General features: G+C 46.2%; 151 protein-coding genes, 1 tRNA gene, 1 pseudogene and 1 riboswitch. Of the genes and pseudogenes, 88 read left to right on the forward strand and 65 right to left on the reverse strand.

What is annotated here, in order from left to right; translation table 11 throughout:
• Window positions 1–1,002: 1,002 nt before the first annotated feature.
• Both L876_RS0106635 and L876_RS0106640 read right to left on the reverse strand, forming a co-directional pair.
• Window positions 1,003–1,659: a thiol:disulfide interchange protein DsbA/DsbL gene (locus tag L876_RS0106635; RefSeq protein ID WP_028763083.1), complete on the reverse strand. Its 657-nt coding sequence runs from the start codon at window positions 1,657–1,659 to the stop codon at window positions 1,003–1,005.
• Window positions 1,660–1,814: 155 nt separating this feature from the next.
• The gene (locus tag L876_RS0106640) at window positions 1,815–2,474 is read right to left on the reverse strand and encodes a DNA-J related domain-containing protein (protein WP_028763084.1); all 660 of its coding nucleotides are present in this window, start codon (window positions 2,472–2,474) and stop codon (window positions 1,815–1,817) included.
• A gap of 318 nt (window positions 2,475–2,792) precedes the next feature.
• On the opposite strand from L876_RS0106640, the gene L876_RS0106645 reads away from it, so the two are divergent.
• The 9 genes from L876_RS0106645 to L876_RS0106680 all read left to right on the forward strand — a co-directional run bounded on the left by L876_RS0106645 (window position 2,793) and on the right by L876_RS0106680 (window position 11,055).
• Complete coding sequence (locus L876_RS0106645; RefSeq protein ID WP_081730642.1) at window positions 2,793–3,620, forward strand: hypothetical protein; 828 nt, start codon at window positions 2,793–2,795, stop codon at window positions 3,618–3,620.
• A gap of 70 nt (window positions 3,621–3,690) precedes the next feature.
• A complete protein-coding gene (locus L876_RS22285; RefSeq protein ID WP_051412981.1) occupies window positions 3,691–4,026 on the forward strand; it encodes a hypothetical protein in 336 nt (111 codons plus the stop codon).
• The gene (locus tag L876_RS21265; protein WP_156029386.1) at window positions 3,981–5,285 is read left to right on the forward strand and encodes a diguanylate cyclase domain-containing protein; all 1,305 of its coding nucleotides are present in this window, start codon (window positions 3,981–3,983) and stop codon (window positions 5,283–5,285) included. Before L876_RS22285 ends, L876_RS21265 begins: the two co-directional genes overlap by 46 nt.
• Window positions 5,286–5,345: 60 nt before the next feature.
• Window positions 5,346–6,386, forward strand: coding sequence for an endonuclease/exonuclease/phosphatase family protein (locus L876_RS0106655; RefSeq protein ID WP_028763086.1), 1,041 nt, complete (start codon window positions 5,346–5,348; stop codon window positions 6,384–6,386).
• Between the two features lie 94 nt (window positions 6,387–6,480).
• Complete coding sequence (locus tag L876_RS0106660; protein WP_248674505.1) at window positions 6,481–7,803, forward strand: BamA/TamA family outer membrane protein; 1,323 nt, start codon at window positions 6,481–6,483, stop codon at window positions 7,801–7,803.
• Between the two features lie 36 nt (window positions 7,804–7,839).
• The gene (locus L876_RS0106665; protein WP_028763088.1) at window positions 7,840–8,514 is read left to right on the forward strand and encodes a potassium channel family protein; all 675 of its coding nucleotides are present in this window, start codon (window positions 7,840–7,842) and stop codon (window positions 8,512–8,514) included.
• A 1-nt stretch (window position 8,515) separates the two neighbouring features.
• Window positions 8,516–9,643, forward strand: coding sequence for an AI-2E family transporter (locus L876_RS0106670; protein ID WP_028763089.1), 1,128 nt, complete (start codon window positions 8,516–8,518; stop codon window positions 9,641–9,643).
• Between the two features lie 61 nt (window positions 9,644–9,704).
• On the forward strand, window positions 9,705–10,595 hold the full coding sequence (locus L876_RS0106675; RefSeq protein WP_028763090.1) for a hypothetical protein: 891 nt from the start codon (window positions 9,705–9,707) through the stop codon (window positions 10,593–10,595).
• Window positions 10,596–10,827: 232 nt separating this feature from the next.
• Window positions 10,828–11,055 (forward strand): hypothetical protein, encoded by a 228-nt coding sequence (locus tag L876_RS0106680; protein ID WP_028763091.1) that lies wholly within the window; start codon window positions 10,828–10,830, stop codon window positions 11,053–11,055.
• A 2-nt stretch (window positions 11,056–11,057) separates the two neighbouring features.
• Here L876_RS0106680 and L876_RS0106685 read toward each other — a convergent pair whose 3' ends face one another.
• Both L876_RS0106685 and L876_RS0106690 read right to left on the reverse strand, forming a co-directional pair.
• Entirely contained in the window at window positions 11,058–11,948 is an 891-nt protein-coding gene (locus L876_RS0106685) for a DMT family transporter (RefSeq protein WP_428829715.1), read from the reverse strand.
• 152 nt (window positions 11,949–12,100) lie between these two features.
• Complete coding sequence (locus L876_RS0106690; protein ID WP_028763093.1) at window positions 12,101–12,325, reverse strand: ribosome alternative rescue factor ArfA; 225 nt, start codon at window positions 12,323–12,325, stop codon at window positions 12,101–12,103.
• Window positions 12,326–12,538: 213 nt separating this feature from the next.
• Here L876_RS0106690 and L876_RS0106695 point away from each other — a divergent pair, with 213 nt between their 5' ends.
• Together L876_RS0106695 and L876_RS0106700 are read left to right on the forward strand one after the other, a co-directional pair.
• Complete coding sequence (locus L876_RS0106695; RefSeq protein WP_028763094.1) at window positions 12,539–13,000, forward strand: hypothetical protein; 462 nt, start codon at window positions 12,539–12,541, stop codon at window positions 12,998–13,000.
• 126 nt (window positions 13,001–13,126) lie between these two features.
• Window positions 13,127–13,648 carry a hypothetical protein gene (locus L876_RS0106700; RefSeq protein ID WP_028763095.1) on the forward strand — a complete coding sequence of 174 codons (522 nt, stop codon included), beginning with the start codon at window positions 13,127–13,129 and terminating at the stop codon, window positions 13,646–13,648.
• A gap of 6 nt (window positions 13,649–13,654) precedes the next feature.
• Here L876_RS0106700 and rbsK read toward each other — a convergent pair whose 3' ends face one another.
• Together rbsK and rihA are read right to left on the reverse strand one after the other, a co-directional pair.
• Window positions 13,655–14,575 carry a ribokinase gene (gene rbsK / locus L876_RS0106705; protein ID WP_028763096.1) on the reverse strand — a complete coding sequence of 307 codons (921 nt, stop codon included), beginning with the start codon at window positions 14,573–14,575 and terminating at the stop codon, window positions 13,655–13,657.
• A 55-nt stretch (window positions 14,576–14,630) separates the two neighbouring features.
• Window positions 14,631–15,623: a pyrimidine-specific ribonucleoside hydrolase RihA gene (gene rihA, locus L876_RS0106710; RefSeq protein ID WP_051412985.1), complete on the reverse strand. Its 993-nt coding sequence runs from the start codon at window positions 15,621–15,623 to the stop codon at window positions 14,631–14,633.
• Between the two features lie 881 nt (window positions 15,624–16,504).
• Here rihA and L876_RS0106715 point away from each other — a divergent pair.
• Window positions 16,505–17,887, forward strand: a complete 1,383-nt coding sequence (locus tag L876_RS0106715; RefSeq protein ID WP_028763098.1) for a Na+/H+ antiporter NhaC family protein — start codon at window positions 16,505–16,507, stop codon at window positions 17,885–17,887.
• A gap of 109 nt (window positions 17,888–17,996) precedes the next feature.
• On the opposite strand, the gene nhaD is transcribed toward L876_RS0106715, so the two are convergent.
• Both nhaD and L876_RS0106725 read right to left on the reverse strand, forming a co-directional pair.
• Window positions 17,997–19,469 carry a sodium:proton antiporter NhaD gene (nhaD, locus tag L876_RS0106720; RefSeq protein ID WP_028763099.1) on the reverse strand — a complete coding sequence of 491 codons (1,473 nt, stop codon included), beginning with the start codon at window positions 19,467–19,469 and terminating at the stop codon, window positions 17,997–17,999.
• Window positions 19,470–19,681: 212 nt separating this feature from the next.
• The gene (locus L876_RS0106725) at window positions 19,682–20,533 is read right to left on the reverse strand and encodes a pirin family protein (RefSeq protein ID WP_028763100.1); all 852 of its coding nucleotides are present in this window, start codon (window positions 20,531–20,533) and stop codon (window positions 19,682–19,684) included.
• Window positions 20,534–20,835: 302 nt separating this feature from the next.
• Between L876_RS0106725 and L876_RS0106730 the strand changes: the two genes are divergently transcribed.
• The 6 genes from L876_RS0106730 to L876_RS0106755 all read left to right on the forward strand — a co-directional run bounded on the left by L876_RS0106730 (window position 20,836) and on the right by L876_RS0106755 (window position 25,855).
• A complete protein-coding gene (locus L876_RS0106730; protein ID WP_028763101.1) occupies window positions 20,836–21,423 on the forward strand; it encodes a hypothetical protein in 588 nt (195 codons plus the stop codon).
• 66 nt (window positions 21,424–21,489) lie between these two features.
• Window positions 21,490–22,572 carry a rhomboid family intramembrane serine protease gene (locus L876_RS0106735; RefSeq protein ID WP_028763102.1) on the forward strand — a complete coding sequence of 361 codons (1,083 nt, stop codon included), beginning with the start codon at window positions 21,490–21,492 and terminating at the stop codon, window positions 22,570–22,572.
• A 145-nt stretch (window positions 22,573–22,717) separates the two neighbouring features.
• The gene (locus L876_RS0106740; protein ID WP_028763103.1) at window positions 22,718–23,275 is read left to right on the forward strand and encodes a DJ-1/PfpI family protein; all 558 of its coding nucleotides are present in this window, start codon (window positions 22,718–22,720) and stop codon (window positions 23,273–23,275) included.
• Between the two features lie 86 nt (window positions 23,276–23,361).
• Window positions 23,362–23,673, forward strand: a complete 312-nt coding sequence (locus tag L876_RS0106745) for a ribbon-helix-helix domain-containing protein (RefSeq protein ID WP_028763104.1) — start codon at window positions 23,362–23,364, stop codon at window positions 23,671–23,673.
• A gap of 163 nt (window positions 23,674–23,836) precedes the next feature.
• Entirely contained in the window at window positions 23,837–25,318 is a 1,482-nt protein-coding gene (locus tag L876_RS0106750) for a protein adenylyltransferase SelO (protein ID WP_028763105.1), read from the forward strand.
• Between the two features lie 168 nt (window positions 25,319–25,486).
• The gene (locus L876_RS0106755; protein WP_028763106.1) at window positions 25,487–25,855 is read left to right on the forward strand and encodes a response regulator; all 369 of its coding nucleotides are present in this window, start codon (window positions 25,487–25,489) and stop codon (window positions 25,853–25,855) included.
• Window positions 25,856–25,932: 77 nt separating this feature from the next.
• Here the strand turns inward: L876_RS0106755 and L876_RS0106760 are convergent, their stop codons facing one another.
• Window positions 25,933–26,595, reverse strand: a complete 663-nt coding sequence (locus L876_RS0106760; RefSeq protein WP_028763107.1) for an SDR family NAD(P)-dependent oxidoreductase — start codon at window positions 26,593–26,595, stop codon at window positions 25,933–25,935.
• A gap of 416 nt (window positions 26,596–27,011) precedes the next feature.
• A complete protein-coding gene (gene metH, locus L876_RS0106770) occupies window positions 27,012–30,737 on the reverse strand; it encodes a methionine synthase (RefSeq protein ID WP_028763108.1) in 3,726 nt (1,241 codons plus the stop codon).
• Window positions 30,738–31,119: 382 nt separating this feature from the next.
• Here metH and L876_RS0106775 point away from each other — a divergent pair, with 382 nt between their 5' ends.
• The 8 genes from L876_RS0106775 to cobO all read left to right on the forward strand — a co-directional run bounded on the left by L876_RS0106775 (window position 31,120) and on the right by cobO (window position 38,780).
• A complete protein-coding gene (locus L876_RS0106775; protein ID WP_028763109.1) occupies window positions 31,120–31,731 on the forward strand; it encodes a histidine phosphatase family protein in 612 nt (203 codons plus the stop codon).
• Window positions 31,732–31,811: 80 nt separating this feature from the next.
• A riboswitch (cobalamin riboswitch) is annotated at window positions 31,812–32,004 on the forward strand.
• A 110-nt stretch (window positions 32,005–32,114) separates the two neighbouring features.
• Window positions 32,115–32,939, forward strand: coding sequence for an ABC transporter ATP-binding protein (locus L876_RS21270; RefSeq protein ID WP_051412987.1), 825 nt, complete (start codon window positions 32,115–32,117; stop codon window positions 32,937–32,939).
• 20 nt (window positions 32,940–32,959) lie between these two features.
• On the forward strand, window positions 32,960–33,988 hold the full coding sequence (locus L876_RS0106785) for a FecCD family ABC transporter permease (protein WP_081730649.1): 1,029 nt from the start codon (window positions 32,960–32,962) through the stop codon (window positions 33,986–33,988).
• Window positions 33,989–34,030: 42 nt separating this feature from the next.
• Window positions 34,031–35,059 carry a nicotinate-nucleotide--dimethylbenzimidazole phosphoribosyltransferase gene (cobT, locus tag L876_RS0106790; protein ID WP_028763111.1) on the forward strand — a complete coding sequence of 343 codons (1,029 nt, stop codon included), beginning with the start codon at window positions 34,031–34,033 and terminating at the stop codon, window positions 35,057–35,059.
• 55 nt (window positions 35,060–35,114) lie between these two features.
• Window positions 35,115–35,882, forward strand: coding sequence for an adenosylcobinamide-GDP ribazoletransferase (locus tag L876_RS0106795; protein ID WP_028763112.1), 768 nt, complete (start codon window positions 35,115–35,117; stop codon window positions 35,880–35,882).
• Window positions 35,879–36,406, forward strand: coding sequence for a bifunctional adenosylcobinamide kinase/adenosylcobinamide-phosphate guanylyltransferase (gene cobU / locus L876_RS0106800; RefSeq protein ID WP_028763113.1), 528 nt, complete (start codon window positions 35,879–35,881; stop codon window positions 36,404–36,406). The genes L876_RS0106795 and cobU overlap by 4 nt, the downstream gene beginning before the upstream one ends.
• 107 nt (window positions 36,407–36,513) lie before the next feature.
• On the forward strand, window positions 36,514–38,046 hold the full coding sequence (locus L876_RS0106805) for a cobyric acid synthase (RefSeq protein WP_037428148.1): 1,533 nt from the start codon (window positions 36,514–36,516) through the stop codon (window positions 38,044–38,046).
• A gap of 101 nt (window positions 38,047–38,147) precedes the next feature.
• Window positions 38,148–38,780 carry a cob(I)yrinic acid a,c-diamide adenosyltransferase gene (gene cobO, locus L876_RS0106810; RefSeq protein ID WP_028763115.1) on the forward strand — a complete coding sequence of 211 codons (633 nt, stop codon included), beginning with the start codon at window positions 38,148–38,150 and terminating at the stop codon, window positions 38,778–38,780.
• Between the two features lie 798 nt (window positions 38,781–39,578).
• Here the strand turns inward: cobO and L876_RS0106815 are convergent.
• The 3 genes from L876_RS0106815 to L876_RS0106825 all read right to left on the reverse strand — a co-directional run bounded on the left by L876_RS0106815 (window position 39,579) and on the right by L876_RS0106825 (window position 43,788).
• A complete protein-coding gene (locus L876_RS0106815) occupies window positions 39,579–41,198 on the reverse strand; it encodes a bifunctional aspartate transaminase/aspartate 4-decarboxylase (protein ID WP_028763116.1) in 1,620 nt (539 codons plus the stop codon).
• 91 nt (window positions 41,199–41,289) lie between these two features.
• Window positions 41,290–42,993 carry an aspartate-alanine antiporter gene (aspT, locus tag L876_RS0106820; RefSeq protein ID WP_028763117.1) on the reverse strand — a complete coding sequence of 568 codons (1,704 nt, stop codon included), beginning with the start codon at window positions 42,991–42,993 and terminating at the stop codon, window positions 41,290–41,292.
• 387 nt (window positions 42,994–43,380) lie between these two features.
• The gene (locus tag L876_RS0106825; RefSeq protein WP_028763118.1) at window positions 43,381–43,788 is read right to left on the reverse strand and encodes a glycine zipper family protein; all 408 of its coding nucleotides are present in this window, start codon (window positions 43,786–43,788) and stop codon (window positions 43,381–43,383) included.
• 328 nt (window positions 43,789–44,116) lie between these two features.
• Between L876_RS0106825 and L876_RS0106830 the strand changes: the two genes are divergently transcribed.
• Entirely contained in the window at window positions 44,117–45,295 is a 1,179-nt protein-coding gene (locus L876_RS0106830; RefSeq protein WP_028763119.1) for a patatin-like phospholipase family protein, read from the forward strand.
• 73 nt (window positions 45,296–45,368) lie between these two features.
• Window positions 45,369–45,803: a hypothetical protein gene (locus L876_RS0106835; RefSeq protein ID WP_051412989.1), complete on the forward strand. Its 435-nt coding sequence runs from the start codon at window positions 45,369–45,371 to the stop codon at window positions 45,801–45,803.
• Window positions 45,804–46,583: 780 nt separating this feature from the next.
• Here L876_RS0106835 and L876_RS0106845 read toward each other — a convergent pair.
• The 6 genes from L876_RS0106845 to L876_RS0106870 form a co-directional block, all read right to left on the reverse strand.
• Window positions 46,584–48,053 carry a phospholipase D-like domain-containing protein gene (locus L876_RS0106845; protein WP_051412991.1) on the reverse strand — a complete coding sequence of 490 codons (1,470 nt, stop codon included), beginning with the start codon at window positions 48,051–48,053 and terminating at the stop codon, window positions 46,584–46,586.
• A gap of 73 nt (window positions 48,054–48,126) precedes the next feature.
• Window positions 48,127–50,214 (reverse strand): carboxylesterase family protein, encoded by a 2,088-nt coding sequence (locus L876_RS0106850; RefSeq protein WP_028763122.1) that lies wholly within the window; start codon window positions 50,212–50,214, stop codon window positions 48,127–48,129.
• Window positions 50,215–50,489: 275 nt separating this feature from the next.
• Window positions 50,490–52,181 carry a hypothetical protein gene (locus L876_RS0106855; protein WP_051412993.1) on the reverse strand — a complete coding sequence of 564 codons (1,692 nt, stop codon included), beginning with the start codon at window positions 52,179–52,181 and terminating at the stop codon, window positions 50,490–50,492.
• Window positions 52,182–52,610: 429 nt separating this feature from the next.
• Window positions 52,611–54,020 (reverse strand): FUSC family protein, encoded by a 1,410-nt coding sequence (locus L876_RS0106860; protein WP_028763124.1) that lies wholly within the window; start codon window positions 54,018–54,020, stop codon window positions 52,611–52,613.
• Between the two features lie 11 nt (window positions 54,021–54,031).
• Window positions 54,032–54,895: an HlyD family secretion protein gene (locus L876_RS0106865; protein ID WP_028763125.1), complete on the reverse strand. Its 864-nt coding sequence runs from the start codon at window positions 54,893–54,895 to the stop codon at window positions 54,032–54,034.
• Between the two features lie 12 nt (window positions 54,896–54,907).
• The gene (locus L876_RS0106870) at window positions 54,908–55,120 is read right to left on the reverse strand and encodes a DUF1656 domain-containing protein (protein ID WP_028763126.1); all 213 of its coding nucleotides are present in this window, start codon (window positions 55,118–55,120) and stop codon (window positions 54,908–54,910) included.
• Window positions 55,121–55,348: 228 nt separating this feature from the next.
• Here L876_RS0106870 and L876_RS0106875 point away from each other — a divergent pair, with 228 nt between their 5' ends.
• Entirely contained in the window at window positions 55,349–56,254 is a 906-nt protein-coding gene (locus L876_RS0106875) for a LysR family transcriptional regulator (RefSeq protein WP_028763127.1), read from the forward strand.
• 167 nt (window positions 56,255–56,421) lie between these two features.
• Here L876_RS0106875 and L876_RS21275 read toward each other — a convergent pair.
• Window positions 56,422–56,995: pseudogene (locus tag L876_RS21275) on the reverse strand (IS5 family transposase); the annotation flags it as partial.
• A gap of 31 nt (window positions 56,996–57,026) precedes the next feature.
• The gene (locus tag L876_RS21280; protein ID WP_051412994.1) at window positions 57,027–58,742 is read right to left on the reverse strand and encodes a cation:proton antiporter domain-containing protein; all 1,716 of its coding nucleotides are present in this window, start codon (window positions 58,740–58,742) and stop codon (window positions 57,027–57,029) included.
• 430 nt (window positions 58,743–59,172) lie between these two features.
• Between L876_RS21280 and L876_RS0106890 the strand changes: the two genes are divergently transcribed.
• Both L876_RS0106890 and L876_RS0106895 read left to right on the forward strand, forming a co-directional pair.
• Entirely contained in the window at window positions 59,173–60,810 is a 1,638-nt protein-coding gene (locus L876_RS0106890) for an aspartate-alanine antiporter-like transporter (protein ID WP_028763128.1), read from the forward strand.
• Window positions 60,811–60,875: 65 nt separating this feature from the next.
• Window positions 60,876–62,045 (forward strand): BamA/TamA family outer membrane protein, encoded by a 1,170-nt coding sequence (locus L876_RS0106895; protein ID WP_028763129.1) that lies wholly within the window; start codon window positions 60,876–60,878, stop codon window positions 62,043–62,045.
• Window positions 62,046–62,445: 400 nt separating this feature from the next.
• Here L876_RS0106895 and L876_RS0106900 read toward each other — a convergent pair.
• From L876_RS0106900 to L876_RS21290, 3 genes are all read right to left on the reverse strand, one after another.
• A tRNA-Leu gene (locus L876_RS0106900) sits at window positions 62,446–62,532 on the reverse strand.
• 122 nt (window positions 62,533–62,654) lie between these two features.
• Window positions 62,655–63,998 carry a sensor histidine kinase gene (locus L876_RS22290; RefSeq protein WP_081730643.1) on the reverse strand — a complete coding sequence of 448 codons (1,344 nt, stop codon included), beginning with the start codon at window positions 63,996–63,998 and terminating at the stop codon, window positions 62,655–62,657.
• 45 nt (window positions 63,999–64,043) lie between these two features.
• Complete coding sequence (locus L876_RS21290; protein WP_037428153.1) at window positions 64,044–65,597, reverse strand: DUF3369 domain-containing protein; 1,554 nt, start codon at window positions 65,595–65,597, stop codon at window positions 64,044–64,046.
• A 237-nt stretch (window positions 65,598–65,834) separates the two neighbouring features.
• Here L876_RS21290 and L876_RS0106915 point away from each other — a divergent pair, with 237 nt between their 5' ends.
• The 9 genes from L876_RS0106915 to L876_RS0106955 all read left to right on the forward strand — a co-directional run bounded on the left by L876_RS0106915 (window position 65,835) and on the right by L876_RS0106955 (window position 75,068).
• Window positions 65,835–66,647, forward strand: a complete 813-nt coding sequence (locus L876_RS0106915; RefSeq protein WP_028763130.1) for a cobalamin-binding protein — start codon at window positions 65,835–65,837, stop codon at window positions 66,645–66,647.
• A gap of 45 nt (window positions 66,648–66,692) precedes the next feature.
• On the forward strand, window positions 66,693–67,076 hold the full coding sequence (locus L876_RS0106920; protein ID WP_028763131.1) for an MAPEG family protein: 384 nt from the start codon (window positions 66,693–66,695) through the stop codon (window positions 67,074–67,076).
• Window positions 67,077–67,335: 259 nt separating this feature from the next.
• Window positions 67,336–68,598 carry an efflux RND transporter periplasmic adaptor subunit gene (locus L876_RS0106925; RefSeq protein ID WP_028763132.1) on the forward strand — a complete coding sequence of 421 codons (1,263 nt, stop codon included), beginning with the start codon at window positions 67,336–67,338 and terminating at the stop codon, window positions 68,596–68,598.
• Between the two features lie 11 nt (window positions 68,599–68,609).
• Window positions 68,610–68,879 (forward strand): hypothetical protein, encoded by a 270-nt coding sequence (locus L876_RS0106930; RefSeq protein ID WP_028763133.1) that lies wholly within the window; start codon window positions 68,610–68,612, stop codon window positions 68,877–68,879.
• Window positions 68,880–68,919: 40 nt separating this feature from the next.
• Entirely contained in the window at window positions 68,920–69,642 is a 723-nt protein-coding gene (locus L876_RS0106935) for an ABC transporter ATP-binding protein (protein ID WP_028763134.1), read from the forward strand.
• A gap of 11 nt (window positions 69,643–69,653) precedes the next feature.
• Window positions 69,654–70,964, forward strand: a complete 1,311-nt coding sequence (locus tag L876_RS0106940) for an ABC transporter permease (protein ID WP_028763135.1) — start codon at window positions 69,654–69,656, stop codon at window positions 70,962–70,964.
• Window positions 70,965–70,974: 10 nt separating this feature from the next.
• Window positions 70,975–72,174 (forward strand): ABC transporter permease, encoded by a 1,200-nt coding sequence (locus L876_RS0106945; protein ID WP_028763136.1) that lies wholly within the window; start codon window positions 70,975–70,977, stop codon window positions 72,172–72,174.
• 111 nt (window positions 72,175–72,285) lie between these two features.
• Window positions 72,286–73,719: a sigma-54-dependent transcriptional regulator gene (locus L876_RS0106950; protein ID WP_028763137.1), complete on the forward strand. Its 1,434-nt coding sequence runs from the start codon at window positions 72,286–72,288 to the stop codon at window positions 73,717–73,719.
• A gap of 56 nt (window positions 73,720–73,775) precedes the next feature.
• Complete coding sequence (locus L876_RS0106955; protein WP_248674514.1) at window positions 73,776–75,068, forward strand: sensor histidine kinase; 1,293 nt, start codon at window positions 73,776–73,778, stop codon at window positions 75,066–75,068.
• 60 nt (window positions 75,069–75,128) lie between these two features.
• Here L876_RS0106955 and pyrC read toward each other — a convergent pair whose 3' ends face one another.
• Window positions 75,129–76,157, reverse strand: coding sequence for a dihydroorotase (pyrC, locus tag L876_RS0106960; RefSeq protein WP_028763139.1), 1,029 nt, complete (start codon window positions 76,155–76,157; stop codon window positions 75,129–75,131).
• 287 nt (window positions 76,158–76,444) lie between these two features.
• On the opposite strand from pyrC, the gene L876_RS0106965 reads away from it, so the two are divergent.
• The 4 genes from L876_RS0106965 (at window position 76,445) to L876_RS21295 (ending at window position 80,727) form a co-directional block, all read left to right on the forward strand.
• Complete coding sequence (locus L876_RS0106965; RefSeq protein WP_028763140.1) at window positions 76,445–78,148, forward strand: FAD-dependent oxidoreductase; 1,704 nt, start codon at window positions 76,445–76,447, stop codon at window positions 78,146–78,148.
• A 69-nt stretch (window positions 78,149–78,217) separates the two neighbouring features.
• The gene (locus tag L876_RS0106970; protein ID WP_028763141.1) at window positions 78,218–78,655 is read left to right on the forward strand and encodes a YeeE/YedE family protein; all 438 of its coding nucleotides are present in this window, start codon (window positions 78,218–78,220) and stop codon (window positions 78,653–78,655) included.
• A 17-nt stretch (window positions 78,656–78,672) separates the two neighbouring features.
• The gene (locus L876_RS0106975) at window positions 78,673–79,134 is read left to right on the forward strand and encodes a YeeE/YedE family protein (RefSeq protein ID WP_028763142.1); all 462 of its coding nucleotides are present in this window, start codon (window positions 78,673–78,675) and stop codon (window positions 79,132–79,134) included.
• Between the two features lie 213 nt (window positions 79,135–79,347).
• Window positions 79,348–80,727 carry a diguanylate cyclase domain-containing protein gene (locus tag L876_RS21295; protein ID WP_051412996.1) on the forward strand — a complete coding sequence of 460 codons (1,380 nt, stop codon included), beginning with the start codon at window positions 79,348–79,350 and terminating at the stop codon, window positions 80,725–80,727.
• A 14-nt stretch (window positions 80,728–80,741) separates the two neighbouring features.
• Here the strand turns inward: L876_RS21295 and L876_RS0106985 are convergent, their stop codons facing one another.
• From L876_RS0106985 to yjjX, 6 genes are all read right to left on the reverse strand, one after another.
• A complete protein-coding gene (locus L876_RS0106985) occupies window positions 80,742–81,593 on the reverse strand; it encodes a phosphatase PAP2 family protein (RefSeq protein WP_248674507.1) in 852 nt (283 codons plus the stop codon).
• Between the two features lie 41 nt (window positions 81,594–81,634).
• The gene (locus L876_RS0106990; protein ID WP_028763144.1) at window positions 81,635–82,084 is read right to left on the reverse strand and encodes a SufE family protein; all 450 of its coding nucleotides are present in this window, start codon (window positions 82,082–82,084) and stop codon (window positions 81,635–81,637) included.
• 23 nt (window positions 82,085–82,107) lie between these two features.
• A complete protein-coding gene (locus L876_RS0106995) occupies window positions 82,108–83,319 on the reverse strand; it encodes an aminotransferase class V-fold PLP-dependent enzyme (RefSeq protein ID WP_028763145.1) in 1,212 nt (403 codons plus the stop codon).
• A 92-nt stretch (window positions 83,320–83,411) separates the two neighbouring features.
• Complete coding sequence (locus L876_RS0107000) at window positions 83,412–84,452, reverse strand: NADP(H)-dependent aldo-keto reductase (RefSeq protein WP_028763146.1); 1,041 nt, start codon at window positions 84,450–84,452, stop codon at window positions 83,412–83,414.
• Between the two features lie 120 nt (window positions 84,453–84,572).
• Window positions 84,573–85,541 (reverse strand): bifunctional helix-turn-helix transcriptional regulator/GNAT family N-acetyltransferase, encoded by a 969-nt coding sequence (locus L876_RS22410; RefSeq protein WP_081730644.1) that lies wholly within the window; start codon window positions 85,539–85,541, stop codon window positions 84,573–84,575.
• A 201-nt stretch (window positions 85,542–85,742) separates the two neighbouring features.
• Window positions 85,743–86,324 (reverse strand): inosine/xanthosine triphosphatase, encoded by a 582-nt coding sequence (gene yjjX, locus L876_RS0107010; protein WP_028763148.1) that lies wholly within the window; start codon window positions 86,322–86,324, stop codon window positions 85,743–85,745.
• A gap of 494 nt (window positions 86,325–86,818) precedes the next feature.
• Here yjjX and L876_RS0107015 point away from each other — a divergent pair, with 494 nt between their 5' ends.
• Together L876_RS0107015 and L876_RS0107020 are read left to right on the forward strand one after the other, a co-directional pair.
• Window positions 86,819–88,090, forward strand: coding sequence for an aromatic amino acid transport family protein (locus L876_RS0107015; RefSeq protein ID WP_028763149.1), 1,272 nt, complete (start codon window positions 86,819–86,821; stop codon window positions 88,088–88,090).
• Between the two features lie 79 nt (window positions 88,091–88,169).
• Window positions 88,170–89,537 carry an L-serine ammonia-lyase gene (locus L876_RS0107020; RefSeq protein WP_028763150.1) on the forward strand — a complete coding sequence of 456 codons (1,368 nt, stop codon included), beginning with the start codon at window positions 88,170–88,172 and terminating at the stop codon, window positions 89,535–89,537.
• A gap of 124 nt (window positions 89,538–89,661) precedes the next feature.
• On the opposite strand, the gene L876_RS0107025 is transcribed toward L876_RS0107020, so the two are convergent.
• Entirely contained in the window at window positions 89,662–90,105 is a 444-nt protein-coding gene (locus L876_RS0107025; RefSeq protein WP_028763151.1) for a GNAT family N-acetyltransferase, read from the reverse strand.
• Window positions 90,106–90,225: 120 nt separating this feature from the next.
• On the opposite strand from L876_RS0107025, the gene L876_RS0107030 reads away from it, so the two are divergent.
• A complete protein-coding gene (locus L876_RS0107030) occupies window positions 90,226–90,585 on the forward strand; it encodes a hypothetical protein (protein WP_245687005.1) in 360 nt (119 codons plus the stop codon).
• 147 nt (window positions 90,586–90,732) lie between these two features.
• A complete protein-coding gene (locus L876_RS0107040; RefSeq protein ID WP_028763153.1) occupies window positions 90,733–92,046 on the forward strand; it encodes a dicarboxylate/amino acid:cation symporter in 1,314 nt (437 codons plus the stop codon).
• Between the two features lie 45 nt (window positions 92,047–92,091).
• Here L876_RS0107040 and L876_RS0107045 read toward each other — a convergent pair whose 3' ends face one another.
• Window positions 92,092–92,505 carry an META domain-containing protein gene (locus L876_RS0107045; protein WP_028763154.1) on the reverse strand — a complete coding sequence of 138 codons (414 nt, stop codon included), beginning with the start codon at window positions 92,503–92,505 and terminating at the stop codon, window positions 92,092–92,094.
• 170 nt (window positions 92,506–92,675) lie between these two features.
• Here L876_RS0107045 and L876_RS23000 point away from each other — a divergent pair, with 170 nt between their 5' ends.
• Entirely contained in the window at window positions 92,676–92,891 is a 216-nt protein-coding gene (locus tag L876_RS23000; protein ID WP_028763155.1) for a hypothetical protein, read from the forward strand.
• Here the strand turns inward: L876_RS23000 and L876_RS0107055 are convergent, their stop codons facing one another.
• Window positions 92,892–93,830 (reverse strand): GGDEF domain-containing protein, encoded by a 939-nt coding sequence (locus L876_RS0107055; RefSeq protein WP_028763156.1) that lies wholly within the window; start codon window positions 93,828–93,830, stop codon window positions 92,892–92,894.
• A gap of 240 nt (window positions 93,831–94,070) precedes the next feature.
• Window positions 94,071–95,060: a nucleotidyl cyclase domain-containing protein gene (locus L876_RS0107060; RefSeq protein WP_028763157.1), complete on the reverse strand. Its 990-nt coding sequence runs from the start codon at window positions 95,058–95,060 to the stop codon at window positions 94,071–94,073.
• 142 nt (window positions 95,061–95,202) lie between these two features.
• On the opposite strand from L876_RS0107060, the gene L876_RS0107065 reads away from it, so the two are divergent.
• The 7 genes from L876_RS0107065 to L876_RS0107095 all read left to right on the forward strand — a co-directional run bounded on the left by L876_RS0107065 (window position 95,203) and on the right by L876_RS0107095 (window position 98,822).
• A complete protein-coding gene (locus L876_RS0107065) occupies window positions 95,203–95,748 on the forward strand; it encodes a GNAT family N-acetyltransferase (protein ID WP_028763158.1) in 546 nt (181 codons plus the stop codon).
• Window positions 95,749–95,765: 17 nt separating this feature from the next.
• Window positions 95,766–96,113 (forward strand): hypothetical protein, encoded by a 348-nt coding sequence (locus L876_RS0107070; protein ID WP_028763159.1) that lies wholly within the window; start codon window positions 95,766–95,768, stop codon window positions 96,111–96,113.
• A 39-nt stretch (window positions 96,114–96,152) separates the two neighbouring features.
• Complete coding sequence (locus tag L876_RS0107075; protein ID WP_248674509.1) at window positions 96,153–96,545, forward strand: VanZ family protein; 393 nt, start codon at window positions 96,153–96,155, stop codon at window positions 96,543–96,545.
• A gap of 75 nt (window positions 96,546–96,620) precedes the next feature.
• Complete coding sequence (locus L876_RS0107080) at window positions 96,621–97,052, forward strand: DUF3429 domain-containing protein (RefSeq protein ID WP_028763161.1); 432 nt, start codon at window positions 96,621–96,623, stop codon at window positions 97,050–97,052.
• Window positions 97,052–97,441 (forward strand): thiol-disulfide oxidoreductase DCC family protein, encoded by a 390-nt coding sequence (locus L876_RS0107085; protein ID WP_037428158.1) that lies wholly within the window; start codon window positions 97,052–97,054, stop codon window positions 97,439–97,441. Before L876_RS0107080 ends, L876_RS0107085 begins: the two co-directional genes overlap by 1 nt.
• Entirely contained in the window at window positions 97,438–98,175 is a 738-nt protein-coding gene (locus L876_RS0107090; protein ID WP_028763163.1) for an SDR family NAD(P)-dependent oxidoreductase, read from the forward strand. Before L876_RS0107085 ends, L876_RS0107090 begins: the two co-directional genes overlap by 4 nt.
• A gap of 8 nt (window positions 98,176–98,183) precedes the next feature.
• Window positions 98,184–98,822, forward strand: coding sequence for a flavin reductase family protein (locus L876_RS0107095; protein ID WP_028763164.1), 639 nt, complete (start codon window positions 98,184–98,186; stop codon window positions 98,820–98,822).
• A 70-nt stretch (window positions 98,823–98,892) separates the two neighbouring features.
• On the opposite strand, the gene metK is transcribed toward L876_RS0107095, so the two are convergent.
• Complete coding sequence (gene metK / locus L876_RS0107100) at window positions 98,893–100,047, reverse strand: methionine adenosyltransferase (protein WP_028763165.1); 1,155 nt, start codon at window positions 100,045–100,047, stop codon at window positions 98,893–98,895.
• A 467-nt stretch (window positions 100,048–100,514) separates the two neighbouring features.
• Between metK and tkt the strand changes: the two genes are divergently transcribed.
• The 7 genes from tkt to L876_RS0107135 all read left to right on the forward strand — a co-directional run bounded on the left by tkt (window position 100,515) and on the right by L876_RS0107135 (window position 108,698).
• Window positions 100,515–102,509, forward strand: a complete 1,995-nt coding sequence (gene tkt, locus L876_RS0107105) for a transketolase (RefSeq protein WP_028763166.1) — start codon at window positions 100,515–100,517, stop codon at window positions 102,507–102,509.
• A gap of 134 nt (window positions 102,510–102,643) precedes the next feature.
• Entirely contained in the window at window positions 102,644–103,672 is a 1,029-nt protein-coding gene (gene epd, locus L876_RS0107110) for an erythrose-4-phosphate dehydrogenase (RefSeq protein ID WP_028763167.1), read from the forward strand.
• A gap of 111 nt (window positions 103,673–103,783) precedes the next feature.
• Window positions 103,784–104,959: a phosphoglycerate kinase gene (locus L876_RS0107115; protein WP_028763168.1), complete on the forward strand. Its 1,176-nt coding sequence runs from the start codon at window positions 103,784–103,786 to the stop codon at window positions 104,957–104,959.
• Between the two features lie 175 nt (window positions 104,960–105,134).
• Window positions 105,135–106,199, forward strand: a complete 1,065-nt coding sequence (gene fba, locus L876_RS0107120) for a class II fructose-bisphosphate aldolase (RefSeq protein WP_028763169.1) — start codon at window positions 105,135–105,137, stop codon at window positions 106,197–106,199.
• Window positions 106,200–106,455: 256 nt separating this feature from the next.
• Window positions 106,456–107,196: a DUF481 domain-containing protein gene (locus tag L876_RS0107125; RefSeq protein WP_028763170.1), complete on the forward strand. Its 741-nt coding sequence runs from the start codon at window positions 106,456–106,458 to the stop codon at window positions 107,194–107,196.
• A 247-nt stretch (window positions 107,197–107,443) separates the two neighbouring features.
• On the forward strand, window positions 107,444–108,181 hold the full coding sequence (locus L876_RS0107130) for a winged helix-turn-helix domain-containing protein (protein WP_028763171.1): 738 nt from the start codon (window positions 107,444–107,446) through the stop codon (window positions 108,179–108,181).
• A 43-nt stretch (window positions 108,182–108,224) separates the two neighbouring features.
• Window positions 108,225–108,698, forward strand: coding sequence for a hypothetical protein (locus L876_RS0107135; RefSeq protein WP_156029387.1), 474 nt, complete (start codon window positions 108,225–108,227; stop codon window positions 108,696–108,698).
• A 40-nt stretch (window positions 108,699–108,738) separates the two neighbouring features.
• On the opposite strand, the gene L876_RS0107140 is transcribed toward L876_RS0107135, so the two are convergent.
• A complete protein-coding gene (locus L876_RS0107140) occupies window positions 108,739–109,260 on the reverse strand; it encodes a hypothetical protein (RefSeq protein WP_028763173.1) in 522 nt (173 codons plus the stop codon).
• 10 nt (window positions 109,261–109,270) lie between these two features.
• Window positions 109,271–110,092, reverse strand: a complete 822-nt coding sequence (locus L876_RS0107145) for a cytochrome c3 family protein (RefSeq protein WP_028763174.1) — start codon at window positions 110,090–110,092, stop codon at window positions 109,271–109,273.
• 467 nt (window positions 110,093–110,559) lie between these two features.
• Here L876_RS0107145 and L876_RS0107150 point away from each other — a divergent pair, with 467 nt between their 5' ends.
• The 3 genes from L876_RS0107150 (at window position 110,560) to L876_RS0107160 (ending at window position 113,348) form a co-directional block, all read left to right on the forward strand.
• The gene (locus L876_RS0107150; protein ID WP_028763175.1) at window positions 110,560–111,366 is read left to right on the forward strand and encodes a winged helix-turn-helix domain-containing protein; all 807 of its coding nucleotides are present in this window, start codon (window positions 110,560–110,562) and stop codon (window positions 111,364–111,366) included.
• The gene (locus L876_RS0107155) at window positions 111,359–111,880 is read left to right on the forward strand and encodes a hypothetical protein (RefSeq protein WP_028763176.1); all 522 of its coding nucleotides are present in this window, start codon (window positions 111,359–111,361) and stop codon (window positions 111,878–111,880) included. Before L876_RS0107150 ends, L876_RS0107155 begins: the two co-directional genes overlap by 8 nt.
• A 61-nt stretch (window positions 111,881–111,941) precedes the next feature.
• Window positions 111,942–113,348 carry a hypothetical protein gene (locus tag L876_RS0107160; RefSeq protein ID WP_028763177.1) on the forward strand — a complete coding sequence of 469 codons (1,407 nt, stop codon included), beginning with the start codon at window positions 111,942–111,944 and terminating at the stop codon, window positions 113,346–113,348.
• Between the two features lie 283 nt (window positions 113,349–113,631).
• On the opposite strand, the gene L876_RS0107165 is transcribed toward L876_RS0107160, so the two are convergent.
• From L876_RS0107165 to L876_RS0107180, 3 genes are all read right to left on the reverse strand, one after another.
• Window positions 113,632–115,428 (reverse strand): hypothetical protein, encoded by a 1,797-nt coding sequence (locus L876_RS0107165; protein ID WP_028763178.1) that lies wholly within the window; start codon window positions 115,426–115,428, stop codon window positions 113,632–113,634.
• Between the two features lie 749 nt (window positions 115,429–116,177).
• Entirely contained in the window at window positions 116,178–116,762 is a 585-nt protein-coding gene (locus L876_RS22300; RefSeq protein ID WP_051413000.1) for a hypothetical protein, read from the reverse strand.
• Between the two features lie 392 nt (window positions 116,763–117,154).
• Window positions 117,155–119,332, reverse strand: a complete 2,178-nt coding sequence (locus L876_RS0107180; protein ID WP_028763179.1) for an OmcA/MtrC family decaheme c-type cytochrome — start codon at window positions 119,330–119,332, stop codon at window positions 117,155–117,157.
• 518 nt (window positions 119,333–119,850) lie between these two features.
• On the opposite strand from L876_RS0107180, the gene L876_RS0107185 reads away from it, so the two are divergent.
• Both L876_RS0107185 and L876_RS0107190 read left to right on the forward strand, forming a co-directional pair.
• Window positions 119,851–120,828 carry a LysR family transcriptional regulator gene (locus L876_RS0107185; protein WP_028763180.1) on the forward strand — a complete coding sequence of 326 codons (978 nt, stop codon included), beginning with the start codon at window positions 119,851–119,853 and terminating at the stop codon, window positions 120,826–120,828.
• Window positions 120,815–121,768, forward strand: a complete 954-nt coding sequence (locus L876_RS0107190) for a LysR family transcriptional regulator (RefSeq protein ID WP_028763181.1) — start codon at window positions 120,815–120,817, stop codon at window positions 121,766–121,768. Before L876_RS0107185 ends, L876_RS0107190 begins: the two co-directional genes overlap by 14 nt.
• Window positions 121,769–121,787: 19 nt before the next feature.
• Here L876_RS0107190 and L876_RS0107195 read toward each other — a convergent pair whose 3' ends face one another.
• From L876_RS0107195 to L876_RS0107220, 6 genes are all read right to left on the reverse strand, one after another.
• On the reverse strand, window positions 121,788–124,004 hold the full coding sequence (locus L876_RS0107195; RefSeq protein ID WP_028763182.1) for a PAS domain-containing protein: 2,217 nt from the start codon (window positions 124,002–124,004) through the stop codon (window positions 121,788–121,790).
• A gap of 105 nt (window positions 124,005–124,109) precedes the next feature.
• The gene (locus L876_RS0107200) at window positions 124,110–124,712 is read right to left on the reverse strand and encodes a TatD family nuclease-associated radical SAM protein (protein WP_028763183.1); all 603 of its coding nucleotides are present in this window, start codon (window positions 124,710–124,712) and stop codon (window positions 124,110–124,112) included.
• Between the two features lie 100 nt (window positions 124,713–124,812).
• The gene (locus L876_RS21310) at window positions 124,813–127,953 is read right to left on the reverse strand and encodes an efflux RND transporter permease subunit (protein ID WP_037428160.1); all 3,141 of its coding nucleotides are present in this window, start codon (window positions 127,951–127,953) and stop codon (window positions 124,813–124,815) included.
• Window positions 127,953–129,167 (reverse strand): efflux RND transporter periplasmic adaptor subunit, encoded by a 1,215-nt coding sequence (locus L876_RS0107210; RefSeq protein ID WP_028763184.1) that lies wholly within the window; start codon window positions 129,165–129,167, stop codon window positions 127,953–127,955. The genes L876_RS21310 and L876_RS0107210 overlap by 1 nt, the downstream gene beginning before the upstream one ends.
• A 219-nt stretch (window positions 129,168–129,386) precedes the next feature.
• Window positions 129,387–130,616: an ATP-dependent RNA helicase SrmB gene (srmB, locus tag L876_RS0107215; protein WP_028763185.1), complete on the reverse strand. Its 1,230-nt coding sequence runs from the start codon at window positions 130,614–130,616 to the stop codon at window positions 129,387–129,389.
• A 110-nt stretch (window positions 130,617–130,726) separates the two neighbouring features.
• Window positions 130,727–131,461: a tRNA1(Val) (adenine(37)-N6)-methyltransferase gene (locus L876_RS0107220; RefSeq protein ID WP_028763186.1), complete on the reverse strand. Its 735-nt coding sequence runs from the start codon at window positions 131,459–131,461 to the stop codon at window positions 130,727–130,729.
• 458 nt (window positions 131,462–131,919) lie between these two features.
• On the opposite strand from L876_RS0107220, the gene brnQ reads away from it, so the two are divergent.
• The 4 genes from brnQ (at window position 131,920) to recJ (ending at window position 137,289) form a co-directional block, all read left to right on the forward strand.
• Complete coding sequence (gene brnQ, locus L876_RS0107225; protein ID WP_028763187.1) at window positions 131,920–133,266, forward strand: branched-chain amino acid transport system II carrier protein; 1,347 nt, start codon at window positions 131,920–131,922, stop codon at window positions 133,264–133,266.
• 385 nt (window positions 133,267–133,651) lie between these two features.
• Window positions 133,652–134,563, forward strand: a complete 912-nt coding sequence (xerD, locus tag L876_RS0107230; RefSeq protein ID WP_028763188.1) for a site-specific tyrosine recombinase XerD — start codon at window positions 133,652–133,654, stop codon at window positions 134,561–134,563.
• A gap of 121 nt (window positions 134,564–134,684) precedes the next feature.
• Window positions 134,685–135,410 (forward strand): bifunctional protein-disulfide isomerase/oxidoreductase DsbC, encoded by a 726-nt coding sequence (gene dsbC / locus L876_RS0107235; RefSeq protein WP_028763189.1) that lies wholly within the window; start codon window positions 134,685–134,687, stop codon window positions 135,408–135,410.
• Window positions 135,411–135,564: 154 nt separating this feature from the next.
• On the forward strand, window positions 135,565–137,289 hold the full coding sequence (recJ, locus tag L876_RS0107240) for a single-stranded-DNA-specific exonuclease RecJ (protein ID WP_028763190.1): 1,725 nt from the start codon (window positions 135,565–135,567) through the stop codon (window positions 137,287–137,289).
• A 389-nt stretch (window positions 137,290–137,678) separates the two neighbouring features.
• Here recJ and L876_RS0107245 read toward each other — a convergent pair whose 3' ends face one another.
• The gene (locus L876_RS0107245; RefSeq protein WP_028763191.1) at window positions 137,679–138,836 is read right to left on the reverse strand and encodes a membrane dipeptidase; all 1,158 of its coding nucleotides are present in this window, start codon (window positions 138,834–138,836) and stop codon (window positions 137,679–137,681) included.
• 142 nt (window positions 138,837–138,978) lie between these two features.
• Window positions 138,979–139,650, reverse strand: coding sequence for a type 1 glutamine amidotransferase domain-containing protein (locus L876_RS0107250; RefSeq protein ID WP_028763192.1), 672 nt, complete (start codon window positions 139,648–139,650; stop codon window positions 138,979–138,981).
• Between the two features lie 111 nt (window positions 139,651–139,761).
• Between L876_RS0107250 and L876_RS0107255 the strand changes: the two genes are divergently transcribed.
• Window positions 139,762–140,661, forward strand: a complete 900-nt coding sequence (locus L876_RS0107255) for a LysR family transcriptional regulator (protein WP_028763193.1) — start codon at window positions 139,762–139,764, stop codon at window positions 140,659–140,661.
• A gap of 290 nt (window positions 140,662–140,951) precedes the next feature.
• Here the strand turns inward: L876_RS0107255 and L876_RS0107260 are convergent, their stop codons facing one another.
• Together L876_RS0107260 and L876_RS0107265 are read right to left on the reverse strand one after the other, a co-directional pair.
• Window positions 140,952–141,542 (reverse strand): TetR/AcrR family transcriptional regulator, encoded by a 591-nt coding sequence (locus tag L876_RS0107260; protein WP_028763194.1) that lies wholly within the window; start codon window positions 141,540–141,542, stop codon window positions 140,952–140,954.
• 75 nt (window positions 141,543–141,617) lie between these two features.
• Complete coding sequence (locus tag L876_RS0107265; RefSeq protein WP_028763195.1) at window positions 141,618–143,042, reverse strand: coniferyl aldehyde dehydrogenase; 1,425 nt, start codon at window positions 143,040–143,042, stop codon at window positions 141,618–141,620.
• Window positions 143,043–143,300: 258 nt separating this feature from the next.
• Between L876_RS0107265 and L876_RS0107270 the strand changes: the two genes are divergently transcribed.
• From L876_RS0107270 to L876_RS0107280, 3 genes are all read left to right on the forward strand, one after another.
• Complete coding sequence (locus L876_RS0107270) at window positions 143,301–143,678, forward strand: SpoIIAA family protein (protein WP_028763196.1); 378 nt, start codon at window positions 143,301–143,303, stop codon at window positions 143,676–143,678.
• A 94-nt stretch (window positions 143,679–143,772) separates the two neighbouring features.
• Window positions 143,773–144,204, forward strand: coding sequence for a universal stress protein (locus tag L876_RS0107275; protein ID WP_028763197.1), 432 nt, complete (start codon window positions 143,773–143,775; stop codon window positions 144,202–144,204).
• A 52-nt stretch (window positions 144,205–144,256) separates the two neighbouring features.
• The gene (locus tag L876_RS0107280; protein ID WP_028763198.1) at window positions 144,257–144,700 is read left to right on the forward strand and encodes a universal stress protein; all 444 of its coding nucleotides are present in this window, start codon (window positions 144,257–144,259) and stop codon (window positions 144,698–144,700) included.
• Window positions 144,701–144,759: 59 nt separating this feature from the next.
• Here the strand turns inward: L876_RS0107280 and L876_RS0107285 are convergent, their stop codons facing one another.
• A complete protein-coding gene (locus L876_RS0107285; RefSeq protein WP_028763199.1) occupies window positions 144,760–145,341 on the reverse strand; it encodes a TetR/AcrR family transcriptional regulator in 582 nt (193 codons plus the stop codon).
• A 128-nt stretch (window positions 145,342–145,469) separates the two neighbouring features.
• On the opposite strand from L876_RS0107285, the gene L876_RS0107290 reads away from it, so the two are divergent.
• From L876_RS0107290 to L876_RS0107300, 3 genes are all read left to right on the forward strand, one after another.
• The gene (locus tag L876_RS0107290; RefSeq protein ID WP_028763200.1) at window positions 145,470–146,510 is read left to right on the forward strand and encodes an alkene reductase; all 1,041 of its coding nucleotides are present in this window, start codon (window positions 145,470–145,472) and stop codon (window positions 146,508–146,510) included.
• Between the two features lie 423 nt (window positions 146,511–146,933).
• Window positions 146,934–147,626 carry a HupE/UreJ family protein gene (locus tag L876_RS0107295; protein ID WP_028763201.1) on the forward strand — a complete coding sequence of 231 codons (693 nt, stop codon included), beginning with the start codon at window positions 146,934–146,936 and terminating at the stop codon, window positions 147,624–147,626.
• A gap of 24 nt (window positions 147,627–147,650) precedes the next feature.
• Window positions 147,651–148,325, forward strand: coding sequence for a hypothetical protein (locus L876_RS0107300; protein ID WP_051413001.1), 675 nt, complete (start codon window positions 147,651–147,653; stop codon window positions 148,323–148,325).
• A 130-nt stretch (window positions 148,326–148,455) separates the two neighbouring features.
• On the opposite strand, the gene L876_RS0107305 is transcribed toward L876_RS0107300, so the two are convergent.
• Genes L876_RS0107305 through L876_RS21315 form a run of 3 tightly spaced genes read right to left on the reverse strand, consistent with a single transcriptional unit; the run spans window position 148,456 to window position 151,141 of the window.
• The gene (locus L876_RS0107305) at window positions 148,456–149,001 is read right to left on the reverse strand and encodes a DUF924 family protein (RefSeq protein WP_028763203.1); all 546 of its coding nucleotides are present in this window, start codon (window positions 148,999–149,001) and stop codon (window positions 148,456–148,458) included.
• Window positions 149,002–149,010: 9 nt separating this feature from the next.
• Entirely contained in the window at window positions 149,011–150,522 is a 1,512-nt protein-coding gene (locus tag L876_RS0107310) for a PH domain-containing protein (RefSeq protein WP_028763204.1), read from the reverse strand.
• Entirely contained in the window at window positions 150,515–151,141 is a 627-nt protein-coding gene (locus L876_RS21315; protein WP_051413003.1) for a PH domain-containing protein, read from the reverse strand. Before L876_RS21315 ends, L876_RS0107310 begins: the two co-directional genes overlap by 8 nt.
• A 229-nt stretch (window positions 151,142–151,370) precedes the next feature.
• Here L876_RS21315 and L876_RS0107320 point away from each other — a divergent pair, with 229 nt between their 5' ends.
• Window positions 151,371–151,661, forward strand: a complete 291-nt coding sequence (locus tag L876_RS0107320) for a winged helix-turn-helix domain-containing protein (RefSeq protein WP_028763205.1) — start codon at window positions 151,371–151,373, stop codon at window positions 151,659–151,661.
• A gap of 53 nt (window positions 151,662–151,714) precedes the next feature.
• Complete coding sequence (locus L876_RS0107325) at window positions 151,715–153,067, forward strand: NAD(P)/FAD-dependent oxidoreductase (RefSeq protein WP_211237645.1); 1,353 nt, start codon at window positions 151,715–151,717, stop codon at window positions 153,065–153,067.
• Between the two features lie 100 nt (window positions 153,068–153,167).
• Here the strand turns inward: L876_RS0107325 and L876_RS0107330 are convergent, their stop codons facing one another.
• Entirely contained in the window at window positions 153,168–153,491 is a 324-nt protein-coding gene (locus L876_RS0107330; RefSeq protein WP_028763207.1) for a DUF2956 domain-containing protein, read from the reverse strand.
• A gap of 250 nt (window positions 153,492–153,741) precedes the next feature.
• Between L876_RS0107330 and L876_RS0107335 the strand changes: the two genes are divergently transcribed.
• Complete coding sequence (locus L876_RS0107335; RefSeq protein ID WP_248674516.1) at window positions 153,742–155,538, forward strand: ABC transporter transmembrane domain-containing protein; 1,797 nt, start codon at window positions 153,742–153,744, stop codon at window positions 155,536–155,538.
• Between the two features lie 57 nt (window positions 155,539–155,595).
• Window positions 155,596–156,105, forward strand: coding sequence for a lipocalin family protein (locus L876_RS0107340; RefSeq protein ID WP_028763209.1), 510 nt, complete (start codon window positions 155,596–155,598; stop codon window positions 156,103–156,105).
• 46 nt (window positions 156,106–156,151) lie between these two features.
• Here the strand turns inward: L876_RS0107340 and L876_RS0107345 are convergent, their stop codons facing one another.
• The 3 genes from L876_RS0107345 to L876_RS0107355 form a co-directional block, all read right to left on the reverse strand.
• Window positions 156,152–157,750, reverse strand: coding sequence for an AMP-binding protein (locus L876_RS0107345; RefSeq protein ID WP_028763210.1), 1,599 nt, complete (start codon window positions 157,748–157,750; stop codon window positions 156,152–156,154).
• 275 nt (window positions 157,751–158,025) lie between these two features.
• Window positions 158,026–159,489, reverse strand: a complete 1,464-nt coding sequence (gene ccoG, locus L876_RS0107350) for a cytochrome c oxidase accessory protein CcoG (RefSeq protein WP_028763211.1) — start codon at window positions 159,487–159,489, stop codon at window positions 158,026–158,028.
• A 180-nt stretch (window positions 159,490–159,669) separates the two neighbouring features.
• The gene (locus tag L876_RS0107355) at window positions 159,670–161,109 is read right to left on the reverse strand and encodes a sigma-54 interaction domain-containing protein (RefSeq protein ID WP_028763212.1); all 1,440 of its coding nucleotides are present in this window, start codon (window positions 161,107–161,109) and stop codon (window positions 159,670–159,672) included.
• A 467-nt stretch (window positions 161,110–161,576) separates the two neighbouring features.
• On the opposite strand from L876_RS0107355, the gene L876_RS0107360 reads away from it, so the two are divergent.
• A complete protein-coding gene (locus tag L876_RS0107360; RefSeq protein WP_028763213.1) occupies window positions 161,577–164,168 on the forward strand; it encodes a TonB-dependent receptor plug domain-containing protein in 2,592 nt (863 codons plus the stop codon).
• Between the two features lie 67 nt (window positions 164,169–164,235).
• Here L876_RS0107360 and L876_RS0107365 read toward each other — a convergent pair whose 3' ends face one another.
• A complete protein-coding gene (locus L876_RS0107365; RefSeq protein ID WP_028763214.1) occupies window positions 164,236–164,769 on the reverse strand; it encodes a thioredoxin family protein in 534 nt (177 codons plus the stop codon).
• A gap of 310 nt (window positions 164,770–165,079) precedes the next feature.
• On the opposite strand from L876_RS0107365, the gene L876_RS0107375 reads away from it, so the two are divergent.
• Window positions 165,080–165,694: a LysE family translocator gene (locus L876_RS0107375; RefSeq protein WP_028763216.1), complete on the forward strand. Its 615-nt coding sequence runs from the start codon at window positions 165,080–165,082 to the stop codon at window positions 165,692–165,694.
• A gap of 226 nt (window positions 165,695–165,920) precedes the next feature.
• On the opposite strand, the gene L876_RS0107380 is transcribed toward L876_RS0107375, so the two are convergent.
• Both L876_RS0107380 and L876_RS0107385 read right to left on the reverse strand, forming a co-directional pair.
• Window positions 165,921–166,238 (reverse strand): DUF3144 domain-containing protein, encoded by a 318-nt coding sequence (locus L876_RS0107380; protein ID WP_028763217.1) that lies wholly within the window; start codon window positions 166,236–166,238, stop codon window positions 165,921–165,923.
• Between the two features lie 199 nt (window positions 166,239–166,437).
• Window positions 166,438–166,980, reverse strand: coding sequence for a pilus assembly FimT family protein (locus tag L876_RS0107385; protein WP_028763218.1), 543 nt, complete (start codon window positions 166,978–166,980; stop codon window positions 166,438–166,440).
• A gap of 134 nt (window positions 166,981–167,114) precedes the next feature.
• On the opposite strand from L876_RS0107385, the gene ung reads away from it, so the two are divergent.
• Both ung and L876_RS0107395 read left to right on the forward strand, forming a co-directional pair.
• Complete coding sequence (gene ung / locus L876_RS0107390; RefSeq protein ID WP_028763219.1) at window positions 167,115–167,783, forward strand: uracil-DNA glycosylase; 669 nt, start codon at window positions 167,115–167,117, stop codon at window positions 167,781–167,783.
• A gap of 176 nt (window positions 167,784–167,959) precedes the next feature.
• Window positions 167,960–168,547, forward strand: a complete 588-nt coding sequence (locus tag L876_RS0107395) for a hypothetical protein (RefSeq protein WP_028763220.1) — start codon at window positions 167,960–167,962, stop codon at window positions 168,545–168,547.
• 74 nt (window positions 168,548–168,621) lie between these two features.
• Here L876_RS0107395 and L876_RS0107400 read toward each other — a convergent pair whose 3' ends face one another.
• Entirely contained in the window at window positions 168,622–169,074 is a 453-nt protein-coding gene (locus tag L876_RS0107400; RefSeq protein ID WP_028763221.1) for a copper resistance protein NlpE, read from the reverse strand.
• Window positions 169,075–169,240: 166 nt separating this feature from the next.
• Here L876_RS0107400 and L876_RS21320 point away from each other — a divergent pair, with 166 nt between their 5' ends.
• Entirely contained in the window at window positions 169,241–170,080 is an 840-nt protein-coding gene (locus L876_RS21320; RefSeq protein WP_081730646.1) for a substrate-binding periplasmic protein, read from the forward strand.
• Here L876_RS21320 and L876_RS21325 read toward each other — a convergent pair.
• Both L876_RS21325 and L876_RS23155 read right to left on the reverse strand, forming a co-directional pair.
• Window positions 170,041–170,649 carry a 5-formyltetrahydrofolate cyclo-ligase gene (locus L876_RS21325; protein WP_051413011.1) on the reverse strand — a complete coding sequence of 203 codons (609 nt, stop codon included), beginning with the start codon at window positions 170,647–170,649 and terminating at the stop codon, window positions 170,041–170,043. The two genes, L876_RS21320 and L876_RS21325, sit on opposite strands and share 40 nt — an antisense overlap.
• Window positions 170,646–171,377, reverse strand: coding sequence for a CatB-related O-acetyltransferase (locus tag L876_RS23155; RefSeq protein WP_081730647.1), 732 nt, complete (start codon window positions 171,375–171,377; stop codon window positions 170,646–170,648). Before L876_RS23155 ends, L876_RS21325 begins: the two co-directional genes overlap by 4 nt.
• Between the last annotated feature and the right edge of the window lie 474 nt (window positions 171,378–171,851).

Genomic DNA, 171,851 nt, shown 5'->3' on the forward strand with positions numbered 1-171,851 from the left:
ACGCTACCGTCAGCGAAATAAAAACCAATACAGCCAAATGTTATAAGCCAAAAATGCCAACACCTTCATTCGAAGGTCAGCATATTTTTGTCCAAAAATGATTTAACTTTTGATTGTTAGATTGATACCCGAAAGGTTAAATCGGAGAGATAAAATAACCCTGTGTAGATGCGGCTGAGGGTATCGAAAACATGGCCGAAAATGTTCCCGACATTTTACGGCATTCACTACTTCCATGTAGGTCAGATGTTTTCGTTAAGCGGTCAGGGATGACGTATAGCGTCCCGAAGCAGTATCTGCACATAAGCGAGCCGCAGGCTTTTAACTACAATGAAGATTCGACTTTAAACACACATTCCAATTCCAATTCCAATACAGCCAAATGTTACAAGCCAAAAATGCCAACACCTTCATTCGAAGGCCAGCTTATTTTTGTCCAGAAACGATTTAACTTGTAATTACCGTAGCAGCAAGGTCAAATCGAAGAGATAGAAAACTCGGTGCGAACACAGTTGTGACCTTCTGAGGCATGGATGCCGAGGTAGAGCTCACATGGAAGTGCTCGAACAACGTCCATGTCTAAAAGCCAGTTCGGCGTCCATGCCTCTCGTTCGTAAGCACGAAGCTACGCTTCTCTCACCGTGTCACAAATGTGTTTGCACGTGGGGCCTGCTGCAAGCAATTCAAAACAATGAAAGTCAACGCTACCGTCAGCGAAATAAAAACCAATACAGCCAAATGTTACAAGCCAAAAATGCCAACACCTTCATTCCAAGGCCAGCTTATTTTTGTCCAAAAGCTTCTCACAAGGTCAAATCGAAGAGATAGAAAACTCGGTGTAGATGCCGGGGCGGACGTTGATGGCATCTCAATTAGACCAAGTCAAAGCGAGTGATAACTTGGTTTAGGCATGGCAGTGGCGTTGGTGGCATGGTGACAACAGAACAATAAAAAAGGCTTCCGAAGAAGCCTTTGATAGGTATTGCATAATAAGTACTGGGCTTATTTATGCTCTACAGCTAAGTAATTGATCAGGTCAATGAGCTCACCAAGGGTACGCACTTGGCTAAGGTTGACGGCGTACTTATCGTTAACGATGAAGGTGGGTACACTTTGAATGCGGAATTCACGTTGCTGCGCACGCCAAAGATCGATCTTCTCGTTGACCGCTTTGCTGTCTGCAATAGCGTCATACTTACTGATATCGATGCCCTTATCGGCAAACACTTTCTTAATGTCTGCACGGTTGTTGATAGCTGGCTCTTCATGAGCGCTGTGATCATGGTTGTGTCCGTGGGCACTTTCATCACCTTGGATCGCCGCGAACATGGCGTGGATCATAGTGTCTTGCACGTTTAGCTCTTGGATAACGGCAAGCGAACGCATCACTTCGGTACCAATTTCACTGTTCATGAAGTCAACATGCTTGCTGTCAAAGCTCACTTTCTTATTCAGGTTGGCTTTGATATCGCCTAAATATTGAGTTTCCATGTTGAAACAGTTGTGGCAATAGAATGAGTAAAACTCGGTAAGTTTAGGTTCAGCGCTAGGGGCTTTGTCAGAAACGGTAGTGAAATGCTTACCTTCAACAAACTGGGCAGCAAAACTGCTTAGGGGAGCAATGGCAAGGGTTAGAGCTAATGCGATATGTTTAATCATGATGTCCTCAGAATGACGAAGTCGTTGCGAAATAACTAAATCGTAACGGAAAAATTCAATTTTATTAGCATAATAGCGAAAGCTTAAGTATGACTGAAGTCAGCGCAATAATCTGCGCTGAGAATGTGATGCAGGTTGGAGTTTCAGCGGCTCGTTTAGCTTTTTTCTCGCAAACTTTGCCAAGCTTCACAAACTTCTCGAAACTTGGAGGCATCGCCGCCATCACGGTCGGGGTGCCACATTAACGCGAGGCGTCGCCATTGTCTGCGGATCTCTTTATTGGTGGCGGTATCGTCAAGCTCAAAAACAGCCAAGGCTCGGCTTTGATGCATCAAATTGGGGTTAGTACCAATATAGTTTTCATAACGATTCCAGAAAGACTCCAGCATCTCTTGAATGATATCGGGACAGGTATCGTAGTTACGCCAATCTTTGTAGTAATCCCTGAGGGCATCATCTTCCGCAAGCTGTTGGTCGAGATTACAGGGGACGATTCTAAAAATCTGTATCTCCATGGATTTCACTTGCAGCCAACTTTTAGGTAATAGGATCTGCTGCAGTTCAAACAGGGCGTTCATCAAGAGAAAGTTTTGTTTAAATAGCGCTTTTTGTGGGTTTTCGTCGAGGTTTTGCATTAAGCCTTTTTGCTGCAGTTCAGCGGCAAGGTGATGTACCTTCCAGCTGCTTAGGGAGCTTTGTAATAGTGACAACAGCGGCCAGATGAGGGGGTTGTCACCTTTGATCGCAAACAGATCCGCTGAAGCGGTTTGATCATCGAGTCGCGGTGTCATTGGTGGCTGTTTGGCTAGTAACATGCAATTTCACTCATCCGTGATTGGCGATATTTTCTACTATGGCAACAGCTGATTTGGAACGCAAGCCTTAAATTGTTGCTCATTATCGGTGCGTTTAAATTTAGGCGATGCTAAGCCAATAAATGTCGTCGCAGATGTGCGCTGGCAAATAGGTAAAATCGTGTCGCACCTTCACGGGGAGTATGAAGATTTTCATCGGCTACTTACGCTTTAATTTACTGACAATATTGGTTATTTATGCTTAACTTTGACTTAATCTCAACGGGAACAGAACTCAATGATATCGACGAGTTTGGGCAATAAACAGAAGGAAACGTTTTGAACAGATCAAAGATATTGCTAATAAGTGCGCTAGTGGCTGCGAACATGGGGGCGGCAGCTTCTGCAAATGAGATAGATTGGCGCTTAGCGATCGGTGCCCATGATTATTATGTTGATGAGGCAGACTCGCACACCTTTGGTGCTGGGGTGCAGATTGGCCTTGAATACATGACCCAGAGCGATATTTTACTGACCGGTGATATCAATATTTATATCGATCATGATGTCGATGAGTTAGATCCCGATCATATCCCTATCTGGTTTAGTTCGGCTTATGGTGCCAGTGGCGAGTTGTTCAGCTTCTCTGATACCAGCAGCATCAATTGGGAAGTGGTGTTAGAGGGTAAGCGTAACACTGTGAGTTCAGTTGAGAAGCAAGCAAAAGTGTTTCCTGCAGTGGCTTACCAGTATCAAACCGATACATTTAGTGCTGGAGTAAAAGTGGGTGGCGGCTATTACTTTTTAGAGATAGATGATGATGTGCCGCGCACCCGTGGTTACGATCGTGAAGATTTTCAAAATAAAACCGGTGCCTATACGATTGCCGCTGATACGCACTTTGCCTTGGGGCAATCTTTTGAGTTAGCGCTTTCAGCTCAGCAGTGGAACGATGGCAGTGATTGGTTAGAAAATGAGTTACAAGCCGAGCTTAGCTATGATGCCAATGCATGGGTTAAAGATAGCTTGTTAGTCATGAGCGTGAAATATACTGAGTATAACCTTGATCCTTATGCGAATACTTCAGTTGATGACCCAGACTATCTGCCTATCTTGCCGTGGAATAAAGACACCTTTGTGCGCGTCTACTTTGATATGCCTTGGTAAGATTTCTGCTATAAAACCACTACAGGTATGCTAGCTGTTGGTGGTTTTTTTGACTTGTTGGTTGGGGAGTATGAACATCTACTCGAAGTACATTATCTTATTAATCGTTGTGGCTGGGCTAGGTTTTTCTGGCTATTTGGGGCAGCGATTCCATGAGAAAGAGTCAGCGGCCATAGCCACCGAATTTCGAAAAGATGTCGACGACAAGGCATCAGCGCTTGAGCGTGAGATCCTACTTAATATCGAAGTACTTTATGCGTTTAGGGGGCTGTTTGATAGCTCTGAACATGTCACCGCCAAAGAGTTTGCTCGTATTGCCCAGAGTTTCATTGTCCGTCATCAAGATATCTATGCGATTGAGTGGGCCCCCGTATTACGCATCAACAGCGTGAGCCATTTGAATTGACGCAGCAGCGGTTATTCACCGATTTTGAGATCACCCAGAAGCTGGCATCAGGCATGTTAGTCGCGGAGCAACAACACAGTGAGTATTTCCCTATTGCTTATGTTGAGCCCGTTGCAGGTAATGAGTTTGCCTTAGGCTATAACTTGGCGTCTAACTCGACACGTATGGCCGCACTAGCGGTTTCTCGCGATCTAGATCTGGTGGTGGCCAGTGCCAGTACGCCGCTGCTGGGACAAGGCCGTCAGCAATACGGCACTTTAGTGTCAATCCCGGTATATCAAGGCTTGCCTAAAAATGTGATAAAGCGACGCGAACAAATAAAGGGGTTTGTCTTGTTGGTGTTGAAGGTCAGTGACATGTTTGATCGAGCCGTACAACGCACGGCCGCAAAAGGGATCTATTTTACTTTGGAAGATCGTACCTTAGGCAGCGAGATTGAGGTGCTTTATAGTAACCAAACGATCCCTATGCAGTTTTCTGTCGCCCAAAGTGATTTTAGCTATACCAAGCCTCTTGCTAGTGTAGGGCGGCGGAACTGGTCAATTAACGCTATTCCAAGTCTTGGTTATATCGCCGAGCGCCGATCAATGATGCCCTATTTGATCACCGCTATTGGCTGGGTATTTGTGCTGCTAGGCAGTGCTTACGTCTATGCTTTATTGCGCCGCACAACCTTAATTGAAGAGGAGGTGGCGCAACGTACTCAGGCATTAGAGGAGGCAAAGTTAAAGCTGGAGCAGTTGTCTCAAACTGATGCGCTGACAAAAATTGCCAATCGGCGCTTTTTTGATGAAGCCTTTAATCACGAATGGTTAAGAGCGGTGCGCCAAGGTTCGAGCTTAGGGTTAATGATGATCGATATCGACCATTTCAAGCTTTATAACGACACCTATGGTCATCAAGCCGGTGATGAATGCTTGGCTGCGGTGGCGCAGGCGATAGAGAAGACACTGAACCGTAAAGCCGATGTTGTGGCACGCTATGGGGGAGAGGAGTTTGTTGTGCTCTTGCCTGATACCAAAGATTGTGTGGTACCCGCTCAGCGTTGTTTAGCCAACATTGAGGCGCTCGCCATTCCTCATCGTGCATCGCCAACATCTAATTACATTACGGTCAGTATCGGTGTGTCTATCGCATTGCCTAAACAAGACAGCAGAAGTGAAGCATTTATTCATCAAACTGGTATTGCGTTGTACGAAGCGAAGCGCAGCGGCCGTAATCGGGTAGAGATAGCAGATGGTGCGCTATTAAGTTTGTAGCGCGTGGCTGGGTGCGCCTTGCGATCGCGCTCAACAATTCAATTAAACAATAGGTGCCGCGTGTCCAATTTATCCGAGAGTCGCTATCAGTTAAAAGTCGCCACCTTAAACTTGTTTAATTATATGGCGCCGCCAGATGCCTACTACGATTTTGTTAATATTTACACTGACCCCCAGTGGTTGCAAAAACAGGCGTGGATCACTCAATATCTCCAGAAGCACACACCCGATGTCATTGGATTTCAGGAAGTCTTCTCCATCGATGCGTTGCAGCGTTTAGTTAATGATGCTGGTTATCCGTTTTTTGCGGTTGTTGATGCTCCTCTGGTCACCGATGGCTTTATCTATCGTAGCCCTGTTGTTGCTCTGGCATCCAAGTTTCCGATCTTAGCTTTTAAGCCTGTGCAACCCGACCCGCAGTTGGCGACGATGATGGGGCTGCAGGCTGATTTTAGTTTCAGTCGCAAACCGTTAATGGCGACCATTGATATGCCAAATCTCGGAGCTTGTGATTGCTACGTGGTGCACTTTAAATCTAAACGTGGTCAGTTTGACGTTGAACAGGGCGTCGATACCTTGGGAGTGAGCACTCAGCAGGTGGGCCAGCACTTTGCCATTGAAGCCGCTGCCAAGTGGAGCGCGGCGATGGTACGAGGCAGTGAAGCGATGTTGCTTCGCTATGAGATAGCTAAGCAGCGAGTGAAGTTATCTCATCCCGTCATTTTAATGGGGGATTTTAATGACCACCTTAGCGATGGCGTGCTCGCCAGCTTGGTCTCCAGCGATACCCGTTTAGTGAGCGGATTATCACAGCAGGGGTTCAATCTTTATCGTCTGCAAGATGCTTATCATCTTTTCGAGCGATCGCAGTACTGTCCTATCGCCGTTGCCCGTCAACCTACGCACTACCATCTGGCATCGGGTTCAGTGCTCGACTATATCCTGCTGTCGAATGAGTTTGACCCGCATAACGACCAATGTTTGGCTGAGGTTGAGCGCTATCACACCTACGACCGACATCTGCTGAATCCAATTTATGAGCAAGATAGTCACAGCACGGACCATGCACCTGTAATGATCACCCTAAAAATCAGGCTATAAGCCAAGCGTGATGGTATGTTTAACACTAGCCTTACAAGTTATTGATGTTATATTGTTTTTGGATAAACACCATCGGTTAGCAACGAGGAAGGTTATGAGCAAGTGTTACCTAAACACGATAGGGATCGCCTTGCTATGGGCCATTATGCTCAATCAGGTTTTGGCTGTCCCTGCCGCAAATGTTAAGAGTGCGGTTAATCGCGCCGAAACCTCAACAAAAGTGAAAGAAAACCTTGTGCTGCCCTACCTTTTTAGTACTGATACCATGGGCTTCAATCTTGGTGTCGGTGGCATGTTAAGTGGTTATTATCAAGAACAGATGACCATAGGGGGGACGGTATTTGGTGGTGAGGTAAGCCGTGGTATCGGCGGTGGCGTATGGAACTATAAGCTGCCAAAAACCGAGCGATTCTTTTTAAGTGTGTATGGCATGCTAGGTTATTACCCGCAGCAAAAGGCCTATGCTGGCAGTACCGATGAGTATATTCCTTATGATAGGCCTTTACCGGGGAGTAACGGCTCTTCAAATGAGCAATTTCTACAAGCCGATGGGGCTTCCAACTGGTTTGATATTAAGCTTGAGTATGCACTTCCTTTTGGAGCAACCAAAGAGAGCGGCCGAGTTGAATATCAGATAGAAAATGGCTTATTGGTGTCTGCGCCGAGTGGTGGTGAAGTATGGAATCCATTGAGCAGTGGGGCAACCGTGTTGGTGCTGCGACAGTTTAATCGTTATCAAAGCTTTGAGTTTGAAGAGGATACTTTAGATGGCGCTATCCATGCGCTTGAACTCGGTATCTTGTATGACAATACCGACTTTCCTATTAATCCCTCCTATGGCAGTAGCCAATATTTATCGATATCACACGATTCGGCTTGGCTAGAGTCTGATCATGAGTGGACATTTATCAATCTAGATATGAGCAAATACTTTTCGTTAGGTAGTTCAGACTATGCAAGTCAACGGGTTATCGCGCTCAATTTTTGGACAGGATATAGCCCCTCCTGGGCGCTTGAATATGATGAGCTGGGGGGCAGGCGTGTGACCGGAAATGCCCCCTATAATGAGGGCGCAACCTTAGGCGGCTTTTATCGTATGCGAGGCTTCGATCAAAGCCGCTTTCACGATAAGGCTGCAATTTATGGTACTGCGGAATATCGTTATACATTTAAAGCCAACCCCGTTGAGGACATTAACTGGTTACGCTTCTTACGTTTAGATTGGTTTCAATTGGTTGGGTTTGTCGAGGCTGGTCGTGTAGCGCCATCGTTTAAAGCCAGCGAATTATTCAGTGATATTAAATATGACTTTGGTGTTTCTTTGAGGGCTTTGATGGCGGGTCTTGTGGTGCGCAGCGATATTGCCCATTCAGAGGAGGGAACAAACTTGTGGATAATGGTGGACCATCCATTTTAAGGGTGGGAATAGCTTATAGACTAAGGAGCGTCATGAATGGCAAGAAAAATTACCCAACAGAATAATTTCTTTTACACCACATTGGCCTTAATCGCGTTGCTGTTAAGTGCGTCGTTGGTAAAAGAGATGCCAGATGGGGTTCTCGAGTTCATTATAGAAGCGTTCACGGCAGTGACATTTATCGTCTGTATCTTTAGTCTACGCTTCGATAACGCTTGGTATCGCTTTATGGCAACCCTTTTAGGTGGTTGGATGGTGGCCATCATAGTACGTAATGTTACTGATATTGAGATGATGGATAACATCATATTGATATTGATGTTTCTATTTTATGGTGGGACATTTCGTTCCATAGCAAGGCAAATTCTGTTTACTGGGCAGGTTGATGCAAACAAAGTGATAGGGTCTATCGCTCTGTTTTTATTAATGGGATTAATGTGGGCGATTATCTATATCTTGATTGTTGCCCTTTCTCCCCACGCATTTAATGGCGTAGAAGCCGCACCGTGGCGAGAGATGATGTCGCAGTTTGCCTATTTTAGTTTTGTCACCTTAACCACATTAGGCTACGGCGATATTAGTCCGGCGACGCCCTTTGCTCAGGTGATTGTTTATATGGAGGCAATTGCTGGCGTGTTTTATATGGCGATTGTGGTAGCAAGCTTAGTCAGCGCTGGATTAGCGCAAACACAAGATAGTCAGGGAAACTAATATGGACCATTTAACCCAAAAAGAGCAGAGCAAACTGTTCGTCAACAACATGACAGAGTCAGCCATCAAAATTGGCCTGCTGCTGGTTTTACTGTTTTGGACCTATGACATTGTCAGGCCGTTTGTTATTCCTGTACTGTGGGGCGCCATCATTGCGGTCGCGCTAATGCCTGTCACGCAAAAGCTAGAGAGAATGTTAAAGGGTCGTCGGGGCCTAGCGGCGACAGTGTTGACCTTAGTGGGGATCATATTGTTAATTACGCCTGTGGTCGTGGTATCTGGATCCATTTTTGAGGGCGTGACGCGGACATTAGAAGTGTTGCAAAGTGGCGAGGTGAAAATCCCCGGTCCAACACAGAAGGTGGCAGATATCCCAATAATTGGTGATAAGCTTTTTGAAATATGGAGTTTGGTCTCTACTAACCTAGAAAAAGCAATTTTACATTTTTTACCTGAGATTAGACATGCAGCATCGGCAATGGCCGGAGTGATTGGCAGCAGCCTAGCCACCTTAGTGATGTTTATCGTTTCCTTAGCCATAGCGGGAGGCTTTATGGCTCATGCTGATGCCTGTACTAAAGCGGTACAAACCGTCGCGGTGAGAGCGGTTGGTCCCAATGCGCAAGCGTGGAGTACATTGACTGCCGCGACGATACGTAGCGTGTTACTGGGTGTGGTGGGTGTAGCCTTTATTCAATCTATGTTGGTCGGCTCGGCGATGTTTGTGTTTGGAGTTCCTGCGGCAGGTATTATCACCTTTGCGGTATTGATATTGGGTATTGCACAACTTCCAGCACTTATTGTTGTGTTACCTGTTATCGCTTATGTGTTTTCCACACAAGAGACCATCTCGGCAACCATATTTACGATTTGGGTGGTGCTTGCTGGGCTCTCTGATAACTTTTTGAAACCTATGTTGATGGGACGAGGTGTTGATGTGCCTATGCCGGTAATTTTAATTGGCGCCATTGGCGGCATGTTAACCGCAGGGATTATCGGCCTCTTTTTAGGGGCGGTTATTCTGGCTATTTGGTATGAGATTTTTATCAATTGGTTGCAAAGTGATCGTCGCGAACAAGCAGCCTTAGCGCCTGAAGATGTGCCGACTTCCAGTGAAACACTTGATTGATTGCTTGGCGGTAACTTGCCTTAAGTTACCGCCTACAACTTAAAATAAATCAGAGAGAAACATGCTTGACGCTATTTGCAAAATAGATCTTCAACCTGACATGACCTACTCGGTATTTAAGTTTCAGGTATTAAACGATGCTGAGATAGAGCGTTTACGCCAGCACCTATTTTGCCCTGTGTGTGATGGTAAAGCCTATTTCCGTAAAGCATCTAAAGATGGTAAAGCGGCCTGTTTTGGCTCTCGTTATCATCAGCTTGATTGCGCCGAATTTAAGCCCTCTGCTAGTCGTCAACGTGAAGAGCAAGATGCGACAGAGGTGAATCAGCTCATCACCGAAAGTGATGCATTAAAAATTGATTTCAGCCGTTCACCTTCAACCGCTAAGGCTAAACCGTCTTCACCGCAAACTGCCGTTTTAGATAAGAAAGCTCAGTCTAATGATGCACTTGAGCTGCCTAATCAGATTGCAGAGCCTCAAAGTCAGTATCTGGACGATAAGAGGGCTCATCAGCCTGATCAACGTATCGGTAGCCAAGGGTTAGAGAAACTACTCAATAGCTTATTACGAGGGAGCGATCTGGCCAGCTCCGACTTGTGGGTCTACACCGACGATAAATATCGATGGCGCGCCAAGAATTTATTCGTCAATTTTGTCGACGCAGAGCCTACTGATAATGGCTCTCCACGTATGTATTGGGGCACGCTATCCCATAGCGACAAAGCCATGTTGTGGCTAAACCCTGCCGATAGCAAAGATGTCGGTATTCCTATCGACAGCTTTAAGGGGGCATTACAACAGCGTTTTGGTGTCGAAGACCGACGAGATCTTGAAGGAGCAGGGATTATCATCTTTGGTAAGTGCTTTTGGAACAAAGACAAAACACGAAAGATCATCCAGCTGTGGAACCGAGACGTAACCCGTATGCACCTGTCTAAGGCCGATGACTAGGCTTGCCTTGCAGACTCTGTAAGTATTTTAAATATCAATCGAGCCAGAGTTTGCATTGCAATTATTTGACGCTTGCCTTTCACGACGAGTCTTATGGTTGAGCGTTAATCATAAATGAATGAGGGCGTTAGCGCTCATTTGCCCTTCTTGGTACGACTTATGCTGTGTTTATATTGCAGGATAAACCTATCCCTATCGCGATAACGGCCGATAAAAGGGTGAGGAGTACAGTATGAATAGCAGCATAAAAGCGCCCATTGATAGCTTATATTTTGTGGTCAACAAAGGCCTTTATCTCAGCTCTGAAGCTTATCGACAACGGGTGGATTACATTCGAACCTTGATGGCACTTAACCCAGACACTGAGTCGCAGTCTACGCCCAGTAAAACGCGGCGTGAGTTGACCGCCAAACAACATGAAAAACCCGCTGATACCAATCAGTATAAAATGGCGTTTTAAGACTATATCTGTTGGGAGCGACGTCGATTTTTAGCCAGCTTGTCCCCAAACTGATAAATGGCTAATCCCCCTAGTACTAAGCTTGCGCCAATGATCAGGGTCTCGCTGATCGTCTCACCATTGAGTTGTGCGCCAAGCGCCATGGCAAACACTGGGGTGATCAAGGTGACTAACGCCACGGTACTGGCATTGAGGTGTTGTAGAATATAGAAATAGGCGATAAAGCCGATTAGTGAACCAAAGATACCTAGGTATAAAATGGCCCCCATCGACTTGATTGACCATGTGTCTAGCGGCACAGTGCCGTCGAATATAATCCAAGCGATGGCAAACATCGGTGTAGAAAACAATAATGCCCCTACAGTACTCGCAATAGGATGGATCTGCAGTTTAACGGTTTTAATTAACACCCCACTTAAGCTAAATAGACACACTGCGCTCAACACTAATACCAAACCTATCCAGCTGTCGTTGCCCAGTGATAGTTTGGTGGAGCAGACTACACCAAGCCCAGTAAATGCCAGCAATAGCGCCAATACTCTCAGTGGACCAAATTTAGGTTCGTTAAGTAGCTTTTGGGCCAGTATCCCAGACAGTAGCGGCGATAAACCAAAGATTAACGACATGGTGCCCGAGGGAAGATAACGAGCGGCAAAGTAACTGAGCAACATGCCTCCGACAATGCCGATAGAGGAAAAAGCATAAAGTTTAAAGGCGCGTTTATGCCAAGGCAGGCGGATGCGGCTAAATAAGATAATCAATGAGCCTATGACTAAAGCGATCACCATGCGAAGCAGGACTGCCATGGTTGGGTGTACCGATTCGCTGCTCCATACAATGCCTAGTGGCGTTGTTGACCAGATAAGGACGACGGCCAAAAATGAGATGGGCACGAGTTTGGGCAGAACAGTCGCGGAAGGTATAGCAATACAACTCAGAGTTAGCGAGCAAAAACAGAGCAAGATTTTGACTTATATTAGTCAATATTACTATGGGAAAGTGGGCCGAGATTGAAACTATTTATGTCAAAGATTAACGAGTCTAATTAGGCGGCCATGAACTGTAGGGCTAGAAAGTCAAAAGGGGCAACGCCCTTTAGCGCTTGCCCCTTTTGTTGTTTGCGGTTGTATGAACCTTTACCTTTTCTCGGTTTTTCAGTACGCATCTTAAATAATTCACTGGTGACGATAGCCTTTAAGGCGTTGTCCTTTATTTTGCCTCGACCACTATCATGTTCAATAGTGACGTTGCGCTGGTTTTTGTTACCCATTGGGTGTCCTCTTTATAGTTACCTAGCATCTTGATTCACGGCAGGCTGGCACTTTTTAACGGCTTTGTGCCACTACCGAGATCGCCGAACATTACGCCTGTTTTGGCGATTAATCAACCACTATATTGCTACTTTTTATTGAATGATCGCTGGGCCCAAGCAGAGCTTTTCATTAGCTTCTACACTTATGTGCAACACTAACAAGGAGCGGTTATGAATATTTTTAAAACGTTATTGCTAATAAGCTGTTTAGGCTTATTCTTTGCTTTGCCGGCCGCTGGCCATGGTGATATTGGCCAGCCCTCAAGTGGGGCAAAACAGATGGCTGGTGCTAAAGGGACCTTTGCCTTTAAGCCAGCAGATTGGATAGCAGCAAAGCAAACATGGTGGAAAGATTCTGATGGCGTAGCGCCTGGTGTCGCAGGCTGTCATATTGGTACCGACGAGCACGGTGTTGCTAATGGGCGCATGTTTGGCGAAGCTTGTTTGCCAGACGGTATACTAGTGGAGTCAAACCCAGGCAAAGATGTGGTCCATGTTCACGGCAACGATACGGGTCATCCTGATACGTTTGATTGTAATGCTTGGTGTGTCGGGGAAGGTAATACAACCGGTAGGTGTGAGGTGGCTAAAGCACCGCCTTGTGAACAATCTGCACGTTGCGTGTGTCGATAGTCTGTTTACTGCAAGGGCCTTCTCTTGACCCTTTATGTTGGCTCAATAAAATTAATTATCATTTAACTAACGCTTGCTATAGTCTCTTTTACCTTAAGATATCGCGTTGTAAAGGAGTCATAATCGATGAAAAAAATACCTCAAATCGTGGTGGGAACGGCACTGTTGTCACTGTCTGCCTGTGGTTTTATTGGTGATGACAAGGCAAAAATAGAGCAGGCATGGCTTGAACAAGATCAACAGCTTAAAAGCGTGATTGAACAGATCCGCACTCAGGGGATCGATGTTGTTGCTCGCAGCGCACAGGCAGGATCGATTTCTGCATGCGTGGCTAATCGGCTCAGCGATGACCCGCTTGGCCAGCTCGTCAGCGTAGAGGGCGCGTTGGTGGAGTCGGCGCAAATTACCGATTTGATGAGCCAGCTCCAAGGCACCATGGAGCAAGACGTTAGTATCGAACAGGTGATTAATCTTGTGCAACAAGGTGCTGACTTGGCGGCTTATGGCAAAGCGTTAGTCGACCAGCAAGGCTTAGATCAAGCCTTGCAAACCCTTGATCAGTTGGCGCAGTCGGGTGGTCAGTGGGCATCAGAGGATCTCGGCGCCCACTTTCAACAACTGCTGCTGACTTGCCGCGAGCAAGGCTAGTGTTATTTACAGGCTTGCTGTACTCAATTCATGGCGATAGGGAATTGAGCGTCGTGCACCAAAACGCGTGACGGTAATGGCAGCCGCTTGATGGGCAAATTTGACGGCATCTGTCATTGCTAAACCTTCACTCAAGGCGACCATTAGGCCACCATTAAAGGTGTCACCTGCGGCCACAGTGTCGACGGGGTCAACTGCTATACCTGGGATGATGCCTTCGAAACCATCATGGCTGAGGTAGGCTCCCTGTTTACCTAACGTAATGATGACAGTTTTGGGGCCTAACTGATGTAACATCTGTGCGGCTAGCTTTGCACTGGAGGCGTCAGTGACCTCAATCCCCGTTATCGCCTCTGCTTCGGTTTCATTGGGGGTTATGATATCGACTAAACGCAGCAGGTCTTTGCCTATGACACTAGCAGGGGCTGGGTTGAGTATGGTGTTTGTGCCATTTTCTTTGGCTAAGGTTAGCGCGCTAAGCACAGTCGGCCCCGGTGTTTCTAGTTGCACTAAGAGCCAGTCAGCTTTGCGAAGAAGGTGTTGATGATAGCCTAATGCTTCAGGGGTTAATGAGGCGTTCGCTCCCGCCGAAACGCCAATCATGTTTTCGCCATTCTTACCGACAAAAATCATTGCTGTACCTGTTGCTTGTCCAGCCTTCTTTGTGACCCCATCTTCGCAAATACCATCACTGAGCCAAGCATTAGATAGCGCATCGCCAATGGTATCGTCGCCCACATGGCAGATGAAATCGACTCGAGTATGCTCTTGGCATAAACGTGCCACAGCCACGGCCTGGTTTGCACCTTTACCACCATGTTCCAAGCGATAGTTTTGGCTCATTAGCGTTTGCCCGGCTGCTGGCAGAAACTCAAAATTCATCACGTGATCGGCGTTGGCGCTGCCCACAATTAACAGTCTACTCATGATCTCTTCTTTCCCGATAAAAAGGAGGGGAAGCCCCTCCTCATAGCGATTGCCATTATTGGTTATAGGCGGTTAAACACTCAACGATTAGGTCAACAAAGCCTTGTCTATCAATATCAAATAGCACTGTGGCATTGGCTGGCTGTCCACTGAGTTGATAGCGGTCCACCACCGTCATGCCTTGAGTGTGTTCGCCTTTGGTTTCGACGCTGACGGCGCATTCGATACTGGTAAACAGTTCTGGTTTTAACAACCAAGCGATAGTGCAGGGGTCATGCAAAGGCGCGCCAGTAAAGCCCCACTTAGGATCTCTATGGTAGATCATAAAGAAATCTAATAACCCTGCGACACACTGCGCCACAGGATTTTGAATTTGACGAATGCGCTCAATATCTTCATCCATGATCTGTGCTTGATGGGTCACATCTAGGCCGCACATGGTGATTGCAATGCCGGATTTGAACACCATATCGGCGGCTTCAGGATCAACAAAGATATTAAATTCGGCAGCAGGTGTCCAGTTGCCTACGCCAGCGGCACCTCCCATCAAGACTATGCGATCAATTTTACTGTGAAGCTCAGGATAATTTGCCAAAAACAGCGCGATATTGGTCAGCGGGCCTGACGGAATTAGCGTGACAGGTTCGCTACTTTGACGCACTTTTTGTGCTATCAATTCGATGGCATTTTCACTTACTGGGGCAAAAGTGGGATCGGGTAGCTTAGGACCATCTAAGCCAGTCTCGCCATGAACGTTGTTGGCAATAATCAACTCTCTGGCTAACGGCTTAATGGCGCCGCCGGCGACCGGAATATCGCTGCGGTTGAGCAGCGTGAGTATACGCAGTGCATTATTTAGCGTTTTGTCAGGGGTTTGATTCCCTGCGCTGGTCGTTACCGCTAGCGGATTGAGTTGGTCGCTGCTTAGCGCGAGAATAAGAGAGATTGCATCATCATGACCGGGATCGCAGTCAAGAATTATCGGCCGTGCAGATGCTAAAGGTTTAATTGCCGTTGTTGGATTAGTGGTGGCACTAGAACTTGTCATGGTCATACTCCATTGATTGACACCTTTTGCAGAGTAGCACGCTATTTAGACTTGTCATCTTTGGTGAGAGAAATTGTGATTGAAGACGCTGTAACACCAATCAGTACAAGAATGTGATCGACTCAACGTGTTTTTGGCAACGAGTACAAGGCGAATAGCTGATAGAATGGTGGCTCCCTTGTGAGGCTATTCAACGCAGGAGTTGGCAGGTAAAAAGCACGCTCAAAAAGTCAGTTTTAGCGCACCCGATGCAGTGTTAACGAGCTTAAATCTAGAACGACACTGCTCCTCACTCGTTGCAATCAATAGGAACCTTGTGAATGCCCTTGATGCACGACTAAAGGGATATAGGGCGAAGCAAGACTAAAGGGATTTAGGAGGTAGGCTCACGCATGGAGCGGTTACCTAGGATGCTAGAGCCTAGGAGCAATTAAGAGCCTTGCCTCAGACGCGTTAAATGCTCGCTGAGCGATCAGAACTTTATACTGATTGGTATAAGGCAAGGAAAAGCCTTTTCCTGCTTTTACTCATGCCAAGTATCACCTATCTACGCATATTATCTGAATAATCAATAGGTGGTTGCTTTTTTAACATTGCATTAAAAAATTATTATATTAATACTTTTCATAAGGTTAAGTTTTTACTTAAGTCCGTTAATGACTTTTTTATGATAAGTTAATTATTAATTATTGACTCAAAGGTCATTGCAGATTATTTTGCCGCCGATGTTTTTACTAAGGTGCAATAGATGGCATCAGTCTGTTTAAATATGACTGGTGGTATGTCCATGAAAAGCAGCAATTAAGCGTGATGCCATATACAGTGTTACGCCGAGTAAATTAGTTAGCCCAAAAGGCTCAATTTAAGAAGGACCTTATCGCATGTCTGAACCGACAGCCTTAAGTCTTATCCCACCTTTGGTGGTTTTGGTGTTAGCCATCTGGCTACGCCGTCCAATCCTATCGTTAGTTATTGGTGCCCTAGTTGGCTTGGTGATGTACCAACCCACAGAAGTATTAGGTAACTTTTCTGATATTTCCCTATCTGTTATGGCCGATGAAACCATAGGTTGGTTGATCTTGGTTTGTGGTGGGTTTGGTGCCTTAATCGCATTGCTGGTTAAAACCGGTGGCTCAATGGCATTTGGTCGTCATGCGCTCAAGTTGGCTAAGGGGCCTAAGTCGTCGCTGTTTATGACCTTTATATTGGGCGTGGTGATTTTTATCGACGACTACCTCAATGCGTTAACCGTTGGTTCGACAATGCAAAGAGTCACGGATAAGTTCAAGGTCTCCCGTGAAATGCTAGCCTATGTGGTGGACTCTACTGCTGCACCTATCTGTGTCTTAGTCCCTCTCTCTACGTGGGCGGTTTTCTTTGGCGGCCTCTTGGTCGACAATGGTATTGCCGGCGAAGGCCAAGGGATTGCGGTTTATATGTCAGCGATCCCCTATATGCTTTACGCTTGGCTTGCAGTGGCTATGGTGTTGTTGGTCATCTTAGGTATTGTGCCTGCTTTTGGGCCAATGAAGCGTGCACAACAAGCTGCCGCTCAAGGTGAGCCTGCATTAGCGAGGACAGATCTTGATGAGGTACAAACTTCTGATGAATACGCGCTAAAAGCGATTGAAGATGAGTTTAAGCACGCGGACAACTTAGGTCAGCTGCACAATTTTTTTGTGCCAATTATCCTTTTGGTTGGCTTTACGGTTTATTTCGATATTGATGTATTGAAAGGTCTTATAGCCACCTTAGCGATAACTTTACCTTACTATGGTGTGCAGCGCCTGATGCCGTTATCAGAGGTGATGGAGCAGATGATTGATGGCTTTAAAGCCATGTTGCCAGCCATTGGTACCGTGATTGCCGCCTTTGTGTTTAAAGATGTGTGCGACAAACTAATGTTGCCGCAATATGTTATTGATAATCTCAGTCCGTTTATGACGCCGCAACTGTTGCCTGCCGTGGTGTTTTTAGCTATGTCGATATTGGCGTTTGCCACCGGATCTAGCTGGGGTATCTTTGCGGTTTCAATTCCTATTGTGATGCCTCTGGCGCAAGCGGTTGACGCTAACATTCCATTAGTGATTGGTGCGCTGTTGTCGGCATCCTCTTTTGGTAGTCAGGCGTGTTTCTACTCTGATTCTACTGTGCTAGCGGCTCAAGGCTCTGGTTGTAACTTGGTGAGTCATGCCGTGACACAGTTACCCTATGCCTTAATTGCGGCAGGAGCGACCTTTGTGGGTTTCTTATGGCTGGCTTGATTAACTGATAGTGGGCAGATGGCTAAGTGATGAAAAGGGCGTCGAAGGGTCAATTCGACGCCCTTTTTTATTAAGCGATAGGGCTTAATTTTCTAAAATTTATCAGACGTTAGAATAGCGCTGCGTTTAACCATAGGTGAACCAAGATACTGGCGATATAACCTAAGGCAATCACTGGGGTCCATTTTAGGTGGGCTGCAAAGGTATAGATACCGCGTGCTTGACCCATTAATGCGACGCCAGCTGCACTGCCGATAGAGAGCAAACTCCCCCCAACGCCTGCGGTAAGGGTCACTAATAACCATTGTCCCAGGCCCATATCTGGGTTCATGGTGAGTACTGCAAACATCACTGGAATATTATCGACAATAGCAGAGAGCACTCCCACGGCAATGTTGGCATAGGTGGTATCCCAATGGGTATACATGGCTTCAGAAACCAAGCTTAAATAACCCATAAACCCCAGACCGCCAACGCATAATACCACGCCATAGAAAAACAGGAGTGTGTCCCACTCAGCGCGAGCAATACGGCTAAAGACATCAAAGGGCACCACGTTACCCAGTTGTTCTAGGCGTTTAATGTTGTTTTCGCGCTCCGCTTTTTCACGGGCCTTAAGCACTGCTTTTGAGAAGCTTTTTCGCAGATAGAAACCGAAAAACTGCAAGAAACCCAAACCTGTCATCATGCCAAGTACCGGAGGTAAACCTAAAAAGGTGTGAGTGCAAACGGCTGTTGCTATGGTGAGTAAGAACAAAAGAACGACACGACGAGCACCGCGTTTCATTATCACCGCTTCCTCTTCAGTATGTTGCACTGTGTTCTTGATAAAGCAGTTCATGATCGCAGCAGGCACTAAGTAGTTAACCAGAGAGGGGATAAACAAGTCGATAAATTGCTCAAAGTGCACCACCCCTTTTTGCCATACCATCAAGGTGGTGATATCGCCAAAGGGGCTAAAGGCACCGCCAGCGTTGGCCGCAATGACAATATTGATACAGGCAAGGCCAATAAACTTCTTATTGTCGCCGCCCACTTTCATGACGACGGCACACATCAATAGGGCTGTGGTGAGGTTATCTGCGATGGGGGAGATGAAAAATGCCATAAAGCCAGTCAGCCAAAATACCGTTCGTAAACTAAAGCCGCGTCCTACCATCCAGGCACGTAATGCGTCGAACAGTTTACGTTCTTCCATGGCGTTGATATAGGTCATTGCGACTAAGAGAAACAACAGTAACTCAGCGTATTCAAGCAAGTTGTGTTTAAAAGCCGCCTCTGACAACGCTGACATGCCATGTTGCATATAGATAAAGCCAATAATGCCCCAGATAATCCCAGCTGCCACCAGTACGGGTTTGGACTTGCGTAGATGGAGTACTTCTTCACCCATAACCAGTACATAGGCGAGTACAAATACCACTAAGGCGACGTAGCCCGCTGCGGTCGCGGTTAAATCCAAGGTCTGGCTTGCAACAGCGGTGCTGGCAAAAACTGCCGGTGTGAATAGCGTTGTTAGGAGTAAAATCAGCGCGGTAAGTCGACTCGCTGAGTTACCTAGAGTGTGCCGAAGTGCGTTCATCAAGTGTTCTCTGTGTTAGAAACTGATCAGAAATTACCACAGCAGTCACCACTCAAATGTTGATGCGCCTCAAGTTTATGTGCATTAGCATCGTCTAAGTCACAAAAATGTTGTTAAAAACCACATTGTAAATAACGATTTACCTACAAAGTGGTAATAAATTTGTCTTGTTGCAGCTAGGAGTACCGCGGCTGTCGATAGTTCATGACAGGTTAAATTTCGCCAAAACGTCCCGCTTGATAGTCGCGTACGGCTTGCTCTATTTCAGTTTGAGTGTTCATGACAAATGGGCCCATGTGAACAATCTTCTCCCTGATAGGGTTACCTGCAAAAATAAGCAGTCCAGCGCCCTCATTACCTGCATTGAGGACAACAAGGCTTTGGCTATCTAACACCAAATATTGTCCTTGGTTAAACGACTGTGCGTGAGGTGCCGTGACTAAGTTGCCTTGGTAGATGTAGACAGCGACAAAGTCGCGATGGGCGAGGTTTAACTCCGCTTTTCCGTTTGCGGCTAACATGAGGTCTGCGATCATCGCATCACCAGCAAGCCCTTGGATAGGCGCACAAATGCTGTGCTCGCCGACAAAACGCCAATTACCCGCTAATGCCCGTAACGTGGCACCCGATTGATTGCGTGACTCAGGGTTTCCCTCTTCGGTGCTATCTTGATAGATGGCTGGGCGCATCTTCTCTTTGGCGGGCATATTGACCCAAATTTGAAAGCCATGCAGGCCATCGGTAGCATCGGCCAATGGCATTTCTGAATGCACCACGCCGCTGCCCGTGCTCATCCATTGCGTATCGGTTGCACGAATCGCTTTGACATTCCCCAGTTGATCTCTGTGTTCAAATCCCCCTTTACGGATATAAGTGAATGTCTCTATGCCACGGTGTGGGTGAGGGGGGAAGCCACCGATAAAATCTTGCTCATCATCGGATTTTATCTCATCGAGCATTAAGAAAGGATCGAACTTAGTATTTAAAAAGTCGGCCACACGATGAATGTTTACGCCATCACCATCCATAGCGGGTCTCGCGTTAAATTGACTAATAACGTGCATTAAGCACTCCTTTGAGCAGAAATAGTAAGTCAGATATTAATGGCTGATTCATGGCCAATCTCTAGCATAGCGACTTGATAGGTGAACAAAAATAGCTAAAAACTACTCATACCTTTCGATTAAATCGAATGATATTGTTACCCATATTTAGTCGAGGATATTGGTTTTAACTATTGTTTTTGCGACGGTTTATTGGCTTGTGTTAGTATCCGCGAGCGCTCAATGATAGACAGCTCATCCCTGATGGGGCTAGAAGGGGGCAAAACTCAATAGGCTGTGCAACAAAAGGAGTATTGCACGATATGGATATCAATTCGCAACAGAGCGCGGCCAGTGCGCCAGTGAAACGTTTTCCACAACTGGATAATCGTGAGTTGGTCAAAACCAGTTTTTGGATTAGCCAAGTATTTATGATTATCGCTACCATTGTCGGCGTTTATTTGGCGGCGCAAGAGGGCTTGTCACAGGCGATCACATTTGACAATTTGACTAACAAGCAAAACAACTACTATCTACGCCACGCGCTATATGATGAGCTTAATGACAACGTCAGCATTATCAATGACTATGCGGATTTTATTTCAGGTAAAGCGCCTTACGATATCAAGAGTCACCACCCGACCATGGCAAACTTTGTGTGGGATAATATGCGTTACTCACCCAATACGTTAGAGACGCCGTCACAAATTTTGTCTGATACTCGCCGCTTTTATATGCAAGCCTCTGAGATAGTGAGTAAGGTTGAGGCGCGCGTGTACGGCGCTAAATATGGAGGCGGTTTGCTTAAAGCATTGACGCAAGAGGTGAGCGAAAACACCTTACCGGCCTTGAAAGCTAACTACAGTGCGTTAGCGAATGAGTTGAAGCGCCATGAGATTTATGTGGAGTAATGGTTTGGCTACAAAAAAGCGTACAAGCATAATATTAACCATCACAGAGTAAAAGGACTTAAATCGATGACAATGAGTTGTCCAGGTTGCCATAAGGGAGTAATGAAGGTCTATGATTTTCATGGTGAAGAGGTCGATAACTGCCAAACCTGTGGTGGTATGTGGTTTGAAAACGGCGAGTTAAATGGCGCACTATCAACCGCTGATAATGGTAATGATAAGGTCAGAATTGAGGAGACCTTAGGCCAACATTTGGGGGCATCGGCACGCCGCTGTCATCATTGTGATTGCACCATGGAACACTATCACCTGATGGATGGTTACCAGATTGAGGTGGATGTCTGCCATCAATGTAGTGGTATCTGGATTGATGAGCATGAGAGACAAAAAGTGGTGCAATCGCCTTTAGTTAAGCAGCTTCTGGCCGACCTCGATGCCAAGATCAGCGTAAAGACTTGGGTGTTTCAATTTCTGTCGCAGATGCCAATAGAGTTCAATATCAAACCTAAAACGCGCCCCCTTGTTACCTATTTACTGCTGGCACTCAATATTTTGATCTTTATGGGGTATGGCTTTAACGGCGATAATACCGATTGGGTATTTGAACAGTTTGCTATGCAGTCGAGCGATCTGTTGGCGGGCCATCATCCTTGGTCATTGTTCAGTCACATGTTTCTTCATGGTGATTTGATGCATCTAGCAGGCAACATGTACTTTTTATATGTAGTGGGGGACAACCTTGAAGATGCACTGGGACGGATGCGTTTTCTGGGTTGGTATCTGCTATGTGGTATAGCGGCAGCAGCAACGCAAATAGCCGCAGACCCAACATCGAGTATCTATATGGTGGGTGCCAGCGGCGCAATTGCAGGGCTATTTGGTATGTACCTGGTGTGGTTTCGTCATGCGAGCCTCACCTTCATGTTTGTCATTTACCAAAAGAAACTTAGCCCAATGGCATTTTTTGCCATCTGGTTAGGCTTTAATATTCTAGGCTTGGTCACTGCGGGACAAGGTGTTGCTTACTGGGCGCATATCGGTGGCTTCGTTACTGGCTTAGTGCTTGGTGTCACGATGAAGTCGCAAGTAATGGCGAGCAATCCCTTGTTGGCCATGTTGAATGAACCTGAAGTTAAAATCGCTCGCTAATGGCTGACTAAATCGATAGTGGTTGAAAGCGCCTGTGGGCGCTTTTTTGTGCTTGTAGTTTGCCTTGTAGTAATGGGCTATTACCTCGTGTCATCGCTGGTGGGTAAAGTAGCTTGGATAGTATTTAACTGACAGGGAGTGAATGATGGCTAACGTACTCATTATTGCGGGTGATTTTGTCGAAGATTACGAGTTAATGGTGCCGTTTCAGGCGTTGCAGATGGTGGGGCATCAAGTGACTGTAGTGTGTCCAGATAAAATGGCTGGTGAAACAGTGAAGACCGCAATCCACGATTTTGAAGGTGACCAGACCTACACAGAAAAGCCTGGGCATCTTTTTAGTCTAAATGGTGCCTTTGCTGAGGTGTCAGCAACAGATTTTGATGGGTTACTCATACCGGGTGGCCGATCGCCAGAATACTTGCGGTTAAATGCCACGGTAATAGAGCTCGTACAGGCTTTTGCCGACAGCAATAAGCCGATAGCAGCAGTGTGTCATGGTGCTCAAATTCTCACTGCGGCAAATGTTGTCAAAGGTAAGCGAGTATCAGCTTATCCTGCTTGCGCCCCCGAAGTGAGCCAAGCGGGTGGCGAGTATTGTGATATTGCGGTGACAGAAGCCATCACTGACGGCAACTTGGTGACCGCGCCTGCGTGGCCAGCGCATCCGGCTTGGTTAGCGCAATTTAATGCATTGCTGTAATACCATCATACAGGCGATGAAGGTCTAATTGCCTCGGCGCGCAAATAAGTTCAGGCTAGGCCTCTGTAATAAGCGGGGAGAAAATCATGTGTGAGATCTATTCCGGTGCCGAACCTGAACTATTTGCCCTTAAAACGCGCTCTATTCGCATAGATGGCGTTGTGACTAGCATTCGTTTAGAGGCCGTGTTTTGGCAAATTCTGCAACAGATCGCTGATGAAGCGGAGTTGACGATTGCTGAGTTCCTAACCCGTATTTACCGTGAAGTGCTGCTCAAAAATCGGCAAATGAGTAATTTCTCGTCGCTGTTAAGAGTCGCCTGTACCACGTACTTAAACCAAGGCACGCGCCTTGTCCTCGCTCAGCCGATATCAGATCTTGAGTCACTCACAACCTAAGCGAACAGATAGCGTTTTTTGGGGGGGAATATGCTTAATCCCCTTTGTTTGTGCGGGTTTAGCTTAGTGTTTCATCAGCAAATTACCGTCTCTTTCTTATACTGAATGGTATACAGTAGAGGGCATTGATTCTCGATGTACTTTCTTGACGACGGATATCCTCATGACACAGACGCCTATCGATCTTGGCTTAAACTTTGATAATAGCTATGCCAATCAGCTTGAAGGTTTTTATGTTGCCTGCCTAGGTGACGCCGCACCAACCCCTGCGTTGGTTAAGCTAAATACCTCCTTGGCTAAGCAGATAGGGTTAACTCAAAGTGAGCCCTCTTTGTTGGCAACCGCATTATCCGGTGGTCACGCCCCGCAGGGGAGTGCGCCGTTGGCACAGGTTTATGCTGGGCATCAGTTTGGCGGCTACAACCCGCAGCTAGGGGATGGCCGAGCCCTGCTATTGGGCGAGGTACTCGACAGCTCGGGTCAACGTTTGGATCTGCAATTAAAAGGTTCTGGTCCGACACAGTTTTCTCGTGGCGGTGACGGCAAAGCTGTGATTGGTGCGGTGCTAAGAGAGTATATTGTCAGCGAAGCGATGTATGCGCTGAATATTCCGACCACTAGGGCATTGGCTGCGGTGACTACGGGAGAAACGATTTTACGGGATAATCAACAGTTACCTGGGGCGGTACTAACACGTATGGCGTCGAGTCATCTGCGGGTCGGAACTTTTCAATACGTTGCAGCGCAGGGGGATCAAGACAAGGTCAAGCAACTGGCTGACTATGCCATTGCACGCCACTATCCTGAAGTGCAACAAAGCCAGCAAGTGTATTTAGACTTTCTTTGTGCCGTTCGCGATAAGCAGGCTGAACTGATCGCCAAATGGTTGCTGGTAGGGTTTGTGCATGGCGTCATGAATACCGACAATATGACCATCAGCGGTGAAACCATTGATTACGGCCCCTGTGCATTTATGGACGATTATGCCTCTTATGCACTGTTTAGCTCTATCGATAGAGAAGGGCGCTACGCTTATAATAATCAACCGGTTATTGGCCAATGGAACCTGGCACGTTTAGCTGAGACTTTGTTACCGCTGATTGATGATGAGCAGAGTGTGGCGATAGAGAAAGCAACGCAGGCAGTGACCGATTTTTGGCCACAGTTTAAGCATCACTGGATCACGGGCATGCGTGCCAAGCTAGGCCTCACGACACAAGAGCAAGGCGATGAGGCGTTAGCAGAGCAACTGTTTGAGTCTATGGAGGGAGAGCAGGTCGATTTTACTATGCTGTTTCGCCAATTAGCTACCGACCTTGAAACGGGGGCTAATGAGAGTGAAAACCTGTTTAGCCATGGTGAGAAATTTAACCAATGGCGTCAATCTTGGTTGGCGCGACTGGCTACAGAGCAATTATCGATTTCAGAGCGAGTTGTGCAGATGAACGCAGTTAATCCACTCTATATTGCGCGCAACCATCAAGTTGAAGCTGCCATTGAGGCCGCTCAGCGCGGTGATTATCAGCCTTTTGAAAAACTAACTGCGATATTGGCGAGCCCCTATACCGAACAAAAAGGTGCAGAAGCGTATGCAGGGCCTGCTCCAGCGAGTTTCGGTCCATTTGTGAGCTATTGCGGTACCTAAGTGGTGTGTGTTCCAGCTGAGTTGGTGGCATTAATGGGAAAGCCTTGGAACTAATGCAGGCCATCTTAAGTCATACGTTTGTACGTGATCACGACTAACTGGCATTTGCCTTTAACTTGGTTACAATATACACAATTTAAATCATGACAATCGCTTACCGAGGTGTAGATGGACAAAGCAAAGATTTTGGTTATTGATGATGACCCTGTTTGCACTGGCGTGCTATTGGCCATCTTAGGGGATGATTATGAGGTGGCTTCAGCCAATTCTGGCAGTGGTGCGATTGAGGTGCTGACCGCTATGCGGCCAAACCTGATTTTACTCGATATCACTATGCCCAATATCAATGGCTATCAGGTTATTAAGCATCTGAAGAGTGATAATTCAACCGCAACTATCCCAGTAATTGTGATCAGCTCACTCGTTGAGGAGTCGGATAAAGAGTTTGCCCTCAAATTGGGTGCCGATGACTATTTAACTAAGCCTATTCAGCCCAATGCAATACAAGCAATGTTGGATCAGTATCTAGCTGCTTAAGTTTGTTAATAAGTACCGTCGGGGCATAAATCCGACGGTGTTTGATGCGACTCTATACAATGTCTAACGCTAAAGCGTTAGCCGCGCTGAATCGTGATATCTGCAATATAGCCATGTTCAGTGGCCACTAACGCTTGCTTCAACATCCCTGCAGCTTCATCGGCCGACATAAAGCTTGAGGTGTCGAGCACCTTACCGCTACTGGGCCAAAAGCCTGTGTCCATGCCGCCGGGGTATACGGCGATAAGTTTCATGGGAGCGTCTTTTAACTCAAGCCGTATGGACTCGATAAAGCCGCGCACCGCCCATTTAGCCGCGCAGTAGGTGGACTCGCCTGCTTTGGCTGCCAGTGCTGCGGTAGACATCACTATCACTAGGTTGACCTCTTGATCTCTATAGCGTTTTACCAGTTCTCGCACTAGTAAGATGGTAGAAGTAACATTGTTGTTGAGCAGTTTTGTTATCTCATCGGCAGTTTGGTTTTCGATGGGGCCAAAATAACCACTGCCCGCACAGTGAATCACACTACTGGGTTGCTGGGGGACTTTATTGAGTAAGGAGATCACGCTGGTTTCACTGCTTAAATCGGCTGCGATGGCTTGGATATTTGTGGCACCATTACTGATTTGTTGTAGACGTGTCTGGTCGCGTCCGGTGATCACAACCGTTTGGCCATCTTGTGCATACAAGGCTGCTAATGCCGCACCTAAGCCACTGCTGGCGCCAGTAATTAATATCATGTTTATACCCGATTTTAATGCTCTGTTTTTGGCTATTATGCCTCAATATGATGGTTCTGTTCAGTTTGATGCTCAGGCTTGTGATCGAGATAAATCGTGGCAGTTAGAAATAACAACATTCCCCATCGAAGTTGTCGAAATACGTAGATAAAAGTGCTGTATAACCATCATAGCTGATGGCTAAGGCTCGGAGGGGCAGGTAAGCCCTGTTTGAGCCGTTTGCGATTTTTATGGGAGTATGAGGAGCCTAACTCATACATGTAACTTCGTTATGGGTGGCATGGGGAGATGCAAGAGAGGGCTGTTGATCCCCCTTCTTGCCCCAATGTGGAATGGACTTCCACGATTTTATCGGTCGTAAGACAGACTTAGACCGCGTTAGCGTAAGGTCGCTCCTGAATAATCAGAATCACTTCTTACTCTGGGTCATAATCCAATACTGGCGCTAACCAGCGTTCGGTTTCCTCAATACTCATTCCTTTACGTGCGGCATAATCTTCCACCTGATCGCGACCGATATTGGTCACACCAAAGTAGCGTGATTGTGGGTGGGCAAAGTACCAACCCGACACCGCAGCGGTGGGGAACATGGCGTAGCTTTCGGTGATATTAAGTCCAATAGTTTCATCTGGCTTGAGCAGGTCCCATAGCAAGCCCTTTTCGGTGTGATCTGGGCAAGCTGGGTAACCCGGTGCTGGGCGTATGCCCTTGTACTTTTCGCGAATTAGGGCCTCGTTGTCGAGTGCTTCATCAGCGGCATAGCCCCAGAACTCCTTACGGACTCGCTCATGCATACGCTCGGCGAACGCTTCGGCTAGACGGTCGGCTAAACATTTGAGCATGATGGCATTGTAGTCATCGTGGTTGGCTTCGAAACGGGCAATATGCTCGTCAATACCATGGCCCGCGGTGACGGCAAAACCGCCCATGTAGTCGGCAACGCCAGAGTCTTTAGGGGCGACAAAATCAGCTAGGCAGAAGTTGTCGTTACCCACTCTTTCTATTTGCATGCGTAGATGATGGGTGGTCAACTCAAGTTCGCTGCGGCTTTCATCGGTATAGAGCTCAATATCATCGTGGTTAACGGTATTGGCGGGGAACAGGCCGATAACCGCTTTGGCGGTAAGCCATTTTTCATCAATGATCTGCTTAAGCATGGCTTTGCCATCGGCAAATAGTTTGCGAGCTTCTTCACCGACGACCTTGTCTTCCAAGATTTTAGGGAAATGGCCATGCAGTTCCCAGCTACGGAAGAAAGGGGTCCAGTCGATACGCTCGACTAAGTCTTCCAATGGGTAGTCATCAAACACCTGACGTCCAAGCTGATTAGGTACACATGGTGTGTAGTTGGCCCAATCGTGTTGACAGCGGTTGTCACGTGCGGCTTGCAGCGAGGTGATCTGTTTGCGTTTCTCTTGCGAGTTACGCTTGTCGCGCATTATCTGGTATTCATCATAGGTGGCATCGATAGTGGCTTGGCGTGTCTCATTGCTGATCAGCTTTGATACCATAGGCACGGCCCGTGACGCGTCGGCGATATAGATGGCTCCGGTTGGAGCATGGGGCGCAATTTTTACTGCGGTATGAATTTTAGAGCAGGTCGCACCGCCAATGATTGAGGGGATGGTAAGCCCAGCTTTATGGAAGGCTTTAACGTTATGCACCATTTCGTCGAGACTGGGCGTGATCAATCCTGACATGCCGATGATATCGACATTCTCCGCCTTGGCGACTTCAATAATCTTCTCAACGGGCACCATCACCCCTAAGTCGATCACCTCATAGCCGTTACAAGCCAGCACCACGCCAACGATATTCTTACCTATGTCGTGTACGTCGCCTTTTACGGTGACCATTAAGATCTTACCGTTAGACTGACCTTCGACTTTCTCTAGCTCAATGTAGGGGTTTAAGTAAGCCACTGCTTTCTTCATTACACGGGCGGATTTTACCACTTGGGGCAGGAACATTTTACCTGATCCAAATAGATCGCCGACCACATTCATGCCATCCATGAGTGGGCCTTCAATCACATCCAGTGGCCGTGTCGCTTGTTGTCTGGCTTCTTCGGTGTCTTCATCGATATAGTCGGTAATGCCTTTAACTAGGGCATGAGCTAGACGTTTGCTCACTGCCCAGCTGCGCCATTCTAAATCCTCTTTCTTAGCCACTTGTCCGCCATCGCCACGGAATTTCTCCGCGACTTCTAGCAGTAATTCGGTGTTGGAGCTGTCGGCCACGGGGCAGGCTAGGTTTTGTACAATGGCCTCGACTTTCTCTTTCAGTTCGGCGTCGATGTCATCATAGATGGCAAGTTGACCAGCGTTAACAATACCCATATCCATGCCAGCTTGAATGGCATGATAGAGAAATACCGCATGAATGGCCTCTCGGACAGGGTTGTTACCACGGAAGGAGAACGACACATTTGATACACCGCCAGAGATCATGGCATGGGGCAAGGTGCGTTTGATCTCGGCTGTTGCTTCGATAAAGTCGACGGCGTAGTTGTCATGCTCGTCGATACCGGTGGCGATGGCAAAAATATTAGGATCGAAGATGATATCTTCAGGGGGGAACCCCACCTTGTGGACCAATACATTATAGGCGCGAGTACAGATCTCAACTTTACGTGCTTTTGTATCGGCCTGACCTTTTTCATCGAATGCCATGATGATGGCGGCTGCGCCATAGCGTTTAACCAGCTTGGCTTGCTTAATAAAACTCTCTTCACCCTCTTTTAGGGAGATAGAGTTAACGATACCTTTACCTTGAATGCATTTTAATCCTGCTTCAATCACCTCCCACTTAGAGGAGTCGATCATAATCGGCACTCGGCTGATATCTGGCTCAGAGGCGATAAGGTTGAGGAACTTCTGCATCACCTCGACGCCATCTAGCATGCCTTCATCCATATTGATGTCGATGATTTGCGCGCCGTTTTCTACCTGTTCACGGGCAACTGAAAGCGCTTCGTCGTATTCCCCTGTTTTAATCAGGCGTAAAAATTTGGCCGAGCCAGTGACGTTGGTTCGCTCACCCACGTTAACAAACAGCGAGCTGGCATCTATAGTCAGCGGCTCAAGTCCCGATAGGCGGCAAGCCACTGGAATATCGGGCAGTGCACGTGCTTGATGTGAAATGACCGCGTCTCGAATTACTTTTATATGAGCTGGCGTGGTACCACAGCAGCCGCCAATGATGTTAAGAAAGCCCTCTTGAGCCCATTCGGCAATGACCTCTGCCATCTCGTCGGGGCTTTCATCATAGCCACCAAATTCGTTTGGCAAACCTGCGTTAGGGTGCGCGGAGACATAGCATTCTGCAATTTTGGATAACTCTTGCACATAGGGACTGAGCTCTTGCGGGCCCAAGGCACAGTTAAGACCGATTGAAAGCGGTTTGACGTGGCGCAGTGAGTTGTAAAACGCCTCAGTGGTTTGTCCGGTTAGGGTGCGGCCTGAGGCATCGGTAATGGTGCCTGAGATCATGATAGGTAAACGCAGACCGATTTCATCAAATACGGTTTCAACGGCAAACAGTGCGGCTTTGGCGTTGAGAGTATCAAAAATGGTTTCAACCATGATGATATCTGAGCCACCCTCAATCAGTGCTTCAATCGATTCGATATAGGCCTCAACTAGTTCGTCAAAGCTGACATTTCGGTAGCCTGGGTCATTGACATCAGGGCTTATAGAACAGGTACGGTTGGTCGGGCCAAGGACGCCGGCAACATAACAGGGACGTCCCGTTTCTGTGCTGACTTCATCAGCTGCGGCGCGGGCAAGCCTTGCACCTTCAAGGTTAATTTCGGCCGATAACTCCTGCATGTCATAGTCAGCCATGGCGATACGCGTGGCGTTAAAGGTGTTGGTCTCGATGATATCGGCACCAGCAAGTAGGTACTCTTTATGGATACCCTTGATGATTTCAGGTTGCGTCAGCACCAGTAGATCGTTATTACCTTTGACATCGCTGGGCCAGTCTTTGAAACGTACGCCGCGGAAATCGGCCTCTTCAAGCTTATGATCTTGGATCATGGTGCCCATTGCGCCGTCGAGGATCAAAATTTGTGATTTGAGCTGCTCAAGGATCTGCGGTGCTATCTGTCTAACATGATTAACAGGGGTACGGGTCGCCATAAAATTCTACCTATTTCAACTAACTCACTGCTTAATTTACAGTGTAATAAGGATACTTTAACGCTTTCTATTTTTGGATGTATAAACGTATAGACGTCTATAATAAGCGACTTATTACGCTTAGGGCAAGTCAAAACAGTATAACCTTTGCGCATGATAAACCTAGGCTTGTTATAAGCCTGCGTATCTGCGCCAGTGCCTCATGTTTTGGTGAGTTGTTATGGGGGGAACGGTGTCGATGTGTGGCTGCTACGCTTAAAAACATACTGATTATATTGTGAATATTTTATTTTTCATCAAAAGCTCAATTGGTGAGCCTTGCTATGTTCGATTTGTTAAGCGTATCCTTCTAAAGACTTAGTCGTTAACGATATTGATTAATATGGCACAAACAACGCTGTACCTTATGCGTCATGGTGAGTGCGAAGGGGGCAACACCTTACGTGGTCATAGTGACGTGGCCTTGACTGAAATTGGTTTTGCACAGATGCAGTTGGCTTACGCCAAATTGCCTGAGATGGTCGATAGAGTCGTCAGTTCGCCACTGATGCGCTGTGCCAAATTCGCTCACTATATCGCACGAAAGCGAGATGTGAGTGTGTCGCTCGATGAGCGGTTAAAAGAGATCTATTTTGGTCGTTGGGATGGGCAAACGATCCCGAAACTTCATGCTGAACATGGTGCTGAATTAACGGCTTATTGGCAAAATCCTTGGCTGCATCCTTTGCCTGAAGGAGAACTGATGAGCACTTTTGAACAACGACTCGATGAGGTCGTTGAGCAGCTAGTCACTGAGCACTGCGAGGAGAAGCTACTGATTATTACTCATGGTGGTGTGATTCGACACTTGATGGCTAAAGCCTTAGGTGTTAGCCAAGCAGTGGGGTTCTATACTCAACTCAGCTTAGAATATGCCAGTGTGGTAAAAATTACTCATTTCAGAGATGGAGATGGAGCTTGTTACTGGCGACTTCATTGGGGAGAGTCAATCTAGGGCAGTGATTTACGCCGCTAGACTTGCCTCTCGTTTGAAATGTCGCATAATAGCCAGCAATTTAGGCATCAAGGTGAATACCTCATGCCGAGAGTGAAGGTGTTGAGAACCGTATCCTTTAAACAGGCGGATAACTCAAACTTAATAAGGGAATTGGGAGAGGTGAAAGCCTTGAGCCCAAACTGTGCCCGCAACTGTGAGTGCGTTAAGTAAGGCAGTGAGTGCCTTATTTCAACCACAAGTCAGGATACCTGCCTTACTCTATAGCCTAATGACTCAAGCGGGTGACTTGAGGGAGCTAATGATGAACCAGTTTGATGGACGTCACGACGTCCGTATTTATGCTTGTGCACAGCGGTCTACATTACGAGATGGTTTAGGCCATGGATGACCCGCAACCACTCGCTTTATCCATCAAGGGATTAAGCTGGCACAGTGGCCAACGTGCCATCTTGGCCGATATCAGTGTTTCGCTGGAAAAGGGCAAGATGCTGGGGGTGATTGGTCCTAACGGCGCGGGTAAATCTACCCTACTGCGTTGCCTCTATCGTTATCTTGTGCCCACCCGTGGTGACATCACCCTGCTTGGCCAAGACATTAACACCTTTTCTGCCAAAGCATTTGCCCAGCAAGTGGCCGTAGTATTGCAAGACACGCCGCACTATTTTGATATGACAACGCAGCAGTTGGTTGGTCTTGGATTAACCCCTCACAAGGGCGCATTTTCACTCACCAGTGCGCAAGATAAACGGGATATAGCTAACGCATTAGCCACAGTCGGGCTCACTGAGCGAGCCTTGCAGCCCTATGAGCAGCTATCTGGCGGCGAAAAGCAACGCGCCCTAATTGCCAGAGCCATTGTGCAGAAGCCAGATCTACTGATCCTCGACGAACCTACAAATCACCTTGATATCCGCTATCAAATCCAGATTTTAGAGTTATTGCGATCCTTGGATATGACCGTAATTATCTCCATCCACGATCTCAATTTGGCCAGTGCCTTATGCGATCAGCTTTTGCTGCTTGATAAAGGCCTGTCGGTGATACAGGGCACCCCGGCACAAGTACTCAATGAGCAGCAAATTGGTTCAGTGTTTGGTGTCTGTTGTCAGGTCACACCGCACCCTCAGCATGGTAATCCGCAGATAAACTATTTTTACGGATATAGCGGTCATGGCATGACAGAACATGACGAGGTGGTGCCATGAATACGTTGCCTGTCGAAATGATGGGGCGGGCTGTGAGGGTGTTGCCGCTGCTGTTACTGGTTTTGCTTGTGGCACTCATGACGCCGCTGATTGCCGCTAGTTTTGGTGCAGCGGATATTCAAGTGAGCCAGGTATTGCAGGTGGTGATTGCTCAGTTAACTGGACAATCTCAGGGAGACATTAGCAGTCGGATTATTATGGAACTGCGCTTGCCGCGGATCATGATGGCCTTTGTCGCAGGCTTTGGTCTTGCTATCGCAGGCGCAGTATTGCAAACCGTGACCCGTAATCCGCTTGCCGATCCTTACCTATTTGGTATCTCCTCTGGCGCATCATTTGGCGCCGTAGTAGTGATCACCCTGCTTGGTGGTGTAAGTGTCGATAGCGGTGCATGGTTGAGTCATGTCAGTTTACCCGTTGGTGCTTTTTTAGGGGCCAGTGTCGCGGTATTAATGGTGTTGGCCTTATGCGGACGCAGCCTAAGTACTCAGATAGAGAGGATGTTGCTATCTGGAGTTGCTATCTCGTTTATGTTTGGTGCCTTGACCAGTTTACTGCTCTATTTTTCCGGTCCCCAAGCTGCGGCATCGGTACTGTTTTGGAGTCTGGGCAGTTTTGCAAAAGCCAGTTGGGCGACACTTTGGTTACCTTTGGTTGTCGTTGCTGTATGTACACTAACTATCTTGTTATTTAAACGACAAATTATCGCTATTAAAGCAGGTGATGAAACGGCGCATACCTTAGGGATTAACGTGCAACGTTTGCGGCTTAACATCTTGCTTTTATGTTCGTTGATCACAGCAGTATTAGTGGCAAATTGTGGCGGTATCGGCTTTGTCGGCTTAATGGTTCCTCACATAGTGCGGCTGCTCTTGCCTGGGCGATTTGCACTCTTGACCACAGGGATTGTTGGCGGTCTCTTTATGATTTGGGTCGATGTGCTTGCTCGCTGTTTGCTCAGCTATCAAGAGTTGCCCATCGGCATCATTACCGCTGTTATTGGTAGTGGTTTTTTTCTCTTTATCTTAGGGGGTAAGCGCGGCCGTTAGGGCGTGATTACCCCCTCGTCGTTTGATTAAAGGTAGGTGTAGATGTTCGCGATATCCCCCATAAATCATGAGTTTGATCAGCAAATACAGACCAATATCGATAGTAAAACTAAACCACTTGGGGCGTTAGGTGAATTAGAAACGCTGGCACTGCAAATCGCCCAAGTGTTGGGGAAAGTGCGGCCACAAATTCATCGCCCAGCAATGCTGGTGTTCGCCGCCGATCATGGCATAGCCGCATCAGGTGTGTCGATAGCGCCGAGCGAAGTGACCACGCAGATGGTTTACAACTTCTTACGTGGTGGGGCGGCGATCAATGTCTTTTGTCGTCAAGCGGGGTTTACCCTTGAGGTGATTGATTGCGGCATCGCATCGCCTATTGTCGATGAACCGGAACTAATTAATCAACGACTTGGTGCCGGCACTCAGCCGTTTCATCGAGAAAGTGCCATGACCTTAGGCGCGGTTAAGCAAGGCTTTGCTATGGCGAAAGAGCGGGTTGCCTTTCATCATGGCCAAGGCTCTAATTTGCTCGCTTTTGGTGAGATGGGGATTGGCAATACGTCATCGGCGGCAGCGATTATGGCGGCAATGTTAAATATGGATGTGGCTGCATGTGTCGGCCGCGGCACTGGCATCGATGCTCAAGTCATGGCCAGAAAGCAGATGCTAATTGAGCAGGCGTTACACCTTCATCGAGATCAGCTAAGCGATCCCTATGGTGTGCTAGCGGCAGTGGGCGGTTTTGAAATTGTGCAAATGACTGGGGCAATGCTTGCCACCGCAGAGCACAAGATGTTGATCTTGGTCGATGGCTTTATTGCCACGGCGGCTGCCTTGGTCGCAGTCGCCATCGCCCCTGCGGTACGTGATTATATGATTTTTGCGCATCAGTCTGATGAGCGTGGTCATCAGCTTATGCTGCAACATCTAAAGGCTAAGCCGCTACTCTCATTGGGCATGCGCTTAGGTGAAGGGACCGGGGCGGCATTAGCGTTGCCTTTGGTCCATGCTGCAAGCGGCTTTTACAACGAGATGGCAAGTCTGCAAGATTTAGGTATTGAGATTTAGCTTGAAGAATGGAAGGTCAGAAGGTTGCAGAGCTGGGATAAGGAGTGAACGCTAGGTGCTGATAAAGCAGTTAAACCTATTTTTTATTGCGATGGGCTTTTTTACGCGCATTCCTATGCCTAACTGGGTGCAGGTCGATAGTGAAAAACTCAATCAGGCCAGTCGCTACTTTGGCTTAGTTGGCGTGCTTGTTGGGCTTATCAGTGCTGGCACTTACTTGTTGGCCAACATGCTGTTGCCTAGCAGTGTGGCGATTGTGCTTGCCATGATAGCTAGCGTGTTGGTGACTGGCGGCTTTCATGAAGATGGCTTGGCCGATACCGCCGATGGCTTTGGCGGTGGCTGGACGCTACAAGATAAGCTCACCATTATGAAAGATTCTAGAGTTGGCACCTATGGAGTGCTGGCGCTGGTGTTCGCACTATGGCTTAAGTTTGTGCTGCTTAGTGAAATTGCACTGTATCAGGAGGAACTTGTGATGGCGGCGTTAGTCAGTGCACATTGCCTTAGCCGAGTGCTTGCCGCGTCGATTATCTATTCTGAGCAATATGTTCGTGAGGATGCCAGCAGCAAGAGTAAGCCGCTGGCGCAGTCACAAACCTTCAATGAATTAGGAATATTACTGCTCACAGCCATGATTACCCTATGGCTATCCGGTGTCAGTTTCGCCCTTAGTTTATGTGCTGTACTTGTCGGTTTGCGCTACCTATTGATTCTCGGGTTTAAAAAGCAGATTGGTGGTTACACAGGGGACACCTTAGGCGCGGCGCAGCAGGTAAGTGAGTTGTGCTGTTATCTGTTTATTGTAGCGGTGAGTTTATGATCTATTTTGTTTTAGGCGGTGCACGCAGTGGTAAGTCTCGCCACGCGTTAGCCCTGGCAGCCAAGCGAGTTGCGCTAGGCGATGATTGCCTGTTTGTGGCTACGGCAGAGGCGTTCGATGAAGAGATGACGAGTCGTATTCAGCGCCATCAACAGGAGCGCACAGAGGATGATTTACCTTGGCGTACCCTAGAGTGCCCACTAAATCTGAGTAACTGCTTAACAGAGAATGCGCGGCACAACCAAGTGATCCTCGTCGATTGTTTAACCCTATGGTTGACCAACCAACTGCTATCAAAAAACAGTGATTGGCCGCAGGTAAGAAGTGAGTTTTTAGCCGCATTACCTCAGTTGCCCGGAACGATTATTCTTGTTTCAAATGAGGTGGGTGGCGGGCTTGTTGCGGCCGATCCTTTAAGTCGTCAATTTGTCGATGAAGCAGGTTGGCTGCATCAGGCCATAGCCAACATTGCTGATGAAGTCGTGCTTGTTACGGCAGGGCTGCCGATGACCCTGAAAGGCTAACAATGGAAGCGAGAAATCATTCGCCAATAAAGAGAAAGGCGCATGGCTCGTCGATAGCAGCAAGATAATGAGTCTACTAACTATAAAAAAAACTATGCCGAATAACTATGCCAAATAACAGTGAAAAATCAGCGAAGATCTTGATGGTGCAGGGCACCACGTCTGATGCGGGTAAGAGTACGCTGGTGGCGGGCTTGTGCCGCTACTTTGCTAAGCAAGGTGTCAATGTTGCGCCTTTTAAACCTCAGAATATGGCACTGAATAGCGCTGTCACTAGTGATGGGGGCGAAATTGGTCGAGCCCAGGCGCTGCAAGCCATAGCGTGTGGGCTGGCAGCGCATACGGATTTTAATCCTATCTTGCTAAAGCCAAGTTCTGACACTTGCTCACAAGTCATTGTCCAAGGTAAAGCGCTATCGCATATGGATGGTCAAACCTATTTTGGTAAAGACAGCCAAGGTTATCGCACCAAGGCGATGGCGGCCGTGTTAGATTCTTTATCTCGTTTGAAAGCTCAATATGAACTCGTGATGGTTGAGGGGGCGGGGAGTCCTGCAGAAATCAATCTGCGTGAAGGTGATATTGCCAATATGGGATTTGCCGAAGCGGTCGATTGCCCGGTAATTTTAATTGCTGACATAGATAAAGGTGGGGTATTTGCCCATATTGTTGGTACCTTGATGTTACTGTCACCCTCCGAGCAGGCGCGCATAAAAGGAGTGGTTATTAATCGGTTTCGCGGCGATATTAGCTTGCTGCAATCGGGGCTTGATTGGCTAGAAAACAAAATTGATAAACCTGTGTTGGGGGTGTTGCCTTACCTTAATGACCTGCATCTGGACGCCGAAGATGCGCTGATGGTAGCGCCGATCAAAACCGCGCAACCTAAATTTAAGGTGTTGGTGCTAGTGTGGCCACGGATCAGCAACCATACAGATTTTGACCCGTTAAGATTGCATGAGGATATTGAGTTTACCTATCAAACTGTAACCGCTCCATTTGATGGAAAACAGCCCCAAGCCGACCTGATTATTCTGCCGGGGAGTAAGAGTGTGCGCCAAGACCTCACGACTATGCTCAGTAATGGTTGGGACAGACTGATCAACACTCACCTCAGATATGGTGGCAAAGTGATTGGCATTTGTGGCGGTTACCAGATGCTGGGACTGGCGATTGATGACCCCACTGGCGTCGAGGGGCAAGTGGGTGAGAGTGATGGGTTAGGGTTACTGCCACTCGTGACAAGCTTAACGCCCACTAAGCAGTTAACTCAGGTGGCTGGTGATCTCAGTTTGGCCGGTGCAACTGTGCCGATTAAAGGGTATGAAATCCACTGCGGCCAAACAAAGTGCTTAACGACGCAAGTCGCCCCGATATCACTGCGCCCTGATGAAAGAGGACAGGGCGTGCATGATGGTTGTCTGTCGACAGATAATCAGATTTTTGGTACCTACTTGCATGGGCTATTTGACCAGCCGCAGGCGGCGCAATTATTACTCAAGTGGGCTGGGATGAAACAGGTTGAAGCTATCGATCTTGATGCTCAGCGCATGACTCAGCTCGATAGGCTCGCCGATATGCTCGCACAGCATATGGATATGGCCAAACTGGCTGATATTTTGACCGAGAAAACGAGTTAGACAAGGCTCACTATTGACGCGAAGCATCAGTAGCGAATAGGCCTAGCACCTGACATGCAAATAGCCTGATAGATAAATAAAGAGTAATTAGAGAATTTACCATGAATGATAAAACCGATACCCAAGCAAAAACCAGTGACGAAATAAAAGCCGAGCGTCATAAAGCGCGCCAACAAAAAGTGAAGGACGCCGTGGATGCCAAAATCGCTAAGGCGCAATTAGAGAAAGGCGTGTTACTGGTCTTGACCGGTAATGGTAAAGGTAAGTCTACGGCTGGGTTTGGCAATATTACCCGTGCAGTAGGGCATGGAAAAAAGGCGGCTGTAGTACAGTTTATTAAGGGCAACTGGCCTTGCGGTGAGCGCGCAGTGCTAGAGAAAGTCGGTGTTGAGTTCCACGTGATGGGAACAGGTTTTACTTGGGAAACCCAAGACAGAGAGAAAGATACCTTAGCGGCGATGGGAGCGTGGGAAGCAGCTGAAGCATTACTCAAAGATGAAACCATCGATATTATTTTGCTCGATGAACTCACTTATATGGTGAGCTATCACTATATTGAGCTTGAGCGTGTACTGGATGCGCTTAACCATCGCCCGCCGATGCAGCATGTGATCATTACTGGCAGGGCGTGTCACCGTGCGATTATTGAGCTAGCCGATACCGTGAGTGAAGTTCAACCGATTAAACATGCGTTTGACGCCGGCGTTAAAGCGCAAATTGGGTTTGATTATTAGGCTCTATCTTGTCGCTGAAAGCATACATTGACATAAGATAACCATAGTCTGACAAGTTTAAAGCATAGTTTGACATGAAACAGTGTTTTGTATTTTAACTACATAATTCAATTTTATATAAATCAATTGCTTGAGTTGAAAATTGAAGCATAGCTTGACAAAATATCGAGTGTCCCTGAATTTAATATGTTTTAACCCTATTTTTAGGTTCTTTGCAGGTTAGCGGGAACTGAAAACACAAATGGTAGTTCGTGGTAAGGTTACATCGCCAAACACAACCTTTCACAAACTACCGTTTTCATGCCGAATAATACTATCCTATCGTCATTCTGGTAAGGCTTTCAGATCGTAAAGTCTTATAAATCTGACACATTAATTTCTATCATTTTAATTCTAGACTCCGCTCCATACTGTTCTTGTGGTCAAGCTTCTGGCTCTATCCATGACACCCAGTGGCAGTGGTATTACCGGCTTTCCGATGGTGTGACCTTACTGGATCCAGTTTATACAGAGATGGCTACATCTGACACATTGAAATATCTCGACCAGTTTGTTGATTTAAACGGTGATGGCCGCGCAGATGTTCTCCATGCAACAGTATCGGGAAATTATTACAGTTATTTCTCCCGTGCAACCTCTAATGGTGAATGGATTAATGCTAGTTTGCTAAACTAGGTTTCAAAAGTTAGCCGACGATGAACTTTTCGCAGCCATAGCCAGCGTGTCGTGGACAGCGGAAATAATAAAACCCAGTATGCACTGAGTTTTATTATTTTACAGGGTCAAGCCTTGTATTGATTAAGCGCTAAGTGAAGCCTGATATTCAGCATAGTAATCATCAAGCACAATGCGCGTTTCGCGGCCAATTAATTCATACTCATGATGAGTTAAGTTCGCCAGTGACACACGAACAGATGAGTGCATCACATCAAAACCTTTACCCGGCAATAAAATCACTCCTGTTTTGTATGCTAGTACAAACAAGAAATCTTTACCTTTGCCGTTAGCCAAAAACCAGTCAACAAATTCAGGGCCATATAAATTTCCACCTAATGTATCGAGCTCAAGCAAGGTGTAGTAATCCACACGATCTTCATTGGCTTCAACTTCTACGCCCATATTTTTGTAAAGAGTAAGATAACGCTCACGGATGATACGCTTACATGCGGCTTTATAGTTGCCTTCCATATCCATTAGGCAGTTAAGTGAAAACAGTGCCATTTGCACCTGCTGTGGTAGTGATAAGCCCGCGGTGTGGTTTAATGCCACTGCGCGGCTATCTGCGACGATACGGTCAATGAACTTAACCTCACGTGGCTCTGGTGTCATGGTTTTATAGCGATTATCTAACTTTTGCTGGTCTGTTTCAGGTAATGCACGCATCGCGTCATCAAATACGTTTTCATGATGAATACCAATAGTGCCTAAACGCCAGCCTGTTGCTCCAAAATACTTAGAAAATGAGTACACACATAATGTGTTGTAGGGCAGTGTTGCAAACAGTGACACAAAGTTATCGGCAAACGTGCTATACACATCATCAGTAATGATAAATAGGTCGCTACGTTGAGTGTTTACAAAATCAGCTAACCTTTTCATGGTGTCTTCAGAAAATTTAACCGATGCAGGATTTGCAGGGTTAACAACGCAAAGCAGTTTAATGTCTTTGTCTGCCAATTTTTCAATTTCTGATTGAGGTAACTGCCACGTCTCTTCATCAAGGCGGACCTCAACCACTTCTAGATCGTACTCTTCAAGCTCAGGGATCTCTAAATATGGGGTAAAGATCGGGGTTGTTAAGGCTATTTTATCACCTTTTTTTAGTAGTCCGTTATGGAACATTGTGGCAAAAGTGTAAGTCATCGAGGCGGTGCCACCTTCAGTAGCAAACAGATCGAAGTCGCTATTCATCGGCACCGTGCCATACATCTCTTCGCCAATGTACTGCTTGACCACTTTTTCAATGTTGGTGAGCATACGTGGTGGTACAGGGTAGTTACATGCAAGATAAGCATTAACAAATTCGTTGAGGAATACGTGTTTCTCAATACCTAAGCGATCTTTAGCGTAGCTCACCGCTTTTTGTAAAAACTGTACGCCAGCTTTAGCCTTATTGTCTTTGGCAAAGCTGTCGAAGCGTTCAACGATACCTACACCATCAGGAATACCGCCAAAACCTTGGTTTAGGTAGGAGTATGTGCGCTCTGACTCATCAATGGCAAACTCACCTAAGGCGACAAATGCTTTACGAGGTAAGGTGGCAAGAAAGTTAGGATTCCCACGACCTGCGTCCAGCAGGGCGCGATCAGGTACTGATTTTGCCACATCAATCAGTTTGTCTTTTAGCTCAAATGGGCTTAAATCGGCGAATTTTGTGAAATCTATGTCTGCAATCGCAGGAGTATTTTGAGTCGTCATAGTATGTACCTTTTATAATTTAAATGAATAACAATTTTGGGTGACGGCCAACGCTAGAGGGTGATGACTAGCGTCGGCTATCTGGGAGGAGCTAACTGGCTGATATGATGCCAACAATGATGGGTCCCCATAGGGTTAGCAGCACATTGGCAATGGCATATGTCACAGTGAATGAGAACACTGGTGTGGCATTACCTGCTTTTTCAAGCAATGCTGCAAACGCTGGGTTTGCACTGCGACCACCGCTAACACAACCTAGTGCTTCGATTGGGTTTCTTATTCTCAAGACGTAGTAAGAGAAAAAGAACGAGATAATTTGTGGGATGATGGTGACACCAATACCCAAGAACAACAGGGTTAAGCCATGTTCTTTAATAGTATCAATTGCTTGTGGTCCAGCTTGTAGGCCAACAATGCCGACAAATACTGCTAAACCAAAGTCACGAAGAAAGTTAGAAGCACCAAGTGGCAAGGTTGCTGTGTTGGGCTTGCGGCTACGCAACCAGCCCATAAACAGGCCTGAGACTAAACAGCCAGCACCAGAACCTATGGTCACTGGAATGCCTGCAATTTTAAAATTGATCAAGCCAATCAATAGTCCTGCGACCATACCAATGCCGAAAAAGACAAAGTCGGTGGCAAAGGCAGAGTTGAGACGTTTACCAATGTTTTTTTCTACTCGATTAATATCTATCGCAGAACCGGTTAACTGAATAACATCATCTCTTTGGATGACGAGATCAGCACTGATAATTTGCGAGTGACCAGCACGCACGACATCAGTGATATAGACGCCACGTGCGGTATCACGGTTAGTTTCAGCTTTGATTTGTGCAAGTGTTTTGCCGACTAACGTTGCATTGTTGGCTATGAGCTGACGGTTCTCTTCAATCAAGGTGGTCTGCGGGGGCAATGTTACTTCATGGCCTTGTGCCGCTGTATGGGCTGCGATGGTGTCTCGACGACCTGTAATCACAATTACATCACCGACTTGAAGCGCTAACGATTTGTCTGCCTCTATGGTTTTTCCATCACGATTGACCATCTCGATAGCGATATCGATTAATTCTTGGTTTGCTTGTTGAATGCTTTTACCAATCAATTTATTGTGGCTATCGAGTTGATAGGCGCGAGAAACAAGGTCGGTAATCGCGTTGAACTGTCCTGGAGCGAGTTCTGGCTTACCATCAGATAACTTAGCAGCGAGTTTTAACGCCTCTTCACGGATATCCCACTTCATGATTGAAGGGATTAACCATGACACCATTAGGATTGGACCAAGCGAACCGAAGATATAAGTCACCGCATATCCGACTGCAACATTTGTCTGCATTAAGCTTTTGGCTTCTTCTGTGACGCCACCGAGCTTGGATATGGCATCGCCAGCGGTGCCGATAATCGCTGATTGGGTTAACCCGCCTGCTGCAAGACCTGCGGCTGTACCGCTATCAAGATCAAAGAACTTGGCGGCAAGAAGCACACACAATAGTCCAGTAACCGTCATCACAACTGCTGATAACAAAATATTAATGGTTTTAAAGTTAAGCGCGCTAAAGAATTGGGGCCCACCTTGATAGCCAACTGCATAAATAAACAGTGCGAAGAAGATGGTTTTGACACCGGGGTCAATTTGTACGCCGAATTGGCCGATTAATACACCCATTAATAAGGTTCCCGCGACACCACCAAGAACGAAGCGTCCAATGGTGATTTTGCCGACGGCATAACCTAATGCGAGGGTAATAAACAGCGCAATGTACGGTGATATAGCAAATAGATTTTCAATCATATTCATAATCATTGCTGCCTAGAGGTTAAGTTTTTCAAAATTTGGTTAAGTGCTGCTGCCTGCTTAGAGATTCATCACTGGCTGCGGGAGTCATAATATCGATGTGTTTGAAACCTAGTTAATACCATTTGATGGATCAAACCCATCAAAAGTCATGGTGCTTGGTAAGGGATAAGATCAAGGTTTTAAGTGTTGATCATCAATTTTATTTGCTAGGGTTATTTCGATGGACGGACCGAGTTTTGTAGCTTGGTCAGCCGTTTGCTTGTGAGTGCCAAAAGTTAGAAATGTCTAATTGAGAGCTAAAAAAATGCCGCGATAACGTCGCGGCATTTTTGTATTTGAGCGCACCAACTAATTGATAGCCATTGCTGTAATGTTAAAGCATAAGGCTTAGTTGAGTACCGTATAGCCGCGACCAACCATGCAGTTACGCATGACACTTTGGGTCTGATCATCGAAGTTTTGTTCGGCCCGGCGTTTCTCGGCACCATGCTTTAATGCCCCGCCAATCAAACCTATTCCGGCCCCCGCTTTGGCACCGTTAGAGCCACTTCCACCCGATATAGCACCGCCAGCAGCGCCGATGGCAGCACCTTTGGCCGCTGAACTTAGTACGTCATGTCCTAGTGAATTGGACGATTGATGTTCAACTTGCTGGGTTAACTGTTCGCACTCATACATATCCGCGTGATATTGCTGGGCATCGACATTTTTGTTATCGACAATGATGTTTGCTTGGGTGTATGCCGACACTGATACAAATAGTGCTGCACCCAATAGTATTTTTTTTCTGCTCATAAATGACCTATAGATTGAAACGGATCGGACAAGGTCAATCTACCAATGCTACTGCCATCGCCCATATTCCTTTTGAAGGATAAAACCCTACAAATATTGCACCGTTTTCCTAATGAAACCGTCGAGTTGTGATTGTAGGGTTTAACCCTACATATGCGATTAATGACTTCTCGTTTATCTGTTTAAAATACCAACAATCAAGCATGTTGCAGTGTTGGTGCTGGGTTTTATGTTATCAGCACCACTTAAATAAGTAGGACATAAGGCTGTTGTCCGTTGTTTTTAATGTCACGACTCGGTCGTGATGATCAGTAATTTGGAGAGAGTAATGGGTCGCAATAAATCTTTACCTATGGTGATGTTTTTAGCGCTGTTTCTTGTGGCGTGTAGTTCAACACACCCCCTTGAAAACCGAGTCACAAAAGATAATTACCGAGCGGTAACCGTTGAGTCTAGTTCAGCTGATGCGTCCTCTGAACCCTATCGGGTTTGGGGGGATGATGCTTCAGATTTCTTATTTAACCCGCAAGATGGCAAGACTCCGTTAAAGGTGAGTGGCGATCAGCTAAATATTCTCGCTCTGTCAGGCGGAGGCGCTAACGGAGCATTTGGCGCCGGAATCATTAACGGTTTGTACGACAGCAATCAATTGCAGGAGTACAGCATTGTTACTGGCATTAGTGCTGGCTCACTGATGGCGCCATTTGTATTTGTGGGTGGGGAAGAAATCCCGCGTTTGAAAAACGTCATGTTGAGTCTCAATGACGATCTTATCTTAGGTAAGCGTAATTTTCTCAATGCGTTGATTAAGGATGCATTTACCGATGGACAAAAGATGTATGAATTCATCCAGAGCGTCTACACGGCAGAAATGATTGAGCAGATTGCTGTACAGCATCAGTCTGGTCGTCGGTTATTTATTGGCAGCACCCATTTTGACTCTGAAGAGCTGGTCGTTTGGAACCTTGGTCGCATCGCCGAGAGTGATCTACCGAACAAGGTTACTCTTATTCATCAAATTCTGGCAGCTAGTTCATCAATACCCGGGGTGTTTCCGCCACAATTTATTGAGGTTAACCAAGGTGACAAGACCCTAGAAGAGCTTCATGTTGATGGCGGACTTACGGTGCAAATGTTTTTCGAAGTAGTCAATGTGGATTACGGCAAGATCAATGAGGCTTTGGGTTTAACGACGACCCCACAGGTACATATTATTCGCAATGGCATGTTAAAAGTTCCCTATCAGGCAACTGAAGATAAGGGCGTTGAGTTATTAAGCAGAAGCCTTGGCAGTATGACGATTCAACAAGCTAAAGGTGACCTGTATAGAATGCTTTATTTCAGTAAGAATAGTGGCTTAGAACTTTCATTTACTTATATGGATGATGAGTTTAACGCACCTAAAGCGACAAAAGATATGTTCGACTTACAGTATATGAAAGCCTTGTACCAACATGGCTATAGCAAAGCTAAATCCACTGAGCTTTGGTCAACTGAAGTTCCCTAGGAAGGCGTCCAGTTAAGGGGCCCTTAGGTATACAAGCTATTACTAATTAATTTTTTAACACTAAGGTATGAATATGAATATGAAAAAAGCACTCTTGTCATTGGCGTTGGCCGCAATAAGTACCAGCGCTATGGCTCAGAACGTCGATCGTCTTGAGACCAAACAGCTAGCCCATGAGATGGAGCAGCTTGTATCGGTTACTGAAGAGGCGGAGTTCTCTATTACCATCGATGAAGATGCCAGCTTTGAGCTAATTGAATATAAAGGTTTCATTAAAGAAATGTTCAGTGAAATCTATGTGACTAAGGATCAGGCGAAAGCACATCAACTTGAAAAAACACGCAAGTTTTATGTATATGGTGAGAAAGATATCGATAAGCTCGGACATAAGATAGCCGAGCGTATCGAGCAGGATAAGCCGCTCTTTTTCTCAGTCGATCTCTATCGTGACTACCATGGAGATTCAGGCGAATTTAACTATGTTGCCAGCGTTACAGAATTTAAATAGTCACAGAATATAAATATTCTTAGGAGATCAGTACTCATTACTGTTTAAGCCCGCCGTTGTGTGGGCTTTTTGTTTGTCTTTCTATTTCTTCAAAGGATTGCCTTTTCCCCGTCAGTGTCATGCAGCTATGCGGCTTAGTCGCCTGGCGCGGGGCTATCGCCTTCTTTTTCTATATTGCCTTCATTGATGATGGAAGTTTAGTCTTGTGTCTGAAAGGCCATGTCTTCGAGTTGTAACCCCGTGAATGTCTCGACTCACTGCCTTGCTATTTCATGCCTTTCTATTGACTGGTGTCCGATTTAGAGGCTATGCCGTGCAGTTCGAGGGCGGCGGTTCATGAGGGAGGCAAGCAGTGTGGGATTTAGTCCTGAGCTGTAATCGCAAAGTACTCAGCTTAAAGCCCCAAAGCTCCAAAGCCCCAAAGCCCCAAAGCCCCAAAGCCCCAAGCACCAGGTGTCACTCGGCTATTGCTGATTGCTAGCGGATAATTGCTAAGTGCTAGTCGTCAGGGACAGAAAAAGGCACCAGTGGTTACTCGCAGCTGACGGGAGACTCATGTAAGGAAGCCTGGGGCGTATGTGAAGATCCTGGAGTTAGGATCTAAGCGTTAAGAGGTTGACACTAAGGGTCTGGAATTAAGAATCTGGAACTAAGCGCTAGGCGTTAGCCTTGAACACAGGCTACCAGTGCATTGCTTGACGCGTGCACTAGGATGGGCGGAGCAGGCTTGCCGGAGACGATCTCAGTGGAGCGTCCCCGGCAAGTGTGAGGTGGAAAGGGCTAGAGCTCAAATTCGCCATCGAGTTGTCTGATAATCCAGTCCGGCAGCTTGTGCCAGCCACCATAGTTTGGTGAGGCGTCATGGGACTCCTCACCAGAGCGCCAGCTAATCGTGCCGTCTTCAGCTAGAGATACATGCCAAAAGAGCTGTTCCTTCTTGCCCAGCAGATAGTCTGTTAACTTGGCTGCAAAGGCTGGGCTATCGATTACTACGCCAAATTCAATATTAAGAAAATTCGAACGTGGATCGAAATTTGATGACCCTATGTAAGAGAGCTTGTCGTCAAATATAAATGTTTTATTGTGATAATAAGTAGCACCATGATAGAGATGATCATCATTGATGGCGTTATCCTTAAATTCATACAGCTCGACTCCCATCTCCAACAACTCGGGACGATATTGCTCAAAATAGGCTGGGACGAAGGCTGAGTCGTTCGATGCCGATGAGTTGGTGATCAGTGTCACCGCCGCATTATGTTGCGTCAGAGTCTCAATAATCTTGTACTTACTTTGACCTGGAATTAAGTAAGGACTTGAAATGACCGCCTTATTTGCATTATTTATCGGTTCCTCCATTAGGCGCTCTACTCGAGTTCTGAAATAAGGTTTATTGTCTTTTACCTTATCTAGCGAGTCGAAAATAGGTGTCACCTCAGCATCGATAAAACTCATCGCAGACAGAGAGGTTAGCGAGCTCGCAATTGCCTCGGCTACTTGAGAATGTTTCGTTTGGGCACGCTCTAATGCTTGATTAAATTGGCGGTAAGTACCAGCTTCTTTTGTCTTAATCAGCGCTGTAACCGGTGTCAGCAGATCACTGTTCCACAACTGCTGATAATTATCCATAAACGCTTGAATAATATCGCCTTTAAATACCACATCTAAGTCGAAAAAGTTAGCGTCTTGACTGTAACCAAAATAGTCATCACCAATATTGCGTCCACCTAAGATCATCAACTGACCATCGACATTGAAATACTTTTCATGGAGTCGATTGTCCAGCTGCGCCCTATGGCGTTCAAAGTCGATACTGCGACCTAGCCAACCTGTCTTACGGGAGTTGAAGGGATTAAAGATGCGGATCTCCATCTTCTCATGTTGGCCTAATTCAGCCAGCCAGGTTTCGTTGAAAACCAGGAGATCATCTAAGACGATGTGTACCTGAACGCCTCTATCCGCCGCCAGTTTCAACTCATTGAGCAGCATCAGGCCGGAGAGATCTTTATTCCAAGAGAAGTAGGTGATGTCGATACTCTGCTGTGCTTGGCGAATCGCCTCTATGCGACGCGCCAACGCCTCGCTCGCGCTGGGGATCAGATATACCTGTGCCTGATGGGGCTGAGCTTGCCAATTCGATTCAAAGCCGGGTTCGACCTCTGGGTAGCTGCCGGCACACCCGGTGAGCACCAAGCTGTAAAGGCATAGCAGTAACGCCATCAATTGGCGGCTTAGGGGAAATCTACTCATAGGTTGAGTACCTCGTTGAGAAAAAGGCCGGCTAGCGGTTAACCAGTCGGCCTTGGGACAGGGGGTTCAAGGCTTACTTATCGAAGTAACTCATGATCAGGCCTAAGTCTTCCAGACCGCTCAGACGACCGCCTCTTAGTTCGGGATCTTGAGCGTTATTTTGCTGAGCATCCCAGTCGGTGATAGGGGTGATTTGAGCGTCGACCTTGATAGTTAGTACCTTGTCAGTGGCTGTATCGTATTGATAGTCGGCGAATAGCTCGTCGCTGAACCAGATGCGTGACAGAGTGTTCATCAGTTGTTGATCTTTGCTGCTTGGCTTTACGTGGCTCCCAGCTAGGTTGTATGGCTTATTGAAGATGAATGGCAACTCTGCACCACTGCATATCTTGCCCATACAGCTTACGGACTTAAATAGATCCCCTGGGTAGATGGTTTCCCCTTCGTTGTACACGGTCCAACTATTGAAACTTGGCTTATAGTCAAATTGATATAGGGTGGCCGCAACCAAGCCGTTATCACTGGTTTGTTTTGCCTTAACGTGTGCTGGACCACTGAACAGCATGTCATTGGCTAACTGCCTAAATTGCGCCATGTTGGCGGTGGCGCCTGAGAGTTCACTCTCGTCGTTAGGGGCGTAATCGGTCAGTACAAGTAACTGGTTGGCCAGCTCACCATTACCTAAGCCAAAGAAGAATTTCACTATGGCCTCGTAGGCGCTACCTGGCAGCATATCGCCAAGGTCTATCTGCGCGGTAACTTGTTCAGGTGTTAGCTGCAACAGGCGCTGCCCAAGTTGATCCAAGTTGTCTTGAGAAGCCAACCAGGTTTGAATAGCCTGTGCTGATGGCTCGATCCCCTCTGGTGCTTCATTCGTCTCTTTGATTAACTCAATGATGGTTGGGATTAAAGAGGTTAGGCCAGGCAAAAAGCTGGTGGTGGCGCCATCGTCACTGTTAAAACCGACAACCGTAGGTACAGTGTACTCGGTTTGCGCGGGCTGAGTAGTCAGGTGGTAGCCGCTAATTTCAGGTTTTAGGAACGCCTTGGCACGGTACTCTATGTACGGCGCAAATGGTTTTAGGTGGTGCTGTGGTGTCTTCTCGCTGTCTAGCTTATTGGCGAAACACAGGCCACTGCCAACTAGGTTATCGGTATCGATGCAGTCTATACCTGACCAGGTGGCGACCGTTGACACAAGTCCAGTTGCTTTAGCTTGAACAGCCAGCAGTTCAGTTAGACTGAGTTCCGCTAGGCTCTCTGTTTGGTGCAGTTCTGTGCTGTATTTGGCCAACTTGTCGTTAAAGGTTTGTGCCTGGCCATAGGATTTATAATCAAATCCATAAGGGTTGCTTTGCATGATAGCGCGCTGGAAAAAATCGCCAGCGATAGTCTCTTGAGTTTGGCTCTGTTGCAATATCCCCACTGACATGGCACCCGCCTCCTGACCAATCAAAGTCACATTGTTAGGGTTACCGCCAAACAGATCGATGTTCTCATTCACCCATTGCAGTGCGCGTTTTTGATCGCCCAAGCCAAAGTTTCCTCCTTCAGGTATCTTGCTTCCATCAAGCCAATAGCTACCCAAAATACCGAGGCGATAGTTAATGGTCACCGCGATAAATGGCTTGCCATCGAGTGCGCCTTGAGCGACAACATTATCACCTTGCACTAAAGGATCTGAACCTGAACCCACTTCAAAATCACCACCATGAACAAATACATACACGGGAAGTGACTCAGATGCAGTGGTATTTTCAGGACGCCAAATATTGAGGTTGAGGCAATCTTCCGACTGAGCCTGAATAGTTGTTCTGTTCTGCGGGCAAGCATCGCCGAACTCGGTGGCATCAGTCACCGTGTCCAGGCTATTGATCTGGCTATGTTCAAAGCGAGCGGCACTGGCATAGGAAATGCCCTTGAAGGCTTCGAGCTCGACGCGCGCTGCCTCTCCCTGAAGATCGTCAACCACAACAGATTCTTTCATCGCGGTGATCTGCTGCTCACCAATCTGCACATTTATCTGTTGGGCTGGCAGTGGCTCGACAGGTGTCGGCTTTTCGGGGAGCGGCGGGTTGCCATCAGATTGGTCATCACCACCACAGGCGGCTAATGATAGTGATACCAATACGGCTATGGTCGAGCGAGAAAATATGGTCATTTTTGACTCCATCTATCGGTGTTTGGGTGAGCTGGGCTCATTTGATGGGGCTATGTTAGTTTGATTTTTGACCATTCAACAATCGGCTATGAAGGATCGAATCCTCACTTGATTTGAGGGGAGTGATAGTATGCCAAATCAAGAGTTTGCGTCGTTCTTGCGAGTCGGGGGAGGCTCGCTTGGTTGGAGAGTCATGACACTGGGATGCCGCCAAATTCTAAGCATAAAAAAACGACCCAATCTATTCGATTGAGTCGTTTTTGGGGCGGTGTAGATTAGAAGCGGTAACCCAGGTTGAGTGTGAGGGCACTTCTGGTTTCGCCTTTGTTGTACAGGGCGGTAAAGTTGAGGTGTTTACCTATCTGCTTGTTGAAACCTACCAAGTAGGCCCATTTGTTTAGTTCGACACCGACATCGTAGGTAAATTCGCGCCCTAGGGCGTCGATATAACCTAAGTTACCTTCCATTGATGGCTTGATACCCTGGTACTCTGCACCGATAAATACTTGAGTACGGTAGTCGAGGAACTGGTAACCCAGCATCGGCTGAATAGTTAAGATACCGTCGCCCCACTGGTCGTTGCCTTCCAGGCGTGTCTGACTGTAACTTGCGGTGACCGAGGCAAAGAACTCTTTATAGCCTACCGACAGAGTGGTACCCACGCCAACTAAGTCATATTCAAGGTGCAGAGGGACATTCACCTCACCAGGTGAACAGACATCTACTCCTTGGCTAGCCACCGCAGCACAAGCCAGCTTGCCACCGACTACGCCTAGCTTGTCTTCGAATACATCTTTCATTTTGCCGGTATATTGGGCATCAACCACTGCATCAACATTGACCTTGCCAATGTAGCCGAACACGTTCCAGAAAGGCAGTATGTTAATGTCGGCGCGCAGTGAATAGCTTTCAGCATTCACAGTACCGATCGAACTTTCCGGATCAAAAAACTCGTTCAGATTTAATCCCATGATGTTGAAGTCGCTAAAGCCAACATCCATATCTTGGTTGCGGTAGGCTACCGAGAAACCAAAAGGTAGAGGGACATCAATGCCTTGCTGGCGCACTAAATCACCCAGGATGGGGAAGAGTCTGTCTAGATCAACCTTCTCTTCACGAATGCGCGGATCTGAGACTGAGCTCAGAAGCTCTTGGTCCATCACCAGCACCCCTAGCATGTCGTCGTAGAAGGCGACAGGTTTTAGCTTGACCATGTAATTCAAAGGTTTTTTGCCTTTATTTCCTTTGGCCTGAATCGTCTTTTGCTTAACGATGGTTTTGCCATTGAGTAGGGTGTCGAAAGTAATGTTCTGCACATAGTCCGTCACGCGATAGTCGCCATACTCGAAAGACTTACCGTGATTGCTAATCTCCATCGTACTAGCCTTGCCGTCGATCAGAGTCAGTTTTACCTGCATAAAACGGAAATAGGCGATATCCTGCGGTAAACCATACTTTGAGTAGTTAAAGCTAATCTCGACATGATTTGGGCTGATTTCATTAACCTTTAATGACGATTTGTCATAGCTGTCGATGTAGCCTTTTAGGCGATACTCAACCTTAGTGATCGCTTCTATCTTAGCAATGATATCTTCTTCTTCGTCGAGTTTCGCCTGATCATACTTGATGCGCAGATCTATGTTGCCGCTATTGTCTGTACTTTGAACCAGAAAGACCTCTGATTCACGGTGCTCGCCATCGATCTCGATTGAGCGTTGAACGTGTTCAACCATCTGATCGCCGTAGGTGAGAGAGCTGAGTCCTAACTTGAGTAGTTCATCAGTGATGCCATAACGCTCCATTACCGACAGTGCCGCATCGGCTTCTACGATTTGCGTCGCCTGTGGTAGCTCTGTATCGGCGTAGGCCTGGTTGCCAAAAGAGAGGGCAAGCGCCAAAGGAATCGTTTTAAGCATGGCGGTTTTGCCTGAAGTCATCTTGATGGTACGAAATTGAAGCTTTTGCATTCTATAACCCTTGTCGTTTGCCCAGTCTTTGCCTAACTGGAGGAATCCTGAAGTTGGATTCTTTGTTAATTCTTGAAGTGGTTCGATACTGGGGTGAAGTGCTCTATCCGGTACCGGTCCTTCATTCGATGAGGGTATTTTATGAGCAGATGTGACAATAAAGTAATCGCCTTTGATGGATGAAACCCATCAAATTAAGTAAGCGTAAAAAATGAAGTTTATTTCGTGTAAGGTTAAGTTTTATAATGATTTATTAGTTTTTTACTGGTGTCATTTATGCTATTACTTAGCGTTAAGCAATAGCATGGCTCGCTCGTATGGGATAAAACTTTTCAATAAAATGAAAAAAATTTTCAATAAAATGAAAAAATTTTTCTGCGGTCATCGAAAAAGATGACCGCAGCGAATGTGACAGGAAGACAGTCCGTTTTATAACGGTTTATCTTTAAGCAGGCGTACATAAAATCGGACGACAGTTAAGATGATCAACATGTTTACCAGCATTAACAATGGCGTGACGATCTCAAACTGGGGGGTGCCATGGAGCGCATTCATGGTCGTGACCAGTAGGAGGTTTCCGCCAAGCATGCGAATGGCAGCATGTGACGGTTTGTTAAAGTACATATAAATTATTAGCGTATTCAAACTATAAAAGGCGACGAGCTGCCAAAGCTCGCTGAGATGAGTTAATACCAGGGAATACTCAACTAGAAACAGTGTACCCAAGCCAAGGCAAACGATTTGAGTCAGCCCAACGAGGTTGCCAGTCATCTGAATTGAAACGATTGCCAAGGAGGCTCCTATTATTGGAAATAGAGGCCCTCCAGGAATGGCGAAATATATCCAAAGACTAAAACAGGTTAAAGAGATAGCAACGGCGGTAACGGCGTCAGTTAAACGCTGCCTTAGCAATTTTGTCTTTGCGACGGCTGCCATTTCTGCTTTAGTTGTATCAACCTTGGGATCGTTTTTTGCCCAAGGCTGAATCAACTCGGCGTCGTTGGATTGTTCATTAGCAATGCTCGCATTAAGTAACCTAAGCTCATGACCTAGTTGTGTGAGGCTATTGTCGAGCTCTTTAGAGGTCATATCATGTTGTATTCCTTCAGCGAGCTTAACTATGTGTGCCTGGATGTCTTTGCAAGCTTGGGCAACCTTCTGCCATTTGGCCTTTTCATAGCGTAATCGATAGCTGCTCGCTAAAGGGAGCTCTAAGATTTCTTGTAGTTTATCAATATGTTGTTGATTGGCTAAGAGATCAGATTCAGCATCTAACTTCTGCTTATCGGTTTTGGCTTCAACTAAGGCTTTTCTGGCGAGCATAAATTGTTTCGTCACTGTTTTAAGTGTATCGAAAAACAGTGATTCTGTTGTGACAGGCCAAATGAAACGATAGACAGTAGAATACACCACGACACCTAGCATGGTTTCTTGAATTCTTAAGATCGCAGTGTTAAATGATGCCGCGCCATTGGAGCCTCCACCTAATGAGACAATAGCAAAGACGATAAATGCCATGTTAAAGACATACCCGTAGCGCTTATCACTGCTAAGGAAGACGCACACACCTAAAAATAGGTGAAAACATGCGATGAACAACATGCGGTCTTGGGAAAACAGGCTGATTAGCAGCAGAGCAAAGAGGATACCTATCACAGTACCCACTATGCGCTTTTGGCCCTGCAATATGCCGTGACCGAAGGATTCGTTGGCTGAAATCGCTAGCACTGCGATCGCAGCCCAATAGGGTTTTTCCCATTGAAAATACAGGGCTAGCCCTATACTGAGGCCGATAGCGAGTGAAACCTTAATCGCCTCTTTTATGGATGAGCTGAGCATTTCTGTCCACCTTAATGTTTGTGGAGTTTAACCGATGCAGTCATTCCTACCCTAAGCTGGATGTCCTCGGGAAGATGATCGAGTTTAATCTTGACCGGAATGCGCTGTGCAAGACGGATCCATTGGAAACTGGGATTCACGTTGGGTAATAGTGCGTTGCCGGTGCTTCCGTCAGCTTTCGCAATTCCAAAGCCAATACTCTGTATTTTGCCTTGCAGTACATGGTTCTTGTGCATCATCAGGGTGACTTCTGCCTTGTCATTGACGTCGACATCGTTAAGATCTGTTTCTTTAAAGAAGCCTTCAATCCAAAAACTGGATTCATCGATCAAGGCTACCACAGGGTTGTTGGCAATAACCTGTGAGCCGACGCGATAGTTAAGGTTGGTAATATAGCCGTCTGCAGGCGCAGTTACCTTGGTGTACTGAAGATTTAATCGGGCTTCTTCTACCTGTGCCTTGGCCATTAATAGATTGGCCTTGGCCGTGTCGATGGCATTTTGCAGGTTATTGAGCGTCAGTTCAGATTGTGCGCCTGGAGTGAGCTTCTCAAGGTTCACTGCACGATGGGCCTCGTTGTTTGCCTTATCGAGCAATGTTGCCGCCTGTTTCTCATTGGCGATAGCCTTGTTCAAACTGGTTTGATAGAGACTAGGATCAATTTCGAACAAGAGATCACCGTGTTTGACCTGGGCGTTGTCTTCGACCTGCATCTTGATGATTTGTCCTGTGACCCTAGGGGTCACTTGAATGACATGGGCGCGGATTTGTCCATCTCTGGTCCAAGGGTTTTCTATATATGTCTGATACTGGCTATACAGAGTCGCACTCGCGGCTGTCACGATTAGCAGTGTGAGAAAGTATTTTTTTAACATTTTGATACCTATTTAGAAAACGGAAATAAACTGACTAATTACGCCAACGAAAATGATGGTGATGGCTAGCTCTGTAAGCGCTGGCGCCACAATATATTTGTGCCAGCCGAGCTTGACAGCAATCGTTGTAAAAACGTTGGCAAGAAGGTACGCCATTATGCCAACAAGCAATAAGGGCGGGAAATAGACATCACCTAATGCTATTTCGTGGGGCATGATGTTCATCTGTAGTTAGCCTTATGTAGTGACAGCGATGTTTTACCTTGAGATAAAGGTAAGCTTTCTTCTCTAGACTTGAGATGTTAGTGGAGTTGGAGGCGAAGTGATAATCGTGTTTGATGGATTAAACCCATCAAATAAGATCAACAAACTCGATGGGATATGTTAACTTAGTCCAATAATCGGGCCTTGTTGGGGCTACTGGTGTGTAGGGCATTTCAAGGGGGGAGATTGATGAACTTTAGCTTAGAGCAACTTCTTGCTTTTGTTACAGTATATGAGCTTAAGTCTTTTAGCAAAGCTGCTGTAAAGCTGGATAAGCACCGGACCACTATTGGTCAGGTGATCACCAATCTTGAAGACCAACTGGCGATCACTCTGTTTGAGCGTATCGGCCGAACAGTTGAGCCGACTCAGGATGCTACCTTGCTGTATCACTACGCGAAACAAGCCATCGAACAAACTCGAACCTTTGACCGTATGGCGTTAAGTTTAAGTTATGGTGGTTTGGAGTCGGTAACCATTGCCTATGCTAGTTTTATTCCTCAGCATGTGCTTACTGTTATACGTAGGGCGCTGATGCAAGATTTTCCTTATATGAAGGTAAATCTATTGGTTCGCTCGAAAGCCGAGATCAAGAAAGGGATTCAAGATGGTTCGATTCATTTTGGCTTGGTGAATGTGTTCGAGAGCAAGGTGGTTAATAGTATTGATGCATCATTGCTACGCAGCATCCCCTTTGTGCCTTATGCCAGTGAAACTAGTGAACTCGCTGGTTTGCCATCAAGTGAAACTTATATAGCATTGAAATCCACTCGCCAGTTTGTACTTAAGTCTATGATTGATGACGATATGTCGAATCGGATCCTTTTATCATCATATTATGAAGTAGTTGATCAGCAGCAATTGATTATTAGGATGGTACAAGAGGGGTTAGGCTGGGCATTGTTGCCGCGAAATATTACCAATGTTGAATATGATTCTGGTGCTATTGTTGAGATTGAGCTGGATCAGTCAAGAGACGCCATTCAAGTTCCTGTATCATTGTGGTGTCAACATTCGAAACAGGTGATGCAAGTGAAAAAAACTATTTATAGTTGCCTTATGGATTACCTTAAAGCGGTTGATAACCTGCACTAGCTAACATGAATTGTAAGAGTCGCGATTCAATCTGGCACATCATCTTAATTTAGTAAAGTTGATTATAATCGCACCAAAAGGCACAGTGCACTTGGCGGTGTCAGTTCAGAAAACTATGAACGGAAAAATGCTGCTTAGTGGAATGTCCTGTTTTACCGGAGCGGATCACTGTGGATCAGGCCACTTATGGAGTCCCCCCGATGTGCGCTTTCATGCAGAAGTACCATTGGTTACCTTTCTTAGTCTGGTGCATATCTTCGTCGCGGCTGCTGCCTTTGTTTTTGGTGGAACTGGGTGCTTGAATTATTGTGGCATCCACCAGGGTGCCCTGGGTCATCAGAACGCCACACTCTGCCAGCCAGCGATTAACTGTACTGAAGATCTTGCGAGCCAATTTATGTTGTTTCAGCAAGTGCCTGAAATTCATGATTGTGGTACGTTCAGAAATGGCTTTGCTCATTGACAGCCGGGCAAATTGGCGCATGGAGGCGATTTCGTAAAGGGCATCTTCCATGGCCTCATCGCTCAGGTTGTACCATTGCTGCATGCAGTGAATGCAGTAATGGTTTCCAGCGGATAGGGCCTGCGACCGTTACTGGCCTTGGGATATACAGGCTCGATACCGCCAAGTAATTTGTCCCAGGGAAGCAAGTCATCCATTCTGCCCAGGAAGACTTCTTTGCGAGTCTGGCGGCGTTTACTGGAAAACTCACTGTCGGCAAAAGTCAGTTGCTGGCTCATCTGGGTACGTTCAGGTCACGACATGAGAATCTCACATCTGGAACTTATTCGTACCTTCCTTAGGACATTTTAGACTGTCATCATTTTTTTGTTTCATGTCTTCATGGATTTTATTAATCAAGGTTGTGGAGTCTTGCTCTGAAAACCCAAAATTAACTAATAGCTCTTTACCTCTTTGCAAGGTACTTTCTATATAAACGGAACCAGCATATTTAATCCCATTTTGTTTTAAAAATAATTCATCTTCCCTTGTATTTGTTCTTGCATAAATATCTAAGTGTTCATATTGGGTTAACTTTAACGCAATCTCTTTGAGTAATGACGAATTGGTAACCGAAATAAATGCCGCTTTGGCCTCGGTTAAACGAGCTTTATCTTGAATGCCACGATTAAGAATATCCCCATAATGCGCATTTAATCCCAATGACTTGCCTCTTTTCACACATTCATAGTCATTGTCAAAAGCGGTGTAACTAATACCTGCGTGTTCGGCTAATAAAGCAATTAAGCGTCCAACCTCATCTAGACCAATAATAATGAGCTCATTATCTAATATAGGGGTACTGTTAGCGTCGGTTATTGTGCTAGATAAATACCGTTTGACAAGCTTGTTACCAAGGCTATTCATTAAAGGAGTGATGATCATACTGATACTGATAATAATAAAACCTACTGCTGCACTATGGGTATCTAACGCCCCTGAGGTAGTCGCAATGCCCAGTAACACAAAAGAAAATTCCCCGACTTGATTTAATGCAAAGCCGGTTTTAATTCCGATAGGCAAACCTTTGCCATCGATCATAGCCAGTACAATGAACACAATGGTTTTAACTATTACTACCGCAGATAGCCATAGCAATATATAGCCTAAATCATCAACAATGATGTTCGGTTGTATCGACATACCAACCGCTAGAAAAAACAGGCTCATTAATACTTTTTTAAATGGCGACACAACTTCTTCTAGCATTAACTTAAAATCAGATGTGGATAACAGCATACCCAACACGAATGCCCCTAATGTTTCAGACATGCCAGCAGTGGTTGAAAGCCACACTGTTATAAAAATTGTCATATATAGGCATAACGAGAAACCTTCTTTGTTGTCGTTAAATACACAAATTTTTAAGCAAAAAGGCAATATATAACGAGCAATGATAAAAATAGTAACCAGTAAGCCGATTGCCATCAGAGCACTATAAAGCAATGAGTGGTCATGAGTATTTTGTTGATGAGCTAGCATCGGGATTAATGCCATTATCGGCACAATACTCATATCCTGGGCCATCAAATTGGAGAAGATGTTTTTACCATGAGGGCTGTTTAGCTGCCTCTTTTCTTCAAGAAGTGTCATCACCACAGCTGTAGAGGATTGTGAGAATATCGCACCAATAACAAAACCAACTTCCCATGTTAAGCCGACTAAAGTACCCAGAAATGAAAATATGACCGATGTGATTAATACTTGCCCAATACCCTGGATAGCAATAGATTTTTTCATATTCCAAAGTTGCTTGGGTTTCATCTCTAAGCCAAGGGTAAATAGAAATAGCACCACACCAAAGTCTGCAATACTCTGAATTGCTTCAATGTTTGTTGCAGCAATAGGACCCGGAGTATTGGGGCCTAATAAGATGCCGGCAACGATAAAACCCACGATGGTTCCCATTCCTATACGGGAGAAAAAGATAATACTTAGAGTGATAATTGACAGAGCGGTTATTGCAGGAAGTAAATAAGTATCCATTTATATCTCATTAGATGTGATGCGTCGATATTTTTAAATCAGGGACATGTAAGTACATTGCTCAAATGGTTTGCCGAATCATTGTAGGAGAACAGCATGACTGTTCTAACTCGCATTTGATGGATTGAATCAGTCAAATAATAACGTAGAACAGTATGAAAAACATGCCAGGGAAGGTTCGGATAGTTCCCGAATGTGAGTTTCGGATGCCTTGATCTGAACCATGGATGAGATAAGCCAATGGGCCAGAAAATGGTTAAAGACGATTTAGTTAACAATGCCACTTAAGGCAACATCTCGCGGCTTATGAAGGATTTGATCCATCATAGGTGATTATCTTTGCTTAATCTTTGCGCATAAACTCTATCAATTATCGAGGGGCAATCCCTTTACACATTATAGAACTTATTGATTTAGAAGTGATCAGTCAATGGAAGCATTACAAGACATTGTGAGTATATCCACCTATTTCGCCATTTTGATTACCTTGGTAATGGGTTTTCTGGTGGGTAAGCTCAGGCTGGGTCGGTTTCGTCTGGGCAGCATAGTCGGCACTTTGCTGGTGGGCATGCTAATAGGTCTGCTGGGGGGCGAGGTTACGCCATCTATCAGATGGGTCTTCTTCGGGATCTTCATGTATCTGGTGGGGTACCAGGGGGGATACCGTCTCATCAACACGCTCAAGCTGCGCCGAAGATCGATATTGGTGGCTAGTATGTCGATGAGCCTGATCGCCATACTGACCCTGGCCTTTGCCAGTTGGCTGTTTGACCTGAATCTATTCATGGCCATTGGCATGACGGCTGGAAGTTTTGTCCACCCGGAAATTCTCAGTGAGGCCAGCGAAGTGATAGGTCAACTGCCGGGATTGACGGAAACGGCTAAGCAGCTTGCCCAGCACCAGGTGCATTTAGGCTATATGACCACCGTCATATTTGGCGTGCTGGTACCTGTGTTGATGATCACTTGGCTGCTGCCTGCTGTCACGACACGTTTATTGGGGGATACGACGACACATCATGTTGTGGATACCTACAGTAATATCGTCAGACGTGTCTTTCAGGTTAATGCCGACAGTACCGTCGTGGGTAAGACTCTGGCGCAGCTCAATGAGCCCTCTATCGATACTCTCTTTGCGCTGTCGCGGGCCACCAGCGGTGCTAAGCCGGCCGAGGATGCGCCCATTGTTGCGGGCGATGTGCTTACGATTACCGGTTGCCACAATGCCTTGTTTTACTTCGATGACAACCTCTTGGGCACTGAACTGCCCAGCGATCTTGAACCTGATCGAAGCGAAGAGAACCATTTGATTTTGATTCATGGACAGCTTGTCGGCCAGTCGCTGCATCAAATTAAAACGGCGATCAACCAAGGTGGCCTGAGAGCCGTATGTATCACGGCCATGTTCAGGGACGATCAGGCCCTGGAGATCACCCCAGAGCTAGTGGTAAACCGCGATGATATCTTGCAGATCACTGGGTGCTCCGACGACATACAGGCCATAAAACAAGATGTTGGCCAGGCTCTCCCACATCAAGGGGGGAACCAAGCGCTCTTCGGGCTTGGCCTGGTGGTGGCCTATCTCATTAGCCTCTGGCATCTCGATATCGGCGGCCTGTATCTCTATTTCAGCATGGGGCTGAGCAGCCTTGTCTCGGGTATCGCTGTGGGCTGGGCCTGTCACAGGGTTAATCCATTGGAGCTATTACCTGCAAATACTAGCAGTTACTTGCGTAATTTATCGCTACTGGCGTTTACCGCAGTGACAGGTATCTATTTTGGGCCGCACATGATCGATGCCATACAGGCCAATGGGGTCAAAGCCTCCCTGATAGGTTTCTGCGTGGTGTTGATCTCCCAGTTGCTCTCATTTCTGCTGGCATTTCGGATTTTCAAAGTGAGACAGCCAGCCGAATTAATGGGATGGAAAGGTGGACGCCAGCCTATGGGACATGAGATGTCGGCTGGGTATCGACAGCGCGATACTTTTTACGCGCTCACGATTTCCTACCTCACATCAAGTGTGTTGATGATGATTGTCGTCTCGGCAGCGTTGCGCTTGCTGTGAACTTAGCACCACATTCATGTGGCGAAGAACAGAATTCTTTTCAAACAATTTAATGAGTTACAACTATGATTAAAAAAAAGCTTTTCTGTGCCTTGCTTATGGCATCGTCACAGGTCGCTGCCGATAGCAGCTATTTTTTTGATGAGAAAGATGGTCAATTTGATTTGGGGTATCACCTTGCTGAAAATGCCTATGGTTTTTTGCCTGTGCCAGTATTGATCACCGAGCCCGCAGTTGGAGCTGGAGGCGGGGTCGTGGGACTCTTTTTGCACGAGACTGATGAGGAGAAAGAGCTAAGAAGGCAAAAGGCGCTTGAGTCTATTGATGGCGGTGCCCAGCTTATGCCAGCGGCCATGACCTTGGTCGGTGGTGGAGGCACGGCAAATGGCACATGGTTTGCCTTCGCAGGGCATCGTCACTCTTGGTTAAAGGACAGCATTCGCTATACCGCTGTTGGCGGTGCGGCCAATGGTAACCTCGACATATACACCCGTTTAGGAGGGCTATTGCCTCCAGAGCATCCGCTTCAATTTGATACCTCAACAGAGGCACTGTTTGCCATGCAAAAAGTGCAGTTTAGGGTCACGGATACGCCATTATTACTAGGGATTAAGCAGTTGTGGGCCGAGTCGAGTATTTCATCTTCTAATCCTTTGGTTGATTGGATATTACAAAATACCCTAGGGGATAAAACCACAACGTCGGGTTTAGGCTTTATTGCCGAGTACGACACCCGCGATAATATGTTCTTCCCCAAGAAGGGCTACACAGTATCGGCCGAGTACATGGTATACGATGAAGCCATTGGTTCAGATAACAATTATCAGACCTTAGGTGCCAGTGGCGAAGTGTATATTCCACTTACTAAGCACTGGACGTTTGCGTTTGCTGGGAGCTATGATCAACTCTATGCTGGTGACAGTCACTTATCACCTACCACTAAGCCTTATGTTGATCTACGTGGCGTGTCGGCGTATAGATATCAAGGCGATCAAGTCGCAACAGTGCAATCGCAGCTGATGTACCATATTGATCATCGTTGGACGGTATCTGCTTTTTATGGCTATGGCGTGACGACGAGTGATGCCATCGAAGAGAGTGATGATTCTGTTAATGCATATGGGGTCGGCTTTCGCTATCAACTTGCCCGACGTTACGGCATTCATATGGGGGTAGATTTAGCCACCAGTGGTGAGGAAAATGCGATTTACTTTAAGTTAGGAGCGGGATTTTAATGTGTACTACATATACCCATAAGTGGATTTGGAAAGTCACTACAGGAATCCCCCGAAAAACCATGCTTAGATGAAATCTTTCCATAAGACTTGGGGTTGTCTACCATACGTTAGCTAAGCTCGATGATAAATTGTGAAAAAAATTAGCAGATAAGTTCACAAAATCACAGGCTCTTTCCGGTCCTAGAGTGGGTTAGTAATAGATACTGTTTTTGTTGTAGTAAAAGGTCGAGCAAAAATTCTAGTTACTAAGATACTTACGCAATACGTCAGCTTATGGTTATATTTTATGTCAGAGTATGGTTACGCATTTGGGTTAACGTATTGAAAAAATGATGTTTATGTCAACTGATGCTTGAAGCGACACTTTGTTGCGCGCGATATTAGCGCGTTAAATTGTTGGTACAGATGGGGAGACTTGAACTCCCACGCCCTTGCGGGCACTAGCACCTGAAGCTAGCGTGTCTACCAATTCCACCACATCTGCAAGGCATGATTTTCGATTAAACTTTGAGACGTTCAATCACCTAGTCTTTTGATATTACTGCTGTACTTTACACACTGTCAATCGCTGTAAGCGGGTAATTCACTAGGGTGTGATTCAGTCCACTATGGTGAAGGGTGGTCAGTTATCGATAGCGGTAAGGTGATGACAAATGTTAGCCCTTTTGGACTGTCTGGAATGGTTATAGTGCCCCCTAGGCTCGTTACTATGTTATAGACAATATGCATCCCTAGGCCGCTGCCACCTTCACCGCGGCGAGTGGTGAAGAAGGGCTCAAAAATATGATGCTTAATCTCATCTGTGATGCCAATACCATCATCGGCTACCGTGATCACCGCTTGGTCATCCTCTTGTTCGGCATTAACCATTATTTGCCCGCCTTGCTCATCGGGAAAAGCATGGGTGAGGCTATTCATTATTAGATTAGAGAGTAATTGCGCCAATTTACCTGCGGGAAGGTACATGATGATTTTATCGGAGGCGGTGAGTGTATAGCTCACTTTAGCTCTGCGCAGCGCTGCAGCATGGGCAATGAAAATGCTATTGATGTATTCACCTAGCTCGATTTTAGATTGGTGCAAATTACTCTGATCCACTGCAAGTTGTTTAAAGCTACTGATTAAACTGGCAGCGCGCTGTAAATTGCTATCAATGAGCTTAGCCCCTTGATTCACCAAGTCGATAAGTTCTTGCAACTCCTCTATGGTGACCTCTTCACTATTAAGGCGTTTATCTAGGGTATTGGAGAACTCGATCAGGCTAGATGCACCTGTCACTGCCACGCCAATGGGTGTGTTGATCTCATGGGCAATACCAGCAACCAATGAGCCTAGTGCGGCCATTTTTTCTTGCTCTAGCAGCTTTTTTTGCGCAGCTTTGAGGGTTTGGGTACGCTGCTCCACTAGGCTTTCTAGTTGCGCTTCACGGTCTTGATGTTGTAATTCGGCGGCACATCGGGCAGCAAATATCGACAGTAACGAAAGTCCTAAAAGGCGTTTATTCTGGTCGATAGGCTTTTTGTCCAGTGCAACCAGTATACCCAAGGTTTTACCTTGGGTATCAATCATCGACATGCCAATATAGCTTTCAGCTGCCATGTCGACTAACAGTTGGTCTTGGGGGTATAGGGTGCATATTCCACTGGCATGAAAGCACATGTTTTGCGATGAAACATTGCTGCAAGGGGTGTCATCGAGCGGGTATGTTATGTTGTCCATAAAATCATCACCGGCCCAAATGGCCAAGGTTTGATTATGCTCTTTCATGTTTTCATCGACCACGATACGTCCGGCAATCACATAATAGACATCTAGCGTTTTGGCGAGATCTCGCACGAGCACACGAAAAAACTGATCACCGGTTTCCCGTGAGGTGTTTTCTGTAATTTGGCGTAATGCAGCTTCGGCTAACGTCCGACCTTCATTTTCATCAAACAGCTTTTTTTCCATTTAGTTCGCCTGCTCAAGTCTCTTTTGTTATTGGCTTCGCTTAGCTTAGGGAGCGCCTGGTGCGTCGGGATAGCGTTGGTATATGTCGTCGAGTTTATCCAAATTGGCAAACAGTACGTCGATGAGTGCAGGGTCAAAGTGGATACCACGTTGTGATTTGACATAGTCTAGCGCAGCAGCGAGCGGCCAAGACTCTTTATAGCAACGTTTGCTGACTAGGGCATCGACCACGTCGGCAAGCGCAGATATCCTGCCTGCCATATCGATATTTTCGCCTGACAAACCTTGTGGATAACCACTACCGTCCCACTTTTCATGGTGTTGATGGGCGATGACCGCTGCCAGTTGTAAAATGCGTTTGTCTGAGCTGGCGAGGAGTTCGTAACCTAAAAAAGCATGCTGCTTCATGATCTCCCACTCTTCGGGTTCAAACTTACCGGGTTTATTAAGGATATCGTCTGGAATGCCGATTTTGCCGATATCATGCAGAGGGGCTGCTTGCAAAAGATCGTTGATATAGCGCTCGGGCAGTGCAAGACCCCGTCCCAGTAATGCCGCGATTTCACCAACGCGTTTAACGTGGGCACCCGTCTCTTTTGAACGTTTTTCAACAGCTTCACCAAGAATGTAGATGGTCGACTTTTGGGTTTCTTCTATCTCATCACGCAGTAATAGGCTCTCATAGGTAATGGCGACATTGGCTGTGAAGATCTCCAGCAGCTCACGACCCTCTGGTTCAAGTTTATTGTCGAAAGAGAGGTAAACAACGGTTTCGCTGCCCACTTTACTGCGGTAATAACAGGTCACAGAAAAGTCATTAAAGTGATGTTGTTTCTCCTCTAAGGCTTTATTTATCGCACCCTTAACTTGGGAGGGAAGGGTATCAATGTTGCTGTCGATATGGAGTTTAGAGTAGGCATCGGTCGCCGCTAAAATTTTAAGATGGCCTTCATTTGAGCTTGCGGTATAGCTTTCAGATAGGCTGGCACATAGGCCATCGCCATTAAAATTAAGCAGATCATTGAGCTGGTCGAGTACTGCCGAAGCAAACTCTCTTAGGTTTTGCACATCATAAACTGACGAGATCGCACTGATGGCGCGCCTCAGTGCCTGCCTAGCGCGTTCAAGTTTAATAATATCGCGGTAGCCCCGCAATCCCCCATAGAAGACGGTCACAAGCTTAGCGTGGGTGAGTTCTGTTTTCTCTTTGTAATCATTGATATCAAAGTCGCGAATGACTTTCTCTTCAGGTGCTTGGCCTGGTTGCCCCGTGCGCAGGACAATACGGATATTAAGGTTTCCTAGCTCTTCCCGTATCCAGCGGGTTAATTGCAAGCCTGCGTCGTTGCTCTCCATCACGACATCTAGCAGCGTCATGGCGATATCAGGGTTGGCTTGTAGGATCTGTTTGGCATCTTCGGCGTTATAGGCTGAGATAAATTCAATATTGCGGCCGCTGAACTCAAACCCTCGCATCACTAGTTTAGTGACCTGGTGAACGGCAGCATCATCATCAACGATCAGCACTTGCCAAGGGGGCAAGGTGTTTGGTGTTGCTTGTGGTTTAGGTTTACTGCTGAATTTAAGTGATGTAGCCAAAGAGTCTACTCCGATAGCATATAGAATATTAGTGAAGCGTTGTCATCTGCTTAAAAGTATAGACATTATCTTTAACTATGCAGTGTTAACTTTGATTGATATTTTCGGCTGTGCTTTTGTCAATTAACCCAGTGACTTTCGCTTGCGATCATTCGCTACCATAGTAGTATCTTGGGCTACCAGCCAACATATGCATGAGTTGGTTATTAAGTGGAGCCGCCGATCAGTGAGGATAAGTTGAATAAATGGATATTATTGGGGTTACTTTTTTGCCCTACCGCATTACTCGCTCAACCAGCTAGTCGTATTATTGCACTCTCGCCCCATGCGGTAGAAATGCTGTATGCCATTGGCGCTGGGGAGTCGATTGTAGCGACCACGGATCACGCCGATTACCCAGAAGAAGCTCAGTTTATTGAACGTGTTGGTGGATACTATGGTATCCAAATAGAGAAGGTGGTGGTGCTTAACCCCGACCTTATTGTGGTGTGGGGGAGTGGCAATAAACAGGAAGATATAGACAGGCTAAAAAGCTTGGGCTTTCCTCTGTTTAATAGCGACCCTAACTCATTAGAAGCCGTCGCCGACGAACTGCAACAGTTGGGGGCGTTGACGGGGCATGAGCTGAAGGCTAAACAGGTAGCCTTTGACTATCTCACTTCGCTACAGCAAGTGCGTCAAGCCAATGCGAGTAAAGCGCCGATAAAAGTGTTTTATCAGCTCTGGTCGACGCCATTGATGACGGTGGCACAAGGAAGTTGGATACAGCAGATCATCGATGTGTGCCATGGTGATAATGTATTTAATGATGCTGAAAATGCCTATCCGCAAGTGAGCTTAGAAGCGGTACTGCTAAAGCAGCCTATGGTCATCTTACAAAGCCAAGATGAAGGCAATATCAAGGGTATCGATTGGTCAACTTGGCAAGAGATCCCGGCAGTTAAACAGCAACATATTTATCAACTTGATGCCGATCTCTTGCATCGCGCGGCACCACGAGCCATTTTAGGGGTCGAGGCGCTTTGCCAAGCATTAGATAAAGCGCGCTAGCTTCCGCTCGTATTTATACGTTTATTGACCACAAGGAGTCTGTACATGACGATTTTGTTGAGCTGTTTACTGTTTGCCGCCTTATTACCCTACTTGGCTAAAGGGCCTGTCGCGGTAGCGATGGCAAAGCTTGGTGGCTACGACAACGACCATCCTCGCTCGCAACAAGCTAAATTGACTGGTTTTGGCGCTCGTGCATTAGCTGGTCATCAAAATGCCTTTGAGTCTTTGCTGATTTTTGGGTTGGCTGCGGTAACGGTAATGGCTTTGGGTAAAGTTGATCGTACGGTTGAAATTTTTGCACTAATCCATGTTGGCGCACGTGTGGTTTACCATGTTCTCTACCTTATCGATAAGAGCACATTGCGCTCTTTATCTTGGTTTGTGGGCTTCTTTTCCGCAATAGGGATTTTTATCCAAGCTTTCTAAATCTGCTCTTGCGCCGAGTTTCAACGTTAAGTTGAAACTCGGTCGACTTCCTATCTTGTCGTACATTTCTTTATTTGCGGACACTATATTGATAAGCGGACACACTCTGAGTGTCCGCGGACACTTATAGCGCAGGTGGCTCGGACAGTATTGTTGTAACTCATTGTTAATTGGTCGTTATAAAAGTTGGCATGGCAATTGTAGTCCTAATGGTCAGAAGAAGATTCAGTCCGGCAACGGACACTGTTAGGGATGCACCATGATTAAAGATACCAGTGGACAAGATCAGCACATTGCGCCGAGCTTAGCGCGCCGCCTTAAATGGCCTGTCACTTTGGGTTGCACAATATTGTTACTGTCTGGCTTAGTGTGGGCCAGTGTCAGTGGCAGTAGCGTGAGCCAATCCATCGATCGCAGTGAGCTGCGTTTTGCCACTTTAGTGCGCGGTACCTTAGTTCGTGATGTGGCTACCACAGGTAAGATTGTTGCCGCCAACGCCCCGATTCTTTACAGCCCAGAAAAAGGCACTGTCACTTTGATTGCTAACCCCGGCGATCGTGTTGAGAAGGGGCAGGTGGTTGCGACGATTGAGAGCCATAGCTTAACCAATAGCCTTAAGCAACAAGAGTCGCTGCTCGATAGCATGAGAAGCTCTTTAGCTCGCGCCAAACTCGATGCTCGCCGCAGCCAATTAAAGGCCAATCAAACGCTGGATATGGCCAAGGTCGATTTAGAAGCGGCCGATAGAGAGAGTCGCCGTGGCGACCAACTGATCGAAACCAGTCTCATCTCCAAGATAGATTATGAAAAAGGTAAGGATGAACTTCATAAGGCCAAGTTGTTGTTTGCCCATGCTCAGCAAGAGGTCGCTTTGATGAAAGATACCTTGACCTTTGAGCTGAAAAACAAGGCTGCTGAAGTTAATCGTCAGGGGCTAGTTGTGGCTGAGTTACAGCGTCAAGTGACTGCATTGAACATTACCGCACCCGTTGGCGGCATCATAGGAAACTGGCTTACAGAGCAAAAAGCCCGTATTGCCCAGAGTCAACCTATCTTGACTGTTGTGGATCTTAGCGCTTTCGAGGCTGAGCTTGCTGTACCTGAAACCTACGCCGATGAACTGGGGCTTGGTATGGATGTTGAGCTAAATTTTGGTGGCGTCATGGTAATGGGGCAACTGTCATCTATCTCGCCAGAGGTGCGTAATCGAGAGGTGGCGACTCGCGTCCGCTTTGCACAAGATTCGGCGCTGCATCTACGTCAGAATCAGCGACTCTCGGCGCGAGTGCTATTAGAAAATTGTCCCGATGTGTTGATGGTCAAACGTGGCGCATTTATCAACAGCGGCGGTGGTCGCTTGGTGTACCGCTTACAAGATGATATTGCCCAGCGTACAGCCATCGCGCTAGGGGCTCGAAGCATGAGTCATATTGAGGTGTTAGAAGGCGGCGAAGCGGGCGATGAGTGGGTGATCTCCAGTATCGAATTGTTTAAAAACGCCGAGCAAGTGCTAGTTCGTTAAGGAGTGCAGATATGAAAGCGATTTACCGACCAGTTAGCCAACAGCGCGTTATCGCCGCCTTAGCGTTATTACTGCTATTAGTGGCAACGCAAACTTATACCCAAGATGCCGCTGATTGGTTTCTACTTGGACTTAATATTATGGAAGCGTCAGGTTTTTACGCTGCGGCGGAACCGATACCGCCTTTGCTTGATGTGGCGAAAGTTGGAGGCTCTCTTATGCAGTTTCTGCAAGCTCTGATTGAGCTATTGCATCACCTCTTAACGATGCTACTGAACTGATTCACCGAATAACGCAAAAAATAATGAAGGAACAATAACTATGTTAACCATGAAAAATATCAGCAAGGTATTCAAAACGGATTTAGTCGAAACCCATGCGTTACGTGACTTTAACCTTGAAGTGAATGAGGGCGAGTTTGTCGCCGTGACAGGGCCTTCAGGGTCAGGGAAAACCACCTTCTTAAATATCGCGGGTTTACTCGAAGGTTTTACCCATGGCGACTATTTCCTCGATGGCGTGAATATTTCAAATCTCAGTGACAATAAAGCGGCAGCCATACGTAATGAGAAAATAGGCTTTATCTTCCAAGGGTTTAACTTAATTCCAGACCTTAACCTTGCCGAGAACGTAGAAGTGCCTCTGCGTTACCGTGGTTTTAGTGCCAAGGAGCGACAACGTCGTGTGCAAGAGGCTCTTGATAAGGTAGGGCTTGGAGCACGAATGAAGCATCTGCCCTCCCAGCTATCTGGTGGTCAGCAGCAGCGTGTGGCGATTGCCCGCGCCTTGGCTGGCGAACCAAGGTTTCTCCTCGCCGATGAGCCAACAGGTAACTTGGACAGTCTGATGGCTCGTCAGGTGATGGAGCTTTTAGAGGAGATCAATAAAGCAGGTACCACGATTATCATGGTGACCCATGATCCGGAACTTGCTCGCCGCGCCCAGCGCAATATTCAGATTGTCGATGGTCAAGTTTGTGACTTCACTCTCTATCAAGGCGGACAGGCACATGTGGCACAAACCGAACAGAAAGTGGCCAGCTAAGGAGAGTAAGCATGTTTTTATATTACGTTGATCTAGCGTGGCGCAGCATTAAGAAGACGCCAGTGCTATCACTCTTGATGGTACTGGCGATCTCAATCGGCATTGGCATCACTATTACGACGCTTAACGTCTACAGCATGATGTCGTTTAATCCCGCTGGGGAGCGAAGTGATAGGCTTAATGCCATTCAGCTTTGGAGCCAGGGCGTGAACTCTTGGGATGAATATCACTCCCTTGTGACCTATCAAGATGTGATGAACCTACGTCAGTCAGGTATACCTAAAGCGCAAGCGGCGATGTTTCGCACTGGTGCGGCAGTACAAACCGATGATCCCGAATTTGTCCCAATTCTTCGAGGCATAAGGGTCACCGACAGTGGATTCTTCTCCTTGTTTTCGGTGCCGTTTTTATATGGTGGTGCTTGGGATAAATCTGTCGATAGCGATCCACAATACCAATTGGTTATTGGCGAGAAGCTTAACCAGAGCTTATTTGGTGGTGAAAATAGCGTAGGTAAGACGGTTTATCTTAATCGTAAACCTTATCACGTTGTGGGGGTGATTAAAGAGTGGAATCCTCAACCTAAATATTATGATCCATTAAACGGTGCATTTAACTCGGCAGAGCAGCTATTTGTTCCGTTTTCACTTACACCTATTGAAGAGTTTGATGTATGGGGGAACTCATCGGGTTGGAAGTTTGAACCTATGACGGGCTATCAGTCTCGCTTGAACTCTGAAAAGGTGTGGCTGGAATTTTGGGTCGATTTACCTAGCGAAGAGTCTCGCTCGGCTTATCGAAGCTTTTTGAGTCACTATGTTGAGCAGCAAAAACAACTAAATCGTTTTACGGATGATAAAGCCGCTGCAGATTCGGTGCAGCTATCTAATGTTGCAGAGTGGCTAGAGATGAATAATGTTGTGCCTGAAGACAATAAAATTTTGGTCGGTCTGAGTGCACTGTTTCTGTGTGTGTGTCTGGTCAACATTTTAGGGTTGATGTTAACTAAGTTTCTTAAGCGCGCACCTGAAGTCGGCGTTAGGCGTGCCATTGGTGCCAGTCGCGGACAAATTTTTGCGCAATATATGGTTGAAGTGGGCGTGATTGGATTATTTGGGGGCTTACTGGGTTTACTTTGGGCTTGGCTTGCGCTCTACAGCTTGTCAGCAAAATTTGATGTAGCCGATGGCCTGACAAATTTATCGATGAGTATGTGGGTTATTACGCCTAGTATCGCCGTCGGTACTGCGCTGTTGGCGGGACTATACCCAGCGTGGGTGGTGTGCCGCACTAAACCTAGTGTTTACTTAAAAAGCCAATAAGGGACTTACTATGTTAAATATTAAACCAATTCTAAGCACCTTAATGCGCAGTAAGAGCGGTCCTGTTTTGTTGCTATTACAGATTATTTTATCTGTCGCGATAGTGGCCAATGCCAGCTTTATTATCCATGAGCGCCTAGGCATGATGCAGCGTGACTCTGGTATTGTTGAGTCTGAGATTTTAACTTTTAATATGTACAATTTTGATCCAAGTATTGATCGCGTACAGCAAAATCAACTTGATCAGCAGTTGTTACGCAATCTGCCCAATGTGATGGCTGCAACGTCGACCAATATGCTGCCGCTAAGCGGTAGCGGGTGGTCCAGCACCCTTAATTTAGGTCCAGATTCAGAAACGGCACAGTCGACACCGCAGTTTGCAATGTATTTGGGGACGGAACACACCTTAGAGACCTTAGGGCTTAAGTTGATTGATGGGCGAAACTTTTATCCCGATGAGATTAATACTAGCCTCACGGCCAGTGGAAAACTGGCTATCGTATCAAAGGCGTTAGTCGATGCGACTTGGCCAAATGAATCGGCGCTGGGCAAAGTATTATATGAAGGTGAGGATACACAGATAACCATTATCGGTGTTGTGGAAAAGCTGCAAGGTGCCTGGATCGACAGTGGCGATTTAGAGTACAGCGTTATTCAAAATGTGGATTGGGGAGGGCGTTCTTATTTGGTGCGTGCACTCCCCCAACATCATGCGGAACTGAAGCAGGCAATCACTGATGTCATGCTTAAGGAAAACCCAAATCGTGTGATCGATGATTTTCAGTCGATTAAAGCGGTAAAGGAGAGCTCCTACCGTGATCATCAGCTAATGGTGACCGTGCTATCTATGATGGTGGTTTTACTGTTGTTGATCACCAGCCTAGGTCTGACAGGAATGGTAATGTTTAATATCCAACGCCGCACCAAGCAGATAGGAACTCGTCGCGCCTTAGGTGCAACCAAGGCCGATATCCTTAGCCTGTTCTTGACCGAAAACTACATCATTTGTGTGGTTGGTGGAGTGCTGGGAGGCGGGCTGGCTGTGTTATTAGGCCAGCAGTTGATGCAGCATTACGATCTGCCGCAGCTTGATCTGCTGTACCCTATCATGACCGTTTTGGGGCTGCTACTAGTGACCACTGTCGCTGTGGTGCTGCCAGCGAGAAAAGCGGCAAATATATCCCCCGCGATGGCAACGCGGAGCGTTTAAGATTACGGCCTTGTAATGCTTATCGAAAGCAGCTTGGCCTTTAAAAGCTTAGCGCTTTCGGTTAGTTTTATCTTTTCTGCACGTGAACGGCAAAGAGTATAATTAGATAATATGGATACGATTCTCATCGTCGATGACAATCAGGCTGTGTGCAGTGCACTCACCTTGATGCTCGAATTACATGGATTTAATACCCTAAGCTGCCTCTCTCCTGAGGCGGCTTTAACGCTCTTGGCTGAGCAAGAGATCGCTTTAGTGATTCAGGACATGAACTTTACCCAAGACACCACCTCAGGCGAGGAGGGGAAACGCCTGTTTTACGATATTCGCCAGCGTCAACCCAAGCTGCCTATTATTTTGCTAACCGCATGGACTCAGCTAGAGTTGGCGGTGGAGTTGGTAAAAGAGGGGGCGGCCGACTATATGGGGAAACCCTGGGATGACGATAAATTGCTTATTAGCGTCAACAACCTACTCTCCTTGCATGCCCTCTCGAAGCAAAATACCCAACTGACTCGCTCGGAAAATCAGCGCATGTCGGTCATTAATGATGCACAGTTGTGCGGGGTTATTTTTGGTAGTGGAGCGATGCAGCGCTGTATCGATCTGGCGCTGCAAATTGCCAAGTCGGATGTGTCGGTGCTTATTACTGGGCCAAATGGTGCAGGTAAAGATAAATTGGCAGATATCATTCATGCCAACTCGCCCCTTAAAAATAAGCCGTTCATCAAAGTGAATATTGGCGCACTGCCCATGGACCTGCTCGAAGCCGAATTGTTCGGCGCCGAAGCTGGGGCGTTCACCGGGGCGAATAAGACTCGTATCGGCCGGTTTGAGGCCGCCGATGGTGGCACGCTGTTTTTAGATGAGATTGGAAACTTGCCGTTGTCGGGTCAGGTAAAGCTGCTGCGTGTGCTACAAACGGGTGAGTTTGAGCGGCTGGGGAGTCACCAGACTCGCAAGGTTAATGTCAGGGTGATCAGTGCCACCAACGCCGATCTAGCTGACGATATTGCCGCTGGCCGTTTTAGAGAAGATCTCTTCTATCGCCTTAATGTTATTGAGTTAGCGTTGCCGCCGTTGAATCAACGTCAGGACGATATTTTACCTCTGGTAAACCACTTTATTGGCCGAGCGTTTTCTCTGTCTAAACCCACGCAACAGGCGCTGTTGGCATACCCTTGGCCAGGTAATGTACGTGAACTCGAGAACGCCTGTAAACGGGCGGTTATTCTCGCTGACTCCCCCAGTTTAACTATTGACGACTTTGGTATTAATTCACCGCTCACTCACTCCTCATCGCTGAGGCGTGGAAGCCCTTCGCCACAACCTGTATCAGCACGCCAAACGACAGCAAGCAGTGAGCAAAAGATTCAGCAGTCTGAACCCAAAAGCGACGACATTAAGCAGGCAGAGCCTGAAAGGGCGGATATTGAACAAGCTCTGGCACAGCATAATGGCGTGATTGCTCGCGTGGCTAAATCATTGGGCTTGAGCCGGCAGGCGTTGTATCGACGCATGGATAAGTTTGGTATCGAAAAATGAGCCTTTCGCTGCGCAACAAATTAACCTTGGGGACAGTGATTGCGGCCTTAGGCGCCATGGTGACTTTCATACTATTGCTGTCTCACTTTACGCCAACCTTAGTCAGCGAGATCGGCCTAGGCTTGATACTCGCTTGCCTCTTGGTCGGCTTGTTGTGTGCTTGGCTTCTCAGCCGTTGGATGACTCGGTCATTGGCCAGCAGTTTAAGCGCGCTAGAGGTGGGGTTACTTAACTTTAAAGACAATGATTTTAGCGTGCATATTCTTGTTCAGGGGGATAGCCAGCTGCGGGCTCTGGCGACACTGTTTAATGAGTCGGCTGCCCTATTAAGGCAACAACGTCAATACATCTATCAGCGTGAGCTTCTGCTCGACAAGGTGATTCAAAGTTCGCCTAATGTGATGTTATTGCTCGATGATCGTCAGCGAGTGATCTACGCCAATGATGCTGCCCGTCATCTATTTAATCGGGGCGTGCGTATTGAAGGGATGAGCCTGACCGAGTTGCTTGAAGGGATGAACCAAGAACTTGCCAATGCAATCAACAGCCCTAAAGGTGGGCTATTTACTTTAGCCAGTGAAGAAGAGGAAGGTGAAGATGAGACTTGGCATCTGTCTCGTGGACGTTTTCTGCTTAATGGTCAATACCATCATCTCATCTTATTGAAGCAGATGACGCGAGAGCTTAATCGGCAAGAGGTGGCGGTTTGGAAGAAGGTGATTCGCATCATCAGTCATGAGCTGAATAACTCGGTGGCTCCCATCGCCTCCATGGTGAGATCGGGACGTAAGATCACCGAACCATTGGACAATGCGAAACTTAAGCTTATCTTCGATACGATTGAAGATAGGACCAGTCATCTTAGCCAGTTTATTTTCAATTATGCTCGGTTTGCTAAGCTTCCATTGCCGAAAAAGAGTTGGGTTGATTGGCAAAAACTGATGGCGCAGTTAGCCCAGCATTTTCAATTTAGCTTAGTCGGTGAACTCCCAAACGCTCCAGGTTTTGTCGACCTAATTCAATTGGAGCAGGTGTTACTTAATCTACTTAAAAATGCCCATGAGTCCGGGTCAACGGTAGAGGACATTTCGGTGCACATTGCGCAGCAGACCTTAACTGACGGCATGGAGGGCGTCTGTATAGAGGTTGCTGATGGGGGGAGTGGCATGTCGCCTGAGGTCTTGGCGCAGGCATTATTGCCCTTTTACTCAACCAAACAGTCGGGTACTGGTTTAGGTCTACCTTTATGTCGCGAGATCATCGAGGCCCATGATGGACGAATAAGCCTGCATAATCGTCAGCAGGGGGGCTTGTTAGTGCGTATCTGGTTGCCCAGCCAAGAAGATTAATAAAAAACACCGCCAATTGGCGGTGTTTTTGAGTGAACTTAATGGGTGCGATTGGCGAGGTTAATCTTCCACTTGCCAGTCGATGCGCTCACCCGCGCGGATTGGGACGACACCCGTACTACCTAGGGGATAAGTCGCAGGTACATCCCAGCTACGCTTCACTAACGTAATGGTGTCGCTGTTGCGCGCTAGACCATAGAAATCTGGACCATTGAAGCTGGCAAAGGCCTCTAACTTGTCTAATGCGTTAACCGACTCAAAGGCTTCTGCATAAAGCTCGATAGCGGCGTGGGCAGTATAAGAGCCTGCGCAGCCACATGCTGCTTCTTTGCGATCTTTGGCATGAGGCGCCGAGTCTGTGCCTAAGAAGAATTTTTTGTTGCCACTGGCCGCAGCAGCCAGCAATGCTTGTTGGTGAGTATTGCGTTTTAAGATGGGCAAGCAGTAAAAATGAGGACGAATACCACCCGCTAGCATGTGGTTGCGGTTGTAGAGCAAGTGGTGTGCGGTGATCGTTGCCGCAACATTGTCTGGTGCACTGCTAACAAAGTCGACTGCATCTTTGGTGGTGATATGCTCAAGCACAATCTTCAGCGATGGAAAATCTTGTACCACTTGCTTTAGGGTGTTCTCGATAAAGATCGCTTCTCTGTCGAAGATATCTATCGATGAGTCAGTGACCTCACCGTGAACTAAAAACAGCATGCCCACTTCTTGCATCGCCTCAAGCACAGGATAGATGTTTTTCACATCGGTCACGCCTGAATCTGAGTTAGTGGTTGCGCCCGCAGGGTACAACTTAGCGGCGACAACTTTGCCCGACGCTTTTGCTGCACGAATATCCTCTGGCGTGGTGTTATCGGTCAGATACAGCACCATCAAAGGCTCAAAGTTAGTGGTGGTCACTGCTTTAATGCGCTCATAGTAGGCCATGGCACTTTCAACGTTGGTCGCTGGTGGCACGAGATTAGGCATGATGATCGCACGGCCCATATAACGGCCAGTATCTCTTACTGTGTCTGCTAGCACATCGCCATCGCGTAGGTGAACGTGCCAGTCGTCAGGGCGAGTAATTGTAATTGTGGTCATTGAGGTATCTTTTTTTGCGTAGAGTGGCTGGATCTTATGTGGCTGGGAGAGCCCTGTAAAGAGCAATGTTGTTTTTGCAGGTGGTGCCGTTGAGAATTGTTTAACGTGGAGTTAATGAATGGGGTTTATGTGTCAGTTTCTGTTTAATAATTTGCGTATATTAGGATGAAGATCACTAAAACAGCTATTCACTTAGATTTTTCTAATAAAAGAAATTTGCATGTAATGGCGAATGTAATACAATTTCGGCCATTAAGGATTTCAGGCAGATACGTTGAGGCATTAAGATGAAAAAAATACTTATTATTGGTGGCGTTGCAGGCGGTGCATCGGCAGCCGCGAGAGCCAGAAGACTCAGTGAAGACGCTGAAATCATCATGTTTGAGCGAGGTGAGTATGTCTCTTTTGCTAATTGTGGTTTGCCTTATCACATTGGTGGCGACATCACTCAGCGCAGTGCTCTTGTGCTGCAAACGCCAGAAAGTTTTAAGGCGCGTTTTAATGTCGATGTGCGAGTGATGAATGAAGTGACCAGCATTAATCGCCGTGCAAAATCTGTCACGGTCAAGAACCTGCTTAATGGGAACGAGTATGATGAGTCGTATGACGTATTGCTATTAAGCCCTGGCGCTGCACCCATTGTTCCGCCTATTCCAGGTATCGATAATCCCTTGACTCATTCGCTGCGCAACATCCCCGATATGGACCGTATTATTCAGACGATTCAGATGAATAATGTTGAGCATGCTACGGTTGTTGGTGGCGGATTTATTGGCCTAGAGATGATGGAGTCTTTGCATCAGCTTGGGATTAAAACCACTTTGTTAGAACTCGCCCAGCAGGTGATGACGCCTATCGACCGAGAAATGGCGGGCTTTGCCCACGTTGAAATTAGGCAAAAAGGGATCGATCTGCGTTTAAGTACCGCCCTGTCTGCCGTGGAGTATCTGCCTCAGACGCACATTGAAAGCGATGCTGCTGGTGAAGATACTGCTCATCGTCATATTGCGGGTCATTTGGCGCTGTCGTTGAGTAATGGCGAAACCCTTAAAACAGACATGTTAATCATGGCTATCGGGGTGAAACCTGAGACAAGCCTCGCGCGCGCCGCTGGGCTCGACATTGGCGAGTTAGGCGGTATCCATACTAATGAGATGATGCAAACCAGTGATCCGGCTATCTACGCGGTAGGCGATGCGGTGGAAGATAAAGATTTTGTGACGGGTCAACAAACGCTGGTGCCACTGGCTGGCCCGGCAAACCGCCAAGGTCGCATGGCGGCCGATAATATGTTTGGCCGCAATGAAACTTATCAGGGGACGCAAGGCACGGCGATCTGCAAGATTTTTGATTTAGCCGTGGCTTCAACAGGTAAAAATGAGCAGCAACTGCAACGGGCTAATATCGCTTATCAAAAAGTGTATGTGCACACGGCGAGCCATGCTAGCTACTACCCTGGGGCAGAAATTGTATCTTTTAAACTACTGTTTGCCCCATCTTCAGGCAAGATCCTTGGCGCGCAAGCGGTAGGCAAAGATGGTATCGATAAGCGTATCGACGTCATGGCGGTTGCACAGCGTGCTGGCATGACGGTAGAGCAGTTACAGCATTTAGAACTGACTTATGCACCGCCATTTGGTAGCGCTAAAGATGTGATTAATCAAGCCGCGTTTGTGGCCAACAATTTACTCAAAGGCGACCTGATGGCGATTCATTTTGATGAAGTCGACAACCTGACCGATGATCAATTGTTGTTGGATGTACGTAACCCTGGTGAACTTAAAAATGGCGGTTACATAGAAGGTGCAGTTAATATCCCTGTCGATGAATTACGCGATCGCATGGACGAGCTACCCAAAGATAAAGAGATTGTTATCTATTGCCAAGTGGGCCTGCGAGGCAACGTCGCTTATCGTCAGCTGGTCAATCGTGGTTATAAGGCCCGTAATCTGATTGGTGGTTACCGCACCTATAAGTTTGCCAAGGCCTAGAGTGTATATTAGAGGTGTCCATTTTACGTTGGGCGCCTTTCAATCAGTGTTAGATGAAAGAGGTATTTGATGTTTTCATCCTTCGTCCCCGCGTTATTCGGTGGCTTCTTAATCGGTTTAGGCGCCATATTACTGATGGTCCTCAACGGCAGAATAGCTGGGATCAGCGGTATTTTATCGGCGGCACTTTGGTCACGAGAGCCAAGTGATACCAAAGGGATTGCTTGGCAATGGTATTTTCTCGGTGGGTTGCTGATAAGTGGTTTACTTATGGGGGCACCGCTGCAAGCCATATTTGATGTTCAACCTATCGATATTGCAGCTTTATCAATTTCAATGCCTATGCTGCTAGTGTCTGGATTATTGGTTGGCCTAGGTTGTACGATTGGCAGCGGGTGCACCAGTGGTCATGGTATCTGTGGTATTGGTCGTTTATCACCACGCTCGGTTGTGGCAACCTTGGTGTTTATGTTCGTCGGTGTGATCACCGCCATTGTGTTCCATTAGGCAGCGGAGATATTGATATGAAAAAGTTGATGGCGCTGTTATGTGGCGTACTATTTGGCACAGGTTTGATGTTATCGGGACTCGCCGATCCGGCAAAAGTGATCAGTTTTCTTGATGTGAGCTTGCTCTCGAGCGGGCAGTGGGATCCGTCCCTGATGTTGGTGATGTCATCAGCCTTGGCTGTGTATCTACCTGTGTATCTTATGGTCGTGAAACCCAGAGCGTTGGCGCAACAAGGACCCGTATTCGAGAGTCACTATCATTTGCCGACCAAGCGAGTTATCGATGCGCCACTAGTCATAGGTGCGGCATTATTTGGCTTAGGTTGGGGATTAGTGGGTATCTGCCCTGGCCCTGCCATTGTGAATCTAGCTCAGTTTGATCTCAGTATTATGCTATTTGTGACAGCCATGATTGTAGGCGGCTTTTTAGGTCGGCAATTGATGGACGTAATGCCCGTTACAGCTCATAACGCCTAATCTTTGCGGAGGGGAGTATTGACTGCGCCGAGATAACATGAGGGGCACTCTACTGGTAAAGCGTTTCGGGTGAGTTTATGATGACCTGATTTTGCACACTTTTGTGGTAAACACTGGGTATCGTGATAGGGGATGTCGCTAACATGGAAAGTTTATCGGTAGCTAACAATAGATGTTTAGCCGTTTGTTTAGGATTCATATCGGGGCATTTACGTGACTGAGCTGGCCTTAGTGTTCTTGGGATGCTTAGTGGCAGTACTGAGTATCATGGCCGGTATGAAGCGATGGCGCCACCTGCACGCTGAAAAGCGTATTCCTGACGTAGCCGTGGGCAGTACCACGGTCTTTAAGATGCTCAGCCAAACGATTAGTGATGGATTATTGGCTGTTGATCATGACGGGTATCTCTTAGCTCACAATCATGCCGCGCAGCAGCTATTGGATGATTGCTGCGCCGATCTCTCGCAACGTTTTTTAGGCGAGTGGATTACGAACTTTAATGAGTTTTCTCCTCAAACTAGCCCTGAACGTCAATATGGTATGAGCCTGTGTGAAGGTTATGCTCGGCTGAGTTTTACTCGCTTGATGCGCGATGATACACAGACCCTATTCTTGGTTCGCCCCTTATCAACAAGCGATGAGATGTTGGGGGATATCGAACGTTTTAAGCGTAGCCAATATTTTGCGCAAATTGGCACTTGGGATTGGGACGTTGGCACCGACACCCTTTATTGGTCTGAGGCAATCTACGGCATCTTTGGTTATGAACAAGGTGAAGTAACGCCAAGTTATGAGTTTTTCTATTCTAGAGTCCATCCAGATGATAGAGAGTTAGTTAAAGCAGGTGAGTTGAAAAGTATTGAAACCGGTGATATTCACGATGTGGAGTACCGTATTCTCTGGCCCGATGGTACTGTTCGCTGGATCAGAGAAACGGGTAACTATGTCAAAAATGGCTTGGGTGAGATAAATAAAATGATGGGAGTGGTACGGGATATCACGGATGAAAAGGCATCGACACATCAACTACACCGTTTAGCCCATCATGATGTATTAACTGGCTTACCTAATCGACTGATGTTGGAGCAACATCTTCAGTTGGCTATTGAGCGCGCGCGTAATGATAAGACGCGGGTGGCGCTAATCTTTATTGATCTTAACCACTTCAAAGCCATCAACGATAACTACGGTCATCAGGTTGGCGATCGAGTCTTGGTTACCGCAGCAACTCGCTTAACAGAGGTTAAACGCAGTGGTGATCTGGTTGCGCGTATCGGTGGCGATGAGTTTGTAATGGTCATAGAGGGGCTATTTAGTGAAAATAGCCTAGCGCAACAAACCAAAGAGATTAGCCGTAGTGTGTTCAATCAATTCTCACACCCGCTGCCGTCAATTGAGCCTGAGTTGACGATCCACGCCAGCCTCGGCATTGCCATATTTCCTGAGCATGGCAGCAATATCGATACCTTGCTGCATGCGGCCGATATGGCGATGTATAACGCAAAGCGTCGGGGTGATGACCAATATAGCGTCGCCCAAGTATCTCATCAGGCCCATACTTCACCTCATGGCGATCTTAAACAGATAAGTTAAGGCTAAATTGGTCGTTATACGGGGTCTATGTCAGAAAGGTGAGCCTCCATTGTTGTCGTGGCAAGCTTTGGTTGGCGAAAGATCACAATGTAAAAACCAGCGGCGATAAACCATGAGATCCCCAGGCTCCATACGTCATGGGAGAGAAAATGAGCACCGCGCAGTTGTTGTGCGATACCAAACATCATTCCAATCGCCAATCCAATGCCTAAGCCAATCCAGCGATATTTTTGTGCATAAGCCAGTGCAAAAAAGTACAGCGCTACCCAGGCGTAGCCTGAGCTAGAGTGCCCAGCAGGAAAACATTGACCCGGAGAGTCGGCTGCAATTTTTCCGGAGAATAGCGAGTAATAATCGGCGCTACCACCAAATATTTTGAGATGCCAAGGGCAATCTAAATGGGTGAGCGATTTACCTAACCTAACAATGGTCACACTGCTTAATACACTAATAAATAGGAAGAGTAGCCCTTTTCTGTAAGGCCTTAAATTGACTTTCTTAATGCTGGCAACCATTAAACCTATGATGACGAGGCCGAGCAGAATGACGAAATAGCGCCCGCCTTGATGGATCACAGTTTCCGTTAGCCAGTGACCTCTTAAGGGCCAGTTTTCATTGCCGCCTTCAAGGTGAAATAGCCATTGACCTAAGGCCATATCAATATGAAACCTTTCAATCAAGGCAATGACTAGCACAAATAGCACCGCTGGCAGCAGCAGGTGGTTGCGGAAGTTAAGCTGATGGCTGTTGGTTGGGATGGAGTGCATCGTTAAGTCTCTTGCAAGTGTGGCAGCCAACTCGGCTGCGCGCTTAACGGGTATTATTTTTCCTGTGGCGTGAATTTTTTGTGAAAGCACTAGTTTCACAAAATATCAGTGGGAAAGACTTAACAGTAGACTGCGCTTTTTTAGGGGATTTTTGCGGCGGCTTTGATTGCGGTAGCTAGTGCAAATAAGCCGTTAGTGCGCGATGGGCTGAGTTGTCCTGTAAGCCCGAGCTCATCGAAATAAGCATTGATATCTAGTGCCGCAATGGATTCACTGCTATGGCCATGGGTAGCAGCCAAGAGTAATGCAATAAGGCCTTTTACGATACGCGCATCACTGTCGGCGATATAGTAATGCAGATCATCAATTTGGGCATGGTAGAGCCAAGCGTTACTCTCACAGCCTCGCACTTGCGCCTGCTCAACACGTAGCATGTCATCGAGTTTAGGCAAGGTTTTACCGAGCAGCATGATTTCCCGGTAACGCTCTTGCCAATTGGCCGCTTGTTTAAAGCGAGCGAGTATGACCTCGCTGTCGAAGGTTTGCGCCGTAAAGAGGTCACGACTGAGAAATTGACTTGTTGAGTTCATGGTTGTCCTGTGAGGCTATGTGCCTAAAGCAGTAATTCTTTGACCGAAATTAAACCATCGATGAAACGATCGATATCTTCAACGTTGGTATACACGCCAATTGATGCGCGGCAGCAGCCTTTAATATTGAGCGACTGCATCAGAGGCATGGCGCAGTGATGGCCACAACGCACGGCGATCCCCTGTTGGTCGAGTAAAATACCCACATCTTGATGATGCTCATCAGCGAGATTAAAAGCAACAGCGCCGATATTGTCGTCATGTGCGCCGTAAAGAGTGATATCTCCCAATGCCAAGAGTCGCTGTTGTAGGTAGGTCAGCAGCTCATTTTCTCGTTTAACCATGGCGGCTTTATCTAGTTGATTGATAAATTTTATTGCAGCACCTAACCCTATTACTCCACTTATGGGTGGTGTGCCAGCTTCCAAGCGATTTGGCAAAATATTGAATTCAGTGGCCTCGAAAGTCACACTTTTAATCATCTCCCCACCGGTCAGCAGTGGTGTTAGGCGGTCGAGTTGGGCATATTTACCGTAGAGAATTCCCACGCCAGTTGGGCCATACATCTTATGGCCAGAGAAGAGGTAGAAGTCACAATCAATTGCTTGTACATCTACTGTCAAATGGGCGATGGCCTGTGCGCCATCAATAACCGTTATCGCGCCGACAGCTTTGGCTTGTGCCGCCATCTGGGTGACTGGATTGACGGTACCCAGTGCGTTTGATACATGGCTCAATGCAACGATAGCTGGATGCTGTTGCAATAGCTGTGCATAGGCTTGCTGATCGATACGGCAGTGACTGTCTAGTGGAATTGGGACCACGGTCGCGCCCGTGCGCAGGGCTAACATTTGCCATGGAACGAGGTTGGCATGGTGGGCTGCGGTATCGACGAGAATGGTGGCACCCGGATCTATTTGCGCAGTCAGGCCGTGGGCTACCATGTTGATCCCTTCGGTGGTGCCGTGGGTAAAAATGATCTCTTCACGTTGACCTGCGTTGATAAAGTCTCGCACATCATCGCGTACCGCTTCGTAGTTAACGGTTGCGCGACTGGATAACTGGTGCGCGGCGCGATGGACATTTGCGTTATCTTGCTGGTAGTAGTGATTGATGGCGTCTAGCACTTGTTTCGGCTTCTGGCTGGTGGCCGCCGTATCAAGATAACATAGCGGATAATCCCCTAATGTTTGTGCAAGGGCAGGAAACTGCTCGCGCAGGTGGTTAACGTCCATTCATCGGTCCAACAGTGATAAAGAAAAGGCGCTAAGATCTTGGGAGATCTTGGCGCCTATTGCAAGCTGCTTTTTACTTGTCGTCAGGTCGATTAGGGGCAAGGTAGGCGATATCGTTCAGCAAGGTCATTAAGCCGACTCATGAGTGGCTCGCTGAGACTGACATTCACGCTATCTATATTCTCTTTTAGTTGCGTCAGGCTGGTCGCGCCGATGATATTTGATGCAACAAATTGCCGGCTGTTTACAAATGCAAGGGCCATCTGTGCTGGGCTGATATTAAACTCACGGGCCAGTTCTACGTAGGCTTGTGTAGCTGCCAAAGCCATCTGCGATCCTGTGTAGCGCGCAAAGCGTTTAAACAGGGTTAACCTTGCCCCTTCTGGCCACTGATCATTGAGGTACTTGCCGCTTAACGCACCAAATGCCAATGGCGAGTAGGCCAGCAGTGGTAATTCTTCTCGATGCGCTATTTCAGCCATGCCAACCTCGAAACTACGGTTGAGCAAGTTGTAGGGGTTTTGCACACTGATGATACGCGGTAAGCCATGCTTTTCAGCAAGTTGTAGGTATTTCATCAAGCCCCAAGAAGTTTCATTTGACACACCAATATAGCGAATTTTACCGGCACTGATGAGGTCAGCTAACGCTTCTAAGGTATCGAGAATTGGGGTGAGCTTCTCTGAATCTTGCTGCTGGTAAAACAGTTCGCCAAAGAAGTTAGTGTTTCGATCAGGCCAATGCAGTTGGTATAGATCTATGGTGTCGACCTGTAAACGCGAGAGAGAGTCGTCGACGGCTTGATGGATGTTACGCCAGTCGAGCGCCATATTTGGGCGTATATAGTCACTTTTACCTCCCGGTGCAGACACTTTGGTGGCGATGACGAGGTTGTCTCTATTACCGCGGGATTTGAGGTAATTACCTAGAATACGTTCGGTTTCCCCTTGGGTTTCAGCTTTAGGTGGAACCGGGTACATTTCGGCTGTGTCGATAAAGTTAATGCCTTCGCCGATAGCATAATCGAGTTGTTCAAAGGCTTCGTTTTGAGTATTTTGCTCGCCCCACGTCATGGTGCCTAGGCACAATTCACTAACGTCTAGGCTGGAATGTGGCAGTCTTCTATAATCCATTCAAATCTCCAGAATGCACTGAGTTACCTTGAGGCTAGCAAGCTTTTTTCTGAAACACTAGATAAATTATTTCAATGAGTATTTTTTATTTAAGGTAATGATTTAAATGGTTAAAAAAATTTACAGCGTGAGCATCATTGGGATTTCACAAGCATCGTGCCCAGTGTTACCCAGCGGCGCAGCCAAATGTTTAAACCCTATTTTTTCATAGAGGATAATAGCTTCTTTCAATACGGCCGTGGTTTCTAGATAGCAGCTTTCGTAGCCTTGTGTTCGTGCAAACTCAAGCGCTTGAAGGGCAAGTCGGTTAGCAAAACCCTTGCCACGTAGCTTAGGGTCGAAATACATCTTTTGAAGTTCACATATGCCATCATGTCCGGCAAGCGGTGCGATCCCAGCCCCACCTAAGATGCAGCCCTTGTATTCAATGACCCAGTAGTGTGCATCATCAGCATGATAGACAGTATGAAGCTCGTCCAAGGTCGGATCGGCCACTCCGTAACCTTTGTCTGGGGTTAGGCCATATTCTGCCGATACGTTACGAATCACCCGCGCAATATGCGGGTTATCTTGCTCAGTGATACTTCTGATGATGAAGCCCTGTTGTGCATTGGCGGTGTCTATCGCGCGAGTGTATTGCGTCATCGAGGTTTCTAGCTGCGCAATTTGCGCAGGTGAGAGCTGGGCTAAGATCTGTTCAAACATCGCATTTTGCTGGCGATTAAGCTTACTGAGTAGGCGTTTACCTTGTGGTGTTAGCTGACACAAGGAGCTGCGGCTATCCTTGGGGTTATTGCGGCTTTTAGCCAGTCCTTTATCGCACAACTGACTTAATGCTCTACTAGCATTCGACTTATCTATGTTTAGCGCTAAGGCTAACTGTTTTATGGATAGCTCTTGTGAATTTAGTTCAATAATCGCGTGTGCTTGCACTGGGGAAAGGGGGAGCTCGCCACAGGCTGAATTTAGCATGCCAAGTTGCCTGACGAGTTGTCTTGATAAACTGCGCAAAGATGAGCAAGTTTCTGGCAGCTCATTGCTTGCAATTTGAAAAGATTCCGTCTCTATGGTTGGGCAGGTCTGATTCATCGAATGTCCAATAGGAAAATGGTTGCGATATACATCTAATTTAGAGGGCTTATTTTAGAAATGCAAGTTTTTGCTAATGTAGTTTTGAGCTAGCGTTGATATGATTAATATAAATGAGTGTTTTAACATATTGGTAACATACATTAAGTCACTCATGTTAGGCAAGAGGGTAATGTTCAATTAGCGACCGCTATAGCTGCATTAACCCCCAGTGGTGTTAAATACTTGCGGGTTGAGAAAAGGGGCCATCGCCAATATTAAGGCTTGAGTGTAGATACTACCTCGGGTTGCTTTGCCATCGGTGAGTAAGCCAATGGCACCACCTTTTTGTTTAATATTGACCGTATTAAACAGCCTGTCCATCACATGACCAAGTTCTTCTCCTTGTTCTAGCGCTTGGTAGACCGCTTGAGGGAGAGGCAGTTGGGCACTGCGTCCGATAGACACTTTACCTTGATAAATGATCGCCATGTAGGCGTAAGTTGCTGGGCCATGTTCAAAGTTATCTACACCACCTTCCATAGCAATATATAGATCAGCGGCGAATGATGCATCGACATTGGCATGCTGCTCACAGTAGCGAGCACGGTTGATGGCCCCCGCTTTGGTTTCCGCGTCTGTCATCGGTTGTTCGGCAACCCCGGAAGGTGCATGCATGCCTTGACATATGATCTCAGCATTAGGGAGCAGTAGACTGATCGCTTGTTTAGCTGCATCGATCTTGACGGGGTTATGGGAGCCGACGGTGATACGTAGCGTCGTGGCATGATATAGAGCAGACATGTAAGGGACCTTCATAATATTATGGTGACTATTCTGCCATCATTGTACTTGGGATGCATGGTGTGGGCCATTATAGATAGTGGGCTATCAGTACGGCGATAGCTAAGTTAGTGTGACTAAGATCTTAGTATGGTGGCAACTTGTTGGGAGATCTCTCGTTATGGCGTTTATCTGCGGGTTGTCTCACATTACTTCGGTGGTTAAAAAAACACAATCCCTTGACTGGCTTGGGCTGTAGGTGAAGCAACTGTTAATATTAGGTTCAACTAAGTTACTGTTCTATTGGTATTATGGAAATTTACAACAGCTTTAATCGGAGCTAGCTCACAACATTAGCTCATTCTGAAATTTCATTACAAAACCCCGTTCTAGATCAATTTTTCGTATCGCATCTTCTATATTCTGAGCGCAAATTTAGTCGGCCTTCTATTGCTATTTTTGCCATTAGAAGTCGTATAAACATTGAGATGCGAGCGCATCGAAAGGGTCTAGTTATGCAAAGTGAAGCTACAGTTTCTGAAGTAATGGTGCCAGCCAAACAGGGGTGGACACGTACCGATACCACTTGGATGTTAAGCTTATTTGGTACTGCTGTTGGGGCAGGCATCTTATTCCTGCCCATTAACGCAGGTATGGGCGGGTTTTGGCCGTTAGTGATGATGGCTTTGATTATTGGACCTATGACCTATTTAGCCCACCGCGGTTTATCTCGCTTCGTTTGTTCGTCTCAGCGAGAAGGCAGTGACATCACACACGTTGTAGAAGAGTATTTTGGGGTGGGAGCGGGTAAAGCCATCACGCTACTTTACTTCTTTGCTATCTACCCCATTGTGTTGATTTATGGCGTGGGTATTACCAATACCGTTGATAGTTTTATTGTTAATCAGCTAGGTATGGCGTCACCTCCACGATTTCTGCTTTCTGGTGTGTTGATTTTAGGCATGATGTCAGTGATGGTCGCTGGTGAGAAATTCATGTTGAAAGTGACTCAACTGCTAGTGTATCCATTGGTTGCTATTTTGGCATTTATGTCTTTTTATTTAATCCCAAGCTGGAAAACAGATGCGTTAATGCAAGTGCCTGCAACTGCTGACTTCTTAGGTACAGTTTGGTTGACTATTCCGGTGCTGGTATTCGCCTTTAACCACTCACCTGCCATCTCTCAGTTCTCGGTGTCGCTTAAAAAGCAACACGGACAAAATGCCGCTAAGAAAGCGGATGTGATTTTACGTAATACCACCATGATGTTAGTTGGCTTCGTGATGTTGTTTGTTTTCTCATGTGTGCTGTCGTTAAGCCCGACTCAGCTAGCTGAAGCTAAAGCGCAGAACTTACCTATTCTTTCTTACTTGGCAAATGTTCATGCCAGTGGGTTTGTTAGTTACTTTGGCCCTATTATTGCGGTGATTGCGATTGTTTCTTCTTTCTTTGGTCACTACATGGGTGCGACTGAAGGGATGAGAGGAATCATTACTAAGCAATTACGTAGCGCTAACAGAGAGGTCGCTGACAGTAAAATAGACAAGTTTATTCTTGGTTTCATGTTCCTCACTATCTGGGGCGTGGCGATTATCAACCCAAGTATTCTCGGAATGATTGAAGCATTAGGTGGCCCAATCATCGCGGCGATTCTCTATCTAATGCCGATGTACGCAGTTTACAAGGTGCCTGCATTGAAGGCATATCGTGGCCGCATTAGTAACATTTTCGTCATCATTGCGGGTTTATTGGCGATGACTGCAATTGTGTTTGGCATGTTGTCTTAATCTCTCGTTTGATGTTTGTTCTGGGTCGCTTATTTATTGGTTAAGTAAGCGGCCCTTCCTGCTTTATTTGGGGTGAATTATGGTTAGCGCATTTGATATTTTTAAGATAGGTGTTGGTCCCTCCAGCTCACACACTGTCGGGCCGATGAAGGCCGCAAAAGGTTTTGTTGATGATTTGCGTCAACGTGGAGAACTTACCGATATCACGTCAGTTACGGTTGATATCTATGGTTCATTGTCACTCACAGGCAAGGGGCATCATACCGACACAGCGATCATTATGGGCTTGGCGGGAAACAGCCCTGAGATGGTGGATATCGATCTCACTCCTGAGTTCATTCGTCAGGTTGAGCTGACTTCGGCACTGCCTTTAGGTCAAGAAGGACATAGAGTTGACTTCCCTATTGAAGCGGTGACCTTCCATCGTCATGCATTACCATTGCACGAAAATGGCATGACGTTAACGGCATGGAAGGGCACTAGCAGTGCTTATAGCAAGACTTACTACTCAACGGGCGGTGGCTTTATTGTTGATGAGCAGCAGTTTGGCTTAGTCGCGGCCAACGAAGTGGTGGTGCCATATCCTTTCGCTTTCGCCGATGACCTACTGAAGCTATGTGATGAGACGGGGATGAGTATCAGTGCCATCATGATGGCCAACGAGAAGGTGTTCAATACAGAGCAAACCATAATTGAAGGGTTTGCTGCTGTGTGGGAAACCATGAAAGAGGGGATTGAACGAGGTTGTCAGACCGAAGGGGTGCTCGCAGGCCCTTTACGTGTGCCGCGTCGAGCCCCGGCATTGTTTCGTCAGTTGGTCACCAATGAACGCCTCTCTTCCGATCCTATGGTTATTGTTGACTGGATCAACATGTTTGCCCTTGCTGTGAGCGAAGAGAATGCTGCGGGGGGGAGAGTGGTTACTTCGCCAACTAATGGCGCGGCTGGGATTATCCCTGCCGTACTAGCCTACTACGATAAGTTTATTCAGCCTGTTGGTCCAAAAGAGTACACTCGATTTTATCTTGCTGCGGCCGCTATTGGTGGTTTGTATAAGCGCAATGCATCAATCTCTGGGGCCGAAGTTGGCTGTCAGGGAGAGGTTGGGGTTGCTTGTTCAATGGCTGCAGCGGGCTTGGCCGAACTAATGGGAGCTAGCCCGTCACAAGTGTGCGTGGCGGCTGAAATTGGCATGGAACATAACCTTGGCTTAACCTGTGATCCTGTCGCGGGCCAAGTGCAAGTGCCTTGTATTGAACGTAATGCTATTGCTGCGGTAAAAGCGATTAACTCGACGCGAATGGCAATGCGCCGTAACAGCGAGCCGAGAGTGAGCTTGGACAAAGTGATTGCGACTATGTATGAGACGGGCAAAGATATGCACGTTAAATACCGTGAGACAAGCCAAGGTGGGTTAGCGATTAAGGTTACCAGTATCTGCGCCTAAGCTAATTTGTGCATCACTGGGGCAACAGGCCTGAGTGATGTATCGCCGACAAACAACCAATGTGGGTTAGCCTTGGTTGTTTGTCGTGTTATCGTCGCTGATTTAGGGGCGATAAAATGGCAGGTTATTTCTCTTCATACATTAAGTAGTAGCTTTTATCCATGCCAAGGGTTTGGTAAGTTTGTTGGGCCTTGACGTTCTCCTGTTCCACGTAGAGTCTAAAACTGGCGGCACCGCCATTTTGTGCTGCAATATCCTTTACTGCTTGATAGAGCTTGCCATAAATTCCTTGACGACGGCTTTGTGGACTAATGTAGACACTCTGGATCCAGTAGTAATCTTTGGCACGCCAGTCACTCCATTCATAGGTGACCATTAGCGAACCTAAGATCTCGCCTTCATGTTCTGCAACAAGATAAAACCCTTTTTCAGGTTGTTTTAATAAGGTACTAACCCCATGCGTCAAGGTTTGCTCATCAAGGCTTAAGCCTTCGGTTTCTTGTGCCATCGCCTGATTAAACTGCACTAACGCCCTCAGATCTGTTTGTTGGCCTTTTCTTATTTGCATTTTCGCCTCCTGTTTTGGGTTGGCCACTTTATCACGGGGTGGTGGCTTATTGAGAGAAATTTTGCAATTTGGCATTCGACTAAAGTCTAACTCTGCTAGACTTTTTATTAATGAGATTAGATGACATTCAAAGGTGAGATGATGAAGTCTAAAGATGATAATGAAGGGAATAATCACACAGTAAACTCGTCCATAGAGCCTGCTCAAACTCAGGCTAGGTTTCGCGCTATCCAAGCGGTTGCAGCTGACAACTGTGAGATACACCACCGTTGGCATTTTGTCCTGACACTATTAAGTTTTGGAGTTTGGGGCATTGTCTGGTGGCGGTTAATCTTAAAGTCTCAAGGTAAAGAAAAAGCCTTCTTTCATGGTTTTGATGATGCATACTGGAGCCACCTTATTGAACGTGAGCAACCGCCAGCCGCCCTTCACAAGCTACAGATAGATGATGAAAGACACTCGGTGAATTTTGATGCATGAGTTGTGACTCATCATGATGTTGATCACGCCATTGTGCTTGTCTAAATGATAACATTCTGCTCCTTAATTCCGCTCGGATAAACGTTGTTCTTATCGACGCTATTGCATATTCGAGCGCCTGCTTTCTCTCTGTTCAAGGTTAATAACATGTCGCAAACATCTCCATCTTCGCTGGGCCGAGTGTGGTCTGCTTGGATGTCCGTGCCGTTATGGCTACAAATCTTAATCGGTATGCTTTTAGGAATATTGGCGGGGCTAGGGTTAGGCGAACAAGCTGTGTTGCTTAAACCCATAGGGACCTTGTTTGTTAACACCATTAAGATGTTAATTGTTCCCTTGGTTTTTTGTTCTTTGATTGTTGGCGTAACCTCAATGCAAGACACTGCCAAAATGGGGCGCATCGGCTTTAAGTCTTTTGCCTTCTACTTAGGCACCACTTCCATCGCTATCTCAGTTGGCTTAGCGGTTGGTAGCATTATGAAACCAGGTGCAGGACTTGGCATGCACTCAGAGGGTGCTGCAGTAGCGAAAGAGGTGCCATCTGTGATGGAGACCTTGATCAATATTGTACCGACTAACCCGATTGCAGCGCTTGCTAGTGGTCAAATTCTGCAAGTTATCGTGTTTGCGGTGGCGTTGGGTATCGCTTTGGTGCTTATTGGTGAGCATGGTCGACCTGCCATTAAGGTATTTGAAAGCCTTGCTGAGGCGATGTATAAACTTACCGACATGGTGATGAAATTTGCACCTTATGGGGTGTTCGGTTTGATGGCATGGGTGGCCGGTGAATATGGTGTCGATATGCTAATGCCGCTAATCAAGGTGATTATTGCCGTCTATTTGGGGTGCGCATTACATATTATTGGATTCTACAGTTTAGTGCTAAGCGTGGTCGCTAAACTTAATCCTATTCAGTTTTTCAAAGGAATTCGCAGTGCGTTAGCGGTGGCTTATACAACCTCAAGCTCTGCTGGAACCTTACCTGTAAGTATGAAGTGCGCTAATGAGTCTCTTGGGGTCAATAAGAAGATCTCCAGCTTCGTATTGCCACTTGGAACAACCATTAATATGGATGGTACAGCCCTTTATCAAGGCGTCACCGCACTGTTTGTTGCGCAAGCTTTTGGTATCGATCTCACTTGGGTGGATTACATCACAATTATCCTTACGGCAACGTTGGCATCAATTGGTACTGCAGGTGTTCCTGGTGCGGGGCTGGTGATGCTTACTTTAGTGCTGACAACGGTTGGCCTGCCGCTTGAAGGAGTTGCACTTATTGCTGGTATTGACCGCATATTGGATATGGCGCGCACCGTGGTCAATGTATCGGGCGATCTGGTCGCGACCACTGTGATTGCAAAATCAGAAGATGAGCTAGATATCGAGCACTACAATGCGGATGCACAGCAAAGCCAGCTTATGGCTGACCAGGTTAGCTTGTCACAACAAGTAGAAAAGTAGATTATATTTCCGTTAAAAAAAACCGCCATTTGGCGGTTTTTTTGGTTATTTCTTACTCAGCACTAGCTGTATCTTGCCGTTATCATCTTTTAGGATTAACTTACCTTTTGATTCTTGTGCTAGCGTGATCTGCTCCATCGCTTGCATTACTCGTTGTTCTTGATGCATTAATGCATCCACACAGGCTTTCATTGTGTGTCCGGCTGGAGAGAGTGTGAGACGGCTGCCCTCTAGCTGATATTGGCCGAAAAATTCATTACAGCTATTGTTACCGCTGAGTTCACCATCGGCTGAAAAAATAAGTTGGGCGGGGCTGTAATCGATCACTGGCTGCCCTTGAGCAGATTCAATATGCCAGCTACCTTGTACCTCGATACCAGTAATTTCGGTAGAGGGAGTTGATTGGCAAGCGGTTAACCCGAGCAGTGCAGCGACGATAATGAGAGACTTGGTAGACATGGTTATATCCGTAAACATTTATAGGCCATATTTTGACGACATTATGGTGAATTAAAAAGTCTTATTAGTACTTTTTACATGATATTTTGTTCATTTATAGCTTGTATCACTACAAAATCTATTTTTATGCCCATTATAGCAGTGCTGCGTGTTGGCGGAGAACGTTAGAAATGATGAAAGGATTAAAAGTTGCTCATTGGTTAGGGGTATTAATGTTAGCCACTGGGATAATGCTGTATAGCTTTACCACTTTGACTCAAGAGGTCAGCGGCATATTGCTGATCTCGTGTTTAATAGGGTTGGGCTTAGTGCTAATGTCACCCTTTCCCATGGTGTTATTTATCCAATGGGCTAGGGCGCAAGAAAATTCAAATTCTTCTCAATAGCTAACTGATACTCTTGCGGTGGTTGACCTTGTAGCTGATGAGGTTCTGTCGCGCGGCTTCAAGCATAGGCTCGATGGCTAAATGGGTATTGGGTTTAAAATAGCTTGACCCAATGGCGATATGGGCATGAATCTCTTCTTTAGCTATCTGCTTTCTTAGGCGACAGACCAGTGCGTCAAGGTTGGCTTGGTTGTCTACAAACGCCAGAATGGCAAACAGGCCATTTTCAATTCTGGCTGAGACATCAGCATCACGCATGTGGTGGTGAATCACTCTTGCTATTTGCCTCATCCCCTGGGTCTGTTGGGTTTTATCTCTATATTCGGTAATGTCCTCGAGTAAAATAATCCCCGCGTGAGAGCCAAATCGCCGGCTTAGGCTAAGTTGTCTTGGGGCCATTAAATTAAATCCGTAGGGGTTCAACATACAGGTCAATTCATCTTGTACCGACATCATCTGTACTTGTTGCATAAGAAACAGATGCTTAAGCTCGGCCTGGATCAAGGCTTTACTGTTTTCCAGTAATGGCAGTAGTCGCTCAAAATGTTTTGTTTGTTTGCTATTACAGATGACGAGGCAACCAAACAGCTGTCCGTCAGCCCAGTAGATAGGTACGGCATCTAATCGCTCGAACTGGCTGAGGTTATTGTAGGAATTTAAGGGGCTAGGTAACTCAATTAAGCCATAGCCACGATGCGAGCTAAGTGCAGTGGCTAGGACGTTGTCGCTAAACTGAGTGCCAGCATACAGATCTAGCGCGGTAGATTGGCGGCTGCAGACGACTTGAAACTCATTATCAATGGATTGCAAAACAACGCAGGCATCGGCTTGGTAAAATTCTTGTAGTAGATCAACTTGTTGTTGCCAGCGAGGCATAGTAATAGCAGGGTGGTCTCTATCCCTTAACCAAAGAGTTTGTTCTGGGCATTGTAGTAGCATTTTGATTGCTCTCTTATTTTTATTCGGTTGAGCAGACAGATATCACCGCGGTTAATCGCTGGGCTGGCGACAAAGTAGCCTATCTGCGTTAGCACATCATACCTAAAAACCAGGTGTTGTGAGAATGTAAAATGACTGTTTTGCGAGAGCGATCATTTTTTACATCTGCCAACAATTTTAACCCACTCAGCTGCGATTGAGAGGTGGATTAAAATGCTGTCGTATTTCAATACAATAGGGCTAGTTTCTTACTATTGCAGCTGGTGTTTGTGCATTGGTTTTAATGCTGTCATCTACTGGGCTTTGTTGTGATTTTAACTGTCCTTTTGCCTTTTCTAGCATGGGGGCGAGCTTTGCCGAAGATTCTGGGCTGAAAAACGCGTGGCCAGAATCTAGGCTAAGGCGATCATTTTGTTGCTTCAGTAGTTTTTCCACTCGAACACCAATATGGGCGAGATCGCGTTCAGAGTCGACAAAGACTAGCACGACAAATTGGGTCTTATTGTAGTGGGCGGCAATATCTGCGGTCCTTATTGTGTCCTGGATAATAGTGCCGAGCAGGCGTATATGTTTATCTTCTATAACAGGTAAAAGTACAGGATCTGGGTAGAGTTCAAAAAACAGAATGCCTGCATGCGCACCAAATCGACGCCCTAAGTTGAGTTGACGCGGTGCCATCATGATAAAGCCATAATGGTTGAGCATGCCTGTTTCGCGATCGCGCATAGAGAGAGATTCGATACGCTGACTTTGACACAGTAGTGCTAAATCTTGTTGCAGTAATATCTGGAAAGGTTCCAGCATGAATGAGTTAACATTAGCCGTGTCGTCACTCGCTGGGTTGAGTACGCATAAACAACCAAAAATAGTCCCGTCAGGCCATAATATTGGGCGCGATAAAATATTGCTGGTGTCAGTTAAGTCGTCAGGAAGTTGCCAATTAGACTGCGCTGTTAAATCGATATTTATGCCATCGGGTTGGCTATTTGACAGGCGGGTAAATAGTTCTATTTTTTCTGAGTAGAGTGTGCCTGACAGGTATTTTCGCGTATCGTTGATTGAGCTCACAATGACTTCAAACCCTAAATCGGTTTGTTGAACCACAAACGCGACCTCTGCTTGATAATATCTCTTCATTAATTCACATTGATGCATCCAGCGCACTAAGTTTATCTGTGCATTGTCGTTTTCCAGTATACTAATCCCAGTATGAATGTTTTCTGGCAGCATGAGAGGTATTTACCGTCAATGTTGAAAGTATGTTAATTGTGGTAGTCGATAGGCTTTTTAGCAAATATCAAGGCTGCTTTTTCACTAGTTTTCTCTGTTTTAGGCAAAATAGGCCCACTAAGGTTAAATATTGCGAGGTTTGATGCAAATAAGGCAAGCGACATTGGCAGATGCGCAAGTGATAGCGCAACTTGAACAGTCGCAACTAGAGGCGGAGCTTGAGCCAAGCCAACGTGGCGGAGTCATGACGGGGCAGTCATTTTCCTTAGGGGATATTCAAACCCTCATCAAGGCGCATTGGATTGTCTTAGCGGAGCAAGATGGCGCTATTATTGGCTATGTAGTGGCGGGGAAATGGTCTTTTTTTGAGTCTTGGCCGATTTATCGACGCTTGCTAGGGCGAATGAGAGATCTAGAGTTTAATGGAAGAACCTTAAATAGACAGAATTGTTGCCAGTATGGCCCTATTTGGATAAGTCCAGAGTCTCGCGGCCAAGGGGTATTTGAAGCTTTAGTCTCTATGCTTAAATCATTTCTGGGTGAAAAGTATCCGATGATGTTGACGTTTATTGCTGAAGATAATGAACGCTCTTTTCACGCGCACACCAACAAAGCCGCTATGCAAGTGGTCGACTTTTTTAGCTTCGACGATCGAGATTACTACTTGCTCGTATCGGCGACGCAATAGGGATGAGGAGTGACGCCATGACGCTTTCAATCGGTGAATTATTATCTCCTTATGCTGAGATTCGCCTGAGCTCGTTTGACAATATGAAGCTGATCAAAGCCTTGTTGGCTGAACAAGGGGAAGTCTGTGAATGCGTTGAGCTTACCCGAGAGGGACAAAAAGGAACACGCCAGTTCTATGCGGTGCAATGGCATCACGTTTGGCTCGATTGTGGTTGGAGTAATGATTACAGTGCAGCGATATCGCTTATGACCGAACCTGCCATGCATCAGCTTCAAGAGTCGCAGACGGTTAACGTACCTCTGATGACGCTGCAACAGGTCAGCTTTATGTGTATGGAATATAGCCATTTTGACCACTGTTAGAGTCATTGATAGCGTCCAACAAGCGGGGGGTGGGCTTTGGTGAGATTATTTGCTGGCTTAAGTGTGCTTTTTAGTCTCTTTCTTGGCTGGATCATTTTTAGCGCTGACACCGGTCAATCCAACCTCTTTTTTGAATTAATCCGATACGTTCCATATGGCGATAAGTGGGGGCACTTGCTGCTGTTTGGCACGCTTACATTGCTGGTTACCCTTGGCACAAATTTTAAGCGTGTTCGTCTAGGTGGTTTTAGTCCCTATTTAGGTGCCATTGCAGTTGCTGTTATCGTCCTCATAGAGGAGTGCAGTCAAGCTTACTTTCCTCAGCGTACCTTCGATTTGTTTGATCTACTTGCCGACGCTATTGGTATTTTAATGTTCAGCTGGTTGAGTTACCTAATTGAAATAAAACGGCAAAAAATTCACACTGAGTAACCTCTACGACAGGGTGTGATCGCTATGCCCGCTTAATACGTAATAACTTTAAATTACGTAAAGTCGGGTGCGCTCATGTCAAAAACCTATTCTATGTTGGGGTATGCAGGACTTTTACCTTTTATTATTTCTACCGGCTTAATTTTGATGGGGCAAACGCTCTTCTCCATCGATCCCTTGATGTTGTTCATCACCTACAGCGCCATTATTCTATCGTTTCTTGCTGGTACCTTGTGGGGCAGAGAAAGTAGCAAAGTTCATTATCTCAATGATGACAAATTATTGATTATCAGCAACGTAGTGAGCGTGTTGGCTTGGGTGACTATTGTCATTAACCACCTTTATGTTTCATTGATCATCTTAATGCTCGGTTATGTGGTGGTCTACCGACTAGACAAACAGCAGTGGCGTGACAAAACCTTATCTGATGATTACATCCAGTTAAGAACTTATCTTACTGGCGTGGCGTTGGTTTGCCACGTCATTGTAATAGGGATTGGAAACTGATGAAACTTCGTATTTTCTATGACAGCCAATGTCCACTTTGCGCGGCCGAGATGGCTAAGCTAAAACGATATGATACTAAAGAGTTTATAGAGCTCGCCGATATCGCTAGTGTCGACTTTACTACGCGATATCCCCATATCGATATCAAATACGCCAATCAGATATTACATGGCGAAACCGAACATGGTGAATTGCTAACCGGGCTCGATGTCACCTATTTAGCCTGGGCATTAGTGGGGAAAAAACACTTTGTTGTGCCCTTAACGTGGCCGGTGGTTAAACCCGTTGCAGATTTTCTCTACTTAAAATTCGCTAAGCATAGGTACAAAATTTCCTATTTATTAACCGGGAAGAAACGCTGCGATACAGGTCAGTGTGGTTTGTCATGAAAGAGGTTTCTGAGCCAGAAGTATGCAGCGGCGTTTCAGTTGTCATAGGAGCCAGTAGCGTGATTGCCAAAGCGTTGATCGAGCATCTATTAATGCAAGGTCCAGTGATAGCAATTAGCCGTCAATCCTTAACCTATACAGCTAAGAGGCTTAAATCGATTCAGAGTGGATACAGTGAAGGGGAAATTGCTGCTTTAGTGAGCGAGCTAGCCAGGCAGAAACACGTTATTAGTAATGTGTTTATTTTTAACGGCATCTTACATCAAGACACAGTCAAACCTGAAAAACGGCTTGAAGATCTTAGCGAAGAGGCAATGAACACCCTGTTTAAGATTAATACCATCACGCCGATGATGTGGCTTAAACACCTAATGCCGTTAGTAAAAGGTGATAGAAAATGTGTCATTGCGGTAATGAGTGCCCGTATCGGCAGCATTAGTGATAATCGCCTTGGTGGCTGGTACAGCTACCGAGCATCTAAGGCCGCGCTCAATATGCTGTTGCAAACATCGGCCGTTGAATATGCTCGCCGTGCTAAGAATGTAGCGATATTGGCATTTCATCCCGGCACAACTGACACGCCGTTGTCTAAGCCGTTCCAGCAAAACGTTCCCAAAGAAAAACTCTTTTCTCCCGACTTTGTTGCTGAGCGGCTATTAGCCGTGACACAAACCGTGACTCCCTCAGCACAAGCCTATTTTATCGATTGGAATGGTGAAGCAATTTTATGGTAAATCAAACAATACATATCGACCAAAATCAACTCTCATCGCTAGAACATCGATATCGTGCTCATTTGGTGAATAGTTTATCTGGCTTTAAAAGCGCTAACCTGATTGGTAGCGTCAGTGAGTTAGGCCAAACCAATTTAGCCATTGTTAGTTCAGTGATTCATTTGGGGGCCGATCCCGCTTTGGTTGGCTTTATTAGCCGGCCTCACTCGGTAGCGAGAGATACCTTAAGTAATATTATTGCCACCAGCTGCTACACCATCAATCAGGTTAATAGTGATATTTGGCAGCAAGCCCATCAAACATCCGCTCGCTATGAGACCGACCAGTGTGAGTTTGACGCAGTTGGGTTAACACCGGCGTACCATGAAGGTGTGCTAGCTCCCTTTGTGGCGCAAAGTCGCCTAAAATATGCGGTTAAACTAGAGAGTGTTGAGACGATAGCGCTTAATCAAACCCTATTAGTTATCGGCAGCATTACCGATATACTGCTTGATGATATGGCACTTAAAAGTGATGGTAGTGTCGATATTGAAAGGCTCAATAGCGTCTGTGTCTCAGGGCTGGATAGTTATCATCGTACTGAACGATTAGGCAGGCTTAGTTATGTAAAGCCAGATAAGCCGTTAACCCTGATTGATGACTATTAGCTTAATTAAGGTGAAGATATGGATACAAAAAAACCGCCATTTAGGCGGTTTTTTTTGCTGATAACCTTGATTAAAGCTTGGCGTCAGCGCGAAGAGCGTCGGCTTTATCAGTACGCTCCCATGGGAACTCATTACGGCCAAAGTGACCATAAGCAGCCGTTGATTTATAGATTGGACGAGCCAGATCTAGCATTTCAGTCAGTCCATAAGGACGCAGGTCGAAATGTTGACGTACTAGTTTAATCAATACATCTTCAGAGACCTTACCAGTACCGAAGGTTTCAACGCTAATAGAGGTCGGCTCGGCGACGCCAATAGCATAAGAAACTTGTATCTCACAACGATCCGCCAGACCCGCTGCAACAATGTTCTTAGCCACATAACGCGCAGCATAAGCAGCACTACGGTCAACTTTTGATGGGTCTTTACCAGAGAAAGCCCCACCACCGTGACGCGCCATACCACCATAGGTATCAACAATGATCTTACGACCGGTTAGACCACAATCGCCTACTGGGCCACCGATAACAAAACGGCCTGTTGGGTTAATAAAGTACTTAGTATCTTTAGTTAACCACTTCGCCGGTAGCACAGGCTTAATGATGGTTTCCATCACGCCTTCGATTAAGTCAGGCTGACTAACATCTTCACGGTGTTGAGTTGAAAGCACAACGGCATCGATACCGGCAATGCTTCCGTCACTGTTGTAAGCAAAAGTCACCTGACTTTTTGCATCGGGACGCAACCATGGAAGCGTATTGTCTTTGCGTACTTCAGATTGACGTTTAACTAGCTTGTGCGAATAAGTGATCGGCGCAGGCATTAATACGTCAGTTTCGTTGTTGGCGTAACCAAACATTAGACCTTGGTCACCAGCGCCTTGTTCTTTAGGGTCGGCACGGTCAACACCTTGATTGATATCTGGTGACTGTTTACCAATGGCGTTTAGTACAGCACAAGAATCAGCATCAAAGCCCATATCTGAGTGAGTGTAACCAATGTCACGCACGGTTTTACGGGTGATCTCTTCGATATCAACCCATGCAGAAGTGGTCACTTCACCACCAACCATTACCATGCCGGTTTTTACGTATGTTTCACACGCAACACGAGCTTTAGGATCTTGCTCTAAGATCGCGTCGAGTACCGCATCAGAAATTTGATCGGCGATTTTATCTGGATGACCTTCTGAGACCGACTCAGAGGTGAACAAGTGCTTTGCCATAATGGAAAATCTCGTGTTTAAACAATTTGAATGTGTAGAAGTATCTACATCTAGACGGCTATTTTAGTGGAAAACCGAATGGATAACACCCTTTTCGGCAAAAATTGTGCTGTAAAGCCCAGTAAATTTTCTAATGGGTCACATTATATAAATGAGAATTTAATTTTAATCATTTGTTTATTAAGGGGGTTTTTGTGGGTGGTTGACTATAATGCACAGCGAAAAAACCTAGCGTTAAGGTTGGTTATTGTCACAGCCAGATTAATTTGACTGCAATATAAACAGCGTAATGTTTGAATTGGGCCAGTAAAACCACCTAGGGTCTACAAGGCAAATATGCTTATTTAGCAGTAATATCGGTTTAATCTGCATCAAATGGTGATTTTTATTTGCGTCCCACCGCCTAGTAAGGGAAAATATGCGACCACAATTGCCCGCAAAATCCCCAACTATCAGCAGGAGAGAGCATGTCATCTCGTAAAGAACTCGCAAACGCCATTCGCGCTTTAACTATGGATGCCGTTCAAAAAGCCAATTCTGGTCACCCAGGTGCCCCAATGGGAATGGCTGATATCGCTGAAGTGCTTTGGAATGACTTCCTTAAGCATAACCCAAACAACCCAGAGTGGGCTGATCGCGATCGTTTTATTCTGTCTAACGGTCATGGTTCAATGCTGATTTACTCTTTGCTGCACCTTACTGGTTATGCATTGCCGATTGAAGAGCTACAAAACTTCCGTCAACTGCATTCAAAAACCCCTGGCCACCCAGAGTATGGTTACACCCCAGGTGTTGAAACAACTACTGGCCCACTAGGCGCTGGGATCAGTAATGCTGTAGGTATGGCGATTGCTGAAAAGACATTGGCAGCTCAGTTTAACCGCCCAGGTCACGACATTGTCGATCACTTTACTTACTGTTTCCTTGGTGACGGTTGTTTGATGGAAGGCATCTCTCACGAAGCCTGTTCACTAGCGGGAACCTTAGGTCTTGGTAAGTTGGTCGCGTTCTGGGATGACAACGGTATATCTATCGATGGTCACGTAGAAGGCTGGTTCACTGACGATACACCAAAGCGTTTTGAGTCTTACGGCTGGCACGTGATTGCTGATGTTGATGGCCACGATAGCGATGCTATCCGCGCGGCAATCGAAGAAGCTAAATCGGTTACTGATAAGCCAAGCATGATCTGCTGCAAAACCACCATTGGTTTTGGCTCGCCAAATAAGTCGGGCAGCCATGATTGTCACGGCGCACCACTGGGTGATGCTGAAATCGCGGCGGCACGTGAATTCCTTGGTTGGGATCATGGCGCATTTGAAATCCCTGACAATGTTTATGCAGGTTGGGATGCAAAAGATACTGGTGCAACCAATGAAGCAAACTGGAATGGTAAATTGGCAGCCTATGCTGAAGCTTACCCAGAGTTAGCCGCAGAATATAAGCGCCGCGTTATTGATGGTGAACTACCTGCAGACTTTGAAGCAAAAGCACAGGCGTTTATCAAAGAGTGCCAAGAGAAAGGCGAAGGTATTGCTAGCCGTAAAGCGTCACAAAATGCCATTGGTGCCTTTGGCGCTATGTTGCCAGAATTACTTGGCGGCTCTGCTGATCTTGCGGGTTCTAACCTGACTTTATGGTCTGGTTCTAAAGGTATTCAAGATGATGCTGCTGGTAACTACATCTACTACGGTGTGCGTGAATTCGGTATGAGCGGTATCATGAATGGTGTCTCCTTACACGGTGGTTTTATCAACTACGGCGCGACCTTCATGATGTTTATGGAATATGCGCGTAACGCAGTGCGTATGTCTGCCTTGATGGGGATTCAAAATATCTTCGTTTATACCCATGACTCTATCGGTCAAGGTGAAGATGGCCCAACTCACCAACCTGTTGAGCAGCTCGCGAACCTACGCATGACACCTAACATGATGGTGTGGCGTCCATGTGATGCGGCTGAAACCGCGGTTTCTTGGAAGAATGCGATTGAACGTCGTGATGCACCAACGTCACTGATCTTTAGTCGTCAAAATCTACCTGCTCAAGCGCGTACCGAAGAGCAGTTAGCGAATGTCGTTAAAGGTGGTTATGTACTAAGTGATTGTGCTGGTACTCCAGATGTGATCTTGATTGCGACGGGTAGTGAAGTGCAACTTGCGCTTGATTCTGCTGCAGCATTGACTGAGCAAGGTAAGCTAGTACGTGTGGTTTCTATGCCATCGACGAATGCTTTTGATGCGCAAGACGCGGCATATAAAGAGTCAGTGCTGCCACGTGCAGTGACTAAACGTGTGGCTATCGAAGCTGCGCATGTTGATTTCTGGCATAAATATGTTGGTTTCGACGGTGCTGTTGTAGGCATGACTACCTTTGGTGAGTCTGCACCAGGTGGCGAACTGATGAAGCATTTCGGTTTCACCGTTGAGAATGTCATTGCAACAGTAAACGGCCTAGCTTAAGGCTAGTCCTAGAACCCGAAAGTCATGTGCTTTCGGGCTATGATGATACGGCTTATCTGATAAGGAATGCAGGTAAGCCGTTGTCATATTAAACATCTTTCCTTAGGGAATGCTTCGAGGAGTTCAAGCACTTAATGATCAGAGTCGCTATTAATGGATATGGCCGAATTGGTCGTTCAATTCTTCGTGCCCTGTATGAATCGGGCAAGCGCGATCGAATCCAGATTGTCGCCATTAATGAACTCGCCACCCCCGAAGCTATGCTTCATTTAACCCAGTACGATAGCACTCATGGTCGTTTTCAATCTCCTGCCTCACTCGACGGCAATATCATGACCATTGGTGACGATCATATTCAACTGCTCCATGAAGCCGATGCGACCAAGTTGCCTTGGCAAGAGATGGGCATTGATGTGGTTTATGAGGCGACAGGAGCATTAATCGACAGACAAGCTTGTGAGGCGCACCTGAAAGCAGGGGCCAAACAAGTGCTAATCAGTCATCCCTCATCAAGTGATGTTGATGCCACCATAGTCTATGGCGTAAATCATGATGAATTAGCCGCAGACCATACCATCGTCTCAAATGCATCCTGTACCACTAACTGTCTCGTGCCGATTATTCAGGTGCTTGATAGAGCATTCCAAGTTAAAAGTGGCGCAATCACCACTATTCACTCAGCAATGAACGATCAGCAAGTTATCGATGCTTACCATGATGATCTAAGGCGTACCCGAGCCGCAGGTCAGTCTATTATCCCGGTAGATACCAAATTAGCCCGCGGTATTGAACGCATCTTGCCGGAGATGAAGGACAAATTTGAAGCGATTTCTGTGCGCGTGCCGACAATTAACGTGACCGCAATTGACTTATCGGTGACCTTAGATAAACGTGTCGATATCGATACAGTGAACCAAGTACTCTCTCAAGCAGCTAATGGCTCATACCAAGGGGTTGTAGGCTATACTAATGCACCGTTAGTCTCTTGTGATTTTAACCATGACCCGCGCTCTAGTATTGTCGATGGTACGCAGACGCGAGTCAGTGCCGGTCATTTAGTTAAGCTACTATTGTGGTGTGATAATGAGTGGGGTTTTGCTAATCGTATGCTCGACACTAGTTTAGAGATGATCAAAGCGGTACGAGCAGAACAAACATATTAAGCTGATGGTGATGCCATCAGCCGCTTTCACTTAGGTGTTATGTCCCTAAGTGAATACCACCAGATTTTTATAACTTTTGTCTTTTAACTTTAAATCTTAAGGAAACGTAAAATGGCTATTATCAATATGTCAGCGTTAGATCTCCAAGGTAAGCGTGTGCTTATTCGTGAAGACCTGAATGTCCCCGTCAGTGATGGTGTGGTAACCAGTGATGCACGTCTGCGCGCCGCATTGCCAACCATCAAGCTTGCCCTTGAAAAAGGTGCCGCAGTGATGGTGATGTCTCACCTAGGACGTCCAACAGAAGGTGAGTTTAACGCTGAGTTTTCATTGCAACCTGTGGTCGATTACCTTGCCAAAACGCTCGATTGTCCTGTGCGCCTAGCCAGTGATTACCTTGACGGTGTTGATGCAAATGTCGGTGAAGTGGTTGTGTTTGAAAACGTTCGCTTCAATGTTGGCGAAAAGAAAAACGATGAAGCACTGTCTAAAAAGCTCGCTGCACTGTGTGATGTCTACGTGATGGATGCATTCGGTACTGCTCACCGCGCTCAAGCGTCTACCCATGGCGTTGGTTTATATGCCCCAATTGCTTGTGCTGGTCCACTGCTTAGTGGCGAATTAGAAGCATTAGGCAAGGCGATGGACAACCCTGCGCGCCCATTGGTTGCGATAGTGGGTGGTTCAAAGGTGTCAACTAAGTTGACGGTACTTGAAAGCCTCTCTGGCATCGTTGACCAGCTCGTTGTGGGTGGCGGTATTGCTAACACCTTTATCGCGGCAGCCGGCCATGAAGTGGGTAAATCACTATATGAAGCCGATCTGATTGAAGAAGCTAAGCGTCTTGTTGCCAATGCGCAGAGTCGTGGTGGTGATATCCCTGTGCCAACTGATGTGGTTGTTGCTGGTGAGTTTAGTCCAACTGCGGCGGCGACATTGAAAGATGTCAGCGCGGTATCAAGCGAAGATATGATCTTTGATATCGGCCCAGACAGCGCCGAAGCGCTAGCTGATATCCTTAAAAATGCCGGTACCATTGTATGGAATGGTCCAGTTGGTGTATTTGAGTTTGACCAATTTGGCGAAGGTACTAAGCGTATTGCTCAAGCGATTGCTGACTCATCGGCATTCTCTATTGCGGGCGGCGGCGACACACTGGCGGCCGTTGATAAATACGGAATTGCTGACAAGGTTTCTTATATTTCAACCGGTGGTGGTGCGTTCCTTGAGTTCCTTGAAGGCAAAGAACTACCTGCTGTCGCCATGCTAGAAAGCCGTGGCGAATAAGGGTTGCTGAAGTAAGTAATACGAATAATTAATATTATAAAAAAACCGCTGTCGATAACTACTAACAGGATGTTAGTGGTTATCTTCAGTATAAAAATCTGTCCAAACGATAGTGACCTCGGTGACTTTAGTTAGTCAAAGAAATTAACTTATCACCCTATTATTGGAGTAAAAAATGGCCTTAATTTCCCTACGTCAAATGCTAGATCATGCTGCAGAACATGATTATGGCGTTCCAGCTTTTAACGTGAACAACTTAGAGCAGATGCGCGCGATTATGCAAGCTGCTGAAGCAACAGATAGCCCTGTTATTGTTCAGGCATCAGCGGGTGCACGTAAATATGCGCGTCCTCAGTTCCTTAAGTATCTGATGGCGGCTGCACTTGAGCAATACCCTGATATCCCAGTGTGTATTCACCAAGATCACGGCACAGACCCTGATATTTGTCAGCGCTCTATTCAGCTAGGTATGTCATCGGTGATGATGGATGGCTCTTTGATGGCTGATGGTAAAACACCAGCATCATATGAGTACAATGTAGATGTGACCCGTAAAACGGTTGCATTTGCTCATGCTTGTGGCGTATCAGTTGAAGGCGAAATTGGTTGTTTAGGTAGCCTAGAAACAGGCATGGCGGGTGAAGAGGATGGTGTTGGCGCTGAAGGTATCTTGAGCCATGACCAGCTACTGACTACGCCAGAAGAAGCGGCGCGCTTTGTACGTGATACCCATGTTGATGCTTTAGCCATTGCAATTGGTACCAGCCATGGCGCGTATAAGTTTAGCCGTAAGCCTACTGGTGATGTACTGCGTATCGACCGTATTAAAGAGATCCACGCTCGCATTCCTAATACTCACTTAGTCATGCACGGATCGTCTTCAGTACCGCAAGAATGGCTTGAAATCATTAACCAATATGGTGGCGCTATTCCTGAAACATACGGTGTACCGCTTGAAGAGATCGTTGAAGGCATTAAGCACGGCGTACGTAAAGTAAATATCGATACTGACTTACGTCTAGCATCGACAGGCGCAGTACGTAAGTTCTTGGCTGAAAACCCAAGCGAGTTTGACCCACGTAAATTCCTTAAAGCGTCGATGGAAGCGATGGCCGATATCTGTACCACGCGCTACGAAGCATTTGGTTGTGCGGGTATGGGGTCTAAGATCAAGCCTAAGTCACTGCAAGCTATGTATAAGGCTTATCAGTCTGGTGAGCTGGATCCTCAGGTTAATTAAACCTATTTATCCTTGATATAAAAAAGCCCACGCAAGTGGGCTTTTTTTTGCAAATAATTTGCCGATTTAACTTTTGGCTACAAAAAATGTCAGTATCATCGCTAACCAATAATCTAAATACGAACGCTCACTAAGTGAAACATAAACGCTAGCTAGCCTAATATATTGAGAATACAAGCCGAGTTTTCAATTTTGTACGGCAGATGTTAATATTGCGCCAATTTTTAAGGGACTTTGATACTACAGGTAATACAAAATGAAAAAATTGCTGACGGCTACGGCTATATTATTAGCAACGCCATTTGCTGCACTCGCTGGTGCAGATTTTGTTGAGGGTGATAAAACCTTCGCTGCAGATGCTGAACTGGGTGCGACTATCACCACGGGTAACACTGAGACGACCTCGCTAAAAGGCCGTTTGGACATGAAGCATGAGTTAGGCAATTGGGAAAACCAGTATCTACTTGAAGCCTTATATAAAGAAGATAGCGGTGAAGAAACAGGTAAGCGTTATTATGGCCTAATTCAAGGTAACTATAAGTTAAACGATGTTAGCTATTTGTTTGCTAACGCAAATCATGAGATTGATCCTTTTACAGGCTTTGATTCTAAATCAACGGTTTCAGCGGGTTATGGTCACAAATTTGTTGATACCGGTAAGACATTATTTGCGGTTGAAGTCGGTCCTGGTTACCAGTACAAACGTCTTGATGATGCCAGTGCACTTGCTGCAGGTGACGACACTGAAGAGAGCTGGGTTGCTCACGGTGTGATGAATTTTGAAACTGAAATCACCGATAGCTCTAAGTTTAAGCAGCTGTTTGTTGCCGATTACGGTGATAGCCTTGAAGGCCGTTCTGAAACATCTATCACGGCAAATATCATCGGCGCATTAGCAATGAAGTTTGCCGTTGTGGTGCGTTACAACAGCGAGCCTGCCGATGATAAGAAGAGCACCGATACCGAAACGAACATGACCTTGCTTTACTCATTCTAAGCTAGCAAGTTTGTGGTTAAAAAAAGCGCCTAAGAGGCGCTTTTTTTATGGCTGTTAGTCAGTGAATTAGGTTAACTGTAACATGTTACAAATGTATCTATATCGCTTACAATTATTCTTATATATTAGTTGGTTATGTGCTTTTTATCACGAAAGTGAAAAATCCTATTTGTGACTCCTGTAGGATCACAGACCTTTATGTTACGAGTCGATACAATGATTTCCTGACACATAGATGGGATAGGGTATGCAAATAGGTAGTTGCTGGTTTGATATGGCTTCTGGTCAATTATCCAATCAAGAAAATGATACAAGCTGGAAAATGCCTGCATCTGAGCACGCTATTTTGTCTTTATTGGCTAACCATCGTGGCCAAGTCCTCTCTAACGCTCAGTTGATCGCTGTATTGCCTGTGGCTGAGTCAAGTTTAGCTCGTCTCGAAGAAGCGATAGATAGATTGCGATTTTTTATGGGGAACAATAGCGCAAGTTTAATAGAGTCTATCGATGATCAAGGTTTTTTACTGCATGTTAAGTTAACGCGAAGCCATCGTTTCCTTAGCGGTACGCCTGGTAGAAGCATCACTAAACAGCAGTATCTGATTCTTATTGCGCAGCTGGTACTATTGTTATTACTACTCTATTCAGTATTTGAGCCGTCGACTAAGTTTTCACTGCATAAAGAGCAGTTTATTCAACATTCAAATGGTGAAGTGGCTTATTATCCTGTCTACCATTCACATGACCAGCAAGTCGTCATGGCACCACAATTTGAACATTTAGTGAATCAACTTCATCAATGTGATCGCCTTGATTGGGACAAACTGTTTTGCTCTTGGTCAGACGACAATAAAGTGATGAGCATTGGCCTTAAAAAAGACGGTAGCCAAGGCTTGATGCTCAAAAACGTAAAAGCTATCGCCCAAGGGCGTGGTTTCGAGTTTGTCAATAAACAGTGGTTAGTTGATATGGAAATCTGTAGTTAGTATGTTGAATAGATTGCTTTTTTATCGGACGAGATTGTTAGGTTTGGCTACGGCCTCTTGTGCCTTGATAGCGGGCGGATATTGGTTACATTGCTATAAAACCGACGCGCAAGCCCTCAATTTTTACTGTCGTGCAGATACCTTTAATGTTGCCAATGATCGTGAGTTAGGGATGGCATTGAGTGTTTACAGTGAGGGTGAGCAGATCGCCTTGGATTATCAGTTTATTGATAAAGGGCTAACTGCTGGCTGGGTGAAGTTATCAGGCAATCTAAATCGTTTAGATGTGGCCAATATGGACTATAAACTGCACGTCAATCAAGCCGAAGTTGAGCTAGATAGCGTCAGTGATTGGGCGTTAACCGATATCTCCACCATCATAAATTATGCGGAAGAAACGATAGAGTTTGGTCATTCGGTGGTATTGGATATTAGCGTGGTATTAATGGAAGCCGATAAAGGCTATGCCGTGCTTAGGTTTTGCCCTGGTAATTCTGTCTGGGTGTGTGAATTTTAATAAAAAAGGAGAGCCGAAGCTCTCCAAGCGGTACAGTGGTTTATGTTGACGGAAGTAAAACTAATTCGTTTTCAGCCAGTGTGCCTTTGATCTCGATAGCCACTTTGTATTTTTCAACTGCGCCAGCGGTTGCATTTTCGTCCCAATCTAGGCCTGTCGCATCGAAACTATAACTGCCTTTTTCAGCTTCAACCAAGACCCCATTGCAGTTAGCCTCTGCGCTATCACATTGGTAGCTTTTGGTAACATGCCAGCGTTTCCACGCTTTAGCTTTCGATGATGTTTTGGTTTCATCTGGAAAGCCGAAGTAGGTGATCTTGTAGTCCTTCACGTTGGTGATAGCAAGCTTGTCTGCGTCGGCCAAGTTGAAAGTCAACGCGCCACTGGCGCCATCGAAGGTAGCAAGCTCTAAGTTGATCACCGTGGCTTCATTAATATCAATACTGTCAGCCACTGGAGGCGGAACCACCACTGGCGGTTCAGTCGTATCTGAATCATCGCTGCCACAACCGCCACACAGTAACAGTGCAGCCAATAGGCTAGTCACTAATTTATCATTCATGACGGGCTCCTTAGTTAAAGTGTCCGGTATGGCAAGTTGTACACTCCATATCCGCTTTCACGCTGGCAGCACTGCCCATAGTAGTTTCACTGCCGTGACAGCTTTGACATGCTTGCGCCTCTTCAGAAGGCTTAGATTCTGGCAACGCAGAGAGGTCTTCACCGGCATAGGCACGGTTAAGTAATTCTACAAGGTGGAAAGTGATAGAGGCTGATAGACGCTTACAGCGCTCGCCTTTTTTCACAAAGGGCAAGCCATTAGCTTTTGACCAGTTGCTGATTGATGAATGGCAAAGAATACTGTTAGCCACGGTAGATTTTCCGACAAGTGCACTCTTCTCTGCGGTAGAACCAATACCTGCAACGAATTCGTCGCTAGACAGCGGTAGCACAGTATTTTCATAGTAGCGGAATGTTGCACCAATCACGGCGTTGTTTTGGCCATTAATGTCATCAAGAATATTCACTAGCATCCCAGTGGCATTGTTGTTACCACAGACAGTACCTTGACCCACGATACCAGCCCAACCATAACCGGCAAGGGCGGTTGGGATAGTAGCAAACTTGGCAGCATCGGCACTGGATGATTTGGCAAGCATGGTGATCATGGCATGGAACACCTGATGCATACATCCGCCACCTGTTTCATAAGCCAGCTTAGCTGTTGCCATGGCATCAAGTGGCACATACTTGAGTTTATCCCCAAGTTCTAAACGGAAATTACCTTGTTCATCTGTCCCAGCAAAAGCAGACGTGCCCATTAGGGTAGCTCCGGCAGCAGCTGTGCTAATGCCAATGATTTTAGTTAGTGCTTGGCGTCTATTGATAGTCATAAAAATGTCCTCACATGGATAGGTGTTATTTTTATTGTCGGTGCGAAACTGTTCGCTCCTTGAAACTTGGGGTCATTGTGGGAGGAGAGGATTGCAAATAGTGTGACGTTAGCTTGATGAATGTTTGCCGTATTTTTCTAATAAAGATTTGATTAATTGATGAGCGGGTTAATCGTTTAAGCTGGATTATTATTGTTTTGTAATCTGAATTGGTTCTTACAGTGTGGGGCGGATCACTTTATTTGTTGTCTTCATGTAAATTTATTGAGATTGAAGCAACCACTTGCTGAATGATTTGTTGGATGAATAGGGTGATTTTGGTCACAAATTAGCAAGTGTCAGTCATGTATTTAGGCTAATTCCCGTATGAATTTTAAGGAGATAGAGGTGATCACAGAAATTATTTGTGATTTTGAATAAGCTTGTCGAATAAGCTTGTTGAGTAAATGATTAATGGATAGATACCCATGCAATTAGGTGATTGTCTCTTTGACAGGCAACGCGGTTTATTGACTAATCAAGTCAGCGGCGAACAGTGGCATTTGCCACGAGCGGAGTTGCAGGTATTGACTCTGCTACTTGCCAATCAGGATAAGATCGTTGCTAAGCAAACCTTGGGAGCGGGGGACGATCAGTACGCAGCACTGAGTGATTCGTCTGTGACTCGGGCTGTCTTTATGCTGCGCTCATTTCTTGGCCCAATGCACGAACAGATGATAGAGACGGTGAAAGGCAAAGGGTATCGGTTGCACATCGATAAACGTTTGTCTCAGCCTCTGCCTAACCAAAGTATCCGTAGCAACCCACTACGCGCCAATTATCAAACAATGATCACCTGGTTATTCGGTAAGCATCATCGCGTGTTAAAGGCGTGGGTTGGTGTATTAGTCTTATTGCTATGCATATTAGTTGGGGGGCAATGGCTCGTGGCTGCCAGTATAAAGGTACATCACACCGCTCCCTATGACAGCCATAGCATCACACTTGAGTCTGGTCAGCAGGTCACTTTTATTAGTTATGCCAAGTCAAAAACCAATAACACGTCGTTAGTGGCCTTGTCACAAAAACTAGCCAAGGGCTTTGCCTCCTGTGAATCTTCACCTTGGCAACAAATCTACCTTTCTCTGTCCCATGATAAGCAAGTTTTTAATATCACGATGCGGGGTGAAAAGTTGGGGCAATCTTTAGTGAGAAATTTGAAGTTGACCGACTATCGCCAACAAAAGTCATTTATCTCTGACGCATGGTTAACTGAGGTGTCTCTTTGTGAATAGAAAGGTCTTATGGGGTATTAACCTGCTAGTGCTAATGCTACTCGCCGTAAGTATTACAGTGAGCTACCGCTATCTCAATCCACCAGAAACTTTAATGCTAAGTTGCAGCTCTGAGTTGTTTGACACCTCTGATGTGGCAGAAGGGGCAGGGAAACATTACTTGCTTGTCGATATTATGGCCAAAAAACAGCAGGCACAGATCAACTACCGTTACTTTAATCTCGATGGCACTTTAGCTGGCACCATTCGTATGCATGGCAAACTGGTCGATTTTGATAAGCAGGCAAATCGCTATAATTTTTCGGTTGATACCAAAGAGGAGAGTGATGATAATCAAAATGAACAACTTCCAAGGCATATGCAGTATCTTTCTTATATCAGTTCCTTTAATTTAGATAGCCAAGGAATGCATAATCTATCGATCGAACCCTTGGATCTCGACCAACATAGAGATTATGCCGTGGTGCTTTTCCAACCCAGCAATACCGTTTGTGGATGCCGCTTAGTTCACTAAAGCATATTGAGCTATAATACATCTATAACCATCTGATATATTTCTACAAAATTGAGGTTACGTGTCTAAAGTCTACGTTAAGCAGGAAGAATCGCTGTCGATAAAATTTGTCCACCAGATGAAGGAGGGCGATCATCGACGCTTAGATCTCTATTTTTTTCTGCCTAAAGAGATGGGGATTAACCCGCAGAGTTTAGATGAAGAGGAGTACTACCACGCAGCCATAGCAGGCCGTCGTTCCTACTACTCTTCTGGTTTGCATCTTCCGTTAGTGCAAGGCCGATTCATTAGCCAAAATAAACGCACCGTTGAGGAGTTTAGGCTCTATCTCAACCTGTTTGCCTACCAGTTTGCCGTTGCCATTGAAACCGACAGTAAAGAACTGGCGCAAATAGAGGATATTGAACAGTTCTACCTTGCGCTTAAAGATCTGAGTGACATAGTGGCTCAACTGCTGAAAAAGTTTCGTCGTAACGAGCCTAGCGATCCCAAATGGAAGCACTATTTTGAGAACTCAGATAATTATCTATCTTGGTTTTGCGAGCAACGTTTACTCAAACTTTTGTCCCATGCGCCTAGAAGCAGCGATTACAGCGAGATAACGGAAGAGGTGGTGAACCTTTGTCGTAGTGAAAATAGCTATCGGGAAAGTAAAAACTATAACTCATCACAAACCAAAGATGACCCTAACCGTATCTCCAACAAAATGCTGTTACTACGCCGCCTTATCCAGCAAGGGGTCGTACTTAAAGAGGAGCTTAAAACCTTAGGCGTTGGGTTGAAAAAGCTCACTACAGGCATCGCCACTGGTTTTGTGATGTTGGTTGTGTCAGCGCTAATTATTAAGGCGCAAGGTGTGTTTAGTGGCTTAACGCTATCTTTGGTGCTGACATTAGCGGTGATTTACGGTTTTCGTGAGATCTTCAAAGAAGATATTCGTAATGCGTTATGGCGGGTAATTCAAAAAGGTCGGCCGCGTTGGAGCCGCATACTGCGAGATACCACAAGCCAGGCTGTTATTGGTCGTCAGCTGGTGTGGATTGATTTTATTAAGGCTAAAGAGTTGCCCACTGAGATCGATGAGATTTTAAATCGACGTCATAGCCAGAATAAAGTTGATGCCGATATTTTGCATTATGGTATCAACTCGCGGATCTCTCAGAAAGACTTCTTAGCTGGATACTCCACCATTCAGGAACAGGTCAACTTTAGTCTTGCGCCGTTTGCTCGTTATCTAGAGCGCGGTAAGGCTAAAATTTATAAAGAGTCAGACGGTAAAATCAGCAGTGACTCGGTAGAGCGCCGTTACCAAATCAATCTAGTTCTGTCGCTCAGAGAGGGACGTAATCCACCCCAATTTGCCCGCTATAAAGTCACTATGAACCGCTCCACCATTATTGAAGTGACCGAAAGTAAGTTACCCGATGGTGTGCAGGCGATAGGGTTTGAGCAGGAAGTTGCCGATTAAGGTCAGGGGGAGGGCTTTTTTAAGCCGCTAACTACCTCCTGTCCTACGGAAAACCTGTTGGTCGTTCTTCGGTAAGGTGAGTGATGCGTAGCTTCTAGCTCACGAACGAGAGCCAAGAGTGCCGCACTGGCTTTTAGCTAGGGACATTTTTGTGTCGCTTCTGGGCACTATGGTTTCATCCATGAAACCATAGTGCCCAGCCGCATCAGCATAGTGTTATCACTCTCTTCGGTTTGGCGGTAATTAGTATTCATACACCAGTCAAAACCAATAACCTTGTACGCTAAAGTTGAGTGCTCTCCTTTGATTTAGCTTCTATTTGCTGTTTTAGTTTTTCCGCATTAGTGGCTTCAACTAGTTCATTAAATTTAAGCTGCATATCAGCAATATCTATCTTAATAACATGTTGCCAAGATTGACCTAGATCTTGGGTAAATATCACATCGCCTTTGTCACATAGAAAATAGATCTCATCAGCAGATGATATCTGAGCTAATAATGTCTCGCATTCAGGCACGGCATTACCATGATAGCTCCATGACTTGTTATTTTCTGCTTGCTCAAGCGTGGTGGAGATAACTTTCAGCTCACCTCGAAGGTTTCTTTTATCTTTTGCTTTGGTTTTCTTACGCCCTAGTGTTACAACAGTGCCATCGGAAAAGACTACTGGTAAGCTTCTCTGTGTTTCATGGTCATCAAAAGCCATAAGATCACGGTTTACCGTTAACCAAGTCTTGCCAGAATCTAAACTAATAACTTGCTCACCTGCACCCCAATAGCTTCTTTCTATCCCGACTAGATAACCGTTGGCTAACTGTGAAACTGCTGACATGCGAGTGCTTATTTGTTCGCTCCAACTGCTGGTATGGGGGTTGAATTCAAATAACTTATTGTCATTCAATACCGACAATTGGCCTGATTTTGTCATGATGGGAAATAGATGGCCAAAGGCACTTAATAAACGATCGGTTTTGCGTTTGAAGCTTCTTAGCTTTATCCAATCCGATTCGAGTGAGGCAAACTGGTAAATATTGAACTCATCAATCGACTGAGTCATGACAAAAAAACTATTTTCACCTTTGCCAAACCAAGTTATTGCCTCATTCGCTGATACTCTGGATATCTGCTTCCATTCACCAAGCCAGCTGTTAGCCATAAATATTTCACCACGCTCACCAGCTATCATCAGTTGGTCATCGGTCTCTAATACTGCAGCAAGTTGGCTGTTGGTATTGAGGTCAAGTTGATGCCATTGTCCTTGCTGATCTTGCCATTTTATTTGACCAAATTTTGATGCAATAACCCCTTTACCGTGGATCGTTAGTGGCATAGCGGTTTTACCGTAGGCATTTTGGCGCGATAGCTTACTTAAGTTAGATCTAAAACGATCTAGCTCATCTTTTTCCCATAAATGAACAGTGGATAAATCGAGACTTTCTGCAAGGTTTGGATAATTACTCAATAAGAACGTGCTCAGCTTTTGTTGTGCATCTAAACGAGTAACATAAGCTTTTTGGCTTGATTTTTGTACCCAAAATGACTTTTGCTGAACATTTAATAAAGGTTGAAAAACCACACTGCCAAGATTTGTTAACTGACCTTTTTTTACCTTAAATACCCCCGTTGAGTGATCAACTGGCATGTTCAACCAAGATGTATAATCTCCACCATCATAGTAACTATAAAGGCTTGAAATAATATAACTCCCCTCTGGCATTGACCCGATAAAGACCTGACTATCAATTAACCCTTCTCGAGTTGGAGACAAAGAATAAACATCGGGTTCCCAATCCACATTATCTTTATTAATACTGTCTTTATCTTTGGTTTTTGCCTTGGATTTAGCCATGGCTACTGCTTTTTGTTTTTTATCTTCAAAGTTGTCAATTCTAACAACAATGACTTCTGTCCAATCTCGGTGAGGTGGTGTTAATTGTTCAGCATTATTAATAATCTGAACGCCTACCACTCCATGATTAACATCAAGTGATTTGTTTTTATCGATTTTGGTATTTTTAATTGTGCTGTTACAGGCGGTTAAAAATAGTACTGATATTAACAAAAATAATCTGGCTCGCATTTCCATTCCTTTGACGAGAATAAATAGGATCAGAGTAAACTTTTAAAGAGAGTTAATTAGCGCATTAGTGATAGGCTTTTCTTCCCTAAATGGCGTCCTCGATAGTTGATTCGAGTTTGCCTAGCTCTGTCCTTAACTGGTTATATTTTAATCCTTCCTACTGGTTGTTATCAATATGTGTTGGAACATTTTATTGAAGGTTTCTTATTAAAAATAATAAGTTGTCTCAATGTCTACCAATGAGGTCAGATCCAAGAGAGTGAATAACCCAGTATAAACGCGGTTTTGGCCCTTGGCGACAGACAGAAAATGCTCCCGACATTTATCGGCATTCCATTATCCATGTAGATTAGATGTCGCTATGGAGCCTTCATGGACTACTTTCTTTAACAAAAAGTCGGCGAGCCAAAAGAGTGCTTGCACACAAGCTCACCGCAGGTGATTGATTGCTATGAAGAGACGACCTCCAAGCTCACTTAACCAATTTCCACCTAGCCCAAGGCTGCTCAGTCAAATAAAAAATGCAAACCTTCATTCCAAGGGCAACAAACTTTGGGGCAAATGTGAGTTAGTTCCTTAACCGGTTTCTAGACAGAATCTGTAATACCCTCAATGCCTATTCTGCAGCGGGTGGCTCTTTATTTTTCGGCGAGCTGGCCACACCAATCACCTTTACCTTGGCGAGCAGTGTGACACTTATCAATACCATATATGCAGAACCACTTTAAACGAGACCGTTAACTTTGTAACTACTTGGGGGCTCCTTCGACTTTGCTTACCTCTGAGCAGAGGCCATCGGTAGTATAATTTGTACATACCCACTCTTCATTGTTCCAGACAATTTTGTCAGGATTCCACATTCTGTTTTTGTTAAACACGCAGGTACAGGGTTCATCGTCTGGATTGGAACCCATTTTTGCCGATCCATTTACCTCTTCAGTGTTTGCTTTTCCGATCACCTTTTCGGGGGTGGTTGGTGTATTAAAGAGGGTGTCAAGGCCGTAATTGTTGCATTTGAAGTGTTTCCAAGTGCTTATTGCCGCATCGGATAACGATGCCTCATTACAGCTTTGTTGGCGCAAACAAGCCTCATGCCAACCTTCTACATAACCTATGCCCCTGTCATATTCTCTGACTAGCATAAAGTGGTATCTATCTGTTGGCTTCGCTATTTCAATCAAATACGTCATCATATTTGTGCTGTTTTCTGAGTTATATCCGTTCAACAGCCCACTACAGAACGCGACTTCTCTCTCTTGCTTTGGGGTGTATGACGGCGCGGCCGACAGCGCAGGCGTAAACCAAAGCGTCACCATTAACGTTAAGTATTTCATTTTTTTCTCCTAGCATGACAAACAATACATCCACACTTGTACTGTTTGTCTATCTTAATCCACCAAAAGTCTATGGTTGTTGATCTGAAGTCATATAACTCGCTATGAGCTGAATTAACGGACCCAAAATAAACTTTTAAGAGAGTTAACTAGCGTATTAGCGATTGGTTGTCATGAAGGTGTGACCTCCAAACACATCCCACCAGTATTCAGTAAGCCACACGCTAATATACTTTGACTCGCAACTCGCAACTCGCAACTCGCAACTCGCAACTCGCAATACAGTGCTAAATGGATAATAAAAGAGGATAAAAAGGCACCCGAAGGCGCCTTTGACATTGCAGGGATAGCGGGTGGAACAAAGCGCTTAGGGGGGCTAAGCGCCTAATTTGTTATAGCTTGTGGCCGTGGTGCTCCATAATTTTCTCTGGGCTGTGACAGGTTGCACAGGCTTCTTTTGCTTCTTTGGCTTGCTGCTTATCTGAGCCAAAGTATGCGCCATTGTTTTGCATGTGTGACATGGCTGCATCGGATAGGTATTTCTGGTGACAACTCATACATGCAGCCGCATCGGGTGAGGCATACCAAGTTGCTACTGGTGTCAATGCCGGGTCATTGTTTTTACCAGGAATAAAGCTTGGTACCGTATGGGCTTGACCTGCATTACGTCCGAGCTCGAAACCATAGGCTTTACCGCCCCAACCTTCAACTTCAGCATGACAAGTGGTGCAGTCAGTTTTCAAGATAGTCCCACTGCCACCATGACCGTTGTCATGGCCCTGTGCTTTGTGGGCTTTGTACATAAAGCTGGTTGATTTCTTCTCGCCTGAAGCCAGCGCATCACCGTTTTCATCTTCTACAGCACCCAGTTTCTTATCATTGGTGTGGCAGGCAATACAGTTTACGCCATTGGAATCATGGTAAAACTCATAGCTGTGACAGTCATGACAGGTTTGCTGATCGATAATCGCACGGCGCTGTGCAACCTCTGCTTCGCTGTCGTTAAGGATGGTGCGATAAGCGTCGGTCTGCACATAGGCCGGGTAGGCATTGCTCGCATCACAGCTGACACGGTTGGCGCTGCTCTCTTCAAAGCACACTTTAAGTACAGGCAGGACTTCCAGTGAGCGAGAAGCGATATCGTTGGGGAAGTTCATCGCGACCTTAACACTGACACTGTTATCACCATTCCAAGTTGCCTTAGCGGGATCTTTAATATCAATTCGACGCTCGCTGTAGGGAGATTGATCAAAGTCTGGGTAATCTTTTTCAACATCCCAGCTCACCACGACATAAGGCTTGCTGTAACCCTTTTTATAGACTTCATCTTGGCTGACAAAGATTCCAGCTTCATCGGTTATCTTCAAGTCGAAGCTAATTTCATTAGCAGTGCTGATGGCAACATTAGTGACAACAGCGTCATACTCTTTTGCCGCTTGGTAAGGTTTTGCGTGGTCATTATGTACCGCTGCGCTATGACAATCGGTACAGGTTAATTGCGGATTTTTATCTGATTTATGTTGTGCTGGTGAGTCGGTATGACATCCCGTACACGCGTTAGCATTGGCATTGGCTAACCACAGATCTTTATCGGCAAGCGTGTCGTCTTCAACGTGACAGGCGGTACAATCCATAAAGGGTTTCGTTGGGAAAGCAGGGTAGTCAAAGGCATGATCGCCGCCGTAACCAGCAATGGTGTATGGCATAGGTACTACATTGCCTTCGCTGTCTTTACCCTCACGGTGTGGTCCCATATGGATGGCGTGTACCATATGCCCAAGCTCGACAGAGATAGCGTTGGGGTCGGTGACAATCCCGTTGTGGCAAGATTGACAGTTTTCCATATCTAGACGTCGACCGCCATGAGCTTCTAAGCTATCAGGCTGGTGACAGGTGTAGCAGGTTTGCATGGTCACCAATTCACGGGTCTCAATACCTTCGCTGGCATTCGTTGCTGGTATCCAGTCAAAATGGGCATTCTCGGCCAACTCATGACCTGAGTCATACTCAAATTGCATCTCGATAGCGATACGTTGCGTCAGTTGTGGGTCGAAGTCGATACCAGCAGGATCTTGTGCTGTAGTGAGCTCCGTTTTAAAGGTATAGCTATAGGTGCCGTCATTGTGATCGACTAAGCATTCAACACAGTCTTTTATCTTTTCAAAGCCCTGTTCAAAGGTGGTGCCCGCATCATTGGTGGTTTCATTTAATAGTGACAACCACTGCTTAAGCTCACTGCCCTCTTCTGTTTTTAATTGGGCAAGTGAAAAGCGGAAGTCATGAAAAGGATTGCTGCCACTCAGGCCAAATAAGCCAACGCCCTGCTTATTTTCGAGCTCAAAATCCACCGTTATAATACCGTCGGCATAACTGGCGTTAGTGATATTGGCGATAGCCTCATTGGCCATATCAATATGCAGACCGCTCGTTCCCGGTGCACCAGGGTTGCCTGGCTGACCGTTTTCACCATCTATACCATCTTTTCCATCATTCCCATCTCCACAGGCAGACAACATTACCGATGAGGCAATGAGTAGCGCAAGTGTGGTTGTTTTTGTTTTTATCATCATTTTTTCTCCAAGATTAACCACTGGGTGTAGCTGGCTTAAATGTTAAGGATTGGTAGAAAAGTCTGATATGAAGTACATCACTTTAACTAAATAGTCTAAATTGGCGATTTGAACTGATTTTGTGTTTACTGGTAGGTTTAACTTGGTGCTGTTGTGTTTGAGGTTGGTTTTTTGTTTTGTTTTATTTGTTTTTTGTGGATGATTCGCGAGAATTTCTTAAGGTGAAACTCTAATATTCATATTCCGCAAATCACAATAGTGAATCTTAATTTGCCTAAGTAGAAAGTGATTCTATTTGGGCGATTAGTTTTAAGTGCTACAAGATTTATTTTATTACTTTGCGAGATTCAGTGCCGAGGAGATACTCCTTGTTTACTTGTTTGTCAGTGTCACATATTTAACAAAATTCTAGCTAAATATCATAAATTTGGGCAGTTCTAAGCGTAATAAAGATGGATTTAGATTAGATTAGAAGCGTATAAATAAGCGCGAACTTAAGCCTTGTTAAAAGGAGATACATGAGCCGAATAAATAGCAATACGCTGTTCAATATCAAAGTCTTTGTACTACTGTTTGAAAGCTTGAGTTCCACCCATGTCGCCCAGCAATTGGGGGTTGCGACGTCTAAAGTGAGCCGCAGCTTAAAGGCGTTGCGTCATTCATTCGATGAACCTTTATTTGTACGTAAACAACATGGTTTTGAACATACTCCATTTGCGCAATCTATCTACCCTCAGTTGAAAAGAATATTAGCGCTCTCTGAATTAAGTTTGGCCTTGTCAGAACCTGAAACTGGGCAAGTTAAACAGGAGATGACCTTAGCCTGTCCTCCACCATTGTCACTGAACTTATTAAGTTATCTGCAAGATAGGGCTTCACAGTTACAACAGAAGTTTAGCTTCAATATAAAACCCTGTAGTAATGATATTGATAAGCTACTGAGCCGACTCGATGTGGATTTAGCCATCACCTTCGAGGCACATAACTCTGAGCGTTTATCTTCTCGGTTTGTAGCAAAGGCCAATGCTTATGTGTTGGTGGGTAATAAGGAACACCCGATTTTCCAAGGTGATGGGCATGTTGATGTTGATGACATTCTCAGATTTCCCTATATCAGTTTTAACGGCCATGAGTTTGATCAAGGGCACGATCCTCTTGCGCTGTATGCTTCTGAAAAATTTATGGATATCAATATTATTGCTAAGGTGTGCCTGTTGGCCGATCTGATGATTCAACTTGAGCGTAGTGATGCCTTGGCGCTAATTTGCTATCGCGATGCCGTTGAGTTTTTATGTGCGAAAGGCAACATCTGTGCGGTAGCGCTGCCAGAAGAGCAAAACCGATTACTTAACCTGCGCGCAGACGGTCATCACCACTATTTAACTCAGCTTAGAGACGGTACCCATACAGTGCCTTGGGTGGAAGAGGAGATCAGTTCTTATATCCAAAGTAATGTGATCATAAACTGCGACGGAGCCGTTGATGCCAAAAGATAAACTACTCGACATTCCATTGACGACGATTGAGATCTTCTGCCAAATCTATGTGAAAAAAAATGCTATTGAGGTCGCCAGCCATCTAGAGTTGTCTCAGCCTAAGGTGAGTCGTGCATTGGCAGCGCTGCGCAGCGTATTTGACGACCCACTATTTATTCGCCGTGAAAGTCAGTTCCAGGCCACCGAGAAAGCACATAATCTCTACCCCATTTTCCGTGAGATGATGGAGTGCAGCCAAGCGGTGGATCATTTGATGAAAGGCGGCTCAGGGGGAGCGGAAAACACGGTTGAGATTGCCACGGTTCCCCAATTAGAGATCAATTTGACCCAGAGCATTAAGCAAGCGGCTATGCCCGTTGCTGATAGCGAAATCATTGTGTCTACAACGCCTTGGGGGGAAACCACCAGCCAACAACTAATTAATGATGAACTGGATGCGGCGATCTGCTTTCAACGTTCAAGTCATCGCGCCATTTTATCTAAGTCGATTATTCAACATCGAGGCGGTTATTTGGTGGCGCGCAGTGATCACCCCATTTGGCGCGATCCCTGTATCGACAATATGATTGATTACCCGTTGGTTAAGCTCATCACTATGCCATTTCCTGCCAATAAGTCGCCAATAGGAAACTACGCTAAACAGGTGGGCAAACAGATGCAGATCTACGCAACGGCTCCAGACTTAGGGAGTGCGGCTAATAGTCTGCTTAATTCTGATGCCATCATCATTATCGGGGTCAAAGGGGCGGTGGACTTTTTAAGAAACATTAACGGATTGAAGGCACAAAAAATCGATCATGTGCAAGACCAATCGATTTTGAAGAACTTTAGTCATCCAACGGTTTATTTATGGTTAAAGCTGGATACTCGCGGCAAGGTGACGACGCCATTTTGGTTACAGCGCTGTCTTGAGGATTACATTATTAAAGCGCATCAGTGATGCGCTTTAATCTGTTTGCTTAGGGCTGCCGAGTATAGGCTTGGCAGATATTTTGTTCACCTATCTGTTTGGCACGTTTAAGTGCTATTTCGGCGTTACTTAAGTATTGTTCAAGGTTTTGCCTTGGCTGGTAACTGGCAATCCCCATGCAGATACCTGCACCTAAACCGATCTCATTGAGGCTACCTAGTGTCTTAACCGCAAAATGGTGAGCGTTGTCTGAGCTGGTGTCGGGCAAGATAACAATCAGCTTACCCAGTTGCCAGTGTGACATCTGATAACCTACTGGTAGCGATTTAAGAATATGGATCTCGACCTCTTTTTGGCGACTCTCTAGTTGGCCAATATCACTCATATGGCTCAACATACTCTCAGCGGTGATATCCATTAGCAGCAAACTAGAGCTATCGCGGCTCTTATCGCTCAAGGACTTAAAGTAATCATCTAAGTCTCTAAGATTGACTAAGATAGTGCTACGGTGGGGAATGAAGTCGCCTCTATCTTGCAGTAAAGCTCGCTTTTGGGCTTGCTCTAGGGTGCAGACGATATGCTCAATATCACCCGCAGCGTCTAAATGCCCTTTGAGTGTGGCTTGTAAGCAGGTGTTTTCATTGCTGTTAGGGTCACATAAAATTTGTCCCTTCCAGCTGCCTTGTAGCATGATCTGTTGCGTGATCCGAGACCACTGTGAACTCAAGTCGTTGTTAAGTAGCTCTGTCAGGTTTTTACCCGCAATATCATGAATAGAGACTAGTTGCATGAATGCTTCATTGACCAGTTCCAGATCACCGTTGGCTTGCACTAAGGCGCAGGCCACAGAGCTGTCGTTAAGCAGTCTATTTAAATTCGATTGATGCTGTATCTGCTTTAACTCCGTAACATCTTCAAAGGTCACTAACAGGTATTTGCTCTCTTTGGGTGTACGCGGGGCGCCAGTAATGGTGACCCTTAGAGAGGTGCCTGATAGGTTTTCAAAATCGACTTCATCTTGCCAGCGCTTGTCGGTTTCTAGCTGGGTCATGATGGCGGCATATTGATCGTCTTCAAATTGCAGTATGCGTTGTAAATTTCTATCTGATAGTTCATCTATTGGCATCGCGAGTAGTCTAGCCGCCTGATCGTTGGCGGTGATAACTCGATTGTTATCGTTGACGATTATGCAGCCAATATCTTGGTGAAATAGGCGGTTAGCCAGCTGAATGCTGTATGCGCGAGAGCGCTGTCCAATCCGGTATGAGTGGCTGAGTAAAATAAGACTAAGTGCTAATAGGGTTAATACCACGGCCCCGAAAATTAGAATGTTGCGCCACTGTGAGAAATTATCTGCAATGGCGTCGTTACGTACGTAGGAGACCAAGTAATATTCGCGGCGCGTTTCATACTGGGTCGTTAGCTCGATTTTGAGGTAAACAAATGTGGCGTCATCACCATGAAACTGCCCAAAGTTACTGGTCGACATTTTGCGCCACAGAGCTGGGTAGGTTTGTCTAAGGCTACCGCCCATGGTGTCTGGAATACGATTAATGGTTGGGCGAGACTCGGCGCCAGCATAGATTAAGCCTTGTGTATCTAGCATTAATAGCGGTGACTCTGCACTGGAATAAGCAGGTTTAATACTTTTCAACATCCGTGCCATTGACTGGTAACTGACCAGATAGCCACGCACCGTTTGGTCGGGATTTTCTAACCAAGCTAGCTGATAGAGGTAAGGTTCTAGCTTGCCGGCAATAGGGGTAAATTCGAGTGGAGAGGTATAGACCTCATTTCCCCCCATGTTGCGTGCACCTCCCAGTAGTGCTGGGGGTAAAGGCTCACGGCTGAAATCATTAGTGGTAGAGAATTTATATTTACCTTGCGGGTCAAACAGGGCGATATCCAGCAGCTCTGGGATATTACTGGTCATGACGTTCCAGTTTTGTTGCAGTTTGGCTTGCCTGACTTCGCTTGGGATAGTCAGGTAACGCTTGAGCAACTCTGAATTGGCAAACATCTGGGTTCTAAACTGCTGGAAACCAACTTTGTCAGCAATCAAGGTGCCAACAGATTGTAGCTCACTGTAGCGCTGCGTGGCCCAGTCTTCCTGTAGACGTCGTTCACCTAAGGTGATGATGACATTGGTCATAAGAATCACACTGATCAGCAAAATAATGATCTGCGTCGCCACGGAGAAAATGCGTTGCGTCGACCAATGCAGTCCTTGAGTCGAGATCAAAAGTGGTAGTTTTTGCATCAGCATTAAGATTGAGAACACCCAGAGAATTTGTCGCCTATGTTAGCATGAATCTAGTGACTAAACACAGGGGGTTACATCTTGCTAACGACTGCTCTAAATCAGCTAAGGTCAGCCAACAATTCCGAGTTGGCGGGGTTTAAATTGGGCGTTGGCATCCAGCACTATCTGCTCACAACGTTTGATGTCGACGCCTTCGAGGCCATTAATGGCAGAAACTTGTACACTGGCTATATAGTGAGGAGCGAGCTTAATAAAGTCATTAACCGCTTGGTACGCACCTTTGAGTTTGGGTTTGCAGTGGCGAAGATAGGTCGCTTCTGTGTCTGCATTGAGTGATATAGATAGGGCATCAACAATGTTGGCCAATTCTGGCAGTATATTGCGGCGATGGAACAGATTGCCCAGCCCATCGGTATTAACCCTGACTCTCCCTCCCAAGCGTTTTATCTCAGTAGCGACCTCAATTAAGGTCTTTAGATTTAAAGTCGGTTCACCATAGCCACAGAACACATACTCATCAAACTGACTTACATCGCCCAATAGAGGGATGATCTCGGTAGCTGTAGGTTGATGGTCCAAGGCGAGTTGATACTCATGCACCTGCTTACTGCCATTATGTTTTGGACAAAATTGGCAACGTAAGGTGCAGCGCCCAGTGATATTGAGGTAGCGGCTGTTACGTATGTCGTAGACAAGAGTGGAAGCGGTCATGGCATATCAGTGAAAGTGAGGATACGTTGAGTGTAACCTGTTTTGTTTTTGCAAAATGTTGGGCTGATCAAAAAGGGAGGCATTGCCTCCCTAAATCTGATTAATTGGTCTCATCGGCTGGGTGAGGCTTAGGTTGCCACCACCAGTTAAACAAACGCCTTAGGCTTCTTCTGATATCATCGAGAATGATATAGAGAATAGGCACCAAAATCAGGGTTACCACAGTCGAGAACAGGATACCAAAAGCGAGTGAGGTCGCCATGGGGATCACAATTTGTGCCTGTAAGCTACGCTCTAAAATAATGGGTACTAAGCCAACGAAGGTGGTCATCGACGTTAAGATAATCGCTCTAAACCGGTAGCAACCCGCATCGATAGCGGCTTCCACTATCGGTAGACCTTGGCTTCTTGCTCGGTTAACAAAGTCGACCAAAATCAATGAGTCATTCACCACCACGCCCGCAAGCGCCACAATACCGCATAGGCTTAAGACGCTCATAGAGAGCCCGAGAATAAAGTGGCCAAATAGTGCGCCGATGATACCAAAAGGGATCACTGACATAATGATCAATGGTTGGCTGTAGGATTTTAACGGTATGGCCATCAAGGCATAGATGGTAAACATGGCAAAGAAGAAGCCCTGTAATAAGCCAACTAATGCACTGGCTTCATCGGCACTGCCACCATCTAATGCGGTAGAGATGTGCGGATATTTACCCTCTAAGTAGGGCAGGAAATCCTTTTGAATCTCGCCAACCACTTTTGACGGTTCAACAATATTTTTGTTGGCGTTGGCGGTTACGGTAATAGCACGGCGGTTATCGACACGAGTAATTGAAGAGTAGGAGTCACCGAGCTCAATTGCTGCCACGCTAGAGAAGGGCACTGAGATACCTTGTGGAGTTCGGATCATCATGTTTTCGAGATGTCCCACTGTGCGTCGCTGCTCTAGCGGGTAACGCACCATGACCTTCACTTCTTCTTTATTACGCAAGATCCTTTGAGCTTCGTAGCCATAGAAACCGTAACGTACTTGGCTAGCAAGATCTGAGAGGGTTAAGCCAAGGGCTTCAGCTTCTGGTTTGATGCTTAAACGAATTTCATGGCTTCCTGATGAGTAGTTATCGGCAATATCGTACACCCCTTCATAGGTGCGTAGCTTCTGTTTAAGCTCATTAGCGGCTAACGACAGTTGCTCTAGATCGCTTGAGGTCAGTCTAAAGGAGATATCACCGCCTGCATCGTTGGTACTGGCGTTGATGTTCAGTTTCTTAACTGAAATCAGTTCGGGTAGTGCCTCACGCCATGCGCTGGCTATAGTGACACCATCTACATCTCTGTCTTCACCTTTAGTTAATTCGGCAAAGATAAAGGCTGAGGTGCGTGAGCTCATATTGATAAAGCTATGTTTGACCACTGGGTAGCCATACTCATCTTCCATTTTATCGTTCATGGTGTAGAGCGCATTCTCAATCTCTTTGACCACTTTTAAGGTGTTGGCCTCAGAACTGCCCACATCCATATCGAGTCGCACTTGAATAAAGTCAGAGGGGATATCAGGGAAGAATACCCAGCGCACTTTACCACTTGCCACTAAGGCGATAGAGAGGATCAGTACACCGACAAAAGCGGCTACAACATTATAGCGTTGGGTAATACAGCGCTTTATAAAGTGACGATAGTTGTGATGAATAAAATGCTGCACCTTGTTGTTAAGGGCAACTTTAAAGCGCACAAACATATTGGGGTTCGGGTTGTGACGCTTGGGTTTCATGTGCGCAAGATGCGCCGGTAAAATCAGTTTCGACTCTACCAATGAGAAGGCTAAACAGAGAATCACCACTAAACCAATGGATTTCCAGATAATTGCCATGGGGCCGGAAACCATGAGCATGGGCATAAAGGCGGCTATGGTGGTCAATACCCCAAAGGTCGCGGGCATAGCGACTTTCTGTGCTCCTTTAACCACATTGTCGATGGAGTGGCCATGTTTTTCTATTTCGGTATAGGCGCTTTCCCCAATAACAATGGCATCGTCCACCACGATCCCCAGCACCAGAATAAAGGCAAATAGCGTCAACATGTTGATTGACAGTGAGAAGGGTTCCAGTGGCATCAGTAACATAGCGCCAAGGAAACAGACGGGTAGCCCCATCATGACCCAAAATGCCAGCTTGAGTTCTAAAAACAGCGCCAAGATAATAAATACCAACAAAGCACCATATAACATGTTAGACAACATCATATTAAGGCGGCCTTTGAGATAATGGGTTAAATCTCCCCAGGTATCTAACTCGGCATTGGCGGGCAGGGTAGCTCGGCGTTCTTCGATATAGCTTTTTACTTGTGAAGAGATGTCTAGTGCATTTTGATCGTCGACGCTGAGCACCTCGATAATCGCTGCCGGTTTACCATTAAAGCGGGTGTACTCTAAACGCTCTTCAAAGTCATCACGGATAGTTGCCACTTGCGGCAACATCACCCTGCTACCATCTGGACGTGTGCTCACTACAATCTTGGCAAAGTCTTCACCCGTATAGGCTTGGCCTTTAGTACGCAGCAATATGTCGCCATCTTGGGCGCGAATCGAACCGCCAGGCAGGTCGATAGAGGAGTTACGCACAGCACCAGCCACTTGGGCAAAGCTTAAGCCGTACTCTCGTAGCTTATCTTCTGATAGCTCAATACTGATCTCATACTCACGTACACCGGTAACCTGAGCGCGGGTAATCGCAGGTAGGGCGGTGACCTCTTCACGAATATTTTTGGCCAGCTCCTTCATTTGATGCAGGCTCATGTCGCCGTAGACAGAGATCCAAATAACATTATTTTCTGGTTTGATACGGAATATATTGGGCTTTTCAATATTCTCAGGAGATGTCGATATGGCATCGATGCGCAGTTTAGCTTCATCAAGAATATCTTGGGCATCGAAGCCATCCTCCACTTCGATGGTGACATTACCAAAGCCTTCACTGGCAACAGAGGTGACCTTTTTTATGCCGCTAATATCTTGGATCGACTCTTCGATCTTGATATTGATCCCCTCTTCAATCTCCTGCGGCGCAGCACCAGGGTAGGCGACGGATATCTGCAGATAGTTGAGCTCGAAGGTAGGGAATACCTCTTTGTTAATTAGTACTGTACTGAATAGGCCACCAATGAGCAGCACGACCATCAATAGGTTGGCGGCCACGCTATTGCGGGCAAACCAGGCAATAATTCCCTTGTTGCTATCCATTATTGATCACCTACTGCAACCAAGGTTGGTGTGTCGTCAGCGTCTTCGTTAGAGCTTTCGGGTAGCGCATCTTCACCAATGACTTTGACTAGTTGGCCAGTAGCCATGTTATTGATGTTGGTGAGGGAGATACGCTCGCCATCAATAAGGCTATCTTTAATGTAGACATTCTCGATATCGGTGCGAACAACGTTCACATTACGCATCTCTAAGGTATTGTCAGCGGTGACGACTGCGACTTGGCCGTCGCGAACAATATGGCGTGGCAACTTAACGATGCCATCTACGGTCCGACCTTTAATGACTGCGGTGACAAAACTGCCATATTTAAGCGGCAGTTCACCCTCTTGCTTATTGTCTCTCAGGTAGGGATCTTTAATTTCTGCGACTAGGTAGACCATACGATTTTCGGCATCAATTACCCCTTCACTGCGGATGATTTTTCCTGTCCAACTAACTGTTCGTCCTGCGAGCTGCGCACTCAAGGTGACTTCGGTATCTGGGTTATCGACTGACTCCAAATAGGCGAGTTCGCCGTTGGCTAAGGGTAAGCGGATTTCAGCAACTCGGGTGTCATAAAGTTCACCTAGGTTAGTGCCTAAGCTTACATACTGGCCTAAGTCGACGTTTCTAGCTTTGATGATGCCATCGAAAGGTGCCCTAATAATGGTGCGTTCTAAATTACGTTGTGCGCGGGCCATAGCGGCCTCAGCAAACTTGACATTAGCTTGCTCTTTTTTCAGTTGTGGAAGACGTAAACCAAGCTCTGGTGGCATGCCTCCGTCGTAGCCTTGCCAATCATTTTTAGCCACTTCACCGCGGGCAACTTCCTCTTCCAACAAGGCTTTAGCTTGCGCTAACGAGGCTTGAGCCTGCATCAGGTCGGCTTCATAATCTGAGGGTTCAATTTCGGCTAACTTATCGCCACGCTTAACAACGCCCCCAGCCACAAAACTGTCGGATATCGCTAACATGCGTCCTTGAACCTCGGTGACTAGTTGTGTTTTATTTTTGGGAGTGACCACGCCATAAGAGGGGAGATTGAGCGACACCGTTTGCTGAGTGACGGTGGTGACATCCACAATCGGGACTGGCACTTCATCTGCTTTTTGCTCAGGGGCTTCTTGGGTACTCATCAGCAGTCCGGCCAAGCCGATAAAGACTACTAGGATGAAAATTGGGGGGAGAACTCTTCTTAGAATTATTTTAATCATCGACTTCTGCTATTCCGTGCTGAACTGCTTGCTCTATAAATTACCAGAGGTTAGCGGGTCGATAAATGCTTTTTTGTAAATAAAATGTATCAATTGCTGAAACATATAGAAATATTAACACATTGATATTCAAACGGAGTCGGCGAATGCCTAGTGTAAGATGTTACAGCTGGGTAAAAAATAAGCCGCTTTGCGCGGCTTAGTTTTTTGGCTACAAGACTACTTTTTCTTCTTGCTAGCTTTGTATTTCTTATTCACTTTTTTATCAGTGGTTTTTGTTTTTTTCTTCCCTGGCGGGCGGGCTTCTTTATGTTTAGGGCGCAACTCTTCAATGATACGACGCTTAAGCGGCTGTTCGATATAGCGTTCGATTTTGGCCACAATACGCATATCGTGTGCTTCGGCCAATGAGATCGCGGTGCCTTTATTCCCTGCACGACCAGTACGACCAATACGGTGGACATAGGTGTCGGCCGAACGCGGCATATCGAAGTTAATCACATGACTGATATCATCGACATCGATACCTCGTGCGGCAACATCGGTCGCCAGCAAAATTTTCACTTCGCCTTTAGTGAAACGTCCTAGGGCTTGGAAGCGAGCTTTCTGCTCCATATCGCCACGCATAAAGGCGCAGTTGATGCCCGCACGTTGTAACTGGCCATCGAGACTGGCAACTACTTCACGTGTTTTAACGAAAACAATGGCTCGGGTAACGTCTTCACGGTTTAGAATGCTGCATAGCAAGGCAAACTTATGGTCTTTATCATCAGCAAGATGGATCCATTGGTGGATCTTGGCTTTTTCGCTGCGGGGCGGTTTTGTTTCGATGGTCACCGGATCAGACAGTAGCATTTGCGCAAAGCGACTTACACCGCCGCCTTCAAGGGTGGCTGAAAACAGCATATTCTGCTTGCGACCTTGTGCTTCAATGGCGATAGCTTGAACTACCGACGCAAAGCCCATATCAAGCATACGGTCGGCTTCATCTATGACTAACACTTCAACCGACTGCGCGTCGAATTGGCCTTTATCGAGATACTCCATGAGACGACCTGGAGTCGCGACTAATATATCGACGTTCTCTGCCAAGGCTTTCTCTTGAGGTGCATAAGGCACACCACCTGTAATGATCGCGATATCTAAATCAAGATCCGTGGCCAAGTGAGAGGCATAGCGATGAACCTGACTGGCTAGTTCACGGGTTGGCGTCAAAATCAGTACTCGAGCCTGACCCGAGAAGCGACGTGGAAAATCGATAAGATGTTGCAGCGCAGGCAGCAGAAAACTTGCCGTTTTACCGGTTCCTGTTGGCGCTCGAGCCATAATATCTTGTTGGTCGAGTGCTAAGGGAATTGTCTGTTGCTGAATTGTGGTGGGCGTATCATGGCCCATCGCCTTGAGCGACTGAAGTAATTGGTCGTCAAGGTGGAAGTCTTCAAATTGCATGCGCAGCGTCTCAATAAATAATAGCGCGGCATTATACACCCAAAAGTGGAGTGAGTGCGATGACTATAGGGAAGGGGAGCAGATTTAATCGCAAACATGGCGCAACCAGATTAAAGCTTCAGGTAAAAGGCCTGTGTCAAGGCGACCATCTCCGGTGTATAGGCGCCATTTTTATCTCTAATTGTAAGCTGCGTAGTGCTTTTGGTGTTAGTGTCTTTGGCGTCACTTAACGCAGCTAGATGACCAAGGCGTAATAGATGTCGGTGGGCTGCTTTACCGGTAACGCTCGAGACATCAACCTGCTCGATGATAGCCAATTGCGCCTGAGCAAGCTGTGCACTAAAGCCTGCAAAGCTTGCTTGCGGCAAGATAATGCTGGCGTTGCCCTCAGAGCTGAGTAGCTGACGGATAGCATTGAGTAATTGAGCAAAATCTAAACGATGAGTGTGCCGCGCCTGTGCACGCCGATCGCACTGAGAGAGTGGGCCAGCCTCAAAGTAGGGCGGGTTGCAGATGATATGGTCAAACTGCGGTAACGGGCTAGTCGTGGCATCGATCCACTGTCTTATATCACTATTAATCAGGGTAAGACGTGCGGCCCAATCTGATGCGGCAAAGTTACGTCGACAATCTATCGCTGCGTTGGCATCAATCTCAATGGCAGTGATGACGCCATGACTTCGCTGTGCAGCCATGAGGGCGAGCAAACCACTGCCTGTACCAATATCCAGAATTTGCTGTGCCTGCGACAAGGGAGCCCATGCGCCGAGCAGTACGCCGTCGGTACTGACGGGCATGCCGCAATGTGAGTCATCGATATGAAACTGCTTAAAGGTAAATGGCATGGTGAGGGCAAGAGTAAGCGGCATGGTTGCTGGCTATTGTACCGCATTGTGACTGTGCGGCCAAAGCGACACGTATTTTATGCTTATTGAGCACGCTTTATTAACAGATACCGCTACCGATAAATGTTGTCAGATGTAATGGATGAAACCGTCGGGTTCTACAGATGTTAAAGCCTTGATCTTAATTGCGCTAGATAGGGGGCGCTTGCTTGTTAATCGTTAGGGATTTTGCTAATAGTATGCCCTCACTTTAGGCATTAACGCCTAAGGTTGAGTCAGGTAAGCCAGTTTGAATGCATTTTTAGCGTCAGTTAATCCTGCTGTAGTTCAAGAAGTAGCCAACCATAGGCTAGACTTACCAAGTCGTCGTGTAATTAAAGGTTTACACGCTTTGAATATCGCGATAATTGTCAGAGTGTTTTGAGAAGCGATTGAGATCATTATAAAAAAGCAGATTAATGGGGCGTTGTGTGCAAAATAATAAAATGAGTTTGACCGATACATTAGGCTTAGGTTTTATGACCTTTGCTTTTTTCTTAGGGGCAGGAAACCTAATTTTCCCACCGCTAGCAGGATATCTTGCGGGTGAGAACATGACGCTTGCGATGATAGGATTCCTCGTGACGGCGGTGACACTCCCGCTAATTACCTTGATTGCGGTGGCAAAAGCCAACGGTAAAGTGATGGGGCTACTGCCTGCATTTGCTGCCACTGCACTGGCGATTGCTATCTATATTATCATTGGTCCCGCTTTCGCTGCGCCACGCGCTGGCCTTGTCGCCTATGAAATGGGTTATAAGCCATTTATCGCAGATAGCAGTGCAACCTTCGAGTTTGCAGGCATAGTACTCAATAGCTCTCAACTCCTGTATACCACTATCTTCTTTGGTATCGCGATGTTGTTGTCTCTATTTCCAGGTAAATTGCTCGACAGTGTGGGCAAAGTGCTTACACCGATAATGCTTCTATTACTAATGGGACTGGCTGGCGCTGTCATCGTGTTACCCGGTGCTGAGGTGAGTCAAGCTGTTGGTGATTATCAGTCTAATCCGCTGACTAAGGGCATTTTAGAAGGTTACAACACCATGGATACCTTGGTGTCGCTAATCTTTGGTATGTTGATCATCGACATCTTACGCAAAAAAGGGATTGATGCGCCTAAGGAGCAAACCAAATATTTAGTCCGCGCAGCCTTTATTGCGGCTGGCGGTTTGGCATTTGTTTATATTTCTCTGTTTTATCTTGGTGCGACAGCCGGTGATTTAGCGGTAGGTGCTGACAATGGCGGTATCATCTTAACCAACTATGTTAATCATCAGTTTGGCGGCTTAGGTCAAGTGCTACTGGCAGCCGTGGTGACCTTAGCGTGTTTAACGACTGTGGTCGGTTTGGTGTCGGCCTGTGCTGAGTATTTCAATGAGCTGATGCCGAAGCTGTCTTATCGTTTGCTTGTGGTCGTGATGAGCATTACTTGTGCAACTGTGGCCAATGTTGGCCTAGCACAATTGATTAGTATCAGTATTCCTGTATTGGTCACCATCTATCCTGTGGCGATTGCATTGGTTGCCGTGACCTATCTTACTGAGCGTTTCAACCAGCCTGAATTTGCTCATCGTGCGGTATTAAGTGTTGCCTTGTTCTTCGGTATTATCGACGGCCTTAAAGCTGCGGGTGTTGATATGAGCATCTTTAACTTTATGCCATTGCACAACGAAGGCATGGCGTGGCTACTGCCAACTGGTGTGACGATATTATTGTGCTTGATGAGCAAGCGCTCAGCCAAACCTGAAGCCGTGCTTAATTGAACTCTATGATTGCGATAGCGTAAGATAACGGTGTTGGCTATATGGCTAATACCCAGCAGTATAAAGGTGTGATTGCTCAGTAAGAGCTTAGCGCTTGTGAGGCACGGCCCTTAATTGCTCCTGCATTAAGGGCCTTCACTTTACTCATGTTGATTGCAATGAGCGAAGAGCATACTTGTTTCTCGGGGCAAACTCGTTAACACGGCATCGGATGTGCTAAAAACGTCTTTAAGGCGCTTTTTTCCTGTCGACTACTGCGTTGAATGGCTTCTCAAGGGAGCAAGTATTTCATCATCTATCCACCTTAAATTCGTTGTTAATGAACACGCTAAGTCGATCACTTTCTTATACTGATTAGTATAAAATCGTTTTTTAAGGAGTTTGCGTGACCGCATCCATAAATCGCTATCAGCAAGATCCATTGATTGAAGCTTTTCTTGATGACCTTTGGTCCAGCAAGGGGCTTAGCGATAATACTTTGCAGGCTTATCGTAGCGATCTGTGCATATTTGATAAGTTTGTTCAGGCTAAACAACTGGCCCTGCTGGATGTTGACCAGATATTAGTGCGTGACTATCTGAGCCAACGCTTTGAAAAGGGCTTTGAGAAAAGCAGCAGTGCAAGGTTGGTAAGCAGTTTACGGCGCTTCTATCGATACCTGGTAGTGCAAAAACGTATTGAGTTAGATCCGCTAGCAATGATCAAGCCCCCCAAACTGGCACGTAAGCTACCAGACTCCTTAAGTGAGGCCGATGTTGATCGGTTGCTCAATGAACCTAATGCCGAGGATCCGTTAGAGTGTCGCGATCGAGCCATGCTAGAACTGCTTTATGCCAGTGGATTACGCGTGTCTGAACTGGTTGGCTTGACTATGGAACAGATGAGCTTGCGACAAGGATTAGTGCGGATCGTCGGTAAGGGTAGTAAAGAGCGCTTAGTGCCATTGGGCGAACTCGCCGTGCAGGAGATTGAGCACTATCTAGCGGGAGCGCGTGCTGAACTTCTTAAGGGCAAAGTGAGTGACGTGGTGTTTCCATCTAAGCGCGGCACCATGATGACACGGCAAACATTTTGGCATCGAATAAAGCATTATGCGTTACGAGCGGGTATCGCTGTGCATCTTTCACCTCACACATTACGTCATGCTTTTGCTACCCACCTTCTTAATCATGGCGCAGATCTGCGTGTGGTACAGCTACTATTAGGCCACAGTGATTTATCGACCACCCAAATATACACCCATGTAGCCAAGGCGAGATTGGCTAAATTGCATCAAGATCACCATCCAAGGGGTTAAAAAACCGAATAATTTGCTTTCAAAGCGATGTCCATGTAACTTTTCAGCCCTTAGTCGGGTCTTATAAACATGACCTCGTTTGGTTTAATGGTTGTAGTCCAAATACAGTACAGGAATTCTAATGAACTTTACCCGAGCCCTTACCTTGCTATGCACGCTTGTTGCAGCGCCATTTGTGCTAGCTGCATCAAATAGTGCCGTTGATAATAGTGCCCAACTTAAACAAAAATTGTCTGAGACATTAAGTGTAGAAGTGCAAAGCCTTACCCCATCACCAGTGCCTGGGCTATATGAAGCCATTACAGATCGCGGTGTGCTTTATATCTCACAAGATGGTTCTAAGTTGTTCCATGGTAATTTATATGATCTAGATAAAGGCATGAAAAACTTAACCGAGGCTGCGTTGGCTGGCCCTCGTATTGAGATGATTAAGCCTTTTGAGAAGAATATGTTGGTCTATAAGGCTAAAGATGAGAAACATGTCGTTACCGTGTTTACTGACATCACCTGTGGCTACTGCCGTAAACTGCATAACGAGATGGCCGAGTATAACGATTTAGGCATCACAGTGCGTTATTTAGCGTTCCCACGCCAAGGTGTGCCGTCTAAAAATGCTAACGAGATGGAAGCGGTATGGTGTGCTGCCGACCCACTGCAAGCAATGGATGATGCAAAAGGTGGTAAAAGTGTGCCGCTGGCCAAGTGTGATGCAAAAATTGCTCAGCAGTACAGCTTAGGGCAAACACTCGGTGTAAATGGTACGCCAGCTATCATCTTAGAAGATGGCACCATGATCCCAGGCTATCAGCCGCCAGCACAGCTTTTACAAGTGTTAGAGCGCAACTAATAGCCGTGATTGCTATTGAGTTAAGAGGTGAGCCAAGGCTCACCTTTTTTGTGTCTGTTCAATGGTGATGTGCAACAAAACTCAATGCGGTTACTGTGTTATTCACTGAGCTTTGTTATGCTAGCTGACCATGTATGCTTAGGTTATTGATGTTGTGATCCATAAGATAGTTCGCCGTCCGGCAGTAGATGATAGTCACCTTCCTGCACACCTCTCTCCAATATTAAAACAGGTGTATGCGAGTCGAGGTTGTAGTGATACAGATTGCGAGTTGGCGCTTGCTAACTTGTTGCGCCCCAATACCATGAAGGATGTTGATGTTGCCGCAGCGATTGTTGCAGATGCTATTGCTGCCAACCGAGCTATCTTAATCATGGGGGATTTCGATGCCGATGGGGCCACATCGACCAGTGTTTGTTTGCTTGCTCTGCGGATGATGGGCGCACAAAAGGTGGACTACCTTATCCCTAATCGTTTTGATTATGGCTATGGTCTAAGTCCTGAAATTGTCGATGTGGCTCACCAAAAAGGTGCCGAGCTGTTGATCACCGTCGATAATGGTATTTCATCGATTGAAGGTGTCGCGGCGGCAAAAGCCCGTGGCATGACAGTGGTGATCACCGACCATCACCTGCCAGGTCAAACCGTGCCAGCGGCAGATGCCATTGTTAATCCCAATCAGGTGGGTTGTAGCTTTGCCAGTAAAGCCATTGCTGGTGTTGGGGTCGCTTTCTATTTGATGTCGGCTCTCAGAGCTGAACTAAGGCAACGCAACTGGTACCAGCAACAGGGTATTGCTGAGCCTAACCTCGCCAGCTTATTAGATATTGTCGCACTGGGCACTGTGGCCGATGTGGTGTCTCTCGATACCAATAATCGCATCTTAGTTGATGCGGGGCTTAAGCGAGTGCGTGCTGGTCGTTGTCGTCCGGGTATCACTGCGCTGCTAGAAGTGGCTAAACGTAACACGGCACGGATTGTTGCCTCTGACTTTGGCTTTGCGGTGGGACCACGCCTCAACGCCGCAGGCCGACTAGACGAGATGGCCCTAGGGGTCGAAACCTTGTTGTGTGATGACATCATGCACGCACGGCGCATGGCCAGCGAGCTGGATGGTTTAAACGCAGAACGACGCGACTTAGAAGCCGACATGCAGCAAGAAGCGCTAAAAAGCCTCGAAGCGTTAGCACTGGATGAGTCAGACTTACCTTGGGGAATCGCACTTTATCAAAGCGATTGGCATCAGGGGGTGATAGGCATTCTCGCTTCACGAATCAAAGATAAATATCATCGCCCAGTTATTGCCTTTGCAGAAGCAAGTGAAGGGGAGATAAAAGGCTCTGCACGCTCTATTAAGGGGTTGCATATGCGCGACCTACTGGAGCTTATCAATGCCAAACACCCTGGGATGATCATCAAGTTTGGTGGACATGCCATGGCAGCGGGACTGTCGTTAAGAGCGGGGGAGTTTAACCGCTTCGCTGCGGCGTATGATGAAGCCGTCCGAAATCTGTTGGCGCCCGAGCAGCTAACGGGTGAGATAGTGAGTGATGGAGCGTTATTGCCCCATCAGCTGAACATGGATATTGCCCGAGAATTACGCAATGCAGGTCCATGGGGGCAAAATTTCGCCGAGCCACTGTTTGATGGTTACTTTCGCGTAGTACAGCAACGGATTGTGGGTGAGCGTCATCTCAAACTGGTACTGGAAAGCGAGTGTGGCCAAACCATGGTGGACGCCATCGCCTTTAATGTCGACCTGAAAACTTGGCCCGATGCTACGATTCAATTTGCCCATGTAGCATATAAGCTCGATATTAATGAGTACCGAGGGAATGAAAGCCTGCAATTGATGGTGGAGCAGATAGAACCTCGATGAGCGACGGCGGGGTAGCATCTGGCTTACTGGTTAGGTTTGTTTGCCGGTCTAACCTTCATGGCTACTTATAAATAGCCTGCGGGGGTGATGTATCTACCAATATCGTGATCACATAAACAGTGATATTGCCGATATCATGCTGACATTTACCATATCGCTATGGGTTAGATGTTAATCAAGGATTGAATGGGTAAGCACTCTTGTAGCTCGGTCAGTGAAGCGTAGCTTAGTGCGTACGAGCGAGAGGCATGGATGCCGAGGTAAAGATCACATGGAGATGCAGGTAACGTGTCAGAGTGGCTTGCTGTAAGCAATTTATAACCATAAAGGCTAAAGTGACCGTTGGCTAGCGATGTGTGAGCACTCATAGCCCTTGTAACAAAAAGGTTTTACCTTAATACCTCCGTTAACACTCGTTGCCAATTGCCTCCCATGATCTTGCTGCGATCTCCACTGCTAAAACCGGCGGCTGATAACGCGCTATCGATTCGCTCCATGCGATCGATATGATTTAGCTCAGGGATAATTACATGCTGCGGTTCACTGTCAAAGCCCAATACACCGCGTGCGCGTAGACTGTGCCACCATTCGATATACTGCTTAACACCTTCGGCATTATTATTCTCGAGCTTTAATAGATTTTCATGGCCGCGTAGGGGGTAGTCGTTGGCAATAGCAACAGCGTCGATACCGCCGATATTGGCCACATGCTTAAGGTGCGCTATATAGTGCTCTGTGGTCGGGATTTTATCGTTAGTGAGCCAGAAGGTCATCATAAATACGCCAAACAAACCGCCAGTGTCGCCGATGGCTTTAATTACCTCATCGGGCGAGCAGCGGGCGTGGTTAACGATGGCGCGCACGGCACCATGGCTCTGTACTATCGGCATCTTGCTCGCTCTAGCTGTCTCGAGGGCCGATTGAGGGCTAGAGTGACTGACATCAATTAACATCTTTTTCTGATTCAGCTTTTCTATCAGTTGTTGGCCTGCTGGCGTTAACGGAAGGTTCAGTCCCTGTGTACCGTCATTATCCAGTGCGCCGCCGCTGAATTTATTACCATAGTGATGGGTAAGTTGCAGTACGCGCAAACCACGGTCATAAAACTCATCGACCTGGGCTAAACCTGAATTTATGCTTTGCTCAACGCAGTCAGCGCCTTGAATTTGAAAAAATACCGCCGTTCGCTGACTATCCTGTGCGCGCTGAATATCTTGACCACTTTTACCGAGTAACAGTTTGTCTGGGTTGGCATTCACTCGGGTCAATGCTTCGCTTATGCTCTGGACACAGGCGTTATAGGTGCGTTTATAGTTGGTGGTACCATCGGGCTGCTTAATGGCTTCAATGGCCGAGATATCACAAAGGTATGCATCGAGTTTGGAGCCGCTGAGATCGGCGAGATCATCGGGTAGAAAAGAGAGACCGTCGATGTAAAGTGGTTGGCTGCTCAGTTGTGCCCAACTCGTGAGAGGCGCTAACTGAGTCAGTAGGCCGCCAGCTGCCAAGGCTTTAAGTAGATGACGTCGTTGAGATTGTACGGCCATGTAGCGCTCCTAGATTGTTATTATTATCGCGGCAAGTTCACAGAGATATGCAGCAGATATTAACATCAAAAAAGAGTCCGTGGCGCAAACATCTGCACCCAGTGCAGTCTCATCTCAGTCTGCGCTGGGTGTTGTGTTGCTTTTAGGCTATATGCGCTGCAATCGCCTTGCCGACAGCGCTGGCGCTCGCTGGGTTTTGCCCGGTGATAACGCGGTTGTCTTCGATGACAAATTCGTTCCAAGGTTGCACCTTATTATAACGTGCAGCTGTGCGAGTTAACGCTTCTTCAAGCAGGAATGGAATATTATCAATGGTGCCGTAGTCCACTTCTTCTTCGCGGGTAAATCCGGTAACCGATTTATCGGCAATCAGCTTCTGACCATTACTAAGCGTGATAGGCAGTAGGCCTGCAGGTCCATGACAAACGGCACCAATGACGCCGCCGGCTTCATAATGGCTCGCACTTAACTGTGCGACAAACTCATTGCTGGCTAAGTCTGACAGTAAGCCAAACCCACCTGGATAATAAATAGCGGCATAATCCTGAATATTGATTTGGGTGGCAGGGATGGTGTTGTTTACCCGAGTTTGGAATACTTCATTGGCTAAGATCTCACTATTGATGGTGTCACCTTCAATATCGGTTCCATAAAGTGGTGCCTTGCCGCCCTGAATTGATACTAGGTCATAGTCCAGGCCTGCATCAAGTAACTGATGCAGTGCATGGGTGAGTTCTGGAGCAAACGTGCCATTAGCTTCATCAGTGGTTCCGAGTGTCGCGTGGTTAGTCAGTAGGATAAGAACTTTTTTCATTGGTCTGTGCTCATTTGTTGAAAGTGCGCTCATTGTAATTGTTGCTAATAGATATGATAATTAGCGAAATATGCAAATTACTATTGTTATATGGCAATAATGGGTGTCGATATGGACAGTTTTGAGGGAATAGTGGAGTTTATTGCCGTGGCGGAAACCCATGGTTTTTCGGCGGCTGCACGTCAACTGGGTCACTCAACCAGCCATGTTAGCCGGCAAATTGCTCGCTTAGAAACCCGTTTAGGTTGCGCCTTGTTTGCTCGCACCACCCGCAGTGTCAGTTTGACGCAAGCAGGGCAGCGTTATTATCAACAGTGCAAAAATCTGTTGGTAGGGTTGCAGCAAGCCAATGAGCAGGTGATTAATCAACAATTGGAATTGAGTGGTACGCTGCGTGTCAGTGCCGCAGGGGCATTTGCTGAGCAGTATATTGCTCCCGTGTTGATAGAATTTGCCAGTCAACACCCTGAGCTGACTATCGACATGGATTTTAATAGCCGTATGGTGAATTTTGTTGAGGACGGTATCGATTTCGCCATTCGTTTTGGTGCGTTACAAGACTCAGGGTTAGTGGCTCGTAAATTAGCCAACCGCAATATGATGGCGGTGGCCAGTCCTGACTATCTTCAGCAGTATGGGCTGCCAAATCATCCTCGGGACCTCAAACACCATAGCTGTATTATCTCTAACAAGGATCATTGGTTGTTTCATGATGCTGACAGCGCAAGTGAACCTGAACGGGAGATCAACGTAAAGGTGCAGGGCCGCTGGCGTAGCAACAATGTCCCGGCAGTTATTGCTGCCTGTGAGCAGCATTTAGGCATTGGTTATCTACCCAAAAGTAGTTTTATCAATGCATTAGCTAAAGGTTCTGTTGTGCCTATTTTGCAGCCCTATTGGAGCAGCGGTTTAACCAGCTGGATTGTTTACCAAAACCGTCGCTTCTTACCCATGCGTGCCCGGCTAGCTATCGATCACTTACTGACGCACTTTGCCGATTGGCAGGAGTAGGCAAAAGTGATGAGCGCTAGCTTATACCAATCAGTATAAAGCTGTGATCGCTCAGCGAGAATTTAGCGCTTATGAGGCAAGGCCCTTAATTGCTCCTTGGCTCTAGCATCCTCGAAAACCGTTCCATGCGTTACCCAACCTCCTAAACCCCTTTAGTCGTGCTTCGCCCTATCTCCATATCGTCGTGCATTAAGGGCATTCACAACATCCCTGTTGAATGGCCTCACAAGGGAGCAATCATTCTGTCGCCCATTTGCCTTGAATTAGTTGTCAAAAACACGCTGAGTCAATCACTTTCTGATGCTGATTGGTATTACCATGGCATGCCAAAACAGATTGAAGCTGGCCTCTTTATGGTCATCTAACTGCCACTTATCTGGATGGTCGATAAAATAACGGGTGGCGGCAAGATATTGGCCATGACAGTTGTCTTGCATCAAACCAATTGGATAGTTGGCCAAGATACCTTGTTGTTGACCTTGTTCAATTAAGTTAGCAATAAAGCCCAATATGGTATTCATTGCTTGAGCTCGAACGGGTTGCTCTATGGTCGGCGACATAGAGTAGAGCTGAAAGAACTCCTGCTTAAGGGGATGGGCAATCGCCCAGTCGAGTGCAGAAAACCACAGTGTTTTGGCGTCTTGCTTTAAATTACCGCTCTGATTCGCTGCACCAACAATCGCGTTAGCAAACTCCTGCTTTACGGCCAAGAAAAGGTGATCCATTAAGGCATCTTTAGAGGCAAAATGGTGGAACAATGTACCTGTGGCAACCCCAGCTTCCCTCGCGATGGAGGCCGTGGTTGTGGCATGAAATCCCTGTGCGACAAATAGCGATAACGCTGTGTCTAATATGGCTTGTTTTTTATCGGATTTACTCATCTTGTAGCCTGCTTTTCAGTAACTATTATCGCCCTAACGCAGTGTTGTGCGAGGGCGAACTTTGCTATCAGCGTCTTAACGTAAGAATAGTTTCATCAGCAGTTGTTGAACCGCGCTGCCATAGGGAGGGTGGACTAACTTACCAGTATTGAGCTTACCACGGCTAAGGACGGTTTTGGCGTGGCTCATGGTCAGGAACCCCTCTTTACCATGGTAATGGCCCATGCCAGAGGGACCTATCCCACCAAAGGGCGCATCATCGGCGGCTACGTGGAATACCGTCTCATTAATACACACTCCGCCAGAGTGGGTGTGCGCTAAAATATGTTGTTGTGTTTGCTCACTAAAGCTCATGATATATAGCGCAAGTGGACGAGGACGGTCATTAATGAAATCAATGGCGTTATCGACCGTTTCATATTCGATGATCGGTAGCAGCGGACCAAAAATCTCGTCTTGCATCAGTGTCATCTCATCGCTGACTTGAGTGATGAGCTGGGTGGGAATTTTGCGCTGTGCAGTGTCGATAGCTTCGCCGTTGGCAGAAGTAATTTGCGCGCCTTTGGCTTTTGCATCATCAATGACTGCAATGAGTCGATCAAACTGACGTTGATTAATGATAGCGCCATAATCCTCGTTATTGCTTATTTGGCCATACATCGCATTGAATTTGCGTTCAAATGCTTCTTTAAACTGTTCAGTTTTACCTTGTGGCACTAACACATAGTCGGGTGCGACACAGATCTGACCCGCATTTAAGCATTTACCATAGATCATTCGCTCAACGGCTTCATCGAGAGGCATATCTGGCGCAACAATCACTGGCGACTTTCCGCCTAGCTCTAAGGTTACGGGGGTCAGGTTTGCCGCGGCAGCACGCATTACATGGCGGCCCACAGTGGTTGACCCAGTAAATAACAGATGATCGAAGGCAAGCGATGAAAAGGCCGCGGCGACATCAGCTTCACCTTCAACTACCGCCACAACGGTTTCGTCAAATAGTGCGCTAAGCATCTGCTTGAGTACTGCATTGGTATGTGGAGTGAACTCAGACAGCTTTAACATCGCACGATTACCTGCGGCAATGGCGGTAATGAGTGGACCAATTGAGAGCATTACCGGGAAATTCCACGGCACAATAATGCCGACGACGCCCACTGGCTGGTACTGCACCGACACTTTGGCTGGCGCAAGCAGGATGCCCGCATGACGGCGGCTAGGCTTCATCCAACCCTTTAGGTGTTTAAGGCTGTAATTGATGTTGTTGATGCAAGGCATGATGTCTGAAATCCGGCTGTCATCTTTAGAACGATGACCATAATCTTTACTCAATGCATCGATAATAGCCTCTTGGTTATCCAGTAGTGCCGACTTGAGCGCTGATAACTGCTGTTTCCGTTCATCTAATGTTGGGGCGGGTTGACGTCTATAGCTGGCCTTCTGTTTGGCTAAGATAAGGTTTAGCTGTTCAGATGGGTTGATTTCAAGTGGCATATTCATCACACCTTTCCTTTATTAAATTAATGGCAAACAGTTGCCAAAATAGTTGTTTTATTCATTGGCCGTTATAGATGCTATTGCAGTAACTGAATAAACCGACTGATTAGTCGGTCTAATGTTAGTGCATTTATCTGTCTAGGTCAAATAATCGCCTAACTGCCCACGTAATGTGATGGTGATCACGTTTTGTTGGCGGTAGAAAACTACACTTAAAGGAGATAGATATAGACGATATTTCATCGGCAAAAGGAGATTGATATGAGTGACGTCATTCATGGTATTTCTATCGGAATCGAGCGTAATGGTGATGATTTTTATCTTGCTTTTAAAGCGGTCGGCAGCTTGTCTCACGCAGACTACCAACGTATGACCCCATTGCTTGAGTCCGCCCTAATCGGTATTCGCGAACCCGAGGTATTTGTGTTGGCGGATATTACCGAGCTCGAAGGTATCTCACTACATGCCGCTTGGGATGATCTCAAGCTGGGGATCAAGCATGGCAAGGAGTTCAAAAAAGTGGCCATTGTCGGTCGAGGTGGCTTGCAGCAATGGATGACACGTGTTGCCGATTGGTTCACCCCTGGTGAGTTTAAGTTTTTTGAAGATAGGTTGCAGGCGCTCGATTGGTTGACCTAGTTGGATGCTGTCAGCAATACGGCTAGGTTAAACGAACAGCGCAAAGGCCATAAACGGTTTAATTGATGGGAAATTGATCCCTAAGGAGTGAGTGATGAGAACTGGTCCAATACTATGTCCCACAGACTTTTCTGAAACAGCCTCTCATGCTTTGCGATATGCCATTGAGATGGCCAATTTGTATCAGGTTGGTTTTCGACTACTGCATGTGGTGGAGCAGCCGCTAGGTGATGAGAATTTTCAGATTTTAGCTATAACTCCTGATGAACTTGCTAAGTCCATGGAGGATGCCGCAGCAGACAGAATGCGGTCTTTATTAGCTGGATTAGACAGCGAGTTGACTATTGAAACTATGATCCGACGAGGCGATGCAGTGACAGAGATCTTAGCGGAGGCGGAGGAGAGTCATGTCGGTATGATTGTCATTGCTAGCCATGGCCGCACTGGGTTGTCGCATTTTTTACACACCAATGTCGCCGAAGCGGTGGCGAATAAAGCTGCATGCCCAGTACTGGTCGTGAAGTAGCCTTAACGCTTAGTCACCAGCGAGGCGTAATAGTTTTTTAAGGAGGTATGTTATGCGTACTCGTCAAATTCTATGTCCGACCGATTTCTCTGAAACGGCCAGTCACGCGCTCACTTATGCTGTCGATATGGCTAAATTATATGGTGTCGATTTAAGAGTGGTGCATGTGGTGAGCGAACCTTATGGTGCGCACAATTACGGCATAACGGTCGAAAGTAATGAGGAGCTTGAGCAACACCTTCATGCCTACGCTAATGGTAAGTTAGCCGAGGTTGTGCGCCAAGCACAGGCATTGATGCCTGTGCAGTTGTCGGTGAAAAGTGAGGTCAGATCGGGTGCCGTATTAGGGCAGCTATTACTCGATAGCGAGCAAAACGATGTCGGTATGATTGTTATTGCCAGTCACGGCCACACGGGCCTTTCTCATCTGCTTAACCCCAGTGTTGCAGAGGAGTTAGCTAATAAGGCAAAGTGCCCCGTTATGGTAGTGAAGTAGCGGGAAAGTACCCATTGTACCTGACTCATACTTGTGGCTGTAAAACTGGCTAACGTAGGTTATCTGCAGGTATCACGATAAAGCTGATCAGCGAGCGATTGTAATACCTCTGATGTGGGGTGGCTGTGTGCGAATGTTCGCAAACCATATATGCCCATGACAAAGTAACGTGCCAAATGGGCACTATCTCTGTGCTTGTCTATCTGCTGGTTGTCAATCGCTCGTTGGAACTTCTGTGCCAGCGCTAATTGCCAGTTCTCTAAGTGCTGATTGATGATAGTGCGCACTTCTTCATCTTGCTCCGCCAGCTCATTAAGGGCTTTGGTTAATAAACAGGCTTTCGATGCGTCACAGCTTAAACATTGCTGCACAATATGGTCTAGATAACGCTTTAACTGTTCGATAGTGGGGCTGTCATCGACAAAAAATGCTTCAAATTCGGCACTGCGGTTGGCGCGATACTGATCGAGCGCGGCTAGCAGCAACCCGCGTTTGTTGTCAAAAGCGCAATAGATAGAACCTGGGTGTAAACCTGTCGCTTTAGTGAGATCTTGCATGCTGGTCTTGGCATAACCTTTGGTCATGAAGGCTGTCATGGCTTGGGTTAATACTTTTTCTCGATCAAACTCGGCGTTACGCATTGGCACTTCTGTTGGCTAGTAGGATGAAATCACATTGTACTCAAAGTTGAATGATTGTTCAAAAAAGATCTTGAATGAGCATTCAAGTAAGGGTATCTTGAACGGATATTCAAGAAAGAGAGATTGCTATGACTGCTAACTTATTTCAACCTTATCAACTAAACAGTACGATCACGTTGAACAATAAGATCTTAATGGCGCCGCTGACGCGTTGTATGGCTGATGATGAATTAGTGCCGACTCAAATGATGGCCGACTATTATGCGCGTAGAGCGGCGGCCGGATTAATTATCTCTGAGGCGGTGATCATTCGCCCTGATGGTCAAGGTTATCCCAATACTCCTGGTTTATTTACCCCAGCGCAGATAGATGGCTGGCGCATGGTGACGGATGCTGTACATCGAGCTGGAGGCAAAATTTTTGCTCAGTTGTGGCATACCGGTCGTGTGGCTCACTCCTCGTTTTTTGGCGGCCAGATCATCGGGCCATCGGCTGTAGCGATAGAAGGTAGCGTGCCACGGCAGCGCGAGCTCACCTATGAAGTGCCAAAAGCGGTGAGCCATGAAGAGATTGAGCAACTGATCAACGACTATTCGCAAGCGGCAGCCAATGCGATAGATGCAGGTTTTGATGGGGTAGAGATCCACGGAGCTAATGCTTACCTTATCGATCAGTTCTTGCATCATGATAGTAATCGTCGCACCGATGAGTATGGTGAAACGCCGCAAAACATGGCACGTTTCCCTCTGGCAGTGGTTGACGCCATCTGCGAGCGTATTGGTAACGAGCGCACCGCCTTGCGGGTATCGCCGGGCGCCTATGTCAATATGAAGGGCGATAGCCGTGACCGCCAAGTGTTTGATTATTTCCTCAAGCAACTGGAGTCTCGCGACTTGGCCTATCTGCATATTGGTATTTTTGATGATAGCGTACAGTTTGACTATTTAGCGGGCAGTGCCTCAAGCTACACCCGAGCGCATTACAGCAAAACCTTAGTTGGCGTAGGCAGTTATAGCGCTAAAACGGGGGCGGCAGCGCTTTCTGAAAACAAGTTTGATTTATTAGCAATAGGCCGACCGTTTATTGCCAATCCCGATTATGTTGAGCGGGTACGTGATGATCAGCCCTTAGTAGAGTACTCAGATGCCATGTTAGGTGAGCTTATCTAGTCAGCATTAATCATTATTAGTATCAGAAAACCAGCGGCACACTCTTGCGCTGGTTTTTTTTATGGGGAGTAATAACTGAGTTCGGCTAAGATATTAGGGCGAGCCGCGTCAGAGGTAATGACGTTTAGAGATGCTGTATTCATACCCACTAAGCCTTGCATTCACTCGTCATGGCGTAAAATCCCCAACCTTCACGCTAAGTCCAAAATGAAGAGAGCCAATACAAAGCTCGTAGTCGTTGCGTAAATCTGCTTTAATCATGATCAAAAAATTAACATAGGTAGATATTATCGCCGCCCAAAGGCTTTAAGATGGCTATCGCACATGTTAGGGGAAGTAGCTATCACCATTCCATTATGGTCTTGACGACTGAGCTGTGATAATCCTCGAATTTTTAGACGAACCACCTTGGGAGTATTAATTATGAAGTGTCATATTATCAGTGGGTTAACCCTGCTGGTAACTATCTGTTGTGTATTTTTGTCGACGTCATTGTTAGCCCATGGTGTAGATGAGAATACGCAAGCCTTCCTGTCCGGAAATCAAGGCGTGTCGATCTTACCTTTCGTCTATATTGGCGCAAAGCATATGGTGACAGGTTATGACCACCTGCTCTTTTTAGTGGGGGTGATTTTCTTCCTGTTTAGAGGCAAGGATATTGTTATCTACGTTAGCTTATTTACCTTGGGACACAGCATCACCTTGCTATTTGGGGTGTTGAACGATGTGCAAGTTAACGCTTACCTTATTGATGCAATTATCGGCTTATCTATTGTCTATAAAGGGTTTGATAACCTTGGTGGTTTTCGGCGACTGTTTGGGCGTCAACCCAATACGCAAATGGCGGTAGCAATATTTGGCTTGTTTCATGGCTTTGGCCTTGCGACTAAAATTCAGGAGTTTCAGCTGCCGAGGGAGGGGTTGGTGAGCAATATTTTGGCCTTCAATTTAGGGGTTGAGATTGGTCAGTTTTTAGCGCTTGGGGTGATATTCCTCCTGATCAGCTTCTGGCGTCAACATCGCAGTTATCTGACATTTTCCCTAGCAGCTAACACCCTGTTAATGAGCAGTGGTTTGATGTTAGCGGGCTATCAATTAACGGGTTATTTTCAATAACTACGCCGTAATAAGGAATTTTATATGACACTATCGAATGCGCACCAACATATTCCTGTGCACAGTAATAAGACACTCATCAAAGCCAGTGTGACAGCTACCGTAATGGCGGTAATCATACTAGTGCTAATTATTTTACCTGCAGAATACAAGGTCGACCCCACAGGTTTTGGCAAGGCTGCTGGCTTGACACAGTTAGCTGACTTAAGTGAAGCCGAGTTGGAAGTCGCAGAGCCAGTTGAATCTAACGTTGTGAAAACTCAACCGCAAGAGAAAACGGTGCCACTCGCTGAACAACCAGTAGAATCGAGATTGGGTTTTGCCCCTCCTGCGGCTCATTTACTTACGGTTGAACAGATTAAAGCCGCCCGTCAAACCCCTGGCGTGAGAAGCGATACCATTGATATCGTTATTCCCGCAGGTAAAGGGCTTGAGTACAAGTTGCTTATCGATGCCTATGTGCATCTTGAATACGAGTGGCGTACAGATGGGCAGCCTCTCTATTTTGATTTTCATGGCGAACCACAAGGTGACCAGAGTGGCTATTATGAGAGCTTTGCCATCACCACGGCGACTGAGATGAAAGGTTCTTTAACAGCGCCATTTACCGGATCGCATGGCTGGTATTGGAAAAACAAGAGTGGTACGCCTGTCACAGTAACATTAATCACCAAAGGGGATTATCGGATCAAAGGTTAGCGCGGTAGTTTGAACTAACCTAAACCATGTTGCTTGGGTTAGTTCATTCTGGTTAAAGTGTTAGCGTGTGACCCCGCTTGGCCTATGATATTTTCCTAAATACTCGCTGCCAAGCTGCTGCTATTAGGGGCTAAAAGCTTGAGCCTGGCAGCGCCAAAAACGCTTCCTCTTCAGGGGTGGATTGCCGGCCTAATATCTTATTTCTATGGGGGTAACGGCCAAACTGGTCGATAATTTTCTTGTGTCTTTGCTCAAATTCTAAGTTACCAATTGCCGCTTCACGACTAAACAATACAAGTGAAATCTCATGAATATAGGCTGACTCACTGTGCATATAGGGCATATAAAGAAAGGGCACTTGAGTGGGTTTTAGCTCACTGTCGGCACCAGCAGCCACGGCTTCTTGGGCCAACGCGAGTGCCATGGAATCAGCGGTAAAGGCATCTGGCTGATCGCGATAGATATTGCGGCTAAATTGATCTAAGACGATGATTTCAGCTAAACGACCGCGAGGAGTGGTGCGCCAGTGATGCAGTTCGCCCTGTTTGGCTTGGTTAAGTAGGGCTGAAAATCTTTCGGTAATGGTGGCATCGAAGTTGGCATCTTTTAGCCACCATGATTTGGGTTCTATCTCTTCAAACCAAAAGTGAAGCACATCGTCTGGGGTACAGTTCATCTTGCTCTCCTAAATCCAATTATGATGATCTTGCTGGGTTAATTGAAGCGCTGTTTCTGCGATTTGTCTTGCATCTTTCAATGGTATGTAGGGAATATGTTGCTCGCCGCTTGCTAGGCCAAGTGTGAGTGTCGCAAGTTGCCTTTTACGTTGTCCTGGTGTTTGGGTAATGCAGACATGCTGAACTTTTTTAAGTGACACCAGTTGCCAGCTTTGACCCAATACGCCCGTATGGATCCAGCAATTATCCGCTTGAAGTAGGTAGCCCCATTGTCGGTATCTTGCATAGATCAAAGCCGTCACGACAGCGGCAATGAACAATAAGGTCTCGGTAAAGGGGTTGATGCCAATAAATAGCGTATTGAGCAGTGCGATGAGAGGGGCGAGCCAAGCCCGTCGCCAAAACCAGCCGATATGAATGCCTCGGTAGTGTGTGGGTAAGACAGTGGCCGTGGCAGCAAGGCCATTGAGCTTTGGCATGAGTTCATCTATTTGCTGGCGCTTCATGCTAGGTATCAACATATGGCGCTTGGCCATCTGCTCAACTTCATTACCTTTAACTTGTTTAAAGTTGATGGTCCATAACTGCAATAGCCTGCCTATCACGGGCTGACTAAACTCAATTAACTGCACGCGCGATAAAGCCAAACTGTCATTTTGTTTTGCCAATAAGCCACCGCTGCGGTGGATAGTATCGTGGCGGCGAGCCAGTTGATAAGGATGGTATTTTAGGATCGCAGAGGCGATAGAGATGAGCGATAGCAGCAAGTAGAGGGTGACTAATAGCGCCAGCGCAAAGACCACTTGGGTGATGATATTGACCGCAATGGTGGTTTCATACCATTGCCATATCGTTTGCTTTATCTGGCTCTGTTCTAATTGCTCCCAATCCAGTTGCCCTAGAATTGAGCCAGAGATCACCGAAAACCAAAACAGGTTGTTTTGATATAGACCAAACAGTATAAGGTCTTTAACGCTTTTGGTTACCAAGGTGGTGGTGATACCGCGCACAGGTTGATCTGCCTGCGTCGCTGCCTCACTGCTAGCTGAATTGGCCTGTTCCTGTTGAGAAAACAGGGCTCGTTTTAGCTGCATCGCTTGACGGTAGTTGACCGCGGCCAACACAGCCTCATCTTTTTTGGAACCCGCGGTTTCAACCACAAGGCTGTAGAGTCCCATGGGGCGAAAATAGAGGGGTTGAACCAAGCGTACGTTTTGAATTTTATTCAGTGGGATCTGATGATTCTTTTTAAAAATCAGCCCCTGGCGAATGCCTAATTTATCCTCTTGTAAGCGATAGCGATACTTAGCCCATTGCAGCGACGAAAAGCTAAATACCGCAATAACTGTGGCTGCCAAGACGACAATCACCCAAGGGGAGTTAAACCCTTGCTGCCATCCGGTGTAGACAACAGGGATCAAGGCATAGCCATTGTTCAATATCAACTTTATGGTGCCTAAGCTGAAACTGATGATTGACCACGGTGATAGTGCAGCCCACTGCTCGAAGCGTTTACTCATGAGGGCGTTCCACAATGGTTGACACAGCGGCTTGGTCGACAAGGGGATCAAGCTGGGTTGTCGCAGTTTTTGGGCCCCCTTGGTTTAATGCCGCTTTGGCCAGTAGATGCTGGCGCAGGGATTCAGCGGTATCGCTTTGTATGCCCGGTAAGGTGATTTCGGCACTACCACTGCCCGCACTAAAGCATTTAAGCGTATGTTGGTTAAAGTGTCGCTCTAATGGTCCTTGAGATAAACTGACATGTTGCAGTCTAGTGTAGGGCAATGAGATCCTTTTATGCCACAGCAGCCCTTTTTCCATAATAATTTCATGTTCGCATACCGCGTAAGCGATGGTTTTTGCATAGCGTATGCGGCCAAAGCTGATAATGAGGGCCAAGAGTAATAATCCGGTGACCAGGGAGATCAGTGCAAGGGCGGGTAGACTAATTAAAAAACCGAATACCGTCGGCGCAATTAATAATGGTATAAACACCAGGTTTTCTAGCTGCACTTGTTTGATATAGCTTGGTTCAACGGGTGTGAGTGCGACCTGGTCAAAACTGAGCCAAGCCGCTTCAGCAAGTGGGACTCTGTTTGGGGCGTTTTCAGTTGTTGGGGTCGTGTTTACTGGATCCATGTCTCGTCCTGTGTGTGTGCATCATACCAATCACCTGATAACAAACCTCAGATAATGAAGGCAAATTGGTACAAGCTTCCGTTCTTGAAATAGACTATATCAGTATCTCGTTCATCAACTCTAGTGGTTGAGTGGCTTTGAATAAATAGTACGTAGACTATTTGACAACAATTTTTAATTTATCTGTTATGTTACAAGCCTATGCAGATAGATAAATGGGGGAGCTTGAGTGAGCGAAGATATCTCTAAACAGAAAAAAGCATTTTTGCGTAAGTTGTACCTCGCACACCTTATCGACAATGAGCGTCATAACCTATTGTCCTTGCATCAGCAAACAGGAATGCCTCGTCGCACCTTACAAGATGCCATTGCTACATTGTCTGATTTGGGCATAGAGTGCCATTTTTTGGTCGATGGAGTCCGCAACAATGCTGGCTATTATCAGATAAAAACCTGGGGACCGATTAGCGGACCTTGGGTATCGACTCATCTTGAACAGATCCAGAGACAATTGGAATAATGGCTGTTGAGTTTCCAGCGAGTGTTTGGCGAGAATCATTAGGGCAACCTTTGATGAGTCGGCCATCATTGGCTGGTGACCTTCAGGTCGATGTGGCGATTATTGGTGCTGGATATACAGGGTTATGGACCGCCTATTATCTGAAGCAGAAGTCTCCATCACTCAAGGTTGCAGTGCTTGAGGCCGATAGCGCCGGGTATGGCGCTTCAGGGCGTAATGGCGGCTGGCTAATGGGCAGTTTTGTGGGCGATAGCCACTATCTTGCTGGGTATCAGGGGGAGGCTTTTCAACAGATAAAGCAAGCTATTCAAAGCCCTATTACCGAAATTGAACAATTTCTTATTCGTCATGATGTTGATTGTGACTTTATCCATAGCGGAAATTATCAAGTCGCGGCGCGATACCCAGAGCAACTCGATAGCTTAACCTCTACCTTGGCGACTCTCTATCAGCAAGGCTTTGATGAGAGCGACTATCAATGGCTGCAAGGCTCAGCACTTGATGATGCGATTAAGTTACGTCGAGGGCAAGCAGCCATTTTTACGCCACATTGCGCCACCATTCACCCGTTAAAACTGGTTAGAGGGCTCGCCAAAGTCGTCGAGAACTTAGGGGTAACACTCTACGAGCAGACTCGAGTATCAACCTTTGGGAAAGGCATAGTACAAACGGCTCAAGGCCAAGTGAAGGCGGATATTATTGTGCCAGCCTTAGAGGGTTACCAAGGGCAAGTCAGTCAGTTAGGCAGATATACACTCCCTGTGCAGAGCTTATTAATCGCGACAGCACCGTTAAGCGATAGGCAATGGCAACATATCGGCCTAGAAAGCCGAGCCACCTACAGCGATGCGGCGAGGCAAGTGACTTACGGCCAACGAAGCAAAGATAATCGGATGATCTTCGGTGCCCGAGGTGGCTACCGTTTTGGCGGGCAGGTACAAACCGAGTTCAATCTTCAAAGCCCTGATTTCGCCTGGCGTGCCAAATTGATGCATGATCTTTTCCCCAGCCTTAAAACGGTGCCAATTACTCATGGCTGGGGCGGCACTTTAGCCATGGCGAGAAAGTTTGCCCCCCATGCCATCTTCGATAAGCGTAATGGTATCGCTCTTGCTGGTGGTTATGGCGGCGAGGGGGTGGGAGCGGCGAACTTATTTGGCAGAACTTTAAGCGACCTTATCCTTGAGCGTGATACGCCATTGAGTCGGATGCCTTGGGCGCATTTGAGTGAAATTAAACAAGTATTAACCCCTTGGGAACCTGAGCCATTTCGCTGGTTAACTTATCAATTAATTAATAAGGTCTTTAGCTGGGAGGAGCGCCTGTGCTTGCAATCGAACCCATCACGCCTGCAAAAGCGTATCGCGATCCAGTTAGCCCAGCGCCTAGATAGCTTGATGCACTAATTCGATGCACTAATTCGATGGACCAATTGGATGGAGTAAGTTCGATGAACTAGTTTAATGCGTTAGCTTTATGCCTTGGTTTGATGTTCTGGCTTTTGAGCTAGCGCATCAAAAGATAAGCGAAAAATCCAGCCCAACTGAGTAGCAGCAGTGCCCAAGGAAGCTTAGGGGGATTTCCGTTTGAGTCGACAATTTGAACCTCATCAGTTTGCTCTGAATCGCGATTTTTGGCTTTTATTTCTTGTTTGCGGGCTTTATCTTTCTCACGCGCCTTACTCTTTTGCTGTTTTTTGTATTCGGCGATCCCTTTCTCAATACCCAGTGCTATCAGCTTGGTTTGCTCTTTAGTCTGTCCGGGCTTTTGAGTGGCTTTAGCGACCTTCATTGCTTCATTCTTGGTTTCGTTGGAGATGCTTTTATTCATGAACCTTTGCTCTTTTTGTTGTCGGGTGAACTATATCATAAAGCGTCATCATAAAGTGGCGTGGACGAGTACTGGCCTTATCATTCAAATAGGTAACCCGAATAGAGGTGAGATAAACAAATATCATTTTATGGCGATATTTTTGGTACTCTTGTGGTTATTGACCTAGTAACCTTAGCCAAATATGAGCGATAACAAATCTGCCGCCCCATCTGAGCGCGCTCTATCTTCGACTGAAGATGTATCTGCAATGCTATCGCCTGTTAGTAAGCGGGCAATATTGCCTTGGATCGCTGCCTTTTTAAAGCCTTATCGTGGTCGGGTGATTGCCGCCATCGTATTTCTGTTTATTGGCTCCTTAGCTTGGCTATCCCTTGGCCAAGGAGTGCGTTTAATGGTTGATGAGGGGTTTTTAAAAGATAATGGCGGGCGTCTTAATGAGATCATCCTGTTGGTGATAGGGATCACCGCCCTCAGTAGCTCTGCAATTTTTTGTCGTTTCTATTTAATGACTTGGCTCGGTGAGCGAGTCAGCGCCGACATTCGCTTAACCGTTTACGACCACCTGTTAAAGTTGTCCCCCGGCTTTTATGCCAAGCTCAGAACTGGGGAGGTTATCTCGCGTTTTACTGCCGATTCAACCTTGTTACAGTCGGTGGTTGGTTCAAGTCTTTCTATGGCGCTTAGGGCCAGTGTGACTGTGATTGGTGGCATAGTGATGATGGCCATCACGAGTATAAAGATGACCGCCTTAGTATTGCTCGCCGTCCCTATGGTGCTTGGGCCTATCTTCTTTTTTGGGCGTAAGGTGCGCGATCTGTCGCGCCAGAGCCAAGATAGAGTCGGTGATCTTGGTGCCTATGTCGATGAAACGCTGCATGAGATCCATACGGTACAAGCCTATTCCCATGAAGATAGAGATCGCGTGCTATTTAGTCAGCGAGTCGAAGCGGTCATGGATGCTGCGAAAGGGCGTATCAAGTACCGTTCTATTCTGATTTCACTGGTGATGTTTCTTAGTGTTTTGGCTATAGCATTAGTGACTTGGGTTGGTGCTCATGATGTGATGCAAGGTGCAATCACGGGTGGTGAGCTGTCTGCTTTTATGTTTTATGCCGTGATGGTTGCAGGCTCTGTTGCGACCATTAGTGAAGTCATCGGCGAGATACAGCGAGCCGCAGGAGCGACGGAGCGATTAATTGAGTTAGTTGAAACGCCGATTGATATTCCACTACCAACTAATCCTATGACGTTGCCAGCCAAAGTGCGCGGCGAACTTTCATTAAACGAGGTGCGATTTTCCTATCGAGATATAACCACGTCAGATCGACCTAGCGAACTTAGCCAAGAGGTGATCTGCGGCTTAAGCCTACAAATAAAAAGTGGCGAGCGGGTGGCGTTAGTTGGCGCAAGCGGCGCAGGAAAGAGCACCTTATTTGAACTGCTGCAACGCTTTTATACCCTTAATAGCGGCAGCATCACGCTCGATGGTATCGACATTGCCAATTTATCAGCGCAGGAGTTACGTCAGCAGTTTGCCCTCGTGCCGCAGGAGTCGGTGATCTTTGCTACTAGTGTGTTAGAAAATGTTCGCTATGGTCGGCCAGATGCCAGCGAGGATGAAGTGATTAAAGCCTGTATTGCGGCGCGTGCCCATGAGTTTATTGGCGAATTTCCTCTAGGCTACCAAACCTATTTAGGCGAGCGTGGTGTTAGGCTTTCTGGTGGTCAGAAGCAACGAATTGCCATTGCAAGAGCCATTCTTGCTGAGCGTCCCGTGTTACTTCTCGACGAGGCAACCAGTGCACTCGATGCTGTTAGCGAGCAAAAGGTGAAGCTGGCTTTAGATGTATTGATGCAGGGCAGAACCACCCTGATTATTGCTCATCGCTTAGCGACGGTTATTAATGCTGACCGAATCTTAGTGCTCGATAAAGGGGTACTGGTAGCCAGTGGTACCCATCAAGAGCTGATGCAAAGTAATACCCTATACCGAGAGTTTGCCAGTTTGCAACTGCTAACTGATGAGGGCTTGCAGCAAGAGTGAACTTTACGCGTGGCTATAACGTAAAATGGGTATTAAACAAAGAATAGAGAGACACCTATGCGCTTATTGGTTATTTTTAGTTTGTTATGTTTATCCGCCTGTACCAGTTTACCTAGTGGTATTGAGCCCGTTAAATCTTTTGAGTTGCCACGCTACTTAGGCACTTGGTATGAGATTGCGCGGCTTGACCATAGTTTCGAACGTGGCTTAAGTCAGGTGACCGCCGAATACCAGATGAGAGAAGATGGTGGTGTTAAGGTGACAAACCGTGGTTTTTCGGAGAAAGAGCAGGTTTTTGATAGCGCTGAGGGAAAGGCATACTTTGTCGACGGTGACGACATTGGCCATTTGAAAGTGTCATTCTTCGGTCCCTTCTATGGCGCTTACGTGATCTATGAATTAGACCAAGATAATTACCAATACGCGTTCATCACCAGCTATAACCGAGACTACTTGTGGTTTTTGTCGCGCACACCAACCGTGAGTGAGGCGCTTAAGCAGAAGTTTAGTGAGCAAGCTAAGCAACTTGGATTTGCCACCGACGAGATCATTTGGGTTAAACAGTGACCCAAATAAAAAAAGGAGCCATGGGCTCCTTTTTCTGATGTCTCAATCAGTTTCTCAGTTCTCGGCGTAATATTTTACCGACAGTCGATTTGGGAAGTGCCTCCATAAACTCAATGCTTTTAGGCACTTTATAGGCGGTTAGTTGCTCGCGGCAATAGTGTAGAATCTCCGCCTTGGTTTGCTCTAAGTTTTGGCTGGGTGCGTTTAATACGATAACGGCTTTTACGGCTTCACCGCTGTGTTCATGTTCAACCCCAATCACCGCACATTCTAGTATCTCTTTGTGGGCTGAAAGCACCTCTTCCACTTCGTTAGGGTAAACATTAAAGCCTGAGACTATGATCATATCTTTCTTACGATCGACAATCTTGTGGAAACCATCTTCGGTGGCAATGGCAATATCACCAGTTTTAAAGTAACCATCTTGGGTCATCACCATGGCGGTTTCTTGAGGCTTGTTCCAGTAACCACTCATCACCTGTGGACCCTTTACCGCCAGCTCTCCGGTTTCACCGAGGGATACCTCTTGATCGTTGAGATCGAGGATTTTCACTTGGGTTTCAATAACGGGTTTGCCTATGGTACCCAGTTGCTCATGTCCTGGGGCATTAAGTGAAACCACTGGTGAGGTTTCCGATAGGCCGTAGCCTTCTGAAATGGTGCAGCCGGTGGTGGTTTGCCATACGGTGGCTGCGGCTTGGGTCAGTGCGGTGCCGCCAGAGATGGTGACTTTAAGATGACTAAAGTCCAAAGCTTTGAATTCAGGCTGATGGCACAAGCCGACAAATAGAGTGTTTAGGCCCGCAAAACCGGTAAAAGGGTGCTCAGATAGAGTGTTGATTAATGAGGCGATATCGCGTGGATTTGGGATCAATACCGAGCAGCCACCCCGTTCAAAGTAGAGTACTAAGTTAACCATAAAAGCATAGATATGGTAGACAGGCAGCGGCGCGACAAAAATCTCTTCACCTTGTACTAATCGGTCACCGAGTCGTGATTTTATCTGCATGGCGTTAGCAATTAAGTTGCGGTGGCTGAGCATAGCGCCTTTAGATAAACCTGTGGTGCCTCCTGTGTATTGCAACGCAGCGAGATCTTCTAAGTTTGATTTCACTGGGATTAAACTGAGCTTGCTACCTTGCGCAAGAATATCGTTAAATTTCAAGGTCGCAAACTCGCTGTCAGCTTGATGTTGCGGCGCTATCAGATCTAAGGCATGGGTCGAAATAACCGTTTCGATGGATGTCGATGGGAGAACTTTTGTTAGGGTCGGCAATAGATCGCTAAGCACCACTAAGGCTTTAGCGCCTGAATCGGTAAACTGATGGATCAGCTCTCGTTCGGTATAAAGTGGATTGGTGTTTACCAGCACAAGTCCAGCACGAAGTGCACCATATGCCGCTATAACAAATTGCGTGATATTAGGTAATTGAATGGCAATACGATCACCTACTTCAAGGGATGTATGATGTTGTAAATAGGCGGCAAAATAACGTGAGTCACGCTCGATATCGGCAAAGCTGCTCGATTTGCCTAGACAAACGTAGGCGGTCTTATCCTTGTATCGTTGGGCAGATGTTTCAATAAGATCGATCAAGGAACTGTACTGGGTAAGATCTAGGTGGGAATCGACATCATATACCATAGTTTGCCTCTAATTATTGTTTTAGCGAAAATCAAACAGGCGTTTAGATTGTGCTAAAAAGCAGCTAAGGTCAACCTCTATCGTCAATGATGCAATACGGTAATCGTTGGTTATCTACTTGAATTAAAACTATTTGTTTTTTAGCGCGCCTTTGGGGCTGGTCTGACCATATCATGTTGATGTGGTTTTTCTGAATGAGTTTGAGTGTTAATGCTCAAACTCAATCATGCTTGACCACCTTGGTCTTAAACCTACTTAATTTTACCTATTGTCGCCTAGCGTAGAGTAAAGAACTGGGTCTGCTGTGACACACTGTCAGCAGGGTTAGCTAAGTTCATTACCTTAAATTGAATCGCCACCTTGTGCAGGTTATTAGCTGCTGTCGTCTGTCGCTGCTGATAGACGGTGACTGGATAGCTTAGCTGTTCACCCGCATTTATGCGGACTTCCACGTCGATCGCTTTATTTATAAAGTGACCGCGTTCACCGTCAATGTAGATAAGGTAACGTTTGTCTTGTTGGGTCTTATTACGAATTTTTAGGGTGTAGCTGTTTTCGATACGGTTGTCACCGACCTCTCTGTAGAGGCTCTGACGATCGCGGATCACGTTAAGTTGAATATCGGCTTTGCGGTAAACGTCGAATGCAAATACTCCTAGCATTATGAGTACCGCCAAGCTGTAGCCGATAAACTTATAAGAAGTGAGACGTTTAGCTGTGATGTTGTTAAGTTCATTTTCGCTGGTGTAACTAATGAGACTGGGCTGATAACCAAATTTTTCCATAGTTTGATTACAAGCATCGACACAGGCACCGCAGTTAATGCACTCATACTGCAAGCCGTTGCGAATATCTATCCCTGTGGGGCAGACATCGACGCATAGGTTGCAATCGACACAATCGCCTAGTTGTGTCGCCTGTTTACGCTTTCTTGGGCCGCGAGATTCACCGCGCTTGGCATGATAGGTAACGGTTAAGGTATTGCTGTCGAACATGGCTGACTGAAAGCGTGAGTAGGGACAGCAGTGCAGACACATCTGTTCCCGCATCCAACCTGCATTGAGGTAGGTGCAAAGGGCAAAAAACCACACCCAGGCGGTTATCCAAAAGCTGGCGCTTAATGTCAATATTTCGCTATATAGCGTGGTTGCTGGAACAAAGTAGGCGATAAACCCACAGCCAGTGAGCAGCGCGATCACGCCCCATAGAATATGTTTGCTGCTGCGTTTGAGCAGTTTATTGAGTGACCAAGGTGCTCTATCTAATGCATGACGTTTATTGCTGTTGCCTTCAATCTGTTTTTCTACCCAGATAAACATAAAGCTCCAACTGGTTTGTGGGCAGAGGTAACCGCACCAAACACGTCCCCAAAACAGGGTTACTAGAAAAAGCAGGAAAGCGGCGATAATGAAAACCCAGGCCATCAAAGTAAAATCTTGTGGCCATAAAGTGGTTGAGAAAAAGATAAACTGCTGCGACTCCAAGTCCATTAAAATCGCTTGTCTGCCTTGATATTGGATAAAGGGGATCACAAAGAACGCTATGATCAGCAGGCTGTTAATGCTAGTTCGCAGGCGTTGAAAAACACCTTTTTGCTCTTTGATGTGGATCTTACCTTTCTCTGATGGGATAAAGGTAACGGGGATCGTTTCGCCTCTATGTGGTGCAGTAATGGCCGTATTCGATTCAGTATTGGGTGTCGAATCTCCACGTGTGTTTGGGGTGAAACTGTCAGTCATATCGGTTTCCGAATGCGTTGATGGCTAAAGATAGCCCTGCTTTGCAATATAGAAACCAACTTTATCTATTTTATGTTGTTGAAAAGTAATGACTTAATTTTAAACCTGCCTGGGTAGGGCACGATATATCGCTTTTTTGTGATATATCACTAATTCTCCCCGTTATGTCTAGACCCTTATTTAACTAGGGCGACGAATATTAAGCTTTTTCATTCGAGACCTGAGGGTGCTGGCGGGAAGACCCAATAAGCTCGCAGCCCCATTAGGCCCTGATATCCGCCAATTTAGCTGCTTCAGACAATAACGGATATGTGAGGCTTCAACTTGCTCCAGCGTAAGCAATGTGTGGGCCGCGGGTGTATCGGTTTGCTGCGCGAGAGTGGGGATCTGTAATACATGACCTTGAGCTAGAATACTTTGGCGCTCTAATATGTTCTGCAACTCACGTACATTGCCCGGCCAAGCATAACTCATTAAGTTACTGAGGCCTTTTTTGCTCACACCTTTAATTTTTTTACCTAACTTTTTATTGAGCCCGGCAACAATGTGACTGACTAATGTCGGGATATCACTGAGTCTTTCGCGTAGAGGGGGAACATGCAGCGGGAACACATTGAGTCGGTAGTAAAGGTCCATTCTAAACAGACCTTGTTCAACGCGCTTTAATAGATCGTGGTGGCTTGCGGTGACTAAGCGAATATCGACTTTTATACTTGTGCTGCTACCGACACGCTCAAACTCTTGCTCTTGAATGACTCTTAATAGTTTAGATTGGGCTTCGAGAGAGAGCTCTGCGACTTCATCGAGAAACAGTGTGCCTTGATGGGCCAGTTCGAAGCGTCCTTTACGTCTGGCTGTTGCGCCTGTATATGCGCCTTTCTCATGGCCAAAAAGCTCACTTTCCAATAGCGTTGGCGAGAAGGCGGCACAATTGACACACACTAAAGGTTTGTCACTGCGGTTACTCAGTTTATGGATGTTACGAGCAACCAGCTCTTTACCTGTGCCATTTTCACCACTGATCAGCACAGTACTGTTAGTGTTAGCCACTAACTTTATCTGTTGGATCAATCGCTGGATGAGTGGGCTATCGCCAGAAATATTGACGTCACCAGTATGACTTTCGAGTTCGGTGTGTAGATAATCATTTTCGCTGGCGAGTTTCTCTGACAGTGCTTGAACTTGCTCTAATGCCTGGCGTAAAGAGTCCTTGGTCTGTTTTTGAATACTTATGTCGCGAAATATCGCAACTACGCCAATGAGTTTGTTTGCTTTATAAACTGGGGTAGACGTGTAGTGCACTGGAAAGCTACTGCCATCTTTACGCCAAAAAAGTTCATGGCTGATTTCGCGGGCAATACCATCATGCAGCGTGTTATAGATTGGGCACTCTTCTTGTGGATAGTGACTGCCGTCAGCATGAGAGTGGTGGTGGCAATTGTGGATGTTTTTTCCTAACAACTCCTCGGCACTCCAGCCCGTCATCCGTTCTGCTGCAGGGTTAATAAATACTGCGTTGCCATTAAGATCGAAGCCATAAATCCCTTCCCCCACGGCATTGAGCAATAGCTTATTTTCGGGCAGAAAGTCGACATGGCTGTTAGATGGGGCTGTATTCATTGCTGTGATCTTATGTTTGGAGGACATATGAGGCCTAAGTTTACTTTGAGTCACGCTATTTCGCGAGTGTATTCAACTCATAGTCTAATCCTCGATGGCTAGCTAAGAGTGTATGGCTGTTCAATATTTTACCCACCTGGTTGTATTTAATGTTCATTTTTTAACAAAATGTTAAATGTTGTTTTTATTTTGAATTTTTACTCTAATGCAGATTGTTTACGCCTTAATGGTTATCAAGGTTGGTTTTTTATTCTTTTCTCGGTCTTATTGTTTGATTTTAAGGTTAATATTCAGCGGGCGGAGTATTAGCATTAGACTAATTAGGGTTGGCTTTTATTTTTTATTTGTTATAGAAGTGTAAATGAAACGTGTTTGCGTTTCGTACTGGGGATGTTTTTTTAACCGACCAAACAACAGAGATGATGGCGGGTAAAAAGCAAAATAATAAAAAATAGACGGGATAAATGATGACAACAAATAGAAATAGGCGCTTTGGCGTGAGTGCATTGAGTTTTGCGGTCTCTTTAGCATTAACTGGCTCATTAGCGAGTGCACAAGTGATAGCTGAAGAGCAGCAGGTAGAGCAGAAAGAAAACATCGAGAAGATTGCAGTATTAGGTACCCGCGCTGCACCACGTTCAATCGGTGACTCACCAGTTCCTATCGACATCATCAGCAGCGATGATCTCAAGAAGAATGGTTCAACAGATATGATTGATATGCTGGTCACCTCTGTCCCCTCTTTTAATTCACGTGCACAGCCAATAAGTGATGCGGCAACCTTAGTACGCCCTGTTAACCTCCGAGGTCTGCCTTCAGACAGCACCTTGGTGTTAGTGAATGGTAAACGTCGCCATAGAGCGTCTGTTATTGCATTCCAAGGTGGCGGTATCAACGACGGTGCACAAGGGCCGGATATTTCAGTGATCCCAAGTGCTGCGCTTAAGCAAGTGGAAGTGCTACGTGATGGTGCTGCAGCGCAATATGGCTCAGACGCTATCGCCGGTGTCATGAACTTTGTGCTAAATGACAGTGCCGACGGTGGCTCTATTACCGTAAGCCAAGGTGAATACTATGAAGGCGACGGTGCGACAACCACCATTGACGGTAATATTGGTTTACCCCTGACAGACAGTGGTTTCGTTAACTTAAGCGTGCAATATAAAAATGCCGATGCAACAAGTCGCAGTGTACAGCGCCCCGATGCGGCTAACCTTATTACCCAAGGCAATACGGACGTTAATGACCCTGCACAGGTTTGGGGTAACCCAGAAATCAATGATGACTACAGCTTTTTCTTAAATTCTGGCTTTGATATAAATGACAGTGCTCACCTGTATGCTTTTGGTAACTTATCATCGCGTGATGTAGTGGGAGGCTTCTATTATCGTAACCCGCACAACCGCGGCAATGTTTACTCGGAAGATGAAGGTAAGACGCTGCTGGTAGGCGCGGTCAATGGCGACCAATCTACCTGTGATATTGTGCCAATACCAAAAATTGATACCGATGGTGATGGTATTCCTGATGTTGATGGTAACGTCTTAACCAGTCCTGAATATCTGGCGATGCTGGCAGATCCCAACTGTTTCTCGATGAACCAGATAAGACCTGGCGGATACACACCCCAGTTTGCTGGCACCGTTGAGGATCAATCTTTCTTCGCGGGTATTAAAGGCAACATGGGCGAATGGAATTATGATTTCAGCGCTGGTACCGGTAGCAATAAGTCGACCTTCAGCCTTAAAAACTCATTAAACCCGTCATTGGGTCTCGATACGCCAACAGATTTTGAGACCGGTGCCTATGAACAGGTAGAAACCACGGTTAACGTCGATTTCTCTCGCTTTGTGAATATCGGCTCGCTTGAAGATGTCAGCTTTGCAACTGGTTTTGAGTGGCGTGAAGAGTCATTTGAAATTACTCAAGGTGAAGAGGCATCGTGGGTTGCTGGACCGTACGCCGAGCAAGGCTTCAACATAGGTTCACACGGCTTCAAAGGCTTTGGTCCAGAAGCAGCGGGTAAAAATTCACGTCACAATATCGGTATTTATACCGATGTCGAAGCCTACATTGGCGAAGATTGGTTGGTCGGTGCGGCGCTGCGCTATGAAGATTTCTCTACCTTTGGTGATACCTTAAACTACAAGCTGACGGCTCAATATGCGGCAACCGATGAGCTCTCTTTCCGTGCATCGCACAGTACGGGGTTCCGTGCGCCGACGGTTGGACAAGAGAACGTGGTTAACACTCAAACCTCAATCGTAGAGGGTGATTTGATCCAAACCTTTATTGCCCCACCAACTGATCCGCTTGCGGCATTCTATGGCGGTGAAGTATTAGAGCCTGAAGAATCGGTCAGCTATGCACTCGGTGCGGTATTTGAGCATGAAGGTTTCTTCTTAACGGTAGATTATTACAATATTGAAGTGACCGGGCGTATTGCACAGTCGAGCCAGATTGAAGTTGAAGCAAAAGATTACGATGCCTTGCGTGCAGCGGGAGTGGAGTTTCCTGAGTTGATCCAAGGGGTCACCTATTACACCAATGACTTTGATACTACAACACAGGGTGTTGATATTGTCGGTTCGTACGACACTAATTTACTGTCGGGCGATGCTAAATTTAGCCTAGCCTATGGTTGGACCGACACCAGTGTTGATAAATTTGACCCCGAGACAACCGATGAAGGTAAAGTTCGTCGCCTAGAAGATGGTATTCCAGCGCACCGTGCAACACTAACTTGGGCCCAGTCGTGGGATAAGTTAAGCATGTCGCTACGTGGTAATTACTTTGGTGAATACTATGCAACTCATGCGGACGATACCTCTGATTGGGGTTCTGAAGTGGCTGATGCCGCTGTGACAGTTGACTTAGAAGTTAGCTACATGGTGTTAGAGGGACTAACACTATCAGTGGGTGCTAATAACCTGTTCGATCAAAAAGCGCAGGAGCTTAAAGATGGTACTCAAGGTGAGTTAGGTGCTGTTTACTATGAAAGCGGGCCATTTGATTACAATGGTGGCTTTTATTACGGCCGCATCAACTACCGTTTCTAAGTGTTAAGTTAAGTCAAACGATAAGGGCTGTGTGATACAGCCCTTTTTATATTGTTCGCATGACAAGCTAACGCGTGAGTACCTCAATGACCTCGTTATAGTCCAATACCCGTGAGAAAACTCTCCCTTTTGGGTATTGCGGGCTGTAGACAATATTAAACGGCACACCAAAGGCGTTGTAGTCTGCTAAAAAGGCTTCAATTTTTGCGTCACTGTGGGTTAAGTCACCCAACATCAGTACGGTATTATCTTGCCCCAGTAGATTAACAACGGCTTCGCGCTGTAGTACACCATCTTTGTTACCTTTACAGATATTGCACCAGTCGGCACTGACATCGACAAACACGGTTTTTCCGCTCGCCACTAGAGCTGGAATATTGCTTGGAGCTAACGGCTGCCATACTAGCTGTTTGTAGGCGTTCGCACTCTCTTTAGGGTAAACAAAGTAGGTTACCGCCGCATTAATGGCGGTAAAGCAGACCAGTAAAATCAGCACTGCTGTGGGGATTTGGCTGCCTTTAAATCGCTTGTAAATGAGCAAACAGATAATCAGAATTAGTAGAGTTAAGGTCAATGCGCTGGTGATAACAATCGGATTCATAATCGCCTTAGAAGATTTACAAAAGATGAGTAACCTTAGCAAACTTACTGCTAAAAGGAGCCTTGCGGCTAGTTTAGCGATGCGAGAGGGGTTTGCAATGGATGTTTTTTGTCACGGATGGATATTTATAACCCGCAGTGTCAAGTTCATCAATAGTGTGGTGATAAGCCGGGTGATGATGCGTCTTGATAGCGCTACGCTACTTGGCTGGATATGTTGTATATTGAGCCAGCTCATTTGTAAAACGATACAGCATCGCGATGAGATTTATTAAACCTAGGGTCATATAGATAATGAAAAGGGAAGCTCGATGAGTTTTAGTGCATGGCTAAGTCTATTAGCTATCTGTTGTTTGGGGGCCATGTCTCCGGGGCCGAGCTTGGCGATGGTGGTTCGCCATACATTAGGCGGTGGGCGTGCCAAAGGCATTATCTGTGCGTGGGCTCATTCTATCGGTATAGGTATCTACGCGTTAGTGACTTTGCTTGGGTTGGCGGTGTTGCTAAAGCAAGCCCCCATGCTATTTAATGCTATCGCGATTATCGGTGCATTGTATCTGGCGTGGATGGGCGTACAGGCATTGCGTTCCAAAGGGGGGATGTCAGAAAAACTGGCTGCAGGAAAGTCGACCGACGCCTATACCGCTGCTCGTGATGGCTTGGCCATATCACTGTTTAATCCAAAGATTATGCTGTTCTTTTTGGCGCTATTTAGTCAATTTGTGTTGGCGGCAGATAGCCTTGTTGGGCAATCACTTATCGTGCTAACGCCGCTTATTGTCGATGGGCTATGGTACACCATTATTGCGCTGTTACTGTCGCACCAGTCGGTGTTGCCCAAATTGAAGCAGAAGGCTGCATTGATAGATAAACTTTCTGGTGTAGTACTGATTTTGTTGGCAATTCGAGTCGTGGTGACTATTTAAGGTGTGAAGCTTAAGAAGGCTTAAAGCGCTTAGGACTAAAGTGCCGAAATAGCAAGCGGCGGGCAAGGCATCGAAAAAAGTGCTAAAGGGGATTTGGGCCTTATGGTTAGCGTTCGTGAAAAGGACTAGTGCTGAAAAGGCGGTGGAGACAAAAATGCCATCGTGGCTTAAATGGAAACGATGGCATTTTAATTTTTCATTAAACCTTGTGTCTAGAGCCTAGACCTTAGCCGTTGAACACTTGCACAGAATCATCTTTAACGGGTTCTTTATTTGCACCAGGCGGATTATCGATATGATCATCCAAGTTATCGCTAAGCATCTCTTTATATTCGTTGCTAAACCACTCTAGCGCATTTGCTTTTTCTGCGGCTAAGTCAGATGACTTAAGAGAGGCTTCAAAAGCGTTAAAACGCGCAGCAGCAAAACGCATTGCTGTGTCAACTTTACCGACATCTTGCTCTTTTCCGCTTAGCTCATTGGCGAGTGCAATAAATTGATCGGCTAATTGGAAAATGGTGGTTTCTGTTTTGTTTTCGGACATGTTCTGCTCACTATTAGCGATTTTTGTGAGGAGATATTAGCGTAAATTAGCCGTTAATGAATCATCAAATTTAAGGTAATGAGATCTGTATCGATATCAGCAGTCTGATTATAGTGTGGGGAGCGTGGAAGCGTGCTGTGGTGAGAAAGCAAGAGCCGAATCAATCGACTCTCGTGACCGTTAATTATTTTGAGTGTCGTTAGCTGTTGGGATCGACGTCGACAATTACGCTGCCATCGCGTGAGTCATAGTAAATGCTTAAACTTTGATTGTCGCTAAAGTCATAACGGCATTGATTAACTGAGACATAGTTGGCTTTGTAATCCGTATCTGTTGTGCTGTCGAAGCGAGATACACTGGGCTCATCACCTTGAAAGAGCGTCTCCCAAACTGAGATGCAATCTTCTACGTTATCAAGCTGGGGAGAGGGCTCATTATCGGTGTAATAATGTTGTGCAGGCCAGCCATTGGCATTGAAATCTATCTCGCCCTCTTCGGCGTCGCCAAAGGTCGGTAGGTTCTCAGCAGGGCCAGAGCCCACTCGCACGGCCCACACAGAACGAGCTAGATTGATCCCCGATTTAAATGCACCACCAGTCGCTTTTACTGTGGCGATCTGCGCATCTTGTGAAACATTAAGAAATTTCGGGGCAGCGACCACAGCGAGAATGCCGAGCACAATAATCACCACAACTAGCTCGATTAAGGTAAAACCTTGCAAGCGCTTAGTAGAACTTATCACTTATTCCCCCTGCACAATTAGGTACAATGAATCCTTAGATACGGTAAATTATAATGTTTTTGCGCAAAGCTGTCTTTGACTTACTGAACAAATGTCAGCGTAGGCAGGTTTTTATTAAATGATGAGAAGGACTTATGGCGAACATCAATAGTTGGCAAGGGTTTATTAATGATCAGCAACAGCAAACCTATTTTGCAGAGCTTACCCGTTTTATTCAGGGCGAACGAGATGCAGGCAAGTTGATATACCCAGCACAAGATGAAGTCTTTAATGCCTTTAACTACACGGCGCTAAATGATGTGCGAGTCGTGCTGATTGGCCAAGATCCCTATCATGGGCCAGGGCAGGCGCACGGATTGTGTTTTTCTGTCAAACCCGGTATTAAGACGCCGCCCTCCTTGGTAAACATGTATAAAGAGCTGGCCACCGATATTGTGGGATTCACGACTCCAAATCACGGTTACCTCGAAGCTTGGGCACGCCAAGGGGTGTTGATGTTAAACACTGTGCTCACGGTTGAACAGGGTAAAGCGCATTCTCATGCTAAAAGTGGTTGGGAAACTTTTACTGACAACGCACTCAAGCTGCTTAATGCCCAGAGTCGTCCGATTATTTTTGTGTTGTGGGGCGGTCATGCCATCAAGAAAGGTAAGCTGATCAATGCGCCACAGCATCAGGTGCTGAGTGGGCCTCACCCATCACCGCTATCGGCATACCGAGGATTTTTTGGCTGCCAACACTTTTCTAAAATCAATCAGTTGCTTTTATCTCAAGGGGACAAAAGTATCGACTGGCAGGTGTAACTTGGGGCAGTGATTTCATCTAATCATACTTGCTTGATGAGAAAAAGCTGATTATAGTCATATGATGTTGTAACAATTATGTTACTTATTTTTTGATTGCCAATATCAGGGAAGAAGCGTTGATTATTAGCCTGTGCTAATCAATGGTCAGCGCTTAGCATTAAGGCTGGTAGGATATGGATAGAAGACAGAAGCGAGGAACGCTTATTAGTTGGGATCAACAGTATCGCGTTGGGTTTATCATGCCCGAAGGTGGTACCGAAGCCCTGCGTATCAAAGGGATAAATCTTTACCCCTATGCTCATGCCCCACAAGTTGGCGATACTGTTGTGTATCGAATGTGGAAAGATAGCTTCACTGATATGAAGGTGTTAGTTGCCGAGGTTGACCTCGGCAATCCGATCAAGCTTATTTCGCCTTTTGCTTCCGATACCTCATCTTATGCCAACGAGCCGCTAAGTTGGCGTATTAAACTCTCCATTGTTGCCTGCACTGCTGTCTTTGCCTGTATCTTATATCTGGTAATGAACAGCTATCAGTTTGCCCCAGAAAACACCAATAAACCACCAGAAGGGCTATTCCCAGCAGGTTCAGAATATTATGTCGGTAAGCGCGATTTGAGTGATGTGGTATTTAGCTGTGACAGTCGTCGACAATGCTTGCAGATGACCTCATGCCAAGAAGCGACCTATTTTGTGCAACATTGCCCAGGGTTTGAAAAACTGGTGGGTGAGATGCCGTGCGAAAAGTTATGGTGTAAATAGACGATAAATTAGTTTTTATGACGTTTTAAAGGCTTAATGAGGTGACTTATTAAGCCTTTTTATTATTCCAACGGTTAGTGCTTTTGCAATCGATAGTGCTGTGCGAGAGCACCAGTGATAGGTTCACCGTTTTGGTTCAACATAAACAGTTGGTTTTCGCCGACCTGAAACTGCATCGGTGTGGACGAGTTATCTAAGGTAATAGCACTGCCGCGGTTATTCCAAATGAACACACCCTCCTGCACTGTGGGCGTATCTTGTTTGCCCAAATAGCCTTGGGTCAACTGGTAACTGAAGTCGGCATGCAAGATCAAATGGATATCAATGCCTTCACAACTGGCACAAGGTATCACTCCTGTATATTCACCCGGCCAATCTAAGGAATTTTGGCTGTTATCTCCAGTTGCATAGGTAACCGTTTGTGCTGTCTTAACTGGTTTAGGCGTTGTCATCTTACTTTGGGGGGCACTACATCCATTGAGTATTAGCAATGCAGGTAACAGAATAAGGGGTAATAGTTTCGTCATGGTATAGGGTCTCAAGCATAGAGAATATTGCACTAGGTTAGCATATCTCCTGTCGGCCGCTAAGTCTGAGTGCTATTGAGCAACTGTGTTGCGGATGATAAAGAAAATTAGCGAAAGTAGACTAAACTTTGAATGAGATACATTCTGCTTAAGAGACGCAGAGCTTATGGCAAAGACAATCGTTAGGCTAATAAAAATGGTGCGGCGAACCGCTTGGCTTGTTTGCCTCTGCACTTTATTTTCCTCTCCTAGTGTGGCTGAGCCATTGCGTCTTAATACGGTTTCCAATGATTACCCACCATTTTATTCTTCAATGCTAGAAAATAAAGGTGTAGTTTTTGACATGGTGCAGCAAGCTTTTCAGCAAGCGGGCTACGAAATCGAACATCAATTTTTTCCGTTTGTCAGGGCGACGACCTTAATTAAGAATGGCTATGCACAAGGTATTATTGGTGTCTGGTATCGCCCCGAACGAGAGCAATGGATCGCTTTTTCCAAGCCGTTGTTATCGGTAAACATAGTGCTCTATAAACGTAGCAACAGCAGGATTAAATTTGAACAAATGAGTGATCTTAAAGGGTATCGTATCGGTATTGGTCGTGGATACGCTAACCCACAACGCTTCTCACAGGCACAGCTTACAACCGAGGAGGCAAGTTCCGACAAAGAGAACTTAAAGAAGCTGCTGTTAGGAAGAGTCGATTTAGTGCTAATCAGTGACGATGTTGCTAAATATCTAATTAACTTACCCGGCAGTGAATTTGAAGGGCAGTTTGAAGTGCTAGGTGGGCCCTTGAGTGTGGAGCGTTTTCATATTGGCATCGCGAAAACCTATGGTAAACACCAGCAGGTGATCACAGCTTTTAATCAGGGGCTGGATACCATGGTTAACAATGGTGAATTAGCAGTGCTGTTACAGACCCATGGCTTTGAAAGTAATGCTTATTGGGTTGAGCAATTTGTCGCTCAATCGTCCGATGCCATTGACCTTGATGTTAAGGAGTAATGGTAGGTTTTTTGTGGCGTGATGATCAAAGGTAATGGCACATCCCAATGTTGCGTTGGTAACTGTTTTACGCCCTGGCAGTTATGAGCAAATCCCACTGGGTAGGGTTTACCTTGCTGTTGCCATTTAGCTAATGTCCTATCATAAAACCCGCCCCCCATACCCATTCTGTTTCCTTGTTGATCGAAAGCGACCAGAGGGGTAATCACCATATCCAGCTGATGTGGTAAGACCATTTGGGTTATATCAAGTTTAGGTTCCCATATTTTTAAGCTGTTTTGTGTGAGGTGGCTGGTGGGCGCATAGTTGAAGAAGAGTAAATTACCCTGAGAAAATGGATGTAATCTAGGCAAGTAAACCGAAATCCCTTGTTGCCATAACGCCTCAATTAAGGGGCGCGTATCCAGCTCCCCGTCATTGGTCAAATAGAGTGCGATACGTTTAACTTTATGTTGATTAATCACCATCAAGGCTTGCTGGCAAGCTTGTTGCGCAAATTGACGCTGCTCACTGCTCGACAGGGCTCGGCGTAATTGACGTACTGTTTGACGCAGTTCAGAGCGATTCACTTTGAGGTCTTAATTCCAGTTAAACTAAAATAATTCGGCGAAAGTTTACTAATGTTTTTGTGTTTAATATTATGCCTTAAAGACTCAATAAAGCTATTAATATCAGAATCTAATGGTATATCGTGAAAATCTAAAAAGTCATAATCCCACCATTGTAACGCAAGTAGTGCTTTTATTACCTCTGTCGTGAAGCGGTAGCGGATAACTTTGGCAGGAATACCACCGACAATGGCGTAATCGGGCACATCTTTCGTTACTACGGCATTGGCGGCAATGACTGCGCCGTTGCCGATACGAATACCAGGTTTTAGCACGGCATTATTACCTATCCATACATCATTCATGATGGTTATAGCGGGGGATTTTGGCTCTCCGTAGGTTTTTAAAAAGCCTTCGGGTAGCGAAGGTAGTTGAAACTCGTCATTTGAATAGGTGACAGAGCTCGTGCTAAAGCGTTCTAGCGGATGTTGAAAACCTAAGCTAGTAACATTTCGTGCGATAGAGCAATAGCGCCCTACTATCGTATTTTGTGGCAAGCTGCTGCGAGAGTATGAATAAGCTCCCATAGAGTGTAGAACCTTGCCCTTGATAAAGGCACTGTTTTGCTCAATCTTGATATTAGGATCGACCTTAATCCGTTTCCAATAATGTATGGACTTCGGGATCTGTATGCTCAATGCTGCAAGTTGTTTTCGGATACGGTAGCCGATTGAGATTCTGTGGTACATGTTTAGCCTAGCTTAGGTTGAGTTTGAAAATTATGTTGCTAGGGTATTTTAGCTCTCTCTTTTACGACTAAATTCGCCTTACCTCACAAAAGAAAACCTTGGCGTGTTTAGGCTTGCGGGGAGTTTTTGTGGTCAGGTTGCAGGTGTAACATCCTTGTGGTGGGCTCGTTGCGTTGAGGTTGGGTAGGTGGGGCAATAATGTGCTCAAGGCGGCAAAGCGATCGGAGGTTTTTTATACCTGACACTGAGACCTTATCGACCATAGATGTTTCAAGGTGGCTATCTGTTTAGTGACTATCTTAAGGCATAAAAAAACCACCGCTGTTTAAGGCGATGGTATTTTATTTGAATTGCTCCCCAAGATGCCGTTATCGGTTTAGCCCTTGAGCCCATAGAGGTTTCAAGGTGGCTATTTGTTTAGTGACTATCTGTTTAGTGGCTATCTTAAGGCATAAAAAAACCACCGCTGTTTAA

Source organism: Shewanella colwelliana ATCC 39565 (genome assembly GCF_000518705.1).
GTDB classification, from domain to species: Bacteria; Pseudomonadota; Gammaproteobacteria; order Enterobacterales; family Shewanellaceae; genus Shewanella; species Shewanella colwelliana.

Coding starts and splice junctions, on each gene's coding strand:
- L876_RS0106635 (WP_028763083.1), bottom strand. CDS start 1,659: ATGATTAAACATATCGCATTAGCTCTAACCCTTGCCATTGCTCCCCTA.
- L876_RS0106640 (WP_028763084.1), bottom strand. CDS start 2,474: ATGTTACTAGCCAAACAGCCACCAATGACACCGCGACTCGATGATCAA.
- L876_RS22285 (WP_051412981.1), top strand. CDS start 3,691: ATGAACATCTACTCGAAGTACATTATCTTATTAATCGTTGTGGCTGGG.
- L876_RS0106660 (WP_248674505.1), top strand. CDS start 6,481: ATGAGCAAGTGTTACCTAAACACGATAGGGATCGCCTTGCTATGGGCC.
- L876_RS0106665 (WP_028763088.1), top strand. CDS start 7,840: ATGGCAAGAAAAATTACCCAACAGAATAATTTCTTTTACACCACATTG.
- L876_RS0106670 (WP_028763089.1), top strand. CDS start 8,516: ATGGACCATTTAACCCAAAAAGAGCAGAGCAAACTGTTCGTCAACAAC.
- L876_RS0106675 (WP_028763090.1), top strand. CDS start 9,705: ATGCTTGACGCTATTTGCAAAATAGATCTTCAACCTGACATGACCTAC.
- L876_RS0106680 (WP_028763091.1), top strand. CDS start 10,828: ATGAATAGCAGCATAAAAGCGCCCATTGATAGCTTATATTTTGTGGTC.
- L876_RS0106690 (WP_028763093.1), bottom strand. CDS start 12,325: ATGGGTAACAAAAACCAGCGCAACGTCACTATTGAACATGATAGTGGT.
- L876_RS0106695 (WP_028763094.1), top strand. CDS start 12,539: ATGAATATTTTTAAAACGTTATTGCTAATAAGCTGTTTAGGCTTATTC.
- L876_RS0106700 (WP_028763095.1), top strand. CDS start 13,127: ATGAAAAAAATACCTCAAATCGTGGTGGGAACGGCACTGTTGTCACTG.
- rbsK (WP_028763096.1), bottom strand. CDS start 14,575: ATGAGTAGACTGTTAATTGTGGGCAGCGCCAACGCCGATCACGTGATG.
- rihA (WP_051412985.1), bottom strand. CDS start 15,623: ATGACAAGTTCTAGTGCCACCACTAATCCAACAACGGCAATTAAACCT.
- L876_RS0106715 (WP_028763098.1), top strand. CDS start 16,505: ATGTCTGAACCGACAGCCTTAAGTCTTATCCCACCTTTGGTGGTTTTG.
- nhaD (WP_028763099.1), bottom strand. CDS start 19,469: ATGAACGCACTTCGGCACACTCTAGGTAACTCAGCGAGTCGACTTACC.
- L876_RS0106725 (WP_028763100.1), bottom strand. CDS start 20,533: ATGCACGTTATTAGTCAATTTAACGCGAGACCCGCTATGGATGGTGAT.
- L876_RS0106730 (WP_028763101.1), top strand. CDS start 20,836: ATGGATATCAATTCGCAACAGAGCGCGGCCAGTGCGCCAGTGAAACGT.
- L876_RS0106735 (WP_028763102.1), top strand. CDS start 21,490: ATGACAATGAGTTGTCCAGGTTGCCATAAGGGAGTAATGAAGGTCTAT.
- L876_RS0106740 (WP_028763103.1), top strand. CDS start 22,718: ATGGCTAACGTACTCATTATTGCGGGTGATTTTGTCGAAGATTACGAG.
- L876_RS0106745 (WP_028763104.1), top strand. CDS start 23,362: ATGTGTGAGATCTATTCCGGTGCCGAACCTGAACTATTTGCCCTTAAA.
- L876_RS0106750 (WP_028763105.1), top strand. CDS start 23,837: ATGACACAGACGCCTATCGATCTTGGCTTAAACTTTGATAATAGCTAT.
- L876_RS0106755 (WP_028763106.1), top strand. CDS start 25,487: ATGGACAAAGCAAAGATTTTGGTTATTGATGATGACCCTGTTTGCACT.
- L876_RS0106760 (WP_028763107.1), bottom strand. CDS start 26,595: ATGATATTAATTACTGGCGCCAGCAGTGGCTTAGGTGCGGCATTAGCA.
- metH (WP_028763108.1), bottom strand. CDS start 30,737: ATGGCGACCCGTACCCCTGTTAATCATGTTAGACAGATAGCACCGCAG.
- L876_RS0106775 (WP_028763109.1), top strand. CDS start 31,120: ATGGCACAAACAACGCTGTACCTTATGCGTCATGGTGAGTGCGAAGGG.
- L876_RS21270 (WP_051412987.1), top strand. CDS start 32,115: ATGGATGACCCGCAACCACTCGCTTTATCCATCAAGGGATTAAGCTGG.
- L876_RS0106785 (WP_081730649.1), top strand. CDS start 32,960: ATGGGGCGGGCTGTGAGGGTGTTGCCGCTGCTGTTACTGGTTTTGCTT.
- cobT (WP_028763111.1), top strand. CDS start 34,031: ATGTTCGCGATATCCCCCATAAATCATGAGTTTGATCAGCAAATACAG.
- cobU (WP_028763113.1), top strand. CDS start 35,879: ATGATCTATTTTGTTTTAGGCGGTGCACGCAGTGGTAAGTCTCGCCAC.
- L876_RS0106805 (WP_037428148.1), top strand. CDS start 36,514: ATGCCAAATAACAGTGAAAAATCAGCGAAGATCTTGATGGTGCAGGGC.
- cobO (WP_028763115.1), top strand. CDS start 38,148: ATGAATGATAAAACCGATACCCAAGCAAAAACCAGTGACGAAATAAAA.
- L876_RS0106815 (WP_028763116.1), bottom strand. CDS start 41,198: ATGACGACTCAAAATACTCCTGCGATTGCAGACATAGATTTCACAAAA.
- aspT (WP_028763117.1), bottom strand. CDS start 42,993: ATGAATATGATTGAAAATCTATTTGCTATATCACCGTACATTGCGCTG.
- L876_RS0106825 (WP_028763118.1), bottom strand. CDS start 43,788: ATGAGCAGAAAAAAAATACTATTGGGTGCAGCACTATTTGTATCAGTG.
- L876_RS0106830 (WP_028763119.1), top strand. CDS start 44,117: ATGGGTCGCAATAAATCTTTACCTATGGTGATGTTTTTAGCGCTGTTT.
- L876_RS0106835 (WP_051412989.1), top strand. CDS start 45,369: ATGAATATGAAAAAAGCACTCTTGTCATTGGCGTTGGCCGCAATAAGT.
- L876_RS0106845 (WP_051412991.1), bottom strand. CDS start 48,053: ATGAGTAGATTTCCCCTAAGCCGCCAATTGATGGCGTTACTGCTATGC.
- L876_RS0106850 (WP_028763122.1), bottom strand. CDS start 50,214: ATGACCATATTTTCTCGCTCGACCATAGCCGTATTGGTATCACTATCA.
- L876_RS0106855 (WP_051412993.1), bottom strand. CDS start 52,181: ATGCAAAAGCTTCAATTTCGTACCATCAAGATGACTTCAGGCAAAACC.
- L876_RS0106860 (WP_028763124.1), bottom strand. CDS start 54,020: ATGCTCAGCTCATCCATAAAAGAGGCGATTAAGGTTTCACTCGCTATC.
- L876_RS0106865 (WP_028763125.1), bottom strand. CDS start 54,895: ATGTTAAAAAAATACTTTCTCACACTGCTAATCGTGACAGCCGCGAGT.
- L876_RS0106870 (WP_028763126.1), bottom strand. CDS start 55,120: ATGAACATCATGCCCCACGAAATAGCATTAGGTGATGTCTATTTCCCG.
- L876_RS0106875 (WP_028763127.1), top strand. CDS start 55,349: ATGAACTTTAGCTTAGAGCAACTTCTTGCTTTTGTTACAGTATATGAG.
- L876_RS21280 (WP_051412994.1), bottom strand. CDS start 58,742: ATGGATACTTATTTACTTCCTGCAATAACCGCTCTGTCAATTATCACT.
- L876_RS0106890 (WP_028763128.1), top strand. CDS start 59,173: ATGGAAGCATTACAAGACATTGTGAGTATATCCACCTATTTCGCCATT.
- L876_RS0106895 (WP_028763129.1), top strand. CDS start 60,876: ATGATTAAAAAAAAGCTTTTCTGTGCCTTGCTTATGGCATCGTCACAG.
- L876_RS22290 (WP_081730643.1), bottom strand. CDS start 63,998: ATGGAAAAAAAGCTGTTTGATGAAAATGAAGGTCGGACGTTAGCCGAA.
- L876_RS0106920 (WP_028763131.1), top strand. CDS start 66,693: ATGACGATTTTGTTGAGCTGTTTACTGTTTGCCGCCTTATTACCCTAC.
- L876_RS0106925 (WP_028763132.1), top strand. CDS start 67,336: ATGATTAAAGATACCAGTGGACAAGATCAGCACATTGCGCCGAGCTTA.
- L876_RS0106930 (WP_028763133.1), top strand. CDS start 68,610: ATGAAAGCGATTTACCGACCAGTTAGCCAACAGCGCGTTATCGCCGCC.
- L876_RS0106935 (WP_028763134.1), top strand. CDS start 68,920: ATGTTAACCATGAAAAATATCAGCAAGGTATTCAAAACGGATTTAGTC.
- L876_RS0106940 (WP_028763135.1), top strand. CDS start 69,654: ATGTTTTTATATTACGTTGATCTAGCGTGGCGCAGCATTAAGAAGACG.
- L876_RS0106945 (WP_028763136.1), top strand. CDS start 70,975: ATGTTAAATATTAAACCAATTCTAAGCACCTTAATGCGCAGTAAGAGC.
- L876_RS0106950 (WP_028763137.1), top strand. CDS start 72,286: ATGGATACGATTCTCATCGTCGATGACAATCAGGCTGTGTGCAGTGCA.
- L876_RS0106955 (WP_248674514.1), top strand. CDS start 73,776: ATGGTGACTTTCATACTATTGCTGTCTCACTTTACGCCAACCTTAGTC.
- pyrC (WP_028763139.1), bottom strand. CDS start 76,157: ATGACCACAATTACAATTACTCGCCCTGACGACTGGCACGTTCACCTA.
- L876_RS0106965 (WP_028763140.1), top strand. CDS start 76,445: ATGAAAAAAATACTTATTATTGGTGGCGTTGCAGGCGGTGCATCGGCA.
- L876_RS0106970 (WP_028763141.1), top strand. CDS start 78,218: ATGTTTTCATCCTTCGTCCCCGCGTTATTCGGTGGCTTCTTAATCGGT.
- L876_RS0106975 (WP_028763142.1), top strand. CDS start 78,673: ATGAAAAAGTTGATGGCGCTGTTATGTGGCGTACTATTTGGCACAGGT.
- L876_RS0106990 (WP_028763144.1), bottom strand. CDS start 82,084: ATGAACTCAACAAGTCAATTTCTCAGTCGTGACCTCTTTACGGCGCAA.
- L876_RS0106995 (WP_028763145.1), bottom strand. CDS start 83,319: ATGGACGTTAACCACCTGCGCGAGCAGTTTCCTGCCCTTGCACAAACA.
- L876_RS0107000 (WP_028763146.1), bottom strand. CDS start 84,452: ATGGATTATAGAAGACTGCCACATTCCAGCCTAGACGTTAGTGAATTG.
- L876_RS22410 (WP_081730644.1), bottom strand. CDS start 85,541: ATGAATCAGACCTGCCCAACCATAGAGACGGAATCTTTTCAAATTGCA.
- yjjX (WP_028763148.1), bottom strand. CDS start 86,324: ATGTCTGCTCTATATCATGCCACGACGCTACGTATCACCGTCGGCTCC.
- L876_RS0107015 (WP_028763149.1), top strand. CDS start 86,819: ATGCAAAGTGAAGCTACAGTTTCTGAAGTAATGGTGCCAGCCAAACAG.
- L876_RS0107020 (WP_028763150.1), top strand. CDS start 88,170: ATGGTTAGCGCATTTGATATTTTTAAGATAGGTGTTGGTCCCTCCAGC.
- L876_RS0107025 (WP_028763151.1), bottom strand. CDS start 90,105: ATGCAAATAAGAAAAGGCCAACAAACAGATCTGAGGGCGTTAGTGCAG.
- L876_RS0107030 (WP_245687005.1), top strand. CDS start 90,226: ATGACATTCAAAGGTGAGATGATGAAGTCTAAAGATGATAATGAAGGG.
- L876_RS0107040 (WP_028763153.1), top strand. CDS start 90,733: ATGTCGCAAACATCTCCATCTTCGCTGGGCCGAGTGTGGTCTGCTTGG.
- L876_RS0107045 (WP_028763154.1), bottom strand. CDS start 92,505: ATGTCTACCAAGTCTCTCATTATCGTCGCTGCACTGCTCGGGTTAACC.
- L876_RS23000 (WP_028763155.1), top strand. CDS start 92,676: ATGATGAAAGGATTAAAAGTTGCTCATTGGTTAGGGGTATTAATGTTA.
- L876_RS0107055 (WP_028763156.1), bottom strand. CDS start 93,830: ATGCTACTACAATGCCCAGAACAAACTCTTTGGTTAAGGGATAGAGAC.
- L876_RS0107060 (WP_028763157.1), bottom strand. CDS start 95,060: ATGCTGCCAGAAAACATTCATACTGGGATTAGTATACTGGAAAACGAC.
- L876_RS0107065 (WP_028763158.1), top strand. CDS start 95,203: ATGCAAATAAGGCAAGCGACATTGGCAGATGCGCAAGTGATAGCGCAA.
- L876_RS0107070 (WP_028763159.1), top strand. CDS start 95,766: ATGACGCTTTCAATCGGTGAATTATTATCTCCTTATGCTGAGATTCGC.
- L876_RS0107080 (WP_028763161.1), top strand. CDS start 96,621: ATGTCAAAAACCTATTCTATGTTGGGGTATGCAGGACTTTTACCTTTT.
- L876_RS0107085 (WP_037428158.1), top strand. CDS start 97,052: ATGAAACTTCGTATTTTCTATGACAGCCAATGTCCACTTTGCGCGGCC.
- L876_RS0107090 (WP_028763163.1), top strand. CDS start 97,438: ATGAAAGAGGTTTCTGAGCCAGAAGTATGCAGCGGCGTTTCAGTTGTC.
- metK (WP_028763165.1), bottom strand. CDS start 100,047: ATGGCAAAGCACTTGTTCACCTCTGAGTCGGTCTCAGAAGGTCATCCA.
- tkt (WP_028763166.1), top strand. CDS start 100,515: ATGTCATCTCGTAAAGAACTCGCAAACGCCATTCGCGCTTTAACTATG.
- epd (WP_028763167.1), top strand. CDS start 102,644: ATGATCAGAGTCGCTATTAATGGATATGGCCGAATTGGTCGTTCAATT.
- L876_RS0107115 (WP_028763168.1), top strand. CDS start 103,784: ATGGCTATTATCAATATGTCAGCGTTAGATCTCCAAGGTAAGCGTGTG.
- fba (WP_028763169.1), top strand. CDS start 105,135: ATGGCCTTAATTTCCCTACGTCAAATGCTAGATCATGCTGCAGAACAT.
- L876_RS0107125 (WP_028763170.1), top strand. CDS start 106,456: ATGAAAAAATTGCTGACGGCTACGGCTATATTATTAGCAACGCCATTT.
- L876_RS0107130 (WP_028763171.1), top strand. CDS start 107,444: ATGCAAATAGGTAGTTGCTGGTTTGATATGGCTTCTGGTCAATTATCC.
- L876_RS0107140 (WP_028763173.1), bottom strand. CDS start 109,260: ATGAATGATAAATTAGTGACTAGCCTATTGGCTGCACTGTTACTGTGT.
- L876_RS0107145 (WP_028763174.1), bottom strand. CDS start 110,092: ATGACTATCAATAGACGCCAAGCACTAACTAAAATCATTGGCATTAGC.
- L876_RS0107150 (WP_028763175.1), top strand. CDS start 110,560: ATGCAATTAGGTGATTGTCTCTTTGACAGGCAACGCGGTTTATTGACT.
- L876_RS0107165 (WP_028763178.1), bottom strand. CDS start 115,428: ATGCGAGCCAGATTATTTTTGTTAATATCAGTACTATTTTTAACCGCC.
- L876_RS22300 (WP_051413000.1), bottom strand. CDS start 116,762: ATGAAATACTTAACGTTAATGGTGACGCTTTGGTTTACGCCTGCGCTG.
- L876_RS0107180 (WP_028763179.1), bottom strand. CDS start 119,332: ATGATGATAAAAACAAAAACAACCACACTTGCGCTACTCATTGCCTCA.
- L876_RS0107185 (WP_028763180.1), top strand. CDS start 119,851: ATGAGCCGAATAAATAGCAATACGCTGTTCAATATCAAAGTCTTTGTA.
- L876_RS0107190 (WP_028763181.1), top strand. CDS start 120,815: ATGCCAAAAGATAAACTACTCGACATTCCATTGACGACGATTGAGATC.
- L876_RS0107195 (WP_028763182.1), bottom strand. CDS start 124,004: ATGCTGATGCAAAAACTACCACTTTTGATCTCGACTCAAGGACTGCAT.
- L876_RS0107200 (WP_028763183.1), bottom strand. CDS start 124,712: ATGACCGCTTCCACTCTTGTCTACGACATACGTAACAGCCGCTACCTC.
- L876_RS21310 (WP_037428160.1), bottom strand. CDS start 127,953: ATGGATAGCAACAAGGGAATTATTGCCTGGTTTGCCCGCAATAGCGTG.
- L876_RS0107210 (WP_028763184.1), bottom strand. CDS start 129,167: ATGATTAAAATAATTCTAAGAAGAGTTCTCCCCCCAATTTTCATCCTA.
- srmB (WP_028763185.1), bottom strand. CDS start 130,616: ATGCAATTTGAAGACTTCCACCTTGACGACCAATTACTTCAGTCGCTC.
- L876_RS0107220 (WP_028763186.1), bottom strand. CDS start 131,461: ATGCCATTTACCTTTAAGCAGTTTCATATCGATGACTCACATTGCGGC.
- brnQ (WP_028763187.1), top strand. CDS start 131,920: ATGGGGCGTTGTGTGCAAAATAATAAAATGAGTTTGACCGATACATTA.
- dsbC (WP_028763189.1), top strand. CDS start 134,685: ATGAACTTTACCCGAGCCCTTACCTTGCTATGCACGCTTGTTGCAGCG.
- L876_RS0107245 (WP_028763191.1), bottom strand. CDS start 138,836: ATGGCCGTACAATCTCAACGACGTCATCTACTTAAAGCCTTGGCAGCT.
- L876_RS0107250 (WP_028763192.1), bottom strand. CDS start 139,650: ATGAAAAAAGTTCTTATCCTACTGACTAACCACGCGACACTCGGAACC.
- L876_RS0107255 (WP_028763193.1), top strand. CDS start 139,762: ATGGACAGTTTTGAGGGAATAGTGGAGTTTATTGCCGTGGCGGAAACC.
- L876_RS0107260 (WP_028763194.1), bottom strand. CDS start 141,542: ATGAGTAAATCCGATAAAAAACAAGCCATATTAGACACAGCGTTATCG.
- L876_RS0107265 (WP_028763195.1), bottom strand. CDS start 143,042: ATGAATATGCCACTTGAAATCAACCCATCTGAACAGCTAAACCTTATC.
- L876_RS0107270 (WP_028763196.1), top strand. CDS start 143,301: ATGAGTGACGTCATTCATGGTATTTCTATCGGAATCGAGCGTAATGGT.
- L876_RS0107275 (WP_028763197.1), top strand. CDS start 143,773: ATGAGAACTGGTCCAATACTATGTCCCACAGACTTTTCTGAAACAGCC.
- L876_RS0107280 (WP_028763198.1), top strand. CDS start 144,257: ATGCGTACTCGTCAAATTCTATGTCCGACCGATTTCTCTGAAACGGCC.
- L876_RS0107285 (WP_028763199.1), bottom strand. CDS start 145,341: ATGCGTAACGCCGAGTTTGATCGAGAAAAAGTATTAACCCAAGCCATG.
- L876_RS0107290 (WP_028763200.1), top strand. CDS start 145,470: ATGACTGCTAACTTATTTCAACCTTATCAACTAAACAGTACGATCACG.
- L876_RS0107295 (WP_028763201.1), top strand. CDS start 146,934: ATGAAGTGTCATATTATCAGTGGGTTAACCCTGCTGGTAACTATCTGT.
- L876_RS0107300 (WP_051413001.1), top strand. CDS start 147,651: ATGACACTATCGAATGCGCACCAACATATTCCTGTGCACAGTAATAAG.
- L876_RS0107305 (WP_028763203.1), bottom strand. CDS start 149,001: ATGAACTGTACCCCAGACGATGTGCTTCACTTTTGGTTTGAAGAGATA.
- L876_RS0107310 (WP_028763204.1), bottom strand. CDS start 150,522: ATGAGTAAACGCTTCGAGCAGTGGGCTGCACTATCACCGTGGTCAATC.
- L876_RS21315 (WP_051413003.1), bottom strand. CDS start 151,141: ATGGATCCAGTAAACACGACCCCAACAACTGAAAACGCCCCAAACAGA.
- L876_RS0107325 (WP_211237645.1), top strand. CDS start 151,715: ATGAGTCGGCCATCATTGGCTGGTGACCTTCAGGTCGATGTGGCGATT.
- L876_RS0107330 (WP_028763207.1), bottom strand. CDS start 153,491: ATGAATAAAAGCATCTCCAACGAAACCAAGAATGAAGCAATGAAGGTC.
- L876_RS0107335 (WP_248674516.1), top strand. CDS start 153,742: ATGCTATCGCCTGTTAGTAAGCGGGCAATATTGCCTTGGATCGCTGCC.
- L876_RS0107340 (WP_028763209.1), top strand. CDS start 155,596: ATGCGCTTATTGGTTATTTTTAGTTTGTTATGTTTATCCGCCTGTACC.
- L876_RS0107345 (WP_028763210.1), bottom strand. CDS start 157,750: ATGGTATATGATGTCGATTCCCACCTAGATCTTACCCAGTACAGTTCC.
- ccoG (WP_028763211.1), bottom strand. CDS start 159,489: ATGACTGACAGTTTCACCCCAAACACACGTGGAGATTCGACACCCAAT.
- L876_RS0107355 (WP_028763212.1), bottom strand. CDS start 161,109: ATGAATACAGCCCCATCTAACAGCCATGTCGACTTTCTGCCCGAAAAT.
- L876_RS0107360 (WP_028763213.1), top strand. CDS start 161,577: ATGACAACAAATAGAAATAGGCGCTTTGGCGTGAGTGCATTGAGTTTT.
- L876_RS0107365 (WP_028763214.1), bottom strand. CDS start 164,769: ATGAATCCGATTGTTATCACCAGCGCATTGACCTTAACTCTACTAATT.
- L876_RS0107375 (WP_028763216.1), top strand. CDS start 165,080: ATGAGTTTTAGTGCATGGCTAAGTCTATTAGCTATCTGTTGTTTGGGG.
- L876_RS0107380 (WP_028763217.1), bottom strand. CDS start 166,238: ATGTCCGAAAACAAAACAGAAACCACCATTTTCCAATTAGCCGATCAA.
- ung (WP_028763219.1), top strand. CDS start 167,115: ATGGCGAACATCAATAGTTGGCAAGGGTTTATTAATGATCAGCAACAG.
- L876_RS0107395 (WP_028763220.1), top strand. CDS start 167,960: ATGGATAGAAGACAGAAGCGAGGAACGCTTATTAGTTGGGATCAACAG.
- L876_RS0107400 (WP_028763221.1), bottom strand. CDS start 169,074: ATGACGAAACTATTACCCCTTATTCTGTTACCTGCATTGCTAATACTC.
- L876_RS21320 (WP_081730646.1), top strand. CDS start 169,241: ATGGCAAAGACAATCGTTAGGCTAATAAAAATGGTGCGGCGAACCGCT.
- L876_RS23155 (WP_081730647.1), bottom strand. CDS start 171,377: ATGTACCACAGAATCTCAATCGGCTACCGTATCCGAAAACAACTTGCA.